This window comes from Nitrospira sp. ND1 (genome assembly GCF_900170025.1).
Lineage (GTDB): Bacteria > Nitrospirota > Nitrospiria > Nitrospirales > Nitrospiraceae > Nitrospira_A.
On record NZ_FWEX01000006.1, the window covers coordinates 1775653 to 2003868 of the forward strand.

Consider the following 228216-nt stretch of genomic DNA (forward strand, 5'->3'; position numbering starts at 1 on the left):
ACGTGTTCCTTGGCATGGCCGCCCTCGACTACATCAGCCTGAGCGGGGCCGTCATCTATATGTTCGCTCACGCTATGGCCACCGGGATGCTCTTCGCCATGGCCGGCTGGGTCTACGATCAAACCCACACCCGCGACATTCCCTCGCTGGGAGGCCTCTCCAACCGGATGCCATTTATTTCCGCCGCCTTCGTCATCGGCTGCATGGCCTCGATCGGAATGCCCGGCACCGTGAACTTTATCGCTGAAGTCATGATCATTGTCGGCAGTTGGAACAAATATCCCTTCCAGGTCGTCGTTGCCGTCCTCGGTATCGTGCTGACCATGGCCTATCTCTTCAAGATGATGCGCGGCCTGTTCTATGGATCCATGGCGGAGAAATACAGCCACTCACATGATGCCGTGACCGTCGTTGATCGTATGCCGCTGCTGATCATGATCACCGTCAGCATCAGTTTTGGAATTTTCCCGGGGCACCTCTACTCCGTCGTCCGATCCGGGGTTGATCCCTTGATCGCTCGTATCACCAAGGTCGTCCCGGTTGCGGAGCACCCTATGAACCTTCCACATGCCACCTCGCCAACCATACCCACATCTGCTTCCCGTGAAGCACTTGCGAAGGTGACCCCGCGATGACTTTTTCCCTTACCCTGTCAGTCAGCGATCTCCTGTTGCTGCTACCGGAGCTGTTCCTCACTGCCTGGCTGTGCGTCATCCTGATCGTCGATTTTTCGTTCAAACGGATCGTCCAGGAACAGCTCGCCTACCTGAGCATTCTTGGATTAGTGATCACGCTGGCCTGCCTGGCCTGGTTTGATGTGACCGGCATCACCGGCACCCTGTTCGGCAAGATGTTCGTGCTGGACCGGATGGCGATCTTCTTCAAAGTGATGATCCTCCTCGCCACGATCCTGGTCATTCTCTTGTCGATCGATTATGTGCACCGCTTTGCGTTCTTCCGTGGCGAATATTATTTCCTTGTCGTGATGTCGGCATTGGGCATGATGTTCATGACCTCCGCCAACGATTTGCTGTCGCTCTTCGTCACCCTGGAGTTCGCGACATTCGGCTTTTATGTCCTGGTGTCCTATCTCCGTGACGATGTGGCATCCAACGAGGCCGGTCTCAAGTTCTTCATCCTGGGAGTCTTTGCAGCGGGCTTGCTCGCCTATGGCATCAGCCTGGTCTATGGCGAAACAGGCAAGCTCGTCTTCTCAGACATGACTGGCGCAGCCCCGACTACCGGACTCGTCATCGGCTTCCTGCTCATTTTTGCGGCCTTGGGATTCAAGATCGGCGCGGTCCCATTCCATTCATGGATCCCGGACACATACCACGGCGCACCGACGCCGGTCACCGCCTTCCTGTCGATCGCACCCAAGGTAGCCGCCTTTGCGATTTTGCTGCGCCTCTTCTTAGTGGCGCTGGCGACCTTCAAACCGGCCTGGGCATTGCTCATCGTGGCAACCTCCATCCTCTCGATGACCTACGGCAACATCGTGGCGATCGCACAACGAAATGTGAAACGTTTGTTAGCCTATTCCGGTATCGCACAAGTCGGCAACGTGCTGATTGGTCTGGCGGCGGGGACCAAGATGGGGACCGATTCCATCTTGTTCTACCTCCTGACCTATCTCTTTGCGAACCTCGGAGCCTTCGCCGTTATCATGGCGATCAGCAATGCAGTGGGCAGCGATGAAATCGATGACTACAGAGGACTCAACCGGCGCTCGCCGTTTCTGGCCTTTGCTATGCTGATTTTCCTGTTGTCGCTGGCCGGAGTTCCCCCCCTCGCTGGTTTCATCGGCAAGTTGTATATTTTTGTCGCCGCGATCAAGGAGGGGCTCTATATCCTGATCACGGTCGGCCTCATCAACATCGTCGTGTCGATGTACTACTACCTGATCGTCGTCAAGAAGATGTACATCAACGAACCGCTCGATTCTTCTCCCATCAAGACGACGGGTCCGTTACGGGCGGTCATCTATGTCGGATTGGCCGGCACACTCGTGATCGGTATCTATCCACAGCCGTTCCTCGACTGGGCCGTAGCCGCCACGCTGATGTTTTCCAATCTTCTAGGCCCTGCCGCTTCCATTCCCGTACCAGTCGTGCCGTTCGGCGGGTAAGGGCCAGCTTCGATCCGCCTTACGAATTCAATCAAATCCCTTCGCGTATCAATAGCTTCTGCTACAATACAATCGCCTGATCGGTGAGCGGTTCGCCGAGGCTCTGCAGCCTTGCTCGGACGCTTCTCAATACCTCCGCCTGGTTCTCGCATGAATATGGACGAACCGAAACCCCAACAGGCCGTCAACACAGACGTGGAGTCCGTCCTTCCTACCCTTCCCTGGAGCGCACGTATTCTTTCGCGTCTTTCTATTCTTGGGCCGTTGGTCCTGGCATTTCAGAACCGCTCCATTGAACAACGCGTACTCGCTGGCTTCGGCCTCGTGTTTGCCGGCATCCTGGTCATTTCTGCCATTTCGTATCGCAATATGACGGTGCTCATCCGAAACGGTCATCACGACCAACGGAGTCACGAGTTCATCCAATCCCTGGCCGCGACCGGGGAGGCCATCGACGATGCAGAAAACGGCCACCGACGATTCCTGGTCACCGGGGACGAAAGTTACCTCTCCGCCTACAACACCCTGCAAGAACGCGCACCGGAATACCTCGGCTACCTGCGGGAACTCACCGAGCCGGGCAGCATTCAGCGCGCACGCGTCACCCAACTGGAACAGTTGATCACCCAACAACTGCGGGAAGAGCGAGCCGCCATCGACCTGCGAAAGGAGACGGGGTTCGAGTCTGTCCGGACATTGGCCCTGGCCGGTGTCGCCAAAACCGCGCTCGATTCCGTCCGTCGACTGCACGCGCAGATGGAGCAGGACGAAACCAAGGCTCTCGCGCAACGGGTCATCGAATCCACCACGACCACGCGCTCGAGCATCATCCTCCTGATCATCGGCGCCCTTCTGCTGTTCGTACTGCTGGCTGCCGTGTACTATCTGATTCGGCATGACATTACGGCACGGCGGCGGATTGCCGATGAACTCCAGCGCCGGGGCGAATTGCTGGAGGCCGCCAATAAAGAGCTGGAGGCGTTCAGCTATTCCGTCTCCCACGACTTACGAGCCCCGTTACGGCATATCGACGGCTACGCCTCGCTGCTGGCCAAGGCCGCCTCCATCTCGCTTGACGACAAAGCGAAGCGATACTTACAGACGATCTCTGAATCCGCCACCAGGATGGGACAACTCATCGACGATCTGTTAGTGTTTTCCCGGATGGGGCGACAGGAAATGCTGCGCGGGACGGTCAACCTGAACCAGTTGATCGCCTCCGTGCTGCACGATCTGCGACATGACTTGCAAGATCGGACAATCTCGTGGACAATCGCTCAACTCCCTGAAGTCACGGGGGATGCAGCCATGTTACGACAGGTCTTTATGAATCTCGTGGCCAACGCGATCAAGTTTACCGGTACGCAGCCGCAGGCTACGATCGAGATCGGAAGCCGTGACAACGGGCAGCAGGAAGCGGTGTTATTCGTACGCGACAATGGGGTAGGATTTGATATGCGCTACGCGAACAAGCTGTTCGGCGTCTTTCAGCGGCTCCACCGAGCGGATGAGTTCGAGGGGACGGGTATCGGACTGGCCAATGTCAGACGCATTATTCACCGGCATGGCGGGAAGACCTGGGCAGAAGGTGCGCTCGGCGAAGGCGCGACCTTTTACGTCAGCCTCCCGTTGGCGAGGACATCGGCATGACCCTGACCAAACCCATATTACTGGCGGAAGACAATCCACGCGATGCCGAGCTCGCTCTGGCGGCGATGGAAGAACATCACCTTGCGGACAAGGTCATCCTCTGTCACGACGGCGCCGAAGTATTGGATTACCTCTACTGCCGTGGCCACTTCAAAGCCCGGCTCCAGGGCAATCCCGCGGTGGTACTCCTCGACTTGAAGATGCCCAAAGTCGACGGCCTCGAAGTGCTGCGTACCATTAAGAGCGACGCCGCCCTGAAACCCATCCCCGTGGTGATGCTGACATCGTCCAGGGAAGAGCGGGACCTGGTTGAAAGTTATGCTTTGGGCGCCAACGCCTATGTGGTCAAGCCTGTCGAGTTTCATCAGTTTCTCAAAGCCGTCAAAGAGCTCGGTGTGTTCTGGGGAATGATCAACGAACCGCCTCCTGAGGGGGCGAGCCGCGTAACCAGCCGATGACCTAACCCCCGTTCAGGACTCTGTTCCCGATACACACGATGACTCAGCCGTTGCGCTTCATCCATCTTGAGAGCAACCCCGCCGACGCGGCGCTGATTGCCACGACCCTCCGGGACGCCGGCATTCTATGCCAGCTGAAACAGGCGCAGACACGTGAGGAATTTCTGGCCGCACTTCGCCAGGAGGGGTTCAGTCTCGTCCTTGCTGATACCGCCGTCCCCGGCTTCGACGGAGCCACCGCCCTCTCCCTCGCGCGCACCCTGCATCCCGACGTGCCGTTTCTGTTTGTCTCCGATACACAGGGAGAAGAGTTTGCCATCGACATGATGCAGCACGGCGCCACCGATTACATTTCCAAGCAGCGCCTGGGGCGCCTCGTTCCCTCCATCAAACGAACCTTGCGGGAACTCGACGAGCGGCTGGAACGGAGACGGGCGGAGGACGCCCTGCGGGTGAGCGAAAAGCAGTTTCGTCAGGCCCAGAAGATGGAAGCCGTCGGACGTCTCGCCGGAGGACTTGCCCATGATTTCAACAATCTGTTGACGGTCATCATGGGACACAGCCAGGTGCTCTTGGGAGAACTGCCCTCAGGCAATCCCATCCGCGCCAAGATCGAAGAGATGCAAAAGGCCGGGGAGCGAGCCGCGAGCTTGATTCGCCAACTCATGGCCTTCAGCCGGAAACAGCCGTTGGAACCGAAAATCCTGCCCTTGAATTCGGTCGTCGGCAATGTAGAAAGCATGCTCCGGCGACTCATCGGTGAAGACATCCAACTCGTGATCCGCCCTGATCCTTTTAACGGCCATGTGAAGGCAGACCCCGGACAACTGGAACAGGTCCTCATGAATCTGGTCGTGAATGCCCGGGATGCCATGCCCAACGGCGGCCTGCTGGCGATCGAAACCTCGCAAACGGAACTGGCACGGACCCCGATGCATCATCTCCACCCGCTGCCATTGGGACAGTATGTGAAACTCACTGTCACCGATACCGGATGCGGCATGAATGCCGACGTGCTCGCCCATCTATTCGAACCGTTTTTTACAACGAAGGAAGAACACAAGGGTACCGGACTGGGGCTGTCGACGGTCTTCGGCATCGTGACGACCTGCGGAGGCGGGATCGATGTGTGGAGTCAGGTCGGGCATGGCACCACCTTTGACCTGTATTTCCCGCGCGTCAACCCGCAAGCCACTACTGCGGATGCCACCGCGCCGCAAGGCCGCCTGCGCCAGGGATCGGAAACCATTCTTCTCGTCGAGGACGATAGCGGGGTGCGCAACCTGGTCCGTCACGAGCTGGTCAAAACCGGCTATCAGGTAATCGAGGCCAAGAATGGCGTCGAGGCCTGTCTCACGGCCACACAGCAGAGTTACCATGTGGACCTTCTGCTCACCGATGTGGTCATGCCGGGGATGAACGGTCGCGAACTGGCACAACATCTGTCCGTCATCAAGCCGAACCTCAGGGTGCTGTTCATGTCGGGCTATTTGGACGATATCTCCGTGAACAGCGGCATGGACCCGCATCGAACGACGTTCCTCCAAAAGCCTTTCACCCCCGACCTCCTCTTGCGCACGGTACGCGCGTTGCTCGATTCCTCCGCTCCCGCGACGGGGAGCGCACCACACCACTTTCCCCCCGACCAAGCACCGCGCACCGCACGAGCCTCCTGACGCCGCGCCTGCGCACACCGCAGACACCACCGGAAATTTGACCCTTTTGCGCATCCTTTTTATACTGAGGTCGCGCGAGACCGGAAATGCACACTCACAGAGGTCGACGGGAGGAAGGAGAGACGTTCGTCATGCGTGGCCGCTGCCTGAAAGACCGACGATCCGTTCGCCGGCTGAAGCTCCTGTGCGGGTGCCTGCTCACGCTCTACCTCAGTAGCGGACTCCAAGCCGATGCTGCGCCTCCCGCCGGGGTGCCATGGGAGCGCTTGACCACAGGCATGCAGGTGGCGCTCTGGAGCCCCATCGAAGCCTGCCCCCACGTCCCGTCCCTGCTCATGCTGCACATCGACCCGGAACGGTTCCGGTTCTCCATCTATCAGTATCGCGATGAAGGTCTCCGTGCCCCGCTCTCGATCCACGACTGGCAGCAACGGACCGATGCGTACGTCTTATTTAATGCGGGCTTGTTTCGAGAGGACTACTCGTACTTGGGTGTCTTATTGAAAGAAGGGCGGTCACTCGGCACGAAAAAACATCACTCATGGCAGGGACTATTCGCGGCGGAACCGACCGACGGCAGGCTCCGGAAGGCCCGTGTGCTGGACCTTGCCTTCGACGGATTTACAGAAGAAGCCCCACCCTACCGGGAGGCCGCACAATCGCTGATGCTGTTCGACCGGACGGGAAAACTCCGGGTCCGGGACAGCGGGAAACGGGCGTTTCAAACCGTGGTTGCCGAAGAAGGGGAAGGCGCAATTCTTGTGATCAAAACGGTGGATGTCGTCTCGCTTCACCACCTCGCCGACTGTCTCCACCGACAGATCCCGTCGATCCAACAGGCCATGGCTATGGACGGAGGCGCCTCTTCGGATGTGATCGCCAGCCCGGATCTTCTCCATGCCGCCCAGGAAACCACATCGCAAGCCACCTGGCGATCACTCCTGACGGGCAATATTGGCGTGCACATTCCGCTGCCGACTGTCATCGGCATCAGCCCCCGGACGCACCCGCGCACCATGCCCGCTCCGGATGCCTCAACATCATCACACAGCCGATGACCAACGCCGATCTACCGTCCAGGCGAGACGGGAAAGCCGGCCTCAGTCCAGGCATTCATGCTGCCCACGACATTGTAGACGTGCGTATAGCCCAAATCGGCCAACGTCTCGGCGGCAATGTTGCTGCGATGGCCGGACTGGCAATACACGACGATATGGTCGGTCAAGGCCGCGCCGAGCTCCCGATGCCGCGTCTTCATCTCGCGAAAGTCGATATTTCGATCGGTCCCCGGAATCATGCCGGACGCATGCTCCTCGGGCGAACGCACATCGACCAACAGGAACCCCTTCGCCCCGGTCGATGGTGCCTTGAGCAGACCGGCTCGCAGTTGCTGAACCGTCAAGGTATAGGAATGATACGCGAAGGTGGGCTGCGGCCACTCCAGGAGGAGACCGCACAGCACGCCCACGCAGAGAAGACCACTCAGATATCTCATGGTCGCCGCTCCTTTGTTCATACCGGGAAGGTTGACGAACGTCCTATGATAGGAGCCTTATGAAAAGCTGGTCAAGAGTGGTTGCCGTTTCCTTGCTCCTGGGTGCCTCCGGATGCGGGGAAGGGGCCATCATGGTCAAAGAAGTCGACGACGGCGGCGTGGTCGTCTACCCCTATCGCGCCGAACAGGGCAACTTACTCTCGTCCTTCCGGAAAGAAGCCGTGCGGCTCATGGAGCAGAAATGCCCAGGGGGATGGGCGACGGTGCGCGAAGGGGAAACAAAGGGACGGCTGCGCCAAGCCAGTCCCATCGCGGGCTCGAACGATATCGTCGAGGAACGCCGTTGGGGCATTCAGTTCCAGTGCAAATGAGCTAGGAAGAAATGTCGCGCCCCTGCATGAGATCATCGATCGTCAGGAGGCTCACGACCTTCACTCCGGTGGCCTCCACGCGGGCACGGCCGTCCTGCTCTTTCCGATCGACGATGACCACTGCATCGGTCACCTTCAACCCCGCCTCTCGCGCGGCCGCGATGGCCTTCAGCACGGACCCCCCGCTGGTTAACACATCATCGACGATGAGGGCCCGATCTCCCGCCTGCACGACACCTTCAACCAATCTGCCCAACCCATGGTCCTTCGGCTGCTTCCGGACAAAAAATGTCCGCCACTCCCGACGAGGCGTCGCCAAATAAGCAAAGTCTGAAATCGTCGTCGCAATCGAGATCGCTCCGATCTCCAACCCTCCCAGACAATCGATGTCGAGCCCCTTGGTCACTTCCCACGCCCGTTGCGCCATCAAGTGACGCGCGTGAGGAAAGGCCATCAAGGTCCGGCAATCGACATAAAACGGGCTCGTCAGACCCGAGGCGAGTTTGAAGCCGCCCTTCGGATCCCACTTGAACGACTGAGTCTTGTGAAACGCGGCGATCAGATCATCGTGCAGCATAACCGTTCTTTCCATGCGGTAATGAAATCTTACGTATCCACATCTAATGAGTTCAACGTCACGAAAACATGAATATAGTTGGACCTCGCCCACCCTTCAGGGTACGATCAAATGGCCCTACTCAATAGAGCCGTCCCTGCGCGACAGACACCTAGCAGGATCCTCTCATCGCAGACGGGCACGTGGTAGTCGGCCGCTTCGGTGGGGCTGTGTGTTCGATCGCGGGAGGAGGCCCCGCTTCACCGGCAGCCGGCCGAGGGCTTGACTCAGCGGAGTGGTCCGAAGGGCTCGCGCAGCCTGACCACATCCCGATCACGCTCACAAGCAGCAACCACTTCAACACACTACCGCCTCGCGGTGAACCATATGACGGGCTTGATGTCGGGGCATTCTGACATAGCCCGACGGCAAAGTGAAGCAAGGGCAGATGCGCCACACGATGTGTCGACTTCTTTCGCGACTCGGCCGGGATTTCCTGATCGTGACCTGCTTATGGACGATCCCCACGACGCACGCAGCCGAGCAACCGAATGCTCCCGCTGCTGTGCTCGTGAAGGGCTTTTCATTCAGCGGGAACACCGTGATCTCCCAAGCCGAGCTCGAAGCCCTCACGCAGCCCTATGTCGAACAGGCACTGACCCTCCCCGATCTCGAACGCATCGGCGCCGCCGTCGCCGACCTCTACAAACAGCGGGGGTATACCCTCGCAAGCGCGTACATTCCCCAGCAGCGCATTCGGTTCGGGATGGTCGAGATCAGCGTGCTCGAAGGCCGTCTCGGCGACATCTCGGTCTCCGGGAACCGGTTCTACTCGACGGAATTCATTCGCAGCGGATTCGCCGGCGTGATGGAAGCGCGGGTGATCCGGAACACCGACCTGGAGCGAGCCCTGTTGTTGCTGAACGACTATCCGGACCTCAAGGTCTCCGCGGCGCTCGAACCGGGGGAATTCACGGGCAGCACCAATGTACAGGCCAGCGTTGAGGACAAGCGGCCGATTCACGCCACGCTCGATTACAACAACTACGGCTTCAACAACATTTCGAGAAACCGGTTCGGAGCCGGCATTGAGGTCGGCAACGCGCTGAGAGAAGGGGCCATTCTGACATTCAACGGAATCGTGGGGGACCATCCCGAACGGCTGCAATTTATCACCGGCGGGTACGCCCTGCCGGTGGGCGTGCACGGCACGAAGGTGGTGCTTTCAGGATCCACAGGCCGGTTCGACGTGGGCGCCGAGCTGGCCGCTCTCAAGATTCGCGGGAAAATACACACCTACGACCTGTCGATCACACATCCGGTGGTGAAAACGCGCTGGCAATCCCTCGTACTCGATACCGGATTCGCCGCCAAAGATAATCGACTGTTCATCAACGGCGCGCTCACCGGTCATGACACCGTCAGAATGGCCAAGCTCGGAATGAACTACGATCGAGTGGACCTCTACGGCCGGACCTATCTGTCGGCCTACGGTTTTCATGGCTTGGGCGAAATCCTGGGCGGAATGGACGATCACGCGGCCATCAGCACCAGGCCGGGTGCCGACAATCGGTTCCTCAAAGGCACGCTCGCCGTGGGGCGTATTCAGAGCCTGGGTCACGACGCGCTGTTGATCCTCAAAGGAACCGGACAGATCACGAGCGGCCCCATGGTCGTCATCGAACAGATGTTACTGGGCGGGCCGGATTCGGTCCGGGGCTATCAACTCGGGGAACGATTCGTAGACGAGGGCTACGCGGTAACCGCTGAAACACGGATCCCGCTCCTGCCCTCCATGCTCCCCTCGACGCAGGCCGCGCTGTTCTTCGATCACGGCGCCGGTCACCTGCGAAACCCTCAACCGGGAGAGCGGAGATACAGCAGTCTGAGCGGAGCCGGTGTCGGCCTGCAGACTGAACTCCCGTACTATTCGATACACCTGCGAGCAGACCTGGGGTTTCCGGTTGGTCCAAAACCGAGCGGGGGAACCATTGCCGGGGACCGTAGCCCGACGATGTATCTCCAGGCGGCGACCAGGTTCTGATGTACGATTCACCCATTCATAAGACGGCACGGGCGCCGAAAACGGGCCCCGCTTCATTTGCCTTCAGCAAGCCATCGCTGCGGAGACATCGCATCCTCTGCGGGTTGCTCGCCGCAGTCCAACTACTGATTCCCTCCCTCACCCTCGCCCTCCCCACAGACGGCCGGGTCGCGGGAGGTGGCGCGACCCTTCAATCCACATCAAAATCGATCACCATCCAACAAACCACCGACAAGGCCATTCTGAATTGGAAAAGCTTCTCCATCGCGGCCGATGAAGCGGTGCATTTCAGACAACCATCGGCCGACTCCATTGCGCTCAACCGGGTGATCGGAGGAGATCCCTCCGTCATTTTTGGCCGACTGCAGGCCAACGGGCGCATCTTCCTCCTCAACCCCAATGGCATCCTCTTCGGCGCCGGCGCGCAGCTCAACGTCGGCGGCCTCCTCGCGTCAACCTTGCACACGCGCGATGAAGAATTCATGGCCGGGCGTTACCTCTTTGCCCAAGATCCGTTGAAGGGGCTGAAGACCGTCGTCAACCAGGGCACGCTACAGGTCTCCGAACACGGCTTTGTCATCCTTGCAGCACCTGCCGTCTCCAACGAAGGCATCATCGTCGCCAATCTGGGCACGACCGTATTGGGATCCGGACAGCAACTGACGGTCGATCTTATGGGCGACGGTCTCATCAACTATGCGCTCACCGGCAAAGTCCTCGAACAGGTCACGGGTATCGACGGAACCGCCTCAGGCTCGGCGGTAAAGAACAGCGGGACCATTCATGCGGACGGCGGACAGGTCATTCTGCAAGCCAGCGCGGCCGGCGATATTTTCTCCTCCGTCGTCAACCAGAGTGGAGTGATACGCGCCCGCAGCCTCACACACGAGGATGGAATCGTGCGACTCGACGGAGGGGACAGCGGTCAGGTCACACTGGCGGGAACCATCGACGCCTCCGGGCCTGCCTCCGGCCAAACAGGCGGACGGGTGTCCCTGCTCGGCGAATCGGTCACGTTAACACCGACAGCGCGCATCGATGTCTCCGGTGACGGGGGTGGAGGCACCGCGCTGATCGGCGGGCAGTTCCAGGGACGGGGCACAGAACCGACCGCGACCACAACTCTCGTCGCCGACCGTGCATCCATCTCGGCAGACGCCCTCACACAAGGCACCGGCGGAACAGTCATTGTCTGGGCAGACGGCCACACTCAGTACGCCGGAACCATTTCGGCACAAGGCGGAGCCTCAGGGGGCCACGGCGGCTTCGTGGAAGTCTCAGGCAAGCAGGCTCTTGATTTCACCGGCCGCGTGGACACAACCGCACCGGCGGGGCACACGGGAACGCTCCTGTTGGACCCGAGCAACATCACCATCTCGTCAGCGGCCAACGCCAATATCAGCGCCGCTCCGACATTCACGGGCACGACCGCCACATCGACGCTGAACGTGACCACGCTGCAAACCGCCCTCGCAACCAACAACGTAATCGTCGACACGACGAGCCCCTTCGCGAGCGCCGGCAATATCACAGTCTCAAATGCCGTGACCTGGTCCAGCGCCAACTCCCTCGATCTGCGCGCCCACAACACGATCACCGTCAATGCCGGACTCTCCTCCACCGGATTGGGCATCCTCCGCCTGATCGGAGACCAGGATGGAATCGGAGGCGGCAACGTCGCCCTCAACGCCGCGATCTCAGCCCGACTCGGCGGTATTGAGATTTCCGGCGACGGCATCACCAGCGGCACAGCCGGAACGCTCACCACGACCGGACTGGCGAGCGGAGACGCGGGCCACATCACGATCAACGCGACCGGAGCCGTCAATCTACGGGGGGCCGTCACAGCCAACGGCGGAACCGCAGGCGTCGACACCAGCGGGCGAACCGGCGGCACGGTGGCGATCACAGGCGCCGGAGTCACCACCGGCACCCTCACGGCCAGCGGCAGCAACGGCAACGGGGCCGATCAGCCCGGCGGCGCAGGCGGCACCCTCAACATCACCTCGACCAACGGAGTCACGACCGGCGCCCTGACCGCCAGCGGCGGCAACGCCGGCCCCGGCACCGCCGCCGGAGGACAGGCCGGAAGCCTCACCGTCACCAACAGCACCGCAGGCAACCTCACCGTCGGCGCCCTCACCGCACGCACCGGCAACGCCAGCGGCGCCAGTGCCAGCGGCCCCGGCGGCACCGTCACCATCACCCAGCACAATGCGGCCGCCGGCGCCTTCTTGCAAACCGGCGCCATCAGCACCGTCGGCGGCTCCAACGGCGACGGGGGTACCGTCACCCTGTCCTCACAAAGCGGCGTCCAGTTTGCGACCGCCGCGACCATCCAAACCACCGGCGGCACGGCTCTGGTCGGCACAGCCGGACGCGCCGGCGGGGATCTCACGATCACCGGACGCACCGTCACCACGACCGGCGCCCTCACGACTTCCGGCAGTAATGGCAACGGCGCCGATCAACCCGGCGGCCAGGCCGGCGCCCTCTCGATCACCTCGGCCGGCACGGTGACCACCTCGGCCGGGGCGCTGACCGCCAGCGGCGGCAACGCCGGGACCGGCAACGCGGCCGGGGGGCAGGCCGGCGCCCTCACGGTCACCAATACCTCGTCCACCACCGGCAACGTCACCACCGGGGCCTTGACCAGCCGGACCGGCAACGCCAGCGGCGCCGGGCTCGCCGGCACGGCCGGGACGGTGTCCGTCACGCAAACCAACGCGACGGCCGGGGCGACGCTCCAAACCGGCGCGATCAACACCAGCGGCGGCACTCAGGGCGCCGGCGGCGCCGTCGTGTTGGACTCGATGGGCCACGTCACGGTGACGAGTACGATCACGACGACCGGCGGGGCGGCCGTGACCAGCGGGACTCATGCCGGGGCCGCCGGCGGCGATGTCACCATCACCGGCGTCAACCGCACGATCACTGGCCTGATCACGGCCAGCGGGGGCGCGGCGGTCGGGACCGATCAGGCCGGGGGCCAGGCGGGCGTCGTCGCCGTCACCGGCACCGGGACCGTCACCACCACGGCCGGGGTGACAGCATCCACCGGCGCGGCCACGGGCACCGGGACGGGCGGCGGCGCCGGCTCGATCACCCTGACGGGCACCGCCGTCACTTCGGGGCCGCTCACGACGACCGGCGGCAGCAACGGCGCGGGCGGCACCGTCGCCATCACGTCCACCACGGGCGCCACCACCCTGACCACCGTCACCACCTCCGGGGGTACCGCGCTGGCCGGGACGGCCGGACGCCTCGCCGGCGCCCTCACCCTGGCGAGTGCCGACACGCTCACCGCAACCACCCTCACGGCCAGCGGCAGCAACGGCAACGGGGCCGATCAGCCCGGCGGCGCAGGCGGCACCCTCAGCGTCACCTCGACAGGAGGCCATGTCAGAGTCGGAACCATCTCGGCCAGCGGCGGCCATGCGCTCGCCGGAAACGCCGACGGCGGCAACGGTGGATCGGTCTCGCTCGATGCAGGCGGTGCAACACCCACGATCACTCATCAGACAGTGACGACAACAGGAGGCAACCGGATCGGCAGCGGGACCGCGGGGACGGGTGGGGACATCTCCGTGGCCGACGCATCGCTGCTCTCAGCCGCCACGACCATCGCTGCCGGCGGAGGCAGCGCAGGTGCCGGCACCGGAGGCCACGTGACATTCGGGCATACCGTCGATTCATCCGGATCCAACCGCACACTCGCCGTCAATACAAACGGCATCACAACCTTCACCGGAGCAGTCGGGGAGACATTCGCGCTGACCTCTCTCGCCACAGATGCGCCGGGAAGCGTCAGAGTCGGCGGCCACGTCACCACGACCGGCGCTCAGACCTACAACGACCCGCTCACGCTGCTCGCCCATTCGACGATGACCGGCACCACCCCGACCTTCGGCTCGACCCTCACAGGCGGAGGGTTTGATCTCACGCTGAACTTCAGTGGGACGACCGTCATCAACGGGGCCGCCTTTACCGGCATCAATCAGTTCGTGAGCGGCAATGAAGGGACGACCAGCCTCACCGGCGCGTTCAGTACCACCGGTGCGCAAACATTCGGCGACGCGGTCACACTGGCCGGAAACACCACATTGACAAGCTCCGGCAACCAGGCCATCACGTTCAACAGCACCGTCAACGGAGCGCGGGCTCTGGCCGTCAACACGACCGGCACGACCACCTTCGGCGGTTCGGTCGGAACGACCACAGCGCTCACGAGCCTGACCACCGACCCCGGCGGCACCACCGCCCTCAACGGCGGAGCGGTCACCACATCCGGCAACCAGACCTACAATGATGCCGTGACCATGAACCAGCTCACAACAGCCACCTCCACCGGCGGGGCCATCACGTTTGCGGAACACGCGACCAATACCCTGGCTGGAGCCGGCCTGACGGTCGACGCACCGACTCTTTCGCTCACAAGCGGAAAGACGGTTGCCACGACCGGGAACGGCCCCATCAGATTCCTGACGAACAGCTTTAATCCCAACGGAGCGAATATCGACGCGGGAACAGGCACGTTCACGCTGTCGCCGACTACCCTGACGAACACCATCGAGTTCGGCGATGTGAATACGGCGCGGGTGACCACGGTGTATTACGGATCCCTGTTCGGAAGTCTGACGGCCGGCAGCTTTACCATAGGCCGCGCTACCCACCGCGGCAACATCTTCGTCACCGGCGTGGCGACAGCCCCGAGCTCGCTCCAGATCGTCAACGGTGGAACGGGATCGGTCACCTTTGAAAACGCCCCCTATGTGAGCGGGAATCAGCCCCTCGGAGTCACCGGCGGAACCGGCGGCATCACCATTGGGCAGGACCTGACGCTTGGTACCGGAACCTTGCGGTTGACGACAACGGGGGCGATTTCGCAAACGGCAGGAACCCTCATCGCGGAGACCGCCGGGCTCTCCGCCGCGAGCGGGATCACGTTGGCACAGCCCCTCAATGACGTGGTCACACTGGCGGCTCGGACGGCGGCAGGCGACCTGACCTTCACGAACAACAACGGATTCACGATCGGCGGAGCGACAGCCACCGCAGACGGGTTCCATCCTGCCGTCGCAGGTGTGAGCGCGGGCGGCGCCATCACTCTCCAGAGCGGGGGCGCAGTCACGCAAACCCAGCGGATTCTCGGCTCAAGCTTGAGACTTCAAGGCAGCGGTCCTTTCACGCTGACGGACAACGCAAACGAGGTGACGACATTCTCGGCCACTACGTCCGACCACGTACAATACACCGATGCGAGCGACGTCATTCTCGGCACATCCAGTATCCCGGGCAACTTCGATCTCACCACGAGCGGCGCCATCACCCAGAGCGGGGCTCTCACCGTCACCGGCAGAACGACACTCGCGGCGGGATCGGGCGACATCACACTCACACAGGCCGGGAATAATTTCTCGCGCCTCGACGTCACAAGCGCGAACCACGTCGCCCTGACGGACAGCGATGCGCTGGTGCTCGGCGCCTCAACCGTCAACGGCACCCTGGACATCACCACCAACGGCACACTCACCCAAAGCGGAGCATCGACCGTGCGCGGCGCCGCCACCCTCGCCACCGGTTCCTATGACATCACCTTGATCGATGCCGGAAACGACTTCAACAGCGTCAGCATCACCGGCGGCAACCACGCCTCGCTCAGGGACACGAATGCGCTCAGGCTCGCCACATCAACCATCACCGGGAACATGCATGCCGATGCCGGCAATCTGACGATCGGGGGCGCGCTGACGTCTAGTGGCGGCAACCTGACCCTGACCGGCGCGAACTCGGTGACCCAGCTGGCCCACCTTTCGGTGACCGGCGCCCACACGATCACGGTCACTGCGCCCAGCGGCCCACTCACCATGGCGCCCACCGCCACGTCCACCAGCGATACCGGCGCCATCGCCTATGCCGCAGGAGCGGATATCACCTTGGGATCCTTGCACACCGGTACTAGAGTGAATGTGATGTCGAGCGGCGGATCAGTGTTGAGCGCAGCCGGTTCGGGTATGAACATCATCGCAGGCGCGAACTCGTCTCTGCGGGCGTTCAACGGAGTGGTCGGCACGCAAGCCGCGCCGATCACCGTGCATGTGAGCGCCGGCACCCTCGGCATTCATGCGACGGCAGCCCGTTTCGGCATCTCGGCCTTTCTGAACGGCACCGTGTTACCCGGCCAGGCGCTCACCATGCTGAATGTCCCCCCCGGCCTTGTCTGTTTCAATGCATGCCGGTTCAGTACGATTCCCTCATTCAACGTGGCGTCCGCCATCCCCTGGTATATGCGCCACGCATCCAACCCCCTGTGGTACAGCATTCTCTCAACCTATCTCCCGGAAGATGTGGTCGAGGGATCGCGCATAGATGTCTTCATGGACGAAGACCACGTGGCCCGCGAAATCCCTCCTTGCACCCCGACCGGCGCCTGCGCACCCGAAGCCACAATCCTCACGCCACCCTCCGGCACCGAAGACGCAACCGCGTACTGATCGGTGATTCACCGCCTGACGGTCCGGCATCCCCCCATCAAGCATCACCGGACCCACTTGCGCTCCTCCGCCCCGAAGCCCAACGCAACAACAGCGGCAGCACGACCGCCCACAGGATAGACAGCAACAACAACGAGAGGGTCTCATTGCGGCCAAGCCGGAGCGCTCCGAGTTGTTGTCCTGCGTAGTAACTCAACGGACCGAAGATCCCCCCGACAAGCGCCGCCGACCGATTGCGCCCCGCCAACCAACGAAGAGACCCGTTCAACGTCGTCGCCAAGAGGCACCAGAGTGCGATCAACCAGGGCGGACACAGCCAGGGCGCGAAGGGGTTCTCGACAAACAAGAGGAAACCGGCGAAGCTGAGGGCGCTGTCCAGCAGCGTTCCGAACAATCCAACCACGATAACGATTCGAGTAGTTACGCGGGGATCGGCCGAGGACCAGACATTCACGCAGACCAGGCACGCCACCAGGAGCGGGCCGATCCATTGATAGGCCCAACCCGCGCCAAGGACAGCGATCCACCACCCGAGCTGAAAGACCACCGCATTGGCGATGGCGTTGCTCATCCTGCCAGGGAATCCTGCCGCCACCCGGATTTCGCGAACAGGAGGTGGGCCGTCGAAATCGACCGTTCGAGGAATCCGCCTTCGCAGTAGGACAAATAAAAATCCCACAGCCGCAGGAACTCGGAACGAAATCCGAGCCGCCCCACATGCTCGACATTCTTCCGCAGGTTGTCGCGCCATCCTCGCAAGGTCGGCGGGTAATGCGCGCCGATATCCTGTAGATGCAACAGGCTGAAGTCCGAGGCCTGCGCCATGGCCCGACACAAGGTATTCACCGAGGGAATGCAACTACCGGGGAAGATGAAGCGTTGGATAAAATCGACCGACCGTTTCGCCCGCTCATAGTACCGCTCATCGATGGTGATCGCCTGGAGCAGCATCAGCCCGTCTGGTTTCAGCAGACGACTGCAGACATCGAAGAACGTGGGATAGTATTCATGGCCCACGGCCTCGATCATCTCCACCGAGACCAGCTTGTCGAACCGCAAGCCGAGCGCGGGCAAATCCCGATAATCGGTGAGCAGCACCCGCACACGATCGGACAGGCCGTCCTCACGCACACGGCGCACCGCCAATTCGTACTGCGCACGGGAAATCGTGGTCGTCGTCACTCGACAACCGTAGGTCTTCGCGGCGTGACAGGCCAGGCCGCCCCAGCCGGATCCGATTTCCACCAGATGGTCGTCTTCCCTCAGATGGAGCTTGCGGCAGATCAAATCGAGCTTGGCGCGTGAAGCCTCTTCCAGCGTGTTGTCGGGACGTTGGAAATAGGCGCAGGAGTACATCATGGTCCGGTCCAGCATCTGCGTAAAGAATTCGTTGCTCAGGTCGTAATGGGCCGCAATGTTTTGCCGGCTTCCCGTTTTGGTATTCCGTCGCAGCCGGTGCGCAACCTTGAGCAACGGTGCGGACAAGCGCGCCACGCCCCGCTCCATGCCGTCCACGAGCGATCGATTCAACGCGAAAATCCGGACCAGCGCCGTGAGGTCGTCGCAATGCCAATCGCCACGGGCATAACTTTCTCCCGCACCCACCGTCCCGCTCCACGCGATGTCGAGATAACAGTCGGGCTCGAGAATAGTAATCGTCGCCTTGAGCGTTGAAACGGCGGCAGGCTCACCGAAGACCGTGCGGCGCGACCCCTCCACCACCGTGATCCTTCCCTGGATGAGCCGGCGCAGACGGGCACGGACGATGCGTCTGGCAATCCGGACCAGCAGGCCGGGAGAAGGGTCAGACTCTGCGGCATGCGGCGGCTGCCGGTCCACGGCGGTTGAACAGTCGGTCGGCACGAGATCATTCATCCGGATATCCTCCTTGCATCGACGGAACGCCTGGACCTGTCGGGATGGGGAATGACGGGACAACGTTTCAACCACAGGCGCAACGCCTGCCAATGGATCGCCGCAATGACCTGCGTCGTCATCAGCGGGTACCGAAGCAACACACGGGCCAGGGACCTACCGGTCAACTCCTTCCGGCGCAGGACCATCGTGGCATCGAAGAATCGTTCTCCACCGCGGAAATTCTCCATGTGCACGGAAAGCGCTGCGCCGGGCGTGCCGAACCGCCAATCGTAGTCCACATCCATGCCCATGAACGGAGAGACGTGAAATTGCTTACCGAAGCGATACCGGTGTCGACGACCGATCCCCTCATCCAGGGAAGCACCGAGCACATAACAATGCTGTTCGCCCCACGGTGTGTTCGTCACTTCAGCCACAACGGTCTCAACCAGCCGATCGGCGGGGTCGAAACAATAGTAAAAGCTCACCGGGTTGAAGCCGTACCCGAAGTACCGCAGGTGCGTAAGCAGCCGGATCGGACCGGCCGGCCGGCGACCGGTCTTCGATTCGACGAGATCACGCACATTCTGATCCAGAGGCTTCTCCGGATCGCCCAGGTGGTCGCTCTGCCTAAACCAGGCCAGGTTCGGGGTCGCGGGAGACCAAAACCAGCGTTCATGGAAGAGGTCCGGTAATTCGGCCAGATCCAGATACATCATGAAGATCGAGTAGTGGAACGAATGGCGGGCCGGCGCATCGCGTCGATGCCTGACCGTTCCTTCATACACGCAGCTCTTCATGCATGCCCCGCCGTGAGCGCCTGACAGGCCGTCATGGCGCTCTTCACGCCGTCTTCATGGAAACCGAAGCCCCAATAGGCCCCGCAATACCACGTCCGGCGACGTCCGTTGATCTCCCCATGCCGTTGCTGCGCGGCGATCGCTTCGGGGGAAAAGACCGGATGGTGATACGTGATGCGCTGGAGAATCGTCGCCGGATCGATCGCCGCGCTGTGATTCAACGTCACGCAGAAATCGTACGGCGCGCTCAGCCCCTGGAGTCGATTCATGTGATAGGTCACCAAGGCATGGTCCGGCGGGTTCGGCACCAGATGATAGTTCCAGGCCGCCCAGGCCAGGCGGCGTCTCGGAAGAAGCGATCGGTCTATGTGCAACACGGCTTCATTCGGTTGATAACGGATCGCCCCGAGAATTTCCTTCTCCAGGGGAGACGGGTCCGCTAACAGCGCCAACGCCTGGTCGCTATGGCAGGCGAGAAGGACTCCGTCGAATGACTCGGTCCGGTGGATCCCGCGAGGGTCGCATCCCCGCACCTCGACACGGTCCGCGTAACGAGTGACCGATTCCACCGGAGACTGAAGCCGGATGCGGTCACGGAAGGGCCGCACCAGGCGCTCGACATATTGCCGGGAGCCGCCGGTCACCACCCTCCAGGTCGGACGCGCATCGACCGACAACATGCCGTGGTTCTTGAAAAACTGAACGAGGTACCGCACCGGAAACTCCCGCATCGTGGCGCGGCCGGCCGACCAGATGGCCCCTGCCATGGGAACGATGTAGTGACGAATAAACGCCGGCGAGTAGCGATTCTGCTCCAGATACGCGCCCAGCGAAGGGCCCGGGCCCGGTTGATCCAGCAATTCCAGGGACTCCCGATTGAAGCGGAGAATATCCCGGATCATGCGATAGAACGAGGGCCGCAGCAGATTGCGCCGCTGGGCGAAGAGGCTGTTCAACGAGGTGCCGTTATACTCCAGCCCGGTTTCTTCGCAACGCACACTGAAGCTCATGTCGCTCGGCTGTGAGGCCACACCCAGGCGATCCAGCAGGGCCATAAAATTCGGGTAGGTCCAGTCATTGAATACGATAAAACCGGTATCGATCGCATAGGTCGTCCCCTGCAGATTGACATCGACCGTGTTGGTATGACCCCCGATGTACGCACCGGCCTCGAAGATTGTGAGGTCATGATCCCGGTGGAGCACATGCGCCGCCGTCATCCCCGCAATGCCCGTTCCGACAATGGCGAGCTTCATGACTGCTTCACCATCCTGGCGCAGAGGCCGATGTACCAGCGGCTCGGGAGCAGGGTCAGGAACTTGAAGAGCAGGCTGAATCGCCGCGGGAAATGAATCTCCGGCTTCCGGGCCTCGATCCCGTCGACGATGCGTCTGGCCGCGTCCTCGGCTTCGATCCTGAACGGCATCGGGAAATCGTTCCGGTCGGTCAACGGTGTCCGTACGAACCCCGGACACACGACCGACACGCTGATACCTTCGGGCGCGAGATCGACTTGCAGCGATTCGAAGAGGTTCTTGATCGCCGCCTTCGACGCCCCGTAGGCTTCGGAGCGAGGCAACCCGCGATAGGCCACCGTACTGCTCATCCCCACGAGCTGCGGCGCCGGTGACTGCCGCAGCAGCGGGAGCGCCGCTTCAATCCCATAAACCATGCTCAGGAAGTTGGTGCGGATCGTCCGCTCGAACAGCGCACTGTCGAATGCCGCCACATCCACGTACTCGCAGGTGCCGGCGTTGAGAAAGGCAATGTCCAGGCCCCCTGCGCGGCGATGCATGTCGTTCACCGCGAGCTGATTGGCGGCCCGGTCGGTCACATCGAAAGGAAGCGCCGTGACGCGATCGTCTCCGCATTCACGGACGAGCTCGTTGAGCGCCGATTCGTTCCGCGCCGAGGCAAAAACGGTGGCCCCACGACGAACGAGTTCCAGCGTGACCGCCCGGCCGATACCGGTCGAGGCGCCGGTCACCCACACCCGTCGAGCATTGAGACTGGTTCGGCTCATGGGTCACACTCGGCCTTTGATCGTCCGGATGAGCATGCCGATCAGCGGGAGCTGCTCGTACACCATCGCACCGGCATCGAAGTAGTCGCGGTGGTAGAACACCTTGTCCCGAAAACGAATGAGCGTTGAACCGGGAACCGTCACCACTGCTCCGGCATTGAGCCTCGGGTGATTCAGCTGCATGGTCCAGGTCAATACGGCACAATTGCCTTGCCGGACATCGTCCTCGAACCGGAATGAACAGGCCTCCACCTGCGCGTAGAGCGCAGCCAAATATTGGCGCAGGGCGGGGAGTCCGTCGATCCGGTGAAAGGGGTCTTGAAACTCGATGTCGTCGCTGTACAACTCGTTCAGCAATCCCAACGAGCGAACCGACAGTCCGCTGTAGATCTGTTTGAATCGTTCGACAACCGGTTGCACGACAGCGGACTCCTCTCCTGCTCTTCTACGAAGGAACCTGAGGGACGGATTCTTTCAGCGCCCCCCATCATCACCGGCGCTAGCCCCCCTCCCGCCGGTGCATGAGCCCCTCTTTCAACGCTTCATTGATCGGATCAGGGCCGAGCCAGATGGCGAAATACGCGGCGGCGAAGTCGGCCCCCTCCACAATGCCCTTCCGCTCGCCGTTCAAGGCGAGTTCGGTTCCGACTCCGGGGAGATAGGTCAGCCCGTACCGGTCCCCCGGCTTCACGTCCTGATAGAGCCGATGGAGCTGCTCGATGCGAGGCTTCAGGCGCGTGATCGTGGCCGGCGACATATTGTCGGCCAGCACCTTCATCGCCGCCCGCCCGAAGTCACCGGCCTGGATGGCTCTGAAGTAGGACAACTCCAGACGCTTCGGCACATCATCCAACACGCGCTCAGGTTTCGTCCCCGGGGCGAGATACAGTGCCCCGACATACACCGTGATCGTACGCAGAAACTTCGCTACCCCCACCCCCTGAAGCGGCATCGGCAGGGGACCGGCCTGGAACGTATCGGCAAACGTCACGCCTTCGATTTCAAACGCCCCGCCGATAACGGGCGAGGACACGAGTCCCGAAACCGCCAGCCCGATGACGACGAGCCACTCTGACATGTTCCCTGATCCGTGCATCATCCGACTCCCAGGTGACCCCTGACCGGCATCCCGGCCGCACCTCTCCGTACCCAGGAACTCCGGTCAGGAGAATCGCCGCACCTGCTCGGCCAGCGTCCCCGCAACCAGGCTCAAATCAAACGGCCAGGCATAGCGCAACTCGACCCCGGGATACTGCGGTCGAAGATGATCGAGGATTTCAGGAATCTCGACTTCCGAATGCGAACCGCCCGGCGTGAACATCGTGGTCGCCACGGTTATGCGGGTCGCTCCCTGCTTGACGAGTTGATCGACCGACTCTTCCAGCGTGGGTGCGCAAAACTCGTTATAGGCCACTGCAAACAACACATCGCCCAGGTTCGCGCGCAATTGCGCCGCCACCGCTTCAAGCCCGACCTGATACGGATCCGTTTCGGCGTTCCTGGGCCACTGGCGGATTTTGGCATCCAATTCCAGTTCTTCGGCCGAGGCCGGTTGTTTCGCCGCGCGCCGCTGCCCCTCCAGCCGTTTCAATTTCGTCACCAGGTCCTGCGGGCATCCTCTGGGGATACCGCCATGTCCGACGAGAATCACACCCTGTCGCACTGTTGTCATGTCATCGCTCCTCTGATTGAAATTCACACCTGTTTGCACTCACATCGACACCGGGGAATCCAGATACTCCTGGAGATTGGTCTTGCCGTAGCGGCTCGCCGAGTACACCTTCCGGATGAGTCCGGCCACCAGCGCCATCGCCTTTTTGACGGCCGGCGTCTTCTCGGGATCGGTGGCCGGGAGAAGGCGGACGGTGATGGTCGTTTCGTGCCGTTTCAGCTGGATGAAAAAACTGCGCGCCGTACCCTGCTCGATCACGACCGCATCCAGCAGCGCTTCCCGGCCGCTCTTCGCCAGGTAGCACTCCTGAACCTTGACAATCTCCCCCTCCGTCCGTTGCAACATCGGGGCGAAGGCCTGGTACACAGCCTGGAGTTCACCGGTCGATTCGATCACTACGTGCGGCATCGTCGCTCCTTTCTAACAGGATGCGGAAAAAGTCCGCCAGCGGCGTTCTCGCGGCGCCCAGGGGCTCACCGTACGGCCCGAGTACGTTTCGCCTCTTCGCTTGCTGCGGCCTTGCTGGACGGCCTTTTTGCGCATCCTGCAGGTTCATGTATTGCGTATCCATCGAGTGTTTCCGCAGCCTGCTACACATGATTGCGGAGCATCAACTCCTTCGGATGCGGATTCAGATACACCTGGTCGCGAATGTATTCGACATCGAAGAGCTGGACGTAGTGTTTGATCAATGTCAGCGGAACAATCAGCGGCGTGAGTCCCTGGTGGTAATCCGCGATCACACCCAACAGCTCGGCCTTTTCCTGCGCATCCAGTCGTTCTTTGAAATGGCCCAGGATGTGCTGGAGCACATTCACATGTTTTCGCACCGTCGCCTTCGCCGCGAGGGCCTGCATAAACAGTTCGCCGTACCGGATGGCCAGGTCCTTCGGACGATACTCGTTCACCTGCGCAACCAATCGCCCGAGCTGACGATAGTGCGGGACGCTATGAGCCAGGAGCAGATATTTCTGGATCGTATGAAACCGCACCAACGCCTGCCTCGTGACGCCGCGCTGTATCAGATCCTGCCAACGACGGTAGCAGAACACCCGCTCGATGAAGTTTTCTCGCAGGAGCGGATCGCAGAGCCGCCCCTCCTCCTCCACCGGAATGAGCGGAAACCGATCGAGAAAGGCGCGTGCAAACAACCCCACACCCTTTCTGCCTGGCATGCCATGCTCGTTGTAGGTACGAACCCGCTCCACCCCGCAACTCGGCGAGTCTTTCTTGAACACAAACCCGGACAGGTCCAGCTCCTCAAGATCACCCAGACGCTTCCCGGCCATCGTCTCCAACGCCAGCGTGTGGTCCCGCCCGCTCTTAATGGCGACCAGCCGCGGCTGTTCGGGATTGCCGATGAGTCGCATCGCTTCACGCGGGGTACCGAGCCCGGCTTCGACTTCCGGGCAGACCGGCACCCACTCCACGTAGCGGCCCAGAACATCGGTCAGAAACACGTCCCGTTTGTGGCCTCCATCGAAACGGACCTCTTCGCCAAGCAGGCACCGGCTAATGCCCAGGCGAAGCGGAGTGGTCATCATGCCTTCACCTGCCCCTTTCCGAGATCCAAATATTCCTGGCGCGCTTGCCGATGGTCCACGATCGGCTCCGGATAATCCGATCCGATGCGGCATCCGGCCTGCACCTGTTCCAACGGCGGCATGAGATGCGGCTCATGAATCCATTTCGTGGGCACGTGCTTGAGTTCCGGGACATAGCGGCGAAGATATTCCCCCTCGGCATCGAACTTTTCGCTCTGGATTCTCGGATTAAAAATCCTGTAGCCCTGCATGGCATCCGTCCCCGTCGAGGCGCACCATTGCCAGTTGCCGTTGTTGGCGGCCAGGTCTCCGTCGACGAGCCGTTCCATGAAATAGCGCTCTCCGCTCTGCCAATCGATCCGGAGATCCTTCACCAGAAACGAGGCGACCACCATTCGCACGCGATTGTGCATCCATCCCGTCTGGTTCAATTGGCGCATGCCGGCATCCACAATCGGGTAGCCCGTGAGGCCCTGAGACCAGGCGGCAAACAACCGGTCGCGCTCAGGCCCCGCTGGTCTGGGCTCGGGAAGTCCCGGTTTCGCTTTGAACGGCCCATGCGCCACGTGGGGAAACGCCGTGAGGACTTGCTGAAAAAATTCCCGCCAGACCAGTTCATCGATCCAGGTGAAGACGTCCGCGCGCGACACCGCGCCGCCTTGTGCAAGCGCGTTCAGCGCCGCATGCACCAACGTGCGTGCGGAGATCGTCCCGAAACGCAGATGGGGAGACAACTTGGAGGTACCGTCGCTCGCCGGAAGATTTCTGCCGGTCACATACTGATGAACCGGCCCCCCCAGGAACCACTGCAGCCTGGCATGCGCAGCCTGTTCACCCGGCTGGATCCACATCGGCACCGACTCATATCCGAGATCCGTCACTGAAGGCCATTCCCGCGAGTCAGAAGCGGATGCCTTGCCGGCCGGCGGAAACGAGGGAATGCCCAGCAGAGGAGGGGCAGCGGCCCGCCATTTTGCCCACCAGCGGTCGCGATACGCGCTGTAGCGCTGAAACGGATCTCCGCTCAGCCCGCGCACTTCCTCCGCTTCGAACACGACATGGTCCTTGAACGTCCTGACCGTGCGACCCTGTTGTGCCAGCCGCTGCTGAACGGTGCGATCCCGCTCCAGCGCCGCCGGTTCATAGTCCCGGTTCCAATACACTGCATCGACCTTGAAGTCGGACGCCGCCTGCATGACCGATTCAATCGGATCGCCCATCCGCCAGGCGAGGGACACGCCGTGCAGGGCCAGGGACCGGCGCAACTCCTCCAGACACCCCAGCATGAACCCGACGCAGGCGGAACCGAAGACGTGCGAACGCAGCAGCGGTTCATCGAACACGAACAGCGGCACAATCTCCTGACATTCCTGACACGCCGCCGACAGGGCGGGGTTGTCACGGAGCCGGAGATCTCGACGCAACCAGACCAGACCCTTCATAGGGGAACCTCGGGAGAGGAGGACGCCAGCCGCTGCGCCGGAGGAACAGGATCGGCGAACAGGATTCGCCGCCAGGCCACATAACAGAGAAACAAGGCTGTGGTGGCCATGAAGCCCGTGCGTAACTGATGGAACCCGAATTGAAACTGGTTCATCAATTCGCTGGTAAGACCGAAGCCCCCATACGCCATGGCCAAGCCCCAGGCCCACGGACGCAGAAACAGAAACCCGTAACCGATCAGAAAATGCACGGCCGGCGAATGGAGCTTGACCACATAGGCCAGCGGACCGGTGATCGTGACGCCGAACAGTTTCAACGCATAGGCGGGAAAAAATTCGATGATCAGCACATCGATCAATCCCACCAGCAGAAAGAGCGCCCCGAACAGTTTGATATCGATGCCTCGTGAAGTCGTGTGCGCGGTCATATTCTCATGCTCCTTCCCCGCGGACGGACTCGCTGGACCCGTGCTCATTCATCGAACCCAGGAATCCGGAAACGCCCGCCACCATTCGGTGGGATGTGTGTGCCGCCACTGCGCCTGCTCCTGCCAGAGACGATCGGCCGTGACCCTGTTCAACCGTACCGCCATCGCGGCGCTGACATCGGATTGCTGGCGCACGCTGGTTTGAATCATTTCCTTCGCCATGCGAGCCAGGCCGCCCGGTGGATCGACGAGATCCTCCGTGTGGCGATAGGCGAGGTTCAGATACAACTGTTCCACGGCCGTCCAACTCTCATCCTTGGACAGCTGTTCGAGGTAGGCGTCGATCGCCTGATAGACATAGGTGAGCTGAAGGTAGGCCTCTGCCGACGGCCGCTCCTGAATGGCCTGCTCACAGGCCTCCAGCGCCCGGCGATAGTCGCCCGCCATCAGGAATAACCCCGTTCTCTCGACGATCGAGGTCCGCGAGACAGGCGCCATCTGTCCCTGCGCCTCGACTGTGAGCTGTCCGGCCACGATGATCGACAAGCCAAGCGCCGCAAGCATCCGTTTCACATGCCACCTATCGGCCCGAGCCGCCGTGTGATCCCATTTGTCCTTTGTACAGAGTCTGGCCCGAGACACGAGTCACGGAGACCTCGCGCGGACCGCCCTCGCTTTTTACCCCCAACTTCACCACCGACCCGGGCTCGCCCCGAACCATGAGGGCCACTTGTTCGTAGGTCTTTCCGGTCACGGCCACACCGTCTACGGTGGTCAGCTCATCCCCTGGCTTGAGCCCGGCCTTCTCCGCCGGTCCATCGGGCAATACGTGCGCGACATAGAGCACGGCCGTGTCGCCCACACGCTCCGCCCCGACGTGCAGCGACACACCGATCACGCCGTCCGGAATCGTGGCTTCCAAACCGAATGTGGGTGCCGGCGCCCCTGCCTTCTCCTGCCCCTCGCTTGCCCAGGCGGTGACGGTTACGACAGACGAGTAATTCAGGCAGATGCTCAAGAACCCTACGACCAAGTATGCGGAAGTATTGATGTGCTTTTTCATCGTCCATCTCCCTTCGTGACAATCAGAATTGACGCGCAACGCCCACCAAACATAAGCCCGCCAGCAACACCAGTGAGTTCAGATAGAGGGACCGTTGATGCAATCGATCCCAGGCCCGCTTCAACGTCGCATCGACGACCCCGTGCTGTTCCTGTTCCTTCAGCCGATCGCGCATCGCATTACTCTGCGGAGTGAGAGGCGACCGGCAATAGGATTCTGCCGCGAGAACCACCAGCCAGATACCGCCTGCGATCAGCACCGGCAGATTCCAGCCACGTGTGCTCCCGAGCACGGTGACCGACAACAGCCCGGCCGCAGCGGCTCCCATGCCAAGCACATAGTAGGCAGGAAAGAGCCGGCGCACGACCTTGCCGAAAGCATCCTGGTCCAGGTTCTGGGCCAGAATCGGCGCCACCACAAACGACAGCAGCACGACCTTGCCGACCAAGACCGCAACAGCCAAGGCCTGCAGGTACTGCATCACCGGGTCGAGGAAGGCAGACATGCCTGATCCTCCTTGTTCACGATCGCCCGCAAGGCCGGCTCCAACGTCGGATAACGGAAGGTATATCCCCCGGCCCTCGCCTTCGCCGGATCGACACGTTGCCCGGTGGTCATCAACGTCCCCACCTCACCCAACGCCAGATGCAACGCGAAGCCGGGAACCGGAAGCCACGAGGGACGATGGAGCACCTTGCCGACCGTGGCACAGAACGTCTTCATCGTGACCGCCTCAGGCGCTACTGCGTTCACAGGGCCGGAGACGGTCGGCGTGGCGATGGCCCATTGAATCAGGATCAAGAGATCCGCCCGGTGAATCCATGACACCCATTGCGTGCCCGGCAACACCGGCCCTCCGGCGAAGAGCTGAAACGGCAACAATATCCTCGGCAACGCGCCACCGCCCTGTTCGAGCACCATCCCGGTTCTCAACAGTACGACACGCGTCCCGAGCCGATCGGCGCGCAAGGCCTCCGCTTCCCAGGCGGCAGACAGCTCGGCCAGAAAACCGTGCCCGATCGGCGATGCCTCATCCAGAAGCCGATCGTCGCTCGGGCCGTAGTAACCGATCCCCGATGCGTTGATCAACAGAGGAAGGGGCGCAGACCGGCCGGCCACTGCGTCTACCAGCCGTCTGGTCGACAGGACCCGGCTCTCCACCAGGAGCCGCTTGCGGGCATCCGTCCATCGCCCATCGGCGATCGGCGCACCGGCAAGATTGATGACGACATCTGCCGTCGCCGCTTCAGAGTGCCAGGGTCCGGCAGAACAGGCGTCCCATTCCACGAACCGGACCGACGACTGAGACGCATGACCGGACCGGCGGCTCAAGACCACCACCTCATGACCCTGTCGGGCCAGCTCTTCGACCAACGCATGGCCGATGAATCCCGTTCCTCCGGCGACGATGATCTTCATCTGTCTGTCCTCCCGTCGGTCACAGTCCACGGCTACGATGCCCCGTCCTGGTCGGCCTCATCGGCCGACTCCTCGTCACTCTCATCCGGTGCTCGATCGTCCGAAGACTGTTTCACAGGCCTGCTGTCGGAAACGGCCGTCACGCGCTGGCTGAACTTTCTCTGCTTCGTGCCATACAGCAGGTTCGGCGGCGGGCTCCGGCGATTCTTCAGGATGACCGGGTCGAGCACCTCGCCGCACATCGTGCAATGCCATGCCGTAATATCGATCTGGCCGGTATCATCAAGCAAATCGATGTAGTGCTGTGTCAACAACAATCCTCCGCAACGCGGACAGATGTGATGCTCGGGCTGCGGAGTGGAGAGCGATTCTGGTGTCCCATGTGTTTCCATTGGAACCCCCGACTGGGAAAAAAATGGACGACCACGAACTGAACCGGGCCCACTGCATGCGACTGCTCCCGTTCCGGCGCCCACCCATGCCCTATCGCAACCGAGCCCTTGCCGGCCACACCGCCGCATAGGCAGCGCGCCGCTTCCCGGCGAACAAGGCCGTTCCGATGCTCACCACTATGGCCGCGATACCATATACGAACATCTGCGTCATGACTGCCTCCTGATCGTGGCGCCTGGGGGACGCCGTACCCTCTACTTGTCATCCGATGGTTCGCTGAGGGGACGGATTCCTCCGAAGGAAGAACCCGCCCTCCTCAACGGGAGGCCGCGTGCGGAGTCGCGGTACCTCCTAACGTTCACTGCTTCGGACCGGCCCCGATCCCTGGCGCCCGTTCATCGCTCACTTCGCTGTCTCTCCACCCCGGACACACCGGAATCCGGTGCCATGCGTCTGCAGCGCGAATCCTCCTCGTCCCCGCGCCGTGGCGGTAATATCCGACTGGGGACTGTGCCACGACCCTCCACGAATCACCCGGACGATCCCCTTGTCGGGGCCCTGCGGGTTCTTGTCGGGAGCATTCGCGTAGTAGTCAGGGGCATACCAATCCTGCACCCATTCCCGCGCGTTCCCGGACATATCCTTGATCCCGTACGGCGAGTCGCCTCCGGACAACGAACCGACGACGTGCAACGTCTTGTCGTCGACCCACTCCCGATCGAAGTTCGCCCGGGTCGGACTCGGGGGCTCGTTGCCCCACGGGAACATCCGGCCATCGGTACCGCGCGCGGCCTTCTCCCACTCCGCTTCGGTGGGCAGCCGTTTCTTGGCCCACGCGCAATACGCTTTGGCGTCGTACCACGTCACCTGCACAACCGGCAGCTGCTCGACCCCTTTGGCCGAGACCAAGACCCCGGTGCCATAGGGATTCGGCGGGCTGCGATGGCCGGTTGTGGCGACAAACGCCATGTACCGCTCATTGGTCACTTCCACCTGATCGATGGCGAACGTATCGACATAAACCGACCGTTGCGGCCACTCGTCGGCCCGCCCCTTGGGATTCTCACTGCCCATCAGAAACGTTCCGCCCGGCACGGTGACCATCGGAACCGGATCCAGCTCCTTGAGAGTCGGCGCCGCAAGGACAGGTGTCAGGGCGACCGCACAGGTTGCCGCCACGAACAGGCTCATGCATCTCCACCTGGTTCTTCTCCTGGTCAAACCTTGAGTCATTTCTTCTGCTCCTTGCTCCCCGCGATTGCCTGGGCCGTATGAATCTTGATCTCACCGACAAGCCGTTCCACCTTGCCCGTGTCTCCCCGGTCGGCCGCCTCCTGCGCCTGTGTCACAAGGGTTCTGGCTTCATGCAAATGAAGTTCAATCTGCGCCTGCAGATCAGGCGATGCCACGGTGCCTCCCAGGGCCGCGCGGTGATACACCTCCCACGCGTGATCCACGCTGTGTTCCGCCTCATGCACCATCTGAAGTTTCTCCGGATGGGGGTGCCGGCTGGCATCGATCGGACCGGCTTGGAGATCAGCCGTCATCAAGAGCGCGCTGAATCCGCCGACCAGTGTGATCATCGTGCTGTACGTCATGGCTCTGCCTCCGTCGGGTGTATGGCGGGCCGGCCCCCCGCCTTGTGCACTCATCGCTGTTTCATCGATTGTTCGATGAGAGGCCGCAGCTCCAACAGTTCAACGTTCGCCGGATCCATGGCCAAACCCCGGCTGACTGCCTGCTGGGCCTCGCTGAAGCGTTCCCGCCCCATTTCCACTAGCGCAGTGATGTAGCTGTCCCTGATGCGCTGCTCCCAGTCAGCCGGAGCCGATTTGGCGCACCTGAAACCGAGGCCGACGCCATAGCTGTTATTGAGCGGATGATTCCAGAACCGGTGCGTCGAGCGAATCGTGCCTTCCGGCGCGATCCACGAGCCACCGCGGATGACGCGCTTTTCGCCGACGGTCAAGCGGTCTACGTAGGTTCCGGTTCCACCGACCCACAAGGGTTTTTCCGGACCGGTGGGATTCACCATGGTTCCGAGTCTCCCGTAGTATTTCGGGTCATACCAGTCGCCGACCCATTCGAAGACATTGCCCGCCATGTTGTACACGCCGTAGTAGCTGGCGCCCTCCGGATGAGAATCCACCGACAAGGTCGCATCATGATGCCTGTCATAATTTGCCTTGTTGGAATCGAAGTCGTTGCCCCAGGGATAGAGGTTGCCGTGCGGGCCGCGGGCCGCCTTTTCCCATTCGGCTTCGGTGGGCAACCGCTTCTCGCGATATTCGCAGTAGGTTTTGGCATCGATCCAATTGACGCCCACCACCGGCTGCTGAGGCTTATTCAAGCGCGGATCGTCCCAGTAGGCCGGCGCCGGATGACCGGTCGCCTTGATGAAGGCGCCATAGTCCTTGTTCGACACCTCGTATTTGTCGATGAGATAGGAATCCAGGAACACCGTATGCGCCGGCCCTTCGTCGTTGAACGCTTCGGCAGACAAAGGCGTCTTCATCCGTTTGTCGTACAGCGTGAGCCGGCGGCCGGAATCTGCCGGCTGGGCCTTGTCTAATCCCATGATCGACGGTCCCTGTCCCACATACACCATGTCTGCGGGAATCTTGGACTCCTCAGCCTGTGCCGTCGCCGTCATGATGGCGACAGTCATGATGAGCCCTGCCCCGACTGCGTTCCCCATTGTCTTCATGCGACACCTCCTGCCCCTGAGGGCCGGGCCGGGGGACGGTCACCCGCCCCCTCCACGGTTATGTGCTACTTCTTCATGCTCTTTTTGATGAGATCGCGAGTGGCCAGATACTCTTTGTTGTCGGGATCCGCCGCCAACGCCTTCTCGATGGAGGCGAGGGCGTCGGCGTTCTTCTCCGCTCCCATGCCGACGAGCGCCTGAATGAAGGCATCACGCCCGGCTTGAGCGGCTTCGTCGGAGACCATGCTGGCCGACTTCGCGCAACGGAAACCCAGTCCGACGCCGTAGGAGTTGTTTTCGGGCTGATTCCAGAACCGGTGGCTGGTGTGCAGCGAGGTTTCCGGAGCCAGCCAGGACCCGCCGCGCAAGACCTTCACCGGGCCTTGATTGGCGAAGTTGTAGCCCTTCTCGGCGCCACGGGGATTGAGCGCGTTGCTGGTGCGGTAATATTTCGGGTCGTACCAGTCATCCACCCACTCGAAGACGTTGCCGGCCATGTTGTACACGCCATAGCCGCTCACGCCTTCAGGGTAGGAGTCCACCGGCGTAGTGCGTCCCACATTCTGTCCATAGTTGGCCTTCTTCGGATCGAGGTGATGCCCCCATGGATAGTGGTTGTCTCCCTCCGGGCCCTTGGCGGCCTTTTCCCATTCCGCCTCGGTGGGCAACCGCTTGCCATCCCACTTACAAAAGGCGTTGGCGTCCGTCCAACTCACTCCGACTACCGGTTGCTCGGGCTTGCTGAGCCGCGGGTCGTCCCAATAGGCCGGTGCCGGATGACCGGTGGCCCGCATGAACTCCTTGTACCGCGTGTTCGACGCTTCGAACTTGTCGATCAGATAGGCATCGAGCACTACCTGATGCCTCGCCTCGTCGGAATGTTCGTGACTGCCCATGGTGAACTCGCCGCTCGGGATGAGGACCATGTCCTTATGGTCGCCGGCGGCCTTCGCCGACACCCCCATCGACATGGATCCAGCCACAAGCACCGCTCCTATTCCAATTTGAAGACCTATGTGCCTCCGCATGAGAAACCTCCTTGGTTGAGAACCCTGACACAACCCCCAGTGGGGTCACGATTGTTGCTAAACAGAGACCTGGCCCTGCAGGGCCGGCTTCGATGTTTTCATTTCCCGTACTACGCCGGCGGCCTGCTGCAGGTGCCGGTTCCATCGGATGACCGGATCAACGACATCACCGCATTGCACACAACGCGAAGTGGAGGAATCGAGCCCGCTTGCCCCGCTGAGCAGGTCCGTGCAGAAATCACGAACCATCAGTCCGCCGCACCGCAGGCAGTTCGACTCCTGGTAAAGAGTCAGAATCTGTCTTCGGATTTCACTTACTGGCACAGTTCCTTCCATTGTCTTTGTGGTCGCCATGATCACTCCTCGCATGTTCATGTCCAATGTTTGCAACCTCTATGTCCAATGTTTAACCTTTTTTGTCCAATGTGTCAATAGTTATTTCAATAAATATTTGACAAACATTGGACACAACCATATACTTGGGCTCAACAATGAATACGCACAGAATTCATAGGGTTGCGAAGCTCACCGGTCTGAGTCGCGATGTGATTCGGGTGTGGGAGCGCCGATTTGGCCTGTTGAAACCGACACGAGGCGCGAATCGCTATCGCAATTATTCGGATGAAGATGTGGCCTTGCTGCGCTATCTGAAGCAGCAATTGGATGCGGGGGCTTCAATCGGTGATCTCGCCAAGCTGGGGCGTGAGGAGCTGATCACCCGCCTGCGCACGGAAGCGCCGCGCCCCGCCGTGGTGGACAATACGTTCGACCGACTCTTGCGGGAACTGCTCTCGGCCTTGGAACCATTCGACCGCGTCACATTCGAGAAACGCTTGAACGGCGCGGTCGCAGTCGTCCCGTTTGAAGAGGCACTCCACGGAATTCTGCTCCCGCTGCAGGAACGCGTCGGAGACCTGTGGCACAGCGGGCGCATCAGTATCGCCCTGGAACATTACGTGACCAGCCAAATTGAACAAAAACTGTATGCGGCCATGAATCAATTGCCGGTGGCGGAATTCGGCGCGAAAGTCGTCGTGGCCTGCCCGCCCGGTGAGGAGCACGACATTGCGGCATTGGCAGTCGCCTACCGTTGCCGCGTGCGTGGATGCCGGGTCTACTACTTAGGAGCCAACGTGCCGATCTCCTCCCTCGGCAGGCTCTGCAGGGAGGTCGCCCCGGATCTGGCCATCCTGTCGTTGACCCTGGTGCTGCAGGAAGGCAACGCAGCGGAATTGATTCACTCGCTCGCAGAGGAATTGAAACCCGTTACCACGGTCATGGCCGGCGGCCATGGCGCGCGCGTGATGCGCGATCAGTTTGCGCAATACCGCATCGATGTCCTGGATACCTTCAGCGAGTTGGACGAAGTGCTGGATCGATTCACCAGGCGATTTACGATCCCGGGATGACAGGGAGGCACCGTTCGGATGGCTGTCTATCCACTCACCGTGTTCTATGACGGAGCCTGCCCCATTTGCGCCCGCGAAATGGCGCTGATGAAGCGTCTGGACAGGACACAACGCCTCACCCTACTCGACTTTTCTCTTGCCGGCTTCGATGCCGCACCGGCCGGCTTGGCTGTCGCGGATCTGAGCGCGGTGATTCACGCCCAGTGGGCGGACGGCGCCGTCATCACCGGTGTCGAGGTCTTCCGTGCGATTTGGGAGGCGGTCGGCCTGGGATTCCTGTCCCGCCTCAGCCGACTCCCGATGGTTGCTCCACTTATGACGAAGGCCTATGGATGGTTTGCCAGAAACCGGCTCTGGCTCACCGGCCGCAACAACGCCTGTCCGGGAAATGCTTGCGCCGCCGCTTCACCCAAGCCACTGCGAGCCTCACAATAGTCCCCGTCCTCTCTTTCCCAACGCGCCAGTCATGACAAAGCATGGCGAAGCCACGAGGCCCGGATCAGGCCTTCATTCCGAGCCCAGGCATGTTCCCACTCGGTCGAACATGGCATCGTGCGAAGGAAAAGTCTGACAGAGGCGCCCTACGCAACCATCCGAACCTCAACCAACGGCACTAACCATCACGAACCACCAGGCCTGGGCAATTTCCTAGTATCCACCCGGGAAGTCCCTTGCTGACAATTTTCAAGGAGATGCTACTGTTATTCAGAACGTCCTCATGGTGCGAGACCGCGTCAGCAGAGTCATCGGGAACAGGACCGCCGCTTCACGTCACATTCATCCCCTTCAGCATGACATTACGCGTCAGCCTCATCGTGTTGTTCAGCATTGGCGGTATCCTACTCCTGGTGGGCTATTGGGCGGACCAGTACCACCCGGACCTCCTGCCGCATACGTTCTCATTGCAAACCGCTCCCCCCGATCCCTCACAGGGACAACCAGGTGTGACCATCAACCTGCCGCCCGTCGTCGCGCCCGTGGATGACGGCCAACGTTACTATTATGTGCAGGTCAATCTGGCCTTGGAGCTCGATCGCTCGGGGACCGCCGGATTGATCCAGGCCCGCCACGACGCGATCGATCGGCAGGTGATGGAAATTCTTCACACCTATGCCGTCAGCGATCTGCGTGCGACCGGGCAGCTGCCGGCCTTGCGAGCAGACATTCGACGCGCCATCAACACGTTGCTTCCCAAAGGACAGGTCCAGAACGTCTATATCACCAACTGGTTGATGACCCCGGTCGGGTACTGAACCGCTTCTGCAAGAAATGCGACTGTCGACGGATCAGCCTTCCATGCCTGATGCTTCCGAAACACAACTGCAGCCAATCCGGATGAAACCCCGTTCGCTCTAGCAGGCTGCGGAAAAACTCGATTGTTGCGTCATACGCCGAGATCAGTTCATGTGGCGTGTTGGTATCAGAATCGGTCGCAGGATGCGCAAAAAGGCCGTCCAGCAAGGCCGCAGCGAGCGAAGAGGCGAATCGTACCCTCTGCCGTACGGTGAGCGTCTGAGCGATGCGAGAACGCCGCTGGCGGCCTTTTTCCGCATCCTGCTAGGCGGAAGGGACCGGCTGGTGTCGTGGCTGGATGGTCATGCGGATGCCGTGTTTCGGACGCAAGGTCACCATGATTTCAGGTTCGACGTGTTCTTGCGCAAGCTGCAAATCGTAGGAGCGGCCGATCAGTGCCAGGAGCAGCGGCCCTTCCACCGTCGCGAAATGCGTCCCCACGCAGGCCCGTGGTCCTGCGCCGAACGGCAGATAGGCGCATCGGGGAGCCGGCCGTTCACCCTCGAGCCATCGCTCCGGCATGAATCGCTCTGGATCGCGCCAGAAGGCCGGATGCCGATGCAGGTGATAAATGCCCACCAGGACCAGCGCCCCGGCAGGCAGGGTGAGCCCGCCGATGCTTGTGCGGCTGGCGGCCTTTCGCTGGACCGCAGGAACGGGAGGATATAAACGAACCGCTTCATCGAAAACCGCGCGAGTGTACGGGAGTTGCTGAAGATCGTCGGCCTGAGGCGTTCGCCCCTGCAGCACCCGGTCCACCTCTTCGTGGAAACACGCCTTTACCTCCGGATGGGTGGCAAGCAAGTACCAGGTCCAGGCGAGGGCATTGGCGGTGGTCTCGTGTCCGGCCGCAAAGATGGTCAGCGCTTCATCCCGCAGTTCCTGATCGCTCAACCCGGCGCCTGTTTCCTCATCGCGGGCCCTGAGGAGCAGATCGAGGAGATCGTCGCGCTGCGCCCCGGTGCGGCGGCGCTCGGCGATCAATCCATAGATCAGCTTGTCCATGAACTGCAGAGCGAGACGAAATTCACGGTTGCGCGGGGTCGGCACCCACAGGGGCACACGCAGCGGACTGTGAAACGAATCGAACGCATACTTCAGACTGACCCGTAGCGCATGACTGATGTGGTCGATATGGTCCGCCACGTTCGTGTGAAACATTGTTTGAGAGATCACTTCGAGGGCCAGCCGCATCATTTCGTCGGCGATATCGACCGGCCCCCCCGCGTGGACCGTCCAACCCGCGATCCGCTGCTCGCCCACCTGCGCCATACGCTCGGCCATCGCCGCCATGCGGGCGCGATGAAAAACCGGCTGGATGATGCGCCGGTGCCGCTTCCAGACCTCGCCCGAACTGGTCACCAATCCGTTACCCAAGACCAACGCAAGGCCGGTGGGACGCCGCGGCTCGTACACTTTCACGAAACAATCGGCCTGATGGACGAGAATCTCTTCGGCGAGATCGGGATGGCTGAGGAGGTAGAGCGTCTTAGGACCGAGCCGAAAGCGTAGCGCATCGCCGTGCCGGCGCCACCACTGCGACATGGCCTGCAGCGGTCGCCGCCTGAACGCACGCAGGTGGCCCAACAGGGGCTCGCCGCCGGGAACATCGACCAGCGTATGAGATGGCTCCACATCGACAGGCATTGAGTGAGGTGAGACGGTTGATTGTTGGACGCGCCGGGCATTGGATCTCACAAGGACTGTTCCGCATCGTACAAACTTCGCGTGAAGAGTGGTAGGGCCGAACCACCAGGGCTACATGGCGTACAGCTGGCTGGCACTTGCGTTGGTAACGTTCCTACCGTGTGAATCTGGCGCTATTTTTTGAACAGGCGCACATAGTCCTGAAAGATGAACAGGCGATTACGCCTCTGTCCGGTCAGCTCACGAAGAATGCCGAGTTTGACGAAGTCATCGATGAGCGCAGCGGCGGTATTGGTTTGTGTCTTGATGAGATCGGTGACCATTTTGATGTTGATCACCGGCGCCCGGTAAAGAGACTTCATAAGCATCTGCGCGTTAGCCTGGCGACGCACATGGAAAGTGGGCATATATTTGCGCTCTATCCGCTCCTTGAGTGTAAGGATGTCCCTGAACACTTGGATGGACAAGGCAGTCGTCTCGCGCATGCCGAGCAGAAAGAATCGTAACCACGGTTCCATCTTCTGAGTCGTACGCACGGCCATCAGTTGATCGTAATACTCGCCCTTGTGACGCTCGAAGAAGTCGGATAGATACAGCGCAGGCTTGTGTAAGAGGCCGGAGCCGACGAGATAGAGCACAATGAGCAGACGACCCAACCGTCCGTTTCCGTCTAAAAACGGATGGATGGTTTCAAACTGATAATGGATGAGCGCGATTCTGACCAGATGCGGAACATGAATCTGGTCGTTGTGCATGAACTTTTCCAGGTCACTCATGAGATCCGGCACATGGAGGTGATGCGGCGGGATAAAGGTGGCGTGGTTAAGACTGACACCGATCCAGTTTTGGCTGGTGCGAAATTCTCCAGGCTGCTTGTGCGTGCCACGCACCCCGCGCAGCAGCACAGCATGAGTCTCTCGCAAGAGCCGATTGGACAAGGGCATCTGGTCCATCTGTTTGATCGAAAAATTGATGGCCTGGATGTAATTATGCACCTCCTGCCAGTCATCGCGTTTTTCCGGATCGACGTCGAGCTTGCCGATCAGCGCCTCTTCCATATTGGTCTGAGTGCCCTCAATACGGCTTGAGGTCGTGGCTTCCTTGGTAATGTGCATTCGGATGAAAAAATCCACGTCCGGGATGAGCTGAGAAAACCCGTTCAACTCTCCGAGCAGACGATTCGTCTCTTCCAGGAGTGTGAGAATCTGGGGATCAGACACGACCCATTCCCGGTTGATCGGCGTGGGCAGGAAGCTGCGGTACTCGTACTGTTGTTCGTACCCCCCCGACTTGAACTCCTTGATGTTCATGAAACTCCTCGACTCCTGCCGGGCCAATTTGATCTAAGCGGACTGCTATGTCAAATGCGCCGCGCCAAATTGATATAACGCAGAACGTATGTCAAATGGCCGGGCTGGATAGATAGAAGGGCTCGCAATCGAGCAAGCTACTCGGAAGGCCAGGAAAAGAGAGAGAAAGACTGCTAGAGGGTTTTTCCTGTCGCCGAGAGCCATCGGAAGGGCTTCGGGTCGAGCAAGCTGTGTATGGTGCCGAAGCCGGGAGTTGAACCCGGATACCCTTACGGGCGCTGGTACCTGAAACCAGTGCGTCTGCCAGTTCCGCCACTTCGGCCTAAGGAATGGAGTGGGATTATCGCTGATCGGTTTCGACCCGTCAAGGTGAGGAACATGAAAATATCCGTCGGCTGAGGTGAATCGAGTTCAGCCGGCGGTCAGGACCCCGTCGGTGAGATTCCAGGCGCCACCGGCCGTCACCTCGCGCAGGTCGCCGCTGAGCACAATCCGTTCGCGGACCAACCCCGCCGCCGCCAGCAGAAAGGCCGCGCGGATGCGTGGCGCCTCATCCGCAATCAAGACGTCGAACCGCACCTTGCGAAACAACGGATCGACCGCCACCCGCGCCGCCGTGGTGACGATGACCCGCCGGTTCTGCACGAAGGCCTGCCGGTTGGTATCCTCCTGCGCCGCCAGCAGTTCGCGAATCTTCTTCGTGCCCCCCAAGCGGATGACTTCTTCCTTGAGTTCGGCAAATTCCGGCTTGAGCTCCTTCGGGACCGTCGCCTCGGGAATCAATTCGGCAATCCGTTCCTTGGCGATGTCGACTTCATGGCGAAGCCCGGCACAGTGCCGTTCATAGATCGCTTTGTACTCACGCAGCGATTCGACGTTTTTTCCTACCGCCTGCATGGACAACCGCTTCCAGATGGGGAGTTGTTCATAGTCGGTCAGGGTCTGGTCGATTTCCTTGATCTTGGCCAGGAAATCGGTCAACTGGGTCACCAATCGCCATTCCAACAACCGCACCTCGTCCAGATCCTTCTGCTTTTGGGCCTTGTAGGCCAGAATCGGCGTGAGTTCACGGAACCGATCGTACTTTTTGCGCAAGACCGCCTTGTCGGAGCGAGACTTGGCATAGAACTGATGCATCTGCGCCTCGAATCCCAAATCCGGAAGAGGAATGCCTCCGCTCTCCTTGCTGGTCGCCACTTCGTACCGACTCAGCCAACTTTTGAACGTCAGTCCGGCTGCTTTCATCGCCCGGGCCGTGAGAAGGGTGATCGCATCGGCGCTCTCGTGGTCCGGAGCAACGAGAAGAATGCGTTTGTTGCCCCGAAGCAGCTCAATAATGAGCGTGGCCAGCTTCTGCCGACGCGCCGTCAGATCGTCTTGCCACAAGGGCGTCAGCACGGAGGTGGGCACCAGGGCCTCCAGCGCGGCGCGGTCCCCCGTTTGTCCCGCTTCGAGGACGGGGAGAAGCCGTTCGGCCGGGCCGAGTGTGTAGGAGGCGCCGGTTTTGCTCATTTCTGCCAAGCGGCGGCTGGTGGTCAGGGCCAATCCACTGGCATCCGGCACCAGCGTGGCGCTGGGTACCACATCGCCGATGGCATCGAACAATTGCAGCACGAGGCGCTCCCCGTCCTGAAACAGCACAATGCCCTCCGTGGGTTCAGCCTCTTCGCCCAGGAGCAGAGTCGCAGACAGATCGGCTCCCACCACCACGTCGGCGGAGAGATAGAACTCATACAGGTGCAAATTCCCGACGGTCTGGAGCAGCCGGCCTCGCGTGAGCGGAATCGATTGGTCGAGCCCCTGCTCCGTGCCGCGCGCGGCATCACCGTCCAGCGTCGCCGCCAGCTGATCGAGGAGATCGGGCAAGGTGTCTGGTATTGCGGTCATGTTCCGTTCTTCCCCTGCGTGTCGTCGTGGCGCAGCCTGCGACGCCGGTCGCACAACCGTCAGCGCATTGTTCATAGAATCGGGAACGTATCTTAAAGAGTTCCGAAAGATCCTGTCCACCAGCGACGCACGCACAAACAATCCACCGCTGAAACGCGACAATGAACGGAAAGAGCCGCACTGAACGCCTGCGCCGCCATTTCGAGCCGAATGAAGAAAACCGTCGCATGCCTCCAGATCAATTGACTTTTGCACAGCCCGCCAGTATGCTTTTTCCCTTTCCAACAGAAGGAGTTGCAGTATGAAGGTGATTCTCCAAGAAACACTCGAAGGCGTGGGCGACCTCGGCGACCTTTTGGACGTCTCCAACGGGTTTGCCCGGAACTATCTCTTGCCCCGCAAGAAGGCCGTTGAAGCCAATAGCCGGAACATCAAAGAATTCGAACATGCCAAGCGGGCCGCGGCCGAGAAGGCCAAGAAGGAAAAGCAGGACATCGAGGCGCACGGCAAGAAGATCTCCGCGGTCTCGCTGACCGTTGCCGCCCAGGTCGGAAAAGACGACAAGATGTTTGGATCCGTGACGGCCAAGGATATTGCGGAAGGGTTGGCTGAGCAAGGATTCACCGTGGATCGCCGCAAGATCCAGCTGGCCCAGCCCATCAAGGAACTCGGCACCTTCGCCATTGCCATCAAGCTGCCGCGCGAAGTCACCGCCACCATTGCGGTCCATGTGGTGAAGAAGCAAGACGAGCAAGAAGCGCAAGCAGAGCCGGAAGAAGCCGCACCAACCGCATAACCCGTTGCGGGATCATGCGTGGCCACCGGAGAGAAGGCTGCGCTCGGAGGAAGCATGCAGGAGCTGATCGGTTCGTTGGACGCATTGAAATCAACCGACCCTGAAACCTACGAGGCTATCGTCGCCGAGGAGCAGCGGCAACGGGACAAGTTGCTGTTGATCGCCTCGGAAAATTTCGCCAGCCCCGCCGTCTTGGCCGCCCAGGGCAGCGTGATGACGAATAAGTATGCCGAAGGGTATCCCGGCAAGCGCTATTACGGCGGTTGCCAGCATGTCGATACGGTTGAAAGCCTCGCCATCGAACGCGCGAAACAGATCTTCGGCGCCGAGCACGTCAACGTGCAGCCGCATTCGGGATCGCAAGCCAATATGGCCGCGTACCTGTCCGTGCTCAAGCCGGGCGACACGATTCTGGGATTAGACCTCGCCCAGGGCGGACACCTCACCCACGGCAGCAAGGTGAATTTCTCCGGCATCATTTTCCGTGCATTTTCGTATGGCGTCGATCGCCAGACCGAAACCATCGATTATGGGGCGGTTCAGAAGATCGCCGAGGAATGCCGTCCTCGCATGTTGGTGGTGGGAGCCAGCGCCTACGCCCGCACCCTCGACTTCCCCAAGTTTCAGGAAATCGCCAAGTCGGTGGGCGCGTACCTGCTGGTCGATATCGCGCACATTGCCGGGTTGATCGCAGCCGGGTTGCATCCCAATCCCGTCCCCTACGCGGATTTCGTCACGACCACGACGCATAAAACGCTGCGTGGCCCACGCGGTGGCGTCACCATGTGCAAAGCCGAATACGCCAAGGCCGTCGATAAGATTATCTTCCCCGGCCTGCAGGGCGGCCCCCTCATGCATGTGATTGCCGCCAAAGCCGTCGCATTCAAAGAAGCGCTGTCGCCCGCGTTCAAGCGGTACCAGCAGCAGGTGCTCGCCAACGCGCGCACGCTGGCGCAGGGACTCGTCGACCGTGGCTATAAAATTGTGTCGGGGGGAACCGATACCCACCTGATGCTGGTCAACCTTACCAACAAAGGCATCACGGGGAAAGAAGCCGACGCCGCCCTCGACGCCGCCGGCATCATCGTCAACAAGAACGCCGTCCCCTACGACGAAAAACCGCCGGCCACGGCCAGCGGCATCCGGATCGGCAGCCCCATCGTCTCGACGCGCGGCATGCGCGAGGCAGAGATGCGAGAGATCGTGGCGCTGATCGATCGTGTGTTGCAGCATCCCCAGGATCAGCAGGTGCAGGCCGAGGTGCGGGCGCAAGCAAAAACGTTGTGCAATCGTTTTCCCATCTTTCATGCCTACGATTCGTCTCCCGCTTAGGCAGGACGTTCGCCAGTGAAGTGTCCTTTCTGCGACGATGTCGAGGACAAAGTCGTCGATTCGCGGATGGCCAAAGAAGGCGAGGTCATCCGGCGGCGACGCGAATGCCTGTCGTGCAAACGCCGGTACACCACCTACGAACGGGTCGAAGAAACCATGCCCGCCGTCGTAAAAAAGGACGGACGACGGGAGCCGTTTGATCGGAGCAAGATCGTGTCCGGGCTCAAAAAAGCCTGCGAAAAACGCCCGATCAGCACCGCGACCATCGAAACCGTCACCGATCGCATCGAAAAGCGCATCCAGGATTTAGGTGAAACCGAGATCGTGAGCACCGCCGTCGGTGAGGAAGTCATGCGAGAACTGTCTCAACTCGATCAGGTCGCCTATGTTCGATTCGCCTCCGTGTATCGGGAGTTTAAAGACATCGACCAGTTCATGGACGAGATCAAAGCCCTGGCCCAGCAGCGCCGGGAGCGTTAAGCCCTCCCCTTCTCTTCGCTGTTTCGGATCGGTCCGCTCGGTGTAGGTCTCGGTAGGATGGGCACCAACAGAGGAGAGACCTGCGCACTCCCGATAGGCTCTGAACCCATGGCAACGACCAAAGTCACCCGCAACCGACGAACAGCCAAGCGACCAAGCCGACGCCGATCGCCGGGGGCTACACACGTGGTCATCATCGGCGCGGGCCGCGGCGGCACCGCCCTGATGGAGATTTTCGCCAACGATCCCTTGGTCCGCATCGTCGGCGTGGCCGACATCAGCGATCAGGCACCCGGCCTCGGCCTCGCCAAACGGCTGCACATCCGCGTGACACGCAACTATCGCCAACTGCTGAAAATGGGGCCGGTCGATCTGGTCATCGATGTGTCGGGCAACCCGGAGGTCGGCGAATACCTGCAGGACATTCGCCGCATGGGCGTCTCGGTCATCGGGGGGGCCAGCGCCAAATTCATGTGGCAGTTGATCGAGGCGCGCATTCGCGCCACGGCCGACATCGAAAAAGCCTTGAATAAGTACCAGTCGCTGTACCGCTTGTACGTCAAAGAAACCGGCGCCGCGGTGACGGAGGAACGGACGCGCATTGCCTGCGAAATTCACGACGGGTTGGTGCAGAGCCTCGCCGGCGTGAACTTCAAGCTGGAGCTCTCTCAAGAGCTGATTCGGAAGAATCCCAAAGCCAGTCTCGCCACGATCCGTGAATCCAAAGCCCAATTGAAACTGGCCATTCAGGAGGCCAGACAGGTCATCTTCAACCTGCGTCCGCTCCACTACGACAAAATGGAGCTCATCCCGGCACTGACGAACTATCTCAAGTCCTACGAAACCCAATACCATATCAAGACGGCCTTTTCCGTGACCGGAGACGAAACGATCTTGTTCCCACGCACCAAGATCTTCCTGTTCCGGATCGTGCAAGAAGCCCTGAGCAACGTGCAAAAGCACGCCAAGGCCGGCCGGGTGTCGGTGCAGCTCGATATTCGGTTTGATCTGTTGCAAGTGACCATTTCCGACAACGGGATCGGATTCGACATGGATGCGGTCCTTCGCGATCCCGAAAAGTGGGATCACTTCGGCATTCGCGGCATCCTGGAACGCGCACGACTGGTGGGCGGGGAAGCCACGATCGACTCGAAGAAAGGGCGCGGCACGCGCATCGTGCTGCGAATCCCACTAGCCGACAAGGAGACGATTCGTCATGGAAAAAATTAAGGTACTGATCGCTGATGATCACCGCGTGGTGCGCGAAGGCCTGGCGGCCATCCTCAAGACCAAAGACGACATCAACGTGGTGGGCGAAGCGCAAGACGGCGTGGAAGCCGTGGAGAAAACCAAAACTCTCATGCCGGACGTCATTCTCATGGATGTCAGCATGCCCCGCATGGGCGGCATCGAAGCCACCCGTCAAATCAAGCGGGAATTCCCTCACATGGGCATCGTGGCGCTGACGATGTATGAAGAGCAGCAATACATCTTCGATCTCGTGCGCGCCGGCGCCACCGGGTATCTATTGAAAGACTCTGAGTCCTCACAAATCGTGGCGGCCATCCGGGCGATCTACCGGGGCGAGTCGCTTATTCATCCGTCGGTCGCCAGTAAGATCCTGGCCGAGTTCTCCCTCATGTCCCAGAAGAAGGGCAAGAAGCCGGCTTGGGTTGAACACGATTTGACTGAACGCGAAATCACGGTCCTGCGCCTCGTCGCAGACGGGAAGACCAACAAAGAAATCGCCAACAACTTGGATCTCAGCGAGAAGACGGTGAAAAACCACGTCCGCAATATCTTTCACAAACTGCAGGTGTATGACCGGACCCAGGCCGCGATTCTGGCCATCCGCAAAGGGCTGATCGAATTGGAACCGAGACCCTAACGGAGGCCGCGCCACCAATGCAAAGCCCAGGCACGGATCTCGATATTGATGCCGGAATACGTGGTTCCCGCTAAACCCAGCCTGATATAATCAGTTAACTCATTGAAAACCAAACACTTCCGTGCTTCGCCTCTTCCATCAAAAGATACAATTGTGTGAATTTCACCACAGTGAGCACTTTCAACCATTCAATATAATTCAATATATATCAATAACTTACGATTAATTTAATGCTTGGCACAAGCATTGCTCATCTTGGAGTACACATTACGGAGGAGGCACCGTGCGGTTTCAGCAAACGATCGGATCACCAGTTTCATGTTCGGGTGTCGGGCTCCACTCAGGCCAACCGGTCACGCTGACACTCCGCCCAGCTCCCCCTAATACCGGAATCGTGTTTGTCTATCGCAACGGATCGGAGGAAACCCTCCTCCCGGCTGCGGTCTCAAATAAAGTACCGACCGAGCTCTGCACGGCCATCAGCGTCAACGGCCGTCAAGTGAAGACCATCGAACACCTCCTGTCGGCTTTGGTCGGCATGGAAGTCGACAACGTGTACGCAGAAGTCGATGCAGGGGAAGTCCCCGTGCTGGATGGCAGCGCGAGCCCCTTCGTGCGATTGATTCGTGCGGCCGGCGTGATCCCCCAGACCCGTCGCCAATCGTATGTGAAAATCACGCAACCCATTGAGGTTGTTGATGGAGCACGCCGAGTCAGAATCGAGCCGTCTTCCACCCCGAAGATCACGTACTCCATTCACTACGATCATCCATTGATCCAAACCCAGTCCTACACCTATGCCTGCTCCGCCTCGGCTTTTGAGCAGGATATTGCAACGGCTCGCACGTTTGGATTTTTGCACGAAGTCGAAGCCCTGTGGGCCAGAGGCCTCGGAAAAGGCGGGACACTGGACAACACCGTGATTCTGTCCAAAGACGGTGTCGTGAATGAATCGGGCCTGCGCTTCCAGAACGAGTTCGTCCGCCACAAGGTCCTGGACTTGATCGGCGATATCGCGCTTCTCGGCTTCCCGTTCATCGGCCATATCGTTGCGGAACGATCAGGTCATGCCATGCACACCAGACTCGTTGAGCAAATCCTGGCTCAGCGCGACAAATGGGCCCTCATCACCGGGGAACATGCAGTCGCGGCATCCGAATCTCGCTCTCCGCTCGGGCTCCTTCGCCCCGCACCATCCCTCGCGATCTAACCGCTGCTTCCAAGCACCCGCATACGCAGATACACTCCTATGCCTATGCCCCATAAGGCCATGGCTGCTTTTAGGCATAAAAAAACGCCGGAGGTAAGTGGCCTTACCCCCGGCGTGTAAATCCTGGTGGGACTTACTTCTTCTTCGCTGCCTTCTTCGCTGGTTTCTTCGCTGCCTTCTTCGTTGCCAAGACTCTCACCTCCCTTCACACATTTAGAGTTGATATGAACTTCTTCCGCCCGCTTACACTACTGCCGTTAACTCCTGGGTCATCACCGCAAACGTGTTCGGTCCGACTTTCTGGAATCGCTTATCCCGCTTTAATGATGTCGCCACAGACGTCAATGGTGTCTTACCCTTGATCTGCAAACCGCCCTCCAGGAGGCGCTGCAAGAGCTCCTTGGCATGCATCGGCCGGCTGGCTTCGCGGAGAATCTGATAGGCAGCCTCCGGGACGCTCTTTCCGACATACTTGCTTTTGCCGAGCAGGATTTCACGCGATTGGTCCGTGACATCGGTCACAGGGAGAGGTCGAATACCTTTTTCATCGGTAATAATCTGACTGGAGAGGCTCGCCAGCTTGGCCTTGTCGGCTTCAACGCGATACAGCGTTTCCGCCAGCTCCAGGTATTTCTTGATCATCGCGATTTCGTCGTCGAGCCGACGCCGCTTTTTCTCAAGCTCCTGGTAGCGATTCCGATAGGCGCTGATCCGCTGCTCCAAGCCCACCAGAATGTCGGTCAATTCTTCCACAAGCAAGTCCTCAATAAAGCATACTTGCTTTATAGCAAGTGAATCATTTTCTGTCAAGTGATTCAAAACAACTATTTGATCGCATTCCACGCGTGTGCAAGCCGAATGCATACAATGCCTAACCAAGCCTTGTCATACAAGAACAAGCGTTTTGCGTATCGTTATTTATCAATATCTTACGATGAGTTAACAGGGCCAGACGAAGTCTTTTGGAACGCTTGGACGTGAGTCGTGGTAGGATGCGGCTTCTATGCAGACCTCTGATCGTCCCTCTCCAGAAGATTGCTCCTCATTTCTTGCGACCGCGATCCGAGCGGCCGAAGCAGCCGGAACCGTGCTCCTGGAGCATGCCCGCTCCGGATTTCGCATCGACTATAAGGCGGCCATCAATCTTGTGACCGATGCGGATCGAGGCGCGGAAGAAAGCATCGTGTGCACCATTCTCTCCGCCCACCCGTCCCATCGGATCCTTGCCGAGGAACGCGGGGAGGATGGGGCCACGGACTCCCCATATCGATGGATTATCGATCCTCTGGACGGCACCACCAACTTCGCCCATGGATTCCCGTTTTACTCCGTCTCGATCGGCCTGGAATGTGACGGGGAATGCATCGTGGGTGTCGTGCTGGACCCGGTTCGCCGGGAGTTATTCACCGCTGTTCTGGGGCAAGGCGCGTACCTGAACGGCGAGCGCCTTCGCGTGTCGACGATTGAGACGCTTGAGCACTCGCTGCTGGTCACCGGCTTCGCGTACAACATCCGTGAGACCACCGACAATAATCTCGACCACTTTTCCCGCATCTCACTCCGCGCACAAGGCGTCCGCCGCACCGGTTCAGCCGCATTGGATCTCAGCTATGTGGCAGCCGGCCGATTCGACGGGTATTGGGAAGTGAAGCTGAGTCCATGGGACATGGCCGCCGGCGTTGTGATTCTCCGGGAGGCCGGGGGAGTCGTGTCAGGCTTCAGCAGGGACCGATTTTCATTGTACGGACAGGAGCTTGTCGCCACTAACGGGCACATTCACGAGCACTTGCTTCGCGCCATCAATCAGCACCCCGATCCTCACTGATCAGCATCGATTCCAGCCGGCGATCCCGAGCAATTCATCTCCGACCACGGAAACACCACGCCGCCGGCCGTCCCATGTACAGCGCGATATTTGATGCGGTATCATGCCGCTCTCACATGTCAGACTGAAGGAGCGCACGCACCATGGCAAGCCAAGTCCCTCCGCAAAAACCAGTCGCCCCAGCGGCGAATCCGCAGGATGTCTGGGATGTCGAACTCTTACACGTCCACGTGTCACGCAAAGGACAACTCGTCAATGCCGAATGGGCGCTGCACCCTCAGATCAAGGCAGACTTGAGCGCGGAAGAATGGAAAGAACTCGGGGAACTCATGAGCAAAGTCACCACCATCGTCGGACACCGTTTTTCTCAGGCCCTCGGCGAGGCCGATCCCGCCCCTCCGGGTAACGCCTAACGCATCGGACACTGAAAATCCGCTGATCGCTCGCCGACGCCATATCGTGTCCGGAACGAACCACACCTACTCACCCTGCGAGGTTATCCATGGACTGTTATTACCATTCGAAGGATCTCGGCAAATTCGGAGACATGGGGAAGGGCAACCCGGTGCTGTGGGAAAAGTTCATGAGTTATTACAGCGCCGTCTTCGCGGAAGGGGCGCTGACGGAACGGGAGAAAGCGCTGATTGCGCTCGGCGTGGCCCATGCCGTGCAATGCCCGTACTGCATCGATGCCTACACACAGGCCTGCTTGGAAAAGGGATCGAATACCGAAGAAATGACCGAAGCCGTCCATGTCGCCTGCGCGATCCGCGGCGGAGCGTCACTCGTACACGGCGTGCAGATGCGAAACGTCACTGAGAAGCTGTCGATGTAGGGGAGGGGAGAAGGACGGAAGAGACGCAGAATCCGCTCAGTAGTAGGGGTGCTCGGGTATGGCCAGCGTGAAATACTTCCCGCGCTCTTCATATAGAATGCGACGACTCGTCAAGATGCCAAGCGCCTCGGTCAGCTCGTCTTCCGAGCATGCCATGTCACGCGTTGCCTCGCTCAGCGCCGCCCGAATCTGCTCCCGACTCTTCGCAGCCTCGTTGCACGCCTCGATGATGCCCGCCGCAGGCCAGTCGTACCGTCGTCTCGTAGGCATCTGTGGATTACGCCCGTCATAGATCGTGACATACTCCATGGCCTTGGAGTAATACAAAAACGGCCGGTCGCTGCTGCGCGCCAGCCGCTGCCATTCCTTCACCAAGCCGATCAATTCCTGATAGACGTGGGGATCCACCGGCCAGTCGTCGAGTTCATACTCGAAATCGTAGGCGATCTTGCGCAGATCGACGCGCGCCGCATCATACACATATTCATAGGCTGTCCCCGGACCCGTGATGCGCACGCCGTACTCATGCGGTCTCGTAAAGTAGGGACTGAACCGTTGCAACCAGAATTTCCCGGTCGCCTCCGGCGCTTGCAAATGGAACAGGGACGGCAGGAGATCGATCTGCCGCCGATAGTCCTCATTCGTCTCGCCGGGAAAGCCGAGCAGAATATTCCAGGATACCGACACTCGGTAGTAACAACTCCACTTGAGGCAAATGATGTTCTGCATGGGCGTCACGCCCTTGTCCATCGCTTTCAACTGCGAGAGACTGAGGCTTTCCAACCCGGGCTGCATGCACTTCACGCCCCCCACGGCCAGCGTCCGGATCTGGCTCTTCTGCAGATTGCTCTTGGTTTCGATAAACACATCCAGATCGCAGTGCTCGGCGGCAAACCGGCCGAACAGATTCTCGACATATTTCATATCGATGATGTTGTCCACCAGCCGGAACCGTGTCGTATCGTAGCGACTCGACAGATACGCCATCTCGCGAGCGACCTGTTCAGACGACTTGGCGCGGAATTTCATACTCTGCGCATTCAGCCCGCAGAAGGTGCAATGGTGCTTCTCACCCCACCAGCAACCGCGTGAGCCTTCGTACAATAGAATACGATCCAGGCCGCGCGACGCCTCAGTGCCGAGTTCGGCCAGCAGATGATAATAGTCGTCGTAGTCCGGCGGGCCGGTCTGTGCGAACTCCGTGAAGAGCGCGGTATTCGACTCACATCGAATGTCGCCCTGCTCCCGATACGTCACCCCTTTCGGGCAGGGCCCGGCCGATCCGCTCAGGATATGGGTCACCAATGCTGGGAACGTCACCTCACCTTCACCCACGACCACATGGTCGATGAACGGAAAGGCGCGAAAGTATTCCAACCCCATCTCGCCGTCATAGTTGGCGCCACCGAACACGATCTTCACGTCCGGATACAAATCCTTGATGAGCTTCGCCATGGTCAGACTGGCCACGTTTTGATCGAAGGTGGACGTGAACCCCACGATCTTGTACTGGCCCCAATCGATGCCGGTCATGGCTCCGGTCAGGAATTGCGGCGCGGTCCGCGTGGCCATCTCCTCGAAGAACGAAATTGGCTGGCCGCTCTCCCGGGCAATCTGCTCGAACACCGGCTTGAACACCCTCGGATACTCGGCCCGTTTGGGGTTGTCGCGAAACAGCAGATAGGAGAAGAGCCACTCGCCGAACAGCGCGCGTTTCTCGCAAATCGATTCGTAGAGAGGAATCCCGATCTTGTGCGCGAATCGCACATTGAGGTGATGACACTCGACCCCGATGCCCTTCGCTTTCAACAGCGCCGACAACGTGCCCAATTGAATGGAAGGATACTTCGAAAAACTGAAGGGCATGTTGACGAGCGCCACCTGGGCCTGGGAGCTACTCATAAGATCCCCAGTCCAGCCGGCACAAGGCGGGGGCCAAACCCGGAGAAGTCATGGACATCGTCACGAGACAGTCGAGACCGAAGCTCGCCGCGGGCGCCCGCAGAGAGGACGACGCAGGCGTATTCACCGCAATCCGTCGAGGAGGCCGAGCGAGAACGTCCGCGCCGAGCGAGAGGATCGGCTGTCGCAGTAGATGCGCCATGATTTCTCCTGGTTAGGCCCCCGCCCGGAACGGTTCAAACTCTCGATCCGCTTTGGCGGCCAGATAAAAATCGCTCTCCGTGAGGCCGTTGATCTTGTGTGTCCAGATCTCGACTTTACATTTTCCCCAGGCTACATACAGATCCGGGTGATGGCCCTCGGCTTCAGCCACTGCGCCGACCTTATTCGCAAATGCCAGCGACTGCGCAAAATCCTTGAATGTATAAAGCCGTTCGAGATGGCCTTGGGCATTCAGCGACCACCCACGCCCCACCTCTTGCAACAAGGTCTGTGTACGATCGACGGGGAGGGGAGGGACTCCGCCTCGACAGGGAATACATTTATTGTCGGCCAGACTCATGACATCTCCTTCGCAGACGGTGACAGCCGTCGGTCGTTTCAACAAGGGGCTATTCTACGAGTTGCCCGTTCGGTCCCGCAACCGCCCTATCGCCCTGACGGTTGTGCGACCCTGTGTTCATCCATCACGGCATGCCCTCGTTCGAAAAAGAGCCCTCGATTGATGTCGCCCACGCTGACCATCCCGACCAATGTCCCCTTCTCGACCACCGGAATCCGGCGAAAATTTTTCAAGCCCATATAGGACGCGGCTTCAAGCACCGGGGTCCGTGGCGTCACTGTCAGCGGATTCAGGCTCATGACCTCCTCAACTCGTTGAGTGAGGACGTCCGCATAGCCCTCCTCCATCTCCACAAAATCCCGGCTGTGCACATTGTCATGAATATATTCGCCGTAATTGGGATAAAGAGGAATCAAGACATCGCGCAGCGTCACCATGCCGATCAAGAGCTCACCGTCCTCGACGACCGGAATGGCGCCGCAATGACGACTCAGCATCTTGGTGACCACGCTACGGACCGACTCATTTCGCCTGGCCGTGACCACCCCGGTAGACATGACATCCTGGACAAGCATGGCAGCCTCCTTTCACACAGGGCGACTCGCAGAGGAGTCACCGGAAGGGGAATGTATTCTGCATCATCACTCGCTCTGATCCAAGTCACCTCCGGCCACATCATCCGATCCTGGCAGAGCCGGGACCGGGTCCGCCGCTCACCATCGTACCAACTCACCGGGGGTGAGCCCCTCGGCGTTCTTTGCAGACTTACGCGAAATATGGTAGGGAAGTGGCGTTCGAAAAGAAAGCCCCTCCCTGCAGCCGGTCAACGCAGGATCGGGGAGGGCCCTCTCCCAGGGCATCTCACGCGAGGTCGCTATCGCCACCGTCCTTCGCATCGGTCATCGGGGAGCCGCCGGCCACGCCCCCGAGAACACCCTCGCCGCTATTTGGAAAGCCCGCTCGTTTCACGCAGATCTCATCGAAATCGACCTTCGCGCAACCAGCGACGGCCATCTTGTGTTGCTGCACGACGACACCATCGACCGCACCACCAACAAGAGCGGACACGTGTCCGAGATGTCGCTTGAGCAAATCCAACGGCTCGATGCGGGGAACTGGCAGCGTGTCCCCACGCTGGAGGAAGCCTTGGACGTTGCGGGACGCGCAATCGGTATGATTCTGGAACTCAAAGTGGAGGGAATCGGCAACGAGGCCTGCGCGATCGTCAAGCGCACCGGCTTCCCCGGACCGTTGATCTATGCGTCGTTTCTGATGCCGGAGCTGCAGCGCGTGCGGCAAACCGATCCCGACGCGAAGATTATGGTCTTGCAGCACCGCCGGCTGCCGCCGGACCCTGTAGCCGATGTCGTCGCTTTGGATGCCTCCCATGTCGGACTCCACTTTTCGACGGTCACACCCATGCTGCTGCAGACGTATCACAACCTCGGACGACAGGTCTTTGTCTACACCGTGAATGAATCGCAAGACATCCAACGCATGCGCAACCTGGGCGTGGACGGGATCATCTCCGACTTCCCGGACCGCATCTGAGCTCGGCACAGAGCAGATGGCCTACGGCTCGGAAAGAGAACGGTCCCGTCACTGTCTTGGCTATAAGCCATTTGCTATTTGCTCTTAAGACGCACGTAGCTTCACCACGATCTGCTGGGCAGCGACGCTATTCGGCACCACGATATGACGGTCATCGACCGTCTTCACCAAAATATAGCCCATGGTCATCTCATCGACCACGCCGGTTTCGAGTCCGGTCGGTGCAGACAGTTGCACACGATCGCCCACCTCGAACGGCTGATAGAACAGCAAGGCAAAGCCGGACACCAGGTTGCTGAGCGTGGTCTGCGCCGCCAAACCGAAGAGGATCGACGCCACACCGGCACTCGCCAGCAACGCCGTCCCTACGGAGTGCAGTTGTGGGATCGCGTTGAAGTAGAGAATGACCGCCAGGGTATAGACCACCACTTGCCCCAGCCTGATCAGCAACGTCGAGGCCGCCTGATCGCTCAGAAGATACGCCACCCGGCGCACGCCCAACCTGATCATACGAGCGAGGAACCAGGCAATCAGGATAAATAAGAACGCGTAAAACGCAGCCCCGACCAAGGTGGCAGGATCGATGAAATCTCCGCGAACAAACACGTCAAGAAAAGACATAGGGACCTCCCATGGCACGGCACGTGATTCAGAATCAGCAACTCTTGGGACTGTATGCCATGGAAGAAGGACGGAACAAGGGCGGAAGACCGGGTCGCATAAAATGCCACGGGCGACCCTACACTGCGGTGGGAGGTCGCCCGTGGATGGCGCTTGGGACGCCGAAAATCGATTATATTGTCGGAACCTCAGGACCCGTTCGAGAAGACAGGGTATCAGGATGTCCGTCGGGGGATAATCTATCCCAGGAAACTTGTGTGCCTCGTGTTTGGATCAAATCCTTCTCTTTTTGGATGGCTGTTATCCGGTTATCGGATAGTGCCGAGAGGCACAAGCCAGCGAAGGATCGTCAAACCCGACCGACGATCAGCCCACCCTCAACTCTGCGGGCCGCCCTAGTCCGGTGGCGTAAGTTCTTCCATCTGTGAACCTCCCCGGTTGAGGAGTGGCGAGGTCTCCCGAACAGGCGCGCACTGTCCATCGCCTCGTCACGGTTAACACAGCCCTTGGAATACACAATCCCGTCTTACGCTCCTTAGAAAATCCTGTCAATAGAAAAATCGGCCCTAGTCATATTTCCTGATCCGAATCCGATAGGCCGGTTCGAGCTCTCGTTACGGCAAGGGCCCCTGCTTGGACAGGAGCCCTTGGGTGGCGCTTAGGACGCCGAGTGCTGTCCGTGATGTAGCGGCCCATGAAGACCCGCCGAGTCGAACAAGAGGGAAGAACATCTCGCCGGAAAAAAACAGCCTGTCATCAACAGGCGACGTGTAGAGATCAAAACCAGTTCTCCGCTTAGGGGCATGACGCGATGATGGAGATCGGTGCGTCTTCGATGCCGCGAGGCATAGCCGAGAGAGAACCGGCCGACAGAACCGACGAGACGCTTGCCTTCAATCCGGCAGGCCGTACGGGCCAGGTGGAGTCGTATCGTTCATCGTCCACCCTCCTTTCCGTTGCGGGACTCAGTGGGAGATCTAGACGGCAGCCGCGCGGTCTGTCCGGTCTCCCAGCTACCACGATGGAGTCGGGCCGCAAATCCTATCTACGCTCCTCGAAAAGTTCTGTCAATACAGGGTGTCGTTGGAGTCCCGATGGCGGCCAGACCGACCGCCATCATCCGGTGGCAGGCAGCATGCAGCCTTACCGGTCCGCCGGTGACCGCCCCTCTTTCATCGCATCGCCGGACTGCTGCCTGATCACGGCCATGTCCTGTTTCTTGTAGTCGGCGGGAGGGAGGAACAATGCATCGTCGAGGCTTTTCTTTTCGATGTTCACGACTTCCCAGCGAGCCTCCTCATTCCCCTTGGCGTCACGATCCACACCCTTGATCGGAAACCCGCCGTCCTTAAACAGCTCACGCATCCACCCCGGCAACAACGAAGCACCGCCCGCTTGCGCGCTCATCATCCCGAACATGGCCGCATTCCCGATTCCCCTCGCGATACAGAGCTCGCCGGTGCTGCCGTCCGACTTGTCTTTCGTGTGATAGATCTCGCACGGATACCCCGCGGCCTGGTCGCGTTTTCCAGTCTTGATGACTACAACATCCTCCGACCTGTCCGGCGCAGCCTTGGACGTCTCCCCCGTGGGGATCTCCATATAAATCTTTTCGCCGTGCTGAAGGCTGTACATCACCTTCTTCTTTGCATCGAAGATCATGGCGCCTTTTTCCGCATCCGGACCCGTTTCCTCAAACCGCAGCTTGTCGCCCTTCAGAAACCACTGCTGCTGCATGGTCGTCCCGTCGCTCGTCTCATTCAGGAGCATGAGGCCCTCAAAACCACTCGCCGACACGACTACCGCAACAGCCGTCAGCAAGACGCCTCCCGCCAGACCCAGCATGACCGTACGCATGTCGCTCTCCTTTCAGTCCGGATGCGCGGAGCTACTGCCCGCCTTGCGGTTGTACCTGCTGTTTTTTCATCGCCTCGCTGAGCTGCCTCATGATCTCTTGCATATCCGGTTGCGGCCCGGCCTCACCGGCTGGCTCACCCGCACCGCGGCGCGCGGCTTTGCGCTTTTTCATGTCCTCCAGCATCTTGGAGAGATCCGCCTTACCCTGCCCCTTTTGCTCGCGCATCGCCTTCATCCGTTCCTGCATCGCCGACATGTCCTGCTTCGCCCAGTCAGCCGGGAAGGCAAAGAGGCCGGCATCCAAGCTCTTTTTGTCGATGCTGGTCACTTCCATGCGCATGGATTCCTTGCCCGCTTCGTCATACTGAATGCTCCGGATGGCGAATCCTCCCTCCTCGGCGAGTTGCTTCATCCAGCCGGGCTGCGAAGACCGCCGAGCATCCTTCGGGTCAGCCCAGAACGTCGCGGCTTTTCCGAACCCCTTGGCCACACAGACGTGGCTCTTCAGTCGATGCTGTTCCTTGTCGGTGATGCGCCAGATCTCGCAGGAATATCCCGCAATCGTCTCGGTCTTCCCCGTCCGCTCGACGACCTGATTTTCGAACGCCTGCGCGAGATGCTCCCCACGCTCGCCCGCCAGGCTGAATTCCATATAAGACTTCTGCCCGGGCATCGCCATCTGCATCGTTCCGGTCGTGGCGTCGAAGATCATGACGCTCGTGCGCCCTTCGCCGCGAGACATTTCCATGCGGCCCTTGTCACCCTTGAGATACCAGTCCATCGCGCTCTTCATATCGGTGTCCGCGTGACTGGTCGTCATGTGGAGCACACCTTCAAACTCACCGGCGCGGGCAGAGAGTGGAGCGAGACTCAAGGCAACGGTCGCGACAACAATCGGCCATCTTCTGTGCATGATCCACACTCCTGGTTAGACGAGCGCCTGCAAGACAAGCTGCAGTGTAGCCGAGCGTGGCGGCCGGCACCATCCTGAACCGGCGAAGCTTGCCCCTAGAGCAGCCGGCTAGACGATCTTCAGCGTCTTGAAATTCACTCCCTTCGGAGCCGGAGGGGTCGAGAGCTTCATCGTCGTCAGCGCCTGAACAACCAGTTCCGCCACCACGAGATTGCGATACCATTTTCGATTGGCCGGCACGATGTACCAGGGGGCCTGGTCGGTGCTGGTGGCCGCGATCACCTCTTCGAACGCCGTCATATACTCGTCCCACAGTTTGCGCTCTTCCAGGTCCCCGGAATTCCATTTCCACCGCTTTTCGGGATCGTGAATGCGGGCTTCCAGGCGGGCCTTCTGTTCGTTTTTCGAAATATGGAGGAAAAATTTCAGAATGGCCGTCCCGTTCTCGGCAAGGAGTTCCTCGAATTCCTTGATCTGATTAAAGCGGCGGGTCACGACTTTGTCCGAGACCCAGCCATGCACCCGCGTAATCAACACGTCTTCATAGTGCGAACGGTTGAAGATTCCGATCTGGCCCTTGGCGGGCGCCTTCTGATGCACGCGCCAGAGGAAGTCGTGGGAGAGCTCTTCTGCGGAAGGCGTTTTAAAAGTCACCACCTTGCAGCCCTGCGGATTAACCCCGGACATGACGTGCTTGATCGTGCCGTCCTTGCCGCTGGTGTCCATGCCCTGTAGCACGATCAACAGGGCGCGCGAGCCGTTGGCATAGAGACGCTCCTGCAATTGATCGAGTGTCGCAATGAGTTCGTCCGCCGCCGCCTTGGCCTTCGCCTTTCCATCTTCGTTCTTCTTGTACGCCCCGGTGTCATCGGGATCGAACCGTTTTAATGCCAGTCGGCAGCCGGGCTCGATGCGATAGGCTTTCATGTCACCCTTCTCCACAATAGTGCCTCCTTCCACTGACCAAGACCAGCGCTTCCTCGCACGATCTCTTCATGAAACAGAGGCCTGCACGCCGACATGGCGAGCGACTGCCTCGGCGACAGCACGAGCACACTCCCGGTCGCGAATTAAATTTCTTCCCCCGCTCCATTGATTGAACCGGACGCAGCCTTATGTGATAAGAAATGACCTTATCCCCACATCAAGGAGGCGTCAGTCATGCTCAAGGAAGTGACCGGAGACATTCTCTTATCCACCGCCGGCGCGATCGCACACGGCATTGCCCCCCACGACAATTTCAAGCAGGGCTTGGCCTTGTCGCTTCGTGAGCAGTGGCCGGGCATGTACAAAGATTTTCGCCACTATTGCCAAACCTACAATCCCAAACCGGGCGGCGCCTGGTCCTGGAAAGGCCCGAATTCCCCGGTCATCATCAATCTGTTTACGCAAGAGCCGCCGGCCAGCGATCAGGATCGTCCCGGAAAGGCCACCTTACCCAACGTCAATCATGCGCTCCAGGCATTGAAGAAGGAACTGCAGGAGCATCAGGTGAAGAGCGTGGCGCTGCCTCGTCTGGCAACGGGAGTCGGCGGACTGGAATGGGAGAAAGTCTATCCCTTGCTCCAGCAGGCCTTGAAAGACCTGAATATTCCTGTGTACGTCTACGGTCAGTACAAAAAAGGGGTGACGGCCCAGGAAACCTAGCAGGTACAACCACCGGTTCCGGCGCCAGGGCGATGAGTATCAGGAGCTAGGCCGACGCCAGACGGCCTCGGGCCCGGGTCAGATACTGTAGCAAGAGTCCGATCTGCGACTGCCGCGCAAGATACCATTGTGCGGCAGTCGCAGCCTTCTTTCCGATGCGCACCGTGACGATGCGCTCATCCGGCAGCGAAAACACATCCTCATCGGTATCGTCATCGCCGACGTACAGAGCACCGGAACTCTTCAGCTGGTGCATCAATTCCAACATCGCCGACCCTTTGTGGAGATTGCCGGAGGGGATGGCATTCACCACGGCTTTGCCCAACACGAGCCTGGGCGCAGGGGCCAGCATCGACACGGTATGAAAGATCGCCTCACGCGCGAGCTGCGGTGAGCAAGCCTGACGATAATGAAACGTGACCGAATAGGTCTTGTCCTCTACCACCACTCCCGCTCGCGTCAGATTTCGCTCGTCTTTGGACACCGTCTTCAACCAGGCGCGGCAACAATCCTGGGCCTGGTGCATGACCCGCTCCGACGTATGCAGCCCTTCGAGCCCGTGATTGCCGATGAGATGCGCGGGGATGCCGTCCACGCGCGGGCTGAGGTCGGCAAGTGAGCGTCCCGAAATGACCGCCGTCGGCGCCGTCACTGCCAGGGCGTGCAGGGCCTCGCGAATAGGGTGGGTAAGGACGGCGGCATGCCGGTCTTGAACGATTCGCGCCAGCGTGCCGTCGAAATCGAACGCAAACAACGCCTCGGCCTGGCCGGCCAGCCGATCGAGGACACGCTTGCCTGGAGTGCTGAGCACGTCCTGCATCGGTGCGATTACCGCCCCCGTCCCGAAGCTTGTCCCACCTGCTTCATCACGCGGATACGACGGCGCATCCGGGCCGCGTCCATGAGCATACGACCGGCCCACCGGTAGACATTGAACTCCTGAATCAGTCCGCGCATGCTCCGCATACGGGCGCGCTGTTCCTTCGGGGGCATAGAGAGCGCCATGTGCAACGCCGCCGCGCACTGGTCGATATCGTAGGGATTCACCACCAACGCCTCCGGCAGCTCCTGCGCCGCTCCGGTGAACTGGCTGAGGATCAGCACACCTTGTTCGTCGTCACGGGCCGCGATGAATTCCTTCGCCACCAGATTCATGCCGTCATGCAGACTCGTGACAAAGCAGAGCTCGGAAGCCCGGTAATACTCATACACATCCGGCGGCTCGTGGTGTTTCACCTTCAACACGATCGGCTCATACCCTTCGCGGCCGAATCGCTTATTGATGCGCTCAGCCAGCGCGTAGACTTGATCGTGGAAATGCTGGTACTGGTCGATGATCGTCCGGCTCGGCGCCGCGATCTGAATGAAGGAAAACTTGCCGACCCACTCGGGCTGCAGCTCGAACAATCGTTCGACGGCGAGAAATCGCTCGATGATGCCCTTGGTGTAGTCCAAGCGGTCGACACCGATCCCGACCAGCCGATCGGGTCCCATCGCATGACGCTCGCGGATATGCACCCGGCAGTCCGGCACCGGCCGTTGATTCTCCAACCAGCGCGACGGCCACTCGATGGAAATCGGGTAGGGGTTGACCGCCGTGAGGCGCCCGCCGTAGGACACCGTGGAGCTGTCGCGGTCGATGCGCGCCTCAAGGATGCGATCGATGCAGGACAGGAAATGGTTTCCATGCTCACGGGTGTGGAACCCGACGATGCTGCTGCCGAGCAAGCCTTCCAGAATCTCCTGCCGCCACGGGCAGATGCCGTAGCTCTCGGAGTTGGGCCAGGGAATATGCCAGAACATGATGATGGTGGCGTTCGGCAGCTTCTCACGCACCATCTTCGGGAGCAGCGCAAAGTGGTAATCCTGCACGAGGATCACCGGATCATCCGTCTTGGCCTCTTCCACCACCGCCTTCGCGAACCGCTCGTTGACGGCCACATACTGTTCCCAGTCGGAAGTCCTGAACGTCGGACGGACATGCGCATTGTGGCATAAGGGCCAGAGGCCCTCGTTGGAAAACCCATAATAAAACCCGGATTCTTCATCGGGCGACAACCAGATGCGGCGAATGTCGTAGGAAGGATGGTCCGGCGGCACCCGTACGTGATCCCGGCTATCCACGACTTCCCGGTCCGCTGAACCGTTGCCGTGAGCGATCCACACGCCCGAACAAGCCCGCATCACCGGTTCGAGGGCGGACACCAGCCCGCTGGCAGGCACTTGCACCTCGATTTTCTGCCCGCGCCGATTGTGGATGTAGGGCTGGCGATTGGAGACAATTAGAATTTCGTCGCCAGACAGATGCTCATGCAGAATGGTTTTGAGGCTGGCGGGACTCCAGGTGATCTGGCTTTCATCGCGCATCCGGCGATCGGCTTCCAATTCCCGCACCAGCGCATGGAGATCCTGCGCCACCGGATGCAGTTCGGACGAATGGGCTCCGGCGGATTCAGGCGGCAACCCTTTGCTGGTCAACATGGCCCGCACCCCGGCCACCCAGCCTCGCCAGCTGAGTTGCGCGACGAGCACGGTCACCGCGGAAATCAACCCGGCGAGTCCGACGAAGAGATAAAAGATGTACCACTTCGTATCGGTGCTGCGCTGGTGCACAAAACTCATGTCGTGGACCAGCATCAGCCGGCCCTGCGCTTTGCCTCCGGACTGAATGGTCGCGACCACCACGTGCAACGGTCCTTGCGCAAACTCCACCACTTCCGAAGAGCCCGGCGCCAGATGCGCCAGACTTTCGCAGGACAGCTGGTCGGGATAGGTCAACGTCTGGTAGAGCAGACGCTGCTGGGTATCGCAGAAACCCAGCGCATAGAGCCGCTCGTCCTGAATGACTTTGTGAAAGTAGGCGAAGATCTTCGTGCGTGAACGCGAAACGACCAGGTCCGCCAACGGCACTTCCATCGTGCTGGCCAGTAGTTTGGATCGGCTTTCGAGGTCGCGCGTGAACCACTTCAGCGTGAGCGAATCGACGAGGGGCACGACGCTATACGCCACGACTCCCAAAACCAGCAAGAGGGGAAGGATAAACCGGAGGGACAGCCGCATTTTTGCTCCTGCAGTTTACTTTGAGACGAAAATCTCTTATGGTCGGGGGCATGTACCCCTACGGACTCATCGGCAATTGCCACGTCTCCGCCCATATTCATGAAAGCGGGTCTGTGGACTGGCTCTGTCTGCCGAGACCGGATAGCGACCCGGTCTTCGGTCGAATCCTCGATCCGGAGGGAGGGCACTTTTCCATATCAAGCCCTACCAGCTCCGCTCAAGTCAAGACAACGCAACGCTACCTTCCTAATACAAATATCCTGGTGACCGAGGTCTCCACGTCAAAGGGCGACACCTTCAGGATCACGGACTTCTGCCCGCGCTTCGAACAGTACGGCCGCGTGTACCGTCCCGCCGCCCTCTTTCGCATCGTCGAACCGCTCGCCGGCACTCCCTCCATCCGCGTGAGTTGCCGCCCGGTCACGGGATGGGGAAAAGAATATGCCCGCGGCATGCGCGGCAACAGCCACGTCCGGTACGACATCCGCGGGGAGTACCTCCGGTTGTTGACCAACATGCCCCTGACCTACTTGTACGAGGAACGCCCTTTCGCCCTCACCGAGAAAACGTACTTTGCGCTCACCTGGGGCCTGGGCATCGAAGACGATCTCGCCAAGGTCAGTCACGAGTTCCTCGACCAGACGACCCGCTACTGGCGCATGTGGGTGAAACATTGCTCGATCCCGGTGCTGCACCAGGAAGAAGTCATTCGTTCCGCGCTCGCACTGAAACTCCATTGTTATGAAGACACGGGTGCCATCCTGGCCGCCTTAACGACCAGCCTCCCGGAAGAACCGGGCGGCCCACGGAATTGGGACTATCGGTACTGCTGGCTGCGCGACGCCTATTTTTCCCTGACCGCCTTCCACAACCTCGGACACTTCGAAGAGATGGAAGGGTTTCTCAAGTTCCTGCTCAACATCGCCTATACGCATGAACATTCGCGGGAGCGACTCGCGCCCGTGTATACACTCAGCCAGGATCTCCCGCTGCCGGAAACCGAACACCGGAACTGGGCCGGCTTCTGCGGAAGCGCGCCGGTGCGCAATCACAATCAGGCCGCCGAACATATCCAAAACGATGTCTATGGCGAACTGGTCCTCGCGCTGACCCCGATCTTCTCCGACAACCGCTTCTACGATCTGCGGACCAAAGATCAGGAACAACTCGTCGCCAACCTCGCCCGACTCTGCGACCGCACCATCGCCCAACCGGATGCAGGCTTGTGGGAGATCCGCAACGGCTGGCAGGAACATTCGTTCTCGAATCTGATGTGCTGGGCAGGACTCGACCGGGCCCATCGCATGCACAAGGCGGGCTGTCTGCCGTCATTGACGCTCGACCTCGATGCGGCGCGCGCGCGCGCCGCACAAGCACTGCTGGCCGCATCAAAAGACGGCTCGCTGCGCAACGGCCCCAAAGACGACACCTACGACGCCTCGCTGGCCCAGGCGGCAATTCTTGGCTTTCCCAACCGAGAGGTGTGTGAAGCCACGATGCAGAGCATCGCGCGCGCGCTGGCCGTGCAAGCCGGCGGGAAGGAAACCGGCTTCTACTTCCGCTACCTGCGCACCGACGATTTCGGCCGGCCGCAATCCAGCTTTGTCATCTGTTCCTTCTGGGTCGTCCAGGGACTCGCGCGGCTCGGACGAATGGCGGAAGCGCAGCAGATTATGGCGCAGGTCCTGACCGGCGCAAACCATCTGGGGCTCTTCTCAGAACATTTCGTCCCCGAAACCCGCACCCAGCTCGGGAACTTCCCGCAGGCTTATTCCCACGTCGGCCTGATCAATGCCGCCTTCGCCGTCAGTCCGTCCTGGACGACGGTGCTGTAACGCTCACCCTTGTGCAGTCAGACGGCCGCCTCTACCCTGTATAACCGTGCCGCGCCGACAGTGCGGGCTTGCCGGGACAATATCCGCCTAATCGAAATCTTTGGTCTGAGGATCTCTCTCGCACCCCGGAGCTGTGCGACAAGCCCCGGGGCGAAGGGGAGGGTAACGCGGCGTCCGCCGCGTAAGTACAGACTACTGGGCGGAGCCGACGACCCGGATGGTGCCGGGCTCGATCTTCATGCCCCCCGGGTCGGCTGATTTCATGCGGGCATTGTAACTAATGACAATAGGCTTGCTGAAACAGAGGCTTGCGCTCTTGCTTGGCTCTAACTCCTTCAGCTCGGTCACTCCTCCCATCATGCCGGTGAAGCCACGATCACAAGACAACATGTCTGCATTCAGACCAGGAATATCGATGAGCACGGGGAGCGTCCGATGGTTCACCCAGCGTATTTCGTCGCCGACGTGTACGGTCAGATCCGCCGGCGCCAGATTGGCTTCAAATTTAACCTCATGGATAATCGCAGTTCTCGAGGTCTGCGGCAAACCTGCGCAGCCCGTCATCAAAAGTAACCCTGTCAATGCCATCAATGATCTTCTCATCCATATCCTCCTTCCTGAAAACGATTCTACTTCAAGACTCTCAGAACCTGAGCGGTCTGGTCTTACTCTTTCAAATCTACCCATTCACTCTACCACGTTCCCCGAGCTCACTTACAAGCTCGGGACTCAGTATTTTCGCGTGGAGTCCTACCTGCGTTATTTGACTCGTGTTACCCGATTGGTATCGGTGTGGTGGAACAGGTCGTTCCGACCCTTCATCTTCAGCTGCGTGTCTTCGTGGTAGCTGAAACTGTCCGGGCCGTGCAGGGTCACCGTGAGTTCATACCGGACGGTCTTGAACTCCCGATCCAGAAACTTATTCGAACAGATGCCATACGTATCCGATCCGGCATCCGCCGAAATCTGAAACGACGTGGCGTCCGGCTCCACGGTTCCTCCGGCCAGCACCGTGACACCGCGCGGCACGATGAAACAGCGCAGCACCTGCTTCGCCGCCGCATCCCACAACCAGTAGCCGGTTTCTTCATGAAACGGCGCCCCGTCGCTCAACCGCCAGGCCACGGTCGCATAACGAAGGCCATAGAGCTGTTGTTCGTGATTGTTGACCGGACCGAACGGCTCGAAGGTCAACCGCTCGCGATAGGCATTGTGTTCCGTCCCCCGGTTGTCATCAGGCGCCACGTCGGCCCCCTTATCGCCTTCCCACACACCGGCCAGCGCCGCCAACGGACCGAGATACTTGATCAGGTCGTCACCCATGTCATCGTTCCTTTCATGCGGTTGCCTGTTCCATCGGTGTGCGAATCTACATTCATCGGCCCGCAACCGGCAACAATGAAAAAGCCCCTGAGTCGTACGACTCAGGGGCTTAGTTTGGTGGAGGCGAGGGGAGTTGAACCCCTGTCCGAAGATCGTCGGCACATCGCGTCTACATGTGTAGCCGATTCTTTAAGCTTCGCAGCGACCCACGCCTATCGGCCGGCTTAGAATCGCCGCTAGCCCAGTATTGTCTCGCCCCGCGCCGCTGAGCACCGGCGTGGGACCAGTCCGCTGCATCGCGCCATTCCACCCCCGCGGACCTCAGATGGAACGACGTCTCAGCCTAAATTAGGCTGCGAGTGCCAGTTCTTGGTTGGCAGTTGCGTTTTTCCCGGAATTTTACGAGTTCCCGAGATCTCGACATGCGACGATGGCGTCAATATCCCCGTCGAAACCGGTCGCCCCCCTTTCTTGGTGATCGTGAAGCGTCAGACGCAACACGTGAGAGGCCATTCGCTCATGAAAGGATTCGGCTACTTCTCCGCTTCCTTTCGCGTTTCACTTTTCACGTCTCATTACGTCTTAGATGCTCATCATACAGCACAGGTCAAGGGGATGCCAGGAGAGAAACGGTACGGTGGGAAACCAGGGCAGGGAAACTCACGGAACCGGCGTGAAGGTCCAGGTCCATCCCTGATCCTGTTGCGTGAAGACCTGTCCCTTAGACAACTGGCCCGCGAGGAACTCCGGAGGAAGTGTCACCAGCACCTGTTCCTCGCGCACCTGCCCCTGAACCAGGCGTGTGCCCTTGCAGCCGCCACCCCCGACATATTCCTCCATATCCGGCGTTCTCCGTTCACCCACCAGCCCGAACATCGGTCCCATCACCAGAATGCTCTTCAACTCAAAATGCTCATAGGCCCCTTTCAGAATCGGTGCCGGGCAGACCGCCGAGCCATCGCGATAGTGCTCCGCCTTCGTCGGAATATCCGGCAGCACTTTTGGCGACACCCCATCCTCCAGCGGCCACTTGAATTCGAACTCGACCTGCTTCGTCACGTCGGCGACGGCCGAACCACCGACGAACTGCTTGTTCCTTTGAAAGACTCCCACCACTTTGTACTTCAACGGTGCGGGCTTCGAACGGGAGGACCCTTTCGTGAGCCAGACCATGGCTTCGCTCACAGTGGTCGACATCTTCGGCCATGCGCCTGCCTCACGGCCGCTCGACATGAGCACGGTCCCTGCGATCATCAGCACCACCAGACGTGTCACGCGTTCACTCCTCTGCAAGCTAGCCCGGACTATTCATGAATACCTGCTCCGTCGTCCGATTCTCTCACCCGGCGTGGCTGTTCTCATTCGGCCTCCACGACGGACTGCCAGTACGCCTGCGTCAGCCTCACTTGCGAGAAGCCGCGGCGGGCTTCGGTCTCGAACGCCTCGCGACGGCATTCATCAATAATCCGGGCTAGAGACACCCCCTAGCGACCTTCCCGCATCCCGCGCCGCGGTACGCCGTCAGCCGCCTACACCGGCGTTCACCCGTCGCTCTACGGGATACTGCCGTTCTCGCCAGGCATCGAGACCACCTTCGAGCGGGCGCACACGGTGGATGCCTTTCTTCTTCAACAGAAACGCCGTCCTGGCGCTGGAGACTTCATTCGGGCAGGTGCAATAGAGCACGATGTCGCGATCGCGCGGTATCTCCTGGTGCCGATGCTCGATCTCTTCCAACGTGAAGTTGATCGCACCGGGAATGGTGTCCGGATCGAGTTGCAGCGACAGGGGATGCCGCACATCCACCACGCTGATCGCCTCGCCCGCATCCAGACGCTGTTTGAGCTCGTCCACGGAAATCTTCGACATGCGCAGATGCCTGAGGAACTGCTGCCGATAATAGAACTTATAGCCGATGAATCCCGTCAGGCCGATGAGCAGCACCCCGAACACCAGTCCGCCCGCTTGATCCAACAACCCGACCAGTTGCTCGAGTTGATTGCTGAATAACGCGCCGACTCCGGCGCTGACTGCCGCCCAGATCAACGTGCCCGCGACATCGTACAGTGCGAAGGTCGTCGCGGCCATGCCGACAATCCCGGCCAGCGGCGGCGCCACCGTATTGAAACCGGGGATGAACTTGGCCAGCAACAGACCACGTGGCCCGTACCGGTGTAACAGATTTTCCGTGTCCCTGACGCAGGAGTCCGGCTCAAGCGACAGGCGACAGAGAAAACCCAGCACCTTGCCGCCCTTGATGCGACCAAGATAGTACCAGGCGAGGTCCGGCGGGAGCGCAGCGGCCACCGGCACGAGCAACGCCATGGCAAGGCTCATTTTCCCGGCCCCGACGAGCGCACCAGCCGCAATGAGGAGAGGAATCGCCGGAATCGGAAATCCGATCTGCTCAACGAAGATCACCCAGAACAGCACCGAGGCGCCGTGATCGGCGAGAAATTGGAAGGTGTTCATGACGATCTACTTCCGTGCGCTCAGGCGCTGCGATACCGTGAGAATCGCGCAAAGAGAATGGCGGCGAAGGGGAGGGCCAGGCCGAGCAGGGCCTGCACAATCAACAGGAGTCCGAGCTGACTATAGTCGTCAGGGGTCTGGATAGCGTTGGTCACGGGATCGCGCACCTCCCGGGTCACCACAAACAGCTCGTTGAGATACTTCGTCCCCAGTTGGCCGAGCGACAGCGCAAGGTTCGTGAAGGACGCCATCACGGCAAAATAGGTCGCCTTGAGATTCGCCGGCGCAGAGTTCGCGATCCAGGCCAGCATGGGAATCATGGAAATCTGACCGAGCGGCGATTCCAGAGCGGTATTCACTAACGCAATGAACCGCGCATCGACCAGCCCGCCGGTCACGGCCGCCGTCCACTCGTGAAGCCCGTAATACATGCTGACGATGGGCAAGCCCAGGAAGAATGCCGCCAGGGTGAGAAAGCCCACCACATAGGCAATGGACCGCTCAGCCATGAATCGCCGGAACAGAAACATGCCCGCGAGCGTGAGAGCGCTGCCGATGAGCGACAGCACCGACAGGAACTGTTGATCGAACTTCAACTGATCGATCATCCACCAGGTCGCCCCTTCGCCGGGCCCTGGAACGGCGCGAAACACGAAAACCACCAGCGCGGTACCCACGAGCACATGCCTCGCGTCGGGAGCCAGCTCCCTGGTGAGGCGCACCATCAACAACGAGACGATGGCCATCGACCCGGCGAACACGATTTCTTCACTGTAGGCAAAGTCTGCGACTCCGACCGTCAGGGTAAAGAGCACGAAGGCCAGACTGCCACCCAGAATCCACCAATTGGGCTTGGTCGGTTCAGCGGCCCGGTCCGTGAGCCTCGCAACCTGTTCTGGCGTCATACCCTGGCTGAGAAGCCGCCGCCTGGTTCGCACCCGCAGGACGGACGCGGTGATGACCCCGAGCACCGATACGGCCGGGATCACCAACGCCATCAGATACACCTGCTCATAGATCGAGGCCACCTGCTCCTTCGGCATATTTTCCACGCCGTTGAACAGATATAGATTGATCAGGGCAACCAGAATCCCCCCGCTGATAATCGCGACACGCCCGAGCGTCTGCATCGTGGTGTGCATGAGTTTCAGCCTGGCTTCATCGATGGGCACCCCTCGCTCATCGACTCTGGGCACGGCCTCGACCGTCATCGCGTCCGCCACCGTGTCCTGAATCACATAGCCGATCGGCGACAACAACACGCTGAGCACGTACCAGACTTCGGCCGGCATCACGGCGACCATCGCCTCGCGGTGACCGATCAGGCCGACCATGATCAACAGACTGGCCGCAATCACCCCGGCGCCAAAATAAACAAGGAGACTTTTCCAGCGCCACAACAGATCGACCAGATGTCCGAACGGCATCTTGAGCGCCCAGGGAATGCCCGCCCAGAATCCCAACGCGGCAAGAAAGGCCGCGGACAGGCCCAGATAATCTTTGACGAAGAAGGTGCCGACGATGCCGGTCAGACCGGAAATCCCGGCGGCCATATAGACCATGAGCGGCGGCAGATAGGAGAGCTGGAAGTCGCGCGCGAGTTCCAGAATATTGCGGTCGATCCAGCGGGAGGCAGCAGCAATCACGAATGCGTATCCAGGGACGGCGGTGAAGGGATCGTTGTCTCTCTCTGTTACCCGTACGGGGCCACCATTTGCAAGCAGCCCGGAGAGTCGGATGGAACGGCCGGAGCCTCACGACCCCGGCCCTTCCAATCAGTACACGTACGGCTTACTTCGGAAACTCTACGGGCGCAGCCACGTGCTGCCACCCTTCGCCGTTGAGCGACCGTAAGAATGCGACCAGATCCTGCTGCTCGGGCCCGGTCAGTTCGAGCGGGATCACGGTGTTATCGAGGTGCGGATTCTTGATGCCACCCTGGTTGTAGAACCGGACGACATCTTCGAGCGTCGCAAACCGGCCGTCGTGCATGTACGGCGCCGTACGCGCGATCTCTCGCAACGTGGGCGTCTTGAACGCGCCGATATCCTCGGCATTCTTCGTCACCATGTAGCGCCCCAAATCGACGGTGTTCGTATCCCAGCCGATACCGAGGTTATGAAATTTCTCGTCGGAGAAGTTGAACCCGGAGTGGCACCGTGTGCAGCGGGCCTTCCCTCGAAACAGTTCGAGCCCTCGCTTCGCCGAATCGCTCAAGGCCTGCTCATCGCCGCCCATATCGAACCGGTCCACCGGGCTGTTGCCCGACAACAGGGTCCGCTGAAAAGCAGCGATCGCGCGGCCCACATCGCCGACGGTCACCTCGCGGCCGAACACCTCCCGAAAGAGCATCCGATAGCCCTCGATGCTCTTGATCTTGCTCACCAACTCATGGTGGTCGAGAAACCCGTGCTCAACCGGGCTGACGAACGGACCGACTGATTGATCCTCCAACGTGTCGGCTCGACCGTCCCAGAATTGCGCCTTGCTATACACCCGGTTGATCGCCGTCGGGGCGCTACGTCCGCCCTGCAACCGGTAAATGCCCGTCGAGACCGGCTGCCCATCCGTGAAGGCCAGGCCCGGCATATGACAGGTTGCGCACGCCACCGTTCCGTTCTTTGAAAGCCGCTTGTCGAAAAAGAGCCAGCGACCCAGCTCGAGTTTCCGCGCCGTCTGCGGGTTGTCGGCCGGAATATATCCGCTGGGATCCTCCAATCCCAGCGGCACCTCCTGTGCCACGGGAACGGCGCCTGGTTGCGCCACCGACGGCTCACCCATGACCCTGGTGGCCGCCAAGCCCATCGCCCCGACGGTCGCCACCACCACTGTACCGACCATCCACTTGATGCTCATCTTGCCCATGATCTCCTCCCTTGCTCCTTCTTCCTTCGATGCTCCTTCCGTATGGATCATCGAAACCGCAGAGTCGTGCCAGGCCGATCCTGGCGCTCCATGTGCCGTTCGACCTTTTGAAGGAATTCTTCTTCCGACAGGGGCGTTTGCTGCCCTTCCGAGAAGGCCACCGTCTGATGACCCGTTGGCCTCGACGGCGTCGCGCACGCCTGCAACATGATCACGGCGAACCCCATACCGACGGCTATCACAATCTGTCGCATACCCCACCTCCTTGTTCCATGGCTGCATTGTTGCGAGGTCATACAGAGACGATACCGGTTGCCTGAGAATCAGTCCAATTGATAGTCTATGGAGTCACGATAAACTGAACTTATCAATAGTGGAGAGAAGCCATGACCCTGACGGAACTGCAATACATCGTGGCGGTGTCGCGCGAACGTCATTTCGGGCGGGCGGCGGATCGGGTGTTCGTTACACAACCGGCCCTCAGCCTGGCCATCAAAAAACTGGAAGATGAATTGGGGGTGGCGATTTTCGAGCGACGCAAGAATCACGTCGAGCTCACGCCGCTCGGGGAGCAGATCGTCCATCAGGCTCAACGCGTGCTGGAGGAGGCGGATCAGATCAAACTGCTCGCCGCGCAGGGGAAGAACCAACTCGTCGGCGCCTTGCGGTTCGGGGTGATTGCGACGGTGGGGCCGTATCTCTTGCCCGACCTGATCCCGCTGCTGCACAAGCGCGCCCCCGGCATGCCGCTCGAAATCGAAGAAAATCTGACCGTCAATCTGACCGCCATGCTGAAGAGCGGCAAACTGGACGTGATTATGATCGCGCTACCGTTCGAAGAACCGGGCATTCTCACCCAAGCCCTCTATGACGAACCGTTCAAGGCCGTCGTGCCCGCCGATCACCGGCTGGCCAAACGGTCGAAAATCGATTCGGCACTCTTGAGCACGGAGCGCGTGCTCTTACCGCACGCAGGACATTGTTTCCGGCAACAGGTCCTGGAGAGCTGCCCGGAACTCAGCCGGTCGGACACGGAAAGTTTGCAGGGCAATTCGCTGGAGACGATCCGTCAGATGGTGGCCTCCGGACTGGGCATCACCGTCATGCCCTGCAGTGCCGTCACGGCCAAACATCAGAGCAAACGGCTGGCTGTCCTGGAGTTCATGAAGCCGGTGCCGGAACGCAGAATTGCGTTGGCATGGAGGAAGGGCTTTACAAGACCGGCGGTGATTCCTGTGATTCAGGAGGCGGTCGGTGCATTGAAAATTCCCGGACTGATGGCCATTGCCTCAGGACAATAATTGTCCCACGATGAAAGGAAGAAGAATGGCCGAGTCACGAATCAGCACGCATGTGCTGGACATTGCGCAAGGCCGACCTGCACAGGGCATTCCCGTCACGTTGGAAGGCCAGGGGTTGGCGGGAATCTGGAAACTACTCGGCAAGAGCAGAACGGATGCGGACGGCCGGAGCAACGATCTCTATCCGGCAAAGCAGCGACTTCAGCCCGGAGTCTACCGTCTCACATTTGACGTCTCGACCTATTTTCGCTCACAGCACGTGACGAGCTTTTACCCTGAGGTGGTCGTCATCTTCACTCTGTCCGACGCGGGACAGCCGTACCACATTCCGCTGCTCCTGAGCCCCTTCGGCTACAGCACCTATCGAGGGAGCTGAGAGAAGATCGACGGTCCACTCTGCCGGTTATTCCCGCGCCCCCGCCGACAAGAGAATGTCGGCGATCACTCTGTAGCCTTTCTGCCTGGCATGCCGGAGCGGCGTCACCCCGTCTCCGTCGCCAAGGTTGAGATCGGCCCCTGCAGCCACAAGCAATCCGACGATGGTCTGATGTGTCGGCCCTCCGTCACCGAGAATGATGGCTTCCAACAAAGCCGTCCAGCCCAGCCGGTTCACGTGGTTCACGTCGATCTTGGTCTTCAGCAGTTCTTTCACGACTTCCACGTGGCCTCGTTCGCACGCCGGGATCAACGCGGTGCCTCCGTAGCGATTGTAGATCGTAAAGTCCGGATCGGCAGCCAACGTCATTCGCAGAATGTCGAGATACCCGCTGGCCCCGGCCAACAGCAGAGGACTGTTTTGCATGGCATCCTGCGTGTTCACATCGGAGCCGGTCAGGATCAGTAGCTTCGCGATCTCGACATGGTTCCGATAGGTTGCAGCCAACAAGGCGGTGCGCCCCTGCGGATCACGGGCCCGGACGCTGGCTCCTTCTTTCAACAGCTGTCGCACAGCCTCGACATCGTTGCGTTCTGCCGCCGCAATCAGAGCCTGGTCTCCCGTCCGATGACCCGGCTCGGCGCCGGCCAGGCTGACGCTCGCCATGAAGAGCAGACCGGTCCATGACAGAGCGCACATCCAACCCATCTGATTCCGCCTCATTGTCGTCGCTCGACCAGCTCGCGCACCGCCGCCCGCATTTCGGATTGTGGCAGCCAGACGCGGCCGCCATGACCGGCCAACACCCATTCGAATGAACAGTTCGTCAGTTGCTCGATTGAGCGGTGCAAGGCCTCTGCATTCCACACCAACTGCTGCGGGGAGGCCAGCTCCCTAGCCTCCTGGTCCCACCAAAGATGATCGCCGGTAAACAGAAACCGGTCCCGATGCAGCAGACAGAGGCTGCCCGCCGTATGGCCGGGAACGGGGATGATGCGGAAGTCTTCGCTGTACGAGCGAGGTTCCGGTCCTTCAATGATCACCTCCGCCTCGGGCATCGCATGGACATCCGCACGGTGGATGATCCGCCGGGCTCCGAACCGGCGCGCATACCTGGCGGCATCCGCCACATCGTCTTCATGGGTCAAAAAGATCTGTGCGAGGCCTCCCATCCGATCGAAGACATCGACAAGCGGTTTGAGATACCGCGGCGAATCGATCAGCCAGTTGCCGTCCGGATGCTGCACGAAGAAACTGTTCGCCCCGAACGACTTTTCCGAATTGAAACCGCAGTAGTAGACGTTCCCTTCGATCGGGAGCGGGAAGTCGGCCTTCGCGGCACTCAAGAGGGTATGGTTCGTATGCTCGGCCCCGATCGACCCGGTCGGGCAGGCGAGCAACGCGCGATAGGCCAGTCTCGTTTCCAATTCAGTGGCCGGCTGATGAGTCACCGCAGAATATTCTCCCACTTCTTCGAAACTCGACGGAGCCAATTGTCGGCAGGCATCGCAATTGATGCAGGTGGAATCGACATAGAAGTTTCCGGCTCGATTCGCATCCAGTCTTTTGCGCAGGTCAGCCATTCGGAGCTCGCTTCCCCGCAGCCCTCACCACGGGCAGAGTTGTTCGCACCACTTTCGCCCGATCCGCCGCGCGCCAGAGATACCAGGCTGCGGCCGTGCGATAGGGCCTCCAGCGTTCTCCATACCGCAACAACTCTTTCGCGGTCGGCATCGCCTTTCGTTTGTATGCGATCCGGAATCCGTTCCGTACGCCAAAGTCATCCACCGGCAGGACATCGGGTCGGCCGAGCTGAAAAATCAGCAGCATCTCCACGGTCCACCGTCCGACCCCGCGCACCGCGATCAACCGTTCGACAATGGCATCATCCTCGAGCCGTTGAATGACGGTCGTGGTCGGCACGGTTCCATCCATCGCCTTGGCCGCCAGATCATGCAGCGCGGCAATCTTGGCGTGAGAAAATCCTGTGCCGCGAATAGTCTCCGGCGCCATCGCCAGCAGGTCAGCCGGACGGGGAAAGCGCCGGCCGGGGAACAGCGCGATGAACCGCCTGAGAATACTCTCCGCCGCCTTGTCATGCAGTTGCTGATAGGCAATGGCGCGGGCCAGCGACTCAAACGGGGAACGCCTCGCTCGAAGCGACAACGCATAAGGGCCGACTTCGCCGATGACCCGCTTCATCACCGGATCGATCTTACACAGGTGAGCAATTTCCGGTGACGGCTGGTTCATACGACTTCACCTATCCAAACTGCAGATGGTGGAGAAAAGCCATCCAGCAACTCGTGAGGCGTGACACGTAAACAGGTCGCACGTTTCCGGAACAGAAGTCTCACGTCGCCTTACATGTCACCCTTCACGACTCACGTTTTCCGGTTCCTGAACATGCCGCTGGCGGACATTTTCCGCATACGGTTAGGACACGATCGCGTCCGCTTCGATTTCAATCAACATATCCGGATCGATCAACCGTTTCACTTCCACCATGGTGGTCGCCGGCCGGATCGAGCCGAAGACCTCTCCATGCGCGCGTCCGACCTCCTGCCATTGATCGATATTAGCCATGTAGATGCGCGTGCGCACGACATCCGCCATCGACGCGCCGGCCTGTACGAGCGCCGCCTCAATCGTCTTCAAGGCCTGGATCGTCTGCGCGTAGGGATCACCCTTGCCGACAAGCCCCGTAGCCGTCATCGCGGTCGTTCCGGAGACCTGCACCGACTGACCGACTCGCACCGCGCGTGAATACCCGATTTTCGCTTCCCATGGTCCACCGGTCGAAACGTTCTGCCTTGCCATGAATCCTCCTTTGATCCGCTACGGAAAAATTCCAATTTACACAGCACGCAGGATGCGCAAAAGGGCTCTCCAGCAAGGCCGCAGCGAATGGAGAGCCGAAGCGTACCCTTTGCGGTACGTTGAGGTTCTACATGAAGCGAGAACGCCGCTGGAGGCCGTTTTCCGCATCCTGTTACACGTTACATCACCAACCCGCCGCCGGCCTGAATGACCTGACCGGTCAGCCACCGTGCCTGCTCACTGACCAAAAATGCCACCACATCAGCCACGTCGGACGGAAGCCCGAGCCGTTTGAAGGGTGACGATTGTAGACCCATCTCGCGGTATGGCTCCGTCAACACACCGGTATCGGTAAAGCCCGGCAACACGGTATTGACGGTAATGCCGCGTGGCGCCAGTTCCTGCGCGAGCCCCTTGCCATACTGTTCCAGCGCCGCCTTGCTCCCCAGATGCGCCGTGGCGCCGGGAAACTTCAGGTGGGTGAGCGCCGACGAAATATTCACAATGCGCCCACCGTCGCTGAGCACCTTTGCCGCCGCCTGCATCGCAAAGTACGGCCCCTTCGCATTCAGCGCAAGAATGGCATCGAACTCCGTCTCCGTCGTCTCCACCAACTTCTTTGGAATGAACCGGCCCGCATTGTTGACCAGAATATCGAGGCGATGGAACTGCTGTACCGTCTCCTGCACCAGGCGTTGCGCCTCAGCCACCCGGCTCATGTCCGCCTGGATGACGGCGGCGACCCCACCCTTGGCCTGAATCGCTGCGGCAACCTCCTGGGCCTTCTCCGCATGTGCATGGTAATTCACCACCACCGTCGCGCCGTCCTGCGCCAGGCGTTCGGCGATGGCGCGGCCGATCCCGCTGGACGACCCGGTCACAATGGCCACTTTGCCCTTCAACAACTCCATGCCCACGCCTCCATTCCCGTCCTGCCACTCGCCATCGGCCGGCTCATCCACAGATCACTCTCCGTAGGCCGATGGTCTCGTAAAGACCACGTCTGATACAGTGCGCCCATGAGCATCCGTCTTGAGCAGACCGTGCCGTTCGGACGGTCGCTGCGCGAATATGAGTTGATGTTTTCACTCAGCGCGGCCGACCGCCGGAGCCGCATTCTGGACTGTGCCGCCGGACCGTCCAGCTTCAATGCTGAACTCACGGCGGCCGGTGGCGACGTCCGGTCGATCGACCCACTGTATCAATTCGGCGGAGCGGAGATCCAACGGCAATTCTTCTCCACCCTGGATCACGTCATTGAGCAGGTGCGGGCGACGCCGCAGAATTGGGTCTGGAGTTATCATCGCGACCCGGAGGATCTACGACGGAACCGGATCGCGGTGATGGAACAATTTGTCGCCGATTACAGCGGGGGGACGGGAACAGGTCGATATCTCTGCGGCGCCTTGCCGAACCTCCCGTTCGAAACCGACCGGTTCGACCTCGCACTGTCGTCGCACTTTCTCTTTCTCTACTCGGACCACTTCGATGCAGCGTTTCACCTCGCTGCCATTCGAGCGCTGCTGCGCGTCGCGCGGGAAGTGAGAATTTTCCCTCTACTCGCGCTCCGCGCTGAGCGGTCACAGCACCTGGAGCCGGTGTGTGAGCAACTCCGTCAAGAGGGCCATCACCTCTCGATCGAACGGGTGGGGTATGAGCTTCAACGCGGCGGCAACGAGATGCTGCGCCTACGGTGAGCGTAACCGAGGACCATCACCTGGTCGGCCACTCGGGCGGGCCATTCCACCTTCCGTGAGACACGAACTCGGTCACAGCCTTCCGCTCCCGCGGTTTCAATTCCCGCTCGCGCAGATAGTCCGGCAACGATGCCGGGTCGCCCGGGTATCCGACGGCGATCATCGCCACCGGTTCATACCCGGCGGGAATGCCGAGATCGGTGCGGGCCTTCTCTATCTCAAATCCCGCCATTTGGTGAGTCACCAATCCCAGCGCCGTCGCTTGCAAGCAGAGGCTGAGCGCGGCCATCCCCGTGTCGTGCCAGGCATGCCGGTTTGGGGCTCCTTCGTCCTCAAGATTCAGCCGTGCGACGGACAATATCAAGACCGGGGCGCGAAACGCCCACTTCCTGTTGCCCTCCTTGAGGCAGGCCACGAGACGGTCGTGCGCGGAAGGATCCGCTTTCGTTCCGACAATGAAGTGCCAAGGCTGCTCGTTATTCGACGACGGCGCCCACCTCGCCGCCTCGAACAGGCTCTGCAGTTGTTCCGGCTCCACCATCCGGTCCGCAAACGCGCGCGGACTCCACCGCCGCTGTAACAGAGCATGAATGGGGTGGGTCACATCAGCAGGTTTTTCCATGAACGAATCCTTCTCCAGATCGGAATTTACACCAACGTTCGCACAATGCGGGCTGGATTGCCGACGACAAGGCTATCCGGAGGCACGTTGTGCACGACCACGCTGCCTGCTCCCACGATGCTGCGATCTCCGATCGTGACGCCCGGCAGCACCAGCGCCCCGCCGCCGATCCACACATCGTTGCCGATCCGAATCGGGCTTACGGATTCCAGGCCGGAGCGACGCACCTTGGCATCGATGGGATGTTGCGCCGTATAGAGTTGCACGGCAGGGCCGATCTGTACATCATCTCCAATGGCGATAGGAGCACAGTCAAGAAAGATGCAGTGATAATTGATGAAGACGTTCCGGCCGAGGCTGATGTTATACCCGTAGTCGCACGTGAAGGTGGGAAGGACCACGGTTCCTTCGCCGACGGCACTTAGGAAATGTCGAAGCAGGGTTGTACGCATATCGTGACCACTGTCCGGCACCCCGTTGTACCTGGCCAGTAGCTGCTGGGCATCGCGTCGCTCATCGAGCAACTCTTTGTCGCTTGCACGATAGAGTTCCCCTCCCAGCATCTTGTTTTTTTCGGTCTTCTCGGCCATCGACTCGACGCTTTCGACAAGTTACACGGGTGGTTCCGGCCGTACGCCACATTCGTCCAGGTGGCGTAAGAGGTCCGCCGGATCATCATAGGTACGATAGGCGCCCGCCCGTTCCAGTTCTTCCCTCCCATAACCTCCCGACAACAGCCCCACCCCGAGCGCGGAAGCACGACGGGCCGCCAAGAGATCCCACACGCTGTCACCGACGACGATGCACTTCGCAATCGGAACGCGAAGTTGTTCAGCGGCAGCCAGAAACAAATCAGGATCGGGCTTCGCGCGCTGCACCTGATCGCGCGTCACCACGGGAGTTCCGGGAGGAAGCTTCAGCAGTTTCAACGTATGTTGCGCGCTTTGCAGTCGCCCGCTGGTGGCGATGGCATAGGGCACGTGAGCCGCCGTCAATGCGTTCAGTAATGCTTGCGCCCCGGGCAGCACCCGGAGTGATGGGGCTTGTTTCGCAAAGGCGTCGGCATGCACCCGCTGAATGCGCTCCGCCTCGTCTTTTGAAACGGGCCGTCCGGTTTCCCGCCAGAGCGCATGTAACATGAGGCCACCGCTCATGCCGATTTGACGGTGAATCCTCCAAACCGGCAGTTCAATTCCTGCCGCTTGGGTGGCCTCACGCCAAGCCAGCACATGCTGGTAAACACTATCCACGAGCGTGCCGTCCAGATCGAAGAGAAACGCTACAGAGTCAGGATCCTGCGAAACGGCCATGAGGTCTAGTTCTCCAACTTCGCATCCATGGTGATCGTGGCGTTGAGCAGCCGTGAAATAGGACAGCCGGCCTTGGCCGCCGCTGTCGCTTTCTCCCAACTGGCGGCATCGGCCTTGGGCACCTTGCCCGTGACAGACAAATGCACGCCCGTGACGGTCCAGCCAGCCTCTACTTTTTCCATCGTGACGGTGGCAGTGGTCGCCAGTTGCTCAGCGACCAGATTCGCCGCGCCCAACTGTCCGGAAAGGGCCATCGTAAAACAGCCGGCGTGGGCCGCCGCGATCAGCTCTTCCGGGTTCGTCCCTTTTCCATTCTCAAATCTCGTACTGAACGAATATTGCGTCTCGCTCAAGACACCACTGTCCGTCGAGACCGTCCCTTTGCCTGTTTTGAGATCTCCTTGCCATTTTGCTGAAGCATTCCGTTTCATGCGATCCTCCTATCGTGAACCGTTGATGGTCAATGCCGCGCGACCACAGGCCTCGCCGATCGGATCAATCGGCCAGGCACTTTCCCTGGTTGCCTTTCTACTTATCCGGATCGACGCCTCGATTCCTGCCATGCGCCCCAGCCGGATCCTGTCCGATGGGCGACGTAGAGGTGGTTCGAAATGATCTCTTGGATCGGCCCATGACTCAACTCAATGGTCATTGGTTCGCCGGTCCGGAGATCGACGGTCACCTGTCCCGGCTCGTGATCGATCGTCACAGAGACGCTCCGACCTCTCCATTGCAGCGGGAACGACAACCGATCCCAGTTCGATGGAAGGTGCGGGTCGATGACAAGCCCGTCTTCTCGAAGCCTGACACCCCCCATGCCGAAGACAGCGGCCTGCCAGAGCCCCCCGAGGGTAGCGATGTGAACTCCTCCCGCCGCATTACCCCTGTGATTGGAAAGATCGATCGCCGCAGCGTCCCGAAAATAACGCGCGGCCAGGTCGGAATCGCCGAGCCTGGCGCTCACGAAGGCATGAAGGGCGGGACTTAAGGAGCTGCCATGTGCGGTACGGGGTTCATAATAACGAAAGTTCGCCTCATGCACTGCAGACGGGAATCGTTCCCAGAGGAGCGCGCTCAGCGCGACCACGTCCGCCTGCTTGACCACTTTGGACTTTTGCGTCCTGTCGCGCCCGAGCATCACATCGATGGGCGCAGGCAGGGTGCGGTACGCCTGGAGTTCGACCTCCTCCAGTTGAAAGAAACCGGCAAATTGCTCGAACAGATTGGTCGACCGGTCGAATCCGGTGGTCATGAGCTCCGCGGTCCGACGCCAGGCATCCGGTTCATCGGGCTTGACCTGCAAGCGCTCGCATATGATAGGCCAGACATCGGAACGGCGCGAGCGGAGCCAGTCGACCGTGTCCGCGGCCCGCTCCAGGTTCCATTGCGCCATGACATTGGTGTACGCATTGTCATCCACGGATTCATGGTATTCATCCGGCCCGATGACCGTTCGAATGTGATACTGCCCGTCCGGCTCTAACCGGCCACGACTCACCCAGAATCGTGCGGTCTCGATGAGAATGTCCGCACCTGCCGCGAGAAAAAAGGCCTCATCCGCCGTCGCCTGCCAGTATTGCCAAACCGCATAGGCGACATCGGCGCTGATATGGTGCTCCTGGATCCCTGTGAGCACTTGAACCACCCGACCATCCGGTGCGATGACCGTATCCGGCGTGACATCTTCTCCGGTATCGGCGGACTCCCAGGCGAACAACGCTCCCTGATATCCCAGCCGCCGCGCCCTGTCGCGGGCAGCCGGAAGAGTATGGAAACGGTACTGCAAGAGAGCCCGCGCTGCCGGAGGATCGGTAAAAGTGTAAAACGGCAGCAGATAGATTTCCGTATCCCAGAAGACGTGCCCTTTGTAGATGGAGCCGGTGAGAGCCCTAGCTCCGATAGACGCATGCTCGTCCTTCGGATTCACGGCGCTATTGAGATGATAGAGGGCAAAGCGTAGCGCGCGCTGCGCCATTTCATCGCCGGCTACCTCCACTCCGCTGGCGCGCCAACGATCCTCCCAGGCTTCCGCATGTTGCAGAATGTGGGCATCCAGCCCCGCCTCGGAGGCTCGACAAACATGTTCGCTGGCTGCAACAGCGGGATCCTGTACCTCGCGGGATGAATAGACGACAACCGAGCGATTGAACCGGGCCGCCTCGCTCCTTTGGGCCCGCCACGTCCACTGCTCTGCAAATCCTTCGACCGGGCTATTGCCCGCTCCCTCCTGACTGTTCTCATGTCGCAGCTTGTCATGAGATGCCATGGCGATCGTCGTTCCCCTGTCCGTCCGCCTCACGATCACGGCTGCCTCGCCCTCCACCCTGGAAGACCATGGTGTCCCCGGCTGAGGCCCTTCAGTGAAAGATTCGATCGAGATGGTACCGGAATAATTCTCTGGCGTGATCGTGACCGATTGGAGCAGGAGGTGTCGATCGTGATGACACACGGCGCGCACGCAGGTGAGGGCCGTCACTCGGCCCTGCTCATCCTCGTGCCGCCAGGTTCGAAAAAACAGACCATGCTGCAAATCAAGGATGCGTCGGTGATCGAGCGTGGTTCCGGTTTCGAGCGACAGCGGGACCCCTTCCACCAGCACGCGAAGCTGCGTCCAATCATGGAGCTTCGTGAGCTCCAGGGTACCTCCTGGGGCCTCAGAGGCCTCAAACGCTCCGGCCAGGAAGGTGGCAGGGGAGGAGAGGCTCGTGCGTTCGGCGAGCGAACCCCGCGTCCCCACATAGCCGTTCGCCATCGTAAAGATCGACTCGATCTCATGCTCCCACCCCGGCTCGAACCCTGATTCGACCAGAACCCAGCTTGGGTCAATGGCGAAGGGCAGATTGGCCGACAATAACGGGGGAGCCGGTTTCGCCTCTTCTTCTCCTCGATCCGGTCCTGACAGGATCGATTTGTCGCGAGGTATCCACATCTTGACGTTCCTTCACATCTCCGAGGGGCAGAATGGTAGCATGCAGAGGCTATCACCTCTCCCGTATGCCGACGCACAGACTGACACGCAAGGGAGATCGAGGATGACACAAGGCGCAACCGGAGAACAACCGTTCCATCCACGGTCCATTGATCTGACCAAGTTCGATGCGGTGCTCTTCGATCTTGACGGAGTCCTCACAAAAACCGCCGTCGTGCATGCAGCCGCCTGGAAACGCTTATTCGATGAGTACCTGCAGGCGAAAGCTTCCCGCGAACAGGTCCCTTTTCGACCCTTTGATGTCATGCTCGACTATCAGCGATACGTTGACGGCAAGCTCCGGTACGACGGGGTACGGGCCTTTCTCGAATCACGCAACATTGTCTTGCCCTATGGCACCGCCCACGATGGCCCGGAGCAGGAAACGGTCCAGGGGCTCGGCAATAAGAAGGACGGGTACTTCCAAGCTCATCTCAAACAGCATGGCATCGAGCTGTATGACGACGCGGTGCGATTTCTTCGGACCCTTCGAGCACAGGGGGTGCGGACAGCGGTCGTCTCAGCCAGCAAGCACACCGCGGCCGTCCTACAAAAGACCGGCCTCGCGGACTACTTCGATACTCGAGTTGACGGCATCGAAAGCGAACGACTCCATCTTGCGGGGAAGCCGGCACCGGATGGTTTCCTCGAAGCGGCACGGCGACTGCAGGTGGATCCACCGCGAGCCATTGTCGTGGAAGACGCCGTTGCGGGCGTGCAGGCCGGGCGCAACGGCGGATTTGGATTGGTCATCGGGGTCGATCGGACCGGCCATGCGGAGGAGCTCACACGAAACGGTGCGCATCTCGTGACGTCCGACTTGGCTGAACTGTGCGTATAGCTCTTGACATCGCCGCGTCCGACTGGATCAACAGATCTGATGACCGCACCTCGACTCGCAGGTCCCGAACAAATCCATTCCGATTCGGCATCTGCAGAATGGGGGCGGGGAGGCCGAGACCTCCCCGCTCCGAGCTGCCGTTATTGCACCTCTACCGTGATCGTATCGGTCGCGGCCAAATGGTCGTGGTCATGGGTTGCGGCTTGGACCTTGATCTCATGTTTGCCCTTGTTGAGACCTTTGAATGTGCCGGGAAACTTCTTCTGCGGTTCGCCGTCCAGATACACATGCCCATGAGCCGCCTTGGAACCTTTGGTGAGTTCATAGGTGAGCTCGAAGGTCTCTCCCACTTGTGCCCCGTCTTTCGGCGAGGTGCTTGTGATGTGTGATCCGTCATCGACCTCGGCGAATAGGGGACTGGCCGAAAAAATCAGGCCGGCCGTGAACAACGTGGCGAAAAATCCCTTCATGTGTCGCATCGCACCCTCCTTGGTTGGGCTCTGGCGATCGTCCATTGACCGCTCAGTATTCATCACCAGCGCGCTTGTCCCTCGATGGTGATCGTCAGTTCGACTCATCGCTTAGTGCTCTCCGTAGCGTTCCATCCACTTGCGAAGGTGCTCCACGGCTTCTGCCTTCTGATCCTGCCGCAGGGTCGCATGCCACTCGGCCACCTTCGGCAACACGCGCTGCATCAAGCGGGTCTGTCCTGCCTGGTGCCGCTCAAACAATTGGGCCACCTTGGACTGATCCAACCGATCACTCTGGACCTGCGCGATCACATCCTCCATGATGACCCGGTGCTCTTGTTGTGACTCGGCCCGGGCAGCGATCACTTCGTCTTTCACGACGGCCAGCTTCGCCTTCTGCTGGTCATCCAGGTCCAAGTGTTTCGCAATCTTGCCCGTCATCCAGTCAGCGCGCTCCGACGGCGTATGGTGACGATGGCACCCGGCACCGACAAGCGCTCCGGCCAGGACCAGCGTTCCGACGACCACCCTGAATGTGTTTTGCATACTCATACGGCCCTCCCTTTGGTGTGATCTCACGCACTCAGTACTCGAAGGCGACGCGATAGAGCGCCGGAGTCATTTCAACCCCCAGTTCCCCGAGCTTGGCCTTCATCGGCGTGACGCTCTTTTCGTAGGCCTTCCAGTACACCTCTTCGTTCTCCCAGAGCGCTACGTTGATGTAGTTAAATTTGCTGTCCGGCTTGATGCTTGTATGGAATTTTCCGCTGATGAACCCCTCCTGCTTCGTGATGTGCTCCTTGACCTCCTGCCACCACTGCACAAATTCCGCTTCTTTGGTATGAGGGACTGAAAACACATTGATCAACGTAACCGGCATGGCATGCCTCCTTGAATATGTTCGATTTTGACTTCCACCTTCATCTGACACTTGTTCAGACGCAGGGTTTGATCGCGACCCACCTGCGGCCTGGCGGGAGCAGGGCACCCGCCAGACCCATTCAGGTTATTGCGCCTTCCGCAGATCGATCACAGTTCCTTCTTCGTTCAGCTCGACGACAATATTGTCTCCGTCGGCGATCGGCTTGGTCTTGATTTCCATCCGCTCCAGCGGGAACACTTTCTCCCCCTCCGGCGTGGCGAGCTTGATCTGATTCTTGTTGGGCCCCGTACGGATCAACTTGCCGAAGATCAGCCGATGGGTCCCGGCCTTGGCCTTATCTTTTCCATGCACATCGATCACCATGCCCTCTTCATTGATCCAGAGGGACACGTGATCGCCGACCGCTGCATCGGCCGGGGCATACTTCTTCAAGAGCGTGTACTGTCCGGCCGGCGTCTTCACGTAGGCCAGGCTCGCATCAAACTTGACGACCGTGCCGTCCACCTGAATGACATAACCGGGCTTCGTGCGCGGGTGCTCGTCAAAGCTCATCTCGACCGTGAAGCGATGGATGTCGATCATCTTGCCCGCTTCGTTCAACTCGATGGTCACCGGTGCCCCTTCTTCCAAGGCGGACAACTTGGACTTTCCGGTTTGCACATCGATGGCCTTCTCTCCTTCCGGCGTCCACACTTTGATTTCTTTCTTATCCGGCGAGGTATAGGCCAGGTTGCCGGTCACGAAGCGATGGGAATGGGCCTTGTCTCCCTTGCGATGGACATCGATCACGGCATTGTTTTCATTGACCTGCATGTCCACTTCTTCCCCGACCTCAAGGTTCTTGGGCGTGAGCGTCGACGCGATTTTCATCGTCCCCCAGGGGGTCTTCACGGTGGTGATGCCTGACTGCACATTCGACACGACCCCGCTGACCTTCATGTGCGTGGCCTTCTTGCCCCCGCCTTCGGCGGCGAATCCATAGGGCACCGCCATCGACAAGCTGAGAACCATTGAACCGAGAATAACCATTGTGCGTGTCATCGTTTGACTCCTTTCATCCGTGATTGTGAACGCCTGTCTTGCCTAAATTCTGTACGATGGCCCTGGTCAGGCAGCCTGATGCCTGAATCGTGACCCCCATGCGGTACATCTGGGACAGAAGCGTCGTGCCCGCCTCATCGATAAAGGTCACTTCCCGGAGATCGACGTGGCATGGGACCGGCCCGTCGAACTCCTGCTTCAACCAACAATCCCGCAGCTCCCGGACCCAGGGACCCGCCAACCGCCCGGAAAGAACGAAGGTGGTTCCCGGGTTCGTATTCGACACCGTAATCTTCAGCATGATCGTGGACCCCTTCGTCCCTTGAGTCCGGCCGGGCCGATGCCCGGCCCCACCATGACGCTCAGAACGTGCGCAGAGCGAAACTCGCTTCCCGCGCCTTGAGAGCCGGGGATTCCTCACCAAGCCACCGGGCGATTACGGCGTCCAGCGACCACTTGCCGCCACCGACGACCAGCAGCACAAGGCTCATGGCGATCACCAGGAGATGGAACTCAAAACCCTCACCTTGCTGCTGCCCAAACCAGTTCATGAAGAACCCCTGCGGCAAGTGCACCGTCATGATCGCGCCGAGCATAATCACAATGAAGCTGGCCGCCGTGAAGCGCGTCAGCAATCCGGCAATCAGGGCCAGACTCCCGATGGATTCGCCGATGATGACCAGGAACGCCACGATCCATGGCAAGTGCATGACATTGGTAAAGAAGCCCATCGTGCCGTCGAAGCCATTCCCACCGAACCAGCCCAACAATTTTTGGGCACCGTGGGCGAAGATCACTCCACCCAACACCACTCGAAGAATCAAACCCGCCCAGGACTCATCCGTTCTGAAAAAGCTGTACATGTCACACCTCCTTGATATGAATTACCGTCGGTGGCTCCGCACCCATTGCGGAACCGCACTCGCCATTCGATCTTTCAGGAACAGCCCTGCCACGAAGAGCGGCAGGGTCACGAGCATTCCGTACCACCATCCCCACAGCGTCATGTCTTTCATGGCCTCACCTCCTAATCCCTCATGCAGCGCTACTTCAGGTAATGGCAAAGGTCATTCCACCTCGCTGCCTGTGCTGTCGATATCTGTAACCAATTGAAACAACGGGCAAACCTTGTCGATCACCAACAGGCCGCATCCGCATGAGTCATTGAGTGACGATGCGACGGTGACGAGGGTTCGCCAGGTGACGAAGGAGATCGTCAGGGAGGGCAGAGAACAGATCGAGGACTTCGCTTCGGGATTTTTGGGGTCGTAGGTTGTCGCGCCTCTGCGCCATGGGACCCATGACGCAGAGACGGTTGGTCGGTCGGCTAGAGGATGGGGCTCATCGATCGCTGAACTCGAAGATGTCGTGCGCGTCGGTCACGACATGCATCCCGGTAATGCCGGCAGATTGAATATCCCCACTCGCCAGATGCAACCGGTGGCCCACAACCGCACCGGCCAAGCCGTGCCTGGGCATCGGCATCATCGGAAGCTCGGACCAGCTGTTCGTCGCCGGATCGTACGCTTCCAATGCGCGGAATGCGGCCATGAGATGTCCGTCCTGATGTTCTCCACCAGCCACGTAGATGCGCCCGTTGTAGACCCCCCAGGCACCTCCGCTCCGCTCGGTGGGCATGCGGGCCCTGACCAGACCCCACTGATCGGTCGCCGGATCGTATTCCTCGACCACATTGGTGTTGCTGGCGGTGAAAATGAAGGCGCTTCCCAGGCGGCCGCCGATGACGTAGATCTTGTTGTTTACGGCACCGACGGCGGCGTGGTTGCGGGCTGTCGGCATAGACGAGCGTTCGGACCAGCTGTTGGTCTTGGGATCATATTCTTCTACGGTGCCCACCGACCGATGGGGTCGCGTCGGATAGAGAGCGGCTTCCTTGGAACCAGGATGCATCGCTGCGCCACCGATCACATAGATCTTCCCGTTGACCGTCGCCGCAACAGCTGACCCGCGTGCTGATGGCATGGCCGCCAAGGCCTTCCAACTGTCGTGGGCCGGGTCATACTCCCAGGCGTTGTTGATCGGCACCCACGCCGGAGGTCCCGACTGTGGCGGCACAAAGCCGCCGAAGGCGTAGAACTTTCCGTTGAGTTCAGTGAACGCCACATGATGCGCCGGCAGCGCCATCGGCTTGTTCTTGGTCCATTTGTTAGCCGACGGAGCGTATTCGTACACAAGGCCTTGGGGGATCCAGCCGGGCCCGAGTCCACCGAACACGTAGAATTTTCCGCCGGTCGACAGGCCGACCAACTCTTCGGACGGCTCCGGGAACGGCGCACCTTTGCTCCACGCACCCGGCGTGTCCGCCTGGGCAGGAGCGACCATCATGAGCAGACTCAGCATGACCATGACCAACAGCGTGTGCATAAGATGCCTCCATGAAGGGCAGGCCGAGCGATGGATGAACCACAGCCGCCCTGTTGTCTTCCAGTGGTTGGTGATTGTGTTGCGCTCTCGACCGTTCGCCCCCTCTGTGATCGGTCTATGCTTCACATCCATCCGATCCATCGCACCCGACTGTCAGAAAGTGGCACGCGGGTGGCGGGGGTATTGGTTCATTGGAATTGCCGTCGGAATCGCCACATTCCAAACCCGAACAACGCTCCTCCCAATAGGAGCATGGCGACGACGGGCTTCCAGAGCAGGTCCAGGCCTGCTCCCTTCAGCATCACGCCGTAGGTGATGTCGATGTAGTACCGCAAAGGGGAGAACGTCATAACCGTCTGCACCCACTGAGGCATCGATTCGTACGGCGAGGTGATGCCCGACAACAACAGCATCGGGCCCACGACGAAGAGCGTCATCATGCCCACTTGCGCCTGGTTCTTCGCAATGGTCGCCGCCACCAATCCGAATCCGGCCGTCGTGAACACATGCAAGGTGGTCAGCAGAAAAAAGAGCCCGGTCGAACCTTTCATCGGCACGTGAAAGACGGGGTGCAACACGCCGTACAGGGCGAGACTGAGCGCGATGAGGATGACCCCGGACATCGCGAGCACCTTCGAAAACATGATCTGAAAGGGGGACAGCGGCGACACCAGCAACTGTTCCACCGTGCCTCGTTCTTTTTCACGGACCAGCGCAGCAGCCGGCAACAACACCGCAAAGATGGTCGTCATGCGTAACACATGTGCGATGGACTGAAACCATCGTTCATCCTGGGTGGGATTGAACCAGACGCGATGGGCGCTGGAGACCCGTGGTAAGGCTCCCTCTGCTCCGGAAAGACCCGCCGAGGCCAAGCCCGTCTCGGTCCCGAACAGGCCGGCGATTCGCACGCTATACCCGGCTGCCGAGAGACCCTGGGGGGCATTGGTGGTATCGACGAGGAGTTGCACCGCCGTCCGTTCCCCGCTCATCAAGGCCTCGTGAAATCGTGGCGGAATCTCCAACAGCGCCATCACTCTGCCCTGGTCCAGTTGCCGGAGCCCCTCGCGAGGATCGCTGATCTCCCCGGCGAATTTGAAATAGGGGGGCTGAAACCGATGGATAAGTTCACGAGACGAGTGACTATGATCCGCATCGTGCACCAGCAACTCCGCATTGGTCAGCTGCATCGTGATCCCGGCTCCGCTGACCACCACCGAGAGTGAAAACGAATACAACAGAAACAACAACAGTGGCACATCGCGCGACAGTTGCAAGATTTCCTTCCACGTCATCGCCGCGAGCCGCCGCCCCCACGTGACTGCCTGCTGCCTGGCCGTCATGCCTCACCCCTCATGTCTTCGGCCTCTTGGTGAAGAGCCGATACGTAAGCCCGCTCAACGCGACGGCAAACATCGCCAGCGCCAGCAGGTCGGTCCACAGCACGTCCGCGCCCACACCCTTCAGAAAACTTCCACGCACGATGTTGGTGTAATACATGGCGGGGTACAGATGCGCCTGCACCTTCGCGCCTCGAGTTAACGAGGCCACCGGCACCAAGAGACCGGAAAAGAGAATGGTCGGGATCATCGCCACGACCATCGTGATAATCAGCGCCGCCATTTGCGTCTGCACCAGCAGAGAAATCAGCAGGCCGATCCCCGTGGTACAGCACACGAACAGCACCGACGCCGAAAAGAACAGGAGGAAGCTTCCCTTAAAGGGCACCTGAAAGAGGCCGACGGCCATCAGCCATAACACGCAGACGTTCACGAGTGAGATGACGATATAGGGAAGCAGCTTGCCGGTCAGGAATTCGGCGCGGCTCACGGTGGAGCTATAGATATTGTAAATCGAACCCGTTTCTTTCTCCCGCACGACCCCCAGCGCCGTCAGCAGGGGCGAGGCGAGCATCAGCGTGAACATGACCAGCGCCGGCACCATGGACCAGGTACTCCGGACTTCTTCGTTGTACAGATAGCGCACCTCGACGGTCAGCGGACGCACCAGCGCATCGGCCTGCTCCTGGGTGAGACCACGGGTTCGGCGCAGGTACTCGATCAGTCGCTCCTCGGTGAACGCCTGGTTGATGGCAATGACATAACCTTTGGCGATATCCGTATGGAGAGGAAAGGTCCCGTCGAGCAAGGTCTGCACGGAGGCCGGTTCCCCCGCCGCCAACTGCTCCTGGAACCGCTCGGGAACGATGATGGCTGCCCGGATCTTCGTCTCGGTCAACAGGCGATCAAGGGCACGTTCATCATCGGCATACCCCTGAAACGAAAAATATCGCGATTGCATGAACCGGTGGAGATAATCCCGACTCAACTCGCTCCGATCCCGATCCAGGACCGCGAACGGAATGTTTTCGACATCCAGATTCAACCCGTACCCGAATACCACCAACCATAGGGCCGGCAACAAAAAGGCCAACAGCAAGAACAGCCGGTCTCTGGTGGTCTCCTTCCATTCTTTGAGCGCCACGGCGCTGATTCGTTGCAGATTCAGGCTGACACCTCCTTTTGCGCCGCCTGTTCCAGTGCCATCACCCGTGACACAAAGACGTCCTCCAAGCTGAGCATCCGCGTCCGCACCGATCCAACCGCAATCCCGGAGCGGGCCAGGACATCCCGAAGACGTCCCTCGTCGCGACCCGGATCACGCGAGAGCACATGGATCTTGGTGCCGAAGAGCGCCGCGCCGGCGAACCCGGCTGCCACTACGTGCGCGAGGGCGATCCCCGGCTTGTCGACGACCATCTCCACGAGTTGCCCGATGTCCCGCTCGACCTGTTTTTTCAGGTGTGCCGGCGTCCCCTCAGCCACGATGCGTCCGGCATACATGAGGGCCAGCCGATCGCAATGCTCCGCTTCGCTGAGGTAGTGCGTGGTAATGAGAATCGCGACTCCTTCCTCGCGTGCCAACCGTGACAGCAGCTCCCAGAAACGCCGACGGCCGATGGGGTCCACTCCTGACGTCGGTTCATCCAAAAACAACACGCGTGGGCTGTGAACGAGTGCGCAACCCAACGCCAGACGTTGCCGCACACCCATGGGAAGGCGCCCCGTCCGATCATCCTCGTAGCCGGTCAGGCCGGCCATCTCCACGATCCACTCCATCCGTTGCTGCGCCTCTCGCCGAGCCAACCCGTAGATACCGGCAAAGAGTCGAATATTCTCGATGACGGTTAGATCCAGATAGAGGGAGAACGCCTGCGACATGTAGCCGATGCGCTCCTTGATGGCACCGCCCGCCGTGCGCATATCCGCGCCGGCTACACGGCCCTCACCGGCCGTCGGAGGCACAATTCCGGTCAGCATCTTGATGACGGTCGTCTTGCCCGCCCCGTTCGCGCCCAGCAACCCGAAGATTTCACCCTGCTTCATGTCAAAGCTGACCCGATCCACGGCTCGAAACGAACCGAAGTCCCGAATGAGCTCCTTGGCCTCGACGGCCAGTCCGTCGAGCAGCTGCCTGCCCGTGGGGTGACAGGAGTGGTCCGATCCTGCCGACTCTGCCGGTTGTTCTTCTCGCTCCTTCAACAGCAGCGCCACCACGACATCTTCCAGCTCCGGCTCATCCGTGTGGACGTGCTCGAGCGGTAAATTGTCCAGCGCCTGCCGGATCCCCGCGACGGCGGCTTCCGGCTCCCGTTCTGCGGTGAACACGTGCAGCGAGGGGCCCAGGGATTCGACTTGGGCATACCGGCGCTTCAGCCGGGCAACCGCTTCCAGTTGCGGGCTCGATTCGAAGGTGACGACAAGGCCCGGGATCAGTGAGTGGACTTCTGCAGGAGTGCCCGATGCCAGCACCCGTCCATGAGAGAGAAACGAGAGCCGGTGAAAGCGGGCCGCTTCGTCCATGTAGGCGGTCGACACCAGCGCGGTCATGCCCTTGTCCGCCTGCCATTCGGCGAGAATGGCCCAGAAGTCCCGCCGGGAGACAGGATCGACACCGGTCGTCGGCTCGTCCAGAATGGCCAGCTCCGGCTCATGGATCAGCGTACAGATCAAGCCGAGCTTTTGCTTCATTCCGCCCGAGAGCTGTTTCATCAGCCGGCTGCGGAAGCGATCCAGGCGGGTGATCGCCAACAGCCGGGACTTGCGCGCGCGAAGCTTAGGCTCCGGGACCAGCCGCAGCCTGGCAAAGAAGTCGATGTTTTCTTCAACGGAGAGCTCGGGGTAGAGGTTCAGCCCCAGTCCTTGCGGGAGAAATCCGATCCGCGATTTCACCCGTTCCGCCGCCCGCTCGGAATCCACGAGGGTCCCGAACACTTCGGCGGATCCCCCGTCGTATCGCAACACCCCGGCGATCGCTTTCATCACACTGCTCTTGCCCGCACCATCCGGTCCGATGAGGCCATAGATTTCACCCCTCTTCACGGTGAGGTCCAGGCGGTCGACCGCAAGATGCTGCTTGTAACACTTGACGAAGCCGGACACACGGACAACCACCTCCGGTGACGAGGCAGCGGGCTTCGTCATCGAGGTTTCGACCAGGCCACGTCGTCCTTCCAGCGGATCACCGCGTCCGCCGGCAGACCCGGCGTCAGCCGATGGTCAGGATTCTCGGTGAGATAGAGCCGAACGGCATAGATCAGCTTGACCCGTTCGTCCGGAGTCTGGACTTCTTTCGGCGTGAATTCCGCTTTCGAAGCGATGTACCGGACCGTCGCCTCGAACGACCGGTCGGAAAACGCGTCCGTATGGATGCGGGCGGGCAAATCGAGGCGGACTTTACCGATTTGGAGTTCCGGAACATAGACCTGCAGGTAGAGGCGGTCGAGATCCACCAATTCGAGCAGGGGCGCGCCGGTTGCCACGACCTCTCCGACGTCCACCATCCGAGTGGTCACCGTGCCGTTCGTCGGAGCCACGATCGTCAGATCGTCGAGTATGCTACGGGCCTCCGCGAACGTCGCATCTGCTTGGTCGCGTTGCCGTTCGAGCGCCGCGACCTCCGCTTCTTTCGATCGTATTCGTCCCCACCCCAATTCGGCCTGCGCGAGTTCCTTGCTTGCTTGGTCAAGGGCGGCTTTCGCCACGGCAATCTCCGTGACAGCCACCTTCCAGCGCGCCTCAGCCTGATCCACCTGCTGCTGCGACACCGCCTGCTCGGGAAGCAGGGCTCGGATGCGGTCGGTGTCCCGGCGGGCTTCATATTCGACCGCCTGTGCCTTCCGGATGACGGCGCGCATGCTTGCGACTTTGGCGGCCACTGCTTCGATGCTCAGAGGCACTTCGAGGTTCAGGACCGCAAGCGCGGTATGGGCCGCTTCCACCTGCGCCATCATGCTGTCCACCAGCCGTGCCGCCTGATCGACCTTCGCTCTCGTTTGGGCGTCGTCCAGCCGGATCAGCACGTGGCCTTTGTGAACCTGGCTCCCTTCGCGCGCCGCCAGGTCTACGATGCGCCCGGGAAACTTGCTGGAAACGGTGACGTGGTCTCCTTCAATCCGCCCATTGGCCTGGATCAGTCCCTCTGGGAGGCCGTCCTGCCACACCAGCCGATCGAGGATCACGTATCCGGCGATCAGCACCGACGCGAGGACGGCCGCCGCAATGGTCGAGGTCCGAAGGGTCACGACTCAGTGGTCTCCGTACCGGTCCATCCACTTGCGAAGGTGCTCCACGGCTTCGGCCTTCTGTTCAGGCCGCAAGGTCGCATGCCATTCCGCCAATTTGGGCAACACGCGCTGCATCAGGCGGGTCTGTCCCGCCTGGTGCTGCTCAAACAGCCGGGCCAGTTTGGCCTGATCCAGCCGGTCACTCTGGACCTGAGCGATGACCTCTTCCATGGTCGCCTTGCGCTCCTTCTCCGACTCCGCGCGTACGGCCATCGCTTCGTCCTTCACGGCGGCCAGCTTGGCCTTCTGTTGTTCATCCAAGTCCAGATGTTTAGCGATCTTGCCCGTCATCCAGTCGGCTCGCTCCGTCGGCGTATGGTGTCGGTGACAACCGGCACCGACAAGCGCCCCGGCAATGACCAGCGTCCCGATCGCCGCCCTGACTGTGCTGTGCATCCTCATGCTGCCCTCCTTGGTGATTGGTGTGATATACGAGCGACTCCTCCCCTCACATTGAATCAGGAGTCGGATGTGACATGGTAGGGGACCCGACCATTATTCCCTAGGGCGAGAGAGGCCCAGTTTTTTGATTTTCGAGGTGAGGGTGGTGCGCTTGAGGCCCAAGCGAGCGGCAGCCCCATCCGGCCCGCCGATCACCCAATGCGTGTCGCGCAAGACCCGCAGGACCTGCTCGCGTTCCGCCTCCTGCAGGGTAGGGCTCGGCGCCGGAGGCTGCCGCGCCTCAATTTTGAGTTCCAAGAGCGGCACCTGCAAGTGGGTTCCCTGGGTCAGAATGACCGCGCGCTCGACCAGGTTCTCCAGCTCCCGGATGTTCCCCGGCCAGTGATAGCGGGAGAGGGCCTCCAACGTCGGCCCGGGAATCGTTTCGATGTGCTTCTTCATGCGGGCCGCATAATGCTGCGTGAAATAGCGCACAAGCACCGGAATATCCTCACGACGCTCACGGAGCGGCGGCAAGGTAATCGGAAACACGTTCAGCCGGTAGTACAAATCGCTTCGGAACTCACGGTCCTCCACCAGCGTGGCCAGATCCCGGTTCGTGGCCGCGATCAGCCGGATATCCACGTGCACGGTGCGTGTGCTGCCGAGCCGTTCGAATTCCTGTTCCTGAAGGACACGGAGCAGCTTGGACTGCAGCTCTAACGGGATTTCTCCCACCTCATCCAGAAAGATCGTCCCGCCGTGCGCCAATTCGAACCGGCCGACTTTCTGGGCAATGGCCCCGGTGAATGCCCCCCGTTCATGCCCGAACAGCTCACTTTCCAGCAGCCCGGTCGGAATCGCGGCGCAGTTGAGCTTCACGAAGGTCCGCTGGTTCCGTCCGCTGAGCCGGTGAATCGCCCTGGCAATCAGTTCTTTCCCCGTGCCGGTTTCGCCCTGAATCAACACGGTCGCCTGGGTCGGCGCCACGATTTCGACTTGCCCCAATACCTGCTTCAGCACGCGACTGTCGCCGATGATGTCGTCGAACTTGTGCTCAAGGCGAATTTCTTCTTCCAGATACAACTTCTCTTTGGTCAGTCGATCTTTGAGTTCGGTGATCTCCTGATAGGCCAGGGCATTGTCCACCGCGAGGGCGATCTGTCCGGCCACCTGACTCAGAAACTCGACGTCCTGTTCGCCGAACGCCTGCTCCTGCCGACTGGCCAGATTGAGACAACCGATCACGCGGTCATGCGACAACAGGGGCAAGGAGCACATGGAGTGGAAGCCTTTCATGACCAGCAGCTGAGGCACGGCGTGCGAAAACGCCTTCAGGTCAGGCCGATTGTTGGCGACCGCGGGGCGCCTCCGCTCCAACGCCAGGCCGGCCAGAGAACCGGCAACATCGGACACTGCCCCCTCGGTCAACGCGCCCTGGTTTTCAGGAAAATCCAAGGCATGGAGGCGGACGCGGCCGTTCTTGCCGTCGCACAGAATCAGGCTGGCATACTCTTGCGGCACCATCTCGCGCAGACAGAGACTCACTGCGCTGAATACATCCTGCAGATCGAGTTTGGACACCATCGTATTGGTCATGCGAAGCAGTAGACTGAATCGATCCCGCTGCCGTTCCACATCTTGCCTGGCCGCCGCCGCCGCTTCGCGGTTGAGCACATTTTCAACGGCCACGGCCACCTGCCGGCCGATCTGTTGCATCAGTTCAAGATCAGAGACTCTGTACGCATCTTTCTCCAGGCTTGAAAATGCCAACGCGCCCAATTGGCGAACGGCGGAGGTCAGGGGCACCAGACAGCAGGACTGCACGGCATCCTCGCGCATCAACGCGATGAGCTTCGGCCACCGATGTTCTTCAGCCAGATCGCTCAGGATGACCGGCTGCTGAGTCTGCCACACCAGACCGGCCGGCGTGTCGGAGGGATGAGATTCCTGACCGCCGATAATGTCGGCCGGGACGTTCGCTCGCAACACATGAAGCCGCATCATGTCGCGTTGCGCATCGTAGAGGGAGAGGCCGACAAAGTTGACGGGCACAAGCAGCGGCAGCAGGCGGGCGAGATCCTGCACCAACCCCTGCAAGTCAGCATGGCTCGCAATGGCTTCCACCACCTGCAGCAGAGCGCCATATCGCGCACTGTCTACCTGAATGGTCCCTTGGGGTAACCGGTCGTCCATCGGGGTTAGTATGCCTTCCACCTCAGCGTGACTCAACGACTGCATGGTCCGTTCTGATCAGAGGCCGTACGAACTGACCGACTTAGTAGCCCGCAAATGTTTCGGTGCGAATATCGCTGTCGTCGATGTCGGCGCCTTTCAACATCGTGCGCAACGCGCCGACCATACCCGGCGGGCCGACCACGTAGTAGATCGGCTTCTCCACGTTCACGAGATGTTTGGAGAGCAGAGCCGCGTTGAGATACCCCGTCTCGCCCTGCCAGGGACGGGAAGATTTCGCGGGTTCGGTCATGGTGCCCACAAAGCGATAGTGAGGATTCTTGTCCTGCAAGGCTTGCAGCTCATCCAGGAACGGCGCATCCTCCGGTCGCCGGTTGGAGTAGAAGAGCACCATGGGGTGCGGCGACCGTTGCATCGCCGCCTGCACCACCATGCTGCGGAATGGTGTGATCCCGATCCCGCCGGCCAGAAACACGGCGGGGCGGGTCTGGTCGGCATGCAGCACCAATTTTCCGAACGGCCCTTCCATCCGGACGGTTGAGCCGAGCGGCATACGTTGCAGTTCGCGCTTGAAGGCGGTATCGCGGAGCCGGGTGGCCACCATCAGGGTCGATTCCTGCGGTGCGCTCGCGATGGAAAAGGCCCTGGTGTAGCCCGCCGCATCGGTCTCAGAGGGCTGGGGCAGCGTCAGGTCGACAAACTGACCCGGCGTGAAGGCAAACTGCGTCGGCTTGTCGAAGTAGAACGCCATCGTCCCTTCCGCCACCAGCCGCCGCTCTGTCAGCGTGATCGAATACCCGTTCTCGCTCGCCGCCTCACCCATGCTTCACCTCTTGTGTCACACGCTGCACGCCGGTCAACCGGGGACTCAGAGCGATTTGTGGGTCCCGTCGCAAAACGGAGGATTCTTGGTGTGCTTACACTGGCACAAGGCCACGGTTTTCTTTTCGGTTGTCGTGAACTCCATGGGCGTGAAACTGGTTCCCTTGTGAGAGCCATCACAAAACGGTTGCTTCTTCGAGCGCCCGCACCGGCACCAATAGTGCGTGCCTGCTTCCAACTCCAACACGGCCGGCTGCTTCGCTGCAATGACTGGTTCTTCCATGGTCTGCCCTCCTGTTTAACCGAATGATTTCACTTCCGCACACATTCTTGCACCGCCGGGCTCCGATCACTTACACGCATCAGAGGCAAATCTCCTGCCATCTCCAGCAGGCGAAGGGCTCGCTCTGCCACTTGCGGCACAACGAGTATCGGCACCGTTGAGGAGAAATGCGCCAGCTTCCACCTGCGTCCTGCCGCAGAAAGGGACACAGGTGATCCAGCCCGGCAGGTCTTGGCCAGGCCTAGCAAGCTGCGGAAACACTCGAATGTTGCGCAAGACGTTATGATCAACTCGTGCGCCGTGTCGGTATCAGAATCACCCGCAGGATGCGCAAAATGGCCGTCCAGCAAGGCCGCAGCGAGCGAAGAGGCGAATCGTACTCGTGCGGTACGGTGAGCCGCGAAGCGATGCGAGAACGCCGCTCGCGGTCTTTTTCCGCATCCTGCTAGAGCGACAGCGGCTTGATGGGCGCAAGGACGGCCGACGGATTGTTTTTCCACAAGGCTTCGTCCGCATCCACGTACAGCTCGACCTCATTGCCGTCCGGATCCCGCAAGTACAAACTCTGACTCACCGTGTGGTCACTCATCCCGTCGATGGAGACGCCGGCGGATTCCAACTCCCGCTTCGCCGCCCTCAGCTCATCGAGGCTGTCGCCGACTTTGATGCCGATATGATAGAGGCCTCGACGTCGCCCGGATGGAGGACCCGGCGCATCGCCCACTTGAATCAGCAGCAGCTCATGGTGCGTGCGGCCGGATGTGAGCGCCGCCGCAGCGCCATTGAAAATTCTCCCCACTTCCTGGAATCCAAGCAGATCGCGATAAAATGCCAGCGACCGTCCAAGATCTTTCACATAGAACACGACATGGCCGAGGTAGTGCGCTTTCATGTGATCGACTCCTTCCCGGGCGACGATGTCCGGAGCAGCGCCCTGACTGCCGCATGCGCCAGCACCACATCCGGCTCGCGCTGCAACGCATCGTAATAATGCCGGCCGAATCCATTCCCTTCTTCGGACGGCGTCAACATGGTCCGCACCGAGTCGATTGCCAGGGTCATCTCCGTCCGGTCCTCGATCTTCTCTTCCTCGGACAGCTCATCGATCTTCACCATCAATTGAGACAGCGGGCGCAACCAGGCGAACCACGCGTCGCCCAACACCAGCTGAAAGAATGCGCCATTCGTCTCTATCCGCCCATGCACGCGCTCATAGGAGACCCGTTCGCTGTCCAGCAACGCCTTGTGCAGACGCAACAATGACCGCGACAGATTGCCCAGGTGTGTGCGCATGTGATCCTGACCTGACATGATCCCGCCTCCTTGCGAATCCGCCCTGCTTATCCCGTCGGTTCACTATCCAGTTGATGCGCCTTGCGGCCACCCCGCGTGAGCGGCTGCATCGCCAGCTGCCCCTCCACCATGAGCCGCGCCATCTCCGCCGCGCGGGCGACGAGCGCCTGAGCCCCCTCGCGCAACTCCCGGCTGTTCTGCACCTCGCTGTTGTTCCGCTCCATGTCCTCCGCGCTCCATCCGCGCGAATGGGCGATAAACGGAAACTGCGGGAACTGGCAACCGACTTCCGCGAAGAAGGTCATCAGTTGACCGGCGACACCCTGGACATTGTCCTGTCCACCCATGATGATGAACGCGGCGACTTTATTTTTGAGCAGGTGCCGGTTGGCGATCGTCTCCTGGTTTTGAATGCAGTTCATCCGTTCGACCATTTTGTAATAGAGACTGCTGGCTCCGCCCCATCGGATCGGGGTGGATACCAGAATCACATCCGCCCAATGCACCACGGCTTCGTACACCCGGTCCATTTGATCGGTCGGATCCATCTGCGTAATCGAACAGGGCCAGGTGCAGGCTTCCGCCGACTTGGAATAAAACCCTTCACAGGCCCGGAACGAGAGGTCCCGTAGCTTGATCAGTTGCGTGTCGAGCTGCAGGCGTTCGCGCGCATACGCGAGTGCCTCCTCCAGCAGGGCATCGGAGGCGCTGAAGCGCGGCTGGTCCGCCGTCATCGCCGTCGTGGCGATGCCCAGTACACGAATGGGACCGTCGGCTCGAACGATCGGGCGCGCCAGCGGGTGCGATGGTTTCGGGAGCTTCTGTCTCTTCGTGACCGGAGTCAGATCGGCAAAGACGCGCCCATCCTCTACCTTCACGGCATAGGTCGCAACCTGATCACCTTCATATCCAGGCTCGCCCCGGCCGGTGCGATGGTGAAACTTCCAGTAATGCCAGGGACAGACGACGTAGTCGCCGTCGAGCCGTCCCTCACCCAGCGGCCCGCCGATATGATTGCAGACCCCTGAAATCGCCGCGAACCGGCCGTCCTTATAACTCAATGCGAGCGTTGTCTGGCCGCAGACGATCTGCTGGAGGGGGCGCTGCTTGAGTTCATCGACCGAACCGATCTCAGTCCATGTCGCATCCGGCATGTCGAGTTCCTTCAGGCGTCAGCCACACATCCGTTTGTCACAAGCGCTTCTCTTCCAGATCGTACACATCGAAATACACGTAGACGGGGCGGTGACTCGGCACATATTTCGGGATGTAGTCTTCCATATAGGCTTGCACCTGCGGGGCCATCTCGGAAAGACGCAGGTCCCGCATCTTGTTGTTCCACTGAATGATTGCCTGCTGGTCCTGTACCTTGCTCTGAGCCTTGAGCCAGGCGGCCAGTTCCTCATCGTTCGCCCCGGTGGCTACGACCTCCTTGAATTGCTCCGGCGTAATGCCCGTGAACGAGAACAACAGGCCGGCCAACGAGCAGGGCCAATAGTTATAGTCCCCGTTGATGCCCAGGAGAAACGCCCGGCATTTATCCGCGCACCGCGCGCCGATGACATAACCTCCCAGCATTTCCCGCGGGCTGCGAGGATAGGTCTTGGTGAGATCTTTCGCAAGCGTTCGCACCTTCTCTAGATCAGGCATTCTGTCACTCCCTTCCTTGCCGAACACGCGAGGGCTTGGAGAATGTGATTCCCGCCTTCTGGACCTCCTGATAGGGGAGGAGCCAGACCAGGGACTCGTCCGATAGATCACCGACCTGAATGCGGTTCCCCCAGGGGTCACGGAAATCGCAGCGGAAATGCGGCTCCATCCTCAGCTTGTACTTCCTGGTGAGCTTGCGCCGGACTTCTTTGATCTGCTCCGCATCACGCACCATCAACCCGAAATGCTTCACGCGATCCGGCTGCAGTTGCTCGACTTCAAAAATCGCCATGAATTGATGTTCGCCCAGTTTGCACCAGGCCGCGCCTTCTCCACCGCGCAACATCTTGAGTCCGAACACGTCTGAATAAAACTTCACGGCCTTCTTGGCGTCGGTGACTTCTATGACGATGTGGTTGCATCCATACACTTGAACCGGCATCGCAGGACCTCCTTACCCCGTAACCTGTTTGATCGCAGAGACGAACGTCTCCACCGGCTGGGCACCGGAGAGCGCAGCCTTTCCATTCAGCACGAAATAGGGAACCCCTCTGATGCCCAGCTGATGGCCGTGGGCCTCCTCCTGCCGCACGGCATCGACGCCCTCCTGAGCGTGCAGCAGACGGACGACTGCTTCTCCATCCAATCCGGCCCGGACGGCGAGGGAGACCAGTATCTCAGGTTGCCCGATATTCAGTCCCTCCGTGAAGTACCCGTGGAACAGTTCTTCAACCACCTCATCCTGACGGCCCTGTTGCTGAGCGAACCGGATCAGTCGATGGGCATCGAACGTGTTCGGTGTTCGCGCAATCCGGTCGAACACGAACTCGATGCCCACACTCGTTCCCACTGCTGCCACGCGATCCTGGATCGCCTTCATTTCGCCGGGCCCGCCGAACTTCGCTTCGAGATACACCCGGCGATCCATGCCGGCCTTGGGCATGGTCGGATTGAGCTGAAACGGGCGCCAGAATACGCGCGCCGTCGCCTGCACCTGGACCGATTCCAGCGCCTGTTCCAGCCGCCGTTTGCCGATGTAACACCAGGGGCACACCACGTCCGAATACACATCGACCGTGAGCGCCTGACCGGTCATGACAAATGCCCCATCTTTCCCGCCTGGTAGTCATGCACGGCCTGAATAATTTCGTCGCGCGTGTTCATCACGAACGGACCGTACCGGGCGATCGGCTCGGCAATCGGTTCGCCGCTCAGCACGAGGATGGTTGCATCCTGCTTCGCCTCCACAACGACCCGCTCTCCTCGCTGACCGAACAGCGCGATTTCCACTTCCTGTACCGTCTGCGACCCGTTCATCACGACCTCTCCGTGCAGCACGAACAGGGACGAATTATATCCCTCGGGCAAGTTGAGTTCAGTCCGGTGGCCCGCCTTCAACCGCAGGTCGTAGAGGTGGACCGGACTGAAGGTCTTTGCCGGACCCTTCACCGCGCGAAACTCTCCGGCGATGACACGTACCCGGCCGACTCCTCCATCGAGCTCGACCGCAGGAATCTCCGCATCGACCAGCGTCTGATATCGCGGCGCGGTCATCTTGAACGCCTTCGGCAGATTGACCCACAGCTGAATCCCCTCCAACAGGCCGCCCTGCTTCGCGAATTCCTTCTCATGCAACTCTTCGTGCACGACACCCGAGGCCGCCGTCATCCACTGCACGTCACCGGGGCCGATAACGCCGCCGCTGCCTGTCGAATCACGATGCGCCACCTTGCCGTGATACATGATGGTGACCGTCTCAAAGCCTCGATGGGGATGCTCGCCCACGCCGAGCCGGCGCGTGGTCGGCGGAAATTTCTCCGGCCCCATATAGTCGAGCATCAAGAAGGGAGACAGTTGTTCCTCGACCCCGGCGCCAGGAATCATGTTGCGCACGGGGAATCCGTCTCCGACCATATGATGAGATCCTGCCTGATAGACTCCCACAAGCTCTTTGGCGTTGATTGTCTCTGTTCGCATATCGGCCTCCTTTCTTACACCATCTCCCGCAATGCCTCTGCGAGAGAGAACGTTCCCCGCACGAGTGACTTGGGACGCTCATACCCGACGGCGCTCTTGGAAAAAGATGCGTACATCTCTTCAAACAATCCAGCCGCTTCGGCGGAGAACCCGAATGATGTGAATGTCGGAACCACCGCGCTCAACGGTGCGGCCTGAACGGCGACCGCTTGCCCGAGAATCCCGCCAAGAGCAGTGGCCACTTGTTCAGGACTGTACTCTTCGGGGCCCGCGAGTTCCACAATCGCATGGCCTACGCCGGCGGCAATCAAGCGATCTGCCGCCACACGACCGATGTCCCTGGTGAATATCATCGGCATCTTCATCTGCGACGGAATGAACGAAGGCAACAGGCCAGTTTTCTTGGCTATCCCGATACCCGATGCCCAGTTATCCATAAAGTAACCGGGCCGCAGAATCGTCACATTCCGCGCCACCGAGGTCAGCGTTTGCTCACCATATCGAGAGGCGCGAATCGGCCCTGTTCCTTCCGCCAGGTGGCCGCCGATGGACGATAACAGTACAACATGCGCAACCTCGCTCGCTTTCACGGCCTCCGCGATCCGGTCTATACGCCGCCGTTGTTCGGCCAGCCATGACGTCGCGCCATAGTTCGGCGGGATCAGCAGATATGCGCCTGATGCTCCTCGCAACGCCTTTGTCAGAGCAGCCTGGTCATCCAGCGAGGCAACGGCTACTTCCGCTCCCTTGGCTGCCCAAACGGCCCCTTTATCCGCCGACCGCACCACTACACGCACCGGCTGCTTTCGTTCCAGCACCGTCTCGGCAACTACCGATCCAGTATGTCCTGTGGCACCCAATACAACTATCATCGCCGTCCCTCCTTTTCTGTCTTACCCGAGCCGTTCCGCGATGAGCTTATCCAAAGACCATCGACCGGCTCCCGTCACCAGCAACGCGGCGGACAACCCGATCATGAGGAGGTGATACTCGTATCCTTCTCCCTGTTGCTGCCCAAACCAATTCATAAAAAATCCGACCGGCAAGTGCACGGTCAGAATGGCCCCCAGCATGATCACGATAAAGCTGGCCGCCGTGAATCGCGTCAACAGACCGGCCAATAACCCCAGGCTGCCGAAAAATTCCCCCATGATAACCAGAAATGCGACGATCCAGGGTAGCCCCATTTTCTGGGTAAAAAAACCCATCGTCCCGTCGAACCCGAATCCACCGAACCAACCCAGCAACTTTTGAGCCCCGTGCGGCAACATCACCAACCCCAAGGTCAGCCGCAAAATCAAGCCGGACCAACCGTCGTCTGTATTGAATAGTGCTTTCATTTTCGTACCCTCCCGTGATCGACCATTGACCGCCTGACTCTGCCCACCGCTCAGATCGCCCGGCGAACAGCCGCGCGGGCCGACGCCAGTATAATAGTTCTAATTAGAACTAAGTCAAGAGCAAATATTCCCCCTCAGCCGGAAGGACACCTATTCTTACAGATCAGTCAGTTGTGGTTATAGGGACATACGCGACGGGTCACAGGCCTCTCAATGACCTGCCGGGACGGGGGATTGCATCGAAAACTCTGGGGAACAACCGAGAGCTCGTGGACTCTCTCGGGAAAGGAGGGAGGGAGGAAGAGAGGTGTGAGGGACGAAGCTGCTTATTTCCTTTGCTTGATCGCGCGCTCGACTTCGCGGCCGGCTTCACGGGCTTTGATCGATTCGCGACGATCGTATTGTTTCTTCCCCTTCGCCAAGGCTACCTCCACTTTGGCGTGGCCGCGCTTCGAAAAGTAGATGCGCAAGGGGACGAGCGTGAGGCCCTTCAGCTGGGTTTTCCCGATCAGTTTGTTGATTTCTTTGCGATGCAACAGCAGCTTTCGCTTGCGGAGCGGGTCGTGATTCATCAGATTGCCGTGCGAGTAGGGGCTGATGTGACAATGCTGCAAGTAGACCTCGCCGTCATCCACCGAGGCATAACTATCCTGGAGGTTCACGCGACCTTCCCGCAACGACTTCACCTCAGTCCCCCTCAGGATGACCCCGGCTTCGAACTTCTCTTCGATGAAGTAGTCGTGATACGCCTTGCGATTGGTGGCGACGACTTTGTACTGGTCTTCTTTGTCGTGCGTTTTCGTCATCTCATACTAGCCCACATGATGCATGAGCGCTTCTGCTGCAATCGCGGGTTCGCGGCTGCGACAGGCCTGTCGGCTGGCGGGCTCGCCGCTCGGCCGGTCGACATCCTGTTCAAGGATGCCTCCCTTCCTTACGGCTCCACGCGCCCGTCTCGCTTCGCGACTCCGCACTTTCGCGACGAACCATCATGCATCCTGTGGGCTCGCGCGAGCTATTTCCTTCGGGCACATTTTGTTATCATACCACCATGCGTGGACAGAGCAGACTCGACTCATTCAGTTCTATCTTAGCCGGTGTCGCCCACAGGCTGGGATTGGAGAGCAAGATGTTCGAAGCGCGCCTGCGGCGCCAATGGCCCGACATCGTGGGCGAGCCGATCGCGGCCCACACGCGCCCCGATCAGGTCCGGTTCAAGAAACTCTACGTCCTGGTGCACAACTCGGTGTGGCTACAGCAACTCACCTTCCTCAAACCGGTCCTGCTGGAGAAGGTCAATGCAATGGCGGGCCAGCCATTGGTGACGGAAATCGTCTTGCGCATCGGAGAGTTCACCGCAGACCATTCATCGACTGCCGAATCGACTACTGACCCCGAACCGCTTGCAATTCAACCGTCGCCCCAGTTACTCCAAGAAATCACGCTCCACGCTCAGGGCATTCAGGACCAAGCCCTGCGTGAACACCTGGTCACTCTCATGGCGCAGGCGTTGAGTCAGCCGGAGTCGCCGCCGCGTTCCGCACGACGGTCCCCTTAAACAACTGCCGCGAATAGGCCGCGGTGGCCGCGCTGTCTTTCCCTCTGCGAACGGGCCCGATGCGGCCTTCCTCTTCCTGTTCATCGAGCCGGTACAATCCGCGTACCGATCCCTCAAACCCGTCCCGCACCGTGGCATCGTCACCCGTCACGTACTTATGCAGCACCTCCGGCTCCGTCCAGCCCTCATCGGTGAAGATGTAAATCGCAATATGCTGATAACGCCCCTTGGGATCATCCAGGGTGGTGGGCTGGATTTTCATGCTGCCGAAGTTCCGGTTTTCCGCGCCGACTTTCCGGAATCGCTCGATCAGGGTTTCGATCTCAGTGTCGCTGGTCCAGGACGGCACATGCACCGCTACCACCGTGCGCTCCTGGGAGCCGATGCTATAGGGGGGAATCGACCGATCCGGACGGCTGAGAAACATCCCGCCCCAGATCAAAGCAAAGGAGCCGAACAGGACGCCCAGCGCCATTTTGACCACGGTGTCCAGCGGACGCTTGGCCGGAGTTCTGGTCGGAGCCCCGGCCGATGGCGGAGTTGGATGGTTCATAACCACGGTGGGGGGAGCCGCTTGAAACCGGTGCGGCTCCAAGGAGTCATGACTCGCCCTCTTCGGGCACTCCTTCTTCGCGTTCGACCAGTCTCACGACGGCGACCACACGATCCTCATCTCCATCCATATCGAGCAGGCGGACACCTTGGGTGTTGCGCCCGATTTCACGGATGTCGTCCACCTTGCAGCGCAGCACTTTGCCCTGCGCCGCCATCAACATGATCTCATCCTCGTCACGGACCTGGAGGAATCCGACAGCCGGCCCGTTTCGCTCGGTCGTCTTGACGCTGATGATGCCTTTGCCGCCGCGGCCCTGCACGCGATATTCATTCACCGGTGTCCGTTTGCCGTACCCGCCTTCGGTCACGGTGAGGATCGCGGTGGTCGAATCGGGCGTGATCGTCTCCATGCCGATGACTTCATCGCCGGGCTCAAGGGTGATTCCGCGCACTCCGTGGGCCGTGCGTCCCATCGCGCGCACATCTTCTTCCTTGAACCGGATGGTGATGCCCTGCTTCGTGCCCAGCAGAATCTCACGCTGGCCGTCGGTCAGGTCCACACCGATCAGCTTGTCGCCCGCATCGAGCGAGAGCGCAATGATGCCGCCCTGGCGCGGATTGCTGTAGGCCGACAGTTCCGTCTTCTTGATGACGCCCAGCTTCGTCCCCATGATGATAAAGCGATCGGCACGGAACTCTTTCACCGGCAGCGAAGCCGTGACCTTCTCATCCTTCGAGAGGGCCAGGAGGTTCACGAGTGCCTTGCCCTTCGCGGCCCGGCTGGCTTCCGGAATTTCGTGCACTTTGAGCCAATAGACCTTGCCGGCATCGGTGAAGAAGAGCAATGAGTCATGCGTCGAGGCCGTAAAGAGCGTTTCGACGAAATCCTCCTCCTTGATGCCCATCGCGATCTTGCCCTTGCCGCCGCGCCGCTGCGCCCGATAGAGCGTGACGGCGTTCCGCTTGATATACCCGGCATGGGAAATCGTCACGACCACTTCTTCTTCGGCGATGAGGTCTTCGAGCGTCAGCTCGGCCTCTTCCTTGACGATCTTGGTGCGCCGTTCGTCCTGATACTTGTCCTTGATCTCGATCAGTTCGTCCTGGATGATCTTCCGCACCAGGGCCTCGCTGCCGAGGACCGAGCGCAGATACTCGATGGTCTTCAGCACTTCGCGGTATTCTTCGACGAGTTTGTCGCGCTCCAGTTGCGTGAGCCGCTGGAGGCGCATTTCGAGAATGGCGTTGGCTTGGATTTCCGACAGCCGGAACTGCTGCATCAAACCCGTGCGCGCCACATCCGGAGATTGCGAGCGGCGGATCAGCGCGATCACGGCATCCAGATTATCCAGCGCGATCTTGAGACCTTCGAGGATATGGGCGCGTTCTTCCGCCTTACGCAAGTCATAGGCCGTTCGCCGCACCACCACTTCGCGCCGGTGCTCGACAAAGGCTTCCAGGATGCGCTTGAGATTCAGCACCTCCGGCCGGTTGTTGACGAGCGCCAGCATGTTGACGCCGAAGGTGGTCTGCAACTGGCTGTGTTTATACAGGTTGTTCAACACCACGAGCGGAATCTCGTTGCGCTTCAGCTCGATCACGACACGCACACCCTCGCGGTCCGACTCGTCGCGGATATCGGAGATGCCCGTGACGCGATCCTCCTGCGCCAGGTCGGCGATCTTTTCGATGAGTTTCGACTTGTTCACCTGGTAGGGAATTTCGGTCACGATGAGCCGTTCACGGTCGGTGCGCTCGTCCGTCTCGATGGCGACCTTGGCGCGAACCGTCAACAGCCCGCGTCCCGTCTCGTACGCATCCTTGATCCCGGAGGTGCCGTAAATGAACCCGGCGGTCGGGAAGTCGGGCCCGGGAATCTTCTTCATCAGCTGCGGGATGGTGACGTCGGGGTTCTCCAGCAACAGGAGCAGTCCCTCGATCACTTCACCCAGATTGTGCGTGGGAATGTTGGTCGCATACCCGACGGCGATTCCACCGGCGCCGTTGACCAGCAGATTCGGCACTCGGGACGGCAGGACCAACGGCTCGACACGGGATTCATCGTAGTTGGGGCCGAAATCGACCGTCTCTTTTTCGATATCCGCCAACAGCTCTTCGGCCAGCTTGGTCAACCGGGCTTCGGTGTACCGCATGGCGGCGGCGGCGTCGCCGTCCATCGAGCCGTAGTTGCCCTGTCCGTCGACGAGCATGTAGCGCATATTGAAGTTCTGCGCCATGCGCACAAGGGTGTCGTAAATCGCGGAATCGCCATGGGGGTGGTAGTTACCCATGATCTCGCCCACGATCTTGGCCGACTTTCTGTACGGCCGGTTCGCGGCCAGACCCATTTCGTTCATGCCGTGCAGAATGCGCCGGTGCACCGGCTTCAATCCGTCCCGCACGTCGGGGAGTGCGCGACCGACGATCACGCTCATGGCGTAATCGAGGTACGACGAGCGCATCTCGTCTTCGATCGCAATCTGTCCTAGTCGTTCATCTGGCGGCATCTACCCTCCACGGATGCTGAAAATGTCCCTCGGCTTCGTTCTCGGCTCAAGAAGGTCCTCAACGTACCCCTGAGGGTACGCCTCCGGTCCTCTCTCGCCTGCGGCCTTGCCGAAGCGCCATTTTGAGCATCCTCCGAATTCACACAACCAAGTTGTCGTCTTCGCAATCAGGACCAGCTATACGTCCAAGTTCCTGACTTCCAGTGCATGTTGCTGAATGAAATTTCGGCGGGGTTCCACTTCGTCTCCCATCAGGATCGTGAAAATCTCATCCACGCCGGTCATGTCTTCCAGCTTGACCCGCAGCAGCGTCCGCTTTTCAGGATCCATGGTGGTTTCCCACAACTGGCCGGGATTCATCTCACCAAGACCTTTGTACCGCTGGATGTTCAACCCCTGCTTGCCTTCTTCCAGGATCGCTTGCACCAGCTCGGCCGAGCCGTTCTTATGGACTTCGGTTCCCTTAATCTTGATCTTGTACGGCGGCTTGCCGAGGCCCATAGCCGAGGGCGCCTGTTTCTGGAGCTCGCGGAAGTCGGCGGACCCGACCAGCTCATGCGTCACGTCGAGTTGATACGCGATCCCGCCCGTGGCGACCTTGCATACCAACTTGCTGGATTGATGTTCTTCGTCTTCCAGGATGTCGACGGTCGGTTCGGCCTTCGGGTAGACGAGCGTCAGCGTGGCCTTCGCATTGGCGACGATCGTGGTCAACGCGGCCTGATCCTTCAACGCCTCGCGCGTTAACCCCGGCTCGTCGACAAATATCCGCAACATATTGGCTTCGTGATGTTTCTTATTCACCTTGTGCAGCAGGCTTTCGAAGGCGATCAACTTCTTGAGCGTCGGCAGCAGGCGGCGGCCCGACAGGTACTCCCGCCCGTTCTCAAGCGCCACTTCGACTTCTTCAACCGCCAAGTCCGCGAGGTATTCGTTCATCGCAGGCTCATCCTTGAGATACCGCTCCGTCTTGCCCTTCTTGACCTTAAAGAGGGGAGGCTGGGCGATGTAGATGTAGCCCCGCTCCAGCAGCTCCGGCATCTGGCGGAAAAAAAAGGTCAGCAGGAGCGTGCGGATGTGGCTGCCGTCCACGTCGGCATCGGTCATGAGCACGATCTTGTGATAGCGTGTCCGTGCAATGTCGAAGGCTTCCTTGTCCGGCTTGTCGGAATCCTCTTTCTTGCGGCCGATTCCGGTACCGAGCGCCAGGATCAACGTGCGGATTTCGTCGCTGCTGAGCATCTTGTCGAAGCGGGCTTTCTCGACGTTGAGGATTTTTCCTTTGAGGGGAAGAATCGCCTGAAACTTCCGGTCGCGGCCCTGCTTGGCAGACCCGCCGGCGGAATCACCCTCGACGATGAAAAGTTCGCTCAACGCCGGATCCTTCTCCGAACAGTCGGCCAGCTTGCCGGGCAACGACCCGCCATCCAAGGCGCTCTTCCGGCGAATCAGGTCCTTGGCTTTCCGGGCCGCCTCGCGGGCACGCGCGGCATCGATCGCCTTGCCGATGATTTTGCGGGCGACCGGCGGGTTCTCTTCGAAGTAGGTGCCGAGGGCGTCGTTCACAGCCGCCTCGACGATGCCCTTCACCTCGCTGTTGCCGAGCTTCGCCTTGGTCTGCCCTTCGAACTGCGGATTCCGCACCTTCACGCTGACAACCGCGGTCAAGCCTTCCCGCACGTCGTCGCCGCTCAACGATTCGGTGTCTTTCTTCAGGAGATCGTTGGCGTTGGCGTAACTGTTGATCGTGCGGGTCAGCGCAGCCTTGAAGCCCACCAGGTGGGTGCCGCCCTCTTTAGTGTTGATGTTGTTCGCGAACGAAAAGAGGTTCTCGGCATACCCGTCGTTGTATTGCAGCGCCACCTCAAGAATCAGGTCCGCGCGCTCAGTCTGCACGTAGATGGGCTTATGCAGCGGGGTCTTGGCTTCGTTGAGGTGATCGACGAAGGAGACGATCCCGCCCTTGTAATGAAAAACCTGTTCCTTTTCCTTGCGATCGTCCTTGAGCGTGATCGAGAGCCCCTTGTTGAGAAAGGCCAGCTCGCGGAGCCGCTGCGCCAACACATCGAAACTGAATTCCAGCGTTTCGAAAATCTGGCCGTCCGGCATGAACCGCACCTTCGTGCCCCGGCGTTTGGTTTTTCCGGTGACGGCTAACGGCGCCTGGGGTTTTCCACGCTCATACCGCTGCTCGAAGACTTGTCCGTCCTGCCAGATTTCCAGCTCCAGCCATTCGGACAGCGCGTTGACGACGGAGATGCCGACTCCGTGTAACCCGCCGGAGACCGTGTAGGCGCCCTGCTCGAACTTGCCGCCCGCGTGCAGGACGGTGAGAGCCACTTCGGCGGCGGACTTCTTCTGCGTAGAATGCATGCCGGTGGGAATGCCGCGCCCGTTGTCCACGACCGTGACGCTGCCGTCGATGTGGATCGTGACCTCGATCGCTTCACCGAACCCGGCCATGTGCTCGTCGACACTGTTGTCGACGACTTCATAGACGAGATGGTGCAACCCGTCGACACCGGTGCTGCCGATGTACATCGCCGGTCGCTTCCGGACGGCGTCGAGTCCTTCGAGAACTTTGATTTGATCCGCGCTGTAACTGTCGGATTTCGGCTTGGCAGAATTGTCCTGCTGGTCGTCCTTGGCCATTCAGCTCCTAGCAGGATGCTGACAATGTCCGCCGGCGGCGTGCTCGCATCGTGCAGGCCCTCCACGTACCGCAAGGGTACGCCTCGGCCCTCCACTCACTGCGGCCTTGCCGGACAGCCACGTTGAGCATCCTGTAAAAAGGCATTCCTATTGCTAAATTTTGATCGGCATCACGACGCATTTGAATCCGGGACTCTCGGCTTCCTGAATCAGGCAGGGGCTCAAGGCCGTGTCCATTTGCAACGAGACCGATTCTCCATCCATGACGCTCAATGCATCTAAAAGGTAACGAGCATTGAATCCTGTATTGAGCGCCTCACCCTCATATCGGGCCACCAGTTCTTCCGTGGCTTCTCCATAATCCGGATTGCTCGAAAACAGAGTCATGCCGCCGGGAGCAAAGGACACCTTCACGGCATTGGCCTTGTCTTTCGACAACACCGAGACCCGTCGCAACGCGCTCTCCAGCAGCCCGCGATTGACCACAATGCGCTTGCCGCTCTCTTTCGGGACCACCTGCTGGTAATTGGGGTAATTCCCCTCCATGAGGCGGGAGGTGAGGAGGAGGCCGCTCTTGCGGAAGATCATGAGATTCTTGGTGAACCCGATCAAGGGCTCTTCGTCGCCCCCCTCTTCCAGCAGCCGCCGCATTTCCTGCGCCGCCTTCTTCGGGATGATCGCTTTGATATCCTGGGCCGGCTGCTTCGCATTCGGGGTACCAACTTCGCGCTCCGCTACGGCCAGGCGATGGCCGTCGGTGCCGACCAGTCGCAGGAGCGTGGTTTTCTTTTCAGTTGTCGTCAAGCTCACGAGCAGGCCGTTCAGGATGTATCGCGCATCATTGTCGCCCGCGGCAAACAGCGTCTTGCGAATCAATTCCAACAGACCCGCCCCGGCCAGCGGCGTCAGCCCCTCGCGTTCGATGGAGGGCAACGCCGGATAATCGCCGCTCGGGAGACCAACCACCTTGAATTGACTCTTCCCGGCCTGGATCGTCGTCCAATTGTTGTCGCCGGACGTGAGTTCGATTTCACCGCTCGGCAACTCCTTGATGATCTCGTACAGCTTGCGGGCGGAAATCGTCACGCCGCCCGCTTCGAGGACCGTCGCTTTGTAGAGGCCCCGCATCCCGATCTCCAGGTCGGTGGCGACAATTTCAGCGCCGTCGTGCTTCGCTTCCAGTAAAATGTTCGAGAGGATGGGCATGGTGTTTCGTTTTTCAACGACACCCTGCACCCGCTGCAATCCCGTCAACAATTCCTCTCGTCCGATGCGTACCTTCATGGTCGGTCTCCCTCAGCGGGCCTTACGCCCTCAAGATCTGTTCTTTCAGGCCTTCCAGCGTCGTGTGCAGGGTGCTGTCGGCTTCCTTGGCCTTCGTGATCTGCCGGCAGGCGTGAATAATCGTCGTATGGTCCTTACCCCCGAACTGGCGGCCGATTTCAGGAAATGAGGCGTCGGTGAGCTCCCGGCAGAGATACATGGCGATCTGGCGCGGGTGCACCAACGTTTTGCTCCGACGGCGCGATTTCAAATCGGCAATCTTCAAATGATACTTCGACCCCACTGCCTCTTGAATATCTTCGATGGAGACAATCTTCTTTTTGTCCCCGATGAGATCGCGCAAGACGTTCTTAGCCATGTCGAGCGTGATCGTTTGCCCCGTCAGCGAGGAATAGGCCCCGACCCGCACGAGCGAGCCTTCCAGCTCACGAATGTTGTTCTTCATCGTGGTGGCCAGGAAGTGAATCACATCCTCGGGCAGCGCAATGCGTTCGTCCTCGGATTTCTTGCGCAAGATGGCGATGCGGGTCTCCACGTCCGGCGGCTGCAGGTCGGCAATGAGCCCCCATTCGAACCGCGAACGGAGCCGCTCTTCGATGTCCGGCATGTCCTTCGGAAAGCGGTCACTCGACAGGACGATCTGTTTATGGGCTTCATAGAGGGTATTGAACGTATGAAAGAACTCTTCCTGCGTCCGCTCTTTGCCCGCCAGAAATTGAATGTCGTCGATCATCAACATATCGACGTTGCGATACCGCTTACGCAGGTCGATCATCTTGTCATAACGAATAGAATTGATGACTTCGTTCGTAAACTGCTCGGTCGTCAGGTAGGCGATGCGGAGGTCGCTCCGCTCGGCCAGGTAGTTGCCGATCGCATTCAGCAAGTGGGTCTTGCCCAATCCCACACCACCATAGAGAAACAGGGGGTTGTAGGCTTTGGCCGGTTGTTCGGCCACGGCCATACAGGCCGCGTGGGCGAACTGGTTTCCTGCCCCGACCACGAAACTCTTGAAGGTATATTTGGGATTCAATTGCACGCCGCGTTTTGATCGAGACGCAACGAATCCACGCCCGGCCGTATCCGCCGGCCCACTCTCCTGTTGAGCGGGCGAAGAGGAGGGAGCCTGCTTGTGATTGACGACAAAGGACACGTCCAAGTGGCCGCCCCCTTGCGCAACGGAAACCGCTTCCGCCAGGAGATCGCGGTAATGCTCTCCTAACCACTCGCCGAAAAACTTGTTCGGGACTGCAAGATACGCCGTCGTCTCTTCAATCCGGTCGAGTACAACAGGAGTGAACCAGGTTTCAAAGACCTGCTTCGGAACCTTTTCCTGAATGTACACCAGGGCGTCATTCCACATCTAATTAGTCCTATAAACTCAATATCTTATGAATGTTCACAGCCTTATACACAGGTGTGGATAAATACATAGGAAGCCCTGGTTTTATTGATCGCTCAATGAGAAGACGCGCGCGCTTCTTGTGGACATCTGAGAGACCGGCCGACTGTTCATCTTTTCCGTGCACACGTACCCTCACCTTATCCCTGAACGCCCCCTGCCTTATACACCATCTCATCAACATGGGCTAGGCTCTTCGATCGTCAACGCCCACGGACCTCTTCGCATTCATCCACAGAACCCACATAGCCTACTCCTACTCCGACGGCTCCGGTTCTTCTCTTTATTAGGAAGATAACTAAGAGAAGAGAGCCGGATCACAGCACAATGGTTGAATCATGCTCCGCAATCAAGCCGACTAGCTCTCGATAGGAGATGATTTTTCCGGAAGCGGCGGTTGCCGCACTGCCTGATGCAGATGGAAGCACGTAAATCGGTCCGGGGAACGCCGGTGAAGACCCCACCGCCTCTTCCAGGAGGACCAACGAGCAGACGCCTGACGACACATCCGTCGATGCGGAAGGCAACAGGGATTGAGCCGGATCAGAAATCGGTCGTCGGAGTAGATACAACGTTTTACGGGCAGACATGAGATTCCATAGAAGTTAAAAGACCAATACCCGGTCGGCTGCGGCCATGGCCTGCCGGGCCGATTCAGAAGAACCGACAGTGACTGCGAATCCCTCTTGAAGCTCGGGAGCCGGGCCGGATGGAAACACCAGGAGAAACGGAATCTGGAGATGCTCGAAGGAGGGAAGATACTTTTCGAGAATCTCGATATCGACGATATCATCCGTCTCTTCCGCCAGCAGCTGAACGGCCTGTCCCATGAGAATCACCGTAATCGGGTTCTCTCCGGCAGCCAATCCCAATGCGATGCGCAAGGCCTCGACCGGACGAGCAGACGTTCGCGGGTCTTCACGAATAATCAGCACGATGGATGTAGTGGCCGCCACAGTCGTTCCTTCAGACAATCGTCTCATGTAAAAGCCAGAAACCGGTCGCAGCCGTTCACAATATTCGACAGCACGACCAGGCCGCAGAGAGAAATGCGGGAATCGAGAGCATCGGTCGAGACTCCATGCTGCTGGCATCCATAGGCGCAGACAAACAATTTTATACCTCGGCCAACGAGTTCGGTATAACGAGGGTCACGAAGATTCTTCACTCCCTCATCGATGAAATATAGATAGAGATCAGCACCTTCGGTCAGCGCCTCAGAAGCGAGCTGAGCCACCGTCTCGACGCTGGGGTGTGAGGGGGGTGTGGATAACAGGATGCCGAACTTCTTGGCGCTCATAGGAATTTTGTCTGTGGATAATCTTTAAGAGTGATTAAGAATCAATAACTTATAGATGTAAAATAGAATGCGGAGCGTACGAATTCTCGGAGGGAAAGTCAACTAGAAAAAGGGCTCTGAATTACCTGTTGACGAGCCTGGTGCGGAGGGCGGTGGCGAGGTCTGAAATCGGGATGTCTTCCTGGGCTTTTGTCTGCATATTCCGGAGGGTGGCGACACCTTTCGTCACTTCATCGTCACCAAGGAGGATCGTATAGAGAGCATTGAGGCGATCGGCCTGACGCAAGTGGGCCTTGAGTGACGCCGCACGGAAATCCATGTCAGCCGGCACTCCGGTTCGACGGAGTTCATCGAGCAGCGTAAATCCGACACCGACAGCCTGAGTGCCAAAAGCAGCGACATAGACCCGAGGAATGGCCGGCACGACCACTGTCTCCGGTAACATCAGTGCAATCCGTTCCAGCCCGACGGCGAATCCGACCGCCGGCACGGCGGCTCCACCAAGCTGTTCGACGAGACCGTCATAGCGTCCACCGGCACCGACGGCATTCTGCGCACCCAAATGGGAGCAGGTAACCTCGAATGCGGTGAGACAGTAATAGTCCAGGCCACGGACGAGCCGAGTGTTCATGTGAAACGGGATACCCACCGATTGCAGGCCGGTCGTCACGCGCTCGAAATGGTCCCGCGCTGCGGGTGACAAGGAATCGGCCAGGCAGGGAGCATCCTCGGTAGCCGATCGGCATTCCGGAACTTTACAGTCGAGAACACGTAACGGATTCGTCTCGATCCGGCGCTGGCAATTCCCGCAGAGGCGACTTTCCACACCGTTCAGAAACGCTACCAGGAGCGGTTTGTACCGGGCCCGGTCCTCCGCATACCCTAGATTGTTGATTTCCAGGGTCAATCCCGGCAGCGTGAGGTCGGACAAGAGTCGCCACAGCAGCGACATGACTTCGACATCGGCCCGCGGGTCGGCCACACCGAACGATTCCACCCCGAACTGATGAAATTGCCGCAAACGCCCGGCCTGGGGACGCTCGTGGCGGAACATCGGCCCGGCGTAACAATATTTTTGCGGCCGCGGATCGGCGGCCCGGTTGTGCTCGATGAATGCCCGGACTGTCCCGGCCGTCCCTTCCGGGCGCAGGGTCAGGGACGATCCGTCGCGATCGGCGAAGGTGTACATTTCCTTCTCGACGATATCGGTCGAGGCGCCGATGCTGCGCGCGAACAAGGTCGTGGTCTCGAAAATCGGGACGCGGATCTCTTGAAAGCCGTAACGGAGGGCCCACTGTCTGGCGGTATCTTCGATGAATCGCCAGCGAGGGGACTCCTCAGGCAGGAGATCTTTCACACCCTTAATCGCTTTAATCATGGCTCTGTTATTGGGTCTCCCGGGAGTTCGAGCGGGACTATAGCGGCGGTCCAGCGGGCAAGTCAACGCGGCAAGCTCCGTATCTCGTGAAGCGTCATCCGTATCTCGCTCTGGGCTTCACGAGCGAGAAGAGACGAGAGACGACCGTGTTGCGCCGGCCTTTCTGCGAGAGTATAGTGCCCACCTTGTAAACACGGGCGTCCACAAGTACTCTGCTCAATCACAAGCCGCTGGACTCGCTTCTCTAAGACTATGACTACTCAAGGCCGCCGTGTGATCGCCCTGGCTCCGATGCCGCCGGAAAAATCCGCCTATGCCCTCGCGCGGTATAGCCGGTCCCCGGACTCCATCGAAGAGAGCATCAAATGGGTCCACGGCCATTCCTCTGAAAAATTCTGGGAACAGTTTTATTTCGACTACGGCCATGGTTCGATCGCGGACCTGGGCCATGTGATCATTTGCTTCGAACAGATCTCCGAGCTGGCCGCCATCCGCCTGGAGGATGAACCCGTGTGGGACGGACAGGCCAAGTCGAGCCGGTATCAGAACTTTGCGTCGACCAGCTGGTTCGTACCGGATACCATTCGCGGGCAGGAGACCGAAGCGACGTATCTCGGCATTCTCCGAAGTCTCGCGACGGTCTACCGTGCCCTCCATGACCCCTTGAGCCAGTTTCTCACCGAACGGGAGCCTCGACCCGAGCACATGACCCCCGCAGCCTATCAACGGGCGATCACCGCGCGGGCATTCGATGTGACCCGATATCTGCTACCGCTGGCGGCGCAGACGAACGTCGGCCAGGTCGTCAGCATTCGCACCCTCGAAAAGCAGATTACCCGCCTGTTGTCGTCTCAGCTGCCGGAACTTCGCCTGCTGGGAGAAGAGCTGCAGGAAGCCTGTCGGAAAGCGCCGGTCAATCTCTGGGGCGAACTGTCCGGACAGGCGGCAGGCTTGGGCGAACCCATGGCGCCGACCCTCGCGCGGTATGCCAAACCGAATGTGTATCAGGCAGAGGTCTACAGCGACCTGGCCCGGTATGCGAAGGAAGCGCTGAAGGGCACCGGGTTGGATCAACCGACCGCCTGGGGCGCCGCGGAACCGGTGGACTTGATCGAGCCGCACCATCCGCTCGACGAAGTCGTCGCCACGCTGCTCTATCGCGCCTCGCAAGCCCCCTATCGAAAGATCCTCGCGGTCGTGCGGGACTGGACGGAGAAACAGAAGCAGGACACCATCGAAATCGCCTTTCAGAAACGCGGGCCGCATGACGAATTGATCAAGGAGTTCCGCAGCGGGTATGCCTTTGTGTTCGATGTGATGATGGACATCGGCGGGTGGCGCGACATGCACCGGCACCGGCGCTGCCAGCAGGTGCAGCAGAACTTCACCACGGTGCACGGGTTCGAGACACCGCCCATTCTGGCGGAAGCGGGGCTCGACCACGAATACCGCAAAGCCATGGGGCATGTAAAATCCGATATCGAACAACTCCGGAAATCGAGCCAGGAAGCGGCCATGTATGCCATCCCGTTCGGATTTTCCGTGCGCTGCCTCTTCAAGATGGACTATGCGGAAGCGGAATACATTGCGAAATTGCGTTCCGGGGTGAAGGGGCACTGGTCCTATCGCACCATCGCCTGGCTCATGAAACAGAAACTGACCGAACGATATCCCATTCTCGGCGCGCGCATGCAGGCGACTCCGCCGGATGTGCAGGACGCGCTGACGCGCTGAGCGGCGCGCCGCTTTCATCATGAGCACGCACCAAGACAGAATCGAAACGGCCCTCCTGGCAGACGACTGGGACCGGGTCGGGTATGAGGCGTCGGAATGGGCCCGCGCGCTGGAGACCGCCGGTGAAAAAGATCCTCGCCCGTACTTCGCCTTGAACGTCACCCACCTGATTCGCGGGGAATTCGCCGACGCCTGGCGGGTGTATGCCCGCGCGCTGCAGGAGACGGACGACATCGAGCGCGTCCGGGAGTGGGTGCACTCCATCGCGGATCGGCACGCCGGCAATGCTCAGACGCATCTGGTGCAGGGATTGTTTCTGGCGCAGTCCGGCCAGTCGGAACAGTCGATGGCGTCCTACAAAGAGGCCGCGAAGCTGGCTCCGCAATCGCCCTATCCCCATTATTTTCTGGCCCAGATTCACGAGCGGGCGGCGCATTTGGAGATGGCGATCAAGGAATATCGCGAGGCGGTCAAGCTCGCTCCGACATTTGCGCCGGCGCGCACGAACCTCGGCGTGGCCTACCAGGAGCAGGGGCGGCTTGAAATGGCCATTCCCCAATATCGCGAAGTGATCAAGCTGAATCCCCACGACGCGCTGGCCCATGCCAATCTCGGCTGTGCGCTTGCGGAGCAGGGCAAATTCGAACCGGCGCTGCAAGCCTACAAAGAAGCTCTACGGCTCAATCCGCGAGATGCGGAAATCCATTTCGCCCTCGGCGGAGTTTATGAGACCAAGGGGCGGACCGATCTTGCCCTCAAGGAATACCGCGAAGCGACGCAGCTCAATCCGGAACTCGCCTCGGCCCATACCGCGCTTGGTTGGCTGTTGATGGAGCAATCGAGAGCATCGGAGGCCATGGAGGCCTTCAGCAAAGCCGTGAAGGCCAACCCGGAGGAGGCCCAGGCCCTCTACGGCATCGGGAGGATTTACGCCGCCAAGGGCAAGCGGGAAAGTGCCGCCGAAAACTTCTCCAAAGCCATCCGCTTCGAAAAAGATCCCACCAAAAAAAACGCCATCATGAACGCCCTCTTCGCCAGCGGCCAGACAGGGGATTGAGCAGCCGAGGGATGTGCTTCCTTGCTCGCGGATCGCGCGCCCTTGGAAGGACCTCGATCGACGCGCGGAGGGGAAGCACATCATCTCAGCTCCTCTGGAGAGGTTATGTGGACGGTTGTTGCCCAAACCCTGGACCGCTAACAGTTCATGGCTATCCACGAATCAAGGCGACATGTCATAGCGGTAGAAACACCTTCGGGTGCTTACAAGATCTTTGCACTCGGGTACAACAAAAGGGACGGCAGTTTGTTCATAGATCTGCCGTACCTGAAGTGTGATGGTTTAGTCGGTGCCGCCACTGGAATTCGTAATGAAGCAGGTGGTCTTTCTGATCGCGACTTCATTCCTTTTGGAACTACCAAATATGGCATCAAGTTTTCCTACCATCCAGATGGGCGTACCCATTTCTCCCAAGACGGAAAGATACGCACGAATCTTTCACATAATGGTATGGCACTCTCTAAGAAAACGGGTCCCATTTGCACCATTATTGCACATCGCTTATGCGAGTTTACCCGTGTAAGCCAGCAAGATCTGCGAAAAGATTCCACCAAGAAGGGGATCTGCGCATTGATCTCATCTGTTGAGTTGCCCGGAGCAGTTTTCACGGTTTTCTTGAAATCTGAGAATGATCTGAAGTCGTCACCCTCCACGGGTGTAGGTTCTCCAGTCGGGGAGATGACAACGCCAACTGAGACCATCGCTCTCCCAGCCATTGCGATCGGACAGCCCTTGATGGACAGATGTCATGATAGGGTCCTGATAGTTGCATATCGACCGCTTAGTGTAGCCTCGATAGTCCCTGAATCATACTTGCTCTTCCAAGGTCCATACGTAGAAACTCAAGATGAGGCTATCCCTAAAGGCAAACTTGTCACCCAATCAGTTGTCTATCCAGCTTGCCTAGCCGGTGATCTTATCCGATCGATTTCATCGATCGATCTCTAAGCGACAAATCAAATTAAGAACTTGCGGATGCGGTGTAGGTAGCGGAAGGAGCTACAGAGCGCTTTATTTATGGGAGACGGTTCACGAGCGACGAGTTTTTTGGCTCACGGATGGCGCCTTGAAGGAGGGGCTTCTGCATGACCCGATTTCCAGAGGCTGTGAGTATCCGTCGCGTCTGGTCCGCTTGACCCCTCGGGAGGCATCGGCTAGGGTCCATTGCGGCCGAGCATCGGCGCAGTTTGAATTTCGAGGTCATTTCTTACCTCGAACAGATGACTCCCAGCACCCCCATCGATGCTGAGTCCTTGCTTGCCAGGGCGCGGGCGGTCCGCCGTATCCCCAAAGGCGTTCGACTCAACGATCGCCTACTCCGTGATTTCAGAGTGGGATTCTGAAGGCCTTTCCAACAGTCGTCATCTCTCCATTGCCTTTTGCCGACCTGACAGGAATGTCACAGATCAGCACCACTCGGCTGCTCAAAATTTTCTCCAGCCAGGCCGCAGGGAGTTCGGACGCCGAGGCGTACTGTTCCTGTACGTCGAGGTGGACGGACGACTGAGAACGAAGCTGGAGGGAATTTTCAGCAGCCGGTTACAGTTCCCGGATGGCGCCCTGGAGGACGGTCATCTGGGTCATGGGATCTCCGGAGGCTTGAAGCTCCGTGCGGATCTGGTCTTTGAGGTAACTGGTGTACCCGATTTTGTCGAGGAGGAGGTCGAGGAAACGCTCGGAGGACAGCAGGGTCTGAGCCTTCAGCTCTTCGATGGTCTCGTCGCTCACCGGCACATAACTGCTGCCGATGTGGAAGATGATGTTGTAGTGGCGATCTCGCCCGAGCCGTTCAAACCGTAGTCCCTTCACGTGCCGTCCTTCCTCTTACAGGCCAACGGGGGCACATTGTAGACAATCACCGGTGAGAAGACAAGGTCGGCTGCCCGGCCCGCGGGCTCACCAGCCGCGGGTTCCCGGTCTGCCGGTCAGGACTTGGCGCTCTTCTTGCCGAAATATTCGCGCCGGCTGACGGCGACATCGGAGACGAACATGACACCCGAATGTCGCTCGAACAGCGGCCGGAGCCCGGCCAGCAGCGGTTCCACCTTTTCCTCCGGCACCACCGCCATAATCATGACCAGGCTCTCCTGCTCGCTGAACATGAAATGGGCTTCACGCAGGCCATGATGGCCCTTCCCCGAGATATTGCCGATGATGGTGTAGCCGGTCGCCTCCACTTTGTCCAATAACTCGGTGACAAAGGGCCGGTGCTCACCCGACACGATGACGCGAATTTCTTTCATGGGATGCAACGTGAGTGCGGCCATGTCTCCACTCCTTTGAAAAGAGGTCTCTTCCGAGGTGATGCCGGTTGCAATCTATGTGTCACTGGGATTCCTCACGCGGCGCCAGACACCCGAGGGCATGTAGCGGTACCAGATGCCGTCCTCAGGGTCCAGCGCAGCCAGGTGCACCCACTCGTTGTGATAGAAATGTTGCAGCACTTCGTGCCGCGCAATGAGTTTCTCGATCCGCGGGCGCGAGGTTTCCACCAGCGTCAGGAGGCGCATGGGTTCATGATAGGGCAGGTCGTCGTTCATGACGGTTTGCCGGGCCAGCCCGAGCCGGAGATCGCTCCAGGGGCCCGACATGATGCCGATGCGGCCGACGACGTTGTGATAGATCTTGCTTCCGCTTCCATAGACCTCGTTGTCCACGGCCGAGAAATAATGCTCCATGTTGATCCACTGGGCGACCACTTGGGGCGCGGTCAGCAGCACTTCCAGCCAGCGGTCCGTCGGATCTTCCCGATAGTCGTACGAGTGAAGGAAGACGCGCCCGGCCAGGTTCAATCCCTTGGTCAGCTCCCGGCGGCCGATGATGAAAGTTGTGTTGCCGGACAGGCCCCATTCCGGCCGCACCTGGCTCCAGTCCGCGCTCCGTCCGGCTACATGCGCCGAGGCCTGGTTGAGAGGCAGGACAGTCCTCACATCGGGGAACCGGCTGCAGCGCTCCTGGCTGGTCAACTGCGCGGCTTCGCGTAAATCGTCGTACAGTCGGGCCACGTCCTTGCGGTGGGTCGGCGGCGCATCTTCGAGATCGAACAGGTGCACCTCGTCCGTCGTGGTATCGACCTGCCCGGCGAGGAAGTGGGTGTCTGACGGGATTTCGATGCCGCGTTTCGCCAGCCGTTCCCGCACCGGCGGACGATTGGCCATCGCCGCCAGCACGCGCGCGTTTGGTTTGCCTTCGTTTCCGCCGCAGGCGCCGCAGTCCAGCGCCGACTCGAACGGGTTGTTCTCGGTGGTGCTGCCATGGGCGCAGAAGAGCACGAGGCGGGCGAAATTTCTCACCAGGCCCATCATGCGCAGGGCGGTTTCCACGGTCAGAACCTGTTCTTCGAGCGTGAAGCCGGTCCGCGTGATCCGTTCTTTCTGGCGGGAGGCCGCGCGGCGATTGATCCGGTAGTGCCGTTGGAGTTCTTCGAGGAAGGTGGTGAGTTGGTCGGCGGAGAGATCGACCGATTTGGCCGCGTCGCTGAGGAACGGTTCCACCGGCGCATCGTCGTCCAGCGCGCGTCGCCGCAGGGCCTCGACGAATTCGGCATCAACCTGCGATCCATGCAGGCCGAGCCGGTCGCGCAGCGCTTTCCAGATCAAGGCCCGTTGTTCGGAGACCATCATTTCCTCGGTTTCGGCCGGCGCCAGTTTGTCCACCGTAAGAATCGTGGCGATGGGGGGGACAAATAACCGCCGCACCCAATTGGTCAATCGTTTGTAGAGGGCGGGCCACATCGTCTTGCCCATCATGGGCAGCGCGTAGAACCAGCCCAGCGACTCCACCATGACATAGGGGGTGACGACGTTCTCCTTGAGATCGTGCAGCAGCGTATGTCCCGCGTGGACCAGTTTCGCGCGCGACTGGTGTTTGGACACGTAGTGATCCAGATAGCTGCGGGGGATCTCCCGCACCTCGTTTTTCGCGCGCATGATGACCGGGAACTGCTCGGTCTCGTGTTCTTTGCCCCAGGCCCGATACCGGATGAAGACCGCGAAGAAACCGGCAAACCCATAGGTGTCGTTCGCGCCGGTGGATTCCAGGTGGCGGCGGAACGGCTCGGAGCGCACATCGATGCAAAAGACCGATTGGGAATGGGGCCGCACCGGCGGATGGTGCTCGGCGGAGACCGGTTGGGGTTTGACCGGCGCGCGCAGCAACATGCCGAAGAGGTGATCCTGATACCCGGCCTCGAAGGCCTTGAGCCACACCGGACCATGCGCGGATTCCGGAAAGGCGTCGATCCAATCCAGCAAGGTGCGAAGGGCCGTCAGCGGACCGTCCATCAGCAGGGCCGGAACGATCTCGAGCGCTTGGGCCAGCGTGAGCAGGCGTCGCGCCATGAGCCGCTGGGCCGCCCGTTCGCGGCGCGGTCCGAATTCGATCTGATCGTGATGGGTGAGTGGCTCCCATTCAGGGGCGAGGGCCGGCGTGCCCTGCTGACGGTGTCTCGTGTCGGCATGCAGCCGGGCGACACGGTCGGCCATGGAGGCGGGAAGTCGTCCGGCGGCCCATTCCTTGTGCATGAAGTACGCATGCGACTGCTGCGCCATGTAGGCCATCACCGCGGGATAGTCCCCGTCGATGCCCAATTCTTCCCGGCAGACTTTCTGGACCAGTTCGCGCACATACCACAAGCGCACGGCGAGAAACTTCACCAGCCCGACGGGGTAGGCCTGCTGCCAGGCATAGCCGGTTTCTTCCGCGCGCCATTTGATGAAGCCGGCCCAACCCGGGAGGGCTGCAAGTTGGAGCGACAGGTAGTCCTGCCGGAATGTCACGGGGATTGCCAGCGCGTCCAGGCAGTCCAATACGGCGTCTTCGGGATGTTCCGGCAGCGCCGCAATTTTCCGGCGGCTGTCCGCAATGCCGCACGTTGTCCATTCTTTCCCGGCCACTTGCTTCCAGGCGGCGTAGAGGCCCTGATCCCGACCCGGCATCGGCCAGGTGGCGTGGCCTTCGTCCAGAAACGCTTCGCACCATTTGATTAGTTCGCTGTTGATCAGTTCGACGATCCGGGTGCCCAGTGTCTGGTCGCACCAGTTGGAGAGGGTGAGATGATGTCCGAGAGCATCCGAATCCGCACGGACCGTGGCGGCCATCCGTTCCGCCACCGTTGGTGTGGAGAACGAGCCCAGTCGTTCGGCCAGTGCCTCGACCTGCTCCTCGTTCGGCTCACGTTCCATCAATCGATCGAGTGGTTCGTCGGTCGCGGTAGAGAGACCATGGGTCAGGCAGGCTCGCAACACTTCTCGATGGGCAATGCGGCAGGGGCCGAGATCGACTTCCTGCTCGAGCGCGAGGGCCGCCAGGGCCTCGTCGATATGGCGGACCAGAATCCTGCCTGATTTCAGATAGCGCCGATACACGTCACCGGGGAGATACCCGTTGCCGCCCAGGAATTGGTGGCCACGTCGGACCGTTTCGGTGAACGGGAGATACTCCAGGCTGTGGAGCGGATTGTGATGGACGAAGGTTCGCATCGGCCAATACTGCGCGATGACTTCGCTGGCGAGACGGATCGTGCCTCGCAGTTCCATGCGGCGGGCTTCGAGGTCTGCCGGGTCGTCGGCGCGGATCACCGGATCCATGTCCCCTCCTGCATGGCGACAGTGGCCGGGGGTGTCGGTATGTACGAGTCGAAAAAGCGCGAGGGGGCCGTACCGAGGGCCAGCAGCAACAACAGCAGCAACACCAACGAGGCGAACTCCGTCTGGCGCAAGTCGTCGTATCGCATATCCATGCGTTGCCGGCCGAAGATGAGTTGTTGCAGGAAATCGGTGTAATACCAGGAGGCTGTGAGCCAGACGATCATGACGACGGCAAAGGGCCCGGAGGGTGTAAACGTGGGCAGGAGCAACATGCCCAGGAACCCGGAAAACACGCCGAAAGGCGGCATGCCCAGCGCGGCGAGCGCCAGGAGCGCCAAGAGGGTACTGAAGCGCGGCATGGGATAGGCGAGCCCGCCGAGTGCGCGGAGATCGATATCGCCATACCGGGCCCGGATGGCATACCAGGCCAGCAGCAGTCCGCTGGCCGCGAGCCCCGCGGCGCTGAGATAGACCGTGGCTTGCATGGGGGCGGTGCCGGTGTCGGCGACATACCACCAGAGCAGGCCGAAAAACGCGAGGGCGGCGTAGGAAAGCCGCGGCAGCGGGCGCGCCTGAATCAGCGCCCGGAGCGAACCGTACACGGCGCCCGCCAATGCCAGAATCGCCACGGTGTGGAGGGTCGTGCCGGTCAGGTTCGGGAGCAGCATCAGCAGGGTATGGAATCCGACGGTCGGCAGCAGGAAGACGAGGAACGCAGGGAGATTGCCCGGTAATCCGGTCAAGGTCGCAATGAATCCGCTGTGAACGGGCAGGAGCGGCAGCAGTGTGGCACAGGTGACCAACAGAGCCACCGTCGAGGCCGGTGTCGGGAGCAACAGGGCCAGCGCAGCCGACATCATGCTCAGTCCGTAGGCCGACAGTCCCCGCCAGGTCTCCGGCGTGGCGCCGGATTGATACCGATACAGGAGGATGCAGAGCAAGCCGGGCAGTATCAAGAGCATGACGTCGTGCGCCGGCGCTTGAGCGGTGAGGATGCCAAGCCCAAGTCCCAGCAGCACCAGCGTCGTCGTCCAGGCCGAAGTATTGTCGCGGTGTAACGGTTGGCCGAGGAGCGAAAGAAACGCCGTCAGCGGGAGCAGGCAGAGAAAAGGCACACCGGCCAGCGTGTCGCCCAGCGCCCAGGGCGTCCCGATGACGACGAGCATACTAGCGACCGTCGTCAGGAGGGCTGAGGTCTTCATTCGCTGGAACGACGTGCGGAGGAGCAGGCTGAGCGCCGCGCCGAGGAAGGGAACGGCCATGAGCAGCCACGGTGTCATCCAGGTCTTGATCATGGCAGGCCTCCGACAGCCTGGGCCGCGCCGTTGTTCGTGTGGCTGCGTTGCATGGTCACGACAGCCGCTTTTCCAGGTGATGGGCGACGAGCGTCACGATCCGGCCGAACTTGAGATACAGCTGATCCAGGTAGAGGCGGTTCATGAACAGGACATAGAGACGGACGAGGAAGACGTCGATCCAACCGGGAATTTTGACCGTGCGCCCATGCGCATGCGCATAGAGATAGACCCAGCTGAGGATCGTCAGCACTGTCGTGCCGACCACCAGACTGTCGAAGAGCCGGCCCGGCAGCGCCGCGGCCTTGAAATACGACGCCACCACCTCCGGATTCGGATACAGAAAATGCGTAAAGCTCTCCACCGCAAAGAGGTATGTGAAGACGACGATGACGAGCGTGACCAGCATGGCGGCGGACACCTTCCAGGAGGCTACGGCGCGAATACGTGTCAGGGAGAGAATCGCCTGCGAGGAGGTAACCCAGATGAAGAACAGGAAAATCACCGTGCCTTGTGAATCGATCAGCGGAATGCGCAAGACACCGTGCGTGACGAGCAGGATCACGAGCGGCAAGAGCAGCGTCGTCAGGAATCCGGTGGACCAGGTGAGATTGGAGAATTCGCTTTCCTCCGCCTCGCGGTCGATTGGCGGAAACGAGGGTTCCTGGCGAGCCTTGTGGATCACATTCCCGCAATTCAGGAACACCGTGCCCTTGAACAGACCGTGGGCGATCAGATGGAACACGGCGAGGGAAAACGCGCCCAGCCCGCATTCCATGATCATATAGCCCATCTGGCCGATCGTCGAAAAGCCGAGCGTCTTCTTGATGTCGTTCTGCGTCAACATCATGGTGGCTCCCAGAATCGCCGTGAGCATGCCGATGACGAACACCACATGCAGGGTGGTCGGGCTCAGACCGTAGAGCGGGGCCAGACGATTCAGCAGGAATCCCCCGGCGTTGATGATGCCCGCGTGCAGCAGTGCGTGGATGGGCGTCGGCGCGTAGAGGGAGCGCGGCAGCCAGGTGTGGATCGGAAATTGTGCCGACTTGCCCATGGCGCCGACGAAAATCAGTAGGGTCACCGCCGTCGCGCCGTTCATCTCCCAGCCGAGGTCCGGCCAAAGGGACAGGGTGACGGGCGTGTCCGCGGCGCGGGCAAACAATGTCTGGAACTCGAATGTGCCGTACAGCGAATAGGCCAGGACGATACCGGCCAGAAACGCCGCATCGCTGAGCCGCAACATCGTAAACGTGTTCGTCGCGCCGGACAGTGTGGCGGCATGCCCGTGGTTGTGTGCAAGCAGAAACAGCAGCCACGAGAGGATCTGCCAGAAGACAAATAACATGACCAGGTTGGCGCTGGACACCATGCAGAGGAGCACCGCGGTCGTGATACCGAGCATCCCGAGATACCGGCGATATCCGCGATCCTGATACATGTAACCCATGGAATAGCGGTAGATGAGCATGGTCACGCCGGTGATGAGAACCATCATGACCGCGCTGAGCCGGTCGATATAGAACCCGATGGGGAAGGCAAGATTGGCGACGGAGGCCGTATCGTAGAACTGGATGGTGACCGGATCTCCGGAGGTGACCGCAACCAGGGCGATGAGGGACCCGAGAAATGCCGCCGCGACGGGGAGCAGCCCGGCTCTGGCATTCTGGTCCTGCTCCGCACGGTCGCCGGTCATCACGATGAAGGCCGTCAACAACGGCAACAGCGGGACGAGCGCGAGAAACGACATGCCGACCCCATGGCACTCATGAAAAGAAAAAGGCCAGCCGACGGTCCTTGAAACAAGGAACCAACGACTGGCCTGCACTGTCCCCGGCTTTTCCCTGAAGGGAAACACCGGCAAGACCCTACTGCCTGTCTCATCACATCCATGTGGTGGGTCCGGGCCACGCGCGATTCACGGCCTCTCGGCGGCACCACCGGAAAACTACGGTAGATGTAGCCGCGCGCCTTTGTAATTGCAAGTAAAAAGTCGGCGCCGCAGGGCTTGCTGGCAAGACCGATGGGCCTGGTCGCCGGCGTCGTGCCGGACCGTTTGCCGACAGCGGTTGAAGGGGGTTGGAGTCTGCACATGGCGGTGACTATAATCGGCCGCGCGTTGTCTCGATCAACCATTCAGAAGGATCTATTGCCTGTGGCGAGCAAGGGAGAGAAGGAAGCCGCTGTCCGGACGGCCATCATCAAGTTCGAGCAGGAATTTCTGGGCCGCGGCCCGGATGAGGTTCGCGTCTTCATTGTGCGGGACATGCTTGTCGTGCGGTTGAAGGGGGTGCTGACACCCGCAGAACGCCAGCTGGCCAAAACGGCCGAAGGTATCGATATGGTGAAACGACTTCGGCAGAACCTCATCGCGCAAGGTCGGGAACGGCTCTGCGAACAAGTGATGGATCTGATCGGTGCGAAAGTGACGGCGCTGTTTACCGACATCGACACCGTGGTCGGGGAGCGCATTTTTGTCTTCACGTTGGAATCGGACATCGAAGCCAATTTCCGGTAACCCTCAGGATCACGAAGCAGGATGACAGTCCATAGTCTCGAAACCCTCACGTTCGATAACAGTTACGCGCGTCTGCCGGAGGTCTTCTACGCCAAGGTGAGCCCGACGCCGTTCTCGGCCGCGCCGTTTCTCATCAGCGCGAACCGGGCCGCGATGGAGTTGCTCGATCTCGACCCGGCGGAAGCGGCGCGACCGGAGTTCGCCGGGGTGTTCGGCGGGAGCCTGCTGATTCCCGGCATGGAACCGCTGGCCATGCTCTACTCCGGCCATCAGTTCGGTGTCTATGTGCCGCAACTCGGCGATGGCCGGGCGATCCTTCTGGGGGAAGTGACGAACGGCCGCGGGGAACGCTGGGATCTGCACCTCAAAGGCGCGGGCATGACGCCCTTCTCGCGCGACGGGGATGGGCGTTCGGTGCTCCGTTCAGCCATCCGTGAATATCTCTGTTGCGAGGCGATGCATGGACTCGGCATCCCGACGACGCGTGCGCTGTGCCTGGTCGGCAGCGACGACAAGGTCTATCGCGAACAGATCGAAACCGGGGCGACGATCGTCCGGATGGCGCCGTCGCATGTGCGCTTCGGCACGTTCGAAATTTTCTACTACCGGAAGCAGCACGAGCATCTGCAGCGGCTGGCCGATTACACCATCGAGATGCATTTCCCTGAACTTGCGCAGGCAGTCGACAAGTATACCCGTTTTTTTGCCGAGGTGGTCCAGCGCACGGCGAAACTGATCGCGCACTGGCAAGCGGTCGGCTGGTCGCATGGCGTGCTCAATACCGACAATATGTCGATCCTGGGCCTCACGCTGGACTATGGCCCATACGGTTTCATGGATGACTACGACCCCGGCTTCATCTGCAACCACTCGGACTATAACGGGCGCTATGCCTTCAACCAGCAGCCCTACATCGGACTCTGGAACCTGAGTTGCCTGGCGCAAACCCTGCTGCCGTTTGCGCCCAAGGAAGAGCTGAAAGCCGCGCTCGATGGTTACCAGACCAGCGTGGATCGGCACTATCACAACCACATGCGTGCCAAATTGGGGTTGGTGGAGGACCGCGCGGAAGATGAGGCCCTGCTGCAAGAACTGAAATCGCTCATGGTCGGCAGCCGGGTCGATTACACGATCTTCTGGCGTGAATTGAGCATGTTTTCATCCGACGCGGGCGCGAAGAACGAACGGCTGCGGGAACATTTCCTGAATCCGGAGCGGTTCGATACCTGGGCCGTTCAGTATCGCGAACGGCTGCAGAGCGAGCAGAGTCGCGACGAAGAGCGACGGATTCGTATGGATCGGGTGAATCCCAAATACGTCCTGCGCAACTATCTCGCCCAAGGGGCCATCGAGAAGGCTCAGCAGAAAGACTATTCCGAGGTTGAACGGTTACTGGCGCTGCTGCAACAGCCCTATACTGAGCAACCCGGCATGAATTCCTACGCCGCCGCGCCCCCGAACTGGGGTAAACACCTCAGCGTCAGCTGCTCGTCGTAGCATCACCACGTCATCGAGCAAAGACCTAGCCTCTTGTACTTATCTGAATAGATACATCTCGTATCGAGGAAGATACTCTTTCCCTCATCGCTGGCTGAGCATCGCGCGCACCAGTAATCCTTTATTAGTTCATCCTCTAGCCCTGGAGAGTTGTGGTTCAGCGGAGCTTAGATGCAGGCATAGCTTTTGCTGGATCGACCAGTGGGTGCTACATCCATGAGTCCAGCCACAGGGATGTGAGGGGCTCTTATGGCAGGGGATCGGGAAGAATCAAAAATTCCCATCACAACAGTCGTCGGACTGGCCATGGCCTTAGCTACGCTCTGGCTGGTGCGTGAGCCTCTTCTCAGCTCACGCCCTGAGGTTGAACCAGCCATAGGCCGGGAAGCGGAACTGATTCAAGCGCGACTCTGGCAGGATCCAATAGAGGCGGCAGAATCTCATCAGCAAAGCGACCGTACCGAACAGCCACGCCACAACCACAGTTTCTCCAGTATTCATTTTGAGAGCAGGGAAGACCCCGGGGTGCATATCGGGGTTCTCATCATCATTACCGAGGGAAGTCCATATGCCGAGAACCATGAGAAGCGGTTGCGCGACCGCTATGCAGCACTCTCCGCTCTCGGTGTGGCGTGCCTTGTGCCGGCCGACGAAGAGCACATCGGGTACTTCGAGGTTGGGCAGAGCCTCGTTCCGTTCGAGTGGTATAAGGCGAGAAAGACTAGACAATGTCATCAGGACAAGGATCACAAGCAGCACTACGATCGGGTTCTCCTAGTCTGGGCGACGGATGACAGTCTGGGAGAGAGGCCGTTGAATAGACTGAATGAAATTTCAGGGTTGCTTGCGAGCCAGTATTGGGCCGATGTCTGTGGAGGGCGGCATTCTGTAGAGTGTATGGCCAAGCTCGAGTTTAAGATTATCGGCCCACCTAGCTCCAGCATGCTCAGGGTTATGCTACAGAACGCACGAGATCAGGCTGCGCCTAAATGGTGGCCGAACATAGGATCTCTTGAGGGCCCTACGTCGTTCAAGATCGCCCTTTATTCACCTTGGGCCACAGCCTCTCCTGAACTTCTTTTGCAAGGGATTGATTCGAATGGGCAAGCCAATACCCATAGGTGCGAAGGGGGTCAATCGTGCAGGAAAAATTTGGCCGCCCAACTGGCTAATGCAGGTGTTGTCCTCGAGCATACCGTCGAGGGCGATGAAGAGATGTCTCTCGCCTTGGTGGGAGAACTTGGAAGGCGACAGGTCAAAATAGGCGAAGATCCCATTGCACTTATCGGAGAATGGGACACGTTCTATGGCCGAGCGCTTCCAATTGTTTTCAGAGCGGCAGCTTGTGTGGTTGCTAGTGAGAATATTACCGATGAACTAAATAAAGTCGAGAGTATGGACGAGGGGGCAGAAAGGAATCGGCGTGACGCTGTCCTCTATAAACGGTTTAGGGAGTGCCAATCTATCTCTCGGGCCATTCGTTCCCAGATAGAACACCCAGAACGTTGGGATGCGCTTGAGATGAGGATCTCCCGCTATTCCTATCTCCGCGGCCTCGATGGCCTGACACCAGGAGCCAGTAAGAAAAGCGGGGAGGCAGAGAACGATAAAAAAAGCGGCCGATCGAACTCGAATGACAAGAAGCATCAAGATAAGACGTTTGAAGGCCTCGAACGCCCGGATGGGGAGAGCCAGCTGGATTATCTGCGCAGGTTAGTTGCAAGAATGAAGCAGGATGCTGACGAGGCCAGCGGGTCCATTGGGAAGCCGCCGAAGGCGATCGGGGTGCTCGGCAGCGACGTGTATGACACCTTGCTCATTCTGAGGGCTGTTCGAGAAGAATTTCCCAACGCGATTTTTTTTACAACTGATTTGGATGCGCGGTTTTTTCAGGAGCGTGAATCAAAGTGGGCGCGCAACCTCGTTGTCGCGTCACCCTTTGGTCTGAATCTCCATAGTGGAATCCAGCATGATATCCCCCCTTTCCGGAACAGTTATCAGACCTCAGGTTTTTTTACGATGCTTCGAGCCTTGGGCCACATCAGGTCTGTGCGGTCGTCGACACCATCGACAATGGTGTGTCCGGAAACTGGTTTTGAGAGTATGGAGTTACTATTTGACCGATACGAAATCGATTTGAGTCCGAAACCGTTCTCCGCGCTGCTTTGTCCACGACTATTCGAGGTCGGGCGCCATGGTCCAGTCGACCTCTCTGCTGACCGAGGAGCCGTCCCGTCGCGGGTGGGAGAAATAGAAATGATTCAGCCCCCGCGTGAACTGTTTCCTCTGGGGATGAGACCCTGGTGGAAATTTTTGAACGCGGATTATCGCCTTCGATTCCGTCACACTGTGTTCTGGCTCCTGGTGGCGGTGCTAGTGAGTCTTGTCGTGTTCACTCAACTGCCTGGGAAAATGTGGAATTGGGCGAAGGGCGATGTCGCTGAAAGAGTCAAATGGCATTGGAGGGTCGTTGCGCTGACAATAATAGCCAGTGTCGGAGCTTTCACGGTCGTGGGAGGAGTGGATCGGCTGATACGGGTGATTCTGGAGGATAGATGGGAGGGTGAGCCGTTCAGCATTTCCGACGGGGTGAGCACCTGGCCAAGCATCATCATCCGCTCTCTCGTGATTGCATGGTGTCTTGGATGTTTGGTCAGAGCCTACTATGCGCTTCGATCCAGTCAGAGTGAATTGAAAGAAGAATTTGCGCTCCCTTCCTATAGACCCAAAGGCAGCCTACGTGAACAGGTATGGGTGCTTCTTAGGTCCATAATTTGGATTAAGTCGGTACCGCAACCAACCGATGGTAGTGCGAGCATCGCTCGAATATGGCACGATTACTCACGGGCCGCTCTCTATAGAAACCGAGTCGTCCGATCTCTGAGCTTACTCGTAATTTATCTATTTCTCATTTTCATCATTTTGGCTGTCATTGCATCGCCTGGTCCGCCATCCAGCCCCTGCCGAGGAATTACTAACTGCAAAATAGTGGCTGGTGTGACGTGGGCGGCAGTTTTATCGATGGTCTTCTTAAACATGTTTGTGTTCGATGCCGTGTTGCTGAGCCAGAGCTTCATAACACGACTCAAGACGACATCCATACGGTGGCCGGATAAGACGCTTGCTAAATTTCATTCCCGGTTCGAGTTAGATCGTCGGTATCTTCCAGGTTTGATTATGGTGAGGTGCATTGCGGATCAAACTCACGCGGTGCATAAACTCGTATTTTGCCCCTTCATCGCCTTGTTCTTTATGATATTGTCTCGGAATCGGCTTTTCGACAATTGGGATTTTCCTCTCGCGCTGATTATGATTTGGCTCATCTATGCTGGTCTGGCGGCCGGTAGTACGATCATTCTAAGATCGAGAGCCAGACAAGCTCGTGACCTTGCCATTGGATATTTTCGTGAGCACCTGCTTGCTGTAACAGGAATGGGGACGCAACAAAAGGTTTGTGCAGATCAGCTGCGCCTGGCACTAGAGGACATCGAGCACGTTCAGAAAGGGGCCTACACGCCATTGGTTCTCAATCCGGTATTTAGTGCCAGCATCCTCGCGGTGATTTCCTTCCTTCAATATTGGTATCTTGGCCAGTAATCCTCGGTTCATGTCGCGAACGTCTGCTTGGGCGCTGGTGATCGGGCGCCGGTGCAGGGGCATCGCTGTTGATTCGGCCGATAGCGGTGCGAGAATATCTACGCAACTCTCGGAATAGGAGAAGCACGTCGATGCGTATGGACACACTCGGCGGCCTCACGGTTCGTCTGACGGGCGGGACCGACGGGAAAGGCGGCGGCAACGGCCCGCTGGTGGTGCTGCTCCATGGTTTCGGTGCGCCGGGCGACGATCTCGTGCCGCTGAGCGAATATCTCGATGCGCCCACCGGGACACGCTTTCTCTTTCCTGAAGCGCCGATTTCAATTCCGATGGGCTTCGGCGATTCGCGCGCCTGGTGGATGATCGACATGGCCCGTATCCAAGCCGATCGAGCGGCGGGCAAAGTCCGGGACATGTCCGGCGAAATCCCGCGCGGGCTTACCGAAGCGCGCGAGCATATGAAAGTGCTGCTGGATGAGATACAAAAGAAACTCGGCGCCGATCCCGAGCGCACGGTGTTAGGCGGCTTCTCACAGGGGGCGATGCTGTCCTGTGACGCACTGCTCCACAGCACTCAGTCCTATGCCGGACTCATCCAGCTCTCCGGGACCCTGGTGGCAAAACAGGAGTGGGCGCCGTTGCTGACGAAACGCAAAGGCCTGCCGCTGTTTCAGAGCCATGGCACGCAAGACCCGATCCTGCCCTACGCGATGGCTGAACGGCTGCGGGATGAATTTCTGCAGGCCGGTGTGTCGGTCGATTGGCAGCCGTTTCGGGGCGGCCATGAAATTCCGGAGCCGGTGTTGCGCAAGCTGGGCAGTTTTCTCTTGAAGGCCGTGAGATAGGCTCGGGATGGATCCGTTTACACTCACCGGCGCAGACGGCACAACTCTCCGTGGCGATCGTGTCGTCGGCAAGGACCGCCAGCTTCTCTTCATCACCGGGTTTCTCTCCAAACGGTGGGGCAATAAGAGCAAGGCGCTGGCGCAATGGTGTCAGGAGCGAGGCTGGGGATTCTGCTGTTTTGACTTTCGCGGGTGGGGCGACTCGGGCGGTGTGTGGGGTGAATATCGCCTGCTGCAATGGCTGGAAGACGCCGAAGCGGTCACGAATCTGTTGGCGGGTGGGCCTCCGGTGACGATCGTCGGTAACTCCCTCGGCGGATGGCTGGCCTGGCTGGTTGCGCAGGAGCAACCGGCGGTGGAAGAATTGATTCTCATCGCCCCGGCGTTCAATATGATGGATCTGCGCGCGGCTCAGATTTCCAATGAGCGGCGTGAGCAGTGGCAGGCCACCGGCTCCATGCCATGGGACGACGAGCCCATGCATCGAGAGGCGCCGATCCCCTGGCACTGGGTCGAAGACAGCCAGGCCCTCTGGAGCCGTCGCCTCACCATGCCGCGTCGCGTCAAGACGACCATTCTGCACGGGCTGCAGGATACAGTGATCAAGCCCGACGGCAGCTGGACCTTCGTGCAGCACCTGCTGTCACAGGATCCTGAATTTCCCATCGACGTCTTATTCAAAACCGGTGATCACCGTCTGAGCAGCCCCGACCATTTGGAGACGTTCAGGCAGTTGGTGAGCCGATCGCGATAGAGGGGCGCCTATGCTGGTCTTGATCCATAAAGAGTGCGGTGGCCCGGCGCTGGACGAATCGCCGGTCGGCGAAGTGTGCGCGATTCCGGTGAGTCAGTTCCCGTTCACCTGCTTCACCTGCCTGGAAGACATCCTCGATGAATCCGAAGTGCGACTCACCGAAGATCTCGGCATCTGACGGACGTTGTGCCGGTCCCGTTCCCCCCGCGCTCAGTGGAAATTCCGGAAGCATCCAGGTAAGGTGTCGTGCAGCTTATTGCACAGAAAAGAGGCATCCTTGTCATCAACGCAGCAACACAATAGCGGGCCGGATTCCGACGGTCCTGAGGTCCCTGAACCGTCCCATGCCGAGCGGGCAAAGACTCTGGTCTATCTACAGCAGACGGGCGGCCTTTCGACCATCTCGCGTAAACAACCAGGCTGGCCCTTCGGGTCCGTCATGCCCTATGGCCTCGACGACCAGGGGCAACCGTTGTTTCTCATCAGCACCATGGCGATGCACACGCAGAACCTCCTGGGCGATCCACGCGCCAGTCTGCTGGTGACGCCGCCGGAAAGTAGAACCGATCCTCTGGGTGCCGCCAGGGTGACGTTGATGGGATCGGTGACGCGTGTGCCGAAGGAGGAGAGTGCGCCGGTTCGCGAACGCTACCTGGCCCGGCATGCTAACGCCGCCTATTGGGTGGACTTCAACGACTTCGGCTTCTTTCGCATGGCGATCGCAGATATCTATTTCGTCGGCGGGTTTGGCTCGATGGGCTGGGTCGTTCCGTCCGACTATACGGCCGCTGCGGTGGATCCACTAGCCGATCAGGCATCTGGGCTGATCCGTGAAATGAATGAACAGCAGACAGCCACGCTGTTGCTCCTGGCCCGGGTGTACGGCAAGCTGGAGGCGCAGCAGGTGACCATGACCGCGCTGGATCGTCTGGGTTTTCATCTGCGCATCAAGACCGCCGAGCGGATGCAGGGGGGACGGGTCGCGTTCACCAATCCGGTCCGCACAGCCGCAGAGGTCAGGGCCGGCCTGGCCGACATGGCCGCCCGGGCGAAGGCCGGGGCCGAACTCGTGCACTCATTGTAAGCGGCCGCGCAACGTATTCTTCTCAACACAGTACCACACCATCAGATAGGGGAACGCATGGCGACGAACGATAAGCAGGTGATTTTTTCTCTGGTCGGTGTCGGCAAGGTCTATCCGCCGAAGAAGCAGGTCCTGCGCGACATCTACCTGGGCTTTTACTACGGCGCCAAGATCGGCGTGCTGGGTTTGAACGGATCCGGAAAAAGCTCGTTGCTCAAAATCATTGCCGGGACCGATCCCAACTACGTCGGTGAGATCACTCGCTCGAAGGGCTACAGCGTCGGACTGCTCGAACAGGAACCGCAACTCGACCTCAACAAGACGGTCAAAGAGGTCGTCGAGGAAGGGAAGAAGGAGCTGGTGGCGCTGCTGCACGAGTACGAAGCGGTCAGCAACAGTATGGGCGAGGCCGGCCCCGATGAGATGGAAAAGCTCATCGACAAGCAGGCGCAGCTGCAGGAAAAGATCGAGGCAGCGAACGGCTGGGAGCTGGAAAGCGAACTCGAAATCGCCATGGATGCGCTGCGCTGCCCGCCTGCCGATCAGAAGATCAGTGTGTTGTCCGGCGGTGAAAAACGCCGCGTGGCCCTCTGTCGCCTCATGATCCAGGAGCCGGACATTCTGCTGCTCGACGAGCCGACCAATCACCTCGATGCGGAATCCGTGCAATGGCTGGAGCAGCACCTGCAACAGTACAAGGGCACGGTCATCGCGGTGACGCACGACCGCTACTTCCTCGACAACGTGGCGGGGTGGATTCTGGAACTCGACCGCGGCTCCGGCATTCCCTTCCAAGGCAACTACACGGCGTGGCTCGAACAGAAGCAGGACCGGTTAGAGAAGGAAGAGAAGGCCGAATCCAAGCGCAAGAAAACGCTCGAACACGAGTTGGAATGGATTCGCATGTCGCCGAAGGCCCGGCAGTCGAAGGGCAAGGCGCGTCTCAACCGGTATGAGGAATTGGTCAATCAGAAGCAGGATCAGCTGGCCGCCGATCTGGAAATCTATATTCCGCCGGGACCTCGGCTCGGGGATCTGGTGGTTGAGGCCAAGGGCATCAGCAAGGCCTTCGGCGACAACGTCCTCTATGAAAATGTCGAGTTCAGCCTGCCGAAGGGCGGCATCGTCGGCGTCGTCGGTCCCAACGGTGCGGGCAAGACCACCATGTTCCGCATGATTATCGGCAAGGAGAAGCCGGACACGGGGACCATTCGCATCGGCGAAACGGTCAAGCTCGGTTACGTGGATCAGGATCGGTCGCTCGATCCCAACAAGACGGTGTACGAAATCATTTCCGAGGGACAAGACACGATCATGCTGGGCAAGGCCGAAGTGAATGCCCGCGGCTACTGTGCCCGCTTCAATTTCGCCGGCACCGATCAGCAGAAGAAGGTCAAGGATCTGTCAGGCGGCGAGCGGAACCGCGTGCATCTCGCGCGCATGTTGAAAGAAGGGGCCAACCTCATCATCCTCGACGAACCGACCAACGACCTGGATGTGAACACGTTGCGCGCGTTGGAAGAGGGGTTGGAGGGATTTGCCGGCTGCGCCGTCATCAGCAGTCACGATCGCTGGTTCTTAGACCGTGTCGCCACCCATATCATGGCGTTCGAAGGCGACAGCAAAGTGGTGTGGTACGAGGGCAACTACAGCGAATACGAAGCCGATCGTAAGAAACGGCTCGGCAAAGAAGCCGACCAGCCGCATCGCATACGCTATCGCAAACTGACCAGGAGTTAGCAGGCTGTTGAAAAATGGCTGCCGGCGGCGTTCTCGCGGCGCGAAGAGACTCCACGTACCGCAGAGGGTACGCATCGCCTCTCCGCTGGCTGTGGCCTTGCCGGACAGCCTTTTTGAACAGCCTGCGACGGCCACTGCGCGAGTCTATGAGTCTTTGAGAGTCACATGGCTGCTGTATGCTCGTACGGTGTCCGCCCCAAAGCCAGGATTTCTTACTAGAGGCACATCCATTTTCCGCATTCGGCCGTAGATTCATCCATGAGCATGTTACGGGGACGTACCCTAAGCCGCTGGTTGGCGGTGCTTGCCCTGGCCTCCGCCTCCTGCACGGCCATTGATCCTCCCCCGGTATCGCCTCCCGAATTTCGCCCCCTTCACACGAGAGCCACGCTGCACTTGGGAGAGAAGGAACTGGCGGATGGCCGGTTCGTCGGGTTGGCCTTTTCCGGGGGAGGGAGCCGCGCAGCCGTCTTCGGCGCGGCGGTGATGAAAGAACTCGACCGGCTGGGTGTGCTCCAACAGGTCGATGTGCTGTCTGCGGTATCCGGCGGGGCACTGCCTGCGGCGTCCTATGCGCTGGAGGGCTACCGCGATTTCAGCTTTCAAAACGGTTTCGTGGAGTTGGTGGGCCGCGATTTTCAGGGAGCCATCCTGGGCCCCTGGTATACCGTTCCCCAGAACGCGATCCGGTATGCCTTGACCGATCGGGTTCCAGCCGAACAGGTCATTCGCGTCCTGGACGACCGGCTTTTTCGGGGTGCAACCTTCGCCGATCTCAATCCGTCGCAACCGATTCTTCTGCTGAATGCCACCGATGCCCTCACCGGCGACCCGCTCGTCATTTCCGACGAACGGTTCGCTGCGCTGGGTCAGCCCCTCGCTCCCTTCAGCATTGCGCGTGCGACGTATATGTCCGCCGCGTATCCCGGTGTGTTGGAACCGCTGGCCATTCCTTATGGGCAGGCAGAGGGCGCGCCATCCGGGCAGCCCCCGCTGCTGGCCTATGACGGCGGGGCTGCAGACAATCTCGGGATCCGGACGCTGATGCAGGTGGTGAACGAGGCGCTATCGGAGCAATCGATGGCCGACCGGTTCCCCCGCGGGTGTCTGGTCGTTTCTATCGATGCGACGGGCCGTCAGCTCAATGCGCAGCGCAAACCGCTCTCCGCCGCTGCGGCTCTGCTCAGAGGCCATCGGCGCAACGTGCTGGAGCTGGCCGGGATTCCTGTGTCACAGCAGGATGCGTCGATGTTCGGGACCTTTCAGGTGGGCATGAACGGACACGGCGGGACCTGCCGCTTCTGGCACATTGCGTTACGCCAGTTGCCGGACAGCGATCCATTGGGCGACCGCGTGACCCATATCAAGACCAATCTCGGGCTGTCGGCGGAAGATCAGGCGGCGCTCGCGACCGCAGCGGCCCGGCTCGTGGCGAAGGGCCGCGAGGAGATGCATCAAGCAGACGGTTGGGCCGGGTTTATGAGTGCTCGGCCCGCACTTCTCACGCATCCATGACGACGCCCGTCAAAACCCGGCGCGTGTTTGTGACCGGCGCAACCGGTTATCTCGGCGCGCGGCTCATTCCGTTGTTGCTTGAACGGGGTCATCAAGTGACCGCCCTGGCTCGGCCGGAATCAGTCCGCAAGGTTCCCACCGGATGCCAGATCGTCGTCGGCAATCCGCTGGAGAGCGGGACGTTCGTTGAGCAGGTGCGGGGTGCCGATACCTTCGTGCAATTGGTGGGTGTGCCGAAACCTGCACCCTGGAAAGGCCCGCAGTTCCGCGCCATTGACGGGCCTTCGGCCATGGCAGCGATCCGTACAGCCCGCGAAGCGGGCGTGCGACATATGGTCTATGTCAGCGTGGCGCATCCGGCTCCCATCATGCGGGACTATATTGCCGTGCGCAGCGAATGCGAAGCGGCGATCACGGCCGCGGGGTTGGTCGCGACGATCCTCAGGCCCTGGTATATTCTCGGCCCGGGTCATTGGTGGCCGTTGGCGCTGCAGCCGGTCTATCGGCTGATGGAGCAGCTCCCGGGAACGAGAGCCGCCGCTCTACGGTTAGGTTTGGTGACAATTCAGGAGATGCTCATCGCGATGACATGGGCGATCGAACAGCCACCGTCCGGTAGTCGGGTGATCGAAGTGCCGGAGATCCGGCAGCTCGGCCGGAGTCACGCATGAAACCGACCGTCTTGATTACCGGTGCTGCTGGCCTGATCGGTGGCTATCTCGTCAGGACCGCCGCTCGTTGGGCTCCGCAGTGGGAGGTGCGCGGAGTCACCAGGGCGGAGGCAGACCTCACCGATTCGGCGCAGGTGCAGGAGCTCTGGCGCCAGTGCCGCCCCAGCCTCGTGATTCACTGTGCGGCCTTGAGCCGAACCGGCGCCTGCGAGCAGGACCCGGCGCAGGCCCGATGTATCAACGTGGAGGCGACGGAACGGCTTGCCGGACTGGCACGCGACATCCCCTTTATCTTTCTGTCTACCGATCAGGTGTTCGACGGCGCGAAGGGCTGGTATGTCGAAACGGATGCGGTGAATCCCCTGAACGTGTATGGGCAGACGAAGGCAGAGGCGGAGCAAATGGTGCTCGAAAACCCAGCCCATTCGGTCGTTCGTATCGCGCTGACAGCAGGCACGTCGCCGACCCGTGACCGGAGTTTCGTCGAAGACATGTTGCGAACCGCGGCCAAAGGCGCGAAGCTGACGCTCTTTACAGACGAGTTTCGCTGCCCCATTCCGGCTGGAGCATTAGCGCGCGCTCTCTGGGAGTTTGCGGCTCAGCCGCGGGCGGGCCTCTATCACCTGGGGGGGAGCGAACGGTTGTCTCGATGGGAAATCGGTGAGTTGCTGGCGAGGCGCTATCCGGAACTCCGGCCCTGGATTCAACCCGGGTCAGTCGCTGACTATCACGGCCCGCCGCGTCCTCCGGACCTCTCAATGCGAAGCGACAAGATGCAGGCGCTGCTGTCGTTCCGCCTGCCCGGTTTTCGTCACTGGCTCAATGGTGACTTCTCGGTCGGCGACGATCCCTGGGACGGCTCAGCCTCGGGCGATCGGTAGGTCAGTGAGGCAAGGTGCGAATGTACGCCAGCACGTTTCGAATGTCGCGTTCGGAGAGAAGGCCTTTCCAGGACGGCATGTTCGGTTTGCCCTCATGGATGGTTGCCAGCAGGGCACGGTCGGATTTTTTTCTGGTCGCCGGTGCCGTGAGATTTGCGGGATCGGGCCCCAGTAGTTTGTATCCATCCCCTTTGCCTTGGACTCCGTGACATCCGGCGCAGTGTTTGATGAAGAGCGTCTTACCCTTTGCAGGGTGAGCCGCTTTCGGGGGAGCATTCTCGCCGGCCTCGGATTGCATCGGGAGTGCAACTGCGAAGGCTATCGCGACGATCAGCACTTTGACGAAACCCATGTTCATAACGGTCCCTCCGGTGTGATGTGACAGTGCTTGCCGCAGTGCCGATGGTGAATCATACCTGCCTCTGAATCCGAATGCCATTCGACTCCGGCGGCCCTGTCTTGATGGAAGCCGTCATAGTACAATTGTCCGATTCTGTGCGGTGCATCCGGTTCGCTTGCGGTTCATGTCCGGTAGCTGATCGCATGACAGCGAGAGATCCCCTGTCCCTCCTCATCACCGCCTGGGCTGCGTCCGCAGCCTTGATGGTCCTGCTCTGGTTAGTCGAACGCCGCAGACGTAACGCGTCCATTGCCGATGTGGGATGGTGTTACGGGTTGGCACTGGTGGTGTGGTGGTACGCAGGCTCCGCCGCGGGAGAACCGGCCAGGCGCTTGCTGGTGGCGTTGATGATCTTTCTCTATGCCGTCCGCCTGGGCACTCACGTGCTCATCGACCGGGTGTGGCGCAAGCAGGAGGATGGGCGGTATCGGGCTTTGCGCCATCAATGGGGCGCGCACGAGTCCTCGCGCATGTTCTGGTATTTCCAGCTCCAGGCTGCCGCCATCGCGTTTTTTTCTCTCCCGCCGCTTGTGGTCATGCAGAACCCCCATCCGCCGTTTCATTTTTGGGACCTGATTGGATTTCTCTGGTGGGCTGCGGCGGTCACGGGTGAGGCCGTGGCCGATTGGCAGCTGGCTGCGTTTCGCAGCAAGCCGTGGAATACCGGTCGTGTGTGCCGGATCGGTCTGTGGCGCTATTCACGGCATCCCAACTATTTTTTCGAATGGCTGCACTGGTGGAGTTATGTGTGGATGGCGCTGGCGATTCCTACGGGAGGCTGGGGCCTGACGCTGATCGGTCCCATGGTCATGGGCGTAGCGCTGCTGAAGGTCACCGGCATTCCCTGGACGGAAGCGCAGAGCATGGCAAGCCGTGGTGAGGAATATGCGGAGTATCAGCGAACGACCAACGCGTTCTTTCCCTGGTTTCCGCGACGGTCTTAACCCGTACTATTCATGAATACCTACTCCGGTGTCCGATCCCTTCGCCCGGCGAGGCTGTTCTCGTTCGGCCTCCTCGACGGACTGCCAGTACGCCTGTGTCGGCCTGACGTGCGAGCCGCCTCGGCGGGCTTCCGTCTCGAACGCCTCGCGACGGCATGCATGAATAATCCGGGTTAACAGGATGCCGAGAAATTACGCCAGCGGCGTTCTCGCTTCTCGTCGAGGCTCGCCGTACCACAAGAGTACGATTCGCCTCTTTGATCGCTGCGGCCTTGCTGGACGAACTTTTTGCGCATCCTGCGGCTACACAAGGGGATAAATGGCTGCCGCTACGGTTTGTCGGTGAGTTCAGTCAGTCGTGCACGCGCCGTTTTCGCGACGGGGCTGTCTGGGTACTGACGGACGATTTCTTCGTAGAGTTCTTTTGCGTGCGCTCGATTGGTCTGGCGTTCTTCGAACTGGGCCGTCTCCAGCAGCAGCGCAGCCTGGTCGGGACCGCAGGCGGGCAGGACCAGGAGGAGACTCGGGATGATCCAGGCAGCGACTCTGTTCATGCGGCGGTCCTTTCGGTTGACATGTCGCGCAATGTCGTCACGAGATGAGGCCTCTGCGTAGTCTCGCTCAAGACATCGGCGGTTGCAAGAAGGCAGTCCTGTTCCGTCATGTCTATTACGCGCGGTCTTCCTCGCGGATGCCGTATCGCGGGGATGTAATGGCCTCGCTGCGGCAGCGCGGGCAGCGGCTGGGACGGGTGAGTCTGGTTCGATCGCGGAAGACGTACGTGCAATCCTGGCATTCCGACGGTTCAAGCAGGAATGTCCGCGCGGGATCGCGAGACAGGGTTTTCACGATGTGCGTCAAATGGTCCTCCACCTGGCGTTCCGGCATGCCGAGGAGCTGAGCCAATTGATGGGAAGATAACAATGTGCCGGTCAGCAGCTCGATGATTCGCCGTCGCGGTGTCTGTTCGGGGGAGAACATAGGGCGAGCATCATAGGTGAACGGCCTGTCGATGAAAAGGCAGGAATCGGCCCCCGCGATCTTGTTATACTACGCAAGACTTTCCGGGCTTCCTTCCGCAACGAGAGATGCTGCTATGAGTGGACCGCTGTGGGACGAGTTGGCCGAATTGGCGCTGTCTCGTGTGCGCGCGGCCGGGGTCGAGTATGCGGATATTCGTCTGCTCGATACGACGACGCGGACGATCAGCGGTGAAGACCGGCGCATTGCCCACATACGCGAGAGCACCGATCGTGGGTTCGGCATTCGGGTGCTGCATCGAGGCGCCTGGGGATTTGCGGCCAGCTCCGTCATTTCCCTCGAAGAAATTCCACGTGTGGCGGACCTCGCCGTAGAAATTGCCAAAGGATCGGCCTCGCTCGCCATCACGAAGGTACATCTGGCGCCTGAGCCCGTGCATCGCGATCGTATCGTCACTCCCTGTCGACTGGATCCCTTCGCGGTTCCTCTGGAAGAACAAACGTCGTTGCTGCTGAGCACGATGGATGTCATTCAGCGACACCAGGGCGTCGTCAGAAGCCACGCCAGTTTCTGGGCCCAACGTGACCGTAAACTCTTTGTCTCTACCGAAGGCTCCCATCTTGAGTTCAGCTTGCTGGCGGTGCAGGGTGAGTGCAGTGCCACAGCGGTTCAGGATGGACGTTTTGCCACGCGTTCGTTCAACAGCCCGCATTTACGCATGGGGTATGAGTTGATCCGCGACACCGATTTTGCGAGCGAAGGCGCGCGCATCGCCGAGCAGGCTGTGGAGAAGGTGCGGGCGCCGGTGATCGAGGCCGGGCGATACGATCTGGTGCTCGATCCGGAGCATCTGTCGTTGACGATGCATGAGTCCTGTGGACATCCCAGTGAATTGGATCGCGCGCTCGGCTACGAGGCGAATTACGCCGGTACGAGTTTTCTGACACCGGATAAACGCGGCACCTACCGGTATGGTTCGTCTCACGTGAACCTGGTGGCCGACAACACTGAACCGCACACGTTGGCGGCGACGGGGTACGACGACGATGGAGTGAGTTGCCAGAAGTGGGACATCGTGCGGGAGGGACTCTTCGTCGGGTACTGCACGAACCGCGAGGTGGCGCCGCGTATCAACGAGGAGCGTTCACGCGGATCGAACCGGGCCGATAGTTGGGGGAGCGTGCCGATGGTGCGTATTGCGAACATCGGGCTGGAGCCGGGCACGGCGACGCTCGATGAACTCTTGGCCGATGTGAAGCGGGGCATCTACATCGAAGGTCACGGCTCCTATAGTATCGATCAGCGACGATACAATTTTCAGTTCGGGGGCGATGCGTTCTGGCTGATTGAGAACGGTCGCCGCACGCACATGGTGCGGGATGTGATCTATCATGGCATTACCCCTGAGTTTTGGGGCCGATGCGACGGCGTCGCCGATCGCAGCCATCGTCGCCGGTATGGATTCATTACCTGCGGCAAAGGCCAACCGGGCCAATCGGGCTGGATGACCCATGCCGCCTCCCATGCCCGGTTCAGGCGGGTGGATGTCATTGCCGGAGAAGCGAAGGCCAACGAATGACGTCGTCGATCACTCCATCATGGCCGAAGTTGACGGGCCGGCAGGAATTTGAGTTCCTGGCTGAGCTGGTGATGAGTCACTCGACGGGTGACCACACCTATCTGTCGTTGCGCGATGTCCATGGCGGCACGACTCGCTTCGCGAACAATCAGGTCATTCAGAATGTGAATCAGCGGCGCGGCGCCCTGTCGATTACGGTGGCCTTCGGGCGACAACATGGCACGGCCAGCACGACGGATTTTACCGCCGGCGCAGTGCGGGAAACCCTCAAGCAGGCCGAGTGCATTGCCCGCATCTCTCCCGAAGATCCCGAATATCTTCCTCCCGTCGGGCCACAGACCTATCTATCGCTGCCGACCTCGCGTCCCGAAACGAGCGCAGCCGGACCGGCACGACGGCTCGACTATGCGCGTGAGGCCATCGGCCAATGCAAGATGGAGAATCTGAACGCGGCCGGAACGGTGTCGTCCAGCACGGCCATCGTGGGGTTGGCGGCTGACACGGGATTGCGGGCCTACGAGGAACGCACCGAGGCGCGGTTCAGTCTGACGGTGCAGGCCGGCGAGGCCACCGGCTGGTCGGCGGCGGCCCATCGATCCATCGATCGTTTGCATGTGCAGGAGCGCACGCTGGCGGCCATCATCAAAGCCAAACGAGGGGCGGACGAACCGCGGGAATTGCCGCCCGGCCGGTACACGGTCATCCTGGAGCCGGCGGCCGTCGCCGGGCTGCTGAGCTGGATGATCTGGATGTTGGATGCGAAATCCTTCTACAAGGGGACGAGTCCGTTCAGCAGAAAACTGAACACCCGGATCCTCGACCGTCGACTGTCCCTGTTCAATCAGCCGGCCCATGCCGACCTTCTCGGCCACGGATTTACGAGTGAGGGCCTCCCGGTCATCGAATCCAGTTGGATTGAGGCGGGGGTGCTCAACCAGTTGTTGCACGACCGGTTTACCGCGCAGGAACATGGGATCGATCCACTGACGACGCTGGAGTCTCCCTACTTATCCGGTGAACGTCCTGTCGGCACAAGGGTGGACGACCTCATCCGCACGACCCAGCGCGGCATCCTGGTGACGAATTTCTGGTACATCCGCCCCGTTAATCCGTCCGACCTGACACTCACCGGCATGACGCGGGATGGCACCTTCCTCATTGAAAACGGGGAGATCACGTCGGCCGTCCGGAACTTCCGGTTTCACGAGAGCCCCCTGCGGGCCTTCAACCAGGTGGAAACCTACACCGCCCCGGTTGAAGCGGTCACGTCGGAAACCGGGAAGTTCCTGGTGCCTGCCATGCGGATCAACGGCTTTAATTTTTCAAGCGTCACTCGATTCTAAGCCTGGTCGAGGTCACGGGAATCCGGGGGATCCGGACGGCAAAAAACCTGTTCCGGCCATTGACTCGGACTATTGGAAAGAGTAATGAATGATCGAGTACCGACCGATAAGATGCCGGTGTCCCTATGAAGCGTAAGCAGCAGCGTTTGGCCGAAAAACCGATTCATCTCCTCACCTTCGCTCCGGACAAGTCCGAGAAGGGCGGCGTGAATCCGTTTGCACCTTCGCCGTTGCGCGCGACCATCAGCAAAGTCTTCGTGAAATTGGAGGATATGACCGAACGGTTCGAGGATTGGTGCCAGTATGGCCGGTCCGAGGAGCGAGCGGTGCAACCGTTGGGACAGCGCGTCTCCAAGTGGTTGGGAGCGCCGGTGGCCCGGCATGCCGAGCAGGCGGCCGAGGCTGAAACCGGGCTGGTTCCGGCTCGACGCTGGGAAGGCTCGGTCGGGGACGTGATCTTCCGGCTTCGTGACCGGGCGGGCTTTGTGCAACGTGCGTTGACCGCGCAGGCTCGTGAGCTCAAGGAGTGGGTGATCGAACATACCCGGTCCACCCAGGCAGAAGTCGATCAGTTGCGGGAACAGGTGTCGACGCAACAGGCTCAGGTCGAGGAGCTGACGGCGCAGCTTCAAGATTTGCGGGCTCTGGTGACCTCCCAGCAGAAGGTCTTGATGTACATGGGCAAGGACATGGAGCTGGCGCAGCCTGCCGAGCTGGAGCTCTCCCTCGTGCCGTCACGCGCGATTCCATACCGTGACCGTGACAAGAAATCTTCGAGAGACCGACGGGAGGCTTCTACCGAAGCATCCCAGGCTCCCTACCTCAACGCCTAAGATTCGTTTCATGCTTTGGCGGTTCATGGGCCGTCGAGCGCCTCTTGTCGCTTCCTACAGACTTCATGCATCCATCCGTCCCGCGTGATGTGGAGTGCGGGCTAGCAACTTCTCGACGGGACTGCTAATTTGTGCCGTTCTGTGGGGCGGTGGAGTCGTCGCAGGATGACGGCGTTGTTCGTCTCACACCTGAAGAAACGAGCAGGAGAGGGGTCCATGGTCAAGGGGGGATATGCGAGGGCGCTGGTTCACGGCTTGATGGTCGTGGGGTTGGCTTTGCCTGGTTCGGGTGGAGTCGCGCGGGCGGAAGTCACGCTGTTCGAGAATCTCGGCACCCTACATCACGAGATCACTACCACGTCCGACCTCGCTCAAAAATTTTTCGATCAAGGGATCCGGCTGGTCTATGCCTTCAATCACGAGGAGGCGATTACGGCCTTCACCGAGGCCTCCCGTCTCGATCCCGATGCGCCCATGCCCTATTGGGGTGTGGCGTTGAGCCTGGGGCCGAACATCAACGCGGCCATGGATCCCAAGGTAGAGCCCCGTGCCGTGGAGGCGGTTCAGAAGGCCACTGCGCGTCTGTCGCAGGCCACCGCCAGGGAGCGAGCCTACGTGGAAGCCCTTGCCGCTCGCTACTTGGCTAAAAAATCGGTCACCCGCAAGGTGAAGGACGAAGCCTATGCCAAAGCGATGCGTCAGGTTGCGGGGGAGGCTCCCGATGATGCCGATGCCGCAACCCTGGCGGCTGAAGCCATGATGGTGCTCCGGCCATGGGACTACTGGCGCGCGGATGGGCGGCCTCAACCGGGGACGGAGGAGATCGTGGCGATCTTGGAAGCGGCACTGCGGCAGCATCCTGATCATCCGGGTGCCTGTCACTATTACATTCATGCGGTCGAAGCCTCGCCCGACCCTCAGCGCGCGCTCGACTGTGCGAAGCGGTTGCCCTCGCTGATGCCGGGTGCCGGACATCTGGTGCATATGCCGGCGCATATCTACATGCGGCTGGGGCGTTATCGGGAGGCGTCGGAGCGTAATGCGACCGCCGCGATGGTGGATCATGAGTATTTGTCCCGTCACCCTCTTGAGGGCAACTACGCATCGGGATACTATGCGCACAACCTCCATTTCCTGAATGCCTCCTTGATGATGGAAGGCCGAAGCGCGGAAGCCCTGCAAGTCGCGCGGGATCTCCTGGTGAAGGTTCCGGCTGACGAGATTGCCAAGGAGCCGTCGCTGGAATGGTATGCGCCGACGGTGCTGCTGACCATGGCCCGCTTCGGCCAGTGGGGCGACCTGATCAGACACCCGCCGCCGTCCAAGAGTCTGCGGCTCACCACAGGTCTCTGGCATTTTTCGCGCGGGTTGGCCTTTGCCGCGACGACGCGATTCGGAAGCGCTGAGGGGGAATTGTCGAATCTCCGGAAGGCGATGAAGCCCTTCGCTCGAGCCAAGACGGCGGAAGGCAAGATCAGTCGCACGATGTTGAAGGTGGCCGAACGGATCCTGGTCGGGGAAATGGCCGCGCGGCGCGGGCAATACGAGGCCGGAATTCAGGCCTTGCGCGAGGCGCTGCAGTTGGAGGCGTCGTTGCCCTACAGCGAGCCGCCGTTCTGGGTTCAGCCGGTTCGCCACAATCTGGGAGCGGTTCTGCTGCTGGCGGAACGTCCGGTCGAGGCTGAAGCCGTGTACCGGGAAGACTTGCGCCTCAACCCCGAGAATGGATGGGCGTTGCACGGACTGATGCAGAGCCTGCGGGCTCAGAACAAGGATGCAACCCAGGAAGAAACGCGGTTTCGTGCCGTATGGGCGCAGGCCGACGTGACATTGACGGGGTCTCGATTTTAGAGTCCCGCGCCGGTTCGGGCCCCGGGGCCCATCTCTGTGCCAGACAAAGGATACGAGATGCTGAAGACGGATTACGTGTTTCATGCCACTGAAGAGGCCCGTGAATTAGAGCGGTTGCAGATGCTGGAGCGGATCTTCGATCCGGGCACGCAACGACGGATGTTAGCCACCGGACTGACGACCGGGTGGCACTGCCTGGAAGTGGGAGCAGGGGCCGGCTCCATCGTGCGTTGGCTGGAGCAGCGGGTCGGGCCATCCGGCAAGGTGGTCGCGGTCGATACAAACCCGAGGTTCTTGCGCGGGAGCGGCAGCTCAACCATCGAAATCCTGCAAGGGGATATCTGTGACATGGAGTTTCCGCCCGCCGCGTTCGATCTGGTGCATGCGCGGTATGTGATGATTCATATCGCGGACTATCAGACGGCGTTTGAGCGGATGTTGCGGTGCGTCAAACCGGGCGGTTGGGTCGTGATCGAAGAGCCGGATTTTCAAGCGGCTCGCGCCGTGGCCGGACCGGACGAGGCCCGGGCGGCCTTCGGGCGAGTAAGCGAGGCGATCGAGCGGATGTTCACGTCCCTCGGGATGGACCATGCCTTAGGCGCGAAGTTGCCCGTGTTGTTCCAGCGCCACCACCTGGACCAGGTGACGGTGGAACACGAGGGGCATTTATCCGCAGGCGGCGACCTGATTCCGCAGATGATGAAATTGTCTGCCGAGCAGCTTCAATCGAAGTATGTGGCGACAGGACTAGTGACGGAGTCCGATATGGAGCAGTATGGGAGGCTTGCCGACGATCCGGACTTCTGGGCCATTTATTACGCGACGGTGGCGGTGACCGGCTGGTGGCAGCCGCAATGCGGCGGGCGAACCCAAGGATAGGCATGCGATACATTGTAGGAGTCATGGGGCCGGCCAAGGCCAGGAAAAAAGATGTCGACAATGCTCGCGTGCTGGGCGAATTGATTGCGCGACGCGAGTGGGTGGTGCTGACCGGCGGTCGTGACGTCGGCGTGATGGATGCAGCCTGTCAGGGCGCCAAGAAGGTTCCCGGCAGCCTGACGATCGGGGTGCTGCCTTCGGCTCGTGAACGCGTGTCCAAGTATGTCGATCTGGCCATCATCACCGAAATGGGCAATGCCCGCAACAACGTCAACGTCATGTCCAGCAATGTGGTGGTGGTCTGCGGGCTGATGGGGGCCGGCACCGTGTCGGAGGTGGCGCTCGCGCTCAAGGCGGGAAAGCCGGTGATTCTGGTCGGGGCCACGCCGGCCGAGGAGAAATTTTTCAAGAAACTCGGTGGGCGGCTTATCGCTTCCGTGGACAGTCCGGAAGAAGCCATCGGGCTCATGATGAAACAGTTCGAACAGCAGCAACCGGATCTGGTCCAGGGGGCGCGCTCCTGGGGCGGGGTCTAGCAGGCGGCTGAAACAACCTCCCAGCGGGACACTGCCGCCTCACTATCTCGGCGGCGTTCACAAACGTGACGCGCTTTATTCCGCGCGTCGTGAACCTCCGAGGCTCAACGTACCGCACGCGGGAAAAAGAGCCTGTCTCGGCAGGCTGGGGGTGGGTGGATAAGAAGCATGTGGCCTCGCCCCTTCGCATTGCTGCGGCCTGGCTGGACGGACTTTTTGAACAGCTTATAAGCGGTTTGCGATCCCCTTCGCCACAGAACTGTTCTCGCACATTCCTTCAATGGACTACCAGTACGTTTTGCGTCGGCTTCTAACGCTTCGTCGTGAATGCAGGACGCCGCCGTGAATCGTGAACCGTATCTGGTTGGGGAGAGAAAAACTTTGGGGGACCTGATTCCGAGGTTTTTTTATGGAGAGGAGCGACGCGTCACGGGCCCGTTTCTCACTGGGGAGGGGGAGAACCGGACAGGGCACCCTGTTCCAACAACACCCCGGAGTTGTCGAAAGGAAGGCGGCCTTCCTTGGTATGAAGTACGCCTGTGACGTGGTAAGTGAGTGGCTGATCGCCGGAGAAGGACAGCAACTGTCGGACGACCTGTAAGGTCGAGGTGCTTGTTTCGACTGATGTGACCGAATCACTCAAGCGTGGCACGACCAATTCCTTGTTGCCTAGGCCTCGGGCCAGCCGGTTTCCATTCAGATCCAGGCGAAAGTCGATGCCGGTGACGGCAAGATCGAAGTCGTTGGGGTTCCGAATACGAAGATCCACCTGAAGTCGCTGCTCGAAGGCGCTGGCCTCGAGCGGCGTGACGTTGGTCACGAGGACTTCCGGCGCTTCCCCTTTCATGAACCAGGAGGCGCATCCGGAAAGCGTCAGCACCGCCACCAGTCCCACACGCGAAGCCAGTCGTCTCATCCTGCCCATCATACAGAAACATCCAATCGATTGCGATGCTCGTAGATAAGAGGTATAGCTTTGGCGCTGCGACCGCAGTCGCTCACGTACTTTGGTAAGATGAACAGCGAGGAGGCGGGTCAGTTGCAGGGAGGACTTATTCTATGAATATCGTGATACGCCGAGGCATGTATACGTGGCTGGTTCTGGCGATGGTGCTGGCAGGTTCACTGGCTTCGGTCGGGCAGGCCGCGGGTCCTGCCGGTCCGGCGAAAGCGTATTTTGCCGGAGGGTGTTTCTGGTGCATGGAGGAAGTGTTCGAGAAAGTGCCGGGCGTCATATCGGTGACCAGCGGATATATGGGCGGGCGGGTCGAACACCCCAGCTATGAGCAGGTCTCTGCCGGTGGAACGGGTCATGCCGAGTCGGTGGAGGTGGTCTACGATCCGGCCAAGGTGAGTTACACCGCCTTGCTTGACGCCTTTTGGCACAATGTGGACCCGGTCACGCCGAACGCACAGTTTTGCGACCATGGCAGCCAATACCGGGCCGTGATCTTTTACCAGGGCGACGAGGAGAAGCGCCTGGCGGAGGAGTCGAAAGGCGCCATCGAGCAATCCGGGCGGCTCCCAGGGAGGATTGTTACGGAACTCACCCTGGCTTCGACGTTTTATCCGGCCGAGGACTATCACCAGGATTTTTATAAGAAGAATCCGGTCCGGTACAAATTCTACAAATATAACTGCGGGCGGGCGCAGCGACTGGAAGATCTCTGGGGAGCTCCATGACAGGTGAGGGCTCGGAGGAATGGCTCGCGCGGCTGATCCGGGAATGTCGGACGATTGCCGTGGTGGGATTGTCGTCGAATCCGGCCCGACCCTCATACCGCGTGGCCGCCTACATGCAGCAGCAGGGCAAGGTAGTGGTTCCGGTCAATCCGCGCGAGTCGGACCTGTTGGGGGAGCGGGCTTATCCGGCACTCTCCGCTGTGCCCGGTCCGGTCGATATGGTGAATATTTTCCGACGATCTGAAGAGGCGGGCGCGGTCGTCGATGAAGCCATCCGGATCAAGGCCAAGGCGGTCTGGCTCCAGGAGGGCGTGATCGACGAGGCGGCGGCTGAGCGTGCGCGCCGGGCCGGGCTGCAGGTGGTGATGGATCGTTGCTGGCTGAAGGAGCATATGCGTTGCGTCAGTGGGGACGGCCCGGATGTCAGGCCGGCGAACGTATGAGCGTGGATCGTTCCCTGGTCCGCCTGATCCTGGTTATTGTCTGGCTGAACGGGGTGCATACGCTCGACCACATGATTCGGGGAGACTTCCACTGGCCGCTCGATGGGCAATCGGTTGGTTTTGTGCTCGTCGTCGCCGCCATCTACCTCGTCATTGGAATGGGAATACGGCTGTCCAACAGAGGGGTTGTCGGGCCCCTGTTCTGGGCCATCATCGGAGGCGGAGGATTGGTCTTTGGGTGGTTGTCCCACTTCAGTCCCTTCACCGACCAGCCGTTGCACGTGATCTACGGGAGCTATCACAATGCCACGGGTGGCGCTCTCGCGGTGTTATGTCTCATGCTGCTTATGGGCGTTGTGCTGACGGCGACGCTCTATTCGATCTACCTGTGGCATCACCAACGTCACATCACCGTGTCGCGTCCTGTTTCCCGGTAACCTCGTTCCCAGATCTTCCATCGATTTCCCTCTGAGCTGATTTGTGTCATTTTCTTGAGCATTCCGCCCCTCCATGGAATAGTGACGTGACGGTGCGCGGGTCTCTCTTGCACCGGCTTCCCTACCAATCATCCCTGGAGGTCATAGCCATGATGCCCTTGCTCACGGTGTGCGGTCGTTTGTTGTTCGTTCTTCCCATGGGGCTCTTCGTCATGGGTTGTACACAGTCGGCCCTGCAGGCGCCTTCTCCGCAGGAAAATCTTGGCATGGGCATCGTGACGGGAACGCTCGGTGCGCAAATCCCGGCTGCAGCCACGACCGGCGACCAGCCGGGCGGGTCGTTAGTCGGTCAGGTACAAGCCGTGGAAGGGGGAGCGTATCTGGTCCGCGATGTTCGCGGGCAGGAACATCGTATCCCCCATGATCAAAACACGAGGATCGATCGACCGGCCCATGTGGGCGATCGCATCCAATCCTGGTTCGATCGGCAGGGCCGAGCCGTGCTCATCAGAAGCCTTGATGAGGAGCCCCGGTAGGACGAGCCCGGCCCACGCCGCTCGAGTCCTCGCACGATCATGCAAGAGCCGGAATGGAATTCCCGTTGGGAGCGTGTCGCCCGCGTGCTCTGCCCGTTTGTGGTAGCCGGATGCCTGGTGGTGATGATGCCTCCGGTGAGCCGGGTCGCAATCGACCCTGCTATGAGCCATATCCCGTTCCCGCGCTCGCCCGAAACCATCGCCGCACTCATTGCCCACTCTGCCGCGCAATACGGGCTTGACCCGGCCCTCTTGCAAGCCGTGATCAAAGTCGAATCGAATTTCAATTCGGACGCCGTGTCGTCGAAAGGGGCCATCGGGTTGATGCAGCTCATGCCACTGACCGCGGCGGCGCTCCATGTGCTGGATCCGTTCGATCCGAAGGACAATATCCATGCGGGCGCGGCGCTGCTTCGGCGGCTCCTGAACCGGTTCGACGGGGACCTTTCGTTGGCGCTGGCGGCGTACCATATCGGTGAGACGCGAGTCAGGCAGACGCTCGGCACGCCGGCGCTTCCCGCGACGCAGCTCTATGTCGAACGCGTGCTGGGTCATTACCATCGATTCCGTGCGGAGTCCCATCAAGCGGCTGCACATACCAGGACGAGTGAGTCAGGCGGCGAGGCGTTCCTGGCTTCCCCTCGGGTGCGTGAATGAAGCCGGTCTGTGCATTGTAGCTGCCCCGCTGCAGGCATGCGGCGCCGGTTGCATTTTCCGCTAGGAACGGGTACGGGATTCTGACTCGCGCAATCGCGGGGAGACGGCCTCCGGCCGCTAAGCCGGTGGAAACCAGACCACGATTTTTGAGGATAGTGATGAAGAAAAGCGATCGGACCGCTCGTTTGGCTCAATCGGATATCCGTGCCATGACCCTCGCCTGCGCCAAGGTGAACGGGATCAATATGTCTCAGGGCGTTTGCGATACCCCTGTTCCTCCGGTCGTGGTGCAGGGCGCGCAACAGGCGATGGCCCAAGGGCACAACATCTATTCACGCTTTGACGGCATTCTGGAATTGCGGCAGGCCATCGCCGACAAACTCGCTGCGTACAATCGAATCACGGCGGATCCGGACGCCAATATTACCGTGAGTGCCGGCGCCACCGGATCGTTTCAGGCCACCTGCATGGCGTTGCTGAATCCCGGCGACGAGGTCATTCTCTTTGAGCCCTTCTACGCCTATCACATTCAGGCGATCGTTGCGGTCGAGGCCGTGCCCCGCTGTGTGTCGATGCGACCGCCGGACTGGACGGTGGATTTCAAAGGCCTCGAGCAGGCGATCACATCCAGAACCAAGGCCATCGTGGTGAACACTCCGGGAAACCCTTCCGGAAAAGTCTTCACACGACGGGAGTTGGAACAGATTGCGGAGATTGCCTGTCGCCATGACGTGATGGTGATCACGGATGAGATCTATGAATATTTTGTGTTCGATGGGCGGGAACACGTGAGTATGGCGTCTCTCCCCGGTATGGCCGACCGAACCATTACCATCGGGGGTTACTCGAAAACGTTCAGTATCACCGGTTGGCGCATCGGCTACAGCGTGGCGGAGGCCACGTGGGCGAAGGCCATCGGCGCGATGAGTGATGTGTTGTATGTTTGCGCGCCCACCCCGCTGCAGCATGGTGTCGCCGCCGGGATTCGTGCGCTCGGCCCCTCGTTTTACAGCGACCTGACGAAGGAGCATCAGCAGAAGCGCGATCGGTTCTGCGGCGCGTTAGCCCAAGCGGGACTGCCCCCTGCCGTGCCGCAGGGTGCCTATTACGTGCTGGCAGATGTGTCCCGGCTTCCAGGAAAGACGAGTCGCGAACGCGCGCTGTATCTGTTGGATAAGACCGGCGTGGCGGGCGTGCCGGGCGAAGCGTTCTTCGAAGGGCCGGAGGGGAGTCGGTTTATGCGGTTTTGTATGGCGAAGACCGACCAGGATCTGGAGCGAGCCAGTCAGGCGATCGAACGATTCAGGTCATAAGCTGGCAGGATTCCGGTAAAAGGCCGTCAGCGGCGTTCTCGCACGACACTGCCGCCGGTTAGCCTGGCCCGTTTCAGCGTAACCGCCTCTGCCAGGACACGGTCCTCGTCATCGCCCTCACGTGGTCTTTTTCCCGACCACTCAGCCCGATCAATTTCCACACACTGGCGCCCTGTCGGTTGAGACGATCCAGGGTGAGGAATCAGCCCTGGATAGGAGGCGGCCGGGTGAGGCGTGACGTTCCCGCGGGCTCACCCGCTGGCCTCGAATGGTTGCGCCGCCGGCTGGTGGCGCAATATGAGACAATTGATGCAACTGCTTGAAATGAGCCACAATTCACATGATGCTTGAGACAGGCGGGTATGCGTGGTAAATAAGTAGTTTCGAAGAAACACAAGAAGAAGAGTGCGTACGGAAACACTAGGGATTCACACGATGAAGTTGAACCGTCTGTCGTTCTTGTCGATCTGCTTCGGTGCGCTGGTGTTGCAGGCCTGTAGTCATGCGCCACGGCCACAGGAGGCTTCCTGGGCGGAGCCTGTGTCGGGGGAAATTTCCCTCCATCGGTCTGAACATGCGGTCCTTGCAGGCGAATGGGAATATGAGGAAAGCGGGATGGTGGTGCCGTTGAGATTGGATCAATTCGGCAACGGCTCGTATGACTTTAAGGATGGACGGTTTCGGACGGATGTCCTCTCCGATCACCGTTGGGCCGGGGCCTGGGCTCAACGGGAAAACGATCGGGAAGGCGGATTCGAGATCACCCTGTCGCCAGACTACTCGGAAGGGGAAGGTCGTTGGTGGTACACTCGCATCGAGAGTGATGCCGCGCCGACCAAGGCCGGTGGAACGTTCCACGTGATGAAGATGCAATCGATCGTCGAGAACCAGCCTGTGCCCGGCGCGCGCGCATCCCAGTAGAGACCAGAGTCACGTGCCGGCAACGGGGTCCACCCGTTCATAGAGCGCTGAGTAGTCCACATCTCCCAGCCCCAGGGCAATCGTGTCGCTGAGCAGTGATCGGACGCCCGGAAGTCCGCCGGGAGAGAGCTGGGCGCTGTCTGCGGCGGCGAGGGTCAACTCCACATCTTTCAGCAGGTGGCGGGTCGAAAAGTTCGGCCTGGCATAGTTGCGTTCCGCCAATCGAGGCAACTTCTTATCGAACGTCGGTGCATACAGCGCACTCTTGCGTAACACCGCCATAAAATTCTCCACATCGACCCCGCCACGGCGAATGAGTCCCAGACTGAGGGCGAACGCTGCCGTTTCTGCGGCAATGAGCTGATTCAGCGCCAGCTTCATCACGGCGGCTTTTCCGACCGGGCCGATCAGGCGCACATCCGAACTGAGGGCCTGCAGGAGCGGTGCCCATGTGGCATAACGCTCCGGAGTCGCACCGACCATGATCAGCAGGGCGCCCGATTTGGCTTCGGCGATACTTCCCAGCACCGGCGCTTCCAAGTACTGTCCGCCGAGGCGCTCGATCTCTTCTCCGATCGAGCAGCTTTCCGACGGGCCGATCGTGCCCATTTGAATGATGGTGCGTCCGCCGAGCACCTGGCTGGTGGAGGGATCGAGCAGCACGGCACGGATGGCCGCCGCGTCTGCCAACAGGAGGATGACCACCTCTGCAGCGGCGATGGCTTCTACCGCAGTCGAGGCGATGTGAAGACCCTGTTGCCGCAGCGCCAGGGTCTTTTCAGGGGTACGATTATAGGCCGACAGGTGATGACCGGTGGCATGCAGCCGTTCGGCCACCGCCTGCCCCAGCAACCCTGTGCCTAGCAAGGCCACATTCATGGAAAACCTCCATCCTGTATGCGAGACGGTCATCGTACAGAGAAGCGGCCGCGGTTGAAAGGGTCAAGGGAGAGGGGCGCGAAGGTCTCTACTTGCGGCACTGAGTTGAATGAGGTGTGTGCGCGTCGGTGTGGTCAGGTCTGTGCCGATGGCCAAGGTGCCCTTCACCCTGGGATCGGCGCGGTTGAACGTAAACGGATGGCCTGCGGCCGTGGTGGCGCGCCCTCCGCTTTCTTCGATCAACAGGACGCCGGCGGCGATGTCCCACTCATTGCCCCCTTCCAGCGTCACGACTGCATCGGCCTGTCCGGCTGCGACCAGGGCGAGGGCGTAAGCAATCGATCCGATCGGACGGCAATGGAGATGGGACTCCAGGGCCTGAAAGCGGCCGACCCGGAGTTCCCATGGATTCACGAGCGCGAGTGGGCGCTCCGGCGGGGTGAACGGAGCCTGGCCGGCTTCTGCCTGGCGCTCAACGCGGATGCCCTGGCCGCGAATGGCCGAGAAGAATTCACCGGTCGCGGGATTGAAGATGGCTGCAACGGCCGGCATGCCCTGCTCAACGAGCGCCACTGAGAGGCAGAATTCCGGCAGGCCTCGCACGAATGAGCGCGTTCCATCGATCGGATCGACGATCCAGACCCGTGATCTGGTCAGGCGATTGTGGTTGTCCTCGGTTTCCTCCGACAACCAGCCGTCCTCCGGAAATGCCGCCGACAAATGGTCTCGAAGGATCTGATTGACCGCCAGGTCGGCAGAGGTAACGGGTGACTGATCCGGCTTGGTGTAGGTGTCGAATCCGGTGTCCGCCAATCGAAGGGCTTCACGTCCGGCCCGCCTCATGGCCTCCGACAAGATGCTGAGTTCATGATCCATCGTCACAGGGGCTCCAGGTTCGCAGAGAAGGGTGATGGCTGCATGTCTTCACCGTACCAGGTCTTGGTTCGGGAACAAAGCCCGGAGTGGCTTGATGCCGCGCCCGGCTCTTGACCCTCCTGCCGGTTCCGCGTACAAGCTGGACTGACCATGAAGTTGAAGCACAAACATTCCCGCAAAGCAGGGTTGCCGCCCGGCACGTTGGTCCATATCGGCGAAAAAAAGTCCGAGACGGTCACGATCTCGGTGTATGAATACGGCGAGGGACAGTTTCAAGAGCGAACGGTGTCGAAACCGGACGAGATCGCGATGACGGGGGAGCCGACGGTCCGATGGGTGGACGTCGGCGGCATCCACAAGATGGAGGTGCTGGAGAGTTTCGGGAAAATGTTCGGCCTCCATCCCTTGCTGCTGGAAGATATCGCGAATACCGACCAACGTCCGAAACTCGACGACTACGGCTCGTACGGCTATGTGGTGCTCAAGATGCTGTACGAAGGGGACCGGGAGGGCGATATCAACGTCGAGCAGGTCAGCCTGGTATTCGGTGAGAACTTTCTCCTGTCGTTTCAAGAGAACGGCGGGGATGTCTTTCAAGGTGTGAAGGAACGGCTGCGGAACGGGAAAGGCCGGTTACGTCATGCCGGCGCGGATTATCTCTTGTACGCCCTGATGGACTCGATTGTGGACCGGTATTTCGTCATTCTGGAGACGCTGGGAGAAAGAATTGAAGCGCTCCAGGATCTGTGCGTCACGAACCCCGGTCCGGAGACATTGCGCGATATCCACGGCCTCAAGCGGCAACTGCTGTTTCTGCGTCGCTCCGTCTGGCCGCTCCGGGACGTGATGAACAACCTGTCGCGCTCGGACGGTCAATTTCTGCAGGGTTCGACGAAGGTGTTTTTCCGCGATGTCTATGACCACATCATTCAGATCGGCGATACGATCGAGACCTTGCGCGAAATGGTGTCGTCCATGATGGAAGTGTATCTCTCCAGCGTGAGCTATCGCTTGAACGGCGTCATGAAAGTGTTGACGATCATCACGACTATTTTCATGCCGCTCAGCTTTATCGCCAGCATCTACGGGATGAATTTCGAGCACATGCCGGAATTAAAATCGCCCTGGGGATACCCGGCCGTGCTGGGTGTCATGGCCGCAACCGGGCTGGCCATGCTGTATTTTTTCAAGCAAAAGAAGTGGCTGTGATGGCGTGTAGAATGGGGCCGTCAATCCAAGACTTCGGCGCGATCCACAAAGTAGGCGGTTTCCCCGAAGCAGGTGGTGGGGATATAGCGGAATTCCTTATAATGGAGGACCACTCGTTTTCCCATCTGCCCGTCGAGTTTCTTGGCCACGGCATCATCCCACACGCTGAAACTCCATAATACCGGTGCGACGCCGGGCACAGTCGTCATGGCGAGTTCGCCTTCCTGGGTCTTGCAAATCCACCCTTTCCGAGAAAGCTTTTGGAGATAGCCCACGCGGTCTCCGTCGGAATAACTCCAGTTGAAGATGATCAGCAGATAAGCGGCCCCGCCGAAAAAGAGCAACGTGAAGAGAAGTTTCGGTCTCCACAGCCAGGCTACCGGAAACAGAATGGTTTCCCACCACGTCATAGGGCGTTCCTTTCCCGACGGTTAGCGCACGTCTTGAAACAACCAGGGGGCTTGTGTGCGGCGGCGCTGTTCGTATTCCGTGATCCGACCGGCATGTTGGAGCGTGAGGCCGATCGCGTCCAATCCTCGATACAGACAATCTTTTCGAAACGGATCGATCTCGAAATGGTAGGACGCGCCGTCCGGCGTGGTGACTTGCTGTGCCGCCAGATCCACCGTCAGCTGATAGCCTTCGCGGGCCGTCACGCCCTCGAAGAGCGCCTGGATTTCTGGCCCTGTCAGTATCACCGGGAGAATGCCGTTTTGAAAGCAGTTGTTGTAGAAGATGTCCGCGAAGCTGGGGGCGAGGACGCAACGAAACCCTTGATCGAGCAGCGCCCAGGGCGCATGTTCGCGTGACGATCCGCAGCCGAAGTTGTCCCGCGCCAGCAGAATCGTGGCGTTGTGATAGCGGGGTTGATTCAGGAAGAAGGCGGGATCCTGCGAGCCATCCTTCAGCCGCCGCCAATCGTAGAACAGTCCTTCGCGCAGGCCCGTCCGCTTGATGGTCTTCAAGAACTGTTTTGGAATGATTTGATCGGTATCGACATTGAGCCGGTCCAACGGAGCGACCAGTCCTGTGAGTGTTGTGAATGCGTCCATATATGTCCTCGTGTGTCCTCTTCGGCTTCGTGCCTGACGGGCGCCGACTCAATCGCGCCGCGGTCGGTTCAACATGTGTCCGGGCTTACGACCAGTGACGGATATCGACGAAATGTCCTTCGACGGCGGCGGCCACGGCCATTGCCGGCGATACTAGGTGAGTCCGTCCGCCGGCTCCCTGACGCCCTTCAAAGTTCCGGTTGCTGGTTGATGCGCATCGTTCCCCCGGCTGCAGAACATCGGCGTTCATCGCCAGGCACATACTGCAGCCCGCTTCCCGCCATTCGAATCCCGACTCCTTGAAGATACGATCCAGTCCCTCTTGTTCCGCCTGTTGTTTCACCAGCCCCGACCCCGGAACTACCATGGCATGCACGGTGCTGGCGACTTTTTTCCCCTTGGCGAAGGAGGCGGCCAGGCGGAGGTCTTCAATCCTGGAATTGGTACAGGATCCGATGAATACCTTGTCGATCTTGATGTCGCGGATCGGCATGCCGGGCAGCAACGCCATGTATTCGAGGGCCCGTTCCGTCGCCTGGCGGAGTTTGTCGTCCCCCATGGTGCGAGGGTCCGGAACGTTCCCATCCACTCCAGTGACCATCCCCGGGCTGGTGCCCCAGGTGACTTGCGGGGCGATCGTCTCGGCTCGCAACTCTACGACGGCATCGTATTTCGCGCCGGGATCGGTGGCGAGTTGCCGCCAGGCCGTCACGGCCTGATCCCAGAGGGCGCCCTTGGGAGCCATCGGGCGGCCTTTGATATAGGCAAAGGTAGTGTCGTCCGGTGCCACCATGCCGGCGCGTGCTCCACCCTCGATCGACATGTTGCAGAGGGTCATACGGCCTTCCATGCTGAGCGCGCGAATGGCCGACCCGGTGTACTCAATCACGTACCCGGTTCCGCCGGCCGTGCCGATTTTTCCGATGATGGCCAGAATGACATCCTTGGCGGAGCAGCGGGGCGACAGTTGCCCGTCGACACGAATTTCCATGGTCTTGGGGCGTTTCTGAACCAGGCATTGCGTGGCCAGGACATGTTCGACTTCGCTGGTGCCGATGCCGAACGCCAGTGCGCCGAAGGCTCCGTGGGTCGAGGTGTGCGAATCGCCGCATACGATCGTCATGCCCGGCAGCGTGAACCCCTGCTCAGGGCCGATGACATGGACCACGCCCTGCCGAATGTCGTTCATGCCGAACATCGTGATGCCGAATGTGTTGCAATTATCGTCCAGCGTCTGAATTTGTTTGGCGCTGATCGGGTCGGCGATAGCAACGCGGCGGTCGGTCGTCGGGACGTTATGGTCGGGGACGGCCAGCGCGGCGCCCGGCCTGCGCGGAGTTCGGCCCGCCACGGCCAACCCTTCGAAGGCCTGCGGTGAGGTCACTTCATGCACTAAGTGGCGGTCGATATAGAGCAATGTGGTCCCGTCCGGTTCCGCCCGAACCACGTGGTCGTTCCAGATTTTTTCGAATAACGTCTGTGCAGCCATGGCGATACTCCTTGTAGACCCGCGCCGTCGCAAGTGATTGAAGGCGCAGGCGCGATGCGTGCCTATTATATATGCGAGCAGGCCTATGGCATCAAGGGCAAAGGGGGGCCGGAAGAAATTGCCTCTTTAGATTTTAAAACCGAGGACCGATAAGGTTGGCATGGAACAGGAACCGGTCGACGCCGAACGCATCACGATTCCCCGCTGGACGATCAAACGCGATCCCCGGGCGCTGGGTTGCACGATCTGTGGATCGGCGATCGTGAAAATTACCGCCGAATGGCGGCAGGTTTCGTTCTGTACTTGCCGGTTGATCGAGTATCGTGTGCTGCCGCGCGCTCCCAAAGCGCTTCCCGCCCCGTCCACGGCGACAGACGTACGGAAAGAACCCTAATCTCGCTGAGTGTCTGACAATCTTCGATCCCTGCCAGGCTTGTCTTCGGGCAGGCTCCGGGCATGGGGCCGGAGAGATCATTTCTGAAACGGAGGATCGTATGGCACGATGGCTTGGAGCGTTCGTGGTAGCGGGCTGTCTGGGTGTGGCCGGTTGGTGTCCGGCCGAGGCGAAGGACCACCCTGTGGCAAAGTCGCTGATGCGAACAGGACTTGCCACTCACGGACACTCTTCACGGACCTGTGCGGGCGACGATCTGCCCGGAAATTGGCACCTGGTTGCCTTCGACTCCTCGTATCGGTTCAGAAACCCACAGGCTCCATATCTGTTTCCTCATCAAGCCTTTCAATACTCGCATCGCGGCGGAGCCAAATCGGCCCACTCGCTCCAGCCCCTCTCCGGCGATCCGGACCAGCTGTTTGAGGCGGTGCCGTTGGACATGACCTATCGAGTTGAAGGAAAAGGCCGCGTCGTGCTCAAGACGAGGGGGCACACTGAGACGGTGGAAACCTGGACCTGCAGGGTCATCACCCAAGATCCTGAGGCGATGGGAGATGGAACCAGGCTGCAACGCGGTGATCTGGTCATGACCTTGATAGGCAGCAACGGGCAGGGGTTGTTTGTCCGTCATTTAAGAAAGCGCGCCGCATAACCTGCTTGGCATGGAGCGAGGAGGCGTGCTACTACCGGCAAGTCAGTCATGCGCCGGGCACAATGCATCGACCTATTCCGCCGAGGAGGCCATGGACGATCCGAATCAAGTGTGGAGTCAGCCATCGGTCGTCGAATGGTCCCAGCTGCTATTGAACAGTTATCGCCACTGGGTCGGGCGGGACTTGATGCTCAGGACCGGCGGGCCCGAGGAGCAGGCCCATGCGTTGTTCATGGCGCCTTTTGTGGTGGTCTCGCACGGTGCGCAGGAGGATCCGATCCTGAATTACGGATCGCATCTCGCGCTGACCTTGTGGGAGACGACGTGGGAGCAGCTCCTGCAGACTCCATCCCGCCTGACGGCTGAAGCTGTGAATCGTGCCGAGCGGGAGTGGATGCTTGAACGGGCTCGCGTGCAGGGGTATGTGGATAATTACCGCGGGGTCAGAATTTCGAACAGCGGACGACGGTTCCTGGTCGAAAGCGCGATTGTGTGGAGCGTGATCGACCAAGCCGGGCGTCGTCAGGGACAGGCCGCGACCTTCTCACGCTGGACCTTCCTCTAACCGTCGGAATCGAGGGACGACGGTCTCGCCGATGGTCACCGATTCGAGAAACATTCCCAGCGGTCTGATCCACAGCCCGCCTGCTCCATAGAGTTGCCGATAGACGACATACTCCTCCTCGGTCTCGGAATGCCGAGCCACGCCCAGCACCTCATAGTCGTTCCCTTTGTAGTGACGATAGCGACCAGGTTTCATCATAGTGTATCCTTGCGGGTTGATGCCTGCGGGACAGTCTATCGGACCGGGAATGTCATCACAACTCTCTCACATGCCTGAACGGCGGCACGATGTCGTGGTGATCGGTGGCGGATCGGCCGGCTATGCCGCCGCACGGACGGCTCGCGACGCGGGCGCCGATGTGGCCATCGTGGATCAGGGTCCGCTCGGGGGGCTGTGCATCCTGCGGGGTTGCATGCCGACCAAAACGATTCTGCGGTCGGCTGAAATCATCGCGCTGATGAAGCGCGCGCGCGAGTTCGGGCTGAGTCCGGTCACTGCCCAAGCAGATCTGTCGGCTATCGTCGATCGCAAGAACCGATTGGTTCAAGAGTTCGCCGACTACCGTATCGCCGCACTGCGAGACCCGCGCTTCACCTTGTATGAGTCCCGCGCCGAGTTTCTCTCACCCCACGAACTTCGTGCCGGAGATGTTCGGATTCGCGGCGGCGCATTCGTCATTGCCACCGGGTCGAGTGCGGCTGAGGTGGCCATTCCGGGGCTGGACGAAGCCGGTTATCTGACCAGCGATGAGATGCTCGATATTCGTCGCCAACCGGCGTCGCTCCTGGTGTTGGGAGGCGGCCTGGTCGCCGTCGAGTTCGCTCAATTTTTTACCCGAATCGGCACAAAGGTCACCGTACTGCAGCGCAGCACGACCCTGTTGTCCGACATGGATGAAGACATCGGTCAGGCGCTGGCGGCGGCCTTTCAGGAGGAGGGGATCGAGGTGATCACCGGAGTGTCGTTCCAACGTGTGACCTCAACCCCGTCTGAGAAGACCGTGCATTTTGTGCAGGGCGGGGCTGTCCACGCGCGATCAGCCGAGATTATTTTTCAAGCCCTCGGTCGTCGCCCCAACTTGACGGCGCTTAATCTGGAGGCAGCCGGAGTAGGGGTGATCGACGGCCGGCTGGTGGTCGGCAGGGATATGCGGACTTCTCAGCCGCACATCTTTGCCGTGGGTGACGTCAACGATCTCACTCCCATTGTGCATCTAGCGATTCAACAAGGCGAAACGGCTGGGTTCAATGCGACGCATCCGAATGAGCCTGCGCGGGTGATCGATCACCGGTTGGATGCCGAAGTCGTGTTCACCGAACCTCAGATTGCGGTCGCGGGAATGAGTGAACGGCAGTGTCGTGAAGAGGCGATTCCTTATCTGACGGCGTCCTATCCGTTTGCCGACCATGGAAAGGCCATGTGTCTGGGCGCCGTGCATGGATTTGTGAAGCTGCTCTGTCGCCCGCACGACGGTGCCCTGCTGGGCGCCCAGATTGTGGGGCCGGAGGCGGGGGAACTGATTCATGAGTTGATTGCGGTGATGTATTTTCATGGCACCGCACAGGACCTGCTGCGCATTCCCCACTATCATCCGACGCTCGCGGAGATCGTGACGTATCCGGCGGAGTCCATTGTCGAGCAGATGGGTCGAGCATGAAACGAACCGTTGCCGCGGGTGCATCGGCGCTTCTGCTGCTGGTGACTCTGGCCTGCGGGCAGCAGACGTGGGATGCTGCGATGCAGGCAGGTGAAACGGCATTGCAGCGAGGGCAGTATGAGCAGGCGGAAAAAATTTTCTCTGCCGCCGTGCATAAGGCAGAAGAGTTCGGCCTACATGATCGGCGGGTTGCGGTGACCTTGGCCCATTTGGCCCAAGCCTACAGCGCGCAGGGAAAATTCGTCGAGGCTGAACCGGTGTATCTGGAGGCGCTCAAGATTTACCAGGATGTGCACGGTGAGAACCATCTCGATGTGGCGGCCATGTTGAATAACCTTGGTGTTTTGCATCGAAAGCACGGACAATATGCCGATGCGCAGCGCCTCCTGACGCGGGCGCTCTCGATCAAAGAGAAGCTTCTGGGAACGGACCATCCAGAGGTGGCGCTGGCCCTGAGCAATTTGGCCGCGATGTATCTGGCGCAAGGCGACGGGGAGCAAGCGGGGGCCTTATTTGCGCGGGCCTTGGCGGTGCGGGAGAAGCATTTGGGGCCCGACCATCCGGATGTGGCCAAAAATCTTGAGGACTATGCGAGTGCGCTGCGCAAGCTGGGGCGGGTCGGAGAGGCAGAAGGGCTCGAGCGGAGGGCGGGCGCGATTCGGGCAAAACCGAAATCGTGATGGCGGGGGCACAGAGTTGAACCGATGGGATGCGCCGGTGTAGCGTACAGATTCGCAAGGGCGCAAGGGCGTGAGGGCGAAGGATGTCTGATTTACGGACCAATGCATTGATTGCGCGCGGCATGGGTATTGTCTTCATTGCCGGCGGCTTTATGCTTGGTATTTACGGCTTGGAATTTCCCAACACCATGTGGCTTCAAACTGCGTTGGGGCTGCTCGTCACCGGGATGATGGCGCAGGGCTATGCGATGTATTGTTCAATCCGGTGGGTTCGTGAACAGCGTGATTCGGAACGGTAGCCAGTTGAGACGCGAGACGAAGCAGGCAATGGTGTGCCCGGGTCGCTGGAGTGCCCTCCTGCTCCTACTGTGTGTCGCAATGTTGTCCGGTTGCGGCGGGCCTTGGCGTGATCGGTACTTGGACAAGGGGGTGAAGAAGCTCACGCAGGACGATATTGCAGAAAAATTCGGTCCTCCGAGTACGGCCAAGACACCGGTGCTGGGTGGTGACACCGTCTGGACCTATCGCGTGCCTATGGGGGATCGAGAAGTGCATCCCTGGGATCCCGGTAGCCTGACTGCCGGCAAGAAAACCAAAGCCCCGCCCTCGCCCTCGCCGTTCGGAAAGAGCCTGGCCGGTAATGACGAACCGTACCGGGAGCCGCTCTATTGTTATCGCTATACGCTGTCGTTTGATGAGACCAAGTTGCTGAAAGATTGGAAACGGGAAGAATGTGTTCCTCGCACCAGTGAGGATGAGACCGCATCCCAATAAGGCGGACACACGACATTATGCGCGAACTGTTGCCGGTGATCGGATCGAGCGTCTTCTTCGACCTTCTGAAGTCCATCCTCCTTCTCCTCATTCTGCTCATCGCACGCACGGTTCTGGTCCGTTGGATCAAAGGCAATCACACGTTGACCATCGACGCGAAGCGACGATGGATCGTGACGGCGCGCAACAGCATGGTGCTGGGGCTCTTTGTGGGGCTCGTTGTGATCTGGGCCCACGAGTTGGAAGCGTTTGCTGTGTCTCTGGTCGCGCTGGCGGCTACCGTAGTGCTGGCGACAAAGGAATTGATTCTCTGCTGGAGCGGGGCGGCTTTGCGTGTCGGCGGGGGGGTGTACGGTGTGGGTGATCGTATCCAGCTGGGCACCTATCGAGGCGTTGTCCTGGAATACGACGTCTTTGCGACGAAGCTGTTGGAAATCGGGCCGGGTCAGACATCGCATCTCTACACCGGTCGCACCGTGGTCTTTCCCAACAGTCTTCTGTTTGGAAATCCCTTGATCAAAGAGAGCCCGTCGCAGGAATACGGCCTCTACGTTTTGTCGGTTCCGCTTCAGAGCACGGACGATTGGCAAGCCGCTGAGCAAGCTCTGCTCAATGCCGCAAAAGTCGAGTGCGCCTCCTTCATGGATCAAATGGGCCGACAGATGAAATTGCTGGAACAGCGAAACCTGCTGGAAGCGCCGTCTCCTGAGCCACGTATTACCATCCAACTCCCTGAGGCAGGACGTATTCATCTGGTGCTCAGGTTTCCGGCCCCCGACCGTGGTCGTTCACGGGTCGAACAAGCCATTCTCAGGCGCTATCTCATCGCCGTGCGGCCGTAAGGTCTTGCGACGATCCTTCCAGTTTCTTGCCGAATTTTGTGAAGCCTCTGCCGCCGGCTTGTCCTGCTTGGATTCGCGGTCTCGGCAAAAACCGGCAAAACAATTGGCAAACTCGCCCCTTCACGGTATTGATGAGTCCTGCATGACGGCCGGTTCGCCATAGAGCCGGACACCATATTTCAACCAAGGGGGAGTTGTTGATGAGAAGGTCAATTGCTGTGTTGGTCGCCGTCGCATTTGTGGGAATGAGTTCGTTCGCCGTGGCCGATGATATGGGGCTGGGTAAGATGTCCGAGGGGATGAAGCAGGACATGAGCGGACTGTCAAACGACCTGAACGCTCAGAAGGAAGACTTGGCGAGTGACCTGAAAGCCAAGAAAGAATCGGTGAAGAGCGAGATGAAGGCGAAGCGGGACGAGGCGAAAGCGAAGAAAAAGCAAGCGAAGGCCGACTTGAAGGCGAAGAAGGAGCACATGAAGGCCAAGGTCAAGGCCAAGAAAGACGCGGCGCGCGCGAAGGCGGCAGAAGCGAGGAGTGTTGCCGACGATGCGGCTCACGAGGCCGGCGGGATGAAGAACGACGTGACGGGGGCGATGCGGAACTAAGGTCGGCCGGTTGGCTGAGAGCCGGATAACGCTGATATTCGACAATTGCGGCCTGTGATCGGGAAATGTCCGATCACAGGCCTTGTTGTTCTGTATGCTTCAGTTGTTGCGGCGGGTGGGCTCTGCTAGAATCCCCGCCGTATGAAAGTCGCCACCTTCAACGTCAACTCGCTGCGCAAGCGCCTCCCTATCGTGCTGCAGTGGCTCGAACGCCATCAGCCTGATGTGCTCTGTTTGCAGGAAACAAAAGTTCAGGACAGCGAATTTCCTCTGACTGCGCTCGCGACCTCCGGTTATGAGATCACCTTCCGGGGCATGAAAGCTTACAATGGTGTTGCGATTCTCAGCCGCACGAAGCCGGAAGCAATCTCGTATGGATTCGATGACGGGGGCGAGACGGAAGATGCACGTCTTCTGCGAGTGGTGATTCAGGGCATCCCGATCATCAACACGTATGTTCCGCAGGGTTTCGAGATCGATTCGCCCAAGTACCAATACAAACTGGGTTGGTACGACCGGTTACGGAAGCATTTCGAAACTCATCTCTCCCCGAAGGAGCCGGCGATCTGGTGTGGAGACATGAATGTGGCCCCAAGACCCATTGATGTCCACAGCCCGGAGAAACATCTGAAACATGTCTGCTACCACGAAGACGCGCGCAATGCCTATGGGAAGACGGTTGCGTGGGGCTTCGAAGATGTGTTCTGCAGACTGTATCCAGATCGCCAGCAGTTCACGTTTTTTGACTACCGTGCACCCAGTGCCCTTGCCGCCAATAAAGGATGGCGGATCGACCATATTCTGGCAACGCCGCCCTTGGCTCAGAGGTGTCAGCTCGTTGATGTCGATTTAGAGCCACGCCGTGCGACCGATCCTTCTGATCACACTGTCCTCTGGGCCGAGTTCTCCACCTAGCAATGCATTGAACAGGCTTGCCGGATCGGTCCTCGCCTCGTTCGGACGTCGAACCTACTGAGTAGGTAATCAGTTCTCTCTCTATCTTCATCGTCGCTACGGCCGGTTTGAAGGCCGCAGCGACAATTCTACTCGTCCACCACCGCCGCAGGACCGGGGCGTTTGTCAGGACGGTCCTGCGACTCCCCGATTACTGCAATACTGCGACTGGTTCCAATAACAGTTGTTCAGCGAGCCGAGTTCGACGGTTTTGTTCAATCAGTGGATCGACAATCGATCCGCAATTAATGCAACGCCACACAAACGTTTCCGGCGAAAAGTCCGGCCTCCACTCATCGACCATTAACCCTTTGCATCGTCCGCATGTCATGGTTCCCACCTCCTTAGGATTGCGCCCTTATTATCTAAAGGCCGTGCCCATGTGAAAAGAGAGTAGCAACGCGAGATTAAAGAGGTGTTAGTGAGACGTTAAAACCATTTAATCCTGATTGTGTCGAAATATCAGGGCGTTCACATTTCACGGTTGGACAAATTCGGAGCGAAGGGGAAGCGTTCTGTACAAAATGAGGTGTGCGATGAGAGTTGTGGCGGCGATGCACGCTCGGAACATGACGAGTCACAGGGTCAATTCGGCGGAGCTGAAATCGGCAGATCTACGCTGACTGGCCTCTGAAAAGAGAAGGGCTAATCAGTGAATCTGCCTTCCTTCTGGAGCGAACCGTTGAGTTTCTTGACAGAACTCCCCCCATCCTTTATCGATTGAACTGACAGCGCCATTCCGCTGCGCCTAGGCCGGTGGTGTACAGACTGTGGGAAGTTGCTGTGATCTGTGTCCGCGGTCGGTTTTGCCTCAAGGCCATCTGTGGCGAGTATTCAGGTGGAGCCGTGACCGGCGTCCGGCAGAGTATCTTGTATTCGGGAGAGCGGCGCTAACATCCGCCGATCATTCAGCATGATCCAACCCCTCACGTGTCCGCAGTGCGGCCAAGACAATGTGTTTCGTTCACGCTGCTCCACGCTGATGGAGCGGTTGCAGTCGCTTGCTTGTATTGCCCCGTTCCATTGTCAGTCTTGTAGCTTCCGTTTCCAGGCCTTCCGATTGGGACGCCGTTATCCGGCGCAGATGCTCGATCGGCGAAAACATCTGCGTATTCCCGTGCGCCTGTTTTTGTCCTTCTCTGGCGGCAAAGTCAGGGGCGAAGGAACCGTCTTGGACATTTCGATGGGCGGGTGCATCATTGAGAGCCAAGCTCTGGTGCATATGGACGATATCTTTTATCTTCAGATCGCGCTTGAGAACGACCAGACGCCGCTCGAAGTGGCTGCGATGGTCCGGTCTGTGAGTTCCCGCGGTATTGCGTTCAAATTTCTTCGGTCGGCGCAAGAAAACAAGCGACTTCTTGCGTTTGTGCATGCCAAGACTGAATCTTCCGGAGCAGGTTCCGCCAGCTAGCTGTATCAACCTCGCCTATTTCCTCAGGTGCTCCGCTCCAGTTTGCCTAGAGCCGCCCAATCACGTGAAAAGTCTGCTCGGACGTCAGCGAGCAACTTGCTACGTGCGAAACAGCGTGCTCTTCAATGTTCTGTTAGAGTGGAGTTTCCCAGGCGGAGGCCTGGGGATACTCAGTCGTGAGGCGGTCGTGTTCGATGTGATCGAAGGGTTCCACGATCAGGTCTGCTCGGTTCAATGGTTCGGGGCATGCCGGTGAGGAGAGAAAATCGACATAGTCTTGTGCCTTCGCCTCAGTGGCAAAACGGCAGAGCCCATACTCCGGCATATGAGAAGATGGATGCCAAAAGGCCAGCCCGATGGAGCTGCCTTGAAACACCCCCAAGGCTCGATGCCGGACTTGAAAACCGCCCGGAGTATCGGTCGAACGATCGAGCGCCATGCCGCCTCCCGTTGTGTGCTGATCGACTAAGAATGGGCAAGTATAGCAAGGTTATAAAGGAATCGACATCTCGCGGGTCCCGCCGGCGATTGACTTCGCCGGTGAAAGCCTTACGTCCTATGAATGCGTGGTCTGCTACGACCGGCGCGAAGGAGGAGAGCATGTTCATGTCATTGACGCGTTTGATGGGGGGAGTCGTGCTGCTTGCGGCCGTGCTGGCTCTGCCAGGCTGTGGCTATAACGACTTGCAAGGTCTTGATGAGGATACCAAGGCGGCTTGGAGTGAAGTGATCAACCAATATCAGCGGCGGGCCGATTTGATTCCGAATCTGGTGAATACGGTGAAGGGATATGCCGCGCATGAGAAAGAGACGCTGGAAAGCGTCGTGCAGGCGCGTGCCAAGGCTACCAGCGTTCAAGTGACGCCGGAGTTGCTCAAGGACGAGGCCGCCTTTAAGAAGTTTCAAGAGGCTCAACAGGGTCTCTCGAGTGCGCTGGGGCGGTTGCTTGCCTTGGCCGAGAATTATCCCAACCTCAAGGCGGATCAAGGGTTCCGCGATCTTCAGAGCCAACTCGAAGGTACTGAGAATCGCATCACCGTGGCACGCAAGCGGTACATCGACAAGGTTGCAGAATTCAACAAGATGGTTCGCTATTTCCCCACCAATCTCACCGCCAAGTTTCTCCTGCATCTGGAGGAGAAGGCCAATTTCACCGTGGCTGACGAAAAGGCGGTGGCCAAGCCACCCGAAGTAAAACTCTAACGACGGTCTCGTAAGTCAGGGAGCGATTGCAATGCGGCTGATGGGGCGAACGGGGTGGGGGCTCCTCATCGGGTGGCTCTGGCTCACAGGGGTGGCGAGCCTCCCAGCTGCGGCGCTGGATGTGCCACTCCTCAGCGGCCGTATCGTGGATCAGGCGCATGCCCTGCCGCCTGCCGTCGCAGAGCGACTCTCAGCCGATCTGGCGGCGCACGAAGCCAACACGTCCAATCAGGTGGCGGTCCTCATCATTCCATCGTTGGAAGGTGAGCCGCTGTTTGATTTTTCCCATCGTGTCGCGACGGCGTGGAAGTTGGGCCGCAAGGGGACCGACAACGGAGTCCTCCTTCTCGTCTCGATCAAGGATCGAAAAATTCGCATAGAGGTCGGTTACGGATTGGAAGGGGTGCTGACGGATGCACGGTCGGCTCAGATTATCCGGAACGAGATTGTACCAAGGTTTCGAGCCGGAGATGTCCCGGCCGGCGTGACGGCCGGTGTGCAAGCCATCTTGCAAACCATTGAAGGGACCTACCGTGCACCGGAACATCCGACGGCTACTCCTTCTTCGAGCGATGCCTTCGCCACTGCGGCCTTCGCGGTGATTCTGGGAGTCGTGGTTGGTCTCTTCTTCTCACGCGCTCATCGAGTGCTGGGGCCTGTTGTCGGGGGAGGCCTTTCGTTTCTGGCTGCCCCATGGGTGATACCGGCAGTGATGGCCGGGGCCGTGAGCCTGGTTCTGGTCGGCCTGCTGAGTAAGCTGGGGTCAAGCAGCGGATCACGCAGGCGGGGAGACGGCAGTGCGTTTGACGGGACCTGGTTCAGCACGCAACAAGGCGGATGGGGGTCCGGTGGTTTCGGGGGGTCGTTCGGAGGATCCGGTGGCTTCTCCGGGGGCGGAGGCGATTTCGGAGGAGGAGGCGCCAGTGGCGACTGGTAGACGGCCGACGCTGACAGATGAAGAGCGTGCGCGGGTTGAGGCGGCGGTGGAGGCGGCCGAGCAACGGACCAGCGCTGAAATTGTGCCGATGATCGTCGGGCGCTCCGGTTTGTATCGTGAGGCGCACCATCGTGCCGGGCTACTGAGTGCGGTACTCGCCCTGACGGCCCTGCTGACGATCGAAACCACCTGGCTCCCATGGGGGTGGCATGCGGCGAATGCCGTCTGGTTGCTTGGAGTGATCATGCTGGCCTATGCCCTCGGTTCCTGGGTCGGGACATGGCCTCCGGTGCTGCGACTCTTCACATCCCGCGAGCGGATGCATCGGAAGGTGCAGTTGCGGGCGAAATTAGCGTTTGCTCAGCATGGTCTCGCGCAGACTCGTGAGCGAACAGGACTTCTGCTGCTGATCTCCCTACTCGAACGGCAGGTCTCTGTGTTGGCAGACCAATCATTGCGCGATGGGATCTCGGATGCGCAGTGGCAGGAGGTCGTCGCCGTCGTCGTCGAACGACTGAAGGTCGGTGATCTGGTCGGCGGCCTCTGCTGCGGCATCGAAGCCAGCGGAACGCTCCTTGCGCGCGCCTGTCCTGCGCGTGACGGCGACAATCCCGATGAGCTGTCGAATCAGGTGATTCAGGACACGTGATCGCTGGCTCTTGCCGGACGATGGACGGCTCCGTTCGGTTTCGCTACAATCCCGATTAATGTCGGATCCCGCCGCCTCCGTTGAACCATCTCGACCAGCTCCGGATGAAACCCGTTCCGTCGTCAAGGCGGCGGGCCTCATCGGCGTAGCGACCTTTTCCAGCCGCATCCTCGGTTTTGTCCGCGACATGGTGTTAGCGAGACTCTTTGGCGCGACCCCCGCCGCCGACGCGTTCTTTGTCGCATACCGCATCCCCAATTTATTGCGGGAACTGTTCGCCGAAGGGTCGATGTCCGCCGCCTTCATTCCGGTCTTTACCGAATATCACACGCTGAAGACCAAGCGGGATGCCTGGGAACTGGCCAGCGCCACCTTCACGACGCTGCTGACAATCGTCACCGCAGTGACCCTGCTGGGGATTCTGGCGGCACCGGGGATTGTCTGGCTCCTTGCCCCGGGTTTCCGGGGAAGTCCGGACAAGCTGGCGCTGACGACGCTGTTGACGCAGATGATGTTTCCCTATCTGATCTTTATCAGCCTGGCGGCCCTGGCGATGGGGATTCTGAACTCACTGCGCGCCTTTGCGGCGCCGGCTTTCTCGCCGGTTTTTTTCAATATTTTCACCATTGCCTGCATGATGTTCCTCTCGCCCTGGTTGCCGGAGCCCATCATCGGCGTGGCGATCGGCATCGTCGTCGGAGGGGTGGCGCAATTTGCGATGCAGCTGCCGGGTTTAAAAGGCCGCGGGATGTTGTTCGGTCTGCGGTTTCAGCCCGGTCATCCGGGTGTGAAGCGCATCGGGTGGTTGATGGTGCCATCGTTGCTGGGGTTGTCGGTGACGCAGATCAATATCACCGTGAGTACAATCCTGGCCTCGTATTTCGCCGGTGGCCCGACCTATTTGTTTTACGGCATGCGGCTCATTCAGTTTCCGCTCGGCATTTTCGGCGTGGCGCTCGCGACGGCGATTCTTCCGACGCTCTCCGCGCAGGCCGCCCGTGGGGCGCTTGATGAATTGCGGACAACGATCGGGTTCGGCCTGCGAATGATTTTTTTCATCATTCTTCCGGCGATGTTGGGTCTGATCCTCTTGCGGCACCCGATCGTGCATCTGGTGTTCGAGCATGGGTCGTTCACCAAAGCCGATACAGTGGCGACGGCGACGGCGCTCCTCTGTTATGCCGTCGGGTTGTGGGCCTTTGCCGGAGTGCGTATCATCGTCTCCGCGTTTTATTCCCTACAGGATACGAGGACGCCGGCGGTCACTGCGGGGATTGCGGTCGGGGCGAATATTCTGTTGTCCTTGTGGTTGATGACGCTGCTGGATGCCGCGGGGCTGGCTCTGGCCACGGCACTGGCTTCCATGCTGAATGGGAGTATCCTGGTCGCCGTGTTGCACCGGCGTCTGGGGCGTGTCGATTGGGGTTCGATTGTATGGTCGGCTTTTCGAGTGCTGGGGGCCTGCATTCCGGTCGCAGTGATGTGCCTCTGGGTCGCGAATGCGTCCCTGTGGGACCAGGACGGTGCGTGGGTCGTGAAATCCGCAGCCTTGTTTGGTGGAATCGGAGTCAGCGTCATCGGATATCTCGGGGTGCATATTATGCTCGGCTCGGAGGAATTGGACGTGGTGTTAGGAATGGTGAAGCGGAAATTGGGACGAGTGGCGAAGAAGTTTGGGGCGGCCTGACATGACGCACGTAATCACGTTTCAGACCGCTTGGGGCTTGATCAGGATTACGGCTTCCGAGAAGGGCGTGACCTCTATTGATTTGTCGCCGTCGGATCCTGCTGCCCGGCAGCAACCGGCTGAGGCCGGCGGCGCAGCCGCATCGATCGTGGAAGAGGCGCGCGCGCAGCTTGTGGCCTATATTGCGGGCACGCGTCGCGAGTTTTCTTTTCCGGTGGATTGTTCGGCCGGCACGCCGTTTCAGCGGAAAGTCTGGAAGGCGATCACACGGATTCCCTATGGCCGGGTGCGGTCCTATCAATGGGTGGCCATGCGTGTGGGTGGAAAGCAGTATGCCAGGGCGGTGGGGATGGCGCTCGGGGCCAACCCGGTCCCCATCGTGGTGCCCTGTCACCGGATCATCTCGCACGACGGTTCGCTAGGTGGATTTTCTTGCGGATTGCCGTTGAAGCGCCGCCTGTTGAGTTTGGAAGGCACGTTGAATCAACTGCGGAATGCTCAGTGATTGTGGCTGGTTGTCGGTCTGTGAAGGATGATGTATGAAGGTTGTCATTCAACGGGTCACACGCGCGTCAGTTGAAGTGGAAGGCCGGATCATTGGCCGGATCGGCGCAGGTCTCCTGGTGCTGTTGGGTGTCGCGAAGGGGGATGACGAGCGCGACCTGCTGTATATCGTTGAGAAGCTTCAGACCCTGCGGATTTTTGGCGACGAGCAGGGGAAGATGAATCGTACGCTCATCGAGGCCGGCGGAGCGCTGTTGCTCGTCTCGCAGTTTACGCTCCTCGGCGATACCAGCAAAGGCCGGCGGCCAGGGTTCGACCTAGCTGCCCTACCGGAGGAGGCGCGTACATTGTACGAGCAGGCGGTCGGTCGGCTGCGGGCGGATGGTCTGACGGTGGAAACCGGGCTCTTCGGGGCGCACATGCAAGTGGAATTGCTGAATGATGGCCCTGTGACGTTCCTGTTGGACAGCCGGCGAGGAGCATCGGCTCCGACTCTCAAGTCTTGATCGCGGATGCCGATAAGGAGTCAGGGAGAAAGTCTGCTTGGGTTGAGCATGGTCTGCTATACTATTTTCAAAGGGCAGGGATTGCCCGGGAGGTCGAGATGGGAAGTCCCGTTTCTCGCAGCCATCCACTCCGACAGCTCTTCGGAGCGTTGACGGAAAAAAGCTTCACCGAACACCTCGGGTGGCCCGATCTGAATGTCACCGAGTACGTCTCCAACCTGCTCGTCGAATTCGCTCACACCGACCAACTCTACAAAATCCAGAATACACAGGGCCGCGCCGTCGATTCCGTCGTCGAGATGCTGTTCGAATCCGAAGTGCTGTTGGAAGCGCAATCCTTCGAGCGGGAGCGCGAAGTGCACCGCCATATCGGCGACTTTACACTCTTCATGACCGGCCTGTTTCCAGAATATCTCCGCCGCCTCAAGAGCGTGGGCCGCATCTACCATAAAGATTTTCTGGTGGATTACGTGAAGACGGGCAAACGCTCGTACGGGTTGGTCGCCGAGTACGGCAGCTACGACCCTGAGCAGGATTCCCCGTTGTTCCGGAAGCTGTCGGAAAATTTCGAGCTGTGTGTGACCGGTTTGGGGTTCGTCCGGTCGGACCTCGATCGTATGCAAGATCCTGCCTGCCGCCGCGTGAAAGATCTCCTGCTGAATTGAAACCATCACGACCGATCCTGCTCATTCACGGTGGCGCGGGACGCCGCGCCATGACCGTCGCTCAAGCCGCCTGCGTCGAGACCGCCTTGGCCGAGGGCCACCGACTACTCATGGCCGGAACCCCGGCGCTGTCGGTCGTGGAAGAAGCCATTCGCCTGCTGGAGGAGTCAGGACTGTTCAATGCGGGGCGAGGCTCGAACCGTCAGCTCGATGGAGTGCGGCGCATGGACGCTTCGATGATGGAAGGGCGCGATCTGCGGGCAGGGGCTGTGGCCTCCATCGAGGGTATCGTCCATCCCATCACTGCCGCGCGGCTGGTGATGGAAAAAACGGCCCATGTGTTGCTGGTCGGGCAATCAGCCTCCCGCTTTGCGGACTATTTCGGATTAGAGCGCGCGCCCCGTGCCAAGAGGACAGCAGGGCCACAGCCCAAGGACTTGAGGCCGCGGGCCGGGCTGAAGCACACGTTGCGCTTGCATCAGGCGATCATGCAGACGGGCCGCCTCCGTGCGCGCAGCTTGGGCAAGGAAACCGTGGGCGCGGTGGCCTTGGATCTCGACGGAACGGTGGCTGCCGGCGCATCAACCGGCGGGGTGGATGTGATGTTGCCGGGCCGGGTCGGCGATACGCCGTTGATCGGATGCGGGGTCTATGCCGATAATGAGGCCGGAGCGGTCTCCATGACGGGATTAGGGGAGAGCATCATTCGAGTGGCCGTTGCGAAAGAGATCAGCGATTTATTGGCGAGCGGCCTGAGTCCGCTGCGGTCGGCAAATCGGGTGCTTCGGAAGGTCGTAGAGCGTATTCACGGCACGGCCGGGGTGTTGGTGCTCTCGCCGGATGGCCGGTTCGCCATTCGACACAGTACGCCGAACATGGTGGCCGGTGTGATCGGGCGCGACGGCCGCCCGCACGTGAAAGGTCGGTTTGCCTAGTCGCGCAAGAGGCTGATACAGTGACCAGAGGTATCAGCGTATGCCGGCACTCTTTCACCTCGCATTTCCTGTCCACGATCTCGCCGCAGCCAAGCAATTTTACGTCGAGGGTCTCGGTTGTGTGCTGGGTCGGGAATCCACCTCCGCCGTCACCTTCGGACTAGCCGGGCACCAGTTGGTCGCCCATCTCTCCACCCAGTCGACAGTGCCGCAGAAGGGCGTCTATCCGCGTCATTTCGGGCTGGTGTTGACGCAGGAAGAAGAATGGCAGGCGCTGGCCGATCGCGCCAAAGCGAAGGGCCTGACGTTTTACCAACAGCCCAGGCGGCGGTTTGCCGGTACCCGCATCGAACATCTCACCTTCTTTCTCCAAGATCCCTCCCGGAATCTCCTCGAATTTAAATACTATCGACACGAGTCGGCGATTTTCGGGGAACGAGACGTAGCGGCAGTCGGGGATGCTGAGTAGCGAATGCTCTCCGCAGCATCGTGCGGACCGTGCTGGTAAAGTTATGGTTCAGTTTTCAGAAGGGGCGAGGTCGTGCGGCTCCGGTGCCTGTCGGTTCGTCGAGAGTGAGCCGGCTCTGCGTCCGTTGCCCCGTTCCAGCCATCGGACGATGTGGTGCTGCCGTCGATTCAAGTAGGCGGTATGGCGGATCGGGTCATACCGGCGCGGGGAGGGAAGAATCGCGGCCAGTAACGCCGCTTCGTCGATCGTCAGCTCCTTGGCCGATTTCCCGAAATGGTGCCGCGCGGCCGCTTCCGCGCCGAATACGCCCTGCCCCCATTCCGCGACATTCAAATACAATTCCAAGATCCGTTCCTTCGTCAAATGATGTTCCAGGGAACGGGTGATGAGGGCTTCGCGAGCCTTCCGTAGCAGGGAGCGTTCAGACGAGAGGTACAGATTCTTCGCCAGCTGCTGGGTGATGGTGCTGCCGCCGCGCTTGAATTCGCCGACTTCCAGGTTGTACAGGGCGGCATCTTTGATGCCTTCCCAATCGAATCCTTCGTGCGCGAAGAACGAGGCATCTTCGGCGGCGACCACGGCGCGCTGAAGGGCGGGCGCGATTCGAGCCAGAGGGACCCAGGAGAATTTGATGTGCAGAGGATGGCCTTGTTCCTTGGCCTGAGCCCGCCGGGCTTCCATGACCGCCGTTTCCGTGGGGTGATGTTTGGCCAGGTGCGAGACGTCCGGCAGCGTCACCAGCCAATACAACGCCAAGGCGGCTGCGGGGAGACCGACCAGGATGGTCGCCCACAACAGCATTCGGCCGAACAGGCTGCCAGTTGACTTGCTCATTCCCGACACTCTATCTATGAGGATACGAGGTGTTGCACCGGTCCGGCCCCTGTCCCCGGAGGTGAACGTACATCCCGCACGTCGGTACGCGGTAGATCACCATGAAATTACTCAGCGCTGAGTTTATCAAAAGTTCGGTCTCCCCAGAACAGTTTCCTCCCGACCGATTGCCGGAAATCGCGTTTGTCGGCCGATCGAATGTCGGGAAGTCCTCGTTGATCAATTCCCTGCTTCACCGGAAGAAGCTGGCCAAGGTCAGCAAGACGCCGGGGAAAACACGCGCCGTCAATTTTTTTACGGTCCGCACCTCGGATCCGAAGCTCTCCCTGCTGTCGCTGGTCGACCTGCCCGGATACGGTTACGCCAAGGTCTCCAAAACCATGCGGGCGCAATGGGGGCCGATGATCGAGCAGTATCTCGAACAGCGACAGTCCCTCGGGGCTGTGATTCTGTTGATCGAGGCACGTGTGTGGATGCCGCAGGATGTGATGACGGTACAGTGGGTCCAGTCTCTGGGGTGCGGCATGATCATCGTCCTGACGAAAGCCGATAAATTGCGGCAAAGCGAGCGGGCGCCCAGCCTCGTTGCCGTGCGAACTGCTTGCGGATTGGGGCCCGAGGTGCCGATTGTGCTGTACTCGGCTGAAACGCATGAGGGGCGGGACGCCTTGTGGGGCGAGATTCGTACGCAGTTTAAAACTTGATCTCGATGTAGGCTTTGTTTTTGAGATCGGCCATCCAGATCTGGTACTGATCCTCGGTCTTCTGCTGAAACACGAGGGATTGAATTTCGGCCTTCACCTGTTCAAAAGGCCGAAACTGACGCGGCTTTTTGTCGTCGACCCGCACGATGTGCAGCCCTTCCGCCGTCTCCACAATGCCCGTGATCTGCCCCACATCCACGGATGTCAGCGCCTGTTCCAGCGCGGGAATCAACTCGCCTTGTCGAACCAGGCCGAGCCGCCCGCCGCGCGAGGCATCCGCGCCGTCGGAAAAGCGCAGGGCGAGATCCTCGAACGGTTCACCTTGCTTGAGGGTTGCCAGGAGCGCTTCGGCTCGTCCATGGGCGGCGGAGAGGCCGTCCGGCGTGCGCGGCTTGATCAGGATTTGGCTGAGTTGGTATTCCTCGGGGTAGGCAAACCGATCCTGGTGCTCCTGGTAGTACCGTTTCATTTCCGAGTCCGCTACCATAATCAGGCCGCGGACTTCGCGGTCGACAACTCGCATTAAGGTCAACTGTTCGCGAATACTTCTGGCGGTGTTCGGGTCGGCGCTGTCGATGGCCTCGCCCTGTTTCTTCATCTCTTCTACTGCCTGCACGACTTCCTGATCGGACACGTCCACACCTTTGTTCCTCGCGGCCTGCAGCTGCAGTTTCCGCTCGATCATTTTCGTGACGCCCATGGCCTCAGCCGTCTTGAGGCGGCGCTCCAGGTCTTCGCCTTTGTACAGCTTGCGCAGCCGGTCTTGCTCGGGAAGCAGGTCGCGCTTCAATTCGGACAGCATGATCAGGTCGGAATTGACGACCGCGACAATGCGATCTTCCAGCTTGGCGGCCTCCGCGTTGGCGATCAGGACGAAGAGTAAGCAGAGGCAGAAAAAGAGCGCGCCTGTGGTCGTGAGCCCGGTCGTGCTGCGAACGAGTCCTGGGGCAGGCCTGCCCTTCTGGGACAAGAAGAACCGGTAGCCATGGAGGCACGTGTGGGCGGACAGCGATTGATCGTTCATAGGGTTGCTGGATTGTACACAATCGAGGCTTCAGAAAGGGAGCGCTCTGGAGATGAAAAACGCGGACGGGTGAAGACGGAGAGTATGCAGGAGGGGAGTGCGCGGGCGGTTACGGGCGCGCTGGTTCATCGGTCACGTAACGAGCTGCGTCGGCCAGGCGGATCGTGGCACCGGTGCGAAGTTCGGCAAACACGTCGTCCAGCCGTTTCCGGCGCTTCTCGGCCAACAGTTCCTGGCGGAGTCGTTCGCGGGTGGCCTGGTCTGCCTGCAGAATTTCCGGCTCCAGGGGGCTGACCTTCACGAGGTAATAGCCCTGCGCGGTCTTGATCGGATCACTGATGACCCCGGGGTGCAGAGAAGGAATCAACGCATCGAGTTCCGGTTCCAGCAGGCCTTTTTTATACGGGCCCAGATCGCCGCCCTTGGCGCGGCTGCGTTCATCGATCGAATACCGCAGCGCGAATCGCGTGAAATTACCGCCGGCTTCGACCTGCCGTTTGAGGTCCTTGGCCGCATAGACGTTCGGCAGCAGCATAATCGACACTTGCACCTTGGGATTGGCCAGGAGCTGATTGGCGTGTTTCCCCAGATAGGCGTCCAGTTCCTCTTTGCTGACTTCGACCTTGGTCTTAATCCGGTCTTTGAGCAACTCATCCAGAATCAGCTGCTCGCGGTAGCGCAGGGTCTTTTCGCGAATCTCATCGGACTGATCCAAACCCTGCTTGCGCGCTTCCTGCATCAGCAGTTCGCGCATGATCAATTCATCCAAAAAACGGCGTTTCCCGCCTTCCTTTTCGTAGCGCGCGCGCGTGGCCTGCGACAGGTCTTCCCAGCGGATGTCGAATTCGGATTGAGTAATGGATCGGCCGTTGATCATCGCGATCACCGGCTCTTCCTGCGGTGGTTCGGTGCAGGCGGCCAACGACCCGAGCGCGCAGAGACCCAGCGCGGCGCTGGTCAATCGTGTCTGCCAGGATGAAATCTGTCGTGTGCGCGGTGGCGTCATGCGGTCGGGGCGGAGCATCCTCTACGAAGGTCAGGTCGAGGCCGTGCGTGGCCCTTGATTGTTGGTACCACAGACGTGGAGGGTTTGCAAGGTTGCGTTGAGTTCTGGAAAGACCAAACTCCAGTCTTCATGCGGTATCTGGAGTTCAAAAGACAGCGGCGACAGAAACCGTAGTCGTTTCTTGTATCGGTCCATCAGGGCTTGCACGGCGGTTTCGGAGACCGTGGCCTTGGGATCGAAGGTGATCACGACCGCATGCGGTTGCTCGACCACAGAGCTCAGCCGGAGTTGCTTGGCCAGCAGCCGGATTTGCATGAGCTCGAACAGACGCTCGACCGGATCGGGCGGATGCCCGTAGCGGTCCTCGATTTCTCCGTGCATCAGCGCAAGGTCGCCGAGTTGTCCGCAGGAAGACAGTCGTTTGTAGAGCGACAGGCGCTGGTGGCTGTCGGCCACATAGTCTTCTGGAATATAGGCGGAGACGCTGAGACGCAGCGTGGGATCCGGTTCTTCCTCCACCACCTGGCCCTTCAGGCGTTGGACCGCCTGTTCCACCATTTGCAGGTAGAGATCGAGCCCGACGGCGGCAATATGGCCCGATTGCTGTTTGCCGAGCAGATTCCCAGCACCGCGAATTTCAAGATCCGCTGCGGCGATGCGGAAGCCCGATCCCAATTCGGTAAACTGTTGGATGGCGGTCAGCCGCTTCTGGGCATCTTCCGAGAGGTTGCCTTCATCCGGCACCAGGAAGTAGGCGTAGGCCTGTTCGCCGCCCCGCCCGACTCGGCCGCGGAGTTGATAGAGCTGGGCGAGTCCGAACGTGTCGGCGCGATTCACGATGATGGTGTTGGCGGTCGGCACGTCGATGCCCGATTGGATAATGGCGGAGGCAATGAGGATATCCGCTTCCCGGTGGAAGAATTTCAGCATCACAGCTTCCAGCGGTTTCGAGTCCATCTGGCCATGGGCCATGACGATGCGGGCTTCCGGCACCAGTTCCTGGAGCCAGGCGCCCATCCGCTCCATGGTCTCCACCCGATTGTGGACAAAGTAGGTTTGTCCGCCTCGACCGAGTTCGCGAAGAATCGCCTCACGGATCGCTTTTTCACTGAAGCGGAGGACTTGAGTGCGGATCGCCAGTCGTCCCGACGGGGGCGTATCGATGATCGAGAGGTCGCGCACACTCGCCATAGTCATTTGTAATGTGCGTGGGATCGGCGTCGCCGTCAGGGTCAACACATCGACCTGGGTGCGCAGTTGTTTCAACCGTTCCTTATGTTTCACACCGAACCATTGCTCCTCGTCGATGATGACAAGGCCGAGGTTACGGAACTTCACGTCTTTTTGGAGCAGCCGGTGGGTGCCGATGAGGACATCGACCAGGCCGGCTTCCGTATCTTTGACGATCGCTTTCGTGTCCTTTGGAGATTGAAATCGTGACAGCAGGGCGACGCGGGTCGGAAAGGGCGCAAACCGTTCGGCGAAGTTATCGTAATGCTGGTGTGCGAGCAGCGTGGTCGGCACCAGCACGGCCACCTGTCGATTTTCCTCGACGGCCTTGAACGCGGCTCGCATCGCCACTTCGGTCTTGCCGTAGCCCACGTCGCCGCACACGAGGCGATCCATGGGCTTGGTCGAGGCCAGGTCGTTGGCAATGTCTTCGATTGCTTTGCGCTGATCCGGCGTTTCTTCGTATTCGAAGGCCGCTTCAAACTCGTGGTAGAGCATGCTGTCTTTACCGTACGAGGTGCGATGAACCAGCTCGCGGTTGGCGTAAAGATCGACGAGCTCGTGCGCCATTTCTTCGATGTCTTTTTTAACCCGCGCGGTCGTCTTGGCCCAACTGGTGCCGCCCAGGCGGTCCAGGCGGGGTACGTGGGCATCCGCTCCCGCGTATCGTTGGACCTGGCTGAGCCGATCGAGCGGGACATAAAGCTTGTCGGTTCCGGCGAATTCCAGCACCAGAAAGTCGCTGTCGAAGTCCTGCACCGAGAGCCGACGCAGCCCCTGATACTTCGCGATGCCGTATTGCATGTGCACGACGTAGTCGCCGATGTTCAGATCTTCCAGCGAGGAGAGGAAGGTGGCGGCTTTGCTCTTGGGCTGCGGTTTGTGCCGGGCGCCCTTCGCGAAGAGCTCTTCTTCGGTCAGGACCACCAGTCGCAGATCGGGAGAAAGAAAACCAGCCGAGACTTCGCCGTTCAAGACTGAAAACGGCGCCTTTTGCGCGCCGCCGGCCGAGAGCGCCGAGGGCTTCCATTCCACAGCCGGTCGGTCGTGTTCGCCAAATAACGCCAGCAGGCGTCCGACTTGGCCTTGGCTGCGGGCCACCAGGACGACGGGTCCGCCTTCGCGCAAGCGATCAAGCATCTCCAGCGTATGGCTGAACGCGGTGCCGCGTTGGCCCAGTCCCACGCTGGCGGGGGTTTGAGCCGGGCAGGTCAGGACCGGGTCCCAGCTCGCGTCCGGTGCGGTGACCGGCTCAAGCGCGAGCGTGGCGTAGCCTTGGGTCGAGGCGAGAATCTGGTCCCAAGTGAGGTACAGGTTGTCCGGTGTCGGGTAGGGATTCGGATCTGTGCGATCTTCGTGACGCAGGAATCCTTCTTCGATAGCCTGCCAACATTCCTCCGTGTGAGCTTTCAGCGTGCCGGGTTGATCCAGGACGAGCACCGGCGGCTGAGGGAAATAGTCGAGGAGGCTGTCCATGGTCCCGTAGACCGATGGGGCATGCCATTCGGCGTCGGCGGCCAGGGGCGCGAGGGCATCGGGCGCGTCCTCGGGGCGAATCAATTCGCGGGCCGGCAGCACCCAGGCCTGTTTGATCTTGTCGGTCGATTTTTGTGTGGCCGGATCGAAGAAGCGGATCGACTCGATCGTGTCGCCGAGAAACTCCACCCGTAGGGGGTCGGCATAGGCGGTCGAATAGATATCGACGATCCCGCCGCGAATGCTGAACTCACCGGGAATTTCTACCACCGATCCCTTCCGGTAGCCCAACCGCAACAGGCTGGAGACGAGCACTTCCCGCTCCAGGGAACCATTCGGTTGAAACTGCAAAATCGCGTCGGTGAAAACCAGCGCCGGCAGCACCCGCTGCGTTAAGGCCGGGATGGAGGTGAAGAGCACCGTGCGCGCCGTGGTGCAGAGGCGGTTGAGCGTCTGCATGCGGCGGGCCACCAGATCGATGTGGGGGACCGTCGATTCATAGGGCAGCGTCTCCCATTTCGGGAACAGCGCCAGGTCGTCTCCGGACTGTCCGCAGAGCGTTCTAAAGAACAGCGTATCGCGATAGAGGCGCTCTGCCTCGTCATCGTTTTTGGCGACGATCAGCCAGGAACGGTCGGCCAGGGGCTGAGACGGCAGGCTGTGCGTGAGGAGCGCCAAGCCGAAGCCGGCGGTCGAGCCATGCAACCCCATGAGGCAGGGCTTGCCTGAGCCACTGCGAAGGGCTTCTCGCGCCGGCGCGAGCCACTGAGTCAGATGTAAGGGGATCAGGGGAGGCACAATATCCTTAGCAGGATGGTGAAAAAGTCGGCCAGCTTCGTTCTCGCATCGCGCAGAGGCTCAACGTACAGCACAGAGTACGCTTCGCCTCTTTGCTCGCTGCGGCCTCGCTGGACGAATTTTTTGACCATCCTGCATTTTTTGATTGTTCTGACAACTGAAGTTCATCAGCGGTCTTTACGCTGTCGTGGAGCGAATACGTTGCACCAGGGTGGTCGTCGACACTCCGGGAACGAGTGGAATGGTCTGGACGCGGCCGCCGCGGGCCTCGACCGTCTCCCGTCCCACAATCCGGTCAACGGACCAATCTCCACCTTTGACGAGAATATCCGGCTGGAGGGTTGCGATGAGGGCGCCGGGGTCCGGTTCCGAAAAGGTCACCACATAGTCTACGCAGGCCAGTGCAGCCAGAACCTCGGCTCGCTGGGCATCGGGCACAATGGGACGATCGGTGCCTTTGTTCAGGGCGCGCACGGACTCGTCGGAATTCACGCCGACCACCAGCACATCACCCAGATTGCGAGCCGCTTGCAGGTAGCGGATATGGCCGATGTGCATCAGGTCGAAGCAGCCGTTTGTGAAGACGATGCGTTGTCCCTGCCGACGGCGCTCTTCCAGTCGTGAGGCAAGTTCTTGTCGCGTGGTGACTTTGGTGTGCATCGTGGTCTCGCCTGCGAAAAACTCATCTTAACAGGATGTGGAAAAAGTCTGCCACCACGAATCCACGACGGCCTTACCGCAATCCGGTGGTCAGTTTTCCGTGCGACGTCCCCGCTTCTTTGGGCTGTCCCCGCCCTGTGGAAGTCCTCCCAGTCGAACCACGCCGGTGCCGTGTTGCTGGATCAACCGGTCGAGTATGGCGACCGCGTCGCGCTGCCGCCGGTCGAACAAGGGTTCAGGAGCAGGAACCAGATCCGACAGCCCGAGGCCCACCAGGCGATAGCGCGATCGCGGCTGCAGCAGTTCGGCGAGGGCGAGGCGGATGTCCGGCCACATATCCGGATCGTAGTTCACCGGTGACGAGAACTTCCGTTGCCGCGTGGTGATGCGAAAGTGCGAATCCTTCAGCTTCACGGTGAATGACCCGGCGGCCAGACCCTCCAGCCGGAGATCGTGCGTTAACGTTTCGAGAAATCCGTGGATGATCGGTTCCAGCAAGGCCGGATCGTTGGTGTCTTCGTCGAAGGTGGTCTCATGGCTCATACTCTTGGCCTCGCGATCGGCCACCACGGGATCGGAGTCGTGGCCGCGAGCGAGTGATTGAAACGCCGCCAGCCGCGAGCCAAGCAGGCGGATGAGGGATTGTTCGAAGCGGGGTTCGAGCAGATCGCCGACGGTGTGAATGCCCAGGCGCTCGATGGCTTCAGTGGATTTGGGACCCATGCCCGGCAAGGAGCGAATCGGCAGCGGGGCGAGGAACGCCGCTTCCGAGCCCGGTTCAATCACGGCGAGCCCGTCGGGCTTATGCGCATCGGCGGCGATCTTGGCGACGGTCTTGCCGGACGCCAGGGCAATGGTGCAGGTCAGGCCCGTGACGCGGGTAATGTCGATTTTGAGCGCCTGCCCCAACTCACGCGGATCGGGATGCCGCGTTTGCAATCGGGTCGTATCCGCGTAAAACTCATCGATACTTGTCCACTCGGTTTCCGGGAAAAACCGGTCGGTGATGTCCTGAAGCTGGCGGTGCAAACGCGTGTATAGCGGCCGGTCAGGCGGTACGAGAACGAGCTGAGGGCAGAGCCGCATGGCCTGAATGGTCGGCATCGCCGATCGCACCCCGAAGCGACGCACCTCATAACTCGCCGCTGCCACAATGCCGCGAGGCGGAGGCCCGCCCACGGCAACCGGTTTGCCTGCCAGCGACGGATCAGCGAGAACGGCTGCCGACGCAAACATGGCGTCGATGTCGCCGAAGAGAATTTGTCGGGGCCATCGTCCGGACATCGATGTCCTACACGGGGGTGAAGGGAAAGCCGAGCTGAGGACCTGCGGCAGATGTGTGGGCCGGTTCCGCTGTAGAGGCGGGTACCACGGCAGGCAGTTCGCGGAGCGGCCCCCGACAGGCGCCGCAGAAGTGGCGTCTCGGTTGAATAGTCCGGCGTTGTCGTTGATAGAGGCAGCCGCAGTGCTGGCAACGCCAGGCATATTTGGCCAAGGCAGCCACTTCTTTTCCCAGCGAGTGATAGATCGTGATGCCCAGGCCGTCGCGATTCATCTGGTCCATCATGCGACGAAAATCGGCACCATGATTCGGGCGACGCTTCAAGATATCGTACTGCCACTGGTGAATCATTTCGTGCGCCAGGGTCATGACGGTTTCGTGGCTCGGCTCCGGATTGTTGGGTTTGAGCAGCACCGCCGACAGTCTGATGCAGCGCCGTCTGGTTGGTGCCTCGGTGGTGCGCGTGAGTGGTTGTCGGGGTCCGATCCGGCAGACAAACATCCCGGCTGAGGAGGTCAGTCGGCGGCTCCATTCAATGGGAATCGGGGGTAAGGTGCCCTGAAAATAGCGGCGATTGAGGTCGGTCCAGATTGTGAGCAGCGGTTCCGGAGAGGGTGACATGGCACTCACAACATGATCGTGATGTTGAATAGTCGAGCGAAAGCTGAATGGCCAGAGTCAGCGGCCGGACAATTCTTCAATGACTGCGGCGGCCAACAGCGGCACCATGATCTCGTGATGGCCGGTCAATGCGTATCCCTTGCCGCCTTTCTGGGTTGGGCGGCGCACGACATTGGTCATGGGGCGATAATGCGTGAGGAAATCCATATTGACCGTGGTGATGTTCGTCAACGGATGACCAAGGTTGCGTCCGAGCGAGACGGCTTTCAGGAAGACCTCCGGCAGGATCACGGCCGACCCCAGATTGAGATAGACCCCGCCTTCCATTTCGGAGACAACCGCTGCCAGGCGGCGAAAATCGAGCAGCGAACCCGCCCCGATCGCGGCGCCGTCGGCTGACGGATGCATGTGAATGATGTCGGTCCCCACAGCCACGTGCACGGTGACGGGAAGGCCCAGCCGGAAGCCGGTGGCCAGCAGGCTGGTGGCGCGATGCGGAAACAGTTGTTTCCGTCGATGAATATAACTGCCGAGCGATTCGCCGAGCCCCTGGCCTTCTTTCATGCCCAGGGTGATCGCTTCATTGAGCATGCGGCCGGTTTCTTCCGCCATGCCGAATCGGCCGGAGTCGATCTCCGCGTCCACTTCCTCGGACGTGTGCCCCATAAACGCGAGTTCGAAGTCGTGGATGATCACGGCTCCGTTCATGGCGAGAGCGGTGACGATGCCGCGTTCCATCAGATCGACAAGGAGCGGGCCGAGCCCGACTTTCACCACATGGGCGCCCATGCCGACGATCACCGGCTTGCCGTTGCGATGGGCTTTGGCAATGGCCTTCGCGACTTCGCGCAACGTCTTGACCGCCAGGATATCGGGGAGCGAATCGAGAAACCGGGCGAACGAGCGACCCTTGGTCCAGACCTTGGCAAAGTTGGAGACCTGCACCTTGCTGTGTCGGCGCTGGAGCGGATAGGTCTTCAGGCGCGACGCATCGATCGGCCGGATGATCGCGGGGGGCGTCGATGCTGCAGTGGGGCGCTTACGCCGGGTTGGCAAGAACGTGATCCTCAATGAGTTCGCAGAGCACATGGCCCAGGGTGATGTGACTTTCCTGAATGCGGGCGGTCAGCGTGGAAGGCACGACGAAGGCGTAGTCCACCATGCCGGCCAGTTTGCCGCCGGTTCCGCCGGTCCAGGCGATCGTGGTGAGGCCCAGGGCTTTGGCCGCCTCGACCCCTTTCAACACGTTGGGGGAGTTGCCGCTGGTGCTGATCGCAATCGCCACATCTCCACGCTGCCCGTGTGCCTGAACCTGACGGGCGAACAGCTCCTCGAAGCCGTAGTCGTTGGCGATGCAGGTGATGGCGGCAATATCCGTGGCGAGGGCAATGGCCGGCAACGGGGCACGTTCGCGCTTATAGCGGCCGACAAACTCGGCGGCGATGTGCGCGGCATCGGTGGAGCTGCCGCCGTTGCCGAAGAGCAAGACTTTATGTCCGGCCTGAAACGCGCCGCCGATGAGCTGTGCGACCTGTACGATTCGGTCGGCATGGTCCCGCGCGAAGCGCCGCTTGATCTCGGCGCTGTCGTCGAAGGCCTTGATGGCAAATTCTTTCATCGTCCGGAATTGTAGGGAAGCCCCGAGTCACTGTCAAACGACCGCAGACGTCTTTTACTTTCCCGGAGATGTGGGCGAAGACCGTTTCGTGATCATGTTCATCGCCAGCGTCAGCATCGACCCGACATCCGAGACGTTGGCGGGGAGCACGAGGGTGTTGCTGGCTTTGGCCAGTTCCCCGAACTTGGTGATGTACTGCTCGGCGACGCGCAGCTGCACGGCTTCGTAGCCGCCCGGAATTTGCGTGGATTCGGCGACTTTGCGGAGTCCGTCTGCCGTGGCGCCGGCGATGGCCATAATCGCGGAGGCTGCGCCCTCGGCCTCGTTGATCTGCTGCTGTTTCTTCGCCTCGGAGGCCTTGATGACCTGCTGCTTCTCGCCTTCCGCCTGGTTGATGGCGGCGTCGCGTTCGCCCTCGGAGGTCAGAATCACCGCGCGTTTTTCCCGTTCGGCCCGCATTTGTTTTTCCATCGCGGCCAGCACGTCTTTCGGCGGCGTGATGTTCTTGATCTCGTACCGCAGCACCTTCACGCCCCAGGGTTCCGTCGCCTTGTCCAGCTCATTCACAACCTGGCTGTTGATATTGGTGCGCTCTTCGAAGGTGCGGTCGAGTTCGATTTTGCCGATCTCGCTCCGGAGGGCGGTCTGAGCCAGCTGCGTGATCGCAAAGCGATAGTCGCTGATGCCGTAGGAGGCTCGCTGCGGATCCAGCACCTTGGAATAGAGAATGCCGTCGACGCCGACCTGTACGTTGTCGCGCGTGATGCAGATCTGTTCGGGAATATCGATGGCGGTTTCTTTCAGCGAGTGTTTGTACTGCACACTGTCGAGGAACGGCCACAGGATGTGGAACCCCGCGCCGAGTGTCCGTGAGTACCGGCCCAGCCGCTCGACGACGTAGGCGCTCTGTTGCGGCACGACACGCGCGGTTTTCGAGATGACGAGCAGGACGAGGCCTGCAAGAAAAATGACAACCCAGAGTCCGCCTGGCATTCCGCTATCCTCCATGATGGTGCGACCTCATTCAGGTTTGATCCACAGGGTGATGCCGTCTACGCGATCCACGAGGCTGCGTTGTCCTTTGAGCAGCGGCTTGTCGCCGGCGTTGTGCGCATTCCAGGTGCTGCCCCGGCATTCCGCCTTGCCCGTGGCGCCGGGAGGAAGGTCGTCCAGGACGATGGCGGTTTCGCCGCCCATGGTATCGACCGATGAGACGTTGCCCCGGTCGGCCGTCATGAGACGGCGGAGCGGGGGACGAAGGATGACGAGGGAAGCGACCGAGAAGACCGAAAACAGGAGCCAGGACATCCATTCACTGTGAATCATGCCCAGGCCGACCAGCGCGCCGACAACCAGCGCCCCGATACCGAAGAACAACATGTAAAACCCGCCGGGTGTGACGATTTCGCTGCCGAGCAGAAACAGTCCCAGAAAGGCCCAGAGCCACCAGGTCATCGCACCTCCTCAGCCGTCACGGGCAGCGGGGTTGTCTCGTGATTCACGCGGAAGTCTATGCGTCTTTCCCGGGACCGTCAAGAACTGTGAGGAAAGCGTCGTTCGTTGAAGCAGCCGGAGTGCAGTGGTATAGTCCGCGGTCATGCCTGCGGATACTCCTGTCAAAGCGCTCATCCTCGCCTTCACCGACGCGCCGTCGCTCGCCGCGTATGTGATCAACCGGCTGCAGCCGGAATTGCTCTGCTTTTTCGTGCCGGAATCGGCGAAGACGCTGGTTGAGGAGGCGGTGCAACCGCTCGTACAGCAGATGCCGAAGCGCTGGGACTGGGTGGTGACGCCCGATCCGGCCGATGTCATTGCCTGTCATCAGGCCCTGTCACGATCTATTCACGACCTCTTTCGAAATTGGGCCGTGCAGGTGGGCGAGGTGGTGGTCGATTTGACCGGAGCGACTCCCGCCATGGCCGCGGCGCTGGCGACGGTGAGCCAACCCTGGACGTCGCGAGTCATCAGTCTGGTCGATGCGGAGGGCCGCGAAGAGGGTGAGGCGATCGCGATCGGCGGGTTGGCCAAGTATTGGCTGCAAGGCAATCCCTGGGATGAGTCGGCGGTCGTGGTGCGCCGTGAGGCCAGCGACGCCTTTAATCATGGTTCATTCAGGGCCGCAGCCACCCTGTTTCATACGCTGGAAGCTCGCGTGAGCGGGGGACAGAAACCCCTGTATCGTGCCTTGGGCGAATTGGCGTTGGGGTACGGGTTGTGGGAGCAGTTTCACTACCGCCAGGCATGGGACAAGCTGAAGACCTCGTTGAAGGCGCTCGATATGGCGTCGCTCTGGGGCGGGCCGCCGGGGTTAAAGGCGCTCCTGCCGTTCATTAAAGCCAATAACGGATTTTTGGAAAAGCTGGTACTGGATCCCGCCGACGTGAAGGAAGGGGTAGTGCTCGATCTGCTCGCGCATGCCCATCGTCGTGCCCACGTGGACCATGACCATGAGCGGGCCATGGTGGCGCTCGTGCGCGCAATGGAAGCCTGCGCCCAGCGGCAACTGTTCAAACAGTACAAGATCAAGACCTGGGATGTGCAGCCGGAGCAATTGCCTGACGCGATGCGCGACACCTGCCGCACCTGTTACCTCGATGATGTGGACGGGAAGTATAAGCTCCCATTGCAAAGCCAGTTCCGGGCCCTGGCCGGTCTTGGCGATCAAATGGGGCAGGCCTTTCTTCGCGATTGGCCCAAGATGAAGCCGCTGCTCGACGCCGCCAACCATGCGGTGTTGGGCCACGGGTTTGAGGCCATCAAATCCGAGCGGGTGCAGCAACTGTCCGATGTGGTCATGAAACTCACGGGCGTGAACGAGTCCTCGTTGCCGAAGTTTCCGGTTCTCAATCTCTAGCCGACGATGGAGATTCGCATTTACTACGAGGACACCGATTGCGGCGGGGTGGTGTACTACGCCAACTATCTGAAGTATTTCGAGCGGGCGAGGACGCAGTATCTCGAAGAGCGAGGCCTCTCGGTTGCAGAGTTACGGGACGGCGGGACGCAGTTTATGGTCGTGCATGCAGAACTGGACTATCGGTCACCTGCCCGCTATGGTGACACCTTAACCATCGACACGAACCTCGCGGCGGTGGGCCAGGCTTCTCTCACCTTTGCCCATGTCATGAGAGAACGGACGAGCGGGCGCGTGGTGGTCGAAGGCTCGGCCAAGTTGGTGACGGTGGATGACAACTTGAAAGTAAAGCGACTCGACAAACCCACCTTGGCTGCGTTACAAGGACCTCCAGAGACGAGGAGCTAATGGACAAACTCGGTACATGGCTGGCGGTGACGGGCGTGGCGATCGGTTTCGTCGTCCTCGCCTGGTTGCTCTTTTCCGATAATCCCGCCGACAAGAAAAAGAAGAAACCGTAAGCCCTCCTCGCCTCTCCTCCCGCAAAGGCATGTTCCCACCGTTGTTGCAGCGCCTATTCCCTATCTCATGGGCGGAATGACGACGCGTTGAGCAACGAACGTAATTTCCACCAACGTTCGGACGTTGCGTCCATCAACCGGAGCCATTGACTCAAGGCTGGGCTGCGATCTGGGGCGGGTGGAGCAGACTGTCGAGGGCAGTATTCACCAGCGTCGCTACGATGCGGTGGCCGCGTTCATCCGGATGGGCGAGGTCGAGGTAGAGACTCGCGTCCTGGGCGAGGACCTGACCCGCTTCGACGACGACAGCGCCATGCCGGCGGGCAACGGCTCGCACGATGTCGTTGTATTCACTGTCGAGGCGGAGCGGCCTCCCGCCGTGGGTCAGTTTCCAGGCGGGGAGGGTGAGGCTCGCCGTGATCGTCGCTTCTTCTGACGCCCCGCGCTGTTCCAGGACTACGGCGAGGTATTTCCTGGCGAGATCCGAGAACCAGTTGTCCATGTTCACGGCAATCCGCAGTTCCGCTTCGGCCTGTGCCTGCCGTCCGGCATTCAGGTGGGCGATGCCTGCCCGCAGATGTTCGGAGTGAGCCGGATTATCCTGAAATGCAACGAAGACCAGCGGCACGTGCCGTTCCTGGCAGAATCGTGCGATGCGCTCAAGATTCTGCCGATACTGGTCTGGCGAGACCCGGGTCGGCGCTGTTCTTGCGTCAACGGTCGTGCTGCCGTCGCCGCTTCGTTTCATGAGGTGTAATCTGATCAGCAGGTGCTGGAGGCCTCGGTACAGATAGATCTTCTCTCTGAAGTCCATCCGATGCAGCAGTGCCTCCCGCTCGAATTTTTCGTGGCTGTCGGTGGCCGCTTCCGAGGGCACCACTCGACGATCGTTGAAACTGAACGAGGCGATGACGACATCCGGGCGGACGCGGTCGAAATATTTGAGCAGTGCCGTATACCCCTGGAAAGAGCTGTATCCGCTTACGCCCAGGTTGATCACGTCGGCATCCGGGCGCAGATCGTCCAGCACTTCCGGGTACGCATTACGGGTCGGCACACCCCACCCGAAGGTATTGGAGTCGCCGATCGCAAGGATACGCTTGTGGGTCGTATCGCCGATCTGTGCCGTATCGACGGCGAAGAGCCCCTGCGCATCGAATTCACGCAGGTATCGAGCGGGCTCATGCCGATGCATCTCTCCCGCAACGAGCCCCTTGAAGTGCGGGCGACGTTCCCACCCCAAATCCGGCGTGTATCGATACCAGTCAGGCTGCTCCGGGGCCAGATCGGCCTGCGCCGTCAGCAGGGCTCGCGATACCCCTTCAAGGACCAGTAAGCCGGTCAGTGTGAGCGCCACGCCGATCAGGGCTGCGGTCAGACGAGACTTCATGCACAGACTCCGATCGTTGCGGCGTTCCTCCAAGTCACAGCGCCCTCGGGCGGAACGTCGGGGCGGAACCAGGAGGGAAAGAGTTTCGGGCCCGGTCAGTGAGCGACCGATGCCGTGACTTAGTATTGAGGAAGAGATCCGACTTGCCAAGCAAAGCGTAAAGTTTTGCAGGGGCGGGGACGGGCGGGTGGTTTATCCCAATCTGAGTGGAGGGACCCTCCCCATGGAAGGTTGAAAGAAGGCAATGGCCCGCTGTTCCCGCTAGCCCGGACTATTCATGAATAATCGGGGCTAGGGAGGCGCGGTGAGATCGGTCTCGATCCAGGTGATGTAAAACAGGGCCGTGTACTGATCGTAGTGTGTACGACCGATGATCGTGGCGGACGATCCTTTGTATGCGCCGGTGAGATTGTCGAAGACATCGAGGTGGAATCTGGCATAGCCGCTTTGGGCCTGAAGCTTATACAGCGTCAGCTCAGGAAGGGCAAAGGGAACGACCACGCTTTGGATGGGCGGCATGCCGACAAACGTCAGGCCCTGCATGGTGCCGAGCGCTTCGATGGCCACACGGACGAGGTAGGCAGGATGATCGTCGCGTTTGCGAATACGATAGCCCATCCGGCCGAGCGCCACCGCGACCGTATCCCGGACGAACAGGAAATCCACGGTGGGATCCTGCACCGTGCCGGAGGTTTGGTCACGCATGTTTAATCGCCCGCGATCGATGTAAAACCCGCTGACTTCCAGATGCAGATCGGCCTGCGCCGGAAGCGTCAGTGTGAGATTCGTCAAGGCTTGATCCACGGCTCCTGTCAGCAGCAGTTGCTCCACCGCCGTCCGCGGCGTACGCGAAATCTCCTGCTCGATGGCACAGCCGGCACAGAACAGTGAGAGGGCAAGCCACGTGCCTGTGATTCGCCATTGGCGGCAACCAGTCCTGTCTTGGAATAATCGAACGGTCATGTCATGAATCCTAGCGCGCCGGTGCTGTTCCAGCCGGATGAGATAGTGCCCCTGCACCGACCTGTTTTCATTCGCCCAGCAATGTTTTAACCAGGTCTTCCATGCCCTCGGCCCATAGGCGGTACCCGCGTTCATTGGGGTGCAAGGCGTCCGGCATGACCTCCTCGGAGAGGCGTCCTGCCTTGTCGAGGAAACGCGGGCCCAGGTCGAGGAAAAACACGTGGCGCTGGTCGGCGAAGGCCCGCAATCGTTCGTTGACGGCCTGGTTCACGCGACGCAGTTGGTCGTTGGCGGACTGGCCTCTGGGAAACACCGCCAATAACAAGATTTTGGTTTGCGGCAAGCGAGTGCGTAACGTAGTCAGAATCGCATGGACTCCGGCAGCGGTTTCTTCCGGGGGATCCTCGCGCCTGGTCGCGTTATTCGTTCCGATCATCACGATCGCCAGTTTGGGAGTGATGCCGTCGATTTCACCATGTTGGAGCCGCCAAAGGACGTTGTCGGTCTGATCGCTGTTAAATCCCAGGTTCACCGCCTGACGGCGTCCGTAAAAGGTATCCCAGACCCGGCGGCCATCCTCTTCCCATCCCTGCGTGATGGAATCTCCGATGAACAACAGATCGACAGGTCCTTGCTGAATGCGGGCCACGGCGCGCGCATGACGCGCAGACCACCAGGATGCGGTCTGTGGGGCAGGAATCGTGGCCTTGATCTGTTCGGCGGAGACTGAGGCGGGCCAGATGGAGAGGAAGGCAAACCCAAGCAAGAAGGGGAGAAAAGACAGGACAAGGGATGGGCGACGGCGCATACGGACCCTCCAGCGATGATCTGTGATTCTTATCGCACGAATTGCGTCAGATCAAGCCTGTGCGCTCGCGCCGAGGGCCGGTGGTGCACACACATCTCACGCGAGGTCATCGGTTAGGTCAAGGCCTCACTGCAGGCTCTCTGCGTCATCCGTGGCAACAGCCCTCGTGGCCGGTTGTCGATTTTATGGAGGAGGCCGGTTGCGCGTCCAACGCGACGGACGGAACCCCATCTTCCGCCTCCGGCGTGAGGACGAGTGTCTTGAGGCGCGCCCAGGGAAAAGCCGTGCCCGGATCGCTACGCCGGGCCGGGTCCAGCTTCGCGTGCGAGACGACATGTTTCAGGTTGGGATATTTGGCCCAGCAATAGCGCACGATCTGCGCGGTGGCGTGGATTTGCCAGTCGGAAAATCGATCGCTGCCGGCCTGACGGTTGACCACCTCGATCCCGAGCGACCAGTGGTTGACCTTGTCGGCGCCGTCGTTGATGCTCGGGTGTGAACAGGAATTCCTGACGTGCCAGGCAGCCCTGGCCTCCGGGGCACAGGCCCAGACCAATTGCCCATGCTGCGGCTCATCTTCATCCGGCAGCAGCCAGTGAAACGACGCCTTGCCTTCCTTCATCACGGAGACGGCTCCGGCCGAACTCGAACCGGCGGTCGCATGAATGACCAGCGCTTTGATGCCTAAGATGGCGTCGAAGATGCGGCTCGACGTGCTGGTTTCCCAATAGGCTTGAATGCCGGGGTACCAGACTTCGTTGAGCATCACATCGGATGGGCGCCCTCGTTGCGGCAGGTTGAATTGATAGGTGGAGGGATTGGGCATGGTGGTTCCTCCGTTGGACTCCTCCCGAGTCTCACACCTCTGAGACTGAACCCTTGCGCAGCCTCAGCACGAGGTGGTGGCGAGAGAAAGCAAATGGGACTGATCCTCCGTTGCCGTGGATCTCTTCACGACACGGCTCGGCAATGCGTATAGCATAAACGGAGAGAACTGTAAGGAGTCCGACAACGTTTTGTTTCATCATCATTCGCCGGCGTCGGTCACCAAACGACGATCTGAGAGCGTGAGTATCATTCTGACGACGAGTCCGGCCAGGCTGACGTAGAAGCCGAAGGTGAGCCACAGCTTGATGATCGTCGCACAGTTGGAAATCCGGACCCACAGGCTCTGAATACGACCCTCAGTCGAGGGGAGGTAATGGCGGAGCTGCACCAGTTGAATGAGGTGTTCCGTCCAGTCGGCCGTCAGTATCATCGCAAGCGGCGCTGCGATCCATGCGGGGTGGAACGGGTGCCCCAACGTCGCCCAGACCCACCAGAGACTGCCTGCGAGTGTTCCTCCATGCGCGACCGGAAACAGGAAGTCGAGGGTCAGGTGCTTCTCCGCTGCCCAGTGGCCTACGAACGTGAGCCAGTTCCGGTATTCCGCAACGGCGATTGTTTTATATCGGAACCAGCGCCGGTTCATCGGCTCGGGTGTGTCTTGTGTCCCGCCGATCGGCTGACGGATCGCGGCAGCGCGCCCGGTCGCATGAGACGGGAGATGGTCGCCGCCGAACAGAACTGCGACCGGGAAGCCAGGAGTGAGGAGAGCGTTGAGTGTCACAGATGCCATGATGTGAAGCTCCAGTCTCTACTATTTCAATGAGCAAAACCGATGCCGGGGTGTGATGAGAAGAGCCGCATTGAGGGATACCGATTCTGAGCGGGATAAGCGAAGCCGCAAAGTGGAAAGGTCTGTGCGGGGTACGCAGATCGGTATCAGAAGGGATACTCTGTCGTATCAAAAGGGATACGGCGTCGGAAAAAAGAGGTGGGAGAGTGAATCGATTCGGGTCCGGATCGGCAAGAGAGGTCGAGAGTTTCAGATCAGTCCAGCGGGCGGCGGTAAAACTCTAACGGCGGAGCGAGGTTGCTTTCGAACGACAAGCTTTCGCCGTCCAGGCGGTACCGGGTCGAGGCTTCAAATGCCCTGATAAACGAGGCTTCAAACTCCATATGCCGGGGCTCGCAGGCCATACGGGTGGTGATGCCTCGAAAGACCTTCACCTCTCCCCTGCGGGGCCCGAAGACGATGGCTGCACTATAACGATTGCAGCCGGCATGGCCCGACACTCGTCCATCCTTGAACGAGAGGATCACGGGTTCTCCGTCGTCGCCATAGGGAACCGAACGATCACCCCAATGTGTCAGCTCCCATCGATTGTTTTCGGCGCGTCGAGTCATGTCCTCCGGTGAAGGCGACGAGACGCAGGATGCCAGTAGCAGTGCGGCACACATTGCGAGCGAAATATGAAAGAAGTGTGTTGGCATGCGGCGGTCCTCCAGTCAAAAATTCCTGAATGATGAGTTCGTCGGGAGATGAGATGACGGCCGTTCGTGATCCGCGTCGATGATGCTCGTACAGCAGCGGCCTAGGACTGAGTGCCGCGGGTATCAGTGAACGTCAATCGGTTTCCAAAGGGGTCGGTCACCGACATGTCATGACTGTCCCATGGGGTCAGGTCGATGGTCGGCCGGGCGTATCGATACTGTTTCGCCGCAAGTTGCCGCTGGAAGGCGTCCAGACCGGTCGTTTCGATCCGCATGGCCGCCCCGGGACTGCAGTCGCCATGATGCTCGGACAGATGCAGAATGCAGCGATCTTTCGAGATCTGCATGTAGAGCGGCAAGTGCGCTTCAAAGCGATGCTCCCAATCCAGTCTGAAGCCCAAGAAATCGAGATAGAATTCCTTCGCCTTCGCTTCGTCGAAGATGCGGAGGATGGGGATAGGTGTTCCCAGTTGCATCGAAGCGGATTGTACGATGAGCTCGAATCGTTTGTCATGACGAAGGGCAGATAATCCGACAATCGATCGTTATTGAGTGAGGGTCGTCGCAAGACGGATGAGCGGTGATACTCGAAACGAAGGAGGAGGGTCTTCTCACACAGGCGAGTGAAGACGATACAGCACATGTCGGCGCAGCCAGGATTCGACGGGCAGCTGAGGATGGTCGAACTCGCAGTCGAGCCGCATGCCGAGACGTTCCAGCACCGCACGCGACTTCAGGTTGGCGATGGCGGTGAAGGCGACGAGCTCTTTCAGATGGAGTTGCTGGAAGCCAAACGCGATGGCCGATTGCGCGGCCTCCGTGGCATAGCCCAGGCCCCAGTATGGTTTGGCCAGGCGCCATCCCACTTCCACGCAGGGAGAGAACGGGAGCTTGTCGGAGGGAACATGTAGTCCGACGAAGCCGATGAATCGCCCTGACACCCGTTCCTCAACCGCCCAGAAACCCCAGCCAAGTTCGTCGATCAGTCGCAACACCCGTTGGGCAAACGCGTCGCTCTGCTCTCTGGACCAAGGCGCCGGATAATAACGCATGACATCGGCGTCAGAACTCATCAGAGCGAATGGCTCAAGGTCGGATGTTTGCCACTGCCTGAGTGTAAGGCGGGGAGTGTGGAGTTTAGTGGAGGAGAGTATGGCAGCGTTCACGTTAAAGTTAGGTGAAATGAGGGCAGTCTAGGCAACGCGAACGAGCCTCGGGAGGCGCTACTGGAAAGCCATGCTTGATTGCAAGACCTGCCCCCTATTTGTTACATACGTGCCTCTCGGAATGCCGCCGCTTGTTGCGGTGCAAGTTCGAGGCATGCTGAGAGAATCGTCAATGCATGCCTAAGAAAGGCTTCAGTGCGGTGCTTCGATTCATGAACGTCGTTGTTGTACTTACCGCCATGGAGGAGATTGTTTCGAACGCAGCGCACCATGCGCAATAGAAATTCAATCTCCGATTCATTGTTGGGATGAACTGGTGTTTCCCATGCAATCCCATGACTGTTAAGCACCTGTTGGTCCGGAGGCGAATCATTAAAGCAGGCACATGCTTGTAGGAGGCCATCTTTCGCGGTGGAGTTGAAAATCTTTCGAAGAGAAGCAGCAAATCTGTCCCAATCTGGCTCTGCTTTCGGCCAATCGGGAGGTTTTACAGGCCGCCGTTTATAGTAACCGGTAGCCTTAAGAGCATATTCAAAACGAGAAAATGTTAGGAAGAACTCCAGCAGCAATTCCTTGCTTACAGTAGTTTCTCCGAAAGGTTCTTCTTGCATGCGAAGCCTTGTTGGAACAGATGCATGATGCTGTGCGACATCGGAGGAAATTACGAGGCCAGAATTCAGGGGCCGGCCCTTTCTTTCTGGGTTCACCAGCGGACACAAGCCCGCCCGCGGCAACATGTTGGTATGCAGCTATTGAGCACCGAAGAATTTTCCACCCAAAGCGAACGCACCGGCAAGAAGCGTCGCCAAAGCAACGAGGACGCTCCACAATTGAGTTGGTTTCAAGCCGCCGATTATTTCGGCGACTGTAAGGTCCGAAGCCGTCTTGGACGGAAATACCTTTTTCGACGTCTGGGCCATCTTCTGCTTCCAGCTGGCTAGAACACCGCTGAACTCGGTGGAATGCAATGCCGAGGCTTCCAGTTGTACCCATTGCACGTACCAGTCGTATCCACGTTCGAGCAGTCCTTCGCTTTTTAGGCCAGCTTCGACCACAACCATGAGCGGGAGACCACGGGCGTAGGTCATGGCGGCCTCGATCTGATTCCACGGGGTGGGCAGCTTGACATCTGTGAGTGTGATCTCCTTCGGCCCTCCACGCTTTTCTGTGCCCGAAGCAAAGTGTGAGCGTTCGAGGGCTATGACCAATGTCCCTGAGCACTTGTCCAGCAGCTCGGTAACGGTCTTTAGCGGCGCGTCAGCGCTGAAGGTATTTCTTCCGACCGTATGTGGAATCATCCCTTCGCTCCGGAGTCTGTCCTCAACGGCGCGGACGAAGGCTTCCTGTCGCTCTGTGGCGGTGCCCCCGACACTAACGAAGACGTTTAGTTCATTCATGGCTCGACATTCCGCATGACAGATGCACGACTATGAGGTAGCTTCCAACAGTAACATTCGTGCCGGTGGCCCATTGATGGCGAGACCCGGATCTCTGGCGCACCGAAGTCGCTGACACTATCCTCACTTCAATAAACTCTGTCAAGAATTACCCGTAGGAGGACACTGTTAGTCATCCAACCTATGTCCCTATTGTGCTGCAGGCCTGTTCGGCTCCAACCGTGCTGCTCTAGGCCTATCCCCTCCGTCCAAATCCCTCCCCCGTCATCACCTCGGCCACGTTCTGGCCGTTCACGAAGACATCGGCCAGGGTCCGGCCGTAGACATCGCGGCCATGGGGGACGATGTTGATCGTTCCTTCCTGCATCAGTTGCTCCAATCGCAATGCAGCTTCTCGCCCGCCTGCTTCCGACAACTCAGGCGCGTTGTACCCGCGAATGCGGATGCGATCTGTTCCGTAGCGAATCGTATCGCCATCGACGGTGCGGACTTGCCAGGGTTCTACGGTTCGTTCGAAGCTTCCCATCGACAGCGCGTGACGCGGAAGGGACCGAAGCCCACGGCTATGAGAACGCGACTTTTTTGCGAAGGGATTCTTGTGCGGGCGCGGTCCCCGCTCATGCTGTCCACGTCGATACCGTGGCGTCTGATGTTGCGGCAGCGGCTGACGTTCCTCGGGTTTCAACCCCCAACAGTCGTTACAGTGAAACGGCCCAGGGTCGTTGGTGGCGGCCGGCGTATAGGTATGCAGGGTGGACCGACTTTCTTCCACGGCAGCGACGACTGGCGGGGCGGGCGACGCGACGAAGAAGAGCAGCGTGAACCGGCTGAGCAGGCGGGAAACACGTTCGTTTCTGTGCAGCATGGAAAGATGTCCTCCGAATGTTCGGGGTCGGACAAAGCACGCTCTGTGCCATGCGACGATCATTGATGGCTGCGGTTGACAAGCCGAAAAACCGCGTGCTCAAATGCCTTCCGTTGAAGAGCGCATGGCCGATGGCCAATAGCGAATAGTTGAGACTTTTGATTTTTCCGGAGCTCGTACCATAAGCCATATGCTATGTGCTCTTAATCTTTAAGACCGTACGAACTACTACAGGAGAGCCGCTCATGGATATGTTTGGAAAAGTGGGGCTGGTCGAGGTGCCGATCTTGATCGCTCCGGATCAAAAGGCCTGGATGGATCGCATGATCAAGGAAGGCAAGATTGCGATTCCTCCCGGCGGGACGCTGGAAAAAGGCTCGCTCTATTCGATGTTTGTCCGCATGCTCCTGCACAACGCGATGGAAGAACAGAAGCGGCAGGAAGCGTTGGAGATGGACGACGAGGACGACGACGAATAGCTCAGGATGCTGAAAACGGTCCCCAGCATCGTTCTCGCATCCCTCGGCCCCTCAACGTACCGCCCATGGGACAAGAGCCTGCCTCGGCTGGCTCGGGGTGGGTGGGTAAGACTGTCACGCCTCGGGGCCTCGTTCGCTGCGGCCTTGCTGGGAAACCGTTTTGAGCATCCTGAAGTCGTGCGGTGAATTCGATGGGAATGAATCGCGATCTGTATCTGAATGGATGCATTTCGTATCGGTTTCGATACGAAATGCAGGATTCGCGAACGACGCTTCACGAGCGCCGGGCAACGCCCGGCGCTCCATGCCGGGTCAGAGGTTCTTGAACGCAGCTTGAGCGGCGCTGATCGTGCGGTCGATGTCTTTGGGCGTATGGGCCACCGACATGAACGCGGCCTCGAACTGTGACGGGGCCAGGTAAATTCCGGCGTCCAGCATCTGGTGAAAGAACTTCGCGTAGGCCTTCGTGTCGGCTTTCTTGGCTGATGCCCAATCCGTGACCGACCCCTGAGTGAAGAACGCACACATCATCGAACTGACGCGGGTTTGCGTGAGCGGAACCCCGGCCTTTCGCGCGGCATTCCCCACTCCCTCCGAGAGGGCCACCGAACGCTGTTCGAGCTGTTCGTAGGTGCCTGGTTTCTTGAGGCGCTTCAGCGTTTCGATGCCGGCCGTGACGGCCAGCGGATTCCCTGACAACGTGCCGGCCTGATAGACCGGTCCGGACGGGGCAATCATCTTCATGATGTCCTTCGCGCCGCCGTAGGCGCCCACCGGAAGTCCTCCACCGATAATTTTCCCCAGGATCGTCAGATCAGGCTTGATGTCGTACAGCGTCTGCGCGCCGCCGTATTGCACGCGGAATCCCGAAATGACTTCGTCAAAAATCAGCAACATGCCATGGGCATCGGTCAGCTTGCGCAAGGCGTGCAAGAACTCTGGAGAGGGCGGAATCACACCCATGTTTCCGGCGATCGGTTCGACAATGACGCAGGCAAGCTGACGGTAGTGCTTCTTGATCAGTTTTTCCGTGGTGGCCAGGTCGTTATAGGGCGCGGTTAATGTGTGTTTGGTGAAGTCTTCCGGCACACCGGGGCAGTCGGGAATGCCAAGTGTGGTGAGACCTGACCCTGCCTTGGCCAGCAGGTAGTCGCTGTGGCCGTGATAACACCCTTCGAATTTCAGGATGCCGTCGCGTTTCGTGTAGGCGCGGGCGACTCGAATGGCACTCATGACCGCTTCGGTTCCAGAACTCACCAGCCGCACCATCTCCATAGACGGCAGGGCCTCGCGAATCATCGTGGCCAGTTGAATTTCCAACTCGGTTGGCGCGCCATAGCTGGTACCGTTTCCGGCGGCCTGTTGAATGGCCTTGGTGACGGTCGCCGGCGCATGGCCGAGAATCATCGGTCCCCAGGACAGGACGTAGTCGATGTAGCTGTTCCCGTCGACGTCGTAGAGCCGTGAGCCTTTGGCGCGTGCCATGAACCGAGGTTGCCCGCCCACCGAGCGAAAGGCCCGAACGGGGCTGTTCACTCCGCCGGGAATGATGAGTTGCGCGTCTGCGAAGAGTTGTTCCGATCGTTGTGTTTTCATGGGCCTCTTTCATCGAGCCGTGAGTTGGGGCGCCAACCTACCACGGGAAAATAAAAACGGTCAATTGTGGACAGTCTTCTGTGAGTCGGCACCGGTGGCTCTACTCATCCACGATTCGATACAGCCGATTATCCGAATAGATACACCCACGATGATTCGTAGCGGTATAAGGCAATGTTAGCACAGAGAAACAAGGAGTTAGAGACCGCCGACCATATGGCGCAAGTCTTGCTGAGTCTTGGGTATCACTGCGTAGGAGAACACGATGAAAGTAATCTGTTCCTGGTGCCAGAGCGAAGGCCGACCGGGGTTGGTGCGAGAAAAGGCTCCGTTGGCTGATCTGCGCGAGACCCACGGAATCTGCTCCGATCACTTTCAGCAAATGGCGGTCGGTCGGGATCCGCTGATCCCCGAATATGATGAAGGCTCGCTGCCGCGCCATGAATCTGTCGTCATCCGTCGAAGCGATCTGGCCGCCGTGGCCTGTTATGAATGAGCAAGCGTGTGCTTGGATGCGACCGTCCCACCGTCATCGCTCTTGGATTCCCCAACGAGAACGACAAAAAACGTCAATCACTGCCGGAATGCCACGCTATTGACGGCCTCAACGGACAAGCCTGATTGGCTCACGCGAACGATCCTGCTGAAAACATTGAATACTTCTTGGCCGATGCCCGCTGGTGCGACTCTTGCGCCCCCAACGTGGATGGTCGCATCGCAACGAACGGAGTGAAGTGGTGAAAGTGCTCTGTGCCTGGTGTGTACGAGACGGGAAGCCGGCGTTTCTGCGGGAGAAATTCCCGTTGGAGGATCCCAGTGAAACGCATGGGCTCTGTGGGGACCATTTCACCTCGCTCAGTGCGAGTGTGGGGAAAATCGTCACACCGAGAGTCTGGATGCTCTCACGCATGCACGACCTCTCCTGGGGACTGACGCGGTGGGCCCAACGGATGATGGGGCGGTTCTTCTCTCTCTGCTAGCGCGGAAGGGCCACCCGGCACCCTGAAATGAGTGCCGGGAATCGAGTCCTACCCGAGTTTTCCTCGCAAGAGATTCAATCCCTGTTCAATCAATGTGGCGTCCGGCATCTTGCCGTCCGGGGTCAGCTGATCGATGAGCCCGGGAAGCAGATTGGCCAGTTGGCTCCCGGCTGCTTCAGAGCTCAATCCCGCTTGAGATGCCAGTTGCTTCAGGAGGTCGCCGCCAAGGCCCTGCTGGATCTGCTCCGCCGAGACCGGGAGGTTCTTTCCTGTACTGACCCAGGAATTGACGATATCTCCCAGGCCGTTCTTCTGAAACGCCTGCACGAGTCCATTCAGCCCCCCGAGGGAACTGTTCTGCCCTAGCAGGTTCACTACGGCCTGCATCAGAGGGCTCTTATCGCCGCCGCCCATCATGCCGGCTGCCGCCTGTCCGAGTTGATCGAGAAGTCCCATCGTAACCTCCTGGCGTAAGTGGATTGAGTCGATTGTCTACCGCGGGGGCTTTTTTTTTGTGCCCTTGGCCGGTCCGGACTTCAGTGGTTTGCGCTCCATGGCCAACGGCGGCGCGAACCAATTGTGGCGGCTCCGTTTATGGCGATCCGAGACAGCCAGCACGGCGTGGAACGGCAGCCCGTCTCCCGTCGCCTCGTCGGATTCTTTCAGGCTCCAGGCTTCACCGGCTTCGCTCAAGATCTCAACGAAGGTTTCAAAGTCGTCTTCTTCGTCGGGTTTCGTCAGTACTTGATCCGCATCCGTCACCACCACGAGATAGCCCTTGGCCGGAAGCCAGTCCAGATCGGCCAAACATTCTTCGAGGGCATCCCAGTTGTGGCCGAAGTAGTCCGGAAACGAGAAGACCCGGCTGAATTCATCCAGCAGGCCCGCTTTCGTTTTACATTTCTTGCCGGCGACGGTTTTGGTGACGAAGTGCGCGGGGACGGAGAGAATTTTATCGAGCGCCTCTCCTTCGGCATGCACCAGGAGATGCGCCCAGGGTTTCTTGATCGATTGGAGGGCAATGAGCGACATGTCTCCTCAATTCATCGGAACAAATGTCCGGTAGTGGTCGGCAGTGTAATAGGCCTTGCCGGTGCGTTGGTCGATGACGATCCGTTCAGCGCCTCGATTCTTCCCCGGCACCTTGGGGTGCACATCGTACTCGCGATAGCGCCCGCGCGGCAGTACGCGTTCACGATTCTGAAAGGTGCGTCCTCCGATATAGCCCGGCGGCGGATCGCCATGCCGCGTTTCAATAGCGCTCAGCGTCTCTCGCGCAGTGAGCGGTATGGATGCCTGGTCGCTGCGCGTGGTGGTCCGGGGTCCGGCGCGCACGGAACCGTTCTGTGTCTGCGGCGTCTGATCAGGAGCCGGTGTGAGGATCGGGGTCGGCGCATCGAGGAGTGTCTGGCCCGGTTCTGCCGCGAAGGAGACGCCCAGGGAGAGAGCGACTGTGGCGCAGAGCCAAAGAAGAAGCCGTGTGATGCGTCGAATGGACATCATGATTCGCAACCGGTGGCATCAACAGGACGACCCTAACATGTCACATGGGAGGGGTCAACGTGCTACGCCGTCCGATCCTCTCGTCCGGCGGGGCTTTTCTCGTTCGGCCTCCTCGATGGGCTGCTATGGATGGCGATATCAAGAACCGGCCGGCTCACCAACTCGCCGGCGCGCACAGACGTGGCGCGATTTATTCATCGCGCCGTGCGCCCTGCGAGAAGCCCCGGCGGGTTTCAGTCTCGAACGCCTCGCAACGGCATTCATGAATCATCCGAGCTAGACCCTGTCGGGGGCCAACTCCGTCCCGTGCATGCGGGTGAACAACTCCCAGTCGAACGGTTTGGGCGCGACGGCATGGAGAGGAATCGTTTCGAGCCGGTTGGAATCGTGGTACGCGACCATGCAGCCGACGATCGTGTCCGGTTGTTCGACAAGCCGGCGGACGGTTTCGTAGGCGAGATGCTGCGCGATCATTTTGTCTTCCGGTGTCGGGGGGGCGCCCCTGAGCGTATGCCCCAGGATCGTCGCCTTCGTGGCCGTGGCCAATGCATAGTGGCCGGACTTCTCCCGACGTTGCGGCCAGGTTGCGATGGTGTTGGCCACATAGTCGACCAGCCCATGGACACCGCCTTCCCGGTGGTGCCGGTGGGGAGTTCGCTCTGCCACGACAAAGATGTGGCTCTTGTTGGGCACACCCAGGGTACGCTTCAACGTGCCCAGGACAATTTCTTCAATGTAGGCATCGGGGTCGGGGTGTTCATTCACGAGGATCCCTTCCGCCCGGGCCTGATAGGCGCAGGCTAATGCCAGATGGCCGGACCCCGCTCCCATGACCTCCACGAAAAAGATGCTGCCCATGGCCGCGCTGGTCGCCTTGAGGGATTCAATGGATTGATTGGCCAGCGCGATGGCCGAATGAAACCCCAGGGAAGTCGTGCCGGCGATGTTGTTGTCGATGGTGCCGGGAATGCCGACGACCTGCACCCCGTAGGTCTCGTGAATCGCCCGGGCGCCCCGCAGGCTGCCGTCGCCTCCCAGCACCACGAGCGCCGAGTCTGCGAGATAAGGCGCAAGAGACCGCATGGCGGCGCGTTGGACCTCCTCGTCTTTGAAATCTTCGAAACGGCTGCTGCCGATGGGGCTGCTGGCATGGCTGCCCATGCCGCGTGTGTCTTCTTCCGTGACGGGATCGATCCAGTTGTTCGCCAATCCGAGGAAACCGTGCCGGACGAAAAAGACCTCCAGGCCGAAGCGGTTTCCGGTCACGCGCAATTCTTTCAACGCCGCTCCGCCGCCGCCGAAATCCCCGCCCGACACGAGTGCCAGCAGGCGCTTGATGCGTTGAGGCTTGAGTGTGACGCGCTGGCTCCGCTCCCGCTCGACCGTCACCCAGGCTTCGCGGGCGACCCGTTCACTTTCAATCAGGCCGACGGCCGTGGAGTAGCCGGAGAGTTTGCCGTTCTCCAGCGTGAGGAGGACGACATTGTCCTGTCCCTCCTTGTATTCGCCGAATTCGGAAAACGCTTCGCGGAACGGACGAGGGTCCAGATAGATACGCAGTGCGCGCAGGGTCGAACTGTGGGTATAGAGGCAGAGCACTTCTCCGGGATGGGCACGGCCCAGCCGATGCAGGCCATCGATCACATCGATATAGAGGTCGAAGAACGAATGTCCTCCGGGATAACTATAGAAGGGATGTTTAATGAGCCGCTTGGCGGTCTTGGCATCGACGCCGAAGGCCTGCGCGGCAGCGTCGATCTCCGCCTGCTTTTCCATGCCGGTCACCCAGCCGAAATCCTGCGACTCCAACGTGGCTTCGATATGGGGATGGACGGCATCCGCACGGTCCGGAATCAGCGCCCTCGTGATGCGCCGGCACAGTTGTTCCGTGTTCGGACTATGGCTGATGAGGTGAAGGAACGTGCGCGGATCGAGATAGTTGCGCAATTGCAGATAACCCAATTGTTGTCCGACCACGCCCACCATGCGAGCCAGCGCCGCGCCGACGGCTTCCGCCCTGGGTATCCCGCGATCGGCATCCAGGACATTGGCCAGCCGCCGGCCCACTCGATGGGTCTTGCTCTCTACTTCCGAGACGCCATGGCGCATCGTGAGAAACAGCGTGCGGTCGCCGAGGTCGCGGGGAAGCAGCCAGAACCGGTCATCACCCAGATCCAGCACAATGCGGCCCTCGGCCAACTGTGGGGTCAACTGAGCGCGCGGCACGATGGCGACCGGGCGGCGATGCGCAGGCTTCTGCGTGGCGCCGATCGGCGCGCGATACAATGGGGCGAGTTCACCGCGAGCCAGGAGCCAGTTCCAGGCGGCAAAGAACACGAGTGGGTCGCCTCCGCACGCGTCGGTACTGACGGCCTGGCGTGCCGTGCGATAGGCCTCGGCGCTGTGCAGACCGGCCTGCGCCTGCTGGATGAAGGTTCTGATCCGGCCGATCGCTTCTTCGGCGCGCGGTAGCCGGTCGGCAGCGGGCGGCGGGGGAGGCGGCAGCACGAACCTGCCGCTCGAGGTGCGTTGCGCGAGGACCTCTCCGTAGGTCAGCAAGCCTTGCATCGTGACAAAGTCCAACTGATCGGTTGACTGGCTGTCCGAAGCGCTCATGCGTAGCCTCGTGTGCTGGTTCGTAAGTAAATTTTAATGAGACTGAGCGTGGTTCATCACCGAAAAGTATATGGATGTTCTTTTGCGGCATGGTGACGGGTTTGTTAGAATGACCCGTTGCCGACCGAATCACGGATGCATCGAGCCTCACCGTTCACGTACAAGATGGTGTGCCGGGCCAATCTTGTCAAGGCAGAAGAACAGCGCCATGCGAAAAGCGAAAATCGTCTGCACCATCGGTCCGGCGAGCGATGGCGCCGTCGTGCTCGACCAGCTCATTCGAAGCGGCATGGATGCGGCCCGTTTGAATTTTTCCCACGGCACGCACGACTCGCATGGGCGGGCGATCAAGACGATTCGCGACACGGCCGATCGTCACGGGGTGGCGATTGCGATCATTCAGGATCTGCAGGGACCGCGCATTCGCGTCGGCGAAATCGACGGCGTGCTGGAGCTCATCGCCGGTCGGCGAGTTCGGCTGAGGACGATGTTCTTACGATCCGGCGGGCAGATCGGTGCCAGGACGGTGATCGCCGCGGGTACGGTGCAGGATATCCCTGTCACCTATCAGGCGCTGACCAGGGACATTCGGCCCGGGGCCAAAATACTGATCGACGATGGACTGGTGGAATTGACGGCGGATCGAATCGTCGATGGTGCGGTAGAGTGTACCGTGGTGGCAGGCGGACGTGTGACGTCTCATAAGGGGATGAATCTGCCCGGCACGGTCGTGAGCGCTCCGACCCTGACGGAGAAAGACCGGGAAGATTTGCGTTTCGGCGTGGCGCAGGGCGTGGACTATATCGCGTTATCCTTTGTCCGTGGAGCGCAGGACATCATGGCCGCCAAGGAATTGATTGCCGAATGCGGCGGCGACGTGCCGGTGATCGCCAAGATCGAGCGGCAGGAGGCCGTCACGGACCTGGAGGCCATTCTCGTTCACGCCGACGGGGTCATGGTGGCGCGCGGAGATTTGGGCGTTGAGCTCGGCCCGGAAGCCGTGCCGGTGCTGCAGAAGCGCATCATCGCGACGGCGAATCGCCAACGACGGCTGGTGATTACCGCGACGCAGATGCTCGAGTCCATGACACAACATTTGCGGCCGACCAGGGCGGAAGCGTCGGATGTGGCCAATGCCGTGTTCGATGGCACCGATGCCGTGATGCTCTCCGCGGAAACGGCCGTCGGCCATTACCCGGTGGAAGTCGTGCAGGTGATGGATCGGATCATACGGGCGGCCGAAGTCGAAACGGGGCCCTGTTTTGTCCGTCGCTCGCAGGGCGAGCAGGGACAGGATTCTATTCCGGAGGCCATCTCGCTCTCGGCCTACTCGGCTGCCGCGACGATCGGCGCGAGTGCGATTGTCGCCTTCAGTGAACGGGGAACGACGGCCCGGCTGGTCTCCAAGCAACGTCCGGTTGCGCCGATTATCGGGTTGACGCCGTTCGAGACGGTCCGCCGGCAGATGGCGTTGTATTGGGGGGTGCTTCCCCACACCGTGCCACAGATTCCGACGACCGATGAGCGGGTCAACGAGGCTGAGCGGCGCTTGAAGGCCGAGGGTTTGGCACGGAGCGGACAACGCATCGTCATTTTGTCCGGCACCAGAATCGGGCAACCGGGCGGGACGAATCTAATGAAATTGCATGAGGTGGCTTAGTCGCATGAACAGTCCACGACGCAGCGTGCTCATCACGTTCATAGCGGCGGTTCTTCTGTTGCCGGCCTCTGTGACTCCGGGCCTGGCTCAAACCAATGCGGTGTCGCATTCTCCGGCGAAGGTGGTGGAGAAATACTTTTCCCTCGACAACAAGGGGGTGCGGCTCGATGCCGGTTCCTTCGAGGCGGTGGCGGGCCTCGTGGATTGGAAGGAAGAGCCGGCCTGGGGCAAAGTCATCGTCATCAAAGGCTTTTCGGTGCCGGATGATTTTCGCCAGTGGGAGATTGTGAACAGGTTGGAGGTATTGGTGCCGGTGGAGTTTCATGTGCTGGGCGTCATGTACTTGGATACGGCCGGCTTCGTACCGGAACCGGGCACGGAGCAGGTGCGTGTCCGCGTGAAGGTGCAGGGGGCACGATGGAAAATCATGGAGCCGATTCTCCCGCCCCATGTCGGCCAGAAGCGGATGCTGAATGTGGTCCGGCAGGCCATGCTGGAAGAGAAGGACGGAGTGCGCCATGAGTCGTTGGCGGCCTTGCAGGCCGAGTTGCGAAAGGCACGAGAATGACGAAGAAGGCTGAAATCGATTTGCTGATTTTCGACCTCGACGGCACCTTGATCGAGTCGAAATGGGATATCGCCGACAGCGTCAATTTGACGTTGCGCGATCTGGGTGTGCCGGAGCGCCCGCAGGAAGAAATTTTCGGATTCGTCGGCGACGGCGTGAAGAAGCTCTTGCGGCTGGCGGTCGGCGAAGGCAACAAGGACTTGTACGATGAAGCGCTTCGGGTCTTTCGCGGACATTATCTGGAACATTGCCTGGATCGCACCTCGTTTTATCCGGGGATCGACCAGGTCCTCACCCATTTCTCCGCCAAGCCCAAGGCCGTGGCGACCAATAAGGCGATCGAATATACCCACGTGATTTTGAAGGGCCTCGGCCCGCAACACTTTGTCTATGTGGTCGGCGGCGACAACGGGTTCGGTCTCAAGCCAGAGCCCGGCATGCTGGTGCATGTGATGGAACAACTCGGAGTCGAGAAGGACCGTACGGTGCTGGTCGGCGACAGCACCAACGACATCAACGGCGGTCACAATGCAGGCATCCGGGTCTGTGCGGTGGGGTATGGCATGGGCAACCGCCAGAAGATGGCCGCCTGTCAGCCCGATTGGTTTATTGAACGACCGGAGGAACTGATGGAGCTTTTCATATGATGAGCATCACAGGGGCGAGAACAATGGGTGCGCTTATCCTGGCCGGATTGCTTGCGGCAGCCGTGCCGGGTCAGGCCGGGTCCCCGAGCCTGGCCGACCGGGTCATCGAGCACAAGCTTGCCAACGGGATGACCGTCTTGATGGTGGAACGGCATCAGGCCCCGATCGTCAGCGTCAACATGACGTTCGGAGTCGGCGGTGTGAATGAGCAGGTCGGCCAGACCGGCCTGGCGCATCTGTACGAACATATGGCGTTCAAGGGCACCCGGACGGTCGGCACGCGGGATTACGAGCGGGAGCAAGCCGTCTTGGACGATTTGGCTATGGTCGGGACCGAGCTTGACCGGCGGGAACGTGAAGAGGCGGCCCGCGCGCAAATGGAGGGCAAGACCCCGGTTCCCTCCGAGGCGGTCCAGCAACTACAGCGGCGCTTCAAAGAGTTGCAGGAGAAGGCGGGGGAGTATGTGGTGGGCAACGAGATGGCGCTGCTCTATCAGCGCCACGGCGGCGTGGGTCTCAATGCTTCGACCGGCAAAGACATCACCCGCTACGTCATCAGTTTGCCGGCCAACCGGCTGCCGCTCTGGGCGGCGCTGGAGTCGGACCGCATGGCGCATCCCGTCCTGCGAGAATTTTATAAGGAGCGGGGCGTGGTCATGGAGGAGCGGCGGCTCCGGACCGACGACAGTCCGAACGGCCTGCTCTATGAAACGTTCACCTCCACCGCGTTCCAGGCGCATCAATACGGTGTGCCGACCATCGGCTGGGGATCGGACATCCTGTCCCTCACGCCGGCGGCGACAGAGGCTTTCTTCAAGACCTATTACGGACCGAACAACGCGACGGTGGCGATTGTCGGGGACATCAATCCGAAAGAAGTCATTGCGTTGATCGAGCAGACCTTCGGGAAAATTCCGGCCGCGCCTCCCGTTCCATCCCTGGTGACGGAGGAACCTCCGCAACGGGGTGAGCGACGCGTCGAAATCGAATTCGATGCCGAGCCCGCGTTGGCGATCGGCTACCACAAGCCCACCATCGGCCATCCCGACGATTTCGTATTCGACGTGATCGACGAAGTGTTGACCGAAGGCGTGACCTCCCGGCTTTACAGCACACTCGTGCGCGATAAGCGGCTGGCGGCTTCGGTATTGTCCGATACGAATTATCCCGGCGTCCGCGCCCCGAACCTCTTCGTGATCGCGGCGACCCCGCTCGCGCCCCATAGCGTGACGGAAGTGGAAACCGCGATTTACGAGGAGCTCGACCGGTTGAAGACCGAGCCGATTTCGGCCAAGGAGTTCGAGCGGGTGCTCAATGGACTCGATGCGGATCTGGTGCGATCCCTGCGTTCGAACAGCGGCCTCGCCTCGCAGTTGGCCTTTTATCAGACTGTGGCCGGTACCTGGCGGTATGTGCTGAACGCGCGTGACCGGATCGCGGCGGTGACCCCGGCCGATGTGCAGCGGGTGGCTGCCCAGTATTTGACGAAGCCGAACCGGACGGTCGGTGTCCTGGTCAAGAAGGCGCAAGACAAGAAAATGGCGGCTGCGGGTGAGGTGGCCCGATGACCTGCGTGATTCGTGAAGCGTCTCTCGTGAAACGTGAAGATGGCGGAGGACGTCGAATGAGAACAGACAGAGGATGGGTGTCGGTCCTGGCGATGGTCTTCATGATCGTCCTGCAGGCGACGGTAGGATTGGCGGCGGACCTGACGTCGAATGATCCTCGCACGATGCGGTTCCCGACGGTGGAATTTAATCCGCCGGATGCGGAGCGTGTGGTGCTGGAAAACGGCATGGTGGTCTATCTGCTCGAAGATCACGAACTCCCGCTGGTGACGATCAATGTCACGCTGAGAACCGGGAGCTGGCTGGATCCGGCGGACAAGGTTGGACTGGCCGGTATGACCGGGGCGGTGATGCGCACGGGCGGCTCGACCGGAATGTCGCCCGATGAGGTCGATGAAGAGCTCGAACAATTAGCCGCTTCGATGTCCATCGGATTTGCGAAAGAATCCGGTTCGGCGTCTCTCGATGTGCTGAAGAAAGATCTGAAGCGCGGGTTGCAGATCTTCGCCGATCTGTTGCGTCGGCCGGCGTTCGAGCAGGGCCGGGTGGAGTTAGCGAAATTGCAGGCGTTGGAAGGCATCAGGCGGCGGCAGGACAGTCCCGGCTCGATCGTCGGGCGGGAGTTTGCCAAGCTGCTCTACGGCCCGACCCATCCGAGTGCCCGTGAAACCTCCGTTCGTTCGATCGATGCGATCACCCGTGAAGATCTGGTGGCGTTTCATCAACGGACCGTTCATCCCAACGGCATCATCCTCGGCGTGACCGGCGACTTCGAGAAGGCCGACATGGTGGCCCTGTTGCGCGCCGCCTTCGGCGATTGGGCCAAGGGCGACGTGCCCGCCGTCACGATTCCCGCTGTGTCCGAGACCGATGCCAAGACCGGTCTCGTACGGTTCGTGAACAAGGACACGTCGCAAACGCACCTGCGGGTGGGACATCTGACCATCAAGGAGACCGATCCAGACTACGTCGCGGTCGCGATCGCCAACGACATTCTGGGCGGCAGTTCGTTCCGCAGCCGGCTCTTCAACGACGTGCGCACGAAACGCGGCCTGGCCTATTCCGTCGGCAGCGGTCTGCGGGCCAGTGTGTACGATGAAGGTGTCTGGCTGATGCGCGCCGAAACGAAGCTGTCTTCGACTCAGGAGGTGGTGAATCGTTTCGTGGCCAACATGGAGCGGATGCGCAATGAGCCGGTGACCGACACCGAACTGGAAGAAGCGAAGGAAGCCTATGTGAACTCGTTCGTGTTTTCCTTCACCAGCGCGTCGAGCATTGTGGGGCGTTTGATGGATCTTGAATATGACGGGCTGCCGAAAGATTGGCTGCAGCAGATTCGCGACAGGGTGGTGAAGCTGACGAAGGAGGATATTCAGCGGGCGGCGAAGGCCCATTTTAATCCCGAGCGGCTGCGGATTCTGGCCGTCGGGTCCGGTGAGGCCCTGTCGAAAGTGCTGGCCAGTTTCGGTGAGGTGAAGGAAATTACGCTGGTCCCGGAAAGTTAAACGCGTTCGTGGGTTCTTAGGCCGGAGACTCCTATGCCTCTTGAAGACGAACTCGGCGATATTCTGAAGAAGGCTCGCAACGGTCAGCAGCGGTCGATGGCTGATGTGGCGCGTGCGAGTGGCTTGTCTGAAGTCGAAGTGAGTGAGCTGGAACGGGGGCAATCGCCACGGAGTCGCGAACAGGTCCAGGCTGTTGCCCGGGCGCTTGGACTGAGAACGGAACCGCTGACACAGGTGGTGGACGGTTGGACTCCTGAGGCCTTGCCTTCCTCGGTGCCACATGTGGAGACCGTGTTTGGGTCGATCGGCGGGTATGAGGTCAAGGGCTACGTCGTTCATGATCGCGGAGAAGCCGTCGTCGTCGATACGGCCTACAATGCGAGCGGGATGTTGGCGCTGTTGGCCCAGCGGAAGCTTCGGTTGCGGGCCATCTGTCTGACGCACGGTCACTCCGATCATGCCGAGGGCATTGAGGCAATCCTCAGGGCATACCCGGTGCCGGTCTACCTTGGCCCTGACGATTTCGATCTCTTGAGCTGGCGGCCATCGCCGCAGGTGTTGCATGTGCCGCAGGGAGGCGAGACGCTGCCGGTCGGCGGGCTGACGATCCGGTTCATGCCCACACCGGGCCATACACCGGGCGGGGTCTGTTACCGTCTTGAGCAGGCCGGTGCCCCGATCTGTTTTGTGGGGGATACGCTGTTTGCCGGCTCCATCGGCCGCTCCAATCCAGCCGGGCTCTATGAGACCCATCTGGAATCGGTCCGCAAGCAGGTGTTGACGCTGGCTCCCGACACAAGGCTTTTCCCGGGACATGGACCGGCTACTACGGTTCGTGAAGAGTTACTCCACAACCCGTTCTACTCCTAGCAGGGTGCGGAACAACTCGATTGTTGCGCAAGACGTTATGATCAACTCGTGCGTCGTGTCGGTATCAGAATCACCCGCAGGATGCGCAAAAAGGCCGTCCAGCAAGGCCGCAGCGAGCGAAGGGGCGAATCGTACTCGTGCAGTACGGTGAATCGCTTCGCGATGCGAGAACGCCGCCGGCGGTCTTTTTCCGCATCCTGCTAGGACTGGAGGCCGGGCATGAACCGTGACGACTCGTCGGAGCAGCCGCGGTCTCCGGACGAACCGATTCCCCTTTCGTCCGACGAGAGCGACGAGGACGAATGGGAGGAGGAACGTCCGCAGTTCTCTGCATGGATGCTTCCGGCGCTCCTGTTCCTGCTTACCGTCTTTACCGTCCTCTGGGCCGGGGCCTACCAAACCAACACCAATCCACTCGTCGGCCCGTGGAACTTCCTGGTCGATGATCCCGGCTCGTTATGGCGGGGGATTCCATTTGCCGCCACCCTGCTGGGCATCCTGGTGACGCATGAGCTGGGTCACTATGTGTTGTCGCGCATCCATGGCGTGCCGACATCGCTGCCGCTCTTCGTGCCGGGGTTGCCGCATTTCGTCGGCACGTTCGGCGCCATTATCCGCATGCGGGCGCCTTTGACGGATCGCCGGGCACTGTTCGATATCGGCGTGGCGGGGCCAATCGCCGGGTTTGTGGTGGCGGTGATCGCGCTGGTGGTGGGCCTTCGGCTCTCGACGGTGGTGCCGATTCAAACCAGTTATGGCATGCATCTCGGCGAGCCGCTCCTCCTTCAGTTTGCGTCGTGGGTGGTGATCGGCCCGCTCGCTCCCACCGCGGATGTGATCCTTCACCCGATTGGGTTTGCCGCCTGGTTCGGGCTCTTTATCACCTCGCTCAACCTGCTTCCGATCGGTCAGCTCGACGGGGGACATGTGGCCTATGCGTTATTAGGAGATCGGCAACGCAGCGTGGCGGTCGCCCTCGTGCCGATCCTCATGGTCTTCGGCTGGTTGGGCTGGAAGGGTTGGTTCTTGTGGGTGGGGCTTGCCGGCATGATGGGACTGGCCCATCCACCGGTGCAGAATCCCCATCGTGAACTAGGGGGAATCCGTGTACTGGTGGGTTGGATTGCCCTGGCGATCTTTGTGCTGACCTTCTCCTGGGAGCCGTTTATTTTGCGGTAGCCGATGCAGTGTCTAAAGTGCGGATGGGAACAGGGCGACGAACAGGTTGAGTGTGCTCGATGCGGAGTGACTTTCGCGAAGCTCGCCCACGCGCCACGGCCCGTTCCCGCCACCAGACCGCGCCCACCGGTTCAGGACTCAACCTGGTTCAGACTCGCCGAGGACCGGCTGCTCACGACGGAGGAGTCCGTCAATCCGTTCCACTTCGCCGGGCGGGTTCTGGCGTTTCTCGTGCTTGTCCTGTGGGGCTGGCGCTTCATGACCACGCCGCTCGAGACGAATTACACGGGCGAATCGTTGTTGCATTTGGTCAATCTACCGTTTCATGAAGCGGGCCATCTGCTCTTCATGCCCTTCGGGCGATTCATGACCATCCTCGGCGGCAGTCTGGGACAGATCCTCATGCCGCTGGTGTGTCTGGGCACCTTTCTCCTCAAGACCCGCGATCCGTTCGGTGGATCAGTCGCCCTGTGGTGGACGGCCGAAAACTTCATGGACGTCGCGCCCTACATCAACGATGCTCGCGCGATGGACCTCCTGTTGCTCGGCGGGTTCACCGGCAAGGAAGTCGATGCGCACGACTGGAACAATCTCCTCACCATGCTCGGCTGGTTGCAGTATGACCATGGTCTGGCGAAGCTGTCGTACGGCATGGGGACGGTGTTGATGCTGCTTGCGCTCGCCTGGGGCGCGATGCTCCTGCATCGACAATACCGACGACTGGACTGGTAACCGCCTTCGACTCATCTGGCTCTCCTTGAAAAGACCCGGCACATCGGGCACACTGCCGGACTATGCGTACCTTGGCGTCGCTCTGCCGCATCGCTGCTGTTCCGATCTTGCTTGGCGTCGGCCTCATGGCCGGTCAGGTCCATGCCGACGAGGGCGCGTCGCGGTTCGTCTTGATGCTGGACGGCGAAGCGGTGAAAGATTCGGCGAGCGGGCTGGTGTGGGAGCGCGAACCGGATTACCTGTTTGACGTATGGGATCGCTCGGTCGCCCGATGCCCCACGAAAACCGTCGGCGGGCAGCAGGGCTGGCGTGCCCCAAGTATCGACGAAATCAAAACGCTGGTCGATCCCGATCAGCAGGATCCTTCGTTGCCCGCGGGTCATCCATTTCGCAATATCCGGTCCGGCATCTACTGGACGGCCACACCCCACCCCAAGGACGACATCGTGGCCTGGCAGCAAAGTTTCTTCTCCGGCCAGGCCGTGACCGATCAGAAATCCGGCATGCGCCGTCTCTGGTGTGTGCTGGGAGACGCGCGCAAGTAACGCCTTGCCGACTCTTCTCACGCCCCTCCACAAGCTGTCATAGTTCTCCGCACATATTCCTACAGACGGAGTGCCCGCGAGCAGTGGCGCAGCGTTCGACTGTCGTGCGCAAGTTGCGTCGAACGACGGAAGGTGATACATGAGTAAATAAGACGACGGGTTTCTTCCGTACTTTGACAAATGCAAGAGCTGACGTATCTCTTGAGTAAGTGGTGAGCATCGCGATGCTGCGCGTGAGTCGAGGGTAGTGTCGTGATGACCGCCCTCCTGAGCGTTCTTCTCGTCTGGTACCTTCTGGGGGGGCTGCTGCCCCTCTGCACAACACGTCCCCATCTTCAGAATCTTTTTGCCCATGGCTGTGCGGCTGCCGCGGGTGTCGTCGGTATTGTGCTGGGTGTTGCGGGGCTCCTCTCAACGGCTCCTCTGACTCTCTCGCTTGCGTCCAACATTCCCCATCTGACCTTCGCAATCCGTCTGGACCCGCTGGCAGCGTTTTTTGTCCTGACCATCTCGCTGGTGGGGGTGGCGGCGTCCATCTACGCGTCCGGCTACGTCGAGGAGTTTTCGGGCCGGGTCTCGGTAGGATTGTTGGGCTCCCTCCTCAACGGGTTTTTGCTCTCCATGACCCTGGTGGTCCTGGCCGACAACGGGTTCTTCTTCCTGATCCTCTGGGAAGTCATGTCCCTGCTGTCCTATGTGCTGGTTGTGACGGAGCACGAGAAGCCCGGCGTCCGCGAGGCCGGGTTGTTCTATCTCATCATGACGCACGTCGGCACCGCGTTCATCATCCTCACGTTGTTGATCTTTTCCCAGGAAACCGGTTCATTCTCCTTCGAGGCGTTTCGCCACCCCGACCAGCAACTTCCTGAGGGCTTGCGATCGATCGCGTTCTTCACGGCCTTGATCGGATTCGGCGCGAAGGCCGGCATCGTCCCGCTACATGTGTGGCTGCCCTACGCGCATCCCGCCGCCCCGTCCCACATCTCGGCCCTGATGTCGGGGGTCATGATCAAGACCGCCATCTACGGGTTGATCCGGGTGTACTTCGATTTCATGGGCGGGGTATTCCCCTGGTGGTGGGGCTTCACGTTGTTGGTCGCCGGTACGGTGTCGGCGCTCCTGGGTGTCATGTATGCCTTGATGGAACATGACCTGAAGGGCCTGCTGGCGTTTCATAGTGTGGAAAACATCGGCATCATTCTGCTGGGAATCGGCGCAGGGATGATCTTCCACACCTATGGCTTGCATGAACTGGCTGCCCTCGGATTGCTGGCGGGCCTGTACCACACTATTAACCACGCGGCGTTCAAGGCGCTGTTGTTTCTGGGCGCCGGAGCGTTGCAGTTCTCCACCCATACGAGACACATCGAGGAGTACGGCGGCTTGCTCCGGCGCATGCCCTGGACGGGCGCCTTTTTCCTGATCGGCGCCGTCTCCATTGCCGCGCTTCCGCCCACCAACGGTTTCGTCAGCGAGTGGCTGGTCTTTCAGAGTTTGTTTCTCAGCTTCCAACTGCCGACCCTGTTTCTCAAGTTGATGTTGCCGATTGCCGCCGCGATGTTGGCTTTGACGGGCGCGCTGGCGCTGGCTTGTTTTGCGAAGGCTTTCGGGATGTCGTTTCTGGCGCAGCCGCGCAGCGCCCATGCCCGCCATGCGACGGAAGTCCCCTGGTCGATGCGGGTTGGGATGGGCTTTTTAGCAGGGCTCTGCATTGTGCTGGGGCTGGCGCCCATGCTGGTCGTTCCGTTGCTGGATCGGGTCACGGTTCCATTGACCGGTGCGGCCATCAGTTCACAGGTGCTGGCGCTCGACGGCTGGGTGGTGGCGCCGGTGACGGTGGAGTTTTCGAGCATCTCGACGCCGGTGCTCGCCATGCTCTTGGTCGGGGCGGGGGCGTTGGGGTTGCTGATTGCCCGACTCTGCGGGAAGGGGCTGCGCGCGCGCTATTACAAGACCTGGGGCTGCGGGCTGAATCTGACGCCTCGCATGGAATACACCGCGACCGGCTTCGCGCAACCGATCAAGCAGGTCTTCGAAACCATCTACCAGCCGACGGTGAAGCTGGAACAGGAGTTTCTGGAGCAATCGAAGTACTTCATCAAACATCAGCGTTTCGAGTCGCACATTGAACCGGTCTTCGAGAAATACCTCTATTGGCCGGTGGTGACATTGCTGCTGGCGACAGCCGACCGGCTGCGCATCATTCAGGCCGGCAGTCTCCATCTGTATCTCACCTACATTTTCGTGACGCTGGTGCTGTTGTTGTTATGGGCGGGGTAGGGAGAGCCGGCGGGATGTGTGTATGTGTCGTGCCCGGTCGTTCGATCATTGAGTGACGGGAGCTATGCAGTCGATCATCCACATCGTACTGGTCGTCGTTCAGCTTGCGCTGTTGTTGACCCTCTCTCCGTTTGTCGTCGGCCTGATCCGAAAGGTCAAGGCACGTCTACAGTGCCGCCGCGGGGCGAGTCTCTTTCAGCCCTACGCCGATCTGGCCAAGCTGTTCCGGAAGCAGCCCGTCATCTCTTCGACGACCTCCTGGATTTTTACCGCGGCGCCGTACATTGTCTTTGCCTCGACCGTAGCGGCGGGGTTGTTGATGCCGGTATTCGTCTCTCACACACCGCTCAATTTTGCCGGGAACATCATTGCGCTCGTCTATCTGCTGGCGTTGGGGACGTTCTTTCTGATCCTGGCGGGGCTCGATGCAGGATCGGCGTTCGGAGGGATGGGCAGCAGCCGCGAGGCGATTGTCGCGACGCTGGCCGAGCCGGCCATGATGTTGTCTATCCTTTCCATTGCGCTGACCGCCGGCTCCACGAATTTGAGCACCATCGTGCATCAGTCCGCGTTGATGGAAGGGGTCGTCGTGGCCCCACCTGCGCATTTGATGGCGCTGGCCGCTCTGTTCATCGTGACGCTGGCGGAAACCGGCCGTGTCCCGGTGGACAATCCTGCGACGCACCTGGAATTGACGATGATCCACGAGGCCATGCTGCTCGAGTACTCCGGGCGGTACCTGGCGTTGATGGAATGGGCGGCCGGGATCAAGTTGCTGGTGTTCATGACCTTGATCGTGAATGTCTTTGCACCCTGGGGTATCGCCACGAGTCTGGCGCCGTCAGCCATCGCCGTCGGTCTCCTGGTGTATCTCGGAAAGGTGGCTGCGCTGGCTCTTGTGATCGGTGTGATCGAATCGATGTTCGCGAAGCTGCGATTGTTCCGGGTGCCCGAAATGCTGGGCGCGGCGTTCATTCTGTCGCTGCTCGCGCTGGTCTTCTTCTATACGTTGAAAGGGTAATGCGGTGCCGGCTTCCACCCAATTGGGCTCTCAACTCGTCGATCTCTGCTCGGTCCTGCTGCTGCTCTGTTGTTTTGCCATCGTGGCGCAGCGTCGATTGTCGGCCTGTGTGGATCTGTTTGCGCTGCAGTCCGCGTTTCTGGCGGCGACTGCCGCGCTCGTTGCGTTTCTGACCGGACATAAGCACATTTATTTCGCGGCGGCCCTGACGATCGTCATCAAAGTGATCGTGCTGCCTCGCATTCTCCGGAAGGTCATCGAGCGTCTGAATGTCTCCCGTGAGCTGGGGATGAACATCAACATTCCGGCGGGCCTGCTGATCTGCGGCGCGTTGGTGATCATCGCCTTCTTTATCACGCAGCCCATCATTCCGCTCGGCTACCTGCTGACGCGCGATTCTCTGGCCATTGCGCTGGCCATTATTCTGATCGGATTTTTCACCATGATTGCCCGGCAGAAGGCGATCACGCAGATGGTCGGCTTTCTAGTCATGGAGAACGGAGTGTTCCTGGGAGCCACGGCGGCCGCGTACGGCATGCCGCTTATCGTTGAATTGGGCGTCTTCTTCGATGTGTTGGTGGCCGGGTTGATTGTCGGCATTTACACGCATCGGCTGCAGGATACGTTCGATAGCGTAGACACCAGCACGCTGACGGTGCTGAAGGAATGAGTCGGTCGATGACGCATGGCCGGCGAGTAGGTGCTGTATGTGGTCGGTGATCGTCCTGCTGACGGGGCCGGTACTCGCCGGTCTGCTCAGCCTGGTAATCCACCGCGCCCGGGTCCTGCACGTCGTGAACTTTTCGACGATGCTGGCGTTGGCCGTTGCCGAGACGGCGCTGACGAGGCAGATGCTGGCCGAGGGATCGGTGACGACATTGGGCGGCTTTGTCTACGTGGATGCGCTCTCGGACTTTATTCTGGTGATCATCACGGCCATCGGCTTGTCCTGTTCGCTCTACATGTGGTCCTACATGGACGATCGGGTCGCCCGGGGCATCATCGCGCCGAAGCGTCTCGGTCACTTCTTTTTTCTCTTCCATATGTTCCTGTTTGCGATGGTCGCCGCGACGGTAGCGAACAGCCTCGGCGTGCAGTGGGTGGCGTTGGAGGGGACCACCCTCGCGACGACCTTCTTGATCGCATTTTTCCGCAGGCGGGAATCCCTCGAAGCCGGTTGGAAATATCTGATCCTCTGTTCGGTGGGCATCGCCCTCGCGCTCTTCGGCGTGGTGCTCACCTATTACTCCTCTGTGCGGGTCCTTGGCGATGCGAGCTCGGCGCTCAATATGACCGCGCTGATCGGCGTGGCCAACCAATTGGACCCCAATGTGCTCAAGCTGGCGTTTATTTTCATGCTCGTCGGTTATGGCACGAAAGTGGGCCTGGTTCCCATGCATACCTGGTTGCCCGATGCCTACAGCGAAGCGCCGGCGCCGATTGCGGCGATGTTGGCCGGGGTGTTGGAGACGGTGGCGGTCTATACCGTGTTGCGCAGCAAGGCGCTGGTGGACCAGGCGCTTCCTCCGGAGTTCACCGGCAATCTGCTGCTCACCTTCGGGCTGCTCTCGTTCATCGTGGCCTCTCTATTCATCCTGATTCAGCACAACTACAAGCGGCTGTTTGCCTATTCGAGTATCGAACATATGGGGCTGGCGATGATCGGCTTCGGAGTCGGCGGGATGATCGGCACCTTCGGCGGCCTCTTTCACTTGCTCAATCACGCCGTGGCCAAAGCGCTGGCCTTTTTTGTCGCGGGCAATATCCATCGGCGATTCGACACTCTGGAAATCGACGGGGTGCGAGGGCTGGCGCGTGCGCAGCCGATTACCGCCGTGGCGATTCTGGTGGCCGGTTGTGCCCTGGTCGGGTTGCCGCCCTTTTCACCCTTTGCCAGTGAACTGCTGATCGTCTCGGCGGTGGCTGCGCAGGATTTTGCCTCCGATACGATGCATGTCGGACGGTTTGTGACGATGACGATCTCGGATGAGATGCGCAGCCTCGGCATCGTCGCGCTGTTTCTGTTTTTTGCCGTGGTGTTGTTCGGCGGGTTTATGTTTCGCGTCGGGGCCATGGTGTGGGGCACTCCCCCGGCCGGTATCGCTCAGGGAGAGTCGTGGACCGCCGGCCATGTGTCGCTGATGATCATGATCGTCGCGTTGTTGGGGCTTGGATTCGTTCTTCCTGATCCGATTCAGACGCTGCTGACCAGGGCCGTCAACGTGATTGTGGTGAGGTGACCGTATGATCGACGCACGTCCGGCGGTCGAGCAGATGCAAGCGGCATTTCCGCAGGCCCTGATCGAGGTGTGCGCCGTGCACGGCATCCCGATGCTCAGGCTGAAGAAGCAAGATCTGCCGACGGTCGCCCATTTTCTGCACACGAATCCGAATCTGCGAGGATCGCTGTCGCTGCTCTGGGCGGTCGATCATCGCCCTCGCGAAGCGCGCTACGAACTCTGCTATCTCTTCACGTTGGCGGAACGCAAAGACTGGCTGCTGCTCGCGGCGGATCTCCATGGCGATGAGCGTGAATTTCCATCGATCACTCCTCACCTTCATGCGGCGAAATGGTACGAGCGGGAGATCCGGGATCTGTTCGGACTGATTCCGGTCGGCCATCCCGATCTGCGTCGACTCGTTCGTCATGAACATTGGCCGAAGGGGTCCCACCCGCTGAAAAAAGATTTTCCCTGGGATCGGGTGTTAGGACGGGTGCAAGGGGAGTATGCTTTCCGGAAAATTCACGGTGAGGGGGTCTTCGAGGTTCCCGTCGGTCCCATCCATGCGGGCATCATTGAACCGGGCCATTTCCGATTTTCGGTGGCCGGCGAGCCCATCATGCAGCTCGAAGTGCGCCATTTCTGGAAACATCGCGGCGTTGAGAAATTGTTTGAGCAGCAGCGGTTGACCGAAGCGGTACCGTTGTCCGAACGAGTCTCCGGCGATACGAGCGTCGGCCATAGCCTGGCCTATTGCCAGGCCGTCGAGACCTTGCAGGGCGTGGAGGTCTCGCCCCGTGCCCGATATCTGCGCACGCTGTTTCTGGAGTTGGAGCGGTTGCACAACCACATCGGCGATGTGGGGGCCATCTGCAATGACACAGCCTATGCCCTGGCCCATGCCCACTGCGGCCGGATGAAAGAGCAGCTCATGCAGCTCAACGATCGCCTGACCGGGTCGCGGTTTCTGCGTGGCGTCAATTGCGTCGGCGGCGTGGCGCTCGATCTATCCGGCCTGCAGCTCGCGCAGGTGGAGGTGGAGCTGAATGCCCTTGAGGATGATTTTTCGGCCATTGAAAAGATTGTGTTTGCGAACGCGTCGCTCACGGAACGGCTGGAGAACACCGGCATCCTTACGGAAGGGATCGCCTGGGATCATGCGGTGATTGGTGTGGTAGGCCGGGCCTCCGGTATCGATCGAGATCTGCGTCGCGATCGGCCCTTTGCCGCGTACGACGTGCTGCAGCCGAAGGTCGCCCTCTACCGCTATGGTGATGTGCGCGCCAGGATGCGGGTGCGCCTGGATGAGATCCATGAGTCGATCCGTCTCATTCGCGAGGTCCGCCGCGGTCTCCCACTGGGCCGGCTCGTGACCCGGCCGATGCACGAAGCACAGCCGGGTGTATGGGCGCTGTCGGCGGTCGAAGGATGGCGAGGCGAGATTCTGTATGTCGTCATGGCCGGGGACGCAGGTCGGATTCACCGCTGCAAAGTGCGCGATCCGTCCTTTGTGAATTGGCCGGCAATCCAATGGGCGGCGCTCGGCAATATCGTGCCGGACTTTCCGTTGATCAATAAGAGTTTCAATTTATCTTACGCTGGGAACGATCTCTAGCAATGGTCGATTAAATTACTGACTCGCTGATTACGTTCCCGAGGGAAGAGCCATGTTTCGAATCCTCAAAAAAAGTCTTCAGACCGGTGTCGTCACGGGGCACCATCCTGCTGGAGCCGCACCTTCGGAGCCGGTCAGCCAGGACGCCATCGAAAAGGCCAAGCCGTTCCGGCGCTCGATGACGATCCGTGAAGTCGATACGGGTTCCTGTAACGCCTGCGAGATGGAAATGAATGCGCTGGCCAATCCGGTCTATGACGTGGAGCGGTTCGGGGTTCATATTGCGGCGTCCCCCCGCCATGCCGATGCCCTGGTCGTGACGGGGCCGGTGACCGTCAATATGGAGCGTGCGTTGAAAGATGTCTACAAGGCGACAGCCGATCCTAAGATCGTCATCGCGTTAGGAGACTGTGCGGTGAATTGCGGCCTGTTCAAGGGAAGTTATGCGGTGACGGGGCCGGTGGATCGGCATATCCCCGTCGATGTGCGTATCTCCGGTTGCCCCCCACGCCCGGCCGAGATCCTGGCGGTGCTGGGAGCGTTACGTAAAAATAAGGCGGATTCAGATCAGTAGCGCCCGGAGACAGTCACGCCTCTCCCGTTCATCCAACACATCTTTTCGACCTGCTCAATAGACGGTCACACGTTCGCCTACATCCCTTCTTCAGCGCCGCCCTCGCGAGTGGATGTGTTTCGACTCTTCCGTCATCTGAAGCGATCCGCCCCAATTGCGTGAACAGCTGTCCGGGAAGATCTTTTCAGGAAATCCATTTTCTTAGCCTTTTTACACCGTTTTTACTTTCTGCGCGTTACCTTGAGTATGGAGTGGAAGAGAAGAGGCGTGAAGAGATGTGGCCGGTTGGCGACCGCTTGGATAGGTGTTTCGGGCGAAGCGCGCCACACTAAGTTTTACGTCCCGGTAAGGAGCATGTACATGGACCTCATCTACCTGACGATCGCCGCGGTATTTTTTCTGTTGTCCGGCTGGCTCATCTCGGCGTTGGACCGTCTCTAACAGCCTACGGAAAAACTTTGTTGTCACACGTGAAATTCATTGCTCCGGAGAGGCAGTCTAATAGAACAGCATCACCGCAGGATGCTCAAAAAGGCTGTCCAGCAAGGCCCCAGCGAATGAAGGTCCGAGGCGTACCCTTGGGGTACGTTGAGGGTCTGAATGATGCGAGAACGAAGCTGGCGGGCTTTCTCGGAATCCTGCTCTAGGGGGGTGTGGTCATGAATGCGATGTACGCGCTCGGTGCAGTGTTGTCACTGGGGTTGTTGGCGTACCTCATGATCGCGCTGCTGAAGGCGGAGTGGTTCTGATGACTGTCAACGGGTTGGCTCAAATCGGACTCTTCTTTTTCGTCCTGGTAGCGTTGGTCAAGCCGCTGGGTTGGTACATGGCACGCGTCTATACGGGCCAAGCCTGCGGAATGGACCGGGTGATGGGACCCTTCGAACGCCTGATTTATCGTGTCTGCGGCGTGCGTGCAACCGAGGAGATGGATTGGAAGACCTATGCCGTGGCCATGTTGTTGTTCAATGTCACGGGGTTGGTCGCGCTCTATGCGTTGCAGCGACTGCAGGGATATCTGCCGCTGAACCCGGCTGGTTTCGGGGCGGTGGCTCCCGACCTCGCCTTCAACACCGCTTCGAGCTTCATCACGAATACGAACTGGCAGGCCTATGCCGGTGAGTCGACGCTCAGTTCTCTCACGCAAATGCTCGGCCTGACGGTCCAAAACTTCGTCTCTGCCGCCACGGGCATGGCCATCCTGGTCGCCCTCATTCGCGGGTTAACCGCTCAAACGGCAGCCACCATCGGCAATTTCTGGGTCGATCTGACCCGCAGCACGCTGTACATCTTACTACCGCTGTCAGCCGTTCTCGCGCTGCTTCTCGTCTCGCAAGGGACGGTCCAGACCTTCGGGTCTTCTCATCACACCACGCTTCTTCAGTCCGTGACCTATGAGAAGCCGATAGTCGATGCCGCAGGGCAGCCGGTGTTGGACGAGAAGGGCGCTGCCAGGACCGAATCAACAGCAGGGACTGAACAAACCTTGGCCGTCGGTCCGGTTGCGTCACAAGTGGCCATCAAGCACCTCGGAACAAACGGTGGCGGATTTTTTAATGCCAATGCCGCTCATCCCTATGAAAACCCGACGCCGCTGACCGATTTCATGCTGATCCTGGCTGAAACCGTGATTGCCGCTGCTCTGACCTACACGTTCGGAACAATGGTTGGCGACACCAGGCAGGGCTGGGCGATTCTCGCTGCGATGCTGAGCGTGCTGGCCCTCTTCGTTCTGGTGGCCTACTGGGCGGAGTCGGCAGGAAATCCGCGCCTGGCTATGCTGGGCGTCGAGCAGACCGCCGGGAGTGCGCAATCCGGCGGCAACATGGAAGGGAAGGAAGTTCGTTTCGGGGTCGCCCGTTCGGCGCTCTTTGCCACCGTGACGACGGCCACATCCACCGGAGCGGTGAATGCCATGCACGATTCATTCACGCCACTTGGCGGGTTGGTGCCGCTGTTCATGATGCAATTCGGCGAAGTGATTTTGGGAGGGGTCGGCTCTGGCCTCTACGGCATGCTGGTCTTCGCGATCATCGCGGTGTTCATTGCCGGCCTGATGGTAGGCCGGACCCCGGAGTATCTGGGGAAAAAGATCGAAACGTATGAAATGAAGATGGCATCCCTGCTGATCCTCATCATGCCCATCATCGTCCTCGGGTTCACGGCAGTGGCGGTCGTGACGGAGTCCGGCACGTCGTCCATTCTCAATCCCGGCGCGCATGGTTTCAGCGAAATTCTCTATGCCTATACGTCTCAGGGTAACAACAACGGCAGCGCCTTCGGGGGATTGAACGCCAATACGCCGTTCTACAACCTGACCGGTGCTCTGGCGATGCTGGTCTCCAGATTTTTGTTGGCGATCCCGACACTGGCACTCGCCGGATCGCTGGCGCGTAAAACGATCGTGCCGGCCGGCCCGGGTACGCTTCCGACTCACCGGCCGCTCTTTGTGGGATTGCTGGTCGGGGTGGTGATCATGTTCGGTGCCCTGACCTTCGTTCCGGCCCTGGCGTTGGGGCCGGTGGCGGAACATCTACTGATGGTTGCCCGTTAGCCCGAATGAGCGGAGGGAGTCACGTGACGACATCGACGAAAGCCAGACCGCTCTTCGATCCGCCGCTTGTTCGCCAGGCCATGCTGGATGCGCTGCGAAAGCTCGATCCTCGCGTTCAGGTCCGCAATCCGGTCATGTTCGTCGTCTTCGTGGGGAGCCTCTTCACGTCGCTCCTGTTCCTCCAGGCATTGTTCGGGACAGGGGAGGCGCCGACCTGGTTCATCCTCGCCATCTCGCTGTGGCTCTGGTTCACCGTGCTCTTCGCCAACTTTTCCGAAGCGATCGCCGAAGGGAGAGGCAAGGCTCAAGCCGATTCTCTCCGGAGGGCTCGGACAGAATTGACTGCCAAGCGATTTGGAAAACCGACTTCCGGAGAAGACTATCTGGCGGTGCCCGCCGCCATCGGCAAACCCGGCGAGGTCTATTGCCTCGTTCCGGCCAGTTTTCTCAAAAAAGGCGACATCGTACTGGTGGAGGCGGGCGATGACATTCCCAGCGATGGAGATGTGATCGAGGGGATTGCATCCGTCAACGAAAGTGCGATTACAGGCGAGAGCGCGCCGGTGATTCGTGAGTCCGGTGACCGGAGCGCCGTCACCGGCGGCACGCGGGTGCTGTCCGATTGGCTCGTGGTGCGGATCACCGCCAGCGCCGGTGAAACCTTCCTCGACCGAATGATCGCCATGGTTGAGGGCGCCAGGCGCCAGAAGACACCGAATGAAATCGCACTCACTATTCTGTTGTCAGCTCTCACCGTCGTCTTCTTGCTGGCGACCGTGACCGTGCTGCCGTTTTCTCTCTACTCCGCGCATGCCATGGGAGAGGGGGTGCCCATCACGGTGACGGTCCTGGTGGCCCTGCTGGTCTGCCTCATACCGACGACGATCGGCGCGCTCTTATCCGCGATCGGCATCGCGGGTATGGACCGCATGATCCAGGCGAACGTGATCGCCATGTCGGGGAAAGCCGTCGAAGCGGCCGGTGATGTGGATGTGCTGCTCCTCGACAAAACGGGGACGATTACGCTGGGGAACCGGCAAGCCACCGCATTTATTTCAGCCGAAGGAGTGCAGGAAAGATCTGTCGCCGATGCGGCCCAATTGGCATCCCTTGCGGATGAAACGCCTGAGGGCCGTAGCATCGTGATTCTGGCGAAGGAGCGCTATGGACTCAGAGGGCGCGACATCCATGCGATGGGGGCCACCTTCCTGCCGTTCACGGCGCACACGCGAATGAGCGGCGTCGACTTTGACGGTCGACAGATCAGGAAGGGTGCGGCGGAAGCCATTGAAGACTACGTGACCCAACTCGGGGGGGCGTTTCCGCCGGCCGTGCGAAATGCGGTCGAGACGATTGCCACGCAAGGTGGCACTCCTCTGGTCGTGGCCGAAGGCAAGTCGGTACTTGGGGTGATCCATTTGAAAGACGTGGTCAAGGGGGGCATCAAGGAACGGTTTGCCGAATTGCGCCGCATGGGCATCAAAACGATGATGATTACGGGCGACAACCAAAAAACGGCTGCCGCGATCGCCGCAGAGGCCGGCGTGGACGATTTTCTCGCACAGGCCACTCCC

236 protein-coding genes, 1 tRNA gene and 1 other RNA gene (2 of these 238 cut by a window edge) are annotated in these 228216 nt (G+C 59.9%); 102 read left to right on the top strand and 136 right to left on the bottom strand.

Going from position 1 to position 228216, the window contains the following annotated elements; translation table 11 throughout:
• From NSND_RS13020 to NSND_RS13045, 6 genes are all read left to right on the top strand, one after another.
• Positions 1 to 635 carry the 3' end of a complex I subunit 4 family protein gene (locus tag NSND_RS13020; RefSeq protein ID WP_080879409.1) on the top strand. 1021 nt of this gene lie to the left of the window's left edge, so 635 of the gene's 1656 nt are visible here — the last part of the coding sequence; the start codon falls outside the window, past its left edge; it ends in the stop codon at positions 633 to 635.
• Positions 632 to 2128, top strand: coding sequence for an NADH-quinone oxidoreductase subunit N (locus NSND_RS13025; RefSeq protein ID WP_080879410.1), 1497 nt, complete (start codon positions 632 to 634; stop codon positions 2126 to 2128). Before NSND_RS13020 ends, NSND_RS13025 begins: the two co-directional genes overlap by 4 nt.
• A 150-nt stretch (positions 2129 to 2278) precedes the next feature.
• Entirely contained in the window at positions 2279 to 3778 is a 1500-nt protein-coding gene (locus tag NSND_RS13030) for a sensor histidine kinase (protein ID WP_080879411.1), read from the top strand.
• Positions 3775 to 4236 (top strand): response regulator, encoded by a 462-nt coding sequence (locus NSND_RS13035; protein WP_200810531.1) that lies wholly within the window; start codon positions 3775 to 3777, stop codon positions 4234 to 4236. Before NSND_RS13030 ends, NSND_RS13035 begins: the two co-directional genes overlap by 4 nt.
• A 38-nt stretch (positions 4237 to 4274) precedes the next feature.
• A complete protein-coding gene (locus NSND_RS13040; protein ID WP_080879412.1) occupies positions 4275 to 5912 on the top strand; it encodes a response regulator in 1638 nt (545 codons plus the stop codon).
• 131 nt (positions 5913 to 6043) lie between these two features.
• Entirely contained in the window at positions 6044 to 6970 is a 927-nt protein-coding gene (locus NSND_RS13045) for a phosphodiester glycosidase family protein (protein WP_080879413.1), read from the top strand.
• An 11-nt stretch (positions 6971 to 6981) separates the two neighbouring features.
• Here NSND_RS13045 and NSND_RS13050 read toward each other — a convergent pair whose 3' ends face one another.
• On the bottom strand, positions 6982 to 7407 hold the full coding sequence (locus NSND_RS13050) for a rhodanese-like domain-containing protein (protein ID WP_080879414.1): 426 nt from the start codon (positions 7405 to 7407) through the stop codon (positions 6982 to 6984).
• Between the two features lie 59 nt (positions 7408 to 7466).
• Between NSND_RS13050 and NSND_RS13055 the strand changes: the two genes are divergently transcribed.
• Positions 7467 to 7778 carry a hypothetical protein gene (locus NSND_RS13055; protein ID WP_080879415.1) on the top strand — a complete coding sequence of 104 codons (312 nt, stop codon included), beginning with the start codon at positions 7467 to 7469 and terminating at the stop codon, positions 7776 to 7778.
• Between the two features lies 1 nt (position 7779).
• On the opposite strand, the gene pyrE is transcribed toward NSND_RS13055, so the two are convergent.
• Positions 7780 to 8355, bottom strand: coding sequence for an orotate phosphoribosyltransferase (gene pyrE / locus NSND_RS13060; protein ID WP_159450775.1), 576 nt, complete (start codon positions 8353 to 8355; stop codon positions 7780 to 7782).
• Between the two features lie 481 nt (positions 8356 to 8836).
• On the opposite strand from pyrE, the gene NSND_RS13065 reads away from it, so the two are divergent.
• The gene (locus NSND_RS13065) at positions 8837 to 10378 is read left to right on the top strand and encodes a ShlB/FhaC/HecB family hemolysin secretion/activation protein (protein ID WP_159450776.1); all 1542 of its coding nucleotides are present in this window, start codon (positions 8837 to 8839) and stop codon (positions 10376 to 10378) included.
• Positions 10378 to 16872 (top strand): two-partner secretion domain-containing protein, encoded by a 6495-nt coding sequence (locus tag NSND_RS13070; RefSeq protein WP_080879418.1) that lies wholly within the window; start codon positions 10378 to 10380, stop codon positions 16870 to 16872. Before NSND_RS13065 ends, NSND_RS13070 begins: the two co-directional genes overlap by 1 nt.
• A gap of 37 nt (positions 16873 to 16909) precedes the next feature.
• Here the strand turns inward: NSND_RS13070 and NSND_RS13075 are convergent, their stop codons facing one another.
• From NSND_RS13075 to NSND_RS13185, 23 genes are all read right to left on the bottom strand, one after another.
• Positions 16910 to 17443: a DUF2878 domain-containing protein gene (locus NSND_RS13075; RefSeq protein ID WP_080879419.1), complete on the bottom strand. Its 534-nt coding sequence runs from the start codon at positions 17441 to 17443 to the stop codon at positions 16910 to 16912.
• Entirely contained in the window at positions 17440 to 18747 is a 1308-nt protein-coding gene (locus tag NSND_RS13080; protein ID WP_080879420.1) for an SAM-dependent methyltransferase, read from the bottom strand. Before NSND_RS13080 ends, NSND_RS13075 begins: the two co-directional genes overlap by 4 nt.
• A complete protein-coding gene (locus tag NSND_RS13085) occupies positions 18744 to 19529 on the bottom strand; it encodes a DUF1365 domain-containing protein (protein WP_080879421.1) in 786 nt (261 codons plus the stop codon). The genes NSND_RS13080 and NSND_RS13085 overlap by 4 nt, the downstream gene beginning before the upstream one ends.
• Positions 19526 to 20785 carry an NAD(P)/FAD-dependent oxidoreductase gene (locus tag NSND_RS13090; RefSeq protein WP_080879422.1) on the bottom strand — a complete coding sequence of 420 codons (1260 nt, stop codon included), beginning with the start codon at positions 20783 to 20785 and terminating at the stop codon, positions 19526 to 19528. Before NSND_RS13090 ends, NSND_RS13085 begins: the two co-directional genes overlap by 4 nt.
• Positions 20782 to 21552: an SDR family NAD(P)-dependent oxidoreductase gene (locus NSND_RS13095; RefSeq protein WP_080879423.1), complete on the bottom strand. Its 771-nt coding sequence runs from the start codon at positions 21550 to 21552 to the stop codon at positions 20782 to 20784. The genes NSND_RS13090 and NSND_RS13095 overlap by 4 nt, the downstream gene beginning before the upstream one ends.
• A gap of 3 nt (positions 21553 to 21555) precedes the next feature.
• The gene (locus NSND_RS13100; protein WP_080879424.1) at positions 21556 to 21972 is read right to left on the bottom strand and encodes a nuclear transport factor 2 family protein; all 417 of its coding nucleotides are present in this window, start codon (positions 21970 to 21972) and stop codon (positions 21556 to 21558) included.
• A 79-nt stretch (positions 21973 to 22051) separates the two neighbouring features.
• Positions 22052 to 22630 (bottom strand): chalcone isomerase family protein, encoded by a 579-nt coding sequence (locus tag NSND_RS13105; protein ID WP_159450777.1) that lies wholly within the window; start codon positions 22628 to 22630, stop codon positions 22052 to 22054.
• 84 nt (positions 22631 to 22714) lie between these two features.
• Complete coding sequence (locus tag NSND_RS13110) at positions 22715 to 23224, bottom strand: sirohydrochlorin chelatase (RefSeq protein ID WP_080879426.1); 510 nt, start codon at positions 23222 to 23224, stop codon at positions 22715 to 22717.
• Between the two features lie 39 nt (positions 23225 to 23263).
• Positions 23264 to 23632, bottom strand: coding sequence for a hypothetical protein (locus NSND_RS13115; protein ID WP_143833545.1), 369 nt, complete (start codon positions 23630 to 23632; stop codon positions 23264 to 23266).
• Positions 23633 to 23814: 182 nt separating this feature from the next.
• Positions 23815 to 24768 (bottom strand): YbgA family protein, encoded by a 954-nt coding sequence (locus NSND_RS13125; protein ID WP_200810532.1) that lies wholly within the window; start codon positions 24766 to 24768, stop codon positions 23815 to 23817.
• A complete protein-coding gene (locus NSND_RS13130; protein WP_080879429.1) occupies positions 24765 to 26210 on the bottom strand; it encodes a cryptochrome/photolyase family protein in 1446 nt (481 codons plus the stop codon). The genes NSND_RS13125 and NSND_RS13130 overlap by 4 nt, the downstream gene beginning before the upstream one ends.
• On the bottom strand, positions 26207 to 26638 hold the full coding sequence (locus NSND_RS13135) for a hypothetical protein (protein ID WP_080879430.1): 432 nt from the start codon (positions 26636 to 26638) through the stop codon (positions 26207 to 26209). The genes NSND_RS13130 and NSND_RS13135 overlap by 4 nt, the downstream gene beginning before the upstream one ends.
• Positions 26639 to 26686: 48 nt before the next feature.
• Positions 26687 to 27211 carry a hypothetical protein gene (locus NSND_RS13140; protein WP_143833546.1) on the bottom strand — a complete coding sequence of 175 codons (525 nt, stop codon included), beginning with the start codon at positions 27209 to 27211 and terminating at the stop codon, positions 26687 to 26689.
• Positions 27212 to 27218: 7 nt separating this feature from the next.
• On the bottom strand, positions 27219 to 27701 hold the full coding sequence (locus NSND_RS13145; protein WP_080879432.1) for a PDZ domain-containing protein: 483 nt from the start codon (positions 27699 to 27701) through the stop codon (positions 27219 to 27221).
• A gap of 22 nt (positions 27702 to 27723) precedes the next feature.
• On the bottom strand, positions 27724 to 28206 hold the full coding sequence (locus NSND_RS13150) for a DUF4149 domain-containing protein (protein WP_080879433.1): 483 nt from the start codon (positions 28204 to 28206) through the stop codon (positions 27724 to 27726).
• Positions 28182 to 29120: a TIGR01777 family oxidoreductase gene (locus NSND_RS13155; protein WP_080879434.1), complete on the bottom strand. Its 939-nt coding sequence runs from the start codon at positions 29118 to 29120 to the stop codon at positions 28182 to 28184. The genes NSND_RS13150 and NSND_RS13155 overlap by 25 nt, the downstream gene beginning before the upstream one ends.
• Before the next feature lie 32 nt (positions 29121 to 29152).
• Entirely contained in the window at positions 29153 to 29431 is a 279-nt protein-coding gene (locus NSND_RS13160) for a hypothetical protein (protein WP_235000244.1), read from the bottom strand.
• A gap of 172 nt (positions 29432 to 29603) precedes the next feature.
• The gene (locus NSND_RS21845) at positions 29604 to 29726 is read right to left on the bottom strand and encodes a hypothetical protein (RefSeq protein WP_255373877.1); all 123 of its coding nucleotides are present in this window, start codon (positions 29724 to 29726) and stop codon (positions 29604 to 29606) included.
• A 189-nt stretch (positions 29727 to 29915) separates the two neighbouring features.
• Positions 29916 to 30704, bottom strand: a complete 789-nt coding sequence (locus NSND_RS13165; protein WP_080879436.1) for a formylglycine-generating enzyme family protein — start codon at positions 30702 to 30704, stop codon at positions 29916 to 29918.
• Between the two features lie 38 nt (positions 30705 to 30742).
• On the bottom strand, positions 30743 to 31111 hold the full coding sequence (locus NSND_RS13170) for a hypothetical protein (RefSeq protein ID WP_080879437.1): 369 nt from the start codon (positions 31109 to 31111) through the stop codon (positions 30743 to 30745).
• 50 nt (positions 31112 to 31161) lie between these two features.
• Complete coding sequence (locus NSND_RS13175; protein WP_080879438.1) at positions 31162 to 32220, bottom strand: formylglycine-generating enzyme family protein; 1059 nt, start codon at positions 32218 to 32220, stop codon at positions 31162 to 31164.
• Positions 32221 to 32285: 65 nt separating this feature from the next.
• A complete protein-coding gene (locus tag NSND_RS13180) occupies positions 32286 to 33203 on the bottom strand; it encodes a formylglycine-generating enzyme family protein (protein ID WP_235000245.1) in 918 nt (305 codons plus the stop codon).
• Positions 33204 to 33305: 102 nt separating this feature from the next.
• Positions 33306 to 33602, bottom strand: coding sequence for a hypothetical protein (locus NSND_RS13185; protein ID WP_080879440.1), 297 nt, complete (start codon positions 33600 to 33602; stop codon positions 33306 to 33308).
• Between the two features lie 137 nt (positions 33603 to 33739).
• On the opposite strand from NSND_RS13185, the gene NSND_RS13190 reads away from it, so the two are divergent.
• From NSND_RS13190 to fliL, 3 genes are all read left to right on the top strand, one after another.
• Positions 33740 to 34657, top strand: a complete 918-nt coding sequence (locus NSND_RS13190; protein ID WP_080879441.1) for a MerR family transcriptional regulator — start codon at positions 33740 to 33742, stop codon at positions 34655 to 34657.
• An 18-nt stretch (positions 34658 to 34675) separates the two neighbouring features.
• Positions 34676 to 35092, top strand: a complete 417-nt coding sequence (locus tag NSND_RS13195) for a thiol-disulfide oxidoreductase DCC family protein (protein ID WP_080879442.1) — start codon at positions 34676 to 34678, stop codon at positions 35090 to 35092.
• A gap of 356 nt (positions 35093 to 35448) precedes the next feature.
• Positions 35449 to 35910 carry a flagellar basal body-associated FliL family protein gene (gene fliL / locus NSND_RS13200; RefSeq protein WP_159450778.1) on the top strand — a complete coding sequence of 154 codons (462 nt, stop codon included), beginning with the start codon at positions 35449 to 35451 and terminating at the stop codon, positions 35908 to 35910.
• Positions 35911 to 36214: 304 nt separating this feature from the next.
• On the opposite strand, the gene NSND_RS13205 is transcribed toward fliL, so the two are convergent.
• The 4 genes from NSND_RS13205 to NSND_RS13220 form a co-directional block, all read right to left on the bottom strand.
• A complete protein-coding gene (locus NSND_RS13205) occupies positions 36215 to 37585 on the bottom strand; it encodes a cytochrome P450 (RefSeq protein ID WP_235000246.1) in 1371 nt (456 codons plus the stop codon).
• A 185-nt stretch (positions 37586 to 37770) separates the two neighbouring features.
• Positions 37771 to 38907, bottom strand: coding sequence for a Fic family protein (locus NSND_RS13210; protein WP_080879445.1), 1137 nt, complete (start codon positions 38905 to 38907; stop codon positions 37771 to 37773).
• A gap of 235 nt (positions 38908 to 39142) precedes the next feature.
• Positions 39143 to 39229, bottom strand: a tRNA-Leu gene (locus NSND_RS13215).
• Positions 39230 to 39318: 89 nt separating this feature from the next.
• Complete coding sequence (locus NSND_RS13220; RefSeq protein WP_143833548.1) at positions 39319 to 40794, bottom strand: DEAD/DEAH box helicase family protein; 1476 nt, start codon at positions 40792 to 40794, stop codon at positions 39319 to 39321.
• Between the two features lie 301 nt (positions 40795 to 41095).
• Between NSND_RS13220 and rplI the strand changes: the two genes are divergently transcribed.
• The 6 genes from rplI to lpxC all read left to right on the top strand — a co-directional run bounded on the left by rplI (position 41096) and on the right by lpxC (position 46500).
• Positions 41096 to 41590, top strand: coding sequence for a 50S ribosomal protein L9 (gene rplI / locus NSND_RS13225; RefSeq protein ID WP_080879447.1), 495 nt, complete (start codon positions 41096 to 41098; stop codon positions 41588 to 41590).
• Positions 41591 to 41644: 54 nt separating this feature from the next.
• A complete protein-coding gene (gene glyA / locus NSND_RS13230) occupies positions 41645 to 42922 on the top strand; it encodes a serine hydroxymethyltransferase (protein WP_080880880.1) in 1278 nt (425 codons plus the stop codon).
• A gap of 15 nt (positions 42923 to 42937) precedes the next feature.
• On the top strand, positions 42938 to 43402 hold the full coding sequence (nrdR, locus tag NSND_RS13235; protein WP_080879448.1) for a transcriptional regulator NrdR: 465 nt from the start codon (positions 42938 to 42940) through the stop codon (positions 43400 to 43402).
• A 108-nt stretch (positions 43403 to 43510) separates the two neighbouring features.
• Complete coding sequence (locus tag NSND_RS13240) at positions 43511 to 44632, top strand: sensor histidine kinase (protein WP_159450779.1); 1122 nt, start codon at positions 43511 to 43513, stop codon at positions 44630 to 44632.
• Positions 44619 to 45290 (top strand): response regulator transcription factor, encoded by a 672-nt coding sequence (locus NSND_RS13245; RefSeq protein WP_013246776.1) that lies wholly within the window; start codon positions 44619 to 44621, stop codon positions 45288 to 45290. Before NSND_RS13240 ends, NSND_RS13245 begins: the two co-directional genes overlap by 14 nt.
• A 283-nt stretch (positions 45291 to 45573) precedes the next feature.
• Entirely contained in the window at positions 45574 to 46500 is a 927-nt protein-coding gene (gene lpxC, locus NSND_RS13250; RefSeq protein ID WP_080879450.1) for a UDP-3-O-acyl-N-acetylglucosamine deacetylase, read from the top strand.
• Between the two features lie 243 nt (positions 46501 to 46743).
• Here the strand turns inward: lpxC and NSND_RS13255 are convergent, their stop codons facing one another.
• Positions 46744 to 47253 (bottom strand): winged helix-turn-helix domain-containing protein, encoded by a 510-nt coding sequence (locus NSND_RS13255; RefSeq protein ID WP_041186301.1) that lies wholly within the window; start codon positions 47251 to 47253, stop codon positions 46744 to 46746.
• Positions 47254 to 47503: 250 nt separating this feature from the next.
• Between NSND_RS13255 and NSND_RS13260 the strand changes: the two genes are divergently transcribed.
• From NSND_RS13260 to NSND_RS13270, 3 genes are all read left to right on the top strand, one after another.
• The gene (locus NSND_RS13260; protein ID WP_080879452.1) at positions 47504 to 48325 is read left to right on the top strand and encodes an inositol monophosphatase family protein; all 822 of its coding nucleotides are present in this window, start codon (positions 47504 to 47506) and stop codon (positions 48323 to 48325) included.
• A gap of 143 nt (positions 48326 to 48468) precedes the next feature.
• Positions 48469 to 48738: a hypothetical protein gene (locus NSND_RS13265; protein ID WP_080879453.1), complete on the top strand. Its 270-nt coding sequence runs from the start codon at positions 48469 to 48471 to the stop codon at positions 48736 to 48738.
• Positions 48739 to 48827: 89 nt separating this feature from the next.
• Positions 48828 to 49160 carry an arsenosugar biosynthesis-associated peroxidase-like protein gene (locus NSND_RS13270; protein WP_080879454.1) on the top strand — a complete coding sequence of 111 codons (333 nt, stop codon included), beginning with the start codon at positions 48828 to 48830 and terminating at the stop codon, positions 49158 to 49160.
• Between the two features lie 36 nt (positions 49161 to 49196).
• Here NSND_RS13270 and NSND_RS13275 read toward each other — a convergent pair whose 3' ends face one another.
• From NSND_RS13275 to NSND_RS21690, 4 genes are all read right to left on the bottom strand, one after another.
• Complete coding sequence (locus NSND_RS13275; protein WP_080879455.1) at positions 49197 to 51062, bottom strand: RiPP maturation radical SAM C-methyltransferase; 1866 nt, start codon at positions 51060 to 51062, stop codon at positions 49197 to 49199.
• A 214-nt stretch (positions 51063 to 51276) separates the two neighbouring features.
• A complete protein-coding gene (locus tag NSND_RS13285; protein ID WP_080879457.1) occupies positions 51277 to 51624 on the bottom strand; it encodes a 4a-hydroxytetrahydrobiopterin dehydratase in 348 nt (115 codons plus the stop codon).
• An 86-nt stretch (positions 51625 to 51710) separates the two neighbouring features.
• Positions 51711 to 52199: a CBS domain-containing protein gene (locus NSND_RS13290; protein WP_080879458.1), complete on the bottom strand. Its 489-nt coding sequence runs from the start codon at positions 52197 to 52199 to the stop codon at positions 51711 to 51713.
• A gap of 286 nt (positions 52200 to 52485) precedes the next feature.
• Positions 52486 to 52653, bottom strand: a complete 168-nt coding sequence (locus NSND_RS21690; RefSeq protein ID WP_235000247.1) for a hypothetical protein — start codon at positions 52651 to 52653, stop codon at positions 52486 to 52488.
• Here NSND_RS21690 and NSND_RS13295 point away from each other — a divergent pair.
• Positions 52570 to 53175: a glycerophosphodiester phosphodiesterase gene (locus tag NSND_RS13295; protein ID WP_235000343.1), complete on the top strand. Its 606-nt coding sequence runs from the start codon at positions 52570 to 52572 to the stop codon at positions 53173 to 53175. The two genes, NSND_RS21690 and NSND_RS13295, sit on opposite strands and share 84 nt — an antisense overlap.
• An 84-nt stretch (positions 53176 to 53259) precedes the next feature.
• Here NSND_RS13295 and NSND_RS13300 read toward each other — a convergent pair whose 3' ends face one another.
• The 4 genes from NSND_RS13300 to NSND_RS13315 all read right to left on the bottom strand — a co-directional run bounded on the left by NSND_RS13300 (position 53260) and on the right by NSND_RS13315 (position 57508).
• Positions 53260 to 53796 carry a mechanosensitive ion channel domain-containing protein gene (locus NSND_RS13300; protein ID WP_080879460.1) on the bottom strand — a complete coding sequence of 179 codons (537 nt, stop codon included), beginning with the start codon at positions 53794 to 53796 and terminating at the stop codon, positions 53260 to 53262.
• 1143 nt (positions 53797 to 54939) lie between these two features.
• Positions 54940 to 55653 carry a DUF4412 domain-containing protein gene (locus NSND_RS13305; RefSeq protein ID WP_080879461.1) on the bottom strand — a complete coding sequence of 238 codons (714 nt, stop codon included), beginning with the start codon at positions 55651 to 55653 and terminating at the stop codon, positions 54940 to 54942.
• Positions 55654 to 55684: 31 nt separating this feature from the next.
• On the bottom strand, positions 55685 to 56566 hold the full coding sequence (locus NSND_RS13310; RefSeq protein WP_080879462.1) for a DUF4412 domain-containing protein: 882 nt from the start codon (positions 56564 to 56566) through the stop codon (positions 55685 to 55687).
• Between the two features lie 108 nt (positions 56567 to 56674).
• Entirely contained in the window at positions 56675 to 57508 is an 834-nt protein-coding gene (locus NSND_RS13315; protein WP_200810534.1) for a polyphosphate kinase 2 family protein, read from the bottom strand.
• A gap of 219 nt (positions 57509 to 57727) precedes the next feature.
• Here NSND_RS13315 and NSND_RS13320 point away from each other — a divergent pair, with 219 nt between their 5' ends.
• Entirely contained in the window at positions 57728 to 58213 is a 486-nt protein-coding gene (locus tag NSND_RS13320; protein WP_080879463.1) for a macro domain-containing protein, read from the top strand.
• Positions 58214 to 58259: 46 nt separating this feature from the next.
• On the opposite strand, the gene otsB is transcribed toward NSND_RS13320, so the two are convergent.
• Positions 58260 to 59024 carry a trehalose-phosphatase gene (gene otsB / locus NSND_RS13325; protein WP_159450780.1) on the bottom strand — a complete coding sequence of 255 codons (765 nt, stop codon included), beginning with the start codon at positions 59022 to 59024 and terminating at the stop codon, positions 58260 to 58262.
• 17 nt (positions 59025 to 59041) lie between these two features.
• Positions 59042 to 61273: an alpha,alpha-trehalose-phosphate synthase (UDP-forming) gene (locus NSND_RS13330; protein WP_080879465.1), complete on the bottom strand. Its 2232-nt coding sequence runs from the start codon at positions 61271 to 61273 to the stop codon at positions 59042 to 59044.
• Positions 61274 to 61311: 38 nt separating this feature from the next.
• On the opposite strand from NSND_RS13330, the gene NSND_RS13335 reads away from it, so the two are divergent.
• Positions 61312 to 63108 carry a glycoside hydrolase family 15 protein gene (locus NSND_RS13335; protein WP_080879466.1) on the top strand — a complete coding sequence of 599 codons (1797 nt, stop codon included), beginning with the start codon at positions 61312 to 61314 and terminating at the stop codon, positions 63106 to 63108.
• Between the two features lie 192 nt (positions 63109 to 63300).
• Here NSND_RS13335 and NSND_RS13340 read toward each other — a convergent pair whose 3' ends face one another.
• From NSND_RS13340 to NSND_RS13375, 8 genes are all read right to left on the bottom strand, one after another.
• Positions 63301 to 63711 carry a cupredoxin domain-containing protein gene (locus NSND_RS13340; protein ID WP_080879467.1) on the bottom strand — a complete coding sequence of 137 codons (411 nt, stop codon included), beginning with the start codon at positions 63709 to 63711 and terminating at the stop codon, positions 63301 to 63303.
• A 156-nt stretch (positions 63712 to 63867) separates the two neighbouring features.
• On the bottom strand, positions 63868 to 64431 hold the full coding sequence (locus NSND_RS13345) for a heme-binding beta-barrel domain-containing protein (protein ID WP_080879468.1): 564 nt from the start codon (positions 64429 to 64431) through the stop codon (positions 63868 to 63870).
• 115 nt (positions 64432 to 64546) lie between these two features.
• Positions 64547 to 64897, bottom strand: a transfer-messenger RNA (tmRNA) gene (ssrA, locus tag NSND_RS13350).
• 194 nt (positions 64898 to 65091) lie between these two features.
• Positions 65092 to 65706 (bottom strand): hypothetical protein, encoded by a 615-nt coding sequence (locus NSND_RS13355; RefSeq protein WP_080879469.1) that lies wholly within the window; start codon positions 65704 to 65706, stop codon positions 65092 to 65094.
• Between the two features lie 246 nt (positions 65707 to 65952).
• The gene (locus NSND_RS13360; RefSeq protein WP_080879470.1) at positions 65953 to 66903 is read right to left on the bottom strand and encodes a DedA family protein/thiosulfate sulfurtransferase GlpE; all 951 of its coding nucleotides are present in this window, start codon (positions 66901 to 66903) and stop codon (positions 65953 to 65955) included.
• A 20-nt stretch (positions 66904 to 66923) separates the two neighbouring features.
• Entirely contained in the window at positions 66924 to 68549 is a 1626-nt protein-coding gene (locus NSND_RS13365; RefSeq protein WP_080879471.1) for an MFS transporter, read from the bottom strand.
• A gap of 145 nt (positions 68550 to 68694) precedes the next feature.
• Positions 68695 to 69768, bottom strand: coding sequence for a cytochrome-c peroxidase (locus tag NSND_RS13370; RefSeq protein WP_080880882.1), 1074 nt, complete (start codon positions 69766 to 69768; stop codon positions 68695 to 68697).
• A gap of 47 nt (positions 69769 to 69815) precedes the next feature.
• A complete protein-coding gene (locus NSND_RS13375) occupies positions 69816 to 70022 on the bottom strand; it encodes a hypothetical protein (RefSeq protein ID WP_080879472.1) in 207 nt (68 codons plus the stop codon).
• Positions 70023 to 70154: 132 nt separating this feature from the next.
• Here NSND_RS13375 and NSND_RS13380 point away from each other — a divergent pair, with 132 nt between their 5' ends.
• Together NSND_RS13380 and uraH are read left to right on the top strand one after the other, a co-directional pair.
• Positions 70155 to 71069, top strand: a complete 915-nt coding sequence (locus tag NSND_RS13380) for a hydrogen peroxide-inducible genes activator (RefSeq protein WP_080879473.1) — start codon at positions 70155 to 70157, stop codon at positions 71067 to 71069.
• Between the two features lie 25 nt (positions 71070 to 71094).
• The gene (gene uraH / locus NSND_RS13385) at positions 71095 to 71445 is read left to right on the top strand and encodes a hydroxyisourate hydrolase (protein ID WP_080879474.1); all 351 of its coding nucleotides are present in this window, start codon (positions 71095 to 71097) and stop codon (positions 71443 to 71445) included.
• A gap of 27 nt (positions 71446 to 71472) precedes the next feature.
• Here the strand turns inward: uraH and NSND_RS13390 are convergent, their stop codons facing one another.
• From NSND_RS13390 to NSND_RS13410, 5 genes are all read right to left on the bottom strand, one after another.
• Entirely contained in the window at positions 71473 to 72144 is a 672-nt protein-coding gene (locus NSND_RS13390; RefSeq protein WP_143833666.1) for an ankyrin repeat domain-containing protein, read from the bottom strand.
• A 20-nt stretch (positions 72145 to 72164) separates the two neighbouring features.
• Positions 72165 to 73028 (bottom strand): MBL fold metallo-hydrolase, encoded by an 864-nt coding sequence (locus NSND_RS13395; RefSeq protein WP_080879476.1) that lies wholly within the window; start codon positions 73026 to 73028, stop codon positions 72165 to 72167.
• Entirely contained in the window at positions 73021 to 73698 is a 678-nt protein-coding gene (locus NSND_RS13400) for a DNA-3-methyladenine glycosylase family protein (protein WP_080879477.1), read from the bottom strand. Before NSND_RS13400 ends, NSND_RS13395 begins: the two co-directional genes overlap by 8 nt.
• A gap of 183 nt (positions 73699 to 73881) precedes the next feature.
• On the bottom strand, positions 73882 to 74265 hold the full coding sequence (locus tag NSND_RS13405; RefSeq protein WP_080879478.1) for a RidA family protein: 384 nt from the start codon (positions 74263 to 74265) through the stop codon (positions 73882 to 73884).
• Between the two features lie 179 nt (positions 74266 to 74444).
• Positions 74445 to 75227 (bottom strand): glucose 1-dehydrogenase, encoded by a 783-nt coding sequence (locus NSND_RS13410; protein WP_143833550.1) that lies wholly within the window; start codon positions 75225 to 75227, stop codon positions 74445 to 74447.
• 57 nt (positions 75228 to 75284) lie between these two features.
• Between NSND_RS13410 and NSND_RS13415 the strand changes: the two genes are divergently transcribed.
• The gene (locus tag NSND_RS13415; protein ID WP_080879479.1) at positions 75285 to 75962 is read left to right on the top strand and encodes a methyltransferase domain-containing protein; all 678 of its coding nucleotides are present in this window, start codon (positions 75285 to 75287) and stop codon (positions 75960 to 75962) included.
• Between the two features lie 16 nt (positions 75963 to 75978).
• On the opposite strand, the gene NSND_RS13420 is transcribed toward NSND_RS13415, so the two are convergent.
• The 5 genes from NSND_RS13420 to NSND_RS13440 form a co-directional block, all read right to left on the bottom strand.
• Positions 75979 to 76584, bottom strand: coding sequence for a nitroreductase family protein (locus tag NSND_RS13420; RefSeq protein ID WP_080879480.1), 606 nt, complete (start codon positions 76582 to 76584; stop codon positions 75979 to 75981).
• 26 nt (positions 76585 to 76610) lie between these two features.
• The gene (locus tag NSND_RS13425; RefSeq protein ID WP_080879481.1) at positions 76611 to 77174 is read right to left on the bottom strand and encodes a sugar O-acetyltransferase; all 564 of its coding nucleotides are present in this window, start codon (positions 77172 to 77174) and stop codon (positions 76611 to 76613) included.
• A 21-nt stretch (positions 77175 to 77195) separates the two neighbouring features.
• Positions 77196 to 77894 (bottom strand): HAD family hydrolase, encoded by a 699-nt coding sequence (locus NSND_RS13430; protein ID WP_080879482.1) that lies wholly within the window; start codon positions 77892 to 77894, stop codon positions 77196 to 77198.
• Between the two features lie 5 nt (positions 77895 to 77899).
• Entirely contained in the window at positions 77900 to 78325 is a 426-nt protein-coding gene (locus tag NSND_RS13435) for an OsmC family protein (protein ID WP_080879483.1), read from the bottom strand.
• A gap of 101 nt (positions 78326 to 78426) precedes the next feature.
• A complete protein-coding gene (locus NSND_RS13440; RefSeq protein WP_080879484.1) occupies positions 78427 to 80823 on the bottom strand; it encodes a glycoside hydrolase family 65 protein in 2397 nt (798 codons plus the stop codon).
• Between the two features lie 103 nt (positions 80824 to 80926).
• Between NSND_RS13440 and NSND_RS13445 the strand changes: the two genes are divergently transcribed.
• Positions 80927 to 81703 (top strand): HAD family hydrolase, encoded by a 777-nt coding sequence (locus NSND_RS13445; protein ID WP_080879485.1) that lies wholly within the window; start codon positions 80927 to 80929, stop codon positions 81701 to 81703.
• A 140-nt stretch (positions 81704 to 81843) separates the two neighbouring features.
• Here NSND_RS13445 and NSND_RS13450 read toward each other — a convergent pair whose 3' ends face one another.
• The 26 genes from NSND_RS13450 to smpB form a co-directional block, all read right to left on the bottom strand.
• A complete protein-coding gene (locus tag NSND_RS13450) occupies positions 81844 to 82182 on the bottom strand; it encodes a hypothetical protein (protein ID WP_080879486.1) in 339 nt (112 codons plus the stop codon).
• A gap of 102 nt (positions 82183 to 82284) precedes the next feature.
• The gene (locus NSND_RS13455; protein WP_080879487.1) at positions 82285 to 82725 is read right to left on the bottom strand and encodes a periplasmic heavy metal sensor; all 441 of its coding nucleotides are present in this window, start codon (positions 82723 to 82725) and stop codon (positions 82285 to 82287) included.
• Between the two features lie 31 nt (positions 82726 to 82756).
• Positions 82757 to 83053, bottom strand: a complete 297-nt coding sequence (locus tag NSND_RS13460) for an antibiotic biosynthesis monooxygenase family protein (RefSeq protein WP_080879488.1) — start codon at positions 83051 to 83053, stop codon at positions 82757 to 82759.
• A 126-nt stretch (positions 83054 to 83179) separates the two neighbouring features.
• Positions 83180 to 84097 (bottom strand): hypothetical protein, encoded by a 918-nt coding sequence (locus tag NSND_RS13465; protein ID WP_080879489.1) that lies wholly within the window; start codon positions 84095 to 84097, stop codon positions 83180 to 83182.
• A gap of 13 nt (positions 84098 to 84110) precedes the next feature.
• Positions 84111 to 84398, bottom strand: a complete 288-nt coding sequence (locus NSND_RS13470; protein WP_080879490.1) for an STAS domain-containing protein — start codon at positions 84396 to 84398, stop codon at positions 84111 to 84113.
• Positions 84399 to 84459: 61 nt separating this feature from the next.
• On the bottom strand, positions 84460 to 84960 hold the full coding sequence (locus tag NSND_RS13475; protein ID WP_080879491.1) for a DoxX family protein: 501 nt from the start codon (positions 84958 to 84960) through the stop codon (positions 84460 to 84462).
• Between the two features lie 21 nt (positions 84961 to 84981).
• Positions 84982 to 85113, bottom strand: a complete 132-nt coding sequence (locus NSND_RS21850; RefSeq protein ID WP_255373878.1) for a hypothetical protein — start codon at positions 85111 to 85113, stop codon at positions 84982 to 84984.
• 325 nt (positions 85114 to 85438) lie between these two features.
• Positions 85439 to 86482: a Kelch repeat-containing protein gene (locus tag NSND_RS13480; RefSeq protein WP_159450781.1), complete on the bottom strand. Its 1044-nt coding sequence runs from the start codon at positions 86480 to 86482 to the stop codon at positions 85439 to 85441.
• Positions 86483 to 86670: 188 nt separating this feature from the next.
• Positions 86671 to 87825: an ABC transporter permease gene (locus tag NSND_RS13485; RefSeq protein WP_080879493.1), complete on the bottom strand. Its 1155-nt coding sequence runs from the start codon at positions 87823 to 87825 to the stop codon at positions 86671 to 86673.
• 10 nt (positions 87826 to 87835) lie between these two features.
• Complete coding sequence (locus NSND_RS13490) at positions 87836 to 88966, bottom strand: ABC transporter permease (RefSeq protein WP_080879494.1); 1131 nt, start codon at positions 88964 to 88966, stop codon at positions 87836 to 87838.
• A gap of 20 nt (positions 88967 to 88986) precedes the next feature.
• Positions 88987 to 90966, bottom strand: coding sequence for an ATP-binding cassette domain-containing protein (locus tag NSND_RS13495; protein ID WP_080879495.1), 1980 nt, complete (start codon positions 90964 to 90966; stop codon positions 88987 to 88989).
• Positions 90963 to 92066, bottom strand: a complete 1104-nt coding sequence (locus NSND_RS13500; RefSeq protein WP_080879496.1) for an HlyD family secretion protein — start codon at positions 92064 to 92066, stop codon at positions 90963 to 90965. Before NSND_RS13500 ends, NSND_RS13495 begins: the two co-directional genes overlap by 4 nt.
• Before the next feature lie 3 nt (positions 92067 to 92069).
• Positions 92070 to 92510, bottom strand: coding sequence for a Spy/CpxP family protein refolding chaperone (locus tag NSND_RS13505; RefSeq protein WP_080879497.1), 441 nt, complete (start codon positions 92508 to 92510; stop codon positions 92070 to 92072).
• 93 nt (positions 92511 to 92603) lie between these two features.
• Positions 92604 to 94730: a sigma 54-interacting transcriptional regulator gene (locus tag NSND_RS13510; RefSeq protein ID WP_235000248.1), complete on the bottom strand. Its 2127-nt coding sequence runs from the start codon at positions 94728 to 94730 to the stop codon at positions 92604 to 92606.
• A gap of 37 nt (positions 94731 to 94767) precedes the next feature.
• Complete coding sequence (locus tag NSND_RS13515; RefSeq protein ID WP_080879499.1) at positions 94768 to 95508, bottom strand: ferredoxin--NADP reductase; 741 nt, start codon at positions 95506 to 95508, stop codon at positions 94768 to 94770.
• A 45-nt stretch (positions 95509 to 95553) separates the two neighbouring features.
• Positions 95554 to 95790 (bottom strand): CDGSH iron-sulfur domain-containing protein, encoded by a 237-nt coding sequence (locus NSND_RS13520; protein WP_080879500.1) that lies wholly within the window; start codon positions 95788 to 95790, stop codon positions 95554 to 95556.
• 445 nt (positions 95791 to 96235) lie between these two features.
• Positions 96236 to 96682: a VOC family protein gene (locus NSND_RS13525; RefSeq protein ID WP_080879501.1), complete on the bottom strand. Its 447-nt coding sequence runs from the start codon at positions 96680 to 96682 to the stop codon at positions 96236 to 96238.
• Positions 96679 to 97101, bottom strand: a complete 423-nt coding sequence (locus NSND_RS13530; protein WP_080879502.1) for a hypothetical protein — start codon at positions 97099 to 97101, stop codon at positions 96679 to 96681. Before NSND_RS13530 ends, NSND_RS13525 begins: the two co-directional genes overlap by 4 nt.
• A gap of 29 nt (positions 97102 to 97130) precedes the next feature.
• Complete coding sequence (locus NSND_RS13535) at positions 97131 to 98237, bottom strand: Rieske 2Fe-2S domain-containing protein (protein ID WP_080879503.1); 1107 nt, start codon at positions 98235 to 98237, stop codon at positions 97131 to 97133.
• A gap of 37 nt (positions 98238 to 98274) precedes the next feature.
• Positions 98275 to 98733 (bottom strand): DUF5069 domain-containing protein, encoded by a 459-nt coding sequence (locus NSND_RS13540; RefSeq protein WP_080879504.1) that lies wholly within the window; start codon positions 98731 to 98733, stop codon positions 98275 to 98277.
• 4 nt (positions 98734 to 98737) lie between these two features.
• On the bottom strand, positions 98738 to 99175 hold the full coding sequence (locus tag NSND_RS13545) for a VOC family protein (RefSeq protein WP_080879505.1): 438 nt from the start codon (positions 99173 to 99175) through the stop codon (positions 98738 to 98740).
• Between the two features lie 12 nt (positions 99176 to 99187).
• Positions 99188 to 99829: a DsbA family oxidoreductase gene (locus tag NSND_RS13550; protein WP_080879506.1), complete on the bottom strand. Its 642-nt coding sequence runs from the start codon at positions 99827 to 99829 to the stop codon at positions 99188 to 99190.
• A complete protein-coding gene (locus NSND_RS13555; RefSeq protein WP_080879507.1) occupies positions 99826 to 100710 on the bottom strand; it encodes a pirin family protein in 885 nt (294 codons plus the stop codon). Before NSND_RS13555 ends, NSND_RS13550 begins: the two co-directional genes overlap by 4 nt.
• Before the next feature lie 14 nt (positions 100711 to 100724).
• Complete coding sequence (locus NSND_RS13560; protein ID WP_080879508.1) at positions 100725 to 101582, bottom strand: NmrA family NAD(P)-binding protein; 858 nt, start codon at positions 101580 to 101582, stop codon at positions 100725 to 100727.
• Between the two features lie 21 nt (positions 101583 to 101603).
• Complete coding sequence (locus NSND_RS13565; RefSeq protein WP_080879509.1) at positions 101604 to 102050, bottom strand: DoxX family protein; 447 nt, start codon at positions 102048 to 102050, stop codon at positions 101604 to 101606.
• 326 nt (positions 102051 to 102376) lie between these two features.
• Positions 102377 to 102856, bottom strand: coding sequence for an SsrA-binding protein SmpB (smpB, locus tag NSND_RS13570; protein ID WP_080879510.1), 480 nt, complete (start codon positions 102854 to 102856; stop codon positions 102377 to 102379).
• A gap of 245 nt (positions 102857 to 103101) precedes the next feature.
• Between smpB and NSND_RS13575 the strand changes: the two genes are divergently transcribed.
• Positions 103102 to 103608, top strand: a complete 507-nt coding sequence (locus tag NSND_RS13575; RefSeq protein ID WP_159450782.1) for a DciA family protein — start codon at positions 103102 to 103104, stop codon at positions 103606 to 103608.
• Here NSND_RS13575 and NSND_RS13580 read toward each other — a convergent pair.
• From NSND_RS13580 to hisS, 9 genes are all read right to left on the bottom strand, one after another.
• Positions 103547 to 104161 (bottom strand): hypothetical protein, encoded by a 615-nt coding sequence (locus NSND_RS13580; protein ID WP_143833551.1) that lies wholly within the window; start codon positions 104159 to 104161, stop codon positions 103547 to 103549. The two genes, NSND_RS13575 and NSND_RS13580, sit on opposite strands and share 62 nt — an antisense overlap.
• Before the next feature lie 46 nt (positions 104162 to 104207).
• Positions 104208 to 106670, bottom strand: a complete 2463-nt coding sequence (gene gyrA / locus NSND_RS13585; protein ID WP_080879513.1) for a DNA gyrase subunit A — start codon at positions 106668 to 106670, stop codon at positions 104208 to 104210.
• Positions 106671 to 106847: 177 nt separating this feature from the next.
• On the bottom strand, positions 106848 to 109322 hold the full coding sequence (gyrB, locus tag NSND_RS13590) for a DNA topoisomerase (ATP-hydrolyzing) subunit B (RefSeq protein WP_080879514.1): 2475 nt from the start codon (positions 109320 to 109322) through the stop codon (positions 106848 to 106850).
• Between the two features lie 153 nt (positions 109323 to 109475).
• Entirely contained in the window at positions 109476 to 110606 is a 1131-nt protein-coding gene (gene dnaN / locus NSND_RS13595; protein WP_080879515.1) for a DNA polymerase III subunit beta, read from the bottom strand.
• A 22-nt stretch (positions 110607 to 110628) separates the two neighbouring features.
• Positions 110629 to 111969 carry a chromosomal replication initiator protein DnaA gene (gene dnaA, locus NSND_RS13600; RefSeq protein ID WP_080879516.1) on the bottom strand — a complete coding sequence of 447 codons (1341 nt, stop codon included), beginning with the start codon at positions 111967 to 111969 and terminating at the stop codon, positions 110629 to 110631.
• A gap of 356 nt (positions 111970 to 112325) precedes the next feature.
• Positions 112326 to 112598: a hypothetical protein gene (locus tag NSND_RS13605; protein ID WP_080879517.1), complete on the bottom strand. Its 273-nt coding sequence runs from the start codon at positions 112596 to 112598 to the stop codon at positions 112326 to 112328.
• A gap of 15 nt (positions 112599 to 112613) precedes the next feature.
• On the bottom strand, positions 112614 to 112964 hold the full coding sequence (locus NSND_RS13610; protein ID WP_080879518.1) for a hypothetical protein: 351 nt from the start codon (positions 112962 to 112964) through the stop codon (positions 112614 to 112616).
• A gap of 23 nt (positions 112965 to 112987) precedes the next feature.
• Positions 112988 to 113308, bottom strand: a complete 321-nt coding sequence (locus tag NSND_RS13615; protein WP_080879519.1) for a DsrE family protein — start codon at positions 113306 to 113308, stop codon at positions 112988 to 112990.
• A 121-nt stretch (positions 113309 to 113429) separates the two neighbouring features.
• Complete coding sequence (gene hisS, locus NSND_RS13620; protein ID WP_080879520.1) at positions 113430 to 114686, bottom strand: histidine--tRNA ligase; 1257 nt, start codon at positions 114684 to 114686, stop codon at positions 113430 to 113432.
• Positions 114687 to 114959: 273 nt separating this feature from the next.
• Between hisS and NSND_RS13625 the strand changes: the two genes are divergently transcribed.
• From NSND_RS13625 to NSND_RS21025, 3 genes are all read left to right on the top strand, one after another.
• The gene (locus NSND_RS13625) at positions 114960 to 116420 is read left to right on the top strand and encodes an FAD-dependent thymidylate synthase (RefSeq protein WP_235000250.1); all 1461 of its coding nucleotides are present in this window, start codon (positions 114960 to 114962) and stop codon (positions 116418 to 116420) included.
• A gap of 19 nt (positions 116421 to 116439) precedes the next feature.
• Positions 116440 to 117477 carry a tetratricopeptide repeat protein gene (locus NSND_RS13630; RefSeq protein ID WP_080879522.1) on the top strand — a complete coding sequence of 346 codons (1038 nt, stop codon included), beginning with the start codon at positions 116440 to 116442 and terminating at the stop codon, positions 117475 to 117477.
• A gap of 147 nt (positions 117478 to 117624) precedes the next feature.
• Positions 117625 to 118425: a hypothetical protein gene (locus tag NSND_RS21025; RefSeq protein ID WP_143833552.1), complete on the top strand. Its 801-nt coding sequence runs from the start codon at positions 117625 to 117627 to the stop codon at positions 118423 to 118425.
• Between the two features lie 591 nt (positions 118426 to 119016).
• Here NSND_RS21025 and NSND_RS13635 read toward each other — a convergent pair.
• From NSND_RS13635 to NSND_RS13655, 5 genes are all read right to left on the bottom strand, one after another.
• Positions 119017 to 119286 carry a hypothetical protein gene (locus NSND_RS13635; RefSeq protein ID WP_080879523.1) on the bottom strand — a complete coding sequence of 90 codons (270 nt, stop codon included), beginning with the start codon at positions 119284 to 119286 and terminating at the stop codon, positions 119017 to 119019.
• A 116-nt stretch (positions 119287 to 119402) separates the two neighbouring features.
• Entirely contained in the window at positions 119403 to 119744 is a 342-nt protein-coding gene (locus tag NSND_RS13640; RefSeq protein WP_080879524.1) for a P-II family nitrogen regulator, read from the bottom strand.
• Positions 119745 to 119795: 51 nt separating this feature from the next.
• The gene (locus NSND_RS13645) at positions 119796 to 123065 is read right to left on the bottom strand and encodes a DUF2309 domain-containing protein (protein WP_080879525.1); all 3270 of its coding nucleotides are present in this window, start codon (positions 123063 to 123065) and stop codon (positions 119796 to 119798) included.
• Complete coding sequence (locus NSND_RS13650; protein ID WP_080879526.1) at positions 123053 to 124360, bottom strand: hypothetical protein; 1308 nt, start codon at positions 124358 to 124360, stop codon at positions 123053 to 123055. The genes NSND_RS13645 and NSND_RS13650 overlap by 13 nt, the downstream gene beginning before the upstream one ends.
• 55 nt (positions 124361 to 124415) lie before the next feature.
• Positions 124416 to 126110: an NADH-quinone oxidoreductase subunit 5 family protein gene (locus NSND_RS13655; protein ID WP_080879527.1), complete on the bottom strand. Its 1695-nt coding sequence runs from the start codon at positions 126108 to 126110 to the stop codon at positions 124416 to 124418.
• Positions 126111 to 126452: 342 nt separating this feature from the next.
• Between NSND_RS13655 and NSND_RS13660 the strand changes: the two genes are divergently transcribed.
• The 11 genes from NSND_RS13660 to NSND_RS13705 all read left to right on the top strand — a co-directional run bounded on the left by NSND_RS13660 (position 126453) and on the right by NSND_RS13705 (position 139462).
• The gene (locus NSND_RS13660; RefSeq protein WP_080880884.1) at positions 126453 to 126878 is read left to right on the top strand and encodes a Na-translocating system protein MpsC family protein; all 426 of its coding nucleotides are present in this window, start codon (positions 126453 to 126455) and stop codon (positions 126876 to 126878) included.
• A gap of 21 nt (positions 126879 to 126899) precedes the next feature.
• Positions 126900 to 128375, top strand: coding sequence for a protein adenylyltransferase SelO (locus NSND_RS13665; protein WP_080879528.1), 1476 nt, complete (start codon positions 126900 to 126902; stop codon positions 128373 to 128375).
• Positions 128376 to 128624: 249 nt separating this feature from the next.
• Entirely contained in the window at positions 128625 to 131972 is a 3348-nt protein-coding gene (locus NSND_RS13670) for a hypothetical protein (RefSeq protein ID WP_080879529.1), read from the top strand.
• Between the two features lie 131 nt (positions 131973 to 132103).
• Entirely contained in the window at positions 132104 to 132817 is a 714-nt protein-coding gene (locus NSND_RS13675; RefSeq protein WP_080879530.1) for an alpha/beta hydrolase, read from the top strand.
• Positions 132818 to 132824: 7 nt separating this feature from the next.
• Entirely contained in the window at positions 132825 to 133571 is a 747-nt protein-coding gene (locus tag NSND_RS13680; RefSeq protein WP_080879531.1) for an alpha/beta hydrolase, read from the top strand.
• Between the two features lie 10 nt (positions 133572 to 133581).
• Positions 133582 to 133749: a hypothetical protein gene (locus NSND_RS21310; protein WP_013250860.1), complete on the top strand. Its 168-nt coding sequence runs from the start codon at positions 133582 to 133584 to the stop codon at positions 133747 to 133749.
• A gap of 99 nt (positions 133750 to 133848) precedes the next feature.
• Positions 133849 to 134655: a HugZ family pyridoxamine 5'-phosphate oxidase gene (locus NSND_RS13685; RefSeq protein WP_080879532.1), complete on the top strand. Its 807-nt coding sequence runs from the start codon at positions 133849 to 133851 to the stop codon at positions 134653 to 134655.
• Between the two features lie 57 nt (positions 134656 to 134712).
• The gene (gene ettA / locus NSND_RS13690; protein ID WP_080879533.1) at positions 134713 to 136395 is read left to right on the top strand and encodes an energy-dependent translational throttle protein EttA; all 1683 of its coding nucleotides are present in this window, start codon (positions 134713 to 134715) and stop codon (positions 136393 to 136395) included.
• 258 nt (positions 136396 to 136653) lie between these two features.
• On the top strand, positions 136654 to 137910 hold the full coding sequence (locus tag NSND_RS13695) for a patatin-like phospholipase family protein (RefSeq protein ID WP_080879534.1): 1257 nt from the start codon (positions 136654 to 136656) through the stop codon (positions 137908 to 137910).
• The gene (locus tag NSND_RS13700) at positions 137907 to 138581 is read left to right on the top strand and encodes an SDR family oxidoreductase (RefSeq protein ID WP_080879535.1); all 675 of its coding nucleotides are present in this window, start codon (positions 137907 to 137909) and stop codon (positions 138579 to 138581) included. The genes NSND_RS13695 and NSND_RS13700 overlap by 4 nt, the downstream gene beginning before the upstream one ends.
• The gene (locus NSND_RS13705; RefSeq protein ID WP_080879536.1) at positions 138578 to 139462 is read left to right on the top strand and encodes an SDR family oxidoreductase; all 885 of its coding nucleotides are present in this window, start codon (positions 138578 to 138580) and stop codon (positions 139460 to 139462) included. Before NSND_RS13700 ends, NSND_RS13705 begins: the two co-directional genes overlap by 4 nt.
• Before the next feature lies 1 nt (position 139463).
• Here NSND_RS13705 and NSND_RS13710 read toward each other — a convergent pair whose 3' ends face one another.
• A complete protein-coding gene (locus NSND_RS13710; protein WP_159450783.1) occupies positions 139464 to 139820 on the bottom strand; it encodes a c-type cytochrome in 357 nt (118 codons plus the stop codon).
• 185 nt (positions 139821 to 140005) lie between these two features.
• Here NSND_RS13710 and NSND_RS13715 point away from each other — a divergent pair, with 185 nt between their 5' ends.
• Positions 140006 to 140806, top strand: coding sequence for a DUF1295 domain-containing protein (locus NSND_RS13715; RefSeq protein ID WP_080879538.1), 801 nt, complete (start codon positions 140006 to 140008; stop codon positions 140804 to 140806).
• Positions 140807 to 141135: 329 nt separating this feature from the next.
• Here the strand turns inward: NSND_RS13715 and NSND_RS13720 are convergent, their stop codons facing one another.
• Entirely contained in the window at positions 141136 to 141360 is a 225-nt protein-coding gene (locus NSND_RS13720) for a tetratricopeptide repeat protein (protein ID WP_080879539.1), read from the bottom strand.
• A 115-nt stretch (positions 141361 to 141475) separates the two neighbouring features.
• Positions 141476 to 141787 (bottom strand): transcriptional regulator, encoded by a 312-nt coding sequence (locus NSND_RS13725; protein WP_080879540.1) that lies wholly within the window; start codon positions 141785 to 141787, stop codon positions 141476 to 141478.
• A 115-nt stretch (positions 141788 to 141902) separates the two neighbouring features.
• On the opposite strand from NSND_RS13725, the gene NSND_RS13730 reads away from it, so the two are divergent.
• From NSND_RS13730 to NSND_RS13755, 6 genes are all read left to right on the top strand, one after another.
• Positions 141903 to 143366, top strand: a complete 1464-nt coding sequence (locus NSND_RS13730) for a TldD/PmbA family protein (RefSeq protein ID WP_159450784.1) — start codon at positions 141903 to 141905, stop codon at positions 143364 to 143366.
• The gene (locus tag NSND_RS13735; RefSeq protein WP_159450785.1) at positions 143363 to 144709 is read left to right on the top strand and encodes a TldD/PmbA family protein; all 1347 of its coding nucleotides are present in this window, start codon (positions 143363 to 143365) and stop codon (positions 144707 to 144709) included. The genes NSND_RS13730 and NSND_RS13735 overlap by 4 nt, the downstream gene beginning before the upstream one ends.
• Positions 144710 to 144834: 125 nt before the next feature.
• Positions 144835 to 145542: a hypothetical protein gene (locus NSND_RS13740; protein ID WP_080879542.1), complete on the top strand. Its 708-nt coding sequence runs from the start codon at positions 144835 to 144837 to the stop codon at positions 145540 to 145542.
• Positions 145543 to 145758: 216 nt separating this feature from the next.
• Entirely contained in the window at positions 145759 to 147393 is a 1635-nt protein-coding gene (locus tag NSND_RS13745) for a tetratricopeptide repeat protein (protein ID WP_080880886.1), read from the top strand.
• Positions 147394 to 147450: 57 nt separating this feature from the next.
• Positions 147451 to 148272 (top strand): methyltransferase domain-containing protein, encoded by an 822-nt coding sequence (locus tag NSND_RS13750; protein ID WP_080879543.1) that lies wholly within the window; start codon positions 147451 to 147453, stop codon positions 148270 to 148272.
• 2 nt (positions 148273 to 148274) lie between these two features.
• Positions 148275 to 148808: an SLOG cluster 4 domain-containing protein gene (locus NSND_RS13755; protein ID WP_080879544.1), complete on the top strand. Its 534-nt coding sequence runs from the start codon at positions 148275 to 148277 to the stop codon at positions 148806 to 148808.
• Positions 148809 to 149250: 442 nt separating this feature from the next.
• Here NSND_RS13755 and NSND_RS13765 read toward each other — a convergent pair whose 3' ends face one another.
• Positions 149251 to 149724: an LEA/WHy family protein gene (locus NSND_RS13765; protein ID WP_159450786.1), complete on the bottom strand. Its 474-nt coding sequence runs from the start codon at positions 149722 to 149724 to the stop codon at positions 149251 to 149253.
• A 143-nt stretch (positions 149725 to 149867) separates the two neighbouring features.
• On the opposite strand from NSND_RS13765, the gene msrA reads away from it, so the two are divergent.
• From msrA to NSND_RS13800, 7 genes are all read left to right on the top strand, one after another.
• Positions 149868 to 150491 (top strand): peptide-methionine (S)-S-oxide reductase MsrA, encoded by a 624-nt coding sequence (gene msrA, locus NSND_RS13770; RefSeq protein WP_080879547.1) that lies wholly within the window; start codon positions 149868 to 149870, stop codon positions 150489 to 150491.
• Positions 150488 to 150934, top strand: coding sequence for a CoA-binding protein (locus NSND_RS13775; protein ID WP_080879548.1), 447 nt, complete (start codon positions 150488 to 150490; stop codon positions 150932 to 150934). Before msrA ends, NSND_RS13775 begins: the two co-directional genes overlap by 4 nt.
• Positions 150931 to 151371 (top strand): hypothetical protein, encoded by a 441-nt coding sequence (locus tag NSND_RS13780; RefSeq protein ID WP_080879549.1) that lies wholly within the window; start codon positions 150931 to 150933, stop codon positions 151369 to 151371. Before NSND_RS13775 ends, NSND_RS13780 begins: the two co-directional genes overlap by 4 nt.
• 149 nt (positions 151372 to 151520) lie before the next feature.
• A complete protein-coding gene (locus NSND_RS13785; RefSeq protein ID WP_080879550.1) occupies positions 151521 to 151907 on the top strand; it encodes a hypothetical protein in 387 nt (128 codons plus the stop codon).
• A 39-nt stretch (positions 151908 to 151946) separates the two neighbouring features.
• Complete coding sequence (locus NSND_RS13790) at positions 151947 to 152564, top strand: lytic transglycosylase domain-containing protein (RefSeq protein WP_080879551.1); 618 nt, start codon at positions 151947 to 151949, stop codon at positions 152562 to 152564.
• 158 nt (positions 152565 to 152722) lie between these two features.
• Entirely contained in the window at positions 152723 to 153877 is a 1155-nt protein-coding gene (locus NSND_RS13795; RefSeq protein ID WP_080879552.1) for a pyridoxal phosphate-dependent aminotransferase, read from the top strand.
• Positions 153878 to 154312: 435 nt separating this feature from the next.
• Positions 154313 to 154798 carry a hypothetical protein gene (locus NSND_RS13800; protein WP_080879553.1) on the top strand — a complete coding sequence of 162 codons (486 nt, stop codon included), beginning with the start codon at positions 154313 to 154315 and terminating at the stop codon, positions 154796 to 154798.
• Positions 154799 to 154807: 9 nt separating this feature from the next.
• Here NSND_RS13800 and NSND_RS13805 read toward each other — a convergent pair whose 3' ends face one another.
• Both NSND_RS13805 and NSND_RS13810 read right to left on the bottom strand, forming a co-directional pair.
• Positions 154808 to 155677, bottom strand: coding sequence for an NAD(P)-dependent oxidoreductase (locus NSND_RS13805; RefSeq protein ID WP_080879554.1), 870 nt, complete (start codon positions 155675 to 155677; stop codon positions 154808 to 154810).
• Between the two features lie 63 nt (positions 155678 to 155740).
• Positions 155741 to 156553 carry a 3'(2'),5'-bisphosphate nucleotidase CysQ gene (locus tag NSND_RS13810; protein WP_080879555.1) on the bottom strand — a complete coding sequence of 271 codons (813 nt, stop codon included), beginning with the start codon at positions 156551 to 156553 and terminating at the stop codon, positions 155741 to 155743.
• Between the two features lie 150 nt (positions 156554 to 156703).
• On the opposite strand from NSND_RS13810, the gene corA reads away from it, so the two are divergent.
• Positions 156704 to 157762, top strand: a complete 1059-nt coding sequence (gene corA / locus NSND_RS13815; RefSeq protein ID WP_235000251.1) for a magnesium/cobalt transporter CorA — start codon at positions 156704 to 156706, stop codon at positions 157760 to 157762.
• A gap of 20 nt (positions 157763 to 157782) precedes the next feature.
• Here the strand turns inward: corA and NSND_RS13820 are convergent, their stop codons facing one another.
• From NSND_RS13820 to leuC, 3 genes are all read right to left on the bottom strand, one after another.
• Complete coding sequence (locus tag NSND_RS13820) at positions 157783 to 158172, bottom strand: hypothetical protein (RefSeq protein ID WP_080879557.1); 390 nt, start codon at positions 158170 to 158172, stop codon at positions 157783 to 157785.
• Positions 158173 to 158193: 21 nt separating this feature from the next.
• Positions 158194 to 158814: a 3-isopropylmalate dehydratase small subunit gene (gene leuD / locus NSND_RS13825; RefSeq protein ID WP_080879558.1), complete on the bottom strand. Its 621-nt coding sequence runs from the start codon at positions 158812 to 158814 to the stop codon at positions 158194 to 158196.
• 85 nt (positions 158815 to 158899) lie between these two features.
• Positions 158900 to 160303 carry a 3-isopropylmalate dehydratase large subunit gene (gene leuC / locus NSND_RS13830; protein WP_080879559.1) on the bottom strand — a complete coding sequence of 468 codons (1404 nt, stop codon included), beginning with the start codon at positions 160301 to 160303 and terminating at the stop codon, positions 158900 to 158902.
• Positions 160304 to 160463: 160 nt separating this feature from the next.
• Here leuC and NSND_RS13835 point away from each other — a divergent pair, with 160 nt between their 5' ends.
• The 3 genes from NSND_RS13835 to NSND_RS13845 all read left to right on the top strand — a co-directional run bounded on the left by NSND_RS13835 (position 160464) and on the right by NSND_RS13845 (position 161914).
• Positions 160464 to 160697 (top strand): hypothetical protein, encoded by a 234-nt coding sequence (locus NSND_RS13835; protein ID WP_080879560.1) that lies wholly within the window; start codon positions 160464 to 160466, stop codon positions 160695 to 160697.
• Positions 160698 to 160797: 100 nt separating this feature from the next.
• Entirely contained in the window at positions 160798 to 161349 is a 552-nt protein-coding gene (locus NSND_RS13840) for a hypothetical protein (protein WP_080879561.1), read from the top strand.
• Between the two features lie 91 nt (positions 161350 to 161440).
• Complete coding sequence (locus NSND_RS13845; RefSeq protein WP_235000252.1) at positions 161441 to 161914, top strand: MEKHLA domain-containing protein; 474 nt, start codon at positions 161441 to 161443, stop codon at positions 161912 to 161914.
• On the opposite strand, the gene NSND_RS13850 is transcribed toward NSND_RS13845, so the two are convergent.
• On the bottom strand, positions 161894 to 162109 hold the full coding sequence (locus NSND_RS13850; protein WP_080880887.1) for a DUF1653 domain-containing protein: 216 nt from the start codon (positions 162107 to 162109) through the stop codon (positions 161894 to 161896). The two genes, NSND_RS13845 and NSND_RS13850, sit on opposite strands and share 21 nt — an antisense overlap.
• A 52-nt stretch (positions 162110 to 162161) precedes the next feature.
• Here NSND_RS13850 and NSND_RS13855 point away from each other — a divergent pair, with 52 nt between their 5' ends.
• The 8 genes from NSND_RS13855 (at position 162162) to NSND_RS22175 (ending at position 168840) form a co-directional block, all read left to right on the top strand.
• A complete protein-coding gene (locus NSND_RS13855; protein WP_235000254.1) occupies positions 162162 to 163571 on the top strand; it encodes a dihydrolipoyl dehydrogenase family protein in 1410 nt (469 codons plus the stop codon).
• On the top strand, positions 163568 to 164251 hold the full coding sequence (locus NSND_RS13860) for a tetratricopeptide repeat protein (RefSeq protein ID WP_080879564.1): 684 nt from the start codon (positions 163568 to 163570) through the stop codon (positions 164249 to 164251). Before NSND_RS13855 ends, NSND_RS13860 begins: the two co-directional genes overlap by 4 nt.
• Before the next feature lie 83 nt (positions 164252 to 164334).
• Positions 164335 to 164550, top strand: coding sequence for a hypothetical protein (locus tag NSND_RS13865; RefSeq protein WP_080879565.1), 216 nt, complete (start codon positions 164335 to 164337; stop codon positions 164548 to 164550).
• A gap of 130 nt (positions 164551 to 164680) precedes the next feature.
• Positions 164681 to 165025 carry a hypothetical protein gene (locus NSND_RS13870; protein WP_143833555.1) on the top strand — a complete coding sequence of 115 codons (345 nt, stop codon included), beginning with the start codon at positions 164681 to 164683 and terminating at the stop codon, positions 165023 to 165025.
• Positions 165026 to 165042: 17 nt separating this feature from the next.
• Positions 165043 to 165867: a mechanosensitive ion channel family protein gene (locus NSND_RS13875; RefSeq protein ID WP_080879567.1), complete on the top strand. Its 825-nt coding sequence runs from the start codon at positions 165043 to 165045 to the stop codon at positions 165865 to 165867.
• 200 nt (positions 165868 to 166067) lie between these two features.
• Positions 166068 to 166472, top strand: a complete 405-nt coding sequence (locus NSND_RS13880; RefSeq protein WP_080879568.1) for a hypothetical protein — start codon at positions 166068 to 166070, stop codon at positions 166470 to 166472.
• Between the two features lie 141 nt (positions 166473 to 166613).
• Positions 166614 to 167387, top strand: a complete 774-nt coding sequence (xth, locus tag NSND_RS13885) for an exodeoxyribonuclease III (protein WP_080879569.1) — start codon at positions 166614 to 166616, stop codon at positions 167385 to 167387.
• 1123 nt (positions 167388 to 168510) lie between these two features.
• Positions 168511 to 168840, top strand: a complete 330-nt coding sequence (locus NSND_RS22175; protein ID WP_369974250.1) for a PilZ domain-containing protein — start codon at positions 168511 to 168513, stop codon at positions 168838 to 168840.
• Between the two features lie 133 nt (positions 168841 to 168973).
• On the opposite strand, the gene NSND_RS13900 is transcribed toward NSND_RS22175, so the two are convergent.
• Positions 168974 to 169279 carry a hypothetical protein gene (locus tag NSND_RS13900; RefSeq protein ID WP_080879572.1) on the bottom strand — a complete coding sequence of 102 codons (306 nt, stop codon included), beginning with the start codon at positions 169277 to 169279 and terminating at the stop codon, positions 168974 to 168976.
• A gap of 161 nt (positions 169280 to 169440) precedes the next feature.
• On the opposite strand from NSND_RS13900, the gene NSND_RS13905 reads away from it, so the two are divergent.
• From NSND_RS13905 to NSND_RS13945, 9 genes are all read left to right on the top strand, one after another.
• On the top strand, positions 169441 to 170043 hold the full coding sequence (locus NSND_RS13905) for a LemA family protein (protein ID WP_080879573.1): 603 nt from the start codon (positions 169441 to 169443) through the stop codon (positions 170041 to 170043).
• A 31-nt stretch (positions 170044 to 170074) separates the two neighbouring features.
• Positions 170075 to 170980: a TPM domain-containing protein gene (locus NSND_RS21315; protein ID WP_080879574.1), complete on the top strand. Its 906-nt coding sequence runs from the start codon at positions 170075 to 170077 to the stop codon at positions 170978 to 170980.
• Positions 170967 to 171629 (top strand): TPM domain-containing protein, encoded by a 663-nt coding sequence (locus NSND_RS13915; RefSeq protein ID WP_080879575.1) that lies wholly within the window; start codon positions 170967 to 170969, stop codon positions 171627 to 171629. The genes NSND_RS21315 and NSND_RS13915 overlap by 14 nt, the downstream gene beginning before the upstream one ends.
• A 58-nt stretch (positions 171630 to 171687) precedes the next feature.
• Positions 171688 to 173316, top strand: coding sequence for a murein biosynthesis integral membrane protein MurJ (gene murJ, locus NSND_RS13920; protein WP_080879576.1), 1629 nt, complete (start codon positions 171688 to 171690; stop codon positions 173314 to 173316).
• Between the two features lies 1 nt (position 173317).
• Positions 173318 to 173821: a methylated-DNA--[protein]-cysteine S-methyltransferase gene (locus NSND_RS13925; protein ID WP_080879577.1), complete on the top strand. Its 504-nt coding sequence runs from the start codon at positions 173318 to 173320 to the stop codon at positions 173819 to 173821.
• A gap of 34 nt (positions 173822 to 173855) precedes the next feature.
• The gene (gene dtd / locus NSND_RS13930) at positions 173856 to 174326 is read left to right on the top strand and encodes a D-aminoacyl-tRNA deacylase (RefSeq protein ID WP_080879578.1); all 471 of its coding nucleotides are present in this window, start codon (positions 173856 to 173858) and stop codon (positions 174324 to 174326) included.
• Positions 174327 to 174424: 98 nt separating this feature from the next.
• Positions 174425 to 174991, top strand: coding sequence for a hypothetical protein (locus tag NSND_RS13935; RefSeq protein WP_013250806.1), 567 nt, complete (start codon positions 174425 to 174427; stop codon positions 174989 to 174991).
• The gene (locus NSND_RS13940; RefSeq protein WP_143833556.1) at positions 174988 to 175926 is read left to right on the top strand and encodes an isoaspartyl peptidase/L-asparaginase family protein; all 939 of its coding nucleotides are present in this window, start codon (positions 174988 to 174990) and stop codon (positions 175924 to 175926) included. The genes NSND_RS13935 and NSND_RS13940 overlap by 4 nt, the downstream gene beginning before the upstream one ends.
• 40 nt (positions 175927 to 175966) lie before the next feature.
• Positions 175967 to 176395, top strand: coding sequence for a VOC family protein (locus NSND_RS13945; RefSeq protein WP_080879580.1), 429 nt, complete (start codon positions 175967 to 175969; stop codon positions 176393 to 176395).
• A 48-nt stretch (positions 176396 to 176443) separates the two neighbouring features.
• Here the strand turns inward: NSND_RS13945 and mtgA are convergent, their stop codons facing one another.
• Entirely contained in the window at positions 176444 to 177229 is a 786-nt protein-coding gene (gene mtgA / locus NSND_RS13950; protein ID WP_080879581.1) for a monofunctional biosynthetic peptidoglycan transglycosylase, read from the bottom strand.
• Between the two features lie 101 nt (positions 177230 to 177330).
• Between mtgA and yihA the strand changes: the two genes are divergently transcribed.
• A complete protein-coding gene (gene yihA, locus NSND_RS13955; protein WP_080879582.1) occupies positions 177331 to 177933 on the top strand; it encodes a ribosome biogenesis GTP-binding protein YihA/YsxC in 603 nt (200 codons plus the stop codon).
• On the opposite strand, the gene NSND_RS13960 is transcribed toward yihA, so the two are convergent.
• The 10 genes from NSND_RS13960 to NSND_RS14005 all read right to left on the bottom strand — a co-directional run bounded on the left by NSND_RS13960 (position 177923) and on the right by NSND_RS14005 (position 189103).
• On the bottom strand, positions 177923 to 178957 hold the full coding sequence (locus tag NSND_RS13960; protein ID WP_080879583.1) for a peptidylprolyl isomerase: 1035 nt from the start codon (positions 178955 to 178957) through the stop codon (positions 177923 to 177925). The two genes, yihA and NSND_RS13960, sit on opposite strands and share 11 nt — an antisense overlap.
• A gap of 109 nt (positions 178958 to 179066) precedes the next feature.
• On the bottom strand, positions 179067 to 179963 hold the full coding sequence (locus tag NSND_RS13965) for a peptidylprolyl isomerase (protein ID WP_159450788.1): 897 nt from the start codon (positions 179961 to 179963) through the stop codon (positions 179067 to 179069).
• 30 nt (positions 179964 to 179993) lie between these two features.
• A complete protein-coding gene (mfd, locus tag NSND_RS13970; RefSeq protein ID WP_080879585.1) occupies positions 179994 to 183467 on the bottom strand; it encodes a transcription-repair coupling factor in 3474 nt (1157 codons plus the stop codon).
• A 177-nt stretch (positions 183468 to 183644) separates the two neighbouring features.
• Positions 183645 to 184127 carry a D-glycero-beta-D-manno-heptose 1-phosphate adenylyltransferase gene (gene rfaE2, locus NSND_RS13975; protein ID WP_080879586.1) on the bottom strand — a complete coding sequence of 161 codons (483 nt, stop codon included), beginning with the start codon at positions 184125 to 184127 and terminating at the stop codon, positions 183645 to 183647.
• Positions 184128 to 184217: 90 nt separating this feature from the next.
• Positions 184218 to 185411: a DNA polymerase Y family protein gene (locus NSND_RS13980; protein WP_159450789.1), complete on the bottom strand. Its 1194-nt coding sequence runs from the start codon at positions 185409 to 185411 to the stop codon at positions 184218 to 184220.
• Between the two features lie 7 nt (positions 185412 to 185418).
• Entirely contained in the window at positions 185419 to 186030 is a 612-nt protein-coding gene (locus NSND_RS13985; RefSeq protein ID WP_235000344.1) for a SprT-like domain-containing protein, read from the bottom strand.
• Positions 186031 to 186087: 57 nt separating this feature from the next.
• Complete coding sequence (locus NSND_RS13990; RefSeq protein ID WP_080879589.1) at positions 186088 to 187086, bottom strand: GSU2086 family protein; 999 nt, start codon at positions 187084 to 187086, stop codon at positions 186088 to 186090.
• Positions 187070 to 187648: a D-sedoheptulose-7-phosphate isomerase gene (locus NSND_RS13995; RefSeq protein WP_080879590.1), complete on the bottom strand. Its 579-nt coding sequence runs from the start codon at positions 187646 to 187648 to the stop codon at positions 187070 to 187072. Before NSND_RS13995 ends, NSND_RS13990 begins: the two co-directional genes overlap by 17 nt.
• A gap of 54 nt (positions 187649 to 187702) precedes the next feature.
• Complete coding sequence (locus NSND_RS14000) at positions 187703 to 188641, bottom strand: SPFH domain-containing protein (RefSeq protein WP_200810535.1); 939 nt, start codon at positions 188639 to 188641, stop codon at positions 187703 to 187705.
• 27 nt (positions 188642 to 188668) lie between these two features.
• Positions 188669 to 189103, bottom strand: coding sequence for an NfeD family protein (locus NSND_RS14005; protein WP_080879592.1), 435 nt, complete (start codon positions 189101 to 189103; stop codon positions 188669 to 188671).
• Between the two features lie 142 nt (positions 189104 to 189245).
• Between NSND_RS14005 and NSND_RS14010 the strand changes: the two genes are divergently transcribed.
• Positions 189246 to 190502: a TIGR02710 family CRISPR-associated CARF protein gene (locus tag NSND_RS14010; RefSeq protein ID WP_080879593.1), complete on the top strand. Its 1257-nt coding sequence runs from the start codon at positions 189246 to 189248 to the stop codon at positions 190500 to 190502.
• A 6-nt stretch (positions 190503 to 190508) separates the two neighbouring features.
• Positions 190509 to 190910 (top strand): acyl-CoA thioesterase, encoded by a 402-nt coding sequence (locus NSND_RS14015; RefSeq protein WP_080879594.1) that lies wholly within the window; start codon positions 190509 to 190511, stop codon positions 190908 to 190910.
• A gap of 264 nt (positions 190911 to 191174) precedes the next feature.
• Here NSND_RS14015 and NSND_RS14020 read toward each other — a convergent pair whose 3' ends face one another.
• From NSND_RS14020 to NSND_RS14065, 11 genes are all read right to left on the bottom strand, one after another.
• Positions 191175 to 192413, bottom strand: a complete 1239-nt coding sequence (locus NSND_RS14020) for an SGNH/GDSL hydrolase family protein (protein ID WP_080879595.1) — start codon at positions 192411 to 192413, stop codon at positions 191175 to 191177.
• A gap of 291 nt (positions 192414 to 192704) precedes the next feature.
• Entirely contained in the window at positions 192705 to 193376 is a 672-nt protein-coding gene (locus NSND_RS14025; protein ID WP_080879596.1) for a hypothetical protein, read from the bottom strand.
• 67 nt (positions 193377 to 193443) lie between these two features.
• Positions 193444 to 194184, bottom strand: a complete 741-nt coding sequence (locus NSND_RS14030; protein ID WP_080879597.1) for a GDSL-type esterase/lipase family protein — start codon at positions 194182 to 194184, stop codon at positions 193444 to 193446.
• A 145-nt stretch (positions 194185 to 194329) separates the two neighbouring features.
• The gene (locus NSND_RS14035; protein ID WP_080879598.1) at positions 194330 to 195010 is read right to left on the bottom strand and encodes an N-acetylmuramoyl-L-alanine amidase; all 681 of its coding nucleotides are present in this window, start codon (positions 195008 to 195010) and stop codon (positions 194330 to 194332) included.
• 201 nt (positions 195011 to 195211) lie between these two features.
• Positions 195212 to 195802: a hypothetical protein gene (locus NSND_RS14040; RefSeq protein ID WP_080879599.1), complete on the bottom strand. Its 591-nt coding sequence runs from the start codon at positions 195800 to 195802 to the stop codon at positions 195212 to 195214.
• Between the two features lie 254 nt (positions 195803 to 196056).
• On the bottom strand, positions 196057 to 196413 hold the full coding sequence (locus NSND_RS14045; RefSeq protein WP_159450790.1) for an META domain-containing protein: 357 nt from the start codon (positions 196411 to 196413) through the stop codon (positions 196057 to 196059).
• 188 nt (positions 196414 to 196601) lie between these two features.
• Positions 196602 to 196976, bottom strand: coding sequence for a glyoxalase superfamily protein (locus NSND_RS14050; RefSeq protein WP_080879601.1), 375 nt, complete (start codon positions 196974 to 196976; stop codon positions 196602 to 196604).
• A 135-nt stretch (positions 196977 to 197111) separates the two neighbouring features.
• Entirely contained in the window at positions 197112 to 197654 is a 543-nt protein-coding gene (locus NSND_RS14055) for a GNAT family N-acetyltransferase (RefSeq protein WP_080880888.1), read from the bottom strand.
• A 113-nt stretch (positions 197655 to 197767) separates the two neighbouring features.
• A complete protein-coding gene (locus tag NSND_RS21035; protein ID WP_143833557.1) occupies positions 197768 to 198277 on the bottom strand; it encodes a hypothetical protein in 510 nt (169 codons plus the stop codon).
• A 138-nt stretch (positions 198278 to 198415) separates the two neighbouring features.
• Complete coding sequence (locus NSND_RS14060) at positions 198416 to 198964, bottom strand: hypothetical protein (RefSeq protein WP_200810536.1); 549 nt, start codon at positions 198962 to 198964, stop codon at positions 198416 to 198418.
• Positions 198965 to 199298: 334 nt separating this feature from the next.
• The gene (locus NSND_RS14065; RefSeq protein ID WP_159450791.1) at positions 199299 to 199928 is read right to left on the bottom strand and encodes a thermonuclease family protein; all 630 of its coding nucleotides are present in this window, start codon (positions 199926 to 199928) and stop codon (positions 199299 to 199301) included.
• Positions 199929 to 200173: 245 nt separating this feature from the next.
• Between NSND_RS14065 and NSND_RS14070 the strand changes: the two genes are divergently transcribed.
• Entirely contained in the window at positions 200174 to 200407 is a 234-nt protein-coding gene (locus NSND_RS14070; RefSeq protein WP_013250776.1) for a hypothetical protein, read from the top strand.
• A 312-nt stretch (positions 200408 to 200719) separates the two neighbouring features.
• Here NSND_RS14070 and hemL read toward each other — a convergent pair whose 3' ends face one another.
• Positions 200720 to 202003, bottom strand: coding sequence for a glutamate-1-semialdehyde 2,1-aminomutase (gene hemL / locus NSND_RS14080; protein WP_080879605.1), 1284 nt, complete (start codon positions 202001 to 202003; stop codon positions 200720 to 200722).
• Between the two features lie 265 nt (positions 202004 to 202268).
• On the opposite strand from hemL, the gene NSND_RS14085 reads away from it, so the two are divergent.
• Both NSND_RS14085 and NSND_RS14090 read left to right on the top strand, forming a co-directional pair.
• The gene (locus tag NSND_RS14085; RefSeq protein ID WP_080879606.1) at positions 202269 to 202499 is read left to right on the top strand and encodes a hypothetical protein; all 231 of its coding nucleotides are present in this window, start codon (positions 202269 to 202271) and stop codon (positions 202497 to 202499) included.
• A 241-nt stretch (positions 202500 to 202740) separates the two neighbouring features.
• Complete coding sequence (locus NSND_RS14090; RefSeq protein ID WP_143833558.1) at positions 202741 to 202983, top strand: hypothetical protein; 243 nt, start codon at positions 202741 to 202743, stop codon at positions 202981 to 202983.
• Positions 202984 to 203031: 48 nt separating this feature from the next.
• Here the strand turns inward: NSND_RS14090 and NSND_RS14095 are convergent, their stop codons facing one another.
• The 4 genes from NSND_RS14095 to NSND_RS14110 form a co-directional block, all read right to left on the bottom strand.
• Positions 203032 to 203439, bottom strand: a complete 408-nt coding sequence (locus NSND_RS14095; RefSeq protein WP_080879608.1) for a YidB family protein — start codon at positions 203437 to 203439, stop codon at positions 203032 to 203034.
• A 36-nt stretch (positions 203440 to 203475) separates the two neighbouring features.
• Positions 203476 to 204015 (bottom strand): barstar family protein, encoded by a 540-nt coding sequence (locus NSND_RS14100; protein WP_080879609.1) that lies wholly within the window; start codon positions 204013 to 204015, stop codon positions 203476 to 203478.
• A gap of 6 nt (positions 204016 to 204021) precedes the next feature.
• Entirely contained in the window at positions 204022 to 204486 is a 465-nt protein-coding gene (locus NSND_RS14105) for a guanyl-specific ribonuclease (protein ID WP_080879610.1), read from the bottom strand.
• A 276-nt stretch (positions 204487 to 204762) separates the two neighbouring features.
• Positions 204763 to 207102 carry a 6-phosphofructokinase gene (locus NSND_RS14110; RefSeq protein WP_080879611.1) on the bottom strand — a complete coding sequence of 780 codons (2340 nt, stop codon included), beginning with the start codon at positions 207100 to 207102 and terminating at the stop codon, positions 204763 to 204765.
• A 208-nt stretch (positions 207103 to 207310) separates the two neighbouring features.
• On the opposite strand from NSND_RS14110, the gene pyk reads away from it, so the two are divergent.
• The 18 genes from pyk to kdpB form a co-directional block, all read left to right on the top strand.
• The gene (pyk, locus tag NSND_RS14115) at positions 207311 to 208762 is read left to right on the top strand and encodes a pyruvate kinase (protein WP_080879612.1); all 1452 of its coding nucleotides are present in this window, start codon (positions 207311 to 207313) and stop codon (positions 208760 to 208762) included.
• 4 nt (positions 208763 to 208766) lie between these two features.
• Positions 208767 to 209330: a hypothetical protein gene (locus NSND_RS14120; protein WP_080879613.1), complete on the top strand. Its 564-nt coding sequence runs from the start codon at positions 208767 to 208769 to the stop codon at positions 209328 to 209330.
• A complete protein-coding gene (locus NSND_RS14125; RefSeq protein WP_080879614.1) occupies positions 209327 to 209977 on the top strand; it encodes an HAD family hydrolase in 651 nt (216 codons plus the stop codon). The genes NSND_RS14120 and NSND_RS14125 overlap by 4 nt, the downstream gene beginning before the upstream one ends.
• A complete protein-coding gene (locus NSND_RS14130; RefSeq protein ID WP_080879615.1) occupies positions 209974 to 211545 on the top strand; it encodes a M16 family metallopeptidase in 1572 nt (523 codons plus the stop codon). Before NSND_RS14125 ends, NSND_RS14130 begins: the two co-directional genes overlap by 4 nt.
• A gap of 56 nt (positions 211546 to 211601) precedes the next feature.
• Entirely contained in the window at positions 211602 to 213050 is a 1449-nt protein-coding gene (locus NSND_RS14135; RefSeq protein ID WP_159450793.1) for a M16 family metallopeptidase, read from the top strand.
• 33 nt (positions 213051 to 213083) lie between these two features.
• The gene (locus tag NSND_RS14140) at positions 213084 to 213920 is read left to right on the top strand and encodes an MBL fold metallo-hydrolase (RefSeq protein WP_080879617.1); all 837 of its coding nucleotides are present in this window, start codon (positions 213084 to 213086) and stop codon (positions 213918 to 213920) included.
• 219 nt (positions 213921 to 214139) lie between these two features.
• Positions 214140 to 215099 (top strand): site-2 protease family protein, encoded by a 960-nt coding sequence (locus NSND_RS14145; protein ID WP_080879618.1) that lies wholly within the window; start codon positions 214140 to 214142, stop codon positions 215097 to 215099.
• A 66-nt stretch (positions 215100 to 215165) separates the two neighbouring features.
• Complete coding sequence (locus NSND_RS14150; RefSeq protein WP_200810537.1) at positions 215166 to 215831, top strand: hypothetical protein; 666 nt, start codon at positions 215166 to 215168, stop codon at positions 215829 to 215831.
• A 62-nt stretch (positions 215832 to 215893) separates the two neighbouring features.
• Positions 215894 to 216376 (top strand): Lcl C-terminal domain-containing protein, encoded by a 483-nt coding sequence (locus NSND_RS14155; protein WP_080879620.1) that lies wholly within the window; start codon positions 215894 to 215896, stop codon positions 216374 to 216376.
• A 255-nt stretch (positions 216377 to 216631) separates the two neighbouring features.
• Complete coding sequence (hyfB, locus tag NSND_RS14160) at positions 216632 to 218656, top strand: hydrogenase 4 subunit B (protein ID WP_080879621.1); 2025 nt, start codon at positions 216632 to 216634, stop codon at positions 218654 to 218656.
• Positions 218657 to 218720: 64 nt separating this feature from the next.
• Positions 218721 to 219677 carry a respiratory chain complex I subunit 1 family protein gene (locus NSND_RS14165; protein ID WP_080879622.1) on the top strand — a complete coding sequence of 319 codons (957 nt, stop codon included), beginning with the start codon at positions 218721 to 218723 and terminating at the stop codon, positions 219675 to 219677.
• Positions 219678 to 219681: 4 nt separating this feature from the next.
• Complete coding sequence (locus NSND_RS14170) at positions 219682 to 220347, top strand: hydrogenase (RefSeq protein ID WP_013250746.1); 666 nt, start codon at positions 219682 to 219684, stop codon at positions 220345 to 220347.
• Positions 220348 to 220384: 37 nt separating this feature from the next.
• Complete coding sequence (locus NSND_RS14175) at positions 220385 to 221917, top strand: hydrogenase 4 subunit F (RefSeq protein WP_080879623.1); 1533 nt, start codon at positions 220385 to 220387, stop codon at positions 221915 to 221917.
• 4 nt (positions 221918 to 221921) lie between these two features.
• Positions 221922 to 223514: a hydrogenase large subunit gene (locus NSND_RS14180; protein ID WP_080879624.1), complete on the top strand. Its 1593-nt coding sequence runs from the start codon at positions 221922 to 221924 to the stop codon at positions 223512 to 223514.
• A gap of 52 nt (positions 223515 to 223566) precedes the next feature.
• On the top strand, positions 223567 to 224088 hold the full coding sequence (locus NSND_RS14185) for an NADH-quinone oxidoreductase subunit B family protein (RefSeq protein WP_080879625.1): 522 nt from the start codon (positions 223567 to 223569) through the stop codon (positions 224086 to 224088).
• A gap of 659 nt (positions 224089 to 224747) precedes the next feature.
• Positions 224748 to 224837: a K(+)-transporting ATPase subunit F gene (kdpF, locus tag NSND_RS14190; RefSeq protein WP_143833560.1), complete on the top strand. Its 90-nt coding sequence runs from the start codon at positions 224748 to 224750 to the stop codon at positions 224835 to 224837.
• A complete protein-coding gene (gene kdpA / locus NSND_RS14195) occupies positions 224837 to 226642 on the top strand; it encodes a potassium-transporting ATPase subunit KdpA (protein ID WP_080879627.1) in 1806 nt (601 codons plus the stop codon). Before kdpF ends, kdpA begins: the two co-directional genes overlap by 1 nt.
• Before the next feature lie 5 nt (positions 226643 to 226647).
• Positions 226648 to 228216, top strand: the 5' portion of a protein-coding gene (kdpB, locus tag NSND_RS14200; protein WP_080879628.1) for a potassium-transporting ATPase subunit KdpB. 561 nt of this gene lie beyond the right edge of the window; 1569 of the gene's 2130 nt are visible here — the first part of the coding sequence; its start codon is at positions 226648 to 226650; its stop codon lies off the right edge, out of view.

Bases quoted from the DNA above. Each gene is read 5' to 3' on its own strand.
- murJ (WP_080879576.1), top strand. From the start codon at position 171,688: ATGTCGGATCCCGCCGCCTCCGTTGAACCATCTCGACCAGCTCCGGAT.
- NSND_RS13670 (WP_080879529.1), top strand. From the start codon at position 128,625: ATGGCAGGGGATCGGGAAGAATCAAAAATTCCCATCACAACAGTCGTC.
- NSND_RS13715 (WP_080879538.1), top strand. From the start codon at position 140,006: ATGACAGCGAGAGATCCCCTGTCCCTCCTCATCACCGCCTGGGCTGCG.
- NSND_RS13810 (WP_080879555.1), bottom strand. From the start codon at position 156,553: ATGGATCATGAACTCAGCATCTTGTCGGAGGCCATGAGGCGGGCCGGA.
- NSND_RS13425 (WP_080879481.1), bottom strand. From the start codon at position 77,174: ATGGCCGAGAAGACCGAAAAAAACAAGATGCTGGGAGGGGAACTCTAT.
- NSND_RS14025 (WP_080879596.1), bottom strand. From the start codon at position 193,376: ATGACCGTTCGATTATTCCAAGACAGGACTGGTTGCCGCCAATGGCGA.
- NSND_RS13460 (WP_080879488.1), bottom strand. From the start codon at position 83,053: ATGCCGGTTACGTTGATCAATGTGTTTTCAGTCCCTCATACCAAAGAA.
- NSND_RS13785 (WP_080879550.1), top strand. From the start codon at position 151,521: ATGATGCCCTTGCTCACGGTGTGCGGTCGTTTGTTGTTCGTTCTTCCC.
- mtgA (WP_080879581.1), bottom strand. From the start codon at position 177,229: ATGAGCAAGTCAACTGGCAGCCTGTTCGGCCGAATGCTGTTGTGGGCG.
- NSND_RS13050 (WP_080879414.1), bottom strand. From the start codon at position 7,407: ATGAGATATCTGAGTGGTCTTCTCTGCGTGGGCGTGCTGTGCGGTCTC.
- gyrB (WP_080879514.1), bottom strand. From the start codon at position 109,322: ATGGCCAAGGACGACCAGCAGGACAATTCTGCCAAGCCGAAATCCGAC.
- NSND_RS14060 (WP_200810536.1), bottom strand. From the start codon at position 198,964: ATGATTCCACATACGGTCGGAAGAAATACCTTCAGCGCTGACGCGCCG.
- NSND_RS13495 (WP_080879495.1), bottom strand. From the start codon at position 90,966: ATGACGAAGCCCGCTGCCTCGTCACCGGAGGTGGTTGTCCGTGTGTCC.
- yihA (WP_080879582.1), top strand. From the start codon at position 177,331: ATGAAATTACTCAGCGCTGAGTTTATCAAAAGTTCGGTCTCCCCAGAA.
- NSND_RS13345 (WP_080879468.1), bottom strand. From the start codon at position 64,431: ATGGGTGACGACCTGATCAAGTATCTCGGTCCGTTGGCGGCGCTGGCC.
- NSND_RS14015 (WP_080879594.1), top strand. From the start codon at position 190,509: ATGGAGATTCGCATTTACTACGAGGACACCGATTGCGGCGGGGTGGTG.
- NSND_RS13740 (WP_080879542.1), top strand. From the start codon at position 144,835: ATGAAGCGTAAGCAGCAGCGTTTGGCCGAAAAACCGATTCATCTCCTC.
- NSND_RS13430 (WP_080879482.1), bottom strand. From the start codon at position 77,894: ATGGCCGTTTCGCAGGATCCTGACTCTGTAGCGTTTCTCTTCGATCTG.
- NSND_RS13560 (WP_080879508.1), bottom strand. From the start codon at position 101,582: ATGATAGTTGTATTGGGTGCCACAGGACATACTGGATCGGTAGTTGCC.
- NSND_RS13935 (WP_013250806.1), top strand. From the start codon at position 174,425: ATGGGAAGTCCCGTTTCTCGCAGCCATCCACTCCGACAGCTCTTCGGA.
- NSND_RS13905 (WP_080879573.1), top strand. From the start codon at position 169,441: ATGTTCATGTCATTGACGCGTTTGATGGGGGGAGTCGTGCTGCTTGCG.
- NSND_RS13395 (WP_080879476.1), bottom strand. From the start codon at position 73,028: ATGGCTGACCTGCGCAAAAGACTGGATGCGAATCGAGCCGGAAACTTC.
- NSND_RS13405 (WP_080879478.1), bottom strand. From the start codon at position 74,265: ATGGCAAGGCAGAACGTTTCGACCGGTGGACCATGGGAAGCGAAAATC.
- NSND_RS13070 (WP_080879418.1), top strand. From the start codon at position 10,378: ATGTACGATTCACCCATTCATAAGACGGCACGGGCGCCGAAAACGGGC.
- NSND_RS14070 (WP_013250776.1), top strand. From the start codon at position 200,174: ATGGATATGTTTGGAAAAGTGGGGCTGGTCGAGGTGCCGATCTTGATC.
- hisS (WP_080879520.1), bottom strand. From the start codon at position 114,686: ATGATTAAAGCGATTAAGGGTGTGAAAGATCTCCTGCCTGAGGAGTCC.
- NSND_RS13550 (WP_080879506.1), bottom strand. From the start codon at position 99,829: ATGACCGGTCAGGCGCTCACGGTCGATGTGTATTCGGACGTGGTGTGC.
- NSND_RS13980 (WP_159450789.1), bottom strand. From the start codon at position 185,411: ATGTCCGGACGATGGCCCCGACAAATTCTCTTCGGCGACATCGACGCC.
- NSND_RS22175 (WP_369974250.1), top strand. From the start codon at position 168,511: ATGCTCGATCGGCGAAAACATCTGCGTATTCCCGTGCGCCTGTTTTTG.
- NSND_RS13800 (WP_080879553.1), top strand. From the start codon at position 154,313: ATGAAGTTGAACCGTCTGTCGTTCTTGTCGATCTGCTTCGGTGCGCTG.
- NSND_RS14105 (WP_080879610.1), bottom strand. From the start codon at position 204,486: ATGATGTCCATTCGACGCATCACACGGCTTCTTCTTTGGCTCTGCGCC.
- dtd (WP_080879578.1), top strand. From the start codon at position 173,856: ATGAAGGTTGTCATTCAACGGGTCACACGCGCGTCAGTTGAAGTGGAA.
- NSND_RS13710 (WP_159450783.1), bottom strand. From the start codon at position 139,820: ATGAACATGGGTTTCGTCAAAGTGCTGATCGTCGCGATAGCCTTCGCA.
- NSND_RS13075 (WP_080879419.1), bottom strand. From the start codon at position 17,443: ATGAGCAACGCCATCGCCAATGCGGTGGTCTTTCAGCTCGGGTGGTGG.
- NSND_RS13145 (WP_080879432.1), bottom strand. From the start codon at position 27,701: ATGAAAAAGCACATCAATACTTCCGCATACTTGGTCGTAGGGTTCTTG.
- NSND_RS14165 (WP_080879622.1), top strand. From the start codon at position 218,721: ATGCAGTCGATCATCCACATCGTACTGGTCGTCGTTCAGCTTGCGCTG.
- NSND_RS14110 (WP_080879611.1), bottom strand. From the start codon at position 207,102: ATGAGCGCTTCGGACAGCCAGTCAACCGATCAGTTGGACTTTGTCACG.
- NSND_RS13805 (WP_080879554.1), bottom strand. From the start codon at position 155,677: ATGAATGTGGCCTTGCTAGGCACAGGGTTGCTGGGGCAGGCGGTGGCC.
- NSND_RS13880 (WP_080879568.1), top strand. From the start codon at position 166,068: ATGAGAAGGTCAATTGCTGTGTTGGTCGCCGTCGCATTTGTGGGAATG.
- NSND_RS14035 (WP_080879598.1), bottom strand. From the start codon at position 195,010: ATGCCCAATCCCTCCACCTATCAATTCAACCTGCCGCAACGAGGGCGC.
- NSND_RS13945 (WP_080879580.1), top strand. From the start codon at position 175,967: ATGCCGGCACTCTTTCACCTCGCATTTCCTGTCCACGATCTCGCCGCA.
- NSND_RS13110 (WP_080879426.1), bottom strand. From the start codon at position 23,224: ATGACAACAGTGCGACAGGGTGTGATTCTCGTCGGACATGGCGGTATC.
- NSND_RS13265 (WP_080879453.1), top strand. From the start codon at position 48,469: ATGGCAAGCCAAGTCCCTCCGCAAAAACCAGTCGCCCCAGCGGCGAAT.
- NSND_RS13150 (WP_080879433.1), bottom strand. From the start codon at position 28,206: ATGTCTGCCTTCCTCGACCCGGTGATGCAGTACCTGCAGGCCTTGGCT.
- NSND_RS13645 (WP_080879525.1), bottom strand. From the start codon at position 123,065: ATGGATCCGGTGATCCGCGCCGACGACCCGGCAGACCTCGAAGCCCGC.
- NSND_RS13130 (WP_080879429.1), bottom strand. From the start codon at position 26,210: ATGAAGGGTCTGGTCTGGTTGCGTCGAGATCTCCGGCTCCGTGACAAC.
- NSND_RS21035 (WP_143833557.1), bottom strand. From the start codon at position 198,277: ATGCAAGAAGAACCTTTCGGAGAAACTACTGTAAGCAAGGAATTGCTG.
- smpB (WP_080879510.1), bottom strand. From the start codon at position 102,856: ATGACGAAAACGCACGACAAAGAAGACCAGTACAAAGTCGTCGCCACC.
- NSND_RS13510 (WP_235000248.1), bottom strand. From the start codon at position 94,730: ATGCAGTCGTTGAGTCACGCTGAGGTGGAAGGCATACTAACCCCGATG.
- NSND_RS14185 (WP_080879625.1), top strand. From the start codon at position 223,567: ATGTTTCGAATCCTCAAAAAAAGTCTTCAGACCGGTGTCGTCACGGGG.
- NSND_RS13520 (WP_080879500.1), bottom strand. From the start codon at position 95,790: ATGGAAGAACCAGTCATTGCAGCGAAGCAGCCGGCCGTGTTGGAGTTG.
- NSND_RS13025 (WP_080879410.1), top strand. From the start codon at position 632: ATGACTTTTTCCCTTACCCTGTCAGTCAGCGATCTCCTGTTGCTGCTA.
- NSND_RS13845 (WP_235000252.1), top strand. From the start codon at position 161,441: ATGGACGATCCGAATCAAGTGTGGAGTCAGCCATCGGTCGTCGAATGG.
- NSND_RS13045 (WP_080879413.1), top strand. From the start codon at position 6,044: ATGCGTGGCCGCTGCCTGAAAGACCGACGATCCGTTCGCCGGCTGAAG.
- NSND_RS13285 (WP_080879457.1), bottom strand. From the start codon at position 51,624: ATGAGTCTGGCCGACAATAAATGTATTCCCTGTCGAGGCGGAGTCCCT.
- corA (WP_235000251.1), top strand. From the start codon at position 156,704: ATGAAGTTGAAGCACAAACATTCCCGCAAAGCAGGGTTGCCGCCCGGC.
- NSND_RS14045 (WP_159450790.1), bottom strand. From the start codon at position 196,413: ATGACTCGACGCGCCGAAAACAATCGATGGGAGCTGACACATTGGGGT.
- NSND_RS13320 (WP_080879463.1), top strand. From the start codon at position 57,728: ATGCTCAAGGAAGTGACCGGAGACATTCTCTTATCCACCGCCGGCGCG.
- uraH (WP_080879474.1), top strand. From the start codon at position 71,095: ATGGCCGAGTCACGAATCAGCACGCATGTGCTGGACATTGCGCAAGGC.
- NSND_RS13575 (WP_159450782.1), top strand. From the start codon at position 103,102: ATGCGTGGACAGAGCAGACTCGACTCATTCAGTTCTATCTTAGCCGGT.
- NSND_RS13485 (WP_080879493.1), bottom strand. From the start codon at position 87,825: ATGACGGCCAGGCAGCAGGCAGTCACGTGGGGGCGGCGGCTCGCGGCG.
- NSND_RS13665 (WP_080879528.1), top strand. From the start codon at position 126,900: ATGACAGTCCATAGTCTCGAAACCCTCACGTTCGATAACAGTTACGCG.
- NSND_RS13085 (WP_080879421.1), bottom strand. From the start codon at position 19,529: ATGAAGAGCTGCGTGTATGAAGGAACGGTCAGGCATCGACGCGATGCG.
- NSND_RS21025 (WP_143833552.1), top strand. From the start codon at position 117,625: ATGGCTATCCACGAATCAAGGCGACATGTCATAGCGGTAGAAACACCT.
- rfaE2 (WP_080879586.1), bottom strand. From the start codon at position 184,127: ATGCACACCAAAGTCACCACGCGACAAGAACTTGCCTCACGACTGGAA.
- NSND_RS13040 (WP_080879412.1), top strand. From the start codon at position 4,275: ATGACTCAGCCGTTGCGCTTCATCCATCTTGAGAGCAACCCCGCCGAC.
- NSND_RS13450 (WP_080879486.1), bottom strand. From the start codon at position 82,182: ATGCGACACATGAAGGGATTTTTCGCCACGTTGTTCACGGCCGGCCTG.
- NSND_RS13790 (WP_080879551.1), top strand. From the start codon at position 151,947: ATGCAAGAGCCGGAATGGAATTCCCGTTGGGAGCGTGTCGCCCGCGTG.
- NSND_RS13480 (WP_159450781.1), bottom strand. From the start codon at position 86,482: ATGCACACGCTGTTGGTCATGGTCATGCTGAGTCTGCTCATGATGGTC.
- NSND_RS13700 (WP_080879535.1), top strand. From the start codon at position 137,907: ATGACGACGCCCGTCAAAACCCGGCGCGTGTTTGTGACCGGCGCAACC.
- NSND_RS13530 (WP_080879502.1), bottom strand. From the start codon at position 97,101: ATGTCAGGTCAGGATCACATGCGCACACACCTGGGCAATCTGTCGCGG.
- NSND_RS13335 (WP_080879466.1), top strand. From the start codon at position 61,312: ATGGTCGGGGGCATGTACCCCTACGGACTCATCGGCAATTGCCACGTC.
- NSND_RS13165 (WP_080879436.1), bottom strand. From the start codon at position 30,704: ATGAGCCTGTTCGTGGCGGCAACCTGTGCGGTCGCCCTGACACCTGTC.
- rplI (WP_080879447.1), top strand. From the start codon at position 41,096: ATGAAGGTGATTCTCCAAGAAACACTCGAAGGCGTGGGCGACCTCGGC.
- NSND_RS13035 (WP_200810531.1), top strand. From the start codon at position 3,775: ATGACCCTGACCAAACCCATATTACTGGCGGAAGACAATCCACGCGAT.
- NSND_RS13440 (WP_080879484.1), bottom strand. From the start codon at position 80,823: ATGTGGATACCTCGCGACAAATCGATCCTGTCAGGACCGGATCGAGGA.
- NSND_RS13380 (WP_080879473.1), top strand. From the start codon at position 70,155: ATGACCCTGACGGAACTGCAATACATCGTGGCGGTGTCGCGCGAACGT.
- NSND_RS14065 (WP_159450791.1), bottom strand. From the start codon at position 199,928: ATGCTGCACAGAAACGAACGTGTTTCCCGCCTGCTCAGCCGGTTCACG.
- NSND_RS13735 (WP_159450785.1), top strand. From the start codon at position 143,363: ATGACGTCGTCGATCACTCCATCATGGCCGAAGTTGACGGGCCGGCAG.
- NSND_RS21845 (WP_255373877.1), bottom strand. From the start codon at position 29,726: ATGACGCAGATGTTCGTATATGGTATCGCGGCCATAGTGGTGAGCATC.
- NSND_RS13745 (WP_080880886.1), top strand. From the start codon at position 145,759: ATGGTCAAGGGGGGATATGCGAGGGCGCTGGTTCACGGCTTGATGGTC.
- hyfB (WP_080879621.1), top strand. From the start codon at position 216,632: ATGACCGCCCTCCTGAGCGTTCTTCTCGTCTGGTACCTTCTGGGGGGG.
- NSND_RS13565 (WP_080879509.1), bottom strand. From the start codon at position 102,050: ATGAAAGCACTATTCAATACAGACGACGGTTGGTCCGGCTTGATTTTG.
- NSND_RS13090 (WP_080879422.1), bottom strand. From the start codon at position 20,785: ATGAAGCTCGCCATTGTCGGAACGGGCATTGCGGGGATGACGGCGGCG.
- NSND_RS14135 (WP_159450793.1), top strand. From the start codon at position 211,602: ATGAGAACAGACAGAGGATGGGTGTCGGTCCTGGCGATGGTCTTCATG.
- NSND_RS14005 (WP_080879592.1), bottom strand. From the start codon at position 189,103: ATGACCTGGTGGCTCTGGGCCTTTCTGGGACTGTTTCTGCTCGGCAGC.
- NSND_RS13195 (WP_080879442.1), top strand. From the start codon at position 34,676: ATGGCTGTCTATCCACTCACCGTGTTCTATGACGGAGCCTGCCCCATT.
- NSND_RS13540 (WP_080879504.1), bottom strand. From the start codon at position 98,733: ATGCCTGATCTAGAGAAGGTGCGAACGCTTGCGAAAGATCTCACCAAG.
- NSND_RS13185 (WP_080879440.1), bottom strand. From the start codon at position 33,602: ATGGCGACCACAAAGACAATGGAAGGAACTGTGCCAGTAAGTGAAATC.
- hemL (WP_080879605.1), bottom strand. From the start codon at position 202,003: ATGAAAACACAACGATCGGAACAACTCTTCGCAGACGCGCAACTCATC.
- NSND_RS13455 (WP_080879487.1), bottom strand. From the start codon at position 82,725: ATGAGTATGCAAAACACATTCAGGGTGGTCGTCGGAACGCTGGTCCTG.
- leuC (WP_080879559.1), bottom strand. From the start codon at position 160,303: ATGGCTGCACAGACGTTATTCGAAAAAATCTGGAACGACCACGTGGTT.
- NSND_RS13850 (WP_080880887.1), bottom strand. From the start codon at position 162,109: ATGAAACCTGGTCGCTATCGTCACTACAAAGGGAACGACTATGAGGTG.
- NSND_RS13995 (WP_080879590.1), bottom strand. From the start codon at position 187,648: ATGAAAGAATTTGCCATCAAGGCCTTCGACGACAGCGCCGAGATCAAG.
- NSND_RS13305 (WP_080879461.1), bottom strand. From the start codon at position 55,653: ATGCGTACGGTCATGCTGGGTCTGGCGGGAGGCGTCTTGCTGACGGCT.
- NSND_RS13695 (WP_080879534.1), top strand. From the start codon at position 136,654: ATGAGCATGTTACGGGGACGTACCCTAAGCCGCTGGTTGGCGGTGCTT.
- NSND_RS13095 (WP_080879423.1), bottom strand. From the start codon at position 21,552: ATGAGCCGAACCAGTCTCAATGCTCGACGGGTGTGGGTGACCGGCGCC.
- NSND_RS14155 (WP_080879620.1), top strand. From the start codon at position 215,894: ATGCGTACCTTGGCGTCGCTCTGCCGCATCGCTGCTGTTCCGATCTTG.
- NSND_RS13270 (WP_080879454.1), top strand. From the start codon at position 48,828: ATGGACTGTTATTACCATTCGAAGGATCTCGGCAAATTCGGAGACATG.
- fliL (WP_159450778.1), top strand. From the start codon at position 35,449: ATGACATTACGCGTCAGCCTCATCGTGTTGTTCAGCATTGGCGGTATC.
- NSND_RS13855 (WP_235000254.1), top strand. From the start codon at position 162,162: ATGTCATCACAACTCTCTCACATGCCTGAACGGCGGCACGATGTCGTG.
- NSND_RS14100 (WP_080879609.1), bottom strand. From the start codon at position 204,015: ATGTCGCTCATTGCCCTCCAATCGATCAAGAAACCCTGGGCGCATCTC.
- NSND_RS13680 (WP_080879531.1), top strand. From the start codon at position 132,825: ATGGATCCGTTTACACTCACCGGCGCAGACGGCACAACTCTCCGTGGC.
- NSND_RS13755 (WP_080879544.1), top strand. From the start codon at position 148,275: ATGCGATACATTGTAGGAGTCATGGGGCCGGCCAAGGCCAGGAAAAAA.
- NSND_RS13875 (WP_080879567.1), top strand. From the start codon at position 165,043: ATGCGCGAACTGTTGCCGGTGATCGGATCGAGCGTCTTCTTCGACCTT.
- leuD (WP_080879558.1), bottom strand. From the start codon at position 158,814: ATGGACGCATTCACAACACTCACAGGACTGGTCGCTCCGTTGGACCGG.
- NSND_RS13260 (WP_080879452.1), top strand. From the start codon at position 47,504: ATGCAGACCTCTGATCGTCCCTCTCCAGAAGATTGCTCCTCATTTCTT.
- NSND_RS13655 (WP_080879527.1), bottom strand. From the start codon at position 126,110: ATGTCGTTTCTCGCGCTCGTCCCGCTGTTGCCGTTGTTGACGGCCTTC.
- NSND_RS13125 (WP_200810532.1), bottom strand. From the start codon at position 24,768: ATGATGACCACTCCGCTTCGCCTGGGCATTAGCCGGTGCCTGCTTGGC.
- NSND_RS13210 (WP_080879445.1), bottom strand. From the start codon at position 38,907: ATGAACATCAAGGAGTTCAAGTCGGGGGGGTACGAACAACAGTACGAG.
- NSND_RS13330 (WP_080879465.1), bottom strand. From the start codon at position 61,273: ATGCGGCTGTCCCTCCGGTTTATCCTTCCCCTCTTGCTGGTTTTGGGA.
- NSND_RS14140 (WP_080879617.1), top strand. From the start codon at position 213,084: ATGCCTCTTGAAGACGAACTCGGCGATATTCTGAAGAAGGCTCGCAAC.
- NSND_RS13780 (WP_080879549.1), top strand. From the start codon at position 150,931: ATGAGCGTGGATCGTTCCCTGGTCCGCCTGATCCTGGTTATTGTCTGG.
- NSND_RS13155 (WP_080879434.1), bottom strand. From the start codon at position 29,120: ATGAAGATCATCGTCGCCGGAGGAACGGGATTCATCGGCCATGCGTTG.
- NSND_RS14120 (WP_080879613.1), top strand. From the start codon at position 208,767: ATGAACAGTCCACGACGCAGCGTGCTCATCACGTTCATAGCGGCGGTT.
- NSND_RS13660 (WP_080880884.1), top strand. From the start codon at position 126,453: ATGGCGGTGACTATAATCGGCCGCGCGTTGTCTCGATCAACCATTCAG.
- NSND_RS13515 (WP_080879499.1), bottom strand. From the start codon at position 95,508: ATGGGTGAGGCGGCGAGCGAGAACGGGTATTCGATCACGCTGACAGAG.
- glyA (WP_080880880.1), top strand. From the start codon at position 41,645: ATGCAGGAGCTGATCGGTTCGTTGGACGCATTGAAATCAACCGACCCT.
- NSND_RS13535 (WP_080879503.1), bottom strand. From the start codon at position 98,237: ATGCCGGATGCGACATGGACTGAGATCGGTTCGGTCGATGAACTCAAG.
- NSND_RS13420 (WP_080879480.1), bottom strand. From the start codon at position 76,584: ATGGAAAAACCTGCTGATGTGACCCACCCCATTCATGCTCTGTTACAG.
- NSND_RS13840 (WP_080879561.1), top strand. From the start codon at position 160,798: ATGGCACGATGGCTTGGAGCGTTCGTGGTAGCGGGCTGTCTGGGTGTG.
- NSND_RS13525 (WP_080879501.1), bottom strand. From the start codon at position 96,682: ATGAAAGCGCACTACCTCGGCCATGTCGTGTTCTATGTGAAAGATCTT.
- NSND_RS13465 (WP_080879489.1), bottom strand. From the start codon at position 84,097: ATGACACGCACAATGGTTATTCTCGGTTCAATGGTTCTCAGCTTGTCG.
- NSND_RS13030 (WP_080879411.1), top strand. From the start codon at position 2,279: ATGAATATGGACGAACCGAAACCCCAACAGGCCGTCAACACAGACGTG.
- NSND_RS13675 (WP_080879530.1), top strand. From the start codon at position 132,104: ATGCGTATGGACACACTCGGCGGCCTCACGGTTCGTCTGACGGGCGGG.
- NSND_RS14020 (WP_080879595.1), bottom strand. From the start codon at position 192,413: ATGAAGTCTCGTCTGACCGCAGCCCTGATCGGCGTGGCGCTCACACTG.
- NSND_RS14085 (WP_080879606.1), top strand. From the start codon at position 202,269: ATGAAAGTAATCTGTTCCTGGTGCCAGAGCGAAGGCCGACCGGGGTTG.
- NSND_RS13640 (WP_080879524.1), bottom strand. From the start codon at position 119,744: ATGGCCGCACTCACGTTGCATCCCATGAAAGAAATTCGCGTCATCGTG.
- NSND_RS13370 (WP_080880882.1), bottom strand. From the start codon at position 69,768: ATGGGCAAGATGAGCATCAAGTGGATGGTCGGTACAGTGGTGGTGGCG.
- NSND_RS14175 (WP_080879623.1), top strand. From the start codon at position 220,385: ATGTGGTCGGTGATCGTCCTGCTGACGGGGCCGGTACTCGCCGGTCTG.
- msrA (WP_080879547.1), top strand. From the start codon at position 149,868: ATGAATATCGTGATACGCCGAGGCATGTATACGTGGCTGGTTCTGGCG.
- NSND_RS13730 (WP_159450784.1), top strand. From the start codon at position 141,903: ATGAGTGGACCGCTGTGGGACGAGTTGGCCGAATTGGCGCTGTCTCGT.
- NSND_RS14000 (WP_200810535.1), bottom strand. From the start codon at position 188,641: ATGCCAGGCGGACTCTGGGTTGTCATTTTTCTTGCAGGCCTCGTCCTG.
- NSND_RS13835 (WP_080879560.1), top strand. From the start codon at position 160,464: ATGGAACAGGAACCGGTCGACGCCGAACGCATCACGATTCCCCGCTGG.
- NSND_RS13605 (WP_080879517.1), bottom strand. From the start codon at position 112,598: ATGTCTGCCCGTAAAACGTTGTATCTACTCCGACGACCGATTTCTGAT.
- NSND_RS21850 (WP_255373878.1), bottom strand. From the start codon at position 85,113: ATGAAAGACATGACGCTGTGGGGATGGTGGTACGGAATGCTCGTGACC.
- NSND_RS13765 (WP_159450786.1), bottom strand. From the start codon at position 149,724: ATGAGACGACTGGCTTCGCGTGTGGGACTGGTGGCGGTGCTGACGCTT.
- NSND_RS13240 (WP_159450779.1), top strand. From the start codon at position 43,511: ATGGCAACGACCAAAGTCACCCGCAACCGACGAACAGCCAAGCGACCA.
- kdpF (WP_143833560.1), top strand. From the start codon at position 224,748: ATGAATGCGATGTACGCGCTCGGTGCAGTGTTGTCACTGGGGTTGTTG.
- NSND_RS13190 (WP_080879441.1), top strand. From the start codon at position 33,740: ATGAATACGCACAGAATTCATAGGGTTGCGAAGCTCACCGGTCTGAGT.
- NSND_RS13750 (WP_080879543.1), top strand. From the start codon at position 147,451: ATGCTGAAGACGGATTACGTGTTTCATGCCACTGAAGAGGCCCGTGAA.
- NSND_RS21310 (WP_013250860.1), top strand. From the start codon at position 133,582: ATGCTGGTCTTGATCCATAAAGAGTGCGGTGGCCCGGCGCTGGACGAA.
- NSND_RS13860 (WP_080879564.1), top strand. From the start codon at position 163,568: ATGAAACGAACCGTTGCCGCGGGTGCATCGGCGCTTCTGCTGCTGGTG.
- NSND_RS13705 (WP_080879536.1), top strand. From the start codon at position 138,578: ATGAAACCGACCGTCTTGATTACCGGTGCTGCTGGCCTGATCGGTGGC.
- NSND_RS14145 (WP_080879618.1), top strand. From the start codon at position 214,140: ATGAACCGTGACGACTCGTCGGAGCAGCCGCGGTCTCCGGACGAACCG.
- xth (WP_080879569.1), top strand. From the start codon at position 166,614: ATGAAAGTCGCCACCTTCAACGTCAACTCGCTGCGCAAGCGCCTCCCT.
- NSND_RS13340 (WP_080879467.1), bottom strand. From the start codon at position 63,711: ATGAGAAGATCATTGATGGCATTGACAGGGTTACTTTTGATGACGGGC.
- NSND_RS14130 (WP_080879615.1), top strand. From the start codon at position 209,974: ATGATGAGCATCACAGGGGCGAGAACAATGGGTGCGCTTATCCTGGCC.
- NSND_RS13985 (WP_235000344.1), bottom strand. From the start codon at position 186,030: ATGTCACCCTCTCCGGAACCGCTGCTCACAATCTGGACCGACCTCAAT.
- NSND_RS13445 (WP_080879485.1), top strand. From the start codon at position 80,927: ATGACACAAGGCGCAACCGGAGAACAACCGTTCCATCCACGGTCCATT.
- NSND_RS13475 (WP_080879491.1), bottom strand. From the start codon at position 84,960: ATGTACAGCTTTTTCAGAACGGATGAGTCCTGGGCGGGTTTGATTCTT.
- NSND_RS13960 (WP_080879583.1), bottom strand. From the start codon at position 178,957: ATGAACGATCAATCGCTGTCCGCCCACACGTGCCTCCATGGCTACCGG.
- NSND_RS13925 (WP_080879577.1), top strand. From the start codon at position 173,318: ATGACGCACGTAATCACGTTTCAGACCGCTTGGGGCTTGATCAGGATT.
- NSND_RS13435 (WP_080879483.1), bottom strand. From the start codon at position 78,325: ATGAAACGGAATGCTTCAGCAAAATGGCAAGGAGATCTCAAAACAGGC.
- NSND_RS13415 (WP_080879479.1), top strand. From the start codon at position 75,285: ATGAGCATCCGTCTTGAGCAGACCGTGCCGTTCGGACGGTCGCTGCGC.
- NSND_RS13400 (WP_080879477.1), bottom strand. From the start codon at position 73,698: ATGAACCAGCCGTCACCGGAAATTGCTCACCTGTGTAAGATCGATCCG.
- dnaN (WP_080879515.1), bottom strand. From the start codon at position 110,606: ATGAAGGTACGCATCGGACGAGAGGAATTGTTGACGGGATTGCAGCGG.
- NSND_RS13310 (WP_080879462.1), bottom strand. From the start codon at position 56,566: ATGCACAGAAGATGGCCGATTGTTGTCGCGACCGTTGCCTTGAGTCTC.
- NSND_RS13245 (WP_013246776.1), top strand. From the start codon at position 44,619: ATGGAAAAAATTAAGGTACTGATCGCTGATGATCACCGCGTGGTGCGC.
- NSND_RS14095 (WP_080879608.1), bottom strand. From the start codon at position 203,439: ATGGGACTTCTCGATCAACTCGGACAGGCGGCAGCCGGCATGATGGGC.
- NSND_RS13820 (WP_080879557.1), bottom strand. From the start codon at position 158,172: ATGACGTGGTGGGAAACCATTCTGTTTCCGGTAGCCTGGCTGTGGAGA.
- NSND_RS14050 (WP_080879601.1), bottom strand. From the start codon at position 196,976: ATGCAACTGGGAACACCTATCCCCATCCTCCGCATCTTCGACGAAGCG.
- NSND_RS21315 (WP_080879574.1), top strand. From the start codon at position 170,075: ATGCGGCTGATGGGGCGAACGGGGTGGGGGCTCCTCATCGGGTGGCTC.
- gyrA (WP_080879513.1), bottom strand. From the start codon at position 106,670: ATGCCGCCAGATGAACGACTAGGACAGATTGCGATCGAAGACGAGATG.
- NSND_RS13055 (WP_080879415.1), top strand. From the start codon at position 7,467: ATGAAAAGCTGGTCAAGAGTGGTTGCCGTTTCCTTGCTCCTGGGTGCC.
- kdpA (WP_080879627.1), top strand. From the start codon at position 224,837: ATGACTGTCAACGGGTTGGCTCAAATCGGACTCTTCTTTTTCGTCCTG.
- pyrE (WP_159450775.1), bottom strand. From the start codon at position 8,355: ATGCTGCACGATGATCTGATCGCCGCGTTTCACAAGACTCAGTCGTTC.
- NSND_RS13175 (WP_080879438.1), bottom strand. From the start codon at position 32,220: ATGAAGACAATGGGGAACGCAGTCGGGGCAGGGCTCATCATGACTGTC.
- NSND_RS13505 (WP_080879497.1), bottom strand. From the start codon at position 92,510: ATGAGGATGCACAGCACAGTCAGGGCGGCGATCGGGACGCTGGTCATT.
- NSND_RS13290 (WP_080879458.1), bottom strand. From the start codon at position 52,199: ATGCTTGTCCAGGATGTCATGTCTACCGGGGTGGTCACGGCCAGGCGA.
- NSND_RS14040 (WP_080879599.1), bottom strand. From the start codon at position 195,802: ATGGCATCTGTGACACTCAACGCTCTCCTCACTCCTGGCTTCCCGGTC.
- NSND_RS13720 (WP_080879539.1), bottom strand. From the start codon at position 141,360: ATGAACAGAGTCGCTGCCTGGATCATCCCGAGTCTCCTCCTGGTCCTG.
- NSND_RS14125 (WP_080879614.1), top strand. From the start codon at position 209,327: ATGACGAAGAAGGCTGAAATCGATTTGCTGATTTTCGACCTCGACGGC.
- NSND_RS13390 (WP_143833666.1), bottom strand. From the start codon at position 72,144: ATGTGCGCTCTGTCATGGACCGGTCTGCTCTTCATGGCGAGCGTCAGC.
- NSND_RS13275 (WP_080879455.1), bottom strand. From the start codon at position 51,062: ATGAGTAGCTCCCAGGCCCAGGTGGCGCTCGTCAACATGCCCTTCAGT.
- NSND_RS13795 (WP_080879552.1), top strand. From the start codon at position 152,723: ATGAAGAAAAGCGATCGGACCGCTCGTTTGGCTCAATCGGATATCCGT.
- NSND_RS13615 (WP_080879519.1), bottom strand. From the start codon at position 113,308: ATGAGCGCCAAGAAGTTCGGCATCCTGTTATCCACACCCCCCTCACAC.
- NSND_RS14010 (WP_080879593.1), top strand. From the start codon at position 189,246: ATGCCTGCGGATACTCCTGTCAAAGCGCTCATCCTCGCCTTCACCGAC.
- NSND_RS13115 (WP_143833545.1), bottom strand. From the start codon at position 23,632: ATGCCGCACGTAGTGATCGAATCGACCGGTGAACTCCAGGCTGTGTAC.
- NSND_RS13360 (WP_080879470.1), bottom strand. From the start codon at position 66,903: ATGAACACCTTCCAATTTCTCGCCGATCACGGCGCCTCGGTGCTGTTC.
- NSND_RS13775 (WP_080879548.1), top strand. From the start codon at position 150,488: ATGACAGGTGAGGGCTCGGAGGAATGGCTCGCGCGGCTGATCCGGGAA.
- pyk (WP_080879612.1), top strand. From the start codon at position 207,311: ATGCGAAAAGCGAAAATCGTCTGCACCATCGGTCCGGCGAGCGATGGC.
- NSND_RS13545 (WP_080879505.1), bottom strand. From the start codon at position 99,175: ATGCCGGTTCAAGTGTATGGATGCAACCACATCGTCATAGAAGTCACC.
- NSND_RS13470 (WP_080879490.1), bottom strand. From the start codon at position 84,398: ATGCTGAAGATTACGGTGTCGAATACGAACCCGGGAACCACCTTCGTT.
- NSND_RS13630 (WP_080879522.1), top strand. From the start codon at position 116,440: ATGAGCACGCACCAAGACAGAATCGAAACGGCCCTCCTGGCAGACGAC.
- NSND_RS13965 (WP_159450788.1), bottom strand. From the start codon at position 179,963: ATGACGCCACCGCGCACACGACAGATTTCATCCTGGCAGACACGATTG.
- NSND_RS13900 (WP_080879572.1), bottom strand. From the start codon at position 169,279: ATGGCGCTCGATCGTTCGACCGATACTCCGGGCGGTTTTCAAGTCCGG.
- NSND_RS13170 (WP_080879437.1), bottom strand. From the start codon at position 31,111: ATGACGTACAGCACGATGATCACACTGGTCGGCGGATTCAGCGCGCTC.
- NSND_RS13865 (WP_080879565.1), top strand. From the start codon at position 164,335: ATGTCTGATTTACGGACCAATGCATTGATTGCGCGCGGCATGGGTATT.
- NSND_RS14030 (WP_080879597.1), bottom strand. From the start codon at position 194,184: ATGCGCCGTCGCCCATCCCTTGTCCTGTCTTTTCTCCCCTTCTTGCTT.
- NSND_RS14180 (WP_080879624.1), top strand. From the start codon at position 221,922: ATGATCGACGCACGTCCGGCGGTCGAGCAGATGCAAGCGGCATTTCCG.
- NSND_RS13300 (WP_080879460.1), bottom strand. From the start codon at position 53,796: ATGTCTTTTCTTGACGTGTTTGTTCGCGGAGATTTCATCGATCCTGCC.
- NSND_RS13135 (WP_080879430.1), bottom strand. From the start codon at position 26,638: ATGACCGCGCACACGACTTCACGAGGCATCGATATCAAACTGTTCGGG.
- NSND_RS13725 (WP_080879540.1), bottom strand. From the start codon at position 141,787: ATGTTCTCCCCCGAACAGACACCGCGACGGCGAATCATCGAGCTGCTG.
- NSND_RS13650 (WP_080879526.1), bottom strand. From the start codon at position 124,360: ATGATCAAGACCTGGATGACACCGTGGCTGCTCATGGCCGTTCCCTTC.
- NSND_RS13375 (WP_080879472.1), bottom strand. From the start codon at position 70,022: ATGCGACAGATTGTGATAGCCGTCGGTATGGGGTTCGCCGTGATCATG.
- NSND_RS13580 (WP_143833551.1), bottom strand. From the start codon at position 104,161: ATGAACCATCCAACTCCGCCATCGGCCGGGGCTCCGACCAGAACTCCG.
- dnaA (WP_080879516.1), bottom strand. From the start codon at position 111,969: ATGTGGAATGACGCCCTGGTGTACATTCAGGAAAAGGTTCCGAAGCAG.
- NSND_RS13220 (WP_143833548.1), bottom strand. From the start codon at position 40,794: ATGACCGCAATACCAGACACCTTGCCCGATCTCCTCGATCAGCTGGCG.
- NSND_RS13105 (WP_159450777.1), bottom strand. From the start codon at position 22,630: ATGTCAGAGTGGCTCGTCGTCATCGGGCTGGCGGTTTCGGGACTCGTG.
- ettA (WP_080879533.1), top strand. From the start codon at position 134,713: ATGGCGACGAACGATAAGCAGGTGATTTTTTCTCTGGTCGGTGTCGGC.
- NSND_RS13080 (WP_080879420.1), bottom strand. From the start codon at position 18,747: ATGAATGATCTCGTGCCGACCGACTGTTCAACCGCCGTGGACCGGCAG.
- NSND_RS13555 (WP_080879507.1), bottom strand. From the start codon at position 100,710: ATGCGAACAGAGACAATCAACGCCAAAGAGCTTGTGGGAGTCTATCAG.